General features: G+C 60.5%; 223 protein-coding genes, 1 tRNA gene, 1 pseudogene and 1 riboswitch (2 of these 226 running past the window's edge). Of the genes and pseudogenes, 103 read left to right on the top strand and 122 right to left on the bottom strand.

The features are described from left to right. From BLW50_RS18385 to BLW50_RS18395, 3 genes are all read right to left on the bottom strand, one after another. On the bottom strand, positions 1 to 562 hold the beginning of the coding sequence (locus BLW50_RS18385) for a tripartite tricarboxylate transporter permease (RefSeq protein ID WP_244544311.1). It extends 1,496 nt beyond the left edge of the window; only the first 562 of its 2,058 coding nucleotides appear in the window; it begins with the start codon at positions 560 to 562; its stop codon lies off the left edge, out of view. Between the two features lie 107 nt (positions 563 to 669). Further along, positions 670 to 1,032 (bottom strand): hypothetical protein, encoded by a 363-nt coding sequence (locus BLW50_RS18390; RefSeq protein WP_090705152.1) that lies wholly within the window; start codon positions 1,030 to 1,032, stop codon positions 670 to 672. 213 nt (positions 1,033 to 1,245) lie between these two features. Then, entirely contained in the window at positions 1,246 to 2,454 is a 1,209-nt protein-coding gene (locus BLW50_RS18395) for an MFS transporter (RefSeq protein ID WP_170850232.1), read from the bottom strand. A gap of 199 nt (positions 2,455 to 2,653) precedes the next feature. On the opposite strand from BLW50_RS18395, the gene BLW50_RS18400 reads away from it, so the two are divergent. Then, positions 2,654 to 3,694, top strand: coding sequence for a quinone oxidoreductase family protein (locus tag BLW50_RS18400; RefSeq protein WP_090705157.1), 1,041 nt, complete (start codon positions 2,654 to 2,656; stop codon positions 3,692 to 3,694). Positions 3,695 to 4,106: 412 nt separating this feature from the next. Here BLW50_RS18400 and BLW50_RS18405 read toward each other — a convergent pair whose 3' ends face one another. From BLW50_RS18405 to BLW50_RS18420, 4 genes are read right to left on the bottom strand one after another with little or no spacing between them, the layout of a single operon-like run. Continuing rightward, positions 4,107 to 5,009, bottom strand: coding sequence for an MBL fold metallo-hydrolase (locus tag BLW50_RS18405; RefSeq protein ID WP_090705159.1), 903 nt, complete (start codon positions 5,007 to 5,009; stop codon positions 4,107 to 4,109). Positions 5,010 to 5,041: 32 nt separating this feature from the next. After that, complete coding sequence (locus tag BLW50_RS18410) at positions 5,042 to 6,046, bottom strand: Hsp33 family molecular chaperone (protein ID WP_090705161.1); 1,005 nt, start codon at positions 6,044 to 6,046, stop codon at positions 5,042 to 5,044. Beyond that, positions 6,043 to 6,993: an ornithine carbamoyltransferase gene (gene argF / locus BLW50_RS18415; protein ID WP_090705165.1), complete on the bottom strand. Its 951-nt coding sequence runs from the start codon at positions 6,991 to 6,993 to the stop codon at positions 6,043 to 6,045. The genes BLW50_RS18410 and argF overlap by 4 nt, the downstream gene beginning before the upstream one ends. Further along, complete coding sequence (locus BLW50_RS18420) at positions 6,993 to 8,222, bottom strand: aspartate aminotransferase family protein (RefSeq protein ID WP_090705168.1); 1,230 nt, start codon at positions 8,220 to 8,222, stop codon at positions 6,993 to 6,995. Before BLW50_RS18420 ends, argF begins: the two co-directional genes overlap by 1 nt. A 310-nt stretch (positions 8,223 to 8,532) precedes the next feature. Here BLW50_RS18420 and BLW50_RS18425 point away from each other — a divergent pair, with 310 nt between their 5' ends. The 3 genes from BLW50_RS18425 to BLW50_RS18435 all read left to right on the top strand — a co-directional run bounded on the left by BLW50_RS18425 (position 8,533) and on the right by BLW50_RS18435 (position 11,581). Further along, on the top strand, positions 8,533 to 9,450 hold the full coding sequence (locus BLW50_RS18425) for a YcbK family protein (RefSeq protein ID WP_139267666.1): 918 nt from the start codon (positions 8,533 to 8,535) through the stop codon (positions 9,448 to 9,450). Positions 9,451 to 9,647: 197 nt separating this feature from the next. Then, positions 9,648 to 10,715 (top strand): aromatic ring-hydroxylating dioxygenase subunit alpha, encoded by a 1,068-nt coding sequence (locus tag BLW50_RS18430; RefSeq protein WP_090705173.1) that lies wholly within the window; start codon positions 9,648 to 9,650, stop codon positions 10,713 to 10,715. 128 nt (positions 10,716 to 10,843) lie between these two features. Further along, on the top strand, positions 10,844 to 11,581 hold the full coding sequence (locus BLW50_RS18435) for an SDR family NAD(P)-dependent oxidoreductase (RefSeq protein ID WP_090705175.1): 738 nt from the start codon (positions 10,844 to 10,846) through the stop codon (positions 11,579 to 11,581). 19 nt (positions 11,582 to 11,600) lie between these two features. On the opposite strand, the gene BLW50_RS18440 is transcribed toward BLW50_RS18435, so the two are convergent. Then, entirely contained in the window at positions 11,601 to 12,416 is an 816-nt protein-coding gene (locus BLW50_RS18440) for an IclR family transcriptional regulator (RefSeq protein ID WP_090705177.1), read from the bottom strand. Positions 12,417 to 12,620: 204 nt separating this feature from the next. Between BLW50_RS18440 and BLW50_RS18445 the strand changes: the two genes are divergently transcribed. Then, positions 12,621 to 13,679 (top strand): aromatic ring-hydroxylating dioxygenase subunit alpha, encoded by a 1,059-nt coding sequence (locus BLW50_RS18445; protein ID WP_090705179.1) that lies wholly within the window; start codon positions 12,621 to 12,623, stop codon positions 13,677 to 13,679. Between the two features lie 47 nt (positions 13,680 to 13,726). Here the strand turns inward: BLW50_RS18445 and BLW50_RS18450 are convergent, their stop codons facing one another. From BLW50_RS18450 to BLW50_RS30415, 5 genes are all read right to left on the bottom strand, one after another. Further along, a complete protein-coding gene (locus BLW50_RS18450) occupies positions 13,727 to 15,184 on the bottom strand; it encodes a catalase (protein WP_090705182.1) in 1,458 nt (485 codons plus the stop codon). A gap of 92 nt (positions 15,185 to 15,276) precedes the next feature. Then, the gene (locus BLW50_RS18455; RefSeq protein ID WP_090705184.1) at positions 15,277 to 16,245 is read right to left on the bottom strand and encodes a Bug family tripartite tricarboxylate transporter substrate binding protein; all 969 of its coding nucleotides are present in this window, start codon (positions 16,243 to 16,245) and stop codon (positions 15,277 to 15,279) included. 51 nt (positions 16,246 to 16,296) lie between these two features. Beyond that, complete coding sequence (locus BLW50_RS18460; protein WP_090705186.1) at positions 16,297 to 17,628, bottom strand: omega-aminotransferase AptA; 1,332 nt, start codon at positions 17,626 to 17,628, stop codon at positions 16,297 to 16,299. 134 nt (positions 17,629 to 17,762) lie between these two features. Then, positions 17,763 to 18,152 carry a RidA family protein gene (locus tag BLW50_RS18465; protein WP_170850233.1) on the bottom strand — a complete coding sequence of 130 codons (390 nt, stop codon included), beginning with the start codon at positions 18,150 to 18,152 and terminating at the stop codon, positions 17,763 to 17,765. Positions 18,153 to 18,189: 37 nt separating this feature from the next. Next, a complete protein-coding gene (locus BLW50_RS30415) occupies positions 18,190 to 19,233 on the bottom strand; it encodes a Bug family tripartite tricarboxylate transporter substrate binding protein (protein ID WP_139267667.1) in 1,044 nt (347 codons plus the stop codon). 109 nt (positions 19,234 to 19,342) lie between these two features. Between BLW50_RS30415 and BLW50_RS18470 the strand changes: the two genes are divergently transcribed. Next, entirely contained in the window at positions 19,343 to 20,272 is a 930-nt protein-coding gene (locus BLW50_RS18470) for a TIGR01459 family HAD-type hydrolase (RefSeq protein ID WP_090705190.1), read from the top strand. A gap of 100 nt (positions 20,273 to 20,372) precedes the next feature. Here BLW50_RS18470 and BLW50_RS18475 read toward each other — a convergent pair whose 3' ends face one another. Further along, on the bottom strand, positions 20,373 to 20,765 hold the full coding sequence (locus BLW50_RS18475) for a response regulator (RefSeq protein WP_090705192.1): 393 nt from the start codon (positions 20,763 to 20,765) through the stop codon (positions 20,373 to 20,375). 217 nt (positions 20,766 to 20,982) lie between these two features. Between BLW50_RS18475 and BLW50_RS18480 the strand changes: the two genes are divergently transcribed. From BLW50_RS18480 to phoB, 14 genes are all read left to right on the top strand, one after another. Further along, entirely contained in the window at positions 20,983 to 21,684 is a 702-nt protein-coding gene (locus BLW50_RS18480; RefSeq protein ID WP_170850234.1) for a 4'-phosphopantetheinyl transferase family protein, read from the top strand. Positions 21,685 to 21,729: 45 nt separating this feature from the next. After that, on the top strand, positions 21,730 to 22,185 hold the full coding sequence (locus BLW50_RS18485) for a (2Fe-2S)-binding protein (protein WP_090705196.1): 456 nt from the start codon (positions 21,730 to 21,732) through the stop codon (positions 22,183 to 22,185). A 3-nt stretch (positions 22,186 to 22,188) separates the two neighbouring features. Further along, complete coding sequence (locus tag BLW50_RS18490) at positions 22,189 to 24,411, top strand: xanthine dehydrogenase family protein molybdopterin-binding subunit (protein WP_090705198.1); 2,223 nt, start codon at positions 22,189 to 22,191, stop codon at positions 24,409 to 24,411. A 177-nt stretch (positions 24,412 to 24,588) separates the two neighbouring features. Beyond that, entirely contained in the window at positions 24,589 to 25,995 is a 1,407-nt protein-coding gene (gene thrC / locus BLW50_RS18495; RefSeq protein ID WP_090705200.1) for a threonine synthase, read from the top strand. Between the two features lie 26 nt (positions 25,996 to 26,021). Further along, a complete protein-coding gene (locus tag BLW50_RS18500; RefSeq protein ID WP_090705202.1) occupies positions 26,022 to 26,696 on the top strand; it encodes a GNAT family N-acetyltransferase in 675 nt (224 codons plus the stop codon). Between the two features lie 90 nt (positions 26,697 to 26,786). Continuing rightward, positions 26,787 to 29,672, top strand: coding sequence for an EAL domain-containing protein (locus BLW50_RS18505; protein WP_090705204.1), 2,886 nt, complete (start codon positions 26,787 to 26,789; stop codon positions 29,670 to 29,672). Positions 29,673 to 29,743: 71 nt separating this feature from the next. Further along, positions 29,744 to 30,745, top strand: a complete 1,002-nt coding sequence (locus BLW50_RS18510) for a lysylphosphatidylglycerol synthase transmembrane domain-containing protein (RefSeq protein ID WP_090705206.1) — start codon at positions 29,744 to 29,746, stop codon at positions 30,743 to 30,745. A gap of 195 nt (positions 30,746 to 30,940) precedes the next feature. Continuing rightward, positions 30,941 to 31,990 carry an ATP-binding protein gene (locus BLW50_RS18515; protein ID WP_090705208.1) on the top strand — a complete coding sequence of 350 codons (1,050 nt, stop codon included), beginning with the start codon at positions 30,941 to 30,943 and terminating at the stop codon, positions 31,988 to 31,990. Positions 31,991 to 32,137: 147 nt separating this feature from the next. Further along, complete coding sequence (gene pstS, locus BLW50_RS18520; protein ID WP_090705210.1) at positions 32,138 to 33,160, top strand: phosphate ABC transporter substrate-binding protein PstS; 1,023 nt, start codon at positions 32,138 to 32,140, stop codon at positions 33,158 to 33,160. A gap of 89 nt (positions 33,161 to 33,249) precedes the next feature. Further along, on the top strand, positions 33,250 to 34,251 hold the full coding sequence (gene pstC / locus BLW50_RS18525; protein ID WP_090705212.1) for a phosphate ABC transporter permease subunit PstC: 1,002 nt from the start codon (positions 33,250 to 33,252) through the stop codon (positions 34,249 to 34,251). Positions 34,252 to 34,254: 3 nt separating this feature from the next. Further along, positions 34,255 to 35,100 carry a phosphate ABC transporter permease PstA gene (gene pstA, locus BLW50_RS18530; RefSeq protein ID WP_090705214.1) on the top strand — a complete coding sequence of 282 codons (846 nt, stop codon included), beginning with the start codon at positions 34,255 to 34,257 and terminating at the stop codon, positions 35,098 to 35,100. Then, positions 35,097 to 35,915: a phosphate ABC transporter ATP-binding protein PstB gene (gene pstB, locus BLW50_RS18535; protein ID WP_090705216.1), complete on the top strand. Its 819-nt coding sequence runs from the start codon at positions 35,097 to 35,099 to the stop codon at positions 35,913 to 35,915. The genes pstA and pstB overlap by 4 nt, the downstream gene beginning before the upstream one ends. A gap of 21 nt (positions 35,916 to 35,936) precedes the next feature. Then, a complete protein-coding gene (gene phoU / locus BLW50_RS18540; RefSeq protein WP_090709341.1) occupies positions 35,937 to 36,659 on the top strand; it encodes a phosphate signaling complex protein PhoU in 723 nt (240 codons plus the stop codon). A gap of 46 nt (positions 36,660 to 36,705) precedes the next feature. Further along, entirely contained in the window at positions 36,706 to 37,434 is a 729-nt protein-coding gene (phoB, locus tag BLW50_RS18545) for a phosphate regulon transcriptional regulator PhoB (protein ID WP_244544312.1), read from the top strand. A 75-nt stretch (positions 37,435 to 37,509) separates the two neighbouring features. Here phoB and BLW50_RS18550 read toward each other — a convergent pair whose 3' ends face one another. Together BLW50_RS18550 and BLW50_RS18560 are read right to left on the bottom strand one after the other, a co-directional pair. Further along, on the bottom strand, positions 37,510 to 38,055 hold the full coding sequence (locus BLW50_RS18550) for a GcrA family cell cycle regulator (protein WP_090705220.1): 546 nt from the start codon (positions 38,053 to 38,055) through the stop codon (positions 37,510 to 37,512). A gap of 388 nt (positions 38,056 to 38,443) precedes the next feature. After that, positions 38,444 to 39,637: an O-succinylhomoserine sulfhydrylase gene (locus tag BLW50_RS18560; RefSeq protein WP_090709343.1), complete on the bottom strand. Its 1,194-nt coding sequence runs from the start codon at positions 39,635 to 39,637 to the stop codon at positions 38,444 to 38,446. 75 nt (positions 39,638 to 39,712) lie between these two features. Next, positions 39,713 to 39,791: riboswitch (SAM riboswitch) on the bottom strand. 54 nt (positions 39,792 to 39,845) lie between these two features. Between BLW50_RS18560 and BLW50_RS18565 the strand changes: the two genes are divergently transcribed. Then, entirely contained in the window at positions 39,846 to 40,937 is a 1,092-nt protein-coding gene (locus tag BLW50_RS18565) for a 2'-deoxycytidine 5'-triphosphate deaminase (protein WP_090705224.1), read from the top strand. Between the two features lie 57 nt (positions 40,938 to 40,994). On the opposite strand, the gene BLW50_RS18570 is transcribed toward BLW50_RS18565, so the two are convergent. Then, the gene (locus BLW50_RS18570; protein ID WP_090705226.1) at positions 40,995 to 41,612 is read right to left on the bottom strand and encodes a Pr6Pr family membrane protein; all 618 of its coding nucleotides are present in this window, start codon (positions 41,610 to 41,612) and stop codon (positions 40,995 to 40,997) included. A gap of 184 nt (positions 41,613 to 41,796) precedes the next feature. On the opposite strand from BLW50_RS18570, the gene BLW50_RS18575 reads away from it, so the two are divergent. Then, positions 41,797 to 42,753, top strand: coding sequence for an MBL fold metallo-hydrolase (locus BLW50_RS18575; protein WP_090705228.1), 957 nt, complete (start codon positions 41,797 to 41,799; stop codon positions 42,751 to 42,753). Between the two features lie 69 nt (positions 42,754 to 42,822). Here the strand turns inward: BLW50_RS18575 and BLW50_RS18580 are convergent, their stop codons facing one another. Then, a complete protein-coding gene (locus BLW50_RS18580) occupies positions 42,823 to 43,437 on the bottom strand; it encodes a cupin domain-containing protein (RefSeq protein ID WP_090705230.1) in 615 nt (204 codons plus the stop codon). Between the two features lie 128 nt (positions 43,438 to 43,565). Between BLW50_RS18580 and BLW50_RS18585 the strand changes: the two genes are divergently transcribed. Beyond that, entirely contained in the window at positions 43,566 to 44,450 is an 885-nt protein-coding gene (locus tag BLW50_RS18585) for an IclR family transcriptional regulator (RefSeq protein WP_090705232.1), read from the top strand. A 13-nt stretch (positions 44,451 to 44,463) separates the two neighbouring features. Here the strand turns inward: BLW50_RS18585 and cmk are convergent, their stop codons facing one another. Then, entirely contained in the window at positions 44,464 to 45,096 is a 633-nt protein-coding gene (gene cmk / locus BLW50_RS18590) for a (d)CMP kinase (protein WP_090705234.1), read from the bottom strand. Positions 45,097 to 45,346: 250 nt separating this feature from the next. Here cmk and BLW50_RS18595 point away from each other — a divergent pair, with 250 nt between their 5' ends. From BLW50_RS18595 to BLW50_RS18605, 3 genes are all read left to right on the top strand, one after another. Beyond that, positions 45,347 to 46,402 (top strand): aromatic ring-hydroxylating dioxygenase subunit alpha, encoded by a 1,056-nt coding sequence (locus BLW50_RS18595; RefSeq protein ID WP_090705236.1) that lies wholly within the window; start codon positions 45,347 to 45,349, stop codon positions 46,400 to 46,402. Positions 46,403 to 46,411: 9 nt separating this feature from the next. Next, the gene (locus BLW50_RS18600; protein ID WP_090705239.1) at positions 46,412 to 47,176 is read left to right on the top strand and encodes a GntR family transcriptional regulator; all 765 of its coding nucleotides are present in this window, start codon (positions 46,412 to 46,414) and stop codon (positions 47,174 to 47,176) included. An 80-nt stretch (positions 47,177 to 47,256) separates the two neighbouring features. Beyond that, positions 47,257 to 48,252 (top strand): PDR/VanB family oxidoreductase, encoded by a 996-nt coding sequence (locus tag BLW50_RS18605; protein ID WP_090705242.1) that lies wholly within the window; start codon positions 47,257 to 47,259, stop codon positions 48,250 to 48,252. Between the two features lie 80 nt (positions 48,253 to 48,332). Here BLW50_RS18605 and BLW50_RS18610 read toward each other — a convergent pair whose 3' ends face one another. Next, complete coding sequence (locus tag BLW50_RS18610) at positions 48,333 to 50,627, bottom strand: NADP-dependent malic enzyme (protein ID WP_090705244.1); 2,295 nt, start codon at positions 50,625 to 50,627, stop codon at positions 48,333 to 48,335. A gap of 124 nt (positions 50,628 to 50,751) precedes the next feature. On the opposite strand from BLW50_RS18610, the gene mutS reads away from it, so the two are divergent. The 3 genes from mutS to BLW50_RS18625 all read left to right on the top strand — a co-directional run bounded on the left by mutS (position 50,752) and on the right by BLW50_RS18625 (position 55,806). Beyond that, positions 50,752 to 53,478: a DNA mismatch repair protein MutS gene (mutS, locus tag BLW50_RS18615; RefSeq protein WP_244544313.1), complete on the top strand. Its 2,727-nt coding sequence runs from the start codon at positions 50,752 to 50,754 to the stop codon at positions 53,476 to 53,478. A gap of 105 nt (positions 53,479 to 53,583) precedes the next feature. Continuing rightward, entirely contained in the window at positions 53,584 to 54,153 is a 570-nt protein-coding gene (locus BLW50_RS18620; RefSeq protein ID WP_090705249.1) for a retropepsin-like aspartic protease family protein, read from the top strand. Between the two features lie 153 nt (positions 54,154 to 54,306). Continuing rightward, on the top strand, positions 54,307 to 55,806 hold the full coding sequence (locus BLW50_RS18625) for a phosphomannomutase/phosphoglucomutase (protein WP_090705251.1): 1,500 nt from the start codon (positions 54,307 to 54,309) through the stop codon (positions 55,804 to 55,806). 189 nt (positions 55,807 to 55,995) lie between these two features. Here BLW50_RS18625 and BLW50_RS18630 read toward each other — a convergent pair whose 3' ends face one another. Genes BLW50_RS18630 through BLW50_RS18650 form a run of 5 tightly spaced genes read right to left on the bottom strand, consistent with a single transcriptional unit; the run spans position 55,996 to position 60,968 of the window. Then, positions 55,996 to 56,976, bottom strand: coding sequence for a sugar ABC transporter substrate-binding protein (locus tag BLW50_RS18630; RefSeq protein WP_090709345.1), 981 nt, complete (start codon positions 56,974 to 56,976; stop codon positions 55,996 to 55,998). A 53-nt stretch (positions 56,977 to 57,029) separates the two neighbouring features. Further along, positions 57,030 to 58,001: an ABC transporter permease gene (locus tag BLW50_RS18635; RefSeq protein ID WP_244544314.1), complete on the bottom strand. Its 972-nt coding sequence runs from the start codon at positions 57,999 to 58,001 to the stop codon at positions 57,030 to 57,032. Between the two features lie 5 nt (positions 58,002 to 58,006). Then, positions 58,007 to 58,987 carry an ABC transporter permease gene (locus tag BLW50_RS18640; RefSeq protein WP_090705256.1) on the bottom strand — a complete coding sequence of 327 codons (981 nt, stop codon included), beginning with the start codon at positions 58,985 to 58,987 and terminating at the stop codon, positions 58,007 to 58,009. Then, on the bottom strand, positions 58,984 to 60,507 hold the full coding sequence (locus BLW50_RS18645) for a sugar ABC transporter ATP-binding protein (protein ID WP_090705258.1): 1,524 nt from the start codon (positions 60,505 to 60,507) through the stop codon (positions 58,984 to 58,986). Before BLW50_RS18645 ends, BLW50_RS18640 begins: the two co-directional genes overlap by 4 nt. Continuing rightward, positions 60,504 to 60,968, bottom strand: coding sequence for a RidA family protein (locus BLW50_RS18650; protein ID WP_170850236.1), 465 nt, complete (start codon positions 60,966 to 60,968; stop codon positions 60,504 to 60,506). Before BLW50_RS18650 ends, BLW50_RS18645 begins: the two co-directional genes overlap by 4 nt. A gap of 219 nt (positions 60,969 to 61,187) precedes the next feature. Here BLW50_RS18650 and BLW50_RS18655 point away from each other — a divergent pair, with 219 nt between their 5' ends. The 3 genes from BLW50_RS18655 to BLW50_RS18665 all read left to right on the top strand — a co-directional run bounded on the left by BLW50_RS18655 (position 61,188) and on the right by BLW50_RS18665 (position 64,497). Beyond that, on the top strand, positions 61,188 to 61,739 hold the full coding sequence (locus BLW50_RS18655) for a MarR family winged helix-turn-helix transcriptional regulator (RefSeq protein ID WP_170850237.1): 552 nt from the start codon (positions 61,188 to 61,190) through the stop codon (positions 61,737 to 61,739). 201 nt (positions 61,740 to 61,940) lie between these two features. Continuing rightward, on the top strand, positions 61,941 to 63,449 hold the full coding sequence (locus BLW50_RS18660) for an acyl--CoA ligase (protein WP_244544315.1): 1,509 nt from the start codon (positions 61,941 to 61,943) through the stop codon (positions 63,447 to 63,449). A 1-nt stretch (position 63,450) separates the two neighbouring features. Next, positions 63,451 to 64,497 carry a 2-dehydropantoate 2-reductase gene (locus BLW50_RS18665; protein WP_090705268.1) on the top strand — a complete coding sequence of 349 codons (1,047 nt, stop codon included), beginning with the start codon at positions 63,451 to 63,453 and terminating at the stop codon, positions 64,495 to 64,497. Positions 64,498 to 64,523: 26 nt separating this feature from the next. Here the strand turns inward: BLW50_RS18665 and BLW50_RS18670 are convergent, their stop codons facing one another. The 4 genes from BLW50_RS18670 to BLW50_RS18685 all read right to left on the bottom strand — a co-directional run bounded on the left by BLW50_RS18670 (position 64,524) and on the right by BLW50_RS18685 (position 68,788). Continuing rightward, positions 64,524 to 65,648: an amidohydrolase family protein gene (locus BLW50_RS18670; protein ID WP_090705271.1), complete on the bottom strand. Its 1,125-nt coding sequence runs from the start codon at positions 65,646 to 65,648 to the stop codon at positions 64,524 to 64,526. Positions 65,649 to 65,705: 57 nt separating this feature from the next. After that, positions 65,706 to 66,683, bottom strand: a complete 978-nt coding sequence (locus tag BLW50_RS18675; RefSeq protein WP_090705274.1) for a Bug family tripartite tricarboxylate transporter substrate binding protein — start codon at positions 66,681 to 66,683, stop codon at positions 65,706 to 65,708. A 22-nt stretch (positions 66,684 to 66,705) separates the two neighbouring features. After that, positions 66,706 to 68,130 carry an amidohydrolase family protein gene (locus BLW50_RS18680; RefSeq protein WP_090705276.1) on the bottom strand — a complete coding sequence of 475 codons (1,425 nt, stop codon included), beginning with the start codon at positions 68,128 to 68,130 and terminating at the stop codon, positions 66,706 to 66,708. A 130-nt stretch (positions 68,131 to 68,260) separates the two neighbouring features. Then, the gene (locus BLW50_RS18685; protein WP_090705279.1) at positions 68,261 to 68,788 is read right to left on the bottom strand and encodes a nuclear transport factor 2 family protein; all 528 of its coding nucleotides are present in this window, start codon (positions 68,786 to 68,788) and stop codon (positions 68,261 to 68,263) included. Positions 68,789 to 68,990: 202 nt separating this feature from the next. Between BLW50_RS18685 and BLW50_RS18690 the strand changes: the two genes are divergently transcribed. Next, positions 68,991 to 69,512, top strand: coding sequence for a DUF2938 family protein (locus BLW50_RS18690; protein WP_090705281.1), 522 nt, complete (start codon positions 68,991 to 68,993; stop codon positions 69,510 to 69,512). A gap of 51 nt (positions 69,513 to 69,563) precedes the next feature. Here BLW50_RS18690 and BLW50_RS18695 read toward each other — a convergent pair whose 3' ends face one another. The 3 genes from BLW50_RS18695 to BLW50_RS18705 all read right to left on the bottom strand — a co-directional run bounded on the left by BLW50_RS18695 (position 69,564) and on the right by BLW50_RS18705 (position 71,724). Continuing rightward, positions 69,564 to 70,469, bottom strand: a complete 906-nt coding sequence (locus BLW50_RS18695; protein ID WP_090705283.1) for a LysR family transcriptional regulator — start codon at positions 70,467 to 70,469, stop codon at positions 69,564 to 69,566. A gap of 241 nt (positions 70,470 to 70,710) precedes the next feature. Continuing rightward, positions 70,711 to 71,367 carry a peptide-methionine (S)-S-oxide reductase MsrA gene (msrA, locus tag BLW50_RS18700; RefSeq protein ID WP_090705285.1) on the bottom strand — a complete coding sequence of 219 codons (657 nt, stop codon included), beginning with the start codon at positions 71,365 to 71,367 and terminating at the stop codon, positions 70,711 to 70,713. 33 nt (positions 71,368 to 71,400) lie between these two features. Continuing rightward, positions 71,401 to 71,724 (bottom strand): hypothetical protein, encoded by a 324-nt coding sequence (locus BLW50_RS18705; protein WP_090705287.1) that lies wholly within the window; start codon positions 71,722 to 71,724, stop codon positions 71,401 to 71,403. 261 nt (positions 71,725 to 71,985) lie between these two features. Here BLW50_RS18705 and BLW50_RS18710 point away from each other — a divergent pair. Next, a tRNA-Ser gene (locus BLW50_RS18710) sits at positions 71,986 to 72,075 on the top strand. A 933-nt stretch (positions 72,076 to 73,008) separates the two neighbouring features. Here the strand turns inward: BLW50_RS18710 and BLW50_RS18715 are convergent. Then, the gene (locus BLW50_RS18715; RefSeq protein ID WP_090705289.1) at positions 73,009 to 73,341 is read right to left on the bottom strand and encodes a hypothetical protein; all 333 of its coding nucleotides are present in this window, start codon (positions 73,339 to 73,341) and stop codon (positions 73,009 to 73,011) included. 298 nt (positions 73,342 to 73,639) lie between these two features. Next, positions 73,640 to 73,846 (bottom strand): hypothetical protein, encoded by a 207-nt coding sequence (locus tag BLW50_RS30420; RefSeq protein ID WP_139267668.1) that lies wholly within the window; start codon positions 73,844 to 73,846, stop codon positions 73,640 to 73,642. 167 nt (positions 73,847 to 74,013) lie between these two features. Here BLW50_RS30420 and BLW50_RS30425 point away from each other — a divergent pair, with 167 nt between their 5' ends. Then, positions 74,014 to 74,367 (top strand): hypothetical protein, encoded by a 354-nt coding sequence (locus tag BLW50_RS30425; RefSeq protein ID WP_139267669.1) that lies wholly within the window; start codon positions 74,014 to 74,016, stop codon positions 74,365 to 74,367. Positions 74,368 to 74,502: 135 nt separating this feature from the next. On the opposite strand, the gene BLW50_RS18730 is transcribed toward BLW50_RS30425, so the two are convergent. The 7 genes from BLW50_RS18730 to BLW50_RS18750 all read right to left on the bottom strand — a co-directional run bounded on the left by BLW50_RS18730 (position 74,503) and on the right by BLW50_RS18750 (position 77,179). Further along, entirely contained in the window at positions 74,503 to 74,811 is a 309-nt protein-coding gene (locus BLW50_RS18730) for a hypothetical protein (protein ID WP_090705296.1), read from the bottom strand. Next, on the bottom strand, positions 74,804 to 75,049 hold the full coding sequence (locus BLW50_RS18735) for a hypothetical protein (RefSeq protein ID WP_090705299.1): 246 nt from the start codon (positions 75,047 to 75,049) through the stop codon (positions 74,804 to 74,806). The genes BLW50_RS18730 and BLW50_RS18735 overlap by 8 nt, the downstream gene beginning before the upstream one ends. Further along, complete coding sequence (locus BLW50_RS18740; protein WP_090705302.1) at positions 75,046 to 75,483, bottom strand: hypothetical protein; 438 nt, start codon at positions 75,481 to 75,483, stop codon at positions 75,046 to 75,048. Before BLW50_RS18740 ends, BLW50_RS18735 begins: the two co-directional genes overlap by 4 nt. 273 nt (positions 75,484 to 75,756) lie before the next feature. Continuing rightward, on the bottom strand, positions 75,757 to 75,957 hold the full coding sequence (locus BLW50_RS30430; RefSeq protein WP_139267670.1) for a hypothetical protein: 201 nt from the start codon (positions 75,955 to 75,957) through the stop codon (positions 75,757 to 75,759). Further along, entirely contained in the window at positions 75,950 to 76,339 is a 390-nt protein-coding gene (locus BLW50_RS18745) for a hypothetical protein (protein WP_090705305.1), read from the bottom strand. Before BLW50_RS18745 ends, BLW50_RS30430 begins: the two co-directional genes overlap by 8 nt. A 257-nt stretch (positions 76,340 to 76,596) precedes the next feature. After that, positions 76,597 to 76,737, bottom strand: coding sequence for a hypothetical protein (locus BLW50_RS30720; RefSeq protein WP_170850238.1), 141 nt, complete (start codon positions 76,735 to 76,737; stop codon positions 76,597 to 76,599). A 115-nt stretch (positions 76,738 to 76,852) separates the two neighbouring features. After that, entirely contained in the window at positions 76,853 to 77,179 is a 327-nt protein-coding gene (locus BLW50_RS18750; RefSeq protein WP_090705308.1) for a hypothetical protein, read from the bottom strand. A gap of 160 nt (positions 77,180 to 77,339) precedes the next feature. Between BLW50_RS18750 and BLW50_RS18755 the strand changes: the two genes are divergently transcribed. The 3 genes from BLW50_RS18755 (at position 77,340) to BLW50_RS30435 (ending at position 79,670) form a co-directional block, all read left to right on the top strand. Next, a complete protein-coding gene (locus BLW50_RS18755) occupies positions 77,340 to 77,588 on the top strand; it encodes a helix-turn-helix domain-containing protein (protein ID WP_090705311.1) in 249 nt (82 codons plus the stop codon). Between the two features lie 481 nt (positions 77,589 to 78,069). Beyond that, positions 78,070 to 78,741, top strand: coding sequence for a Fic family protein (locus BLW50_RS18765; RefSeq protein ID WP_139267671.1), 672 nt, complete (start codon positions 78,070 to 78,072; stop codon positions 78,739 to 78,741). A 485-nt stretch (positions 78,742 to 79,226) separates the two neighbouring features. After that, on the top strand, positions 79,227 to 79,670 hold the full coding sequence (locus tag BLW50_RS30435) for a hypothetical protein (protein ID WP_139267672.1): 444 nt from the start codon (positions 79,227 to 79,229) through the stop codon (positions 79,668 to 79,670). Between the two features lie 278 nt (positions 79,671 to 79,948). On the opposite strand, the gene BLW50_RS18770 is transcribed toward BLW50_RS30435, so the two are convergent. Then, entirely contained in the window at positions 79,949 to 82,231 is a 2,283-nt protein-coding gene (locus BLW50_RS18770) for a hypothetical protein (RefSeq protein ID WP_090709349.1), read from the bottom strand. Between the two features lie 264 nt (positions 82,232 to 82,495). Here BLW50_RS18770 and BLW50_RS18775 point away from each other — a divergent pair, with 264 nt between their 5' ends. From BLW50_RS18775 to BLW50_RS18790, 4 genes are all read left to right on the top strand, one after another. Continuing rightward, positions 82,496 to 82,747, top strand: coding sequence for a hypothetical protein (locus tag BLW50_RS18775; RefSeq protein WP_090705318.1), 252 nt, complete (start codon positions 82,496 to 82,498; stop codon positions 82,745 to 82,747). Between the two features lie 151 nt (positions 82,748 to 82,898). Next, the gene (locus tag BLW50_RS18780) at positions 82,899 to 83,621 is read left to right on the top strand and encodes a thermonuclease family protein (protein ID WP_090705320.1); all 723 of its coding nucleotides are present in this window, start codon (positions 82,899 to 82,901) and stop codon (positions 83,619 to 83,621) included. Positions 83,622 to 83,714: 93 nt separating this feature from the next. Then, on the top strand, positions 83,715 to 84,002 hold the full coding sequence (locus BLW50_RS18785) for a hypothetical protein (RefSeq protein ID WP_090705322.1): 288 nt from the start codon (positions 83,715 to 83,717) through the stop codon (positions 84,000 to 84,002). 1 nt (position 84,003) lies between these two features. Beyond that, positions 84,004 to 85,875, top strand: a complete 1,872-nt coding sequence (locus tag BLW50_RS18790; RefSeq protein ID WP_090705324.1) for a hypothetical protein — start codon at positions 84,004 to 84,006, stop codon at positions 85,873 to 85,875. A gap of 103 nt (positions 85,876 to 85,978) precedes the next feature. Here the strand turns inward: BLW50_RS18790 and BLW50_RS18795 are convergent, their stop codons facing one another. From BLW50_RS18795 to BLW50_RS30730, 5 genes are all read right to left on the bottom strand, one after another. After that, a complete protein-coding gene (locus BLW50_RS18795; protein ID WP_090705326.1) occupies positions 85,979 to 87,457 on the bottom strand; it encodes a polysaccharide pyruvyl transferase family protein in 1,479 nt (492 codons plus the stop codon). A 129-nt stretch (positions 87,458 to 87,586) separates the two neighbouring features. Then, a complete protein-coding gene (locus BLW50_RS30440; RefSeq protein WP_139267673.1) occupies positions 87,587 to 87,820 on the bottom strand; it encodes a hypothetical protein in 234 nt (77 codons plus the stop codon). A gap of 458 nt (positions 87,821 to 88,278) precedes the next feature. Next, positions 88,279 to 88,623 (bottom strand): hypothetical protein, encoded by a 345-nt coding sequence (locus tag BLW50_RS18805; protein WP_090705331.1) that lies wholly within the window; start codon positions 88,621 to 88,623, stop codon positions 88,279 to 88,281. A 59-nt stretch (positions 88,624 to 88,682) separates the two neighbouring features. Beyond that, complete coding sequence (locus BLW50_RS30725) at positions 88,683 to 88,850, bottom strand: hypothetical protein (RefSeq protein ID WP_170850239.1); 168 nt, start codon at positions 88,848 to 88,850, stop codon at positions 88,683 to 88,685. Positions 88,851 to 88,924: 74 nt separating this feature from the next. Continuing rightward, a complete protein-coding gene (locus BLW50_RS30730; protein ID WP_170850240.1) occupies positions 88,925 to 89,095 on the bottom strand; it encodes a hypothetical protein in 171 nt (56 codons plus the stop codon). Between the two features lie 85 nt (positions 89,096 to 89,180). Here BLW50_RS30730 and BLW50_RS30445 point away from each other — a divergent pair, with 85 nt between their 5' ends. Next, on the top strand, positions 89,181 to 89,549 hold the full coding sequence (locus BLW50_RS30445) for a helix-turn-helix domain-containing protein (RefSeq protein ID WP_139267674.1): 369 nt from the start codon (positions 89,181 to 89,183) through the stop codon (positions 89,547 to 89,549). 44 nt (positions 89,550 to 89,593) lie between these two features. Further along, entirely contained in the window at positions 89,594 to 89,911 is a 318-nt protein-coding gene (locus tag BLW50_RS30735) for a hypothetical protein (protein WP_090705337.1), read from the top strand. A gap of 707 nt (positions 89,912 to 90,618) precedes the next feature. Here the strand turns inward: BLW50_RS30735 and BLW50_RS18820 are convergent. The 13 genes from BLW50_RS18820 to BLW50_RS18875 all read right to left on the bottom strand — a co-directional run bounded on the left by BLW50_RS18820 (position 90,619) and on the right by BLW50_RS18875 (position 101,752). Beyond that, positions 90,619 to 91,866, bottom strand: coding sequence for a right-handed parallel beta-helix repeat-containing protein (locus BLW50_RS18820; protein ID WP_139267676.1), 1,248 nt, complete (start codon positions 91,864 to 91,866; stop codon positions 90,619 to 90,621). Between the two features lie 44 nt (positions 91,867 to 91,910). Then, positions 91,911 to 93,131, bottom strand: coding sequence for an FkbM family methyltransferase (locus BLW50_RS18825; protein WP_170850241.1), 1,221 nt, complete (start codon positions 93,129 to 93,131; stop codon positions 91,911 to 91,913). A gap of 140 nt (positions 93,132 to 93,271) precedes the next feature. After that, entirely contained in the window at positions 93,272 to 95,266 is a 1,995-nt protein-coding gene (locus BLW50_RS18830) for a right-handed parallel beta-helix repeat-containing protein (RefSeq protein WP_139267677.1), read from the bottom strand. A gap of 100 nt (positions 95,267 to 95,366) precedes the next feature. Continuing rightward, positions 95,367 to 95,630 carry a helix-turn-helix domain-containing protein gene (locus BLW50_RS18835; protein WP_090705347.1) on the bottom strand — a complete coding sequence of 88 codons (264 nt, stop codon included), beginning with the start codon at positions 95,628 to 95,630 and terminating at the stop codon, positions 95,367 to 95,369. 2 nt (positions 95,631 to 95,632) lie between these two features. Further along, the gene (locus BLW50_RS18840; RefSeq protein ID WP_090705350.1) at positions 95,633 to 95,938 is read right to left on the bottom strand and encodes a hypothetical protein; all 306 of its coding nucleotides are present in this window, start codon (positions 95,936 to 95,938) and stop codon (positions 95,633 to 95,635) included. Beyond that, on the bottom strand, positions 95,935 to 96,168 hold the full coding sequence (locus BLW50_RS18845) for a hypothetical protein (protein WP_090705352.1): 234 nt from the start codon (positions 96,166 to 96,168) through the stop codon (positions 95,935 to 95,937). The genes BLW50_RS18840 and BLW50_RS18845 overlap by 4 nt, the downstream gene beginning before the upstream one ends. Positions 96,169 to 96,179: 11 nt before the next feature. Next, positions 96,180 to 96,845, bottom strand: coding sequence for a hypothetical protein (locus tag BLW50_RS30455; protein ID WP_139267678.1), 666 nt, complete (start codon positions 96,843 to 96,845; stop codon positions 96,180 to 96,182). Then, complete coding sequence (locus BLW50_RS18855; RefSeq protein WP_170850242.1) at positions 96,842 to 98,377, bottom strand: YfjI family protein; 1,536 nt, start codon at positions 98,375 to 98,377, stop codon at positions 96,842 to 96,844. Before BLW50_RS18855 ends, BLW50_RS30455 begins: the two co-directional genes overlap by 4 nt. Continuing rightward, positions 98,377 to 98,943 carry a hypothetical protein gene (locus BLW50_RS18860; RefSeq protein WP_090705360.1) on the bottom strand — a complete coding sequence of 189 codons (567 nt, stop codon included), beginning with the start codon at positions 98,941 to 98,943 and terminating at the stop codon, positions 98,377 to 98,379. The genes BLW50_RS18855 and BLW50_RS18860 overlap by 1 nt, the downstream gene beginning before the upstream one ends. After that, positions 98,933 to 99,160 carry a hypothetical protein gene (locus BLW50_RS30460; RefSeq protein ID WP_139267679.1) on the bottom strand — a complete coding sequence of 76 codons (228 nt, stop codon included), beginning with the start codon at positions 99,158 to 99,160 and terminating at the stop codon, positions 98,933 to 98,935. Before BLW50_RS30460 ends, BLW50_RS18860 begins: the two co-directional genes overlap by 11 nt. A 119-nt stretch (positions 99,161 to 99,279) precedes the next feature. Continuing rightward, positions 99,280 to 99,507, bottom strand: coding sequence for a helix-turn-helix domain-containing protein (locus BLW50_RS18865; RefSeq protein ID WP_090705363.1), 228 nt, complete (start codon positions 99,505 to 99,507; stop codon positions 99,280 to 99,282). Positions 99,508 to 99,587: 80 nt separating this feature from the next. Next, positions 99,588 to 100,532 carry a hypothetical protein gene (locus tag BLW50_RS18870; protein ID WP_090705366.1) on the bottom strand — a complete coding sequence of 315 codons (945 nt, stop codon included), beginning with the start codon at positions 100,530 to 100,532 and terminating at the stop codon, positions 99,588 to 99,590. Further along, positions 100,529 to 101,752 carry a tyrosine-type recombinase/integrase gene (locus BLW50_RS18875; RefSeq protein WP_090709351.1) on the bottom strand — a complete coding sequence of 408 codons (1,224 nt, stop codon included), beginning with the start codon at positions 101,750 to 101,752 and terminating at the stop codon, positions 100,529 to 100,531. The genes BLW50_RS18870 and BLW50_RS18875 overlap by 4 nt, the downstream gene beginning before the upstream one ends. Positions 101,753 to 102,111: 359 nt before the next feature. Here BLW50_RS18875 and BLW50_RS18880 point away from each other — a divergent pair, with 359 nt between their 5' ends. Further along, positions 102,112 to 103,353: a restriction endonuclease gene (locus BLW50_RS18880; RefSeq protein WP_090705368.1), complete on the top strand. Its 1,242-nt coding sequence runs from the start codon at positions 102,112 to 102,114 to the stop codon at positions 103,351 to 103,353. A 481-nt stretch (positions 103,354 to 103,834) separates the two neighbouring features. Here BLW50_RS18880 and BLW50_RS18885 read toward each other — a convergent pair whose 3' ends face one another. Both BLW50_RS18885 and BLW50_RS18890 read right to left on the bottom strand, forming a co-directional pair. After that, positions 103,835 to 104,608 carry an alpha/beta fold hydrolase gene (locus BLW50_RS18885; protein ID WP_170850243.1) on the bottom strand — a complete coding sequence of 258 codons (774 nt, stop codon included), beginning with the start codon at positions 104,606 to 104,608 and terminating at the stop codon, positions 103,835 to 103,837. Between the two features lie 17 nt (positions 104,609 to 104,625). After that, positions 104,626 to 105,609: a Bug family tripartite tricarboxylate transporter substrate binding protein gene (locus tag BLW50_RS18890; RefSeq protein ID WP_090705372.1), complete on the bottom strand. Its 984-nt coding sequence runs from the start codon at positions 105,607 to 105,609 to the stop codon at positions 104,626 to 104,628. A 264-nt stretch (positions 105,610 to 105,873) separates the two neighbouring features. Between BLW50_RS18890 and BLW50_RS18895 the strand changes: the two genes are divergently transcribed. The 3 genes from BLW50_RS18895 to msrA (BLW50_RS18905) all read left to right on the top strand — a co-directional run bounded on the left by BLW50_RS18895 (position 105,874) and on the right by msrA (BLW50_RS18905) (position 109,680). Further along, a complete protein-coding gene (locus BLW50_RS18895; RefSeq protein WP_090705374.1) occupies positions 105,874 to 107,001 on the top strand; it encodes an LVIVD repeat-containing protein in 1,128 nt (375 codons plus the stop codon). Between the two features lie 151 nt (positions 107,002 to 107,152). Then, a complete protein-coding gene (locus tag BLW50_RS18900) occupies positions 107,153 to 108,934 on the top strand; it encodes a cytochrome c biogenesis protein DipZ (protein ID WP_090705376.1) in 1,782 nt (593 codons plus the stop codon). A gap of 14 nt (positions 108,935 to 108,948) precedes the next feature. Continuing rightward, entirely contained in the window at positions 108,949 to 109,680 is a 732-nt protein-coding gene (gene msrA / locus BLW50_RS18905) for a peptide-methionine (S)-S-oxide reductase MsrA (protein WP_090705378.1), read from the top strand. Between the two features lie 74 nt (positions 109,681 to 109,754). Here msrA (BLW50_RS18905) and BLW50_RS18910 read toward each other — a convergent pair whose 3' ends face one another. Beyond that, complete coding sequence (locus tag BLW50_RS18910; RefSeq protein WP_170850244.1) at positions 109,755 to 111,224, bottom strand: aldehyde dehydrogenase family protein; 1,470 nt, start codon at positions 111,222 to 111,224, stop codon at positions 109,755 to 109,757. A 96-nt stretch (positions 111,225 to 111,320) separates the two neighbouring features. Between BLW50_RS18910 and BLW50_RS18915 the strand changes: the two genes are divergently transcribed. Further along, entirely contained in the window at positions 111,321 to 112,139 is an 819-nt protein-coding gene (locus BLW50_RS18915; RefSeq protein WP_170850245.1) for a substrate-binding domain-containing protein, read from the top strand. 116 nt (positions 112,140 to 112,255) lie between these two features. Further along, positions 112,256 to 112,618, top strand: a complete 363-nt coding sequence (locus tag BLW50_RS18920) for a winged helix-turn-helix domain-containing protein (RefSeq protein WP_090705383.1) — start codon at positions 112,256 to 112,258, stop codon at positions 112,616 to 112,618. A 29-nt stretch (positions 112,619 to 112,647) separates the two neighbouring features. Here the strand turns inward: BLW50_RS18920 and BLW50_RS18925 are convergent, their stop codons facing one another. The 8 genes from BLW50_RS18925 to BLW50_RS18960 all read right to left on the bottom strand — a co-directional run bounded on the left by BLW50_RS18925 (position 112,648) and on the right by BLW50_RS18960 (position 121,804). Then, positions 112,648 to 113,592 (bottom strand): NAD-dependent epimerase/dehydratase family protein, encoded by a 945-nt coding sequence (locus tag BLW50_RS18925; RefSeq protein WP_090705385.1) that lies wholly within the window; start codon positions 113,590 to 113,592, stop codon positions 112,648 to 112,650. A gap of 118 nt (positions 113,593 to 113,710) precedes the next feature. Continuing rightward, positions 113,711 to 115,183, bottom strand: coding sequence for an aldehyde dehydrogenase family protein (locus BLW50_RS18930; protein ID WP_090705387.1), 1,473 nt, complete (start codon positions 115,181 to 115,183; stop codon positions 113,711 to 113,713). A gap of 277 nt (positions 115,184 to 115,460) precedes the next feature. After that, positions 115,461 to 115,826, bottom strand: a complete 366-nt coding sequence (locus BLW50_RS18935) for a response regulator transcription factor (RefSeq protein WP_090705389.1) — start codon at positions 115,824 to 115,826, stop codon at positions 115,461 to 115,463. A gap of 33 nt (positions 115,827 to 115,859) precedes the next feature. Continuing rightward, a complete protein-coding gene (locus BLW50_RS18940) occupies positions 115,860 to 117,083 on the bottom strand; it encodes an ABC transporter permease (RefSeq protein ID WP_090705392.1) in 1,224 nt (407 codons plus the stop codon). Then, the gene (locus BLW50_RS18945; protein WP_090705394.1) at positions 117,080 to 117,784 is read right to left on the bottom strand and encodes an ABC transporter ATP-binding protein; all 705 of its coding nucleotides are present in this window, start codon (positions 117,782 to 117,784) and stop codon (positions 117,080 to 117,082) included. Before BLW50_RS18945 ends, BLW50_RS18940 begins: the two co-directional genes overlap by 4 nt. Next, the gene (locus BLW50_RS18950; RefSeq protein WP_170850246.1) at positions 117,785 to 119,170 is read right to left on the bottom strand and encodes an efflux RND transporter periplasmic adaptor subunit; all 1,386 of its coding nucleotides are present in this window, start codon (positions 119,168 to 119,170) and stop codon (positions 117,785 to 117,787) included. Positions 119,171 to 119,357: 187 nt separating this feature from the next. Then, entirely contained in the window at positions 119,358 to 120,065 is a 708-nt protein-coding gene (locus BLW50_RS18955) for a response regulator (protein WP_090705398.1), read from the bottom strand. Continuing rightward, entirely contained in the window at positions 120,062 to 121,804 is a 1,743-nt protein-coding gene (locus BLW50_RS18960) for a DUF4118 domain-containing protein (RefSeq protein WP_090705401.1), read from the bottom strand. Before BLW50_RS18960 ends, BLW50_RS18955 begins: the two co-directional genes overlap by 4 nt. A gap of 207 nt (positions 121,805 to 122,011) precedes the next feature. Between BLW50_RS18960 and BLW50_RS30845 the strand changes: the two genes are divergently transcribed. The 3 genes from BLW50_RS30845 to BLW50_RS18980 all read left to right on the top strand — a co-directional run bounded on the left by BLW50_RS30845 (position 122,012) and on the right by BLW50_RS18980 (position 123,982). After that, positions 122,012 to 122,467, top strand: a complete 456-nt coding sequence (locus BLW50_RS30845) for a hypothetical protein (protein ID WP_210186098.1) — start codon at positions 122,012 to 122,014, stop codon at positions 122,465 to 122,467. A gap of 80 nt (positions 122,468 to 122,547) precedes the next feature. Beyond that, positions 122,548 to 123,042, top strand: a complete 495-nt coding sequence (locus BLW50_RS30850) for a hypothetical protein (RefSeq protein ID WP_210186099.1) — start codon at positions 122,548 to 122,550, stop codon at positions 123,040 to 123,042. A 421-nt stretch (positions 123,043 to 123,463) separates the two neighbouring features. After that, a complete protein-coding gene (locus BLW50_RS18980) occupies positions 123,464 to 123,982 on the top strand; it encodes a hypothetical protein (RefSeq protein ID WP_139267680.1) in 519 nt (172 codons plus the stop codon). Positions 123,983 to 124,040: 58 nt separating this feature from the next. On the opposite strand, the gene BLW50_RS18985 is transcribed toward BLW50_RS18980, so the two are convergent. Further along, positions 124,041 to 124,700 carry an alpha/beta hydrolase family protein gene (locus BLW50_RS18985; protein WP_090705407.1) on the bottom strand — a complete coding sequence of 220 codons (660 nt, stop codon included), beginning with the start codon at positions 124,698 to 124,700 and terminating at the stop codon, positions 124,041 to 124,043. Positions 124,701 to 124,867: 167 nt separating this feature from the next. Further along, on the bottom strand, positions 124,868 to 125,728 hold the full coding sequence (locus tag BLW50_RS18990) for a 3-hydroxybutyryl-CoA dehydrogenase (RefSeq protein WP_090705409.1): 861 nt from the start codon (positions 125,726 to 125,728) through the stop codon (positions 124,868 to 124,870). Between the two features lie 269 nt (positions 125,729 to 125,997). Between BLW50_RS18990 and BLW50_RS18995 the strand changes: the two genes are divergently transcribed. From BLW50_RS18995 to ppk2, 4 genes are read left to right on the top strand one after another with little or no spacing between them, the layout of a single operon-like run. Next, on the top strand, positions 125,998 to 128,277 hold the full coding sequence (locus BLW50_RS18995; RefSeq protein ID WP_170850247.1) for a DUF3141 domain-containing protein: 2,280 nt from the start codon (positions 125,998 to 126,000) through the stop codon (positions 128,275 to 128,277). 37 nt (positions 128,278 to 128,314) lie between these two features. Beyond that, entirely contained in the window at positions 128,315 to 129,742 is a 1,428-nt protein-coding gene (locus BLW50_RS19000) for a bifunctional enoyl-CoA hydratase/phosphate acetyltransferase (protein WP_090705413.1), read from the top strand. 7 nt (positions 129,743 to 129,749) lie between these two features. Then, positions 129,750 to 130,964: an acetate/propionate family kinase gene (locus BLW50_RS19005; protein WP_090705415.1), complete on the top strand. Its 1,215-nt coding sequence runs from the start codon at positions 129,750 to 129,752 to the stop codon at positions 130,962 to 130,964. 42 nt (positions 130,965 to 131,006) lie between these two features. Then, positions 131,007 to 131,912, top strand: coding sequence for a polyphosphate kinase 2 (ppk2, locus tag BLW50_RS19010; RefSeq protein WP_090705417.1), 906 nt, complete (start codon positions 131,007 to 131,009; stop codon positions 131,910 to 131,912). A gap of 820 nt (positions 131,913 to 132,732) precedes the next feature. Here the strand turns inward: ppk2 and BLW50_RS19015 are convergent. Continuing rightward, a complete protein-coding gene (locus BLW50_RS19015; protein WP_090705419.1) occupies positions 132,733 to 133,086 on the bottom strand; it encodes a hypothetical protein in 354 nt (117 codons plus the stop codon). A 379-nt stretch (positions 133,087 to 133,465) separates the two neighbouring features. Between BLW50_RS19015 and BLW50_RS19020 the strand changes: the two genes are divergently transcribed. From BLW50_RS19020 to BLW50_RS19040, 5 genes are all read left to right on the top strand, one after another. Continuing rightward, positions 133,466 to 134,428: a beta-1,6-N-acetylglucosaminyltransferase gene (locus tag BLW50_RS19020; RefSeq protein ID WP_090705421.1), complete on the top strand. Its 963-nt coding sequence runs from the start codon at positions 133,466 to 133,468 to the stop codon at positions 134,426 to 134,428. A gap of 201 nt (positions 134,429 to 134,629) precedes the next feature. Continuing rightward, a complete protein-coding gene (locus BLW50_RS19025; protein WP_090705423.1) occupies positions 134,630 to 134,839 on the top strand; it encodes a cold-shock protein in 210 nt (69 codons plus the stop codon). Between the two features lie 120 nt (positions 134,840 to 134,959). After that, positions 134,960 to 135,232 (top strand): hypothetical protein, encoded by a 273-nt coding sequence (locus BLW50_RS19030; RefSeq protein WP_090709354.1) that lies wholly within the window; start codon positions 134,960 to 134,962, stop codon positions 135,230 to 135,232. After that, positions 135,220 to 135,612, top strand: coding sequence for a hypothetical protein (locus BLW50_RS31110; RefSeq protein WP_244544316.1), 393 nt, complete (start codon positions 135,220 to 135,222; stop codon positions 135,610 to 135,612). Before BLW50_RS19030 ends, BLW50_RS31110 begins: the two co-directional genes overlap by 13 nt. A gap of 55 nt (positions 135,613 to 135,667) precedes the next feature. Further along, complete coding sequence (locus tag BLW50_RS19040; protein ID WP_090705425.1) at positions 135,668 to 135,931, top strand: DUF1488 family protein; 264 nt, start codon at positions 135,668 to 135,670, stop codon at positions 135,929 to 135,931. A gap of 3 nt (positions 135,932 to 135,934) precedes the next feature. On the opposite strand, the gene BLW50_RS19045 is transcribed toward BLW50_RS19040, so the two are convergent. Continuing rightward, the gene (locus BLW50_RS19045; protein ID WP_090705428.1) at positions 135,935 to 136,684 is read right to left on the bottom strand and encodes a sulfite exporter TauE/SafE family protein; all 750 of its coding nucleotides are present in this window, start codon (positions 136,682 to 136,684) and stop codon (positions 135,935 to 135,937) included. Between the two features lie 98 nt (positions 136,685 to 136,782). Between BLW50_RS19045 and BLW50_RS19050 the strand changes: the two genes are divergently transcribed. Next, positions 136,783 to 137,679, top strand: a complete 897-nt coding sequence (locus BLW50_RS19050; RefSeq protein WP_090709357.1) for a LysR family transcriptional regulator — start codon at positions 136,783 to 136,785, stop codon at positions 137,677 to 137,679. 18 nt (positions 137,680 to 137,697) lie between these two features. Here BLW50_RS19050 and BLW50_RS19055 read toward each other — a convergent pair whose 3' ends face one another. The 3 genes from BLW50_RS19055 to BLW50_RS19065 all read right to left on the bottom strand — a co-directional run bounded on the left by BLW50_RS19055 (position 137,698) and on the right by BLW50_RS19065 (position 139,814). Continuing rightward, positions 137,698 to 138,738 (bottom strand): DUF1176 domain-containing protein, encoded by a 1,041-nt coding sequence (locus BLW50_RS19055; RefSeq protein WP_090705431.1) that lies wholly within the window; start codon positions 138,736 to 138,738, stop codon positions 137,698 to 137,700. Between the two features lie 81 nt (positions 138,739 to 138,819). Further along, complete coding sequence (locus tag BLW50_RS19060) at positions 138,820 to 139,449, bottom strand: glutathione S-transferase family protein (protein ID WP_090705434.1); 630 nt, start codon at positions 139,447 to 139,449, stop codon at positions 138,820 to 138,822. Continuing rightward, positions 139,449 to 139,814, bottom strand: coding sequence for an ArsR/SmtB family transcription factor (locus tag BLW50_RS19065; RefSeq protein WP_090705436.1), 366 nt, complete (start codon positions 139,812 to 139,814; stop codon positions 139,449 to 139,451). Before BLW50_RS19065 ends, BLW50_RS19060 begins: the two co-directional genes overlap by 1 nt. 232 nt (positions 139,815 to 140,046) lie before the next feature. Here BLW50_RS19065 and BLW50_RS19070 point away from each other — a divergent pair, with 232 nt between their 5' ends. Genes BLW50_RS19070 through BLW50_RS19085 form a run of 4 tightly spaced genes read left to right on the top strand, consistent with a single transcriptional unit; the run spans position 140,047 to position 144,937 of the window. Next, entirely contained in the window at positions 140,047 to 140,889 is an 843-nt protein-coding gene (locus BLW50_RS19070; RefSeq protein WP_090705438.1) for an ABC transporter substrate-binding protein, read from the top strand. Between the two features lie 10 nt (positions 140,890 to 140,899). Further along, complete coding sequence (locus tag BLW50_RS19075) at positions 140,900 to 142,069, top strand: LLM class flavin-dependent oxidoreductase (protein ID WP_090705440.1); 1,170 nt, start codon at positions 140,900 to 140,902, stop codon at positions 142,067 to 142,069. Between the two features lie 20 nt (positions 142,070 to 142,089). Continuing rightward, positions 142,090 to 143,922: a TRAP transporter large permease subunit gene (locus BLW50_RS19080; protein ID WP_090705442.1), complete on the top strand. Its 1,833-nt coding sequence runs from the start codon at positions 142,090 to 142,092 to the stop codon at positions 143,920 to 143,922. Positions 143,923 to 143,938: 16 nt separating this feature from the next. Continuing rightward, complete coding sequence (locus BLW50_RS19085; protein WP_090705444.1) at positions 143,939 to 144,937, top strand: TRAP transporter substrate-binding protein; 999 nt, start codon at positions 143,939 to 143,941, stop codon at positions 144,935 to 144,937. 71 nt (positions 144,938 to 145,008) lie between these two features. Here BLW50_RS19085 and BLW50_RS19090 read toward each other — a convergent pair whose 3' ends face one another. The 5 genes from BLW50_RS19090 to BLW50_RS19110 all read right to left on the bottom strand — a co-directional run bounded on the left by BLW50_RS19090 (position 145,009) and on the right by BLW50_RS19110 (position 149,800). Further along, the gene (locus BLW50_RS19090) at positions 145,009 to 145,719 is read right to left on the bottom strand and encodes a cysteine hydrolase family protein (protein ID WP_090705447.1); all 711 of its coding nucleotides are present in this window, start codon (positions 145,717 to 145,719) and stop codon (positions 145,009 to 145,011) included. A gap of 68 nt (positions 145,720 to 145,787) precedes the next feature. Further along, positions 145,788 to 146,804, bottom strand: coding sequence for an ABC transporter ATP-binding protein (locus BLW50_RS19095; RefSeq protein WP_090709361.1), 1,017 nt, complete (start codon positions 146,802 to 146,804; stop codon positions 145,788 to 145,790). Between the two features lie 16 nt (positions 146,805 to 146,820). Continuing rightward, positions 146,821 to 147,870, bottom strand: coding sequence for an ABC transporter ATP-binding protein (locus BLW50_RS19100; protein WP_090709365.1), 1,050 nt, complete (start codon positions 147,868 to 147,870; stop codon positions 146,821 to 146,823). A gap of 44 nt (positions 147,871 to 147,914) precedes the next feature. Continuing rightward, the gene (locus BLW50_RS19105) at positions 147,915 to 148,814 is read right to left on the bottom strand and encodes an ABC transporter permease (protein WP_090705450.1); all 900 of its coding nucleotides are present in this window, start codon (positions 148,812 to 148,814) and stop codon (positions 147,915 to 147,917) included. A 29-nt stretch (positions 148,815 to 148,843) separates the two neighbouring features. Beyond that, positions 148,844 to 149,800, bottom strand: a complete 957-nt coding sequence (locus BLW50_RS19110; protein WP_090705452.1) for an ABC transporter permease — start codon at positions 149,798 to 149,800, stop codon at positions 148,844 to 148,846. A 291-nt stretch (positions 149,801 to 150,091) separates the two neighbouring features. Here BLW50_RS19110 and BLW50_RS19115 point away from each other — a divergent pair, with 291 nt between their 5' ends. Continuing rightward, complete coding sequence (locus BLW50_RS19115) at positions 150,092 to 150,820, top strand: GntR family transcriptional regulator (protein ID WP_090705454.1); 729 nt, start codon at positions 150,092 to 150,094, stop codon at positions 150,818 to 150,820. Positions 150,821 to 150,824: 4 nt separating this feature from the next. Here BLW50_RS19115 and BLW50_RS19120 read toward each other — a convergent pair whose 3' ends face one another. The 3 genes from BLW50_RS19120 to BLW50_RS19130 form a co-directional block, all read right to left on the bottom strand. Next, positions 150,825 to 152,234 carry an amidase gene (locus BLW50_RS19120; protein ID WP_090705457.1) on the bottom strand — a complete coding sequence of 470 codons (1,410 nt, stop codon included), beginning with the start codon at positions 152,232 to 152,234 and terminating at the stop codon, positions 150,825 to 150,827. Continuing rightward, positions 152,231 to 152,434 (bottom strand): hypothetical protein, encoded by a 204-nt coding sequence (locus tag BLW50_RS19125; protein WP_090705460.1) that lies wholly within the window; start codon positions 152,432 to 152,434, stop codon positions 152,231 to 152,233. The genes BLW50_RS19120 and BLW50_RS19125 overlap by 4 nt, the downstream gene beginning before the upstream one ends. A gap of 64 nt (positions 152,435 to 152,498) precedes the next feature. Next, a complete protein-coding gene (locus BLW50_RS19130) occupies positions 152,499 to 154,118 on the bottom strand; it encodes an ABC transporter substrate-binding protein (protein WP_090705462.1) in 1,620 nt (539 codons plus the stop codon). A 334-nt stretch (positions 154,119 to 154,452) separates the two neighbouring features. Here BLW50_RS19130 and BLW50_RS19135 point away from each other — a divergent pair, with 334 nt between their 5' ends. Both BLW50_RS19135 and BLW50_RS19140 read left to right on the top strand, forming a co-directional pair. After that, positions 154,453 to 155,412 (top strand): acetamidase/formamidase family protein, encoded by a 960-nt coding sequence (locus BLW50_RS19135; RefSeq protein WP_090705465.1) that lies wholly within the window; start codon positions 154,453 to 154,455, stop codon positions 155,410 to 155,412. A gap of 31 nt (positions 155,413 to 155,443) precedes the next feature. Beyond that, complete coding sequence (locus BLW50_RS19140) at positions 155,444 to 157,132, top strand: asparaginase domain-containing protein (protein WP_090709367.1); 1,689 nt, start codon at positions 155,444 to 155,446, stop codon at positions 157,130 to 157,132. Positions 157,133 to 157,172: 40 nt separating this feature from the next. On the opposite strand, the gene BLW50_RS19145 is transcribed toward BLW50_RS19140, so the two are convergent. From BLW50_RS19145 to BLW50_RS19160, 4 genes are all read right to left on the bottom strand, one after another. After that, entirely contained in the window at positions 157,173 to 158,744 is a 1,572-nt protein-coding gene (locus BLW50_RS19145; protein ID WP_090705468.1) for an indolepyruvate oxidoreductase subunit beta family protein, read from the bottom strand. A 25-nt stretch (positions 158,745 to 158,769) separates the two neighbouring features. Beyond that, positions 158,770 to 160,920, bottom strand: coding sequence for an indolepyruvate ferredoxin oxidoreductase subunit alpha (locus BLW50_RS19150; protein ID WP_090705470.1), 2,151 nt, complete (start codon positions 160,918 to 160,920; stop codon positions 158,770 to 158,772). Positions 160,921 to 161,100: 180 nt separating this feature from the next. Next, positions 161,101 to 162,264, bottom strand: a complete 1,164-nt coding sequence (locus BLW50_RS19155; protein ID WP_090705473.1) for an ABC transporter substrate-binding protein — start codon at positions 162,262 to 162,264, stop codon at positions 161,101 to 161,103. 66 nt (positions 162,265 to 162,330) lie between these two features. After that, a complete protein-coding gene (locus BLW50_RS19160) occupies positions 162,331 to 162,819 on the bottom strand; it encodes an acyl-CoA thioesterase (protein WP_210186100.1) in 489 nt (162 codons plus the stop codon). A 228-nt stretch (positions 162,820 to 163,047) separates the two neighbouring features. On the opposite strand from BLW50_RS19160, the gene BLW50_RS19165 reads away from it, so the two are divergent. Further along, a complete protein-coding gene (locus BLW50_RS19165) occupies positions 163,048 to 163,674 on the top strand; it encodes a MarR family winged helix-turn-helix transcriptional regulator (protein ID WP_244544317.1) in 627 nt (208 codons plus the stop codon). A 26-nt stretch (positions 163,675 to 163,700) separates the two neighbouring features. On the opposite strand, the gene BLW50_RS19170 is transcribed toward BLW50_RS19165, so the two are convergent. After that, positions 163,701 to 165,320 carry an ATP-dependent acyl-CoA ligase gene (locus BLW50_RS19170; protein WP_090705475.1) on the bottom strand — a complete coding sequence of 540 codons (1,620 nt, stop codon included), beginning with the start codon at positions 165,318 to 165,320 and terminating at the stop codon, positions 163,701 to 163,703. Positions 165,321 to 165,439: 119 nt separating this feature from the next. Here BLW50_RS19170 and BLW50_RS19175 point away from each other — a divergent pair, with 119 nt between their 5' ends. Beyond that, positions 165,440 to 167,089, top strand: coding sequence for an AMP-binding protein (locus BLW50_RS19175; protein WP_090705478.1), 1,650 nt, complete (start codon positions 165,440 to 165,442; stop codon positions 167,087 to 167,089). 21 nt (positions 167,090 to 167,110) lie between these two features. Here BLW50_RS19175 and BLW50_RS19180 read toward each other — a convergent pair whose 3' ends face one another. From BLW50_RS19180 to BLW50_RS19215, 8 genes are all read right to left on the bottom strand, one after another. Continuing rightward, positions 167,111 to 167,989, bottom strand: coding sequence for a phosphonopyruvate hydrolase (locus tag BLW50_RS19180; RefSeq protein WP_090705480.1), 879 nt, complete (start codon positions 167,987 to 167,989; stop codon positions 167,111 to 167,113). A gap of 87 nt (positions 167,990 to 168,076) precedes the next feature. Next, positions 168,077 to 168,856: a cyclase family protein gene (locus tag BLW50_RS19185; protein WP_170850249.1), complete on the bottom strand. Its 780-nt coding sequence runs from the start codon at positions 168,854 to 168,856 to the stop codon at positions 168,077 to 168,079. A 28-nt stretch (positions 168,857 to 168,884) separates the two neighbouring features. Further along, positions 168,885 to 170,129: an SDR family NAD(P)-dependent oxidoreductase gene (locus tag BLW50_RS19190; RefSeq protein WP_090705484.1), complete on the bottom strand. Its 1,245-nt coding sequence runs from the start codon at positions 170,127 to 170,129 to the stop codon at positions 168,885 to 168,887. Next, entirely contained in the window at positions 170,126 to 171,304 is a 1,179-nt protein-coding gene (locus BLW50_RS19195) for a thiolase family protein (protein WP_090705485.1), read from the bottom strand. The genes BLW50_RS19190 and BLW50_RS19195 overlap by 4 nt, the downstream gene beginning before the upstream one ends. A gap of 44 nt (positions 171,305 to 171,348) precedes the next feature. Continuing rightward, positions 171,349 to 172,092: an SDR family NAD(P)-dependent oxidoreductase gene (locus BLW50_RS19200; RefSeq protein ID WP_090709373.1), complete on the bottom strand. Its 744-nt coding sequence runs from the start codon at positions 172,090 to 172,092 to the stop codon at positions 171,349 to 171,351. A gap of 7 nt (positions 172,093 to 172,099) precedes the next feature. Then, complete coding sequence (locus BLW50_RS19205; protein ID WP_090705487.1) at positions 172,100 to 172,582, bottom strand: aromatic-ring-hydroxylating dioxygenase subunit beta; 483 nt, start codon at positions 172,580 to 172,582, stop codon at positions 172,100 to 172,102. Positions 172,583 to 172,591: 9 nt separating this feature from the next. Beyond that, positions 172,592 to 173,905: an aromatic ring-hydroxylating dioxygenase subunit alpha gene (locus BLW50_RS19210; protein WP_090705489.1), complete on the bottom strand. Its 1,314-nt coding sequence runs from the start codon at positions 173,903 to 173,905 to the stop codon at positions 172,592 to 172,594. A 24-nt stretch (positions 173,906 to 173,929) separates the two neighbouring features. Then, positions 173,930 to 174,154 (bottom strand): hypothetical protein, encoded by a 225-nt coding sequence (locus tag BLW50_RS19215; protein ID WP_090705491.1) that lies wholly within the window; start codon positions 174,152 to 174,154, stop codon positions 173,930 to 173,932. Between the two features lie 98 nt (positions 174,155 to 174,252). On the opposite strand from BLW50_RS19215, the gene BLW50_RS19220 reads away from it, so the two are divergent. Continuing rightward, positions 174,253 to 174,492, top strand: a complete 240-nt coding sequence (locus tag BLW50_RS19220) for a hypothetical protein (protein ID WP_090705494.1) — start codon at positions 174,253 to 174,255, stop codon at positions 174,490 to 174,492. A gap of 190 nt (positions 174,493 to 174,682) precedes the next feature. Here the strand turns inward: BLW50_RS19220 and BLW50_RS19225 are convergent, their stop codons facing one another. Further along, the gene (locus tag BLW50_RS19225) at positions 174,683 to 175,411 is read right to left on the bottom strand and encodes an alpha/beta fold hydrolase (protein WP_210186101.1); all 729 of its coding nucleotides are present in this window, start codon (positions 175,409 to 175,411) and stop codon (positions 174,683 to 174,685) included. Positions 175,412 to 175,639: 228 nt separating this feature from the next. Between BLW50_RS19225 and BLW50_RS19230 the strand changes: the two genes are divergently transcribed. From BLW50_RS19230 to BLW50_RS19245, 4 genes are read left to right on the top strand one after another with little or no spacing between them, the layout of a single operon-like run. Then, complete coding sequence (locus BLW50_RS19230) at positions 175,640 to 176,785, top strand: ABC transporter substrate-binding protein (RefSeq protein WP_090705499.1); 1,146 nt, start codon at positions 175,640 to 175,642, stop codon at positions 176,783 to 176,785. Positions 176,786 to 176,823: 38 nt separating this feature from the next. Then, complete coding sequence (locus tag BLW50_RS19235; RefSeq protein ID WP_090705501.1) at positions 176,824 to 177,867, top strand: branched-chain amino acid ABC transporter permease; 1,044 nt, start codon at positions 176,824 to 176,826, stop codon at positions 177,865 to 177,867. Then, on the top strand, positions 177,864 to 179,633 hold the full coding sequence (locus BLW50_RS19240; protein WP_090705504.1) for a branched-chain amino acid ABC transporter ATP-binding protein/permease: 1,770 nt from the start codon (positions 177,864 to 177,866) through the stop codon (positions 179,631 to 179,633). Before BLW50_RS19235 ends, BLW50_RS19240 begins: the two co-directional genes overlap by 4 nt. Beyond that, complete coding sequence (locus BLW50_RS19245) at positions 179,630 to 180,343, top strand: ABC transporter ATP-binding protein (RefSeq protein WP_090709375.1); 714 nt, start codon at positions 179,630 to 179,632, stop codon at positions 180,341 to 180,343. The genes BLW50_RS19240 and BLW50_RS19245 overlap by 4 nt, the downstream gene beginning before the upstream one ends. 22 nt (positions 180,344 to 180,365) lie before the next feature. Here the strand turns inward: BLW50_RS19245 and BLW50_RS19250 are convergent, their stop codons facing one another. Next, a complete protein-coding gene (locus BLW50_RS19250) occupies positions 180,366 to 180,776 on the bottom strand; it encodes a hypothetical protein (protein ID WP_090705507.1) in 411 nt (136 codons plus the stop codon). A gap of 177 nt (positions 180,777 to 180,953) precedes the next feature. On the opposite strand from BLW50_RS19250, the gene BLW50_RS19255 reads away from it, so the two are divergent. Together BLW50_RS19255 and BLW50_RS19260 are read left to right on the top strand one after the other, a co-directional pair. Continuing rightward, positions 180,954 to 181,193 (top strand): hypothetical protein, encoded by a 240-nt coding sequence (locus tag BLW50_RS19255; RefSeq protein WP_090705509.1) that lies wholly within the window; start codon positions 180,954 to 180,956, stop codon positions 181,191 to 181,193. Next, positions 181,190 to 181,498, top strand: a complete 309-nt coding sequence (locus BLW50_RS19260; protein ID WP_139267681.1) for a hypothetical protein — start codon at positions 181,190 to 181,192, stop codon at positions 181,496 to 181,498. The genes BLW50_RS19255 and BLW50_RS19260 overlap by 4 nt, the downstream gene beginning before the upstream one ends. Before the next feature lie 46 nt (positions 181,499 to 181,544). On the opposite strand, the gene BLW50_RS19265 is transcribed toward BLW50_RS19260, so the two are convergent. The 5 genes from BLW50_RS19265 to BLW50_RS30740 form a co-directional block, all read right to left on the bottom strand. Beyond that, positions 181,545 to 182,177, bottom strand: a complete 633-nt coding sequence (locus tag BLW50_RS19265; protein ID WP_090705513.1) for a hypothetical protein — start codon at positions 182,175 to 182,177, stop codon at positions 181,545 to 181,547. 34 nt (positions 182,178 to 182,211) lie between these two features. Further along, the gene (locus BLW50_RS19270) at positions 182,212 to 182,856 is read right to left on the bottom strand and encodes a LysE family translocator (protein ID WP_090709377.1); all 645 of its coding nucleotides are present in this window, start codon (positions 182,854 to 182,856) and stop codon (positions 182,212 to 182,214) included. 173 nt (positions 182,857 to 183,029) lie between these two features. After that, the gene (locus BLW50_RS19275; RefSeq protein ID WP_090705515.1) at positions 183,030 to 183,509 is read right to left on the bottom strand and encodes a cupin domain-containing protein; all 480 of its coding nucleotides are present in this window, start codon (positions 183,507 to 183,509) and stop codon (positions 183,030 to 183,032) included. 130 nt (positions 183,510 to 183,639) lie between these two features. Further along, positions 183,640 to 185,262 carry an ABC-F family ATP-binding cassette domain-containing protein gene (locus BLW50_RS19280; RefSeq protein ID WP_090705517.1) on the bottom strand — a complete coding sequence of 541 codons (1,623 nt, stop codon included), beginning with the start codon at positions 185,260 to 185,262 and terminating at the stop codon, positions 183,640 to 183,642. Next, positions 185,249 to 185,443 carry a hypothetical protein gene (locus BLW50_RS30740; RefSeq protein WP_170850250.1) on the bottom strand — a complete coding sequence of 65 codons (195 nt, stop codon included), beginning with the start codon at positions 185,441 to 185,443 and terminating at the stop codon, positions 185,249 to 185,251. The genes BLW50_RS19280 and BLW50_RS30740 overlap by 14 nt, the downstream gene beginning before the upstream one ends. Positions 185,444 to 185,470: 27 nt before the next feature. Here BLW50_RS30740 and BLW50_RS19285 point away from each other — a divergent pair, with 27 nt between their 5' ends. Next, on the top strand, positions 185,471 to 186,691 hold the full coding sequence (locus BLW50_RS19285; protein WP_090705520.1) for a tlde1 domain-containing protein: 1,221 nt from the start codon (positions 185,471 to 185,473) through the stop codon (positions 186,689 to 186,691). 3 nt (positions 186,692 to 186,694) lie between these two features. On the opposite strand, the gene BLW50_RS19290 is transcribed toward BLW50_RS19285, so the two are convergent. The 3 genes from BLW50_RS19290 to BLW50_RS19300 all read right to left on the bottom strand — a co-directional run bounded on the left by BLW50_RS19290 (position 186,695) and on the right by BLW50_RS19300 (position 188,603). Further along, a complete protein-coding gene (locus BLW50_RS19290; RefSeq protein ID WP_090705523.1) occupies positions 186,695 to 187,597 on the bottom strand; it encodes an NAD(P)/FAD-dependent oxidoreductase in 903 nt (300 codons plus the stop codon). Next, complete coding sequence (locus BLW50_RS19295; RefSeq protein WP_090705526.1) at positions 187,587 to 188,048, bottom strand: Rrf2 family transcriptional regulator; 462 nt, start codon at positions 188,046 to 188,048, stop codon at positions 187,587 to 187,589. Before BLW50_RS19295 ends, BLW50_RS19290 begins: the two co-directional genes overlap by 11 nt. Before the next feature lie 111 nt (positions 188,049 to 188,159). Further along, positions 188,160 to 188,603 (bottom strand): lipid-binding SYLF domain-containing protein, encoded by a 444-nt coding sequence (locus BLW50_RS19300; RefSeq protein ID WP_090705528.1) that lies wholly within the window; start codon positions 188,601 to 188,603, stop codon positions 188,160 to 188,162. Positions 188,604 to 188,902: 299 nt separating this feature from the next. Here BLW50_RS19300 and BLW50_RS19305 point away from each other — a divergent pair, with 299 nt between their 5' ends. Then, on the top strand, positions 188,903 to 189,787 hold the full coding sequence (locus BLW50_RS19305; RefSeq protein WP_090709379.1) for an isocitrate lyase/PEP mutase family protein: 885 nt from the start codon (positions 188,903 to 188,905) through the stop codon (positions 189,785 to 189,787). Positions 189,788 to 189,835: 48 nt separating this feature from the next. Here BLW50_RS19305 and BLW50_RS19310 read toward each other — a convergent pair whose 3' ends face one another. From BLW50_RS19310 to BLW50_RS19330, 5 genes are read right to left on the bottom strand one after another with little or no spacing between them, the layout of a single operon-like run. Next, a complete protein-coding gene (locus BLW50_RS19310) occupies positions 189,836 to 190,843 on the bottom strand; it encodes an ABC transporter substrate-binding protein (protein WP_090705530.1) in 1,008 nt (335 codons plus the stop codon). 38 nt (positions 190,844 to 190,881) lie between these two features. After that, the gene (locus BLW50_RS19315; protein ID WP_090705532.1) at positions 190,882 to 191,715 is read right to left on the bottom strand and encodes an ABC transporter permease; all 834 of its coding nucleotides are present in this window, start codon (positions 191,713 to 191,715) and stop codon (positions 190,882 to 190,884) included. Continuing rightward, positions 191,715 to 192,497, bottom strand: coding sequence for an ABC transporter ATP-binding protein (locus tag BLW50_RS19320; RefSeq protein WP_090705534.1), 783 nt, complete (start codon positions 192,495 to 192,497; stop codon positions 191,715 to 191,717). Before BLW50_RS19320 ends, BLW50_RS19315 begins: the two co-directional genes overlap by 1 nt. Further along, positions 192,497 to 193,531, bottom strand: a complete 1,035-nt coding sequence (locus BLW50_RS19325; protein WP_170850251.1) for a cupin domain-containing protein — start codon at positions 193,529 to 193,531, stop codon at positions 192,497 to 192,499. The genes BLW50_RS19320 and BLW50_RS19325 overlap by 1 nt, the downstream gene beginning before the upstream one ends. Before the next feature lie 26 nt (positions 193,532 to 193,557). Next, complete coding sequence (locus tag BLW50_RS19330) at positions 193,558 to 194,415, bottom strand: fumarylacetoacetate hydrolase family protein (protein WP_090705538.1); 858 nt, start codon at positions 194,413 to 194,415, stop codon at positions 193,558 to 193,560. 133 nt (positions 194,416 to 194,548) lie between these two features. Here BLW50_RS19330 and BLW50_RS19335 point away from each other — a divergent pair, with 133 nt between their 5' ends. The 8 genes from BLW50_RS19335 (at position 194,549) to BLW50_RS19370 (ending at position 201,922) form a co-directional block, all read left to right on the top strand. Beyond that, positions 194,549 to 195,610: an LLM class flavin-dependent oxidoreductase gene (locus tag BLW50_RS19335; protein ID WP_090709382.1), complete on the top strand. Its 1,062-nt coding sequence runs from the start codon at positions 194,549 to 194,551 to the stop codon at positions 195,608 to 195,610. 18 nt (positions 195,611 to 195,628) lie between these two features. Further along, positions 195,629 to 196,198 (top strand): MarR family winged helix-turn-helix transcriptional regulator, encoded by a 570-nt coding sequence (locus BLW50_RS19340; protein WP_090705540.1) that lies wholly within the window; start codon positions 195,629 to 195,631, stop codon positions 196,196 to 196,198. Between the two features lie 22 nt (positions 196,199 to 196,220). Next, on the top strand, positions 196,221 to 196,613 hold the full coding sequence (locus BLW50_RS19345; RefSeq protein ID WP_210186168.1) for a rhodanese-like domain-containing protein: 393 nt from the start codon (positions 196,221 to 196,223) through the stop codon (positions 196,611 to 196,613). A 1-nt stretch (position 196,614) separates the two neighbouring features. Then, the gene (locus tag BLW50_RS19350; RefSeq protein ID WP_090705545.1) at positions 196,615 to 197,829 is read left to right on the top strand and encodes an amidohydrolase family protein; all 1,215 of its coding nucleotides are present in this window, start codon (positions 196,615 to 196,617) and stop codon (positions 197,827 to 197,829) included. A gap of 11 nt (positions 197,830 to 197,840) precedes the next feature. Further along, positions 197,841 to 198,809 carry an ornithine cyclodeaminase family protein gene (locus BLW50_RS19355; protein ID WP_090705548.1) on the top strand — a complete coding sequence of 323 codons (969 nt, stop codon included), beginning with the start codon at positions 197,841 to 197,843 and terminating at the stop codon, positions 198,807 to 198,809. 164 nt (positions 198,810 to 198,973) lie between these two features. Beyond that, a complete protein-coding gene (locus tag BLW50_RS19360; protein ID WP_090705550.1) occupies positions 198,974 to 199,672 on the top strand; it encodes a glutathione S-transferase N-terminal domain-containing protein in 699 nt (232 codons plus the stop codon). A gap of 188 nt (positions 199,673 to 199,860) precedes the next feature. Beyond that, positions 199,861 to 200,850, top strand: a complete 990-nt coding sequence (locus tag BLW50_RS19365; protein WP_090705552.1) for a Bug family tripartite tricarboxylate transporter substrate binding protein — start codon at positions 199,861 to 199,863, stop codon at positions 200,848 to 200,850. Between the two features lie 109 nt (positions 200,851 to 200,959). Beyond that, complete coding sequence (locus BLW50_RS19370) at positions 200,960 to 201,922, top strand: helix-turn-helix domain-containing protein (RefSeq protein WP_090705554.1); 963 nt, start codon at positions 200,960 to 200,962, stop codon at positions 201,920 to 201,922. Here BLW50_RS19370 and BLW50_RS19375 read toward each other — a convergent pair. From BLW50_RS19375 to BLW50_RS19395, 5 genes are all read right to left on the bottom strand, one after another. After that, positions 201,909 to 202,877 (bottom strand): Bug family tripartite tricarboxylate transporter substrate binding protein, encoded by a 969-nt coding sequence (locus BLW50_RS19375; RefSeq protein ID WP_170850252.1) that lies wholly within the window; start codon positions 202,875 to 202,877, stop codon positions 201,909 to 201,911. The genes BLW50_RS19370 and BLW50_RS19375 overlap by 14 nt on opposite strands. Before the next feature lie 20 nt (positions 202,878 to 202,897). Beyond that, the gene (locus BLW50_RS19380; protein ID WP_090705558.1) at positions 202,898 to 204,421 is read right to left on the bottom strand and encodes an FAD-binding oxidoreductase; all 1,524 of its coding nucleotides are present in this window, start codon (positions 204,419 to 204,421) and stop codon (positions 202,898 to 202,900) included. A 175-nt stretch (positions 204,422 to 204,596) separates the two neighbouring features. Continuing rightward, complete coding sequence (locus tag BLW50_RS19385) at positions 204,597 to 205,358, bottom strand: ABC transporter permease (RefSeq protein ID WP_090705560.1); 762 nt, start codon at positions 205,356 to 205,358, stop codon at positions 204,597 to 204,599. Continuing rightward, the gene (locus tag BLW50_RS19390; RefSeq protein WP_090705562.1) at positions 205,358 to 206,281 is read right to left on the bottom strand and encodes an ABC transporter ATP-binding protein; all 924 of its coding nucleotides are present in this window, start codon (positions 206,279 to 206,281) and stop codon (positions 205,358 to 205,360) included. Before BLW50_RS19390 ends, BLW50_RS19385 begins: the two co-directional genes overlap by 1 nt. A gap of 232 nt (positions 206,282 to 206,513) precedes the next feature. Then, a complete protein-coding gene (locus BLW50_RS19395) occupies positions 206,514 to 207,473 on the bottom strand; it encodes a Bug family tripartite tricarboxylate transporter substrate binding protein (protein WP_244544318.1) in 960 nt (319 codons plus the stop codon). Between the two features lie 187 nt (positions 207,474 to 207,660). Here BLW50_RS19395 and BLW50_RS19400 point away from each other — a divergent pair, with 187 nt between their 5' ends. Then, entirely contained in the window at positions 207,661 to 208,338 is a 678-nt protein-coding gene (locus BLW50_RS19400) for a cysteine hydrolase family protein (protein WP_090709384.1), read from the top strand. 35 nt (positions 208,339 to 208,373) lie between these two features. Here BLW50_RS19400 and BLW50_RS19405 read toward each other — a convergent pair whose 3' ends face one another. Next, positions 208,374 to 209,420: an ABC transporter substrate-binding protein gene (locus tag BLW50_RS19405; RefSeq protein ID WP_090705568.1), complete on the bottom strand. Its 1,047-nt coding sequence runs from the start codon at positions 209,418 to 209,420 to the stop codon at positions 208,374 to 208,376. Between the two features lie 168 nt (positions 209,421 to 209,588). Between BLW50_RS19405 and BLW50_RS19410 the strand changes: the two genes are divergently transcribed. From BLW50_RS19410 to BLW50_RS19420, 3 genes are all read left to right on the top strand, one after another. Continuing rightward, entirely contained in the window at positions 209,589 to 210,137 is a 549-nt protein-coding gene (locus tag BLW50_RS19410) for a MarR family winged helix-turn-helix transcriptional regulator (RefSeq protein ID WP_090705570.1), read from the top strand. Positions 210,138 to 210,260: 123 nt separating this feature from the next. Then, positions 210,261 to 210,713, top strand: coding sequence for a tripartite tricarboxylate transporter TctB family protein (locus tag BLW50_RS19415; protein WP_090705573.1), 453 nt, complete (start codon positions 210,261 to 210,263; stop codon positions 210,711 to 210,713). A gap of 2 nt (positions 210,714 to 210,715) precedes the next feature. Further along, a complete protein-coding gene (locus BLW50_RS19420) occupies positions 210,716 to 212,215 on the top strand; it encodes a tripartite tricarboxylate transporter permease (RefSeq protein ID WP_090705575.1) in 1,500 nt (499 codons plus the stop codon). Between the two features lie 196 nt (positions 212,216 to 212,411). Here the strand turns inward: BLW50_RS19420 and BLW50_RS19425 are convergent, their stop codons facing one another. Beyond that, entirely contained in the window at positions 212,412 to 212,792 is a 381-nt protein-coding gene (locus tag BLW50_RS19425) for a RidA family protein (RefSeq protein WP_090705578.1), read from the bottom strand. Positions 212,793 to 213,036: 244 nt separating this feature from the next. Between BLW50_RS19425 and BLW50_RS19430 the strand changes: the two genes are divergently transcribed. The 10 genes and pseudogenes from BLW50_RS19430 (at position 213,037) to BLW50_RS19475 (ending at position 222,868) form a co-directional block, all read left to right on the top strand. Next, positions 213,037 to 215,199, top strand: coding sequence for a malate synthase G (locus BLW50_RS19430; RefSeq protein ID WP_090705580.1), 2,163 nt, complete (start codon positions 213,037 to 213,039; stop codon positions 215,197 to 215,199). Positions 215,200 to 215,582: 383 nt separating this feature from the next. Continuing rightward, the gene (gene urtA / locus BLW50_RS19435; RefSeq protein WP_244544480.1) at positions 215,583 to 216,821 is read left to right on the top strand and encodes an urea ABC transporter substrate-binding protein; all 1,239 of its coding nucleotides are present in this window, start codon (positions 215,583 to 215,585) and stop codon (positions 216,819 to 216,821) included. Positions 216,822 to 216,923: 102 nt separating this feature from the next. After that, entirely contained in the window at positions 216,924 to 218,534 is a 1,611-nt protein-coding gene (urtB, locus tag BLW50_RS19440) for an urea ABC transporter permease subunit UrtB (protein WP_170850253.1), read from the top strand. Then, entirely contained in the window at positions 218,531 to 219,670 is a 1,140-nt protein-coding gene (urtC, locus tag BLW50_RS19445) for an urea ABC transporter permease subunit UrtC (RefSeq protein ID WP_090705586.1), read from the top strand. The genes urtB and urtC overlap by 4 nt, the downstream gene beginning before the upstream one ends. 4 nt (positions 219,671 to 219,674) lie before the next feature. Continuing rightward, positions 219,675 to 220,439, top strand: coding sequence for an urea ABC transporter ATP-binding protein UrtD (gene urtD / locus BLW50_RS19450; protein WP_090705589.1), 765 nt, complete (start codon positions 219,675 to 219,677; stop codon positions 220,437 to 220,439). A gap of 15 nt (positions 220,440 to 220,454) precedes the next feature. Further along, entirely contained in the window at positions 220,455 to 221,150 is a 696-nt protein-coding gene (gene urtE, locus BLW50_RS19455) for an urea ABC transporter ATP-binding subunit UrtE (RefSeq protein ID WP_090705592.1), read from the top strand. A 218-nt stretch (positions 221,151 to 221,368) separates the two neighbouring features. Then, positions 221,369 to 221,578: pseudogene (gene ureC, locus BLW50_RS19460) on the top strand (urease subunit alpha); the annotation flags it as partial. Positions 221,579 to 221,618: 40 nt separating this feature from the next. Then, positions 221,619 to 221,915: a putative quinol monooxygenase gene (locus BLW50_RS19465; protein ID WP_090705594.1), complete on the top strand. Its 297-nt coding sequence runs from the start codon at positions 221,619 to 221,621 to the stop codon at positions 221,913 to 221,915. Between the two features lie 22 nt (positions 221,916 to 221,937). Further along, on the top strand, positions 221,938 to 222,585 hold the full coding sequence (locus BLW50_RS19470; RefSeq protein ID WP_090705596.1) for an urease accessory protein UreE: 648 nt from the start codon (positions 221,938 to 221,940) through the stop codon (positions 222,583 to 222,585). A gap of 46 nt (positions 222,586 to 222,631) precedes the next feature. Beyond that, complete coding sequence (locus tag BLW50_RS19475; RefSeq protein ID WP_090705598.1) at positions 222,632 to 222,868, top strand: tautomerase family protein; 237 nt, start codon at positions 222,632 to 222,634, stop codon at positions 222,866 to 222,868. Between the two features lie 106 nt (positions 222,869 to 222,974). Here the strand turns inward: BLW50_RS19475 and BLW50_RS19480 are convergent, their stop codons facing one another. Next, on the bottom strand, positions 222,975 to 223,192 hold the 3' portion of the coding sequence (locus tag BLW50_RS19480) for an SDR family NAD(P)-dependent oxidoreductase (protein WP_090705600.1). It continues 478 nt past the right edge of the window; 218 of the gene's 696 nt are visible here — the last part of the coding sequence; its start codon lies off the right edge, out of view; the stop codon is at positions 222,975 to 222,977.

The raw sequence follows: 223,192 nt of genomic DNA on the forward strand, positions 1-223,192 counted from the left end.
TACCGGTTTGCGGATCGGACCCGATCATCGAGATCAAAAGGCCGATGCCAGCGACCGTCAAACCACGCAGCGGCGTATTGCCCGACAACACCGCAACCATGGAGATGCCGAGCGCCGCGAAGGCTAAGAGTTCTGGTGATCCTATATATAACATCATCGGCCGCAGGATCGGCAGCGAAATGCCCATCAGGATAGCGCCGAAAATGCCGCCCAGCATGGACGACATATAGGCTGCCGACAGAGCGCGGCTGGCTTCGCCGCGCTTGGCCATCGGCAAGCCGTCAAGCACAGTTGCCGCTGAACCGGCGCCGCCTGGCACGCCGAAGAGAATGGCGGGAATAGGATCGCCGGTCGCCGTCGTCGACGCCAGACCGAGCAGCAGCGCCATCGCCGCATAAGGATCCATGTTGAAGGTAAAGGGCAGCAGCAGCGCCGTGCCCGCGAGCCCACCAATGCCCGGTAGAATGCCCAGAATAAGCCCCATCATGACGCCTGCGGAGAGCAGGAACAGGCGCCAGGGGTCGAGGAGCGTGACGAGCGCAACGCTCGCAGCGTCCAACATACTTGTTTCCATGATCGTTCACCTTTCGGAACGCTGGATTTCTCAGGTTGACGCCAGCGACCCAGAGTCACTGGCGCGTCAGTCGAAAGATCCGTATGCGCGCCGTCTCAGACGGCGCGGCTCACGCCTACAGGCGGACCGCGCGGGTCGAAGTGACGAATGGTTTGTGAGATGGAATAGGTTTCGACGGTTCGACGTAGCGAACCGGTGCGATCAAGGCCGGTGGCAGGCGCGATATCGGTCTTGAGGCCGAAGACGACCTGTTCTGTGTCGTGAAGGGTCCGACCATAGGTGACGACGGCTTTGGTCTGTTCACCGGGATCGGAGTTCTCGATCACCACATAGCCGCGCGACGGCGCGACCGTCTCGGCATTGTAGGCAACCGCCGCCAGCAGCACGAGCAAATAGGACCCGTGACGCGCGGCGGAATAGACGAATCTGTCGAGAAGACTGAGTAAACGCTCGGTCATTCAATCGGCCGCTTTCCGCGCGCCCTGATCTCGCCGATGATCCTGTGCCGGATCATTCTCGCGAAAACAGTTCCCTTGCGCCGGTCAGCTCTACCCCCCTGTTGTATTCCCCGCCCACCCGGCTTTGAAACGCCGGTCGTTTCATTTTTTGAAGGGCCAGCATGCGCAGAAGCAGCTAGAAGAATCAACAGCTCCGAATAGGAACAATAATGCCTATCGACGCGCGTAAGCGGTGCGAACAGCGAGCCCGGAAGCAGCCACGCCCAGCCCAATAATAAAGAGAATTCCGCCAGCGCCCGTGGACGATGCAACGACGCCAGCGCCAAAGGGAACAATGAATTGGCCGATACGATTGCCGGTCAGACGCAGGGTCATCGCCGTCCCGCGAGCATGAACTGGCGCAACATCAACGACATTCGACAGACATAGCGTGACAGCCAGCCCCATCCCCATGCCAAGCATGACCATGCCCCCATACATCAGCTCGATCGAGACCGGCGCCGCGAGAATCCAGAACCCAACCGCGCCCGCCAGCATGCTGAACAGCGTGGCGGAGGCCCGCCCAAACAGGCGCAGCACGCGGGAATGAAAGATGCGTGCGGCAATCGTCGCGACAGCGCGAATCGTCAGCAAAACACCGACTTGGCCGGCGGTGATATGCCGCTCGATAGCGAGCAAAGGCAGATAGGCGATCAGGAGATCGATCGCCGATACGGTGACCACGCTGGCCAGAAGAACCGGCGCGAGGCCTGGAACACGCAGAATCTCCGCGACGCCAGAGGCTTGCGGAGGGGCCACATCCGACGGCTCGATGACCTCGGGGCGAATGGCGAACGACAAAGCGAAGGCCGCGAGGGCGATGATCAGGCTGAGGATGAACAAGAGCGATGTTGGCGGCACAACCTTGCCTTCCGCCAGCCAGCCGATCGTCAACGACCCGCACATCTGGCCCATGGCCAAAGCCACCATGTAATTGCCGAAGACAGCCTCGCGGCCCTTAGGGCCAGCACAGCGCACCGAATAGATCTGATGGCCGGCCATGAGGAACAGATGGCCGATGCCGCTCAGAACGGTCAGCAGCAGGATCGGCACGGCCGATGTCGCCGAGAAGCAGAAGCCAAGGCCGGCCGCGACCAGCAGGCCGGAGCCGATCCAGATCGCGCGCGCATCATTGCCGCGATCGATGTAACGGCCGAGCGGCACGGCGAGGAAGATCGGCAGCAGAGCATAGCCCGATGAAATCAGCCCATACCAAACCAGTGGCAGATCGAGCTCAATGACGCGGTAGGAGGTCGTCACGCGCGTCAGCGACAGAATGAACTGGATCAGCATCGCATGCAGGAGGAAGGGCGACAGCGACAACCAATCGACACGCTCTTCCAATGCGCGCCCTCTTTGCGCGGACGCTTGATCGCCTGACATTTCCCCCACCGATGATTGAGCCCGTTTCACTGTATCTTTAACGGCGACACCGGCCGGCGCAATCAGACCATCCTGCATTGCTGCTATGAAGGGTGCCGCACACGGCGAGCCGCCCGCGCTTCAGGCTTGGATTGCCGCCCTCTTGCCTGCCCCTCGGCAATAGCTCTACTAGAAGCAGAGAAACAAAAAAGGGGGAAACATGAAAGCCGCTGTTCTTCGTGAATTCGGCCCGCCGGACGTCTTGAAATATGAAGAGGTGGCGGACCCGCAGCCGCGCTCTGGCGAAGTCCGCATTCGCGTCGGTGGCGCCACTGTCAACCGCGTGCTGGACGTGTCCTTGCGTCGGGGCGAGGAAATGCAGCGCACACCAGTGCTGCCGCTGATCCTCGGCGTCGATTGCGCCGGCACTATCGATGCTGTCGGGCCCGGCGTGACGCGCTGGAAAGTCGGCGATCGGGTCGCTGCCGCCGGCGGCATGCCGCTCGACATCGTCGATGAAGATGGCAGCTCCTACACGGGGCCGCGCGGCATGATGGGAATCAAGCGGCCGGGCGGTTTCGCTGATCTCGTCTGCGTGCCCGCCATGGCCACCCATCGCCTGCCGGACGGATTGGGTTTCCATGAGGCCGCCGTCGTCATGCGCCATTGCCCGACGGCGTGGAACCTGCTCGTCAATATCGCCAAACTGCAGAAGGACGAATGGGTGCTCATCCTCGGCGCCAGCGGCAACCTTGGCACGGTCGGCATCCAGATCGCCAAGAACGTCATTGGCGCCAAGGTGATCGGCGCCGCCAGCCGCAAGTCCGGCGTCGATGTCGCCCTGGCGCTCGGCGCTGATCATGGCATTGATTCATCGACCCAGGATCTGACCGCCGAGGTGATGAAGATCACCGGCGGCAAGGGCGTGAACGTGCTCTATGACAACGTCGCCAACCCGGACGTTTTGCCGAAAGCCTTTCTGGCGCTGGGCATGGAAGGCCGCATGGTCACGGCCGGCGCCCATGGCGGCCCCAATGCGACGATCAACTTCCACCATCTCTACGACAAGCGCATCATGATCAAAGGCACGCCGGGCTCGCGCGAAGGCGACCTGGCCAAATGCTTCCAGGCGGCGGCGGAAGGTAAGATCCAGGTGCGCATCGCCCATGTCCTGCCGCTATCGAAGGCAGCACAGGCGCATGCGATGATCGAAGCCGATCCCGGCATGGGCAAGATCGTGCTCGACCCAACGATGGGGTGAGCGCGAAACTGGCCTTGATACGGGCCTTGCATGGGGTTGTTCCTCAGAATCTCGCGACACCCCCTCCCCGAGGTGGTTTTCGAGGTCTTTGTCCTCTCCAAGAACTGTTCTCGCCGCGCCCGCCGCGATCAAATCGAACGCACATTACCAAGGCAGGACGGCGGAATTTTGTTTTACGACATAGCCGCGATTTGCAGGTGGCAGGCGCTTCGTCACGCGCTCTGGAGTCCCGCTCAGCCGCTGCGCGGCTGTCGGGCTCGATGTCATCCCCGACGCGCGCAGCGCGAGCGGGGGATCCAGAGCGAATGATAGAATATAAAAATGCCTGCGGCACTGGCGCTACTCGCCATGGCTCATATTCTACCACACGCCCCTGAATTGCCGCGTCGCTACGCTCCTCGCAATGACGGGTTCAGACCTTGCGATAACGCGCGGTCAGGGTCGCCGGCCCATCGGCCGCTACCAGGCCGCGCGCCGTCAGGTCTTCCATATGGGCGAGCATGGACAGCGCCGCCGCCGGCTTCAGGCGCGGGTCGAGACCTTCGTAGATTTTCTCGACCAGCGGCCCGATCTCGCTTTCGCCTTCGGCAAGGCGATTGAGAATGGAGATTTCGCGCTGACGGCGGTGATGCAGCAGCGCCCGCAAGAAGCGCTGCGGTTCCTTCACCGGGCCACCATGGCCCGGCCAGTAAACTTGATCGTCGCGACCGCGCAGCTTTTCCAGCGAGGCCATGTAATCGCTCATCACGCCATCGGGCGGCGCGACGATGCTGGTCGACCAGGCCATCACATGATCGCCGGAGAGCAGCGCGTTTTCCTGCGCCAGCGCAAAGCAAAGGTGATTGGAGGCATGGCCCGGCGTGTGGATCGCCTGCAAAGTTAAGCCATCGCCGTGCAGGACGTCGCCGTCGCCCATCACTTGATCGGGATCATGATCGAGATCATGGCTGGCATCGAGCCGGCCCGAGGCATCGTCCCGGATCGGCACGTGGCGGGCGCAACCGAAAATCGGCGCGCCGGTCGCCGCACGCAAGGCGCGCGCGCCTGGCGAATGATCGCGATGGGTGTGGGTGACGAGGATGTGGCTGACCGTCTCGCCCTCGACCGCTTTCAACAAAGCGGCAAGCTGCTCGGCGCTCTCCGGTCCTGGATCGACGACCACCACCCGGCCCTGGCCTACGATGTAGGAACAGGTGCCGGTGAAGGTGAAGGGCGAGGGATTGGGCGCCACCAGCCGCCGCAGCAGCGGTGACACCTGTTCGACGACGCCAGCAGCGACGAGGGCGCGATTGTAATCGAGATCGTTGTCAGCCATGCCCGAGCTTAGCCGACTGAATGGCCTCCGGTCTATTCCGGAGACGGCTCAGGTTCGACTTCAGCCGGCTCGAACGAGCGCCTGACACTGCAGAACTCGCAGGTGACGCCGATCAGGCCGTCATCGGCGACCATGTCGCGGCGCTCTTGCGGCGTGAAGCTCTTCAGCATCGCGGCAATGGACTCGCGCGAGCAGCGGCAGGCATGGCGGATGTCCTGCGGCGCGAATACGGTGACGCCGCGCTCGTTAAATAGCCGATACAGCAGCCGCTCGCTCGACAGCGCCGGGTCGACCAGTTCGTGATCCTCGACCGAACCGGCGAGCGCCTTCGCCTCAAGCCAGGCATCGTCTTCCTGGGCTTCCGGCTTGGTCGCTCCTTCCGGCGCATCGCCGGGATCGAGATCGCCCATGCGGCGGCGTTCCGGCGAATCCGGCAGAAATTGCACGATCAGACCGCCGGCACGCCAGGAGCTGGGCTCCTGCGCACCGTTGACGACCTCGGCGACGGCAAGGCGCACCAGGGTCGGAATCTGTTCGGACTGCAGAAAATATTGATGCGCGGCGGCTTCCAACCCCTGGCCATCGAGGGCGACAACGCCCTGATAACGCTGCGTCGAGGGGCCGCGATCGACGGTAAAGGCAAGATGGCCACGGCCGAGCAGGGCCGCAGGCGTCGCTCCGCCCGCCGCGCGCGCCGCCTCAAGCCGCGCCGCATCGAAGCGCGCGAAGGCGCGAACGCGATCGGGCGAGTCGAAATCGACCACCAGCAGATCGATGACGCCGTCGCTGCGGGTCTGCAATTGAAAGCGCCCCTCGAGCGACAAAGCCGAGCCGAGCAACACATTCAGCGCCACAGCTTCGCCAACCGCGCGCGCCACTTCCGGCGGATAGGCGTGATTGCGCAGCAAATCGTCCAGCGCCGGGCCAAGCCGCACCAGCCGGCCGCGCGCATCGAGCGGCGTCACCGCATAGGGCAGAACCCGATCATCGTTGACAGTGTCGGAAACCGGCCGGGACGCCGGTTGGACCTCATTCATCGTCCCGCCGCGCCATCGGCGAGCGCCCAGGCCAGAATACCTTTCTGTGCGTGCATGCGATTCTCCGCCTCGTCGAAGACGACCGACTGCGGCCCGTCCATCACCTCGTCGGTGACTTCTTCGCCGCGATGGGCTGGCAGGCAGTGCATGAACACCGCGCCCTTGGCCGCCTGAGCCATCAGTTTGCCATTGACCTGATAAGGCGACAGCAGCTTCTGGCGCAGGCGCGCCTCTTCTTCATCGCCCATCGAGACCCAGCAGTCGGTGATGACGGCGTCAACGCCGCTCACGGCCGCGAAAGGATCCTCGGTCAGTTGGAGGCGTACATGGTAACGCTGGGCCCAATCGACAAGCGCCCGAGGCGGCGCCAGCTCGGCCGGCGTCGCCACATTGATGGAAAAGTCAAAGCTATGAGCGGCATGGATCCAGCTCGCCAGCACATTGTTGCTGTCGCCGGCCCAGGCGACAGTGCGCCCCTTGATCGGCCCGCAATGCTCCTCGAAGGTCAGGATATCAGCCATGACCTGGCACGGATGCGAACGCTTGGTCAGACCGTTGATGACAGGCACGGTGGCGTGCTGGGCCAGTTCCATCAGGTCGTCATGGTCGAGGATGCGGATCATGATCGCGTCGACATAACGCGACAGAACGCGCGCCGTGTCGGCGATGCTCTCGCCGCGGCCGAGCTGCATTTCGGTGCCGGTCAGCATGATCGTCTCGCCGCCCAGTTCGCGCATGCCGACATCGAAGGAGACACGGGTGCGGGTGGACGGCTTGTCGAACACCATCGCCAGCACTTTGCCGGTGAGCGGACGATTGGCGGCGAGCTGGCCCTTGCGACGCGCCGCCTTGATGGAGGCGGCGATATCAAGGATGCGGCGCAGTTCCTTGGTATCGAACTCGGTCAGATCAAGGAAATGCCGGGGCTTCGTCACTGTGGTCAACATTATGCGCTCTGCAATGCGGGCAATTTTGCCTCAATGCTCTTACACGCCGCTTCAAGCCGCGTGATGGCTTCGTTCATCTCGGTTTCGCCGATGGTCAGCGGAGGCAAGAGCCGCGCCACGTTTTCGGCGGCCGGCACCACCAGCATATGCTGGTTGCGCACGGCGACGGTGAAGTCACCGCTGGAAATGGCATCGTCGATCTTGAGGCCGAGCATCAGGCCCTCACCGCGAATGCCGGTGATGACGCGCGGATGCGCGTCCTTGAGCGCCGCGAGCTTCTGTTTCAGCAGCAGGCCCTTACGGCCGACTTCTTCGAGAAAGCCCGGCGCCAGCATGACGTCGAGCACCGCATTGCCGACCGCGGTGGCGAGCGGATTGCCGCCATAGGTCGTGCCATGGGTGCCGGCGATCATGCCCTTGCCGGCTTCCTTGGTCGTCAGAAAGGCGCCGAGCGGAAAGCCGCAGCCAATGCCCTTGGCAACCGCCATGACGTCGGGCTCGATGCCGGAGTTCATGTAGGAGAAGAGCTTGCCGGTACGACCCATGCCGCTCTGCACTTCGTCGAGCACCAGCAGGAGGCCGTGCTTGTCGCACAGCTCCCGCAGGTCGCGCAGGAAGGAGGCCGGCGGCACGCGGATGCCGCCTTCGCCCTGGATCGGCTCGACCAGGATTGCGGCGGTGCGCGGGCCAATGGCCGCCTTCACCGCCTCGATGTCACCAAAGCGCACCTTGCGGTGGAAACCCTCGACCGGGGCGGCGAAGCCCTCGACATATTTGTCGTTCCCGCCGGCGGCGATGGTCGCCAGGGTGCGGCCGTGGAAGGCGTTGTCGAAGGTGATGATCTCGACCCGCTCCGGGTGGCCGCTGACGAACTGGTATTTGCGCGCCGTCTTGATCGCCCCTTCCAGCGCCTCGGCGCCGGAATTGGTGAAGAAGACATAGTCAGCGAAGGTCGCGTCGGCGAGGCGGTGCGCCAGCTTCTCGGCCTGCGGAATCTTGTAAAGATTGGACACGTGCCAGAGCTTTTCACCCTGCTCCGTCAAGGCCTTAAGCACATGCGGATGGGAATGGCCGAGGCCGGCGACGGCAATGCCGGCGCCAAAATCCAGCCATCGCGACCCGTCGGTCGCCGTCAACCAAGCGCCGTCGCCGCGCTCGAAAGCGACGTCGGCTCTGATGTAGGTCGGCAGAATAGCGGATTCTGCGTCGGCATGGACTAGCTCGGCCATTGGATCACTGCGGTTGTTGGATGGGCTGGAAAATCAAAGCGCCGCCCCCAGGGGACGGCCGCTCTGCGGCGGGAATTTACGAAATTTGCCGGAAAGGGTCAATTCAAACACGCTGCCAGGGGCCCTAATCGGCGGCGCCGACGATTATTGTCAAGAATAAGCTTATGGTTAGGGCACTCTTGCCACGAAGTTGCCAAAGAGTTGACGCATCCCGACGACTGGGTATGTTGCCCCCGCGTATGTTCGTCCGAGTACGACTGCCGAGTGACGATCGCCAAGCTCGCCCCGCCACGAACAACAGAGGTCAGATTTGCGGATTTATTGTTGGTTTGCCGTTGCCGCATCAGGCCTTTCGCTTGCAGCCTGCTCCCCCACCGGCCAGCCCGAACTCCAGGCCAATCTCTCCGCTGACGGCACGCCACAGGCTGGCGCTTCGGCTGGAATGACCGCTGGAGGCCTTTTTGGCACCTATCCGCCGCCCCGCGCCCAGGTCGCCGAGGCCGAGCCGGAGCAGGTGATCGCGTCCACCTTTACGCCGCCGAAGAAAACGCCGCTCCCCATCGCCCGCCCCGATTTCGGCGACCGGGTTGAAGTCGCCGCAGCCCCGGCCACAGCCGCCACCCCAGGCCAGCCGGCTGGAACCACCCCGAGTCTCGTCACCGCTTTCGCGGCCCCGGAACAGCCAGCGCTTATCGCGGCTCCCGAGCAGGCCGCCGCCGTCGAACCAGCGGCCCAGACCCGCTCCATCGCCGCCTATGAGCGCGAAGAAGCCGGCATTCCGGCCGATGACAAAGGCCCGGCCCGCACCACGCTCACCGCCACCCCCGTTTCCTTCTCCGGCCCGGCGCCGACCGCCGGCAGCAGCAGCAGCAACGGCGTTCCCTTCGCCGGCAACAACGCAACGTCCTTCGGCAACCAGCGCTGGTATGCCGCCTATCCCAATGTCGTGACCGATTGTTTCCCGGCGGAGTTGCGCAGCGCGCTCGACGCCATTGCCCTGCATTACAACCGCCCGGTGGAGGTCACCTCCGGCATGCGCAATCGCGGCCGGCGTCATTCCATGCATCGCTTTTGCAAGGCCGCCGATATCCGCGTCGCCGGCGTTTCGCCTTCGGCGCTCGCCAGCTTCGCCAAATCGGTTCCCGGCGTGAACGGTGTCGGTACGTATCGCTGGGTCGCCGTCACCCATATCGATACGCGTGCCGAACGCTTCGCTTGGCGCTACTAAAGGCTTGGCGTTACTGAAACCCATCCAAGCAAAACTGTCCGATATCTGGATATGGGCAGAATCCCGTTGGGATTCGCCCTCTTCTCAAGTCCCCTCGCTGACCTGATCCCAGCAGCGCTTTGAACAGCGCCGCTTGCGCTTAAATTATTGGCCTTCTAATCTCCCGTCACGATCGGTCGCGACGGGAGGGTCAAGACATGAGCGATAAGGTCAATGCCCCGTTTCTAAGAAACGCCTGGTATCAGGCTGCGTGGAACGACGAGCTGAAAGACGGCATGCTCGCCCGCACCATCATGAACGAGCCGTTGCTGTTCTTCCGTGATACCAATGGCAAAATCGGCTGTGTCGAAGATCGCTGCTGCCATCGCGGCGCGCCGCTGTCGCACGGCAAGATCGTCGAGAACGGTTTGCAGTGCGGCTACCACGGCCTCGTCTTCGACGTGAATGGCAAGTGCGTCGAGATCCCGGGTCAAGACAACATTCCGCCGATGGCGAAAGTGAAGTCGCATCCGGTCGTCGAGCGGCAGGAATTCATCTGGGTATGGATGGGTGATCCAGCGCTTGCCGATGAAGCGAAGATTGTCGATTGGCACTATCACGACAATCCGAAGAAATATCCGCACCGCAAGGCGACGATGCCGATCAAGATCAATTATATGATGATGATCGACAATCTGATGGACCTGACCCATCTCGGCTATGTCCACACCAAGACCATCGGCGGCAATCCGAAAGCTCATGTGAACGCCAAGATGGAAACGGAGCGCACCGAGAACGGCGCGCGCTATATCCGCTGGATGCTCGATGCGCTGCCGCCGCCGACCTATGTGAAAGGCGCTGGCTTCACCGGCAAGATCGATCGCTGGCAGGAGTTCGAATACATCGTTCCCGGCAGCGTGCGGCAATGGTCGGGCGCGCTGGAAGTCGGCCGTGGCGCCTATGAAAACCGCGACCAGGACGGCTTCCACCTGCTGCTCTATCACGGCATTACGCCGGAGACGGAAAACACGTCGTTCTATTTCTGGTCGGCCGCCAACGGCTACCGGCAAGACGATCCCAAGGCCACCGACGAACTCTATACGGAGGTTTATCCGACCTTCGTCGAGGACGTGGTGATCATGGAAGGCCAGCAGCAGCGTCTCGATGCCGAACCGGATCGGCCATTGCTGCCGATCAAGGCCGACAATGCGCTGACCCATGCGCGCCGCGCCTTCCAGAAGGCGCTCGACGAAGAACGAAGCTTGATGCCGCAGGCGGCGGAATAGAATTCGCCGGCTTGCAATTCTCGCAAACAGAAGGGGCGCCATGGAGCGCCCCTTTTTTATCGCTCCGGATTGCCCGGTGATCCGATTGTGGGATAACCCTTGTTCAATCGAAGGTTATAGTTCCCCCCATGACATTGCCTGTAGCGCTCGTCACCGGCTCCACGTCAGGCATTGGCGCTGCCATTGCGCGGCGGCTCTCCGCTGATGGATTTGCGGTTGTTCTCCACTCTCGAACCTCCGCTGAAGCGGGCCTGGCGTTAGCCGCCGAACTTAAAATGGCGACGTATATCCAAGCCGACCTCGCTATCGACGCGGATAGGATCAGGCTTGTCGAAGGGGCTGCAGCGCATTGGGGACGCTTCGATGTGCTCGTCAACAATGCCGGCCTCAGTCGTGTCATTCCCCATTCCAGCCTTACTGCGGCAACGCCGGCGATCTGGCAGGAGCTCTATGAGGTCAATGTCATCGCGCCGTTTAGATTGGTGGCGGAGGCGGAGCCCGCGCTGCGAGAAGCTGCCCGACGCGGCCGGCCTGGATGTGTCGTCAACATCAGCTCGCATGCGGGTGTGCGACCAAAAGGAGCCTCCATTCCCTACGCCGCAACGAAGGCAGCACTCAATCACACCACGCGTCTGCTCGCGCTTTCTCTGGCGCCAGATATTCGCGTCAACGCCGTTGCTCCCGGCCTCGTCGACACTGCGCTGACAGCGGACTGGACATCCGCGCAGCAGCTTTGGCGCGATCATTCGCCCATGCGCCGAGCGGCTCAGCCCGAAGATATTGCGCAGGTCGTCGCCATGCTGGTCGCCTCCGACTACATGACCGGAGAAATTCTGCTTGCGGACGGAGGATTGAATCTGACGTAGGCTGAAAGCGACAGCTTACCTATGTCACGCCTTTCACGAGCACATCGTACATCGCGTCGGAACACCCAAGCCTGTTGGAGGTGGTGCGCGCCTTCGCGCGCACGATGTTCGCCAACGGCCCCTCGGGCGATGTATCGAAATGCGCGTTCTGGCCGATGATGCTGAAGGCATAGACGAAGTGGCCTGTGTGATCGAAAACAGGCGCCGCAATCGCGCTGACGCCAGGCGCCAAACCATCGATCGACCAGCCGACGCCATGACGACGCGTCCGCGCGATCAACGCCTCAATCTCCGGATCACTGAGTGGAAACGCCTCGCGTTCTTTCTCAACCAGCAACCGTGTCGTCTCGCGCGGCAGATAAGCTAAAAAGACGTGGCCCGTCGCTGTTCGCAACAGCGCAAAAATCGAACCGAGACGGGTGGTGAGGAACACGGAGCCCGGGTTTGAACTGGGTTCCGCCGCCCCAACGGTAGGGCCGCCGCTGCCCCAGACGACGAAATGAGCCGTGTGATCGGTCTCATGGCGCAAGTCGATCATCGCCGCCCGGCCGACCCCATCCTTGTCGAGCATGCCCAAGGCCGTCAGGCCAAGACTAACGGCCAATTGGCCCAGGCCGTAACGGCCGGTTTGCTCGTCCTGCTCAACCAGGCCCGCGCGAATGAGGCTGACCAGATAGCGATGCGCCTTTGGCGGCGCAAAGCCGATGGCTGCGGCGATCGCTTTCAGATTCAAAGGTGTCCCTGCTTCGATCAGGGGGCCAAGGAGCTGCAGCCCCACGTCCATGGCCTGCACGCCAATCGATCCACCTGCCGGTCGTCCCGTCGATCTTGACATCTCGCCTCATTTTTTATGTAATACGTAATTAATTACGCATTACGTAATAAATAGCAAGACCCGCTGGTGGGCTCGAAGGATTTAGACAGGCGAGGGCGAGTTGCAGATCCAACACGATCACCGCGCGTCCCAAGCTGCTCACCGGCCTGACACCGCCGTGGGTGACCTGCACGGGCATTCCATCTCGCTTCACGGGAGACGATTGTGAGCGATAAAATCAACGCGCCATTTCTGAGAAACGCTTGGTATCAAGCCGGTTGGGTGCACGAGCTGAAGAACGGCATGCTCGCGCGCACCCTCATGAACGAGCCGCTGCTGTTCTTTCGCGATGCCCGCGGCAAGATCGGCTGCGTCGAGGATCGCTGCTGCCATCGCGGCGCGCCGCTCTCACACGGCAAGATCGTCGAGAACGGCTTGCAATGCGGCTACCACGGCCTCGTCTTCGACGTGAACGGCATCTGCGTCGAAATCCCCGGCCAAGACAACATTCCGCCGATGGCGAAAGTGAAGTCACGTCCGGTCGTCGAACGGCAGGAGTTCATCTGGGTCTGGATGGGCGATCCGATGCTCGCCGATGAAGCTAAGATCGTCGACTGGCCCTATCACGAGGGATACCCGCACCGCACAGACCTGATGCCGCTGAAGATCAATTATATGATGATGGTCGACAATCTGATGGACCTCACCCATCTCGGCTACCTGCATATCAACACCATCGGCAGCAATGATCCCAAGGCCCATGTCAACGCCAAGATGGAAACCACACGCACCGAGACCGGTGTCCGCTTTACCCGCTTGATGCCCAACCTGGCGCCAACGCCGACTTATGTGCAAGGCATTGGCCGCACCGGCAATGTCGATCGCTGGCAAGAGTTCGAATATATCGTGCCCAGCAGCGTCAAACAGTGGACCGGCGCGCATGAAGTCGGCCGCGCCATCGAGAGCCCTCAGCACGCCGAGTTCCAGATTTGGCTCTACCACGGCATCACGCCGGAAACGGCCAACAGCTCGTATTACTTCTGGTCAGTCGCGCACAATTACCAGCCTGACGATCCCGCGGTGACCGATGAGCTCTATCGCCAAACGGCGAAAGTCTTTGACGAAGACGCGGCGATCATGGAAGCGCAGCAGCAGCGCCTCGATGCCGATCCGGATCGGCCCCTGCTACCGATCAAGGCCGACAATGCCCTGACCCAGGCGCGCCGCGCTTTCCAGAAGGTGCTCGACGAGGAGCGCGCCCTGATGCCGCAGGCAGCGGAATAAGATCGCTTCGTTGAAAATGAAAAGGGCGCCGCGTGGCGCCCTTTCTTCTACTTCGCCGCGACGAGTTCGAGACCCAGCGCGCGGCGCACGCCCGCCGCATAGTCGGGATGAACTTTCTCGAAATGGGCGAGCTGGCGCTCGACGATCTCTCGCGGCACGCCGCCCATCGAGCCGGCGATATTGGCGAACAGTCGTTGTTTCTGCTCAGCATTAAACAGTTCAAACAGGGCGCGCGGCTGGCGATAGTCGTCATTGCCGTCGCGATGGTTCCAGCGATCGGCATCGCCGGAAATGCGCAGCGGCGGCTCCTTCACCGACGGATCCTCGACCGGGCCGTCGAAGGAGTTGGGCTCGTAATAGGCATCGGGATTGCCGCTGTCGTTCTTGAAGAAACGCATCGCACCGTCCTTGTTGTAGTTATGGACGGGCGTGCGCGGCGCGTTGACCGGCAAGGCTTCATAATGCGTGCCGAGGCGATAGCGATGCGCATCGGCATAGGAGAAGACGCGCGCCTGCAGCATCTTGTCCGGTGAGAAGCCGATGCCGGGCACGACATTCGACGGCGAGAAGGCCGCCTGTTCGATCTCGGCGAAATAGTTCTCGGCATTGCGATTCAATTCCATCACGCCGACATCGATCAGCGGATAGTCGCCATGCGGCCAGACCTTGGTGAGGTCGAAGGGATTGTACCAATGCTTGTCGGCATCGAGTTCCGGCATGACCTGGATCTTGACGTCCCAGGACGGAAACTCGCCACGCTCGATCGTACCGAACAGATGTTCCTGATAGGTCTCGCGCGATTGGCCGATAATCCGGGCTGCTTCCGCATTGGTATAGTGGCGGTGGCCCTGACGCGTCTTGAAATGGAATTTGATCCAGAACCGCTCGCCGTCCTTGTTCCAGAACGAATAGGTGTGCGAGCCGTAGCCGTTCATGAACATCGGCGCGACCGGCAGGCCGCGATCGGAGAACAGGGTCGTCACCTGATGCAGGCTTTCGGGCGACAGCGACCAGAAGTCCCACATGGCGGTCGGCGACCGCATATTGGTGCGCGGATGGCGCTTCTGCGTGTGGATGAAGTCGGGGAATTTCAGCGGATCGCGGACGAAGAAGACCGGCGTGTTGTTGCCGACCAGATCCCAATTGCCTTCTTCCGTGTAGAATTTCAGCGCGAAGCCGCGCACATCGCGCTCGGCATCGGCGGCGCCCTGTTCGCCGGCAACCGTCGAGAAGCGCGCCAGCATGTCGGTTTTCTTGCCGACCTCGGAGAAAACCTTGGCGCGGGTGTATTTCGAGATGTCGTTGGTGATGGTGAACGTGCCGAAAGCGCCCCAGCCCTTGGCGTGGACGACGCGCTCGGGGATGCGCTCGCGGTTCTGGTGGGCAAGTTTCTCCACCAGCTGCCAATCCTGCATCAGCACGGGGCCGCTGGGACCGGCGGTGAGCGAATTCTGATTGTCAGCCACGGGCGCGCCAGCGGTCGTGGTCAGTTTTTTCTTGGACATTGTTCTGCCTTTTCAGAGCTTGGCGCGAGAATGGCCTAGGAATTGGTATATATCTAATCGATTGATTGGTCTATTTTGATAGATGAAACCAATCAATTCGCGGTGATGCCCAAGCTCCGGATGGCAGCGGGTATGGTGTCATATTCCTTGCGCCACTGGGCGGCAAATTCCTCAGGCGCATTGCCGACACGCTCAAAAGCGATGGCGACGAGAAAATCCTGCACGTCCTTGCGTTCGAGCGAAATCTTGGCGGCGGCGACGAGTTTGTCGACGGCGGCGCGCGGCGTGCCAGCGGGCGCCACGAGACCCGACCACAGCGGCGTGGTCAGCAGCACGTCGTTGAAGCCGGATTCGGAGAAGGTCGGCACGTCGCTCAGCAGGCCACGATCCTCGCCGAGCTGGGCGATCAGCTTGATCTTGCCTTCCTTGATATATTGCATGGCCGCCGCCGCGCCGAAGGTGACGCCGATCTGGCCGCTCAGCAATTCCTGGATCGCCTGCGGGCTGCCACGATAATTGACGTTGACGAAGTTCGCGCCAGTGCGTCGCCCCAGCGCCTCCATGATGATATGGGGAAAGGAGCCGACACCGAACGAGCCATAGGACATGCCGTTCGGCATCGCCTTCGCCTCATCGATCAATTCACGCAAGGTGCGCGCCTTGATATGAGGCCCGGCGATCATCGCCGCCTTGCTCTGAGTGAGCTTGGTGACGAAGGTGAAATCCTTCGCCGGATCATACGGCAAAGGGTCCATCAGCGCGACGAGCGAGACCAAGGGATCGTTCAGCGTCGCCAGAATGGTGTAGCCATCGGGCTTGGCTTTCGCGACTTCAGTGGTGCCGATGGTCGCGGCGGCGCCGGGACGATTCATCACCACGATGGTGGCGCCCAGCGGCCCTGTCATGCCCTCGGCGACCTTGCGAAAGGCGATGTCGGCTGGCGCGCCAGCGGCATAGGGCACCACCCAGGTGACCGGACGCGACGGATAGGCGTCCTGCGCCATCGCACCGCCTGCCGCGATGAAGAGTGCAGCGGCAGCGAGGAAACCTCGACGTTTCATTCTCAGTCCCCCGAAAGGCTTTTGTTGCGACGATAAATCCACCGACAGAGATCAAGCGATCGCCTTGATCGCCTTGCCGACCTTATCGATGATTTCGTCGATGTTGTTCTCGTTGAGCATCAACGGCGGCGACAGGACGATCGAATCCCCAGCGATGCGGATCAGCACGTCCTGGCGATGGAAGGTTTCGTCCATCGCTTCAAAACCGCGCTTGCCCGGTGCATCGGGCTTGGGCGCCAGATCGATGGCGCCAACAATGCCGATGGTGCGGATGTCGACGACATTGGGCAGGCCTTTCAGCGAATGCACCGCATCGGCCCATTTGTCCTCAAGGCGCTTGGCATTGCCGAACAGATCTTCCCTCTCATAGACGTCGAGTGTCGCCAGGCCGGCGGCGCAGGCCAATGGATGCGCCGAATAGGTGTAGCCGTGGAACAGTTCGACCGCATGTTCCGGGCCTTTCATGAAGGCCTCGTAGATGCCGCGCCGGACGATCACACCGCCCATCGGCACGGTGCCTGACGTGACGCCCTTGGCGAAACAGATCATGTCCGGCACGACGCCATAACGTTCGGCCGCGAACGGCGCGCTGAGACGGCCAAAGCCGGTGATGACTTCATCGAAGATCAGCAGAATGCCGTATTTATCGCAGATCTGCCGCAGCTTCTGCAGATAGCCCTTGGGCGCGGCCAGCACGCCGGTGGAGCCAGCCATCGGCTCAACAATGACGGCGGCGATGGTCGAGGCATCGTGCAATCCGACGATGTTCTCGAGTTCGTCGGCGAGATGGCCACCCCATTCCGGCTCGCCGCGCGAAAACGCCTGTTCGGTGCGATTGTAAGTGGCCGGCAGATGATCGACGGCCGGCAGGGCCGAGCCAAACATCTTGCGGTTCGGCACCATGCCGCCAACGGCGATGCCGCCGAAGCCGACGCCATGATAGCCGCGCACGCGGCCGATCAGGCGTTGGCGCGCGCCCTGGCCGCTGACATTTTGAAAAGCGATGGCGATCTTCAGCGCCGTGTCGACCGCTTCCGAGCCGGAATTGGTGAAGAAGACATGATCGAGATCAGCAGGCGCCATGGCGGCGACGCGCGTCGCCAGTTGGAAGGCTTTCGGATTGCCGAACTGGAACGGCGGCGAGAAATCCATCTCCGCCGCCTGGTCCTGGATCGCCTTGACGATGGGCTCGCGCGAATGGCCGGCGTTGACGCACCACAGGCCCGCAGCACCATCGATCAGCTTGCGACCATCGCCGGACCAGTAGTGCATGTCCTTGGCGCGCACCAACATGCGCGGCGCCTTCTTGAACGATCTGTTGGCCGTGAACGGCATCCAGAAAGCTTCAAGATCATTGGGTACGGTTGTCGCTGCACTCGTCATGACGCGCTCCCTAAAATTCTATCGCCGGTTTAGCACAGCCTGCACTCCGGCAGAACGGCAATGCCGCGGCGTTTCGCCCGCCGCGACATCAAGTCTCCATCAAGATTAAAGTCTTCGGCAAGGTAAAGACGAGATCATGCCTCGCTGATCGCCTCGCCTTCGATTTCGATCAGATAGTTCGGATTGGCCAGACGCGGCACGACGACGAAGGTGCTCGCCGGTTCATGGCCATTGAGCCGGCGCTGGCGAACTTCGCGAATGGCGCCGATTTCCTCCGGCACCGTCGTGTAAGTGACGATCTTGACGAGATCGGTCGGCTTCATGCCGGCGGCCTCGATCAGCGCATAGATATTGTCGAACACCTGTTCGGTTTGCGCCTTGATGCCCTCCTGCAAGGTGCCGTCGATTTTCGTGCCGACCTGACCGGACAGGATCAGCCGACGCGCGTTGGCGCCATGAATGACACCTTGGGAAAAGCCGGCGGTCGGCTTCATGACGGTCGGCGGATTGATGAATTTCGGCATGACGTTTCCTTGGCGTTCCCTGCAAAAATGGGTTTCGCTATTTACCGTGGATCGCCTGTTTTGTCCGCGCGATAATTTCCGGTGGCGAGGCATAGACCTTGCTGACAAGGGCCTGGACGTCAGCGCCGGGCACAGCATCGACATCGAGCCGGGCCTTGGCTGCTTCACCCTTGAAATCCGCATCGATCATCGTCTCGGCAAACGCCTTGCGCAGCGCCGCGACGCGCGGTGCCGGAACCTCCGGCGCCAGCACATAGGGACGGCCAAACCGCGACTGACTGAAGAACAGGGCGAGAATGGCCTTCTCGTCGTCGGTCTTGGCAAATGAGGCGGCGAGCGGAATGCCTTTGGCGTTCAATTCCGGATAACCCACCGCGTGGGTCTGCAAAATCACCTTCATGCGGCCGGTGTCGAACCAGCCGGGCTGTGTCACCGCGATCGACGGCCAGGCGAGGCCGCAGGCGCCTTGCGCTTCGCCGCGCTCGATGGCGAGCGAAATCTCACGGCTGCCCGGATAGCCCAGAACGATCTTGAACTTGCTCCCAAGCACCGTGTTCAACACCGCTGGATAGTCCGAGGTCGAACTCGAACCGCTCGCCGCGATAATCAGATCGTTCTTCAACACATCGGCGAAGGTCTGCACCGGCGAATCAGCGCGCGCGATGCAGATATAGACGTCGTCATTGGCGCTGCCGAGATAATGAAACTTGCTCGGATCATGCTTCACCGGCGTCAGGCCCAGAAGCGGCTCGAGAATGACGCCCGATTGGAATGCGCCAATCACCGTGCCATCCTTGGCCGCGACATTATAGAGATTGTTGGCGGCGACATTGCCGCCGGCCCCTGGCATATTGGCGACGATGAAGCCTGGATTGCCGGGCACGTGCTTGCCCATGTGGCGGGCGATCAGCCGGGCATAGGTATCGTAGCCGCCCCCTGCCGAAGACCCGACAATGATCTGGACACTTTTGCCCCGATAGAAATTCTCAACATCCTGTGTGGATTCTTGCGCCGCAGCAGTAAAGGTCGCGGCAGCCGTCAAGCCGCAGGCAAAAGCAATAGAATTGCGCCAGATCGCCAACTGAGCCTCCCTCTCATATTAGTTATGACCGTTGTAACGCCGAACCGGCGCTTGCGCCAGACGGGGGATTCTTGACACCGTCACATCGGGCCACTAGCGCCATATCATCATGAACTCTTCGCCCACCACGCCCACGCCCTCGTCCCACCCGCGCCTGCTGACGGGCATCGCCCCGATCGCCGCGTCCTATGACGTCATCCTCTCCGATATCTGGGGTGTCGTGCACAACGGGCGGGAACATTTCGCCGCCGCGGTCGACGCGTTGCGGCGCTTCCGCGCCGCCGGCAGCACGGTCATCCTGCTCACCAATGCGCCGCGGCCGTCACCGCCGGTGCTGCGGCAGCTCGAAGGCCTGCACGTGCCGCGCGATTGTTTCGATGACATCGTCACCTCGGGCGATGTGACCTTGAACTTCATCGCCGAACACGGGCTGAAGCCGCTGCATCACATCGGGCCGCCGCGCGATCTGGCGCTGTTCGACATTCTTGAACGCGATACCGGCGTGCGCCCGCCGCTGGTGCCGCTTGAGCAAGCCGCTTACGTGGTCTGCACCGGCCTGTTCGACGACGCCGAGCAGCCTTCCGATTATGACGCGCGGCTTGAGATCATGCGCCAGCACAAGGTGGAGATGATCTGCGCCAATCCTGACATTATCGTTCATGTCGGCGACCACGAAGTCTGGTGTTCAGGCGCGCTGGCGCAGCGCTACGAACAGAACTACGGCGGCAAGGTGCTGCAGGCCGGCAAGCCGTTCGCGCCGATCTACGAACGGGCGCTGCAATTGGCGCAGGTGAAACGCGACACGCCTATCGACCGCACGCGCGTTCTGGCCATTGGCGATGGCATCGGCACCGATGTCAAAGGCGCGCAAGGAGAAGGGCTCGATGTGATCTTCGTCACGTCCGGCATTCATCGTGACGACCTGCACAATGGCCAGCGGGATCCGCGCGGCCATGTTCCCGATCAGGCCGTGCTCGCGGCCCTGCTGCGTCAACATCAGGTCGAGCCGCTGGCCTCGATGAGCCAGTTGATCTGGTAAGCGGTGGAAAGCGCTTTGCCGTTTGACTTCGTCAAACGCCCAAGACGCGGCAAGATAGAGATCCCAGCGAAATTGCGTTTCTATCGAAACGCAATTTGCTCTAAGCGGCCTGCTTGCCGAAGACTTGATCGATCTTGGCCTTCAAGGTCACGGCATTGAACGGTTTGACGAGATAATTGCTGACGCCGGCCTTGCGTGCCGCGACGATGTTCTCGACCTTCGATTCCGCCGTCACCATGATGAACGGCGTTTCGGCATGGGCTTCGCTCTGGCGCATCTTGATCAGCAGATCGTAGCCGGTCATCGGCTCCATATTCCAATCGGAAATGACCAGCGCATATTGCTTGGCCGCCACCATTTCGAGCGCCGCCGCGCCATTGGGCGCATCATCGACATTCTCATAGCCAATCTGCTTGAGCAGATTGCGGACAATTTTCAGCATTGTCGCGTAATCGTCGACGATCAGGATCGGCGCAGAAGGGTCGAGCGTCATAAATGGTTCTCCGTCGCGGACGCGACCGGGGTCAAGATGGCACAGCCGTCCGGGTTCGGCACGACCATTTCGCGGAACCTAACCACCTAATATTACCTGACGATTAAAACGTGGACCGAGAAAACACCGTATTACCAGCAAGATGACAGAAATTTTCAGGGTTTGACGGGCACCCTCTCACAGCGCCAAATGGACCAGGGCAGCGGGGATTTTGGACGTGCCGGTCGAGATTGAATGGTTTTTCGTCGACGAGATCGACAATCTGGCGCCGGTGGCCGCGGGAAACGCCGCAACCGCTCGGGTTTTGGCCGTGGATCTCAGCGATCCCCGGGCCGCGCCGCTGTTACGGGCCGATTTGCTGCCGAGCGATCTCCACGACGAAAACCGCCCGGCCGCCGGCGACCGCCGCCATTTCCGCGCCCGCCGCGCGGCGCTGCGCACCTTCGTCGCACTGCATCTCGGCGTTACGGCCGAAACCATCGACATCGCCTATGACGCCGCCGGGGCGCCACGGGTGCGCAATCTGCGCCAAATCCCTTATATTTCAGTCTCGGCCCGTGGATCGCTGGCCCTGCTTGCGGTGTCCTCCAAGCCGATCGGGGTCGATTTCGAGCCCGAAACGACAACCGAACCAATTATCGACGTGTTGCACCCCCAGGAACGGGCAACCCTCGCCGGCTTGGACGGCGCCGCCCGCGACCGATTTTTCCTCGAAATCTGGACCGCCAAAGAGGCCTATCTGAAAGCCCTGGGCGACGGCCTCACCCGCGATCCAAGCAAAATCGCCATTTCTTTCACCACGGCGGGCCTCACGATCAGCGAAGCCAACACATCCGTCGCTCTGGCCGGCGGCGACATTAGGCGCCTCGATCTCAACGGTGCGGCCATCATCGCGTCGTGTATAGTCAGAGACGACTGAGCGCGACGCGTTCCAACGGCGTCCGCCTGCACAAGGGAGGAGAGGATGCCCGTTCTCACGGTCAATGGCCGCCGGCATGATCTGGCGATTTCCGATGATGCCCCGCTGCTCTACGTGCTGCGCAACGACCTGCAATTGAACGGGCCGAAGTTCGGCTGCGGCCTGGCGCAATGCGGCGCCTGCACCGTGCTGATCGACGGTGAACCGACGCGCTCCTGCATCACGCCCGTAGGCGCGGTGGCCGACCGTGCGATCACGACACTTGAGGGCCTCGGCACAGCGGAGAAGCCGCATCGTCTGCAACAGGCTTTTATCGACGAACAGGCGGCGCAGTGTGGCTACTGTTCAAACGGCATGATCATGCGCGCCAAGGCGCTGCTCGACGCCAAGCCCAATCCGAACGAAACCGACGTCAAACAAGCACTCGACGACAATCTCTGTCGCTGTGGGGCCCACCAACGCATCGTCCGCGCCGTGCTGCGCGCCGCACAGGGGGCCTGAGCCATGAACGCACCCTTTACCCCTTCACGCCGCGCTGTGCTGGCTGGCGGCGGATCATTGCTCGTCGCCTTCACCGTTCCCGCTGTCGCACAGACACCGAGCACCCCGCCGCGCGAACCAGCACGCTTGCCCGGCGATCTGCAAACCAATCGCCAACTGTCGATGTGGCTGCGCATCGAAGCCGGCGGCAAAGTGCGCCTGCTGGTCGGCAAGGTCGAAATCGGCCAGGGCGTTTTGACAGCAGTGCAACAAATCTGCGCCGACGAACTCTGCGTCGACTTCGATCGTATCGTCATCACATCGGGTGACACCGAGCTGGTGCCAAACGAAGGCGCCACCGCAGGCTCCCTGTCCATGCCCGGCTGCGGCACCGCCGTGCGCCATGCCGCCGCCGATGCGCGACAACTGCTCCTCAAACTGGCGGCTGAGAAATGGAGCGTCGATGCCGCCAAGCTCGATGTCGAGGACGGCACGATCAAGGGTGACGGCAAGGCGATCAGCTATTGGGAGCTGGTCAGCGGCCGCGAACTTGAGGTTGAAGCCACTGGGCAAGGACCGCTGCGGCCGCGCGACAAACGCCGCTACATCGGCAAAAGCCACCCGCGTATCGATCTGCCGGCCAAGATGACGGGACAAGCGATCTTCGTGCAGGATTTGCGCCCGCAAGGCATGGTGCATGGGCGCGTGGTGCGGCTGCCGGCCTATGGTGCAACGCTGCAATCGGTCGACACCGCCGCCGTCGAAAAGCTGCCCGGCGTGCTCAAAGTGGTGCGCGACGGCGCTTTCCTGGGTGTCATCGCCACGCGCGAAGAGCAAGCCATCACTGCCGCGGACGCCTTACGCGAGGCCGCGCGCTGGACCCTACTCAAGGGCCAGCCGACGTCCGAAACCATCTATGACTGGCTGCTGGCGCAAAAGCCGCAGGACATCACGATCAAGGATCAACCGCGCAAGGATCGACGCGCCGCGGCGACCGTGGTCGAGGCGGAATATCGGCGGCCCTATCAGATGCACGGTTCGATCGGCCCGTCCTGCGCGCTCGCCACCCTCGGCGCTGACGGGGTGATGATGATCCAGACCCACAGCCAATCGGTGTTCGAAACACGCAATGCCATCGCCATGATGCTGGGCATCGCCCCGCAGAAGGTGCGCTGCCAGCATGTGCAGGGCTCAGGATGCTACGGCCACAACGGCGCCGACGACGTGGCGGCGGATGCCGCACTCCTGGCGCGCGCCCTCCCCGGCCGCCCGGTGCGCGTGCAGTGGATGCGCCACGATGAGCACAAGTGGGAGCCCTATGGTTCGGCCATGCTGACCCGCGTCAAGGCCGGCCTCGACGGCGACGGCAATGTGCTCGACTGGGAGTATCAGCTCTGGTCGACCTCGCATCTGACGCGACCAAACAACAATGCCGGCAATCTGCTGGCAGGAGGGGTGGTGGCCAAGGCCTTTCCCCTCCCGACACCAGTGAACATCGGAGGGCCAAACTATGCGGCCGATCGCAACGCCATCCCCATGTATGAATTCCTCGGTCAGAAGGTGACGACGCATTTCATCACCTCGTTCGCGGCGCGCGCTTCGTCGACACGCGCGCTTGGCGCCTATGCCAATGTCTTCTCCATCGAAAGCTTCATGGATGAGCTGGCGCATCGCGCCAACGCCGATCCGGTCGAATATCGCCTGCGCAGCTTGAAGAACGAGCGGGCCCGCGCCGTATTGCAAAAGACGGCCGAGATGTTCGGCTGGTCGACGTGGCAGAAGCAGCCGAACCGTGGGCGCGGCATCGCCTATGCCATGTATAAGAATGTCGCGACCTATTGCGCCGTCGCCCTCGAGGTTGAAGTCGATCGCACGAGCGGCAAGATCAAAGTGCTGCGCGCGGTCTCAGCCAATGATGCTGGCGAGATCGTCTCTCCCGATGGGGTGAAGAACCAGATCGAGGGCGGCATCGTGCAATCGCTGTCCTGGTCGTTGAAGGAGGCGGTGCGTTTCGACGACAGCGGCGTCCTCAGCGAGGATTGGCTCAGCTATCCGATCCTCACCTTCAACGAGGTGCCGCGCATCGACATCGAACTGATCGACCGACCCGGCCTGCCGTTCCTGGGGGCGGGCGAGGCCGCCCAGGGGCCGACCGGCGCGGCGCTCGCCAATGCGGTGTTCGATGCGATCGGCGTGCGCTACCGCGAACTGCCGCTGACGCCGGAGCGGGTGAAACAGGCCCTGTAGCGTCGTTTTCCGGCCGGTTTTGGCGTCAGCGCCAGAATGGGCTACAGACGGCGCGCAATTCAAAGCAAATCGCGTTTCGATAGAAACGTGATTTTGCCTAGGTCTCTTGTTTTCGACGCGTCTTCATGGCGTTTGGCTACGCCAAACTGTGAAACGCTATGCCCTGATAGGTTCACCGTGCGCTATATTTCGACGCGGGGCGAAGCCCCCGCGCTTTCCTTCACCGACGCTCTGCTGGCCGGGCTCGCCCGTGACGGTGGCCTTTATGTTCCCGAGATGTTCCCGGCCCTGCCGCGCGAGACCATCGCCGGCTTTGCTGGCCAGCCCTATGCGCAGGTGGCGGAAACGGTGATCGGCCCGTTCGTCGGCGACGAAATCGCACCGACCGCCTTTCGGGCGATGCTCGACGATGCCTATGCGCAGTTCCGCCATCCGGCGGTGACACCGCTGACGCAGATCGGCGACAATCTCTTTATCCTCGAACTGTTCCATGGCCCGACGCTCGCCTTCAAGGACGTGGCGATGCAATTGCTCGGGCGCATGATGGACCATGCGCTGAAGGCGCGCGGCGAGCGCGCCACCATCGTCGGCGCCACGTCGGGCGACACGGGCGCCGCCGCAATCGAGGCGTTTCGCGGTCTCGATCAGGTCGACGTCTTCATTATGTATCCGCACGGCCGCGTCTCGGACATCCAGCGCAAGCAGATGACCACGATCGACGCGCCAAACATCCATACGATCGCGCTCGAAGGCACATTCGACGATTGCCAGTCGATCCTGAAAGGGCTGTTCAACAATCATGGCTTCCGCGACAGCATGAAACTGTCCGGCGTCAATTCGATCAACTGGGCCCGTGTCGTTGCCCAGACGGTTTATTATTTCACCAGCGCCGCCGTGCTTGGCGGCCCGCACCGGCCCGTGTCCTTCACCGTACCGACAGGCAATTTCGGCGACATTCTCGCCGGCTATATCGCCAAGCGCATGGGCCTGCCGGTGGACCGCCTGGTGGTCGCCACCAATGAGAACGACATTCTCGAACGCACGCTCGCCAATGGCACCTATGAAGTGCGCGGCGTGGTGCCGACTCAGTCGCCGTCGATGGACATTCAGGTGTCGTCGAATTTCGAGCGGCTGATGTTCGACGCCTGCGGCCGGGATGCTGCGACCGTGCGCGCCCTGATGGCCTCGCTGCAGCAATCGGGCCGATTCACGCTGCCGCAGGATGCGCTCGCCAAGATTCGCGCCGAGTTCGACGCCTTCCGCACCGGCGAAACTGGAACGGCCAATGAAATGAGCCGCGTCCACAGCGAATGCGGCCTGCTGATCGACCCGCACACCGCCGTCGGCGTCCATGCCGGCCGCAAGGCTTTGGCGAAAAACCCGTCGGTGCCGATGGTGGTGCTCGGCACCGCCCACCCGGCCAAATTCGGCGATGCGGTGAAAAAAGCGACCGGCTCGAGCGCGCCGTTGCCGCCGCATCTTGCGAAACTCGCCGAAGCGCGCGAACATTTCACCGTTCTGCCCAACGACCAGGGCGCCATTGAACGGTTTGTCCGCGAGCGCGCCCGCGCCGCCCGCCCCTAACCGACCGAGGCGCGCAGGGGGTTACGATGGCGCTGTTTCGGCTTGGGCCGGCAAATGAGCCGGCCAATTTCATCCGCGGCGAAGGGGTTTACCTGCGCCCGCCCGTGCAACAGGACTTCGGGCCCTGGGCGGAGCTGCGCGAGAAGAGCCGGACGTTTCTTGTCCCCTGGGAGCCGACCTGGCCGGTCGACGACCTGACCCGCTCGGCCTATCGGCGGCGCCTGCGGCGGCAGGCCGAGGAGATGGAACGGGACGAAGCTTTCCCGTTTTTCGTGTTCCGCGCCTCCGACCACGCGTTGCTGGGTGGCCTGACCTTAGGCCAGATCCGGCGCGGTGTGTCGCAGACCGGCACATTGGGCTATTGGATGGGCGAAGCCCATGCCGGCCAGGGCTATATGTCGCGCGCCGTGCGGGCGACCCTGGTCTGGGCCTTCGCCACGCTCAGGCTGCATCGTATCGAAGCCGCCTGCCTGCCGCACAATGACCGCTCGATCCGACTTTTGGAGCGCAGCGGTTTCAAGCGGGAGGGCTATGCCCGCGCCTATCTGCGGATTAACGGGGCGTGGCAGGATCATGTGCTCTTCGCCATTCTCGATAGCGATCCCCTGCCTGATGCCCCTGAAACAAAGATTGAAGCAAATGCCACAACCCGCTCAGGAAAACTTGCCCAGCTATTCGGCAAGGGGTACCAATCACACTAAAGACACCGTTCTGGGCCAATGCCACTAAGCCCTGGCCAGGGCAATCCTAGAATTCCTCGGCTGCGGCCGCGTTAACCACGACGGGCTCAATTGCGCCGGTTTCTTGTCCTTCTGCTGTTTGCGGTCACAACGCTCGTCGCCTCTGGCGCCGGAGCCGTTGAACCTATTCGCGTTCCCCTCGACTCCAAGGCCATCGACCTGACGCAACAGGTCGAGCACTATTCCGGCGAAGGCGACCGTCTGCAGGTGTCGACCGCGCCGGGTGCCGATGGCATCGTCCGACGCATCGAAGTCAGCGCCGCGCAACCAGGCACGCAACCGGCCTGGATCGTCTTCGCCTTCACCAACGACACCAACGAGCAGATCGAACGGCTGATCGTGGCGCCGCATTTCCGCCTCGCGGGTTCCGGCGTCATCTGGCCCGATCTCGGCGCCTCGCGCATCGCCGCCATCACCGCCAGCCAGGGCTTTCCGCCCGAGCGCGAAGACAGCGCCGACGCCGACGTTTTCCGCCTGACACTCGATCCGGGCAGCACCGTCACCTATGTCGCCGAGCTGCGCACGCCGAACCTGCCGCAAATCTATCTGTGGGAGCCGGACGCCTATAAAGACAAGGTGACGAGCCTGACGCTTTATAAAGGTATCGTCATTGGCATCGCCGGCCTGCTAGCGCTGTTTCTCACCATCGTTTTCGTCGTCAAGGGCGCGGTGATCTTCCCCGCCGCGGCGGCGCTGGCCTGGGCGGTGCTCGCCTATGTCTGCATCGATTTCGGCTTCTGGACCAAGCTTGTCGGCATCGTCGGCGATTCCGACCGGGTGTGGCGCGCCGGCGCCGAGACGGTTCTGGCGGCCACGCTGCTGGTGTTCCTCTTCGCCTATCTCAATCTCAGCCGCTGGCACGTGCGCGCATCCCACGTCACCGGCGTCTGGCTGTTGTTCCTGGCGGCGCTCGTCGGCCTTGCCGTTTATGACGCGCCGGTCGCCGCGGGTGTCGCGCGCATTTCGCTCGCCGCCATCGCCGTCGCCGGTTTCATCCTGGTCATCTACCTGTCGACGCTCGGCTCCGATCGCGCGATCATGCTGATCCCGACCTGGTTCCTGCTGCTCGTCTGGATGATTGCCGCCGGCTATACGGTGACCGGCTCGCTCGTTGGCGACCTCGTCTCGCCAGCGCTGATCGGCGGCCTCGTCCTGATCGTCATGCTGATCGGCTTCACCGTTTTGCAGATCGCTTTTGCTGGCGGCGGCATCGGCCACGGCAGCGTCTCCGACAGCGAGCGCCGCGCCCTGGCTTTGACTGGCTCCGGCGATATCGTTTTCGACTGGGACGTGGTGTCGGATCGCATCTATGCCAGCCCGGAACTGGAAGTGCTGCTCGGCCTCAAGCGCGGCGCGCTCGAAGGCCCGGCCGCCGGCTGGTTCGACGTGCTGCATCCCTTCGACCGCGACAAATACACCGCCTGTCTCGATGCCGTGCTGGAACAGCGGCGCGGCCGCATCAGCCTCGACTTCCGCCTGCGCGCCGTCGACGGTCATTACTCCTGGTTCCATCTGAAGGCGCGGCCCGTGGTCGGCGCCGACGGCGAAGTGATCCGCGTCATCGGTACGCTGGGCGACATCACCGAACCGAAGACCGCCGAGGAACGGCTGCTGCACGATGCCGTGCACGACAATCTGACCGGCCTGCCGAATCGGGAAATCTTCTTCGACCGTCTCGACACCGTTTTGACTCAGGCCCAAGTCGATCGCGAAATGCGCCCGACAGTGATCGCCATCGACATCGACCGGTTCCGCCAAGTCAACGAGGCGTTCGGCATCCCGGGCGGCGATTCCGTGCTGCTCACCATCGCCCGGCGCCTGACACGCCTGGTCAAGCCGCAGGACACCTTGGCGCGGCTGTCGAGCGACGAGTTCGGCATCATCCTGACCTCCGAGAAGGACAGCAACGCGATCATCCAGATCGCCGACAATCTGCGGCGCAATCTGTTGACGCCGGTGACGATCAGCGATCGCGAATTCGCCCTCACCGGCTCGATCGGCATCGCTCTGTTCGATCCGCAATTGCATCGCCGCCACGAAGACATGCTGAAGGACGCGCTGCTCGCCGCCGCCCATGCCAAGAAATTCGGCGGCAACCGCGTCGAATTCTTCCGCCCCGGCATGCGCTCGCAGCAGACCGACCGGCTGGCGCTCGAGACCGACCTGCGGCGAGCATTGGAACGCGGCGAGATCAAGATCGTCTTCCAGCCCATCGTGCGCCTGGAAGATCGCACCATCGCCGGTTTCGAGGCGCTGCTGCGTTGGGATCATCCGCGCTTTGGCCGCCTCAACCCGGCGGACTTCATCCCGATCGCTGAAGAAACCGGGCTGATCATCGATCTTGGCATTTTCGTGCTCGACCGGACGGCGCGCGAACTCGCCGCCTGGCAACGGGCGCTCGACGTGACGCCGCCGATTTTCGCCAGCGTCAACGTATCGTCACGACAATTGCTCAGACACGACCTTCTGAACGACGTGAAGGCCGTGCTGACTCGCTCAGGCGTGCATCGCGGCACCCTGAAGCTCGAACTGACCGAAAGCCTCGTGATGGAAAATCCCGAATACGCGGCGCAGATGCTGCAGCGGATTCGCGAACTCGGCGCCGGCCTGGCGCTCGACGATTTCGGCACCGGCCATTCGTCGCTCGCTTATCTGCAGCGCTTCCCCTTCGACACGATCAAGATCGACAAGAGCTTCGTGCGCCCCGATGCGCGCGGCGCGCGCCCGGTGCTGCTGCGCTCGGTGATCGCCATGGCGCACGATCTGGGCATGGAAGTCGTTGCCGAAGGCGCTGAGACCGAAAGCGATACGATCGAGCTCTACCAGCTCGGCTGTGAATTCGCCCAGGGCTATGCCTTCGGCCAGCCGATCAGCGCTCTGGATGCCCGCAAGCTCGTCGGCGCCCCGCCGGATGAACCGCTGGCGCGGGCCAGCTAGTCTCGCCAAATTTCCCGAGAACCGCTGGCCGCCGCACCCTCGCACGCTCCTCGAAAGCATTCAGCATATCGATGGCCCAGGACTCAGAGTCAGACACAGACACGACCAACGCGAAAGCGGACAAGGGAGGCAACGGCAATCGCTGGCTCGGCATCGCCGGCATGGCGGTCAGCCTGGCCATCCTGGGTTTCTCGGTTTACGTGGTGGCGCAGGTTCTGGCCCGTCTCGACTTCGGCCAGGTTGCCACGGCCATCCACGCCACATCGTGGACCCATATCGCCTTGGCGCTCGCCTTCGGCTGCGGCTCCTACCTGGCGCTCACCTTCTATGATTTTATCGGGCTCAAGCAATTGCGCGAGCCCGTGCCCTATCGTACCGCCGCGATGGGTTCGTTCTGCGCCTATTCGATGTCTTTCACCCTCGGCTTCCCGCTGCTGACGGGCAGCGCCGCACGCTATGCCATCTATTCGCGCGTCGGCGTCTCCGCCGGCAATGTCGCCCGTCTCGTCATGCTGTGCAGCTTGCAGTTCTGGCTCGGCATGAATGTTCTGGTCGGTCTCGCCCTGGTGCTGCGCGCGCCGCAGCTGGCCGAACTCGATAAACTGGCCGTCGGAATCAATATGGCGCTTGGCTGGGCGGTCCTTGGAGCCGTCGCGCTCTGGTGCCTCTATGTCGGCAGTGGCGCGCGCCGGCTGCACATCAAGAACGTCGCCCTTGAGCTGCCGGGCCTGAAACTGACGCTGGCGCAGATTGTCGTCAGCTGCTGCGATCTCCTGTGCGCCGGCTCCGCTCTTTATATGCTGCTGCCCGCAGGCCACGGTCTCGACTTCATCACCTATATCGCGGTCTATGTGTTCGCCGTCACGGCGGGGGCCGCCAGCAATGTGCCAGGCGGGATCGGGCCGTTCGAGGCCACCTTCCTGAAGGCGGTTCCAGGCGTTTCGGCCGAGGCACTGCTGGCCGGGCTGCTGCTGTTTCGCGTGGTCTATTATTTCGGCCCCTTCGTGATCGGTCTGCTGATCTTCGGAGCCCATGAAGTGCGGGCGCGCCTGCGCCTCTCAGGCTCCACCTAAGGTTAATTGGTTTGACGCGTCTTCATGGCGCTCGACGATTCCGTCGAGCTGTGAAACGCTTTGGGGACCAATCGCGATCACGCTGACGCAAACCCGTCACGTAGCTGACATAGACAGCGCTGGACCGCTGGATCTTGCGAAGCGAAGCGCTTCGCTCTACGCCTCACCGCAGCGGCATGTAGCGACAGGACGGGCATGAACGACGCCAAAACCCACGCCGAAGCCGACCATAGCCAGATCGTCACCGCCCTCATCGGTGCCCTGCCTGACCCGGTTCTGGTGGCTGACCGCAATCGCCGCATCATCGCCACCAACGGCGGCGCTCGGATTTTATTCACCAATGCGACCGTCGGCAGCGCCCTGACGCTCAGCGTGCGGGCGCCCGACATTCTCGATGCGGTGCACCGCATCCTCGATGGCGGCGACCGCGAATGCGTGCTGTGGAACGAGCCAGTGCCGGTGGAGCGCCTGTTCGAGGTCTACGTTTCAGCCTTTACCTTCGAGGGCTATCGCGCCGCCGTCATCGAATTCCGCGACCTGACCGAAGCGCGCCGGGTCGAGCGCATGCGCGTCGACTTCATCGCCAACGCCAGCCACGAACTGCGCACGCCGCTCGCCTCCCTGCTCGGTTTCATTGAGACCCTGCAGGGGCCGGCCAAGGAAGATACCGCAGCGCGCGAGCAGTTTCTCGGCATCATGCGCGACCAGGCGCGGCGCATGACCCGGCTGGTCGACGACCTCTTGTCGCTGTCGCGCATCGAACAGAACGAACACGTGCGGCCGCAGACGCCGGTCGATCTGGTCGCCATCGTGCGCCATGTCATCGACACCCTGGCGCCGGTCGCCAATGACGGCGGCGTCGAGCTGATCGTCGACACGCCAAAGACCGCGATGGTCGCCGGCGATCGCGACGAGCTGATCCGCGTAGCGGAAAACCTGGTCGAGAACGCCATCAAATACGGCGCCGGTGGCGCCTCGCCGCAGCGGGTCTCCGTCTCAGTGACCGAAAGCAGCGGCATGACGACGTTCGAAGTGCGCGACAATGGCCCCGGCATTCCGCCCGAGCACCTGCCGCGACTGACCGAACGCTTTTACCGGGTCGATGCGCCGACCAGCCGGGCCAAAGGCGGCACGGGCCTGGGCTTGGCAATTGTCAAACATATCGTATCCCGCCATCGCGGCCGGCTGTCGGTTGAGAGCACCCTTGGGGCTGGCAGCACGTTTCGCGTTACCCTCAAGAAATAATCATTTCTATCAATGACATACTATGTCATAATAGTGTCTTCTAATTGTCGCAAAAAGCCTATGCGGGCGCGTTAAGGAACTGCCAGGCCGATGACGGATACCTCGTCATGGCCCTGGAAATCCAAAACCAAACCCAAGAGGCGTTTCATGTACCTCAACAAATTTCTTGGCCTCGCGCTGGTCGCGGGCCTGACTGGGGCGGCATCTGTCGCCAACGCCGCCGACATCACCGGCGCCGGCGCGACCTTCCCTTTCCCTATCTATTCGAAGTGGGCTGACGCCTACAAGAAAGAGACCGGCAACGGCTTGAACTATCAGTCGATCGGCTCGGGCGCCGGCATCAAGCAGATCCAGGCCAAGACCGTGACCTTCGGCGCCACCGACGCGCCGCTGAAGAAGGAAGACCTCGACAAGTCCGGTCTCGTTCAATGGCCGATGGTGATGGGCGCGATCGTTCCGGTTGTGAACCTCGACGGCATCAAGCCGGGCGAAATCGTCCTCGACGGCAAGACCCTGGCCAACATCTATCTCGGCACCGTCAAGACCTGGGACGACGCCGCGATCAAGCAGCTGAACCCGAAGGTCAACCTGCCGAGCACCGCGATCACCGTGGTCCGTCGTTCGGACGGCTCGGGCACGACCTTCAACTTCACCGACTATCTCGCCAAGGCGAGCTCGGATTGGCAGACGAAGATCGGTTCCGGCCAGGCGGTCGAATGGCCGGTTGGCGTTGGCGCCCGTGGCAATGACGGCGTCGCCGGCAACGTGGCCCAGACGAAGAACTCCATCGGCTATGTCGAATATGCCTATGCCAAGCAGAACAAGCTGACCTACACCGGCATGGTCAACAAGGCCGGCAAGCATGTTCAGCCGACGATCGAAGCCTTCCAGGCTGCCGCTGCCAATGCCGATTGGGCGCATTCGCCGGGCTATTACCAGATCCTGACCGACCAGCCGGGCGACAAGTCGTGGCCGATCACCGCCGCGACCTTCATCCTGATGTACAAGGACCCGGCCGATAAGGCGGCTTCTTCCGAAGCGCTGAAGTTCTTCAGCTGGTCCTATGACAAGGGCGGCAAGATGGCCGAAGAACTCGACTACATTCCGATGCCGACCTCGGTTGTCGGTCTCGTCAAGAAGACCTGGGCCGACGAAATCAAGGCCAAGTGAATTAACGCTGGCGGGGCGGGTGCAACCCGCCTCGTCTCTCATTGGGGACATCCGTTCAGGCGTGGCGGCAAAAGTAACAAGGGGCGTACATGACGGACATGGCGTTAGAACCAGCACGAACAGCGGCCGAACCTGCATTTGATCGCGCCCGCGCGCTCAGTGCATTCAAATTAGGTGACCAGACTTTCTACTGGCTGACACGCGTTTCCGCGCTGTTCGTCCTGCTTATTCTCGGCGGCATCATCGTGTCGCTCATCATCGGTGCCTGGCCGGCGATCCGCGCCTTTGGCCTCGATTTCCTCTTCACGCAGCGCTGGGCGCCTTCGCTCCAGCCGCAACCGATCCTCGGCGCCCTGGGACCGATCTACGGCACCATCGTCACCTCGCTGATCGCCATGGCCATCGCGGTGCCCGTCGGCCTGGGCATCGCCATCTTCCTCACCGAACTCTGCCCGCCGGTGCTGCGCCAGCCGATCGCCGTCGCGATCGAACTGCTCGCCGGCATCCCCTCGATCATCTACGGCATGTGGGGCTTCTTCGTGCTCGGCCCCTTCCTCGCCGACCATTTCGAACCGGCCATCGTCTCCGCCTTCGCCAATGTGCCGGTCCTCAACACGATCTTCCAGGGACCCGCTTCCAATCTCAGCCTGTTCAACGCCTCGCTGGTGCTGTCGATCATGATCCTGCCGTTCATCACGGCGATCTCGCGCGACGTGTTCGCCACGGTGCCGCCGGTGCTGAAGGAAGCTGCTTACGGCGTCGGCTGCACGACCTGGGAAGTGGTGCGCAACGTGGTGCTGCCTTACACCCGCGTCGGTGTCATCGGCGGCGTCATGCTGGCGCTGGGCCGCGCGCTCGGCGAGACGATGGCGGTGACTTTCATCATCGGCAATTCGTTCAAGATCACCGGGTCGATCTTCGCCCCGGGCACGACGATCTCCGCCGCCATCGCCAGTGAATTCGCCGAAAGCGACGGTCTGCACCAGTCGGCCCTGATCCTGCTCGGCCTGTTGCTCTTCGTCCTGACCTTCTGCGTGCTCACGGCCGCCCGGCTGATGCTGCGCCGCCTCGAACGCAAAGCGGGAGTGTGACCGATGAACTCGATCTACGCCTCTCGCCGCCGCTTCGACAAAGTCATCAAGACGCTGTGCTATGCCGCCGCCATCTTCGGCGTCGGCTGGCTGTGCCTCATCCTCTATACGCTGCTGGTCAATGGACTGGTCGGCCTGCATCCGCGTGTCTTCACGCAGATGACGCCGCCGCCGGGCGCCCAAGACGGCGGCCTGCTCAATGCCATCGTCGGCTCGCTCATCATGACGAGCATCGGCGTTGCCATCGGCACGCCGCTTGGCCTCCTCGCTGGTACGTGGCTCGCTGAATATGGCCGCTACTCGCGGCTCACCAATGTGATCCGCTTCGTCAACGACATCCTGCTGAGCGCGCCCTCGATCATCATCGGCCTGTTCATCTACGGGGCGATCGTTGTGCCGATGGGTGGCTTCTCGGGCCTCGCCGGTTCCATCGCCTTGGCGGTGATCGTCATCCCCGTGGTGGTACGCACCACCGAGGACATGCTGAACCTGGTGCCAAATCAGCTCCGGGAAGCGGCTTCGGCGCTCGGCATGCCGCGCGCCTATGTGATCACGCGGGTGTCCTATTCGGCAGCCCGCGCCGGCCTCATCACCGGCGTGCTGTTGGCCACCGCCCGCGTCGCCGGCGAGACCGCGCCGCTCCTGTTCACGGCCCTGAGCAACCAGTTCTGGAGCGTGAACCTGACGACGACCATGGCCAACCTGCCCGTCACCATCAACAACTTCGTCAACAACCCAGATCCGAACTGGAAGCAGCTCGCCTGGACCGGCGCCCTGCTGATCACCACCGCGGTTCTGACCCTGAACATTGTTGCCCGCATCCTGGGCGCCGAAAGGAAGCCGAAATGAGTGAGAGTGCCACCGTTCTCAAGCCTGTCGACACGAATCCGGTGAACCGTCCCGCCGCGTCCGACATCAAGCTTTCGATCCGTAACCTCAACTTCTATTACGGAACGACAAAAGCCCTGAAGAACATCAACCTTGACCTGGAGACCAACAAGGTCACGGCTTTCATCGGCCCGTCGGGCTGCGGCAAGTCCACACTGCTGCGCATCCTCAACCGGATGTACGATCTCTATCCGAACCAGCGCGCCGAGGGCGATGTTCTGCTCGACGGGCAGAACGTTCTCGATCCCAAGCTCGACATCAATCTGCTGCGCGCCCGTGTCGGCATGGTGTTCCAGAAGCCGACGCCGTTTCCGATGACGATCTATGACAACATCGCCTTCGGCATCAAACTCTATGAGAAACTGCCGAAGAGCGAGCTCGACGGCCGGGTCGAGGCGGCGCTGCGCGGCTCCGCTTTGTGGGAAGAAGTGAAGAACAAGCTCAATGCCAGCGGGCTCAGCCTTTCGGGCGGCCAGCAGCAGCGCCTGTGCATCGCCCGCACCGTGGCCATCCGCCCGGAAGTGATCCTGTTCGACGAGCCCTGCTCGGCGCTCGATCCGATTTCGACCGCCAAGATCGAAGAGCTGATCGACGAGCTGAAGTCGCGCTACACGATCGCCATCGTCACGCACAACATGCAGCAAGCGGCCCGCTGCTCCGACAAAACAGCATTCATGTATCTCGGCGATCTGATCGAGTTCGACGAAACCTCGAAGATCTTCATGTCGCCGGAACAGAAGCAGACGCAGGATTACATCACTGGCCGCTTCGGCTGAGACAGGATTCCGGAGATTATGATGACCACCGACCAACACACCGTAAAAGCCTATGACGAGGAGCTGCACTTCATCGGCAGCCGCCTCGCCGAAATGGGCGGGATCGCGGAGAAAATGCTTTATGACGCGATCGACGCGCTCTCGCGCCTCGATGCGGACCTGGCTCGCCGCACCATCGAACGCGACCCGAAGCTCGACGCCTTGCAGCGCGAGATCGAGGAGAAAGCCGTTCTCACTATCGCGCGGCGCCAGCCCATGGCTGTCGATCTGCGCGAACTCGTCGCCGCCATCCATATCGCTAGCGATCTGGAGCGTGTCGGCGATCTCTGCAAGAACATCGCCAAGCGGACAGCGAAGATTTCCGGCGATATGCGCGTGCCGCGCACGCTGGTCGGCCTCAAGCATATGGCCGATATCGCCGCCATCCAGCTGAAGAACGTTCTCGATGCCTATGCGCAAAAGAACGTGGCGCAGGCCGATGAAGTGTGGCGCCGCGATGCCGATGTCGATGCGCTGGAAGACTCCGTCTTCCGCGATCTTCTCACCTTCATGATGGAAGATCCGCGCAACATTTCGTTCTGCACCCATCTGCTGTTCTGTTCGAAGAACATCGAACGGATCGGCGATCACGCGACGAATATCGCAGAGACCGTGCATTACCTCGTCACCGGCGAACCGCTGCCGGTGGAGCGGCCCAAGGGTGGATCATCGGGCCTTGAACCTCAAGCAGCGGCAGCAAAGTAGAGGCTGATCCATGCAGACTTTCACGAATGAATCGAAACCCGTGTCAGTGAGTGACAGGCGTCCACGCAACGAGGCGACGGCCCCGCGCATCCTCATCGTTGAGGATGAGCCAGCCATCGCGCTGCTGCTTGCCTACAATCTGGAGGCGGCTGGATTCACCGTGGAGCGGATTGAACGGGGCGACGAGGCGGAAATCCGCCTCGCCGAAGAAGTGCCCGACCTTCTGATCCTCGACTGGATGCTTCCGGGGGTCTCGGGCCTCGAAATCTGCCGCAGGCTGCGGGCGCGCGAGATCACCAAGGGCCTACCGGTGATCATGCTCACCGCCCGTGGCGAGGAGCAGGAACGGATACGCGGCCTTTCGGTCGGCGCCGACGACTATGTGGTCAAGCCGTTCTCGGTGCCCGAGCTGATGGCGCGGGTGCATGCCTTGTTGCGTCGCTCGCGGCCGGAACGCATCGCCACCAAGCTGCAGCGCGGACCGATCGAGCTCGATCGCGAAACACGGCGCGTCCATCGCAACGGCCGCGAATTGCATCTGGGTCCGACCGAATTCCGGCTGCTTGAACATCTGATGGAAAAGCCCGGCCGCGTCTTCTCGCGCGCGCAATTGCTCGATGCCGTCTGGGGCCTGTCGATCGACATCGACGAGCGCACGGTCGACGTGCATATCGGCCGCCTGCGCAAGGCGATCAGCCGCGGGCGCGAGCGCGATCCGCTGCGCACCGTGCGCGGCGCCGGTTATTCCTTCGACGAAACCTTCGAGCGGGAATAGTCGGCCAGCACATTCGAAAAGAAAAAGGCGTGTGATTGAATCACACGCCTTTAAATTTTTCAGGCCGTCAGTTTCTCAGGAAGGCCGCATCAACATCTGCGGGTTCTTGGAACGATCGCGACGGCGATCCTGCGCCGGCTGATAGGCCATGCGCGAATGATAGGGGCAATAGGTCGCGCCGGGATCGGACTTGCCGCCGCAATAGCGGAATTCCGACGTCGCCGGATCGCCCAGCGGCCAGCGACACATGGACTCCTTGAGCTCCATGATCGTCACGCGCTCGGACATCGGCAGCACGACTTCCTCAATCGTCTTCAGCACCGGCGCTTCATAAGCGCGCGGGGCGAAGGCCAATGCGGTATTACCACGCACCATTCCACCACCCATCGAACTCGATCTCTGAACCGCCGCAGGCCGATGGACACGCGGCTGCGAAACGCGCGGGCGCGCCACCGTCGTGGACGGCGCTTTGACGCGACCGGACAATCCCAGCCGATGCACTTTGCCGATCACGGCATTACGCGTGATGCCGTTGCCGATCTCGGCGGCAATCTGACTTGCGCTATGACCATCCGACCAAAGTTTACGGAGCGTCTCAACGCGCTCATCGGTCCAGGACATTCTCTTCTCCTAAATCCGTTGCCGTGAATCCGTCTGGTTCGCCCCCCGGTTGAGCCGGTGAGCGATTGACGCATGTCACGCTTGCTGAAAGGTCCGCCGCACGAAATGTCGTAGTAGACAGCCCGGAATCTACACTAGCCGTAGAATCGCGCGCAAGAGTCCGGCTTCAATGTTCATGTGGGTGAAATCCGTTTTCCCCAAGCCCTTCGAGGTTTTCGAGCATCCCCGCGCCAGCGGCGGCGGCATCAACTCCATGCAAACATTGGATTTGCCGACGCGGGATAGAAAGCGCTGGGGCACGCGGACAAGCGCATACTTATCCACTGCCTTCACGCTCGGCGGGACCCTAAACCGCAACTGTGGCGGGTTTTTGTATGGGGTTACCGCCTCAAACGGCGTCAACGCCGGTCTGGAAATCCTCGATGATGTCTTCGATGTCTTCGAGGCCGATGGACAGGCGCAGCATGCCTTCACCGATCCCCATCGCCTCACGATCAGCTTGCGGCAGACGCTGATGCGTGGTCGTTGCCGGGTGCGTCACGATGCTCTTGGCGTCGCCAAGATTGTTGGAGATCTTGATGATGGAAAAGGCATTGGCCATGCGGAAGGCCGCTTCCTTGCCGCCCTTCACGTCCACCACCACCACGGTGCCGCCACCCGACATCTGGCGCATGGCCAGTTCGTGCTGCGGATGGTCCTTGCGCGAGGGGTAAAGCACGTAATTGATGGCGCTCTGCTCGGCGAGGAAGTCGGCGACGCGCTCGGCGTTGCGCATCTGCTGGGTAACGCGCAGCGGCAGGGTTTCGAGCGATTTCAGCATCACCCAGGCGTTGAACGGCGACATGGCCGGGCCGGTCTGACGCAGGAAATTGTGAATGTGCGCCTGGATGAAGGCTTCCGAGGCGAGAATGCAACCGCCGAGCACCCGGCCCTGGCCATCGACATGCTTGGTGGCTGAATAGACAACGCAATCGGCGCCAAGTTGCAGCGGGCTCTGCAGAATGGGTGTGGCGAACACATTGTCGACGACGAGCGTGGCACCGGCATCATGGGCGATCTTGGCCACGGCGGTGATGTCGATGACCTCGAGCTGCGGGTTGGTCGGGCTCTCGAGGAAGAAGGTCTTGGTGTTGGGGCGGACAGCGGCGCGCCATTGCGCGAGATCGGTGCCGTCCACCAAGGTACAGGCGACGCCGAAACGCGGCATCAGATCCTCGACGACGTAGCGGCAGGAGCCAAACAGCGCCTTGGCGGCGACGATATGGTCGCCCGCCTTCAGCTGACCGACGATGGCGGCTGTGACGGCCGCCATGCCCGTGGCGGTGGCGCGGGCTGATTCAGCGCCTTCCAGCAGGGCCATACGCTGCTCGAACATGGCGACGGTCGGATTGGAGAAGCGCGAATACATGAAACCGGGCTCGTCGCCCTTGAAGCGCCGTTCGGCACTTTCCATGCTCTCGTAGGCATAGCCCTGGGTCAGGAACATGGCTTCGGACATTTCGCCGAACTGCGAGCGCAGGGTGCCACCATGAACCAGGCGGGTGGCGGGGCGCAGATCGCGCAGCGACTTGTTCTTGCTCATCTTCTTTTCTCCACGCCCAGAGCGGACCGCCGCCCAAAACAAAACCCGGCCCATTCGAGCCGGGCGCACAGAATTTGGAGTGCGGACACGACCCCTTAGCCCCTTATTTTACGTGGCGGCAAGCCGGTCGGCCCAAATGACCACGATACTTGTGGTCTAGCGCAGTGGCCGACTTGGCGTCAACCGAGCCATCGGCTAGGCCAAGGGCATGAGCCAGAACCGCGGCATTTTGCCAGCCCACGAGATCGAGGCCCTGCATGGCGCGGGTGCCATCCGCACCGCCGCCCCTTTCGCGGCCGGACAGGTGCAACCAGCGAGCCTGGATTTACGGCTTGGCAGCCGGGCCTGGCGCATGCGCGCCAGCTTCCTGCCGGGGCCGGAGCGGCCGGTCAGCGAGCGGATCGCCACGCTCGCCCTGCATGAAATCGACCTGACCCAAGGCGCGGTGCTGGAGACGGGCTGCGTCTATATCGCCGAGCTGATGGAAGGCTTGGCGCTGCCGGCCGATATCGCCGCTTCCGCCAATCCGAAGAGCTCTACCGGCCGGATCGACGTGTTCACCCGCGTCATCGCTGATCGGGCCCATGAATTCGACCAGATCGAACCGGGCTACAGCGGCAAGCTCTATGCCGAGATTTCGCCGCGCACCTTCCCCGTGCTGGTGCGCAGCGGCTCACGCCTGTCGCAGATCCGCTTCCGGCGCGGCCAGGCGCGGCTCGACGACCAGGGCCATCTGGAGCTGCACCGGCGCGAAAAACTGGTGACCTCGGCCGAACCGTCGATCTCGGGCGGCGTCGCCGTGTCGGTTGATCTGGCGGGCTTTGACGGCTCCACGCTCATCGGCTACCGCGCCAAACGGCACACCGGGCTGATCGATGTCGACAAGCCGGCCGCCCATACCATGCTCGACTTCTGGGAGCCCATTCACCGGCACGGCCGCGCCGATCTGGTGCTCGACCCCGGCGAATTCTACATTCTGGCCTCCAAGGAAGCGGTGCGCGTACCGCCCGACCACGCCGCCGAGATGACGCCCTTCGATCCGTTGGTCGGCGAATTCCGCGTGCACTATGCAGGCTTCTTCGATCCGGGCTTTGGCGCCGCGGAAGCTGGTGGCGAAGGGGCACGCGCCGTGCTCGAAGTGCGCTCGCACGACGTGCCGTTCATTCTCGAAGACGGCCAGATCGTCGGACGGTTGGTCTATGAAAAGATGACCGAAACACCGCGCACGCTCTATGGCGCCGACCTGAAATCAAACTATCAGGCGCAAGGCCTCAAGCTGTCGAAACACTTCAAGGCGTAGCGCTTTTGTTCTGACGCATTTTCTTCACGCGAACCGGCACCACTTCGCTTGAAAATGCTATCGGCTCTGGCTCAACCGTCGGTCGAGCCACAACATCACGTAACCGCCGATGACAAAACCCAATGCCATCAGCACGGCGTTGATCGTGGTCTGCGTCCAGCCGATCGCGCCGACATCCATGAACGGATAGGGATAGCGGCCATCGAAGGCGGCGCGCGTGATGGCGTAGACGAAATAGGCCAGCGGCAGCAGGCTCCACAGCCAGGGATCGACGCGCCGCAATTCGCCCTTGGGCGCGAAGACCAGCCAGAACGCGGGCACCAGGATCGGCGTGACGTGGTGCAGCAACAGATCCGCGAGCTTCGCGCCACCGCTCAATTCAACGAGGCCGCGCAGCAGCAGCATGTAGACGACACCGACGAACAGGATCGCCAGGGTGATGCAACCAAGTAGGCTCGCGGCCATCCGTTCCAGCAAGCGCAGGGCGACACCGGTGAAGAAAATCGCCACGAGCAGATTGGCGATGACGGTGAAAAAGCGCAGCATCACCCAGATCGCCAGGGGCACCGAGCCGCTCAACTCGCTCGATGCTTGAAGCTGCACGGCCAAGCCGACCCAGGCGATGAGCGCGATAACGACAGCAGCGAGACGCGCGGATTTGGATATCGTCTGCATTGACCCTCCGCCTGTCGATTCAAAGCCCTGCCTGCTCCACGCTATCGTACTGGCCAAAAACGGAAAATTCAAAACAGTTTCAACTGCTCATACGGCGACCGGCGCCCCTGGCCGGACACTCATGATCGGCATAACTTGGGGGCCTTCCATTCAGGCTGGAAGATCAAATGTGAAAGCCCATCCCATGACATTACGACTGAGTGTTTTCATCCGCTGCACCGCTTTCGCGATGGTGGTGTTTGCCGGAACGGGTGCGATGGCGGCGGACCCGCCTCAGAATACGATGCGGGTCACACTGCTCGGAACCGGCACGCCCGTTCCCTCGCCGGAGCGCTTCGGCAATAGCACGCTCGTCGAAGCGGGTGGCCAGAAGCTGGTGTTCGATTTCGGCCGCGGCGTCACGATCCGCCTGGCGCAGTTGCGCATTCCCTTCGGCACGATCAATGCGCATTTCCTGACGCATTTTCATTCCGACCATCTCAACGGCCTGCCCGATCTCTGGCTGACCGGCTGGCTGCGACCGCCTTACGGCAATCGCAACACACCGATGGCGATCTATGGCCCGCCCGGCCTGACAAAGCTCACCAAGGGCCTGACCGACGCCTTTGTGCGCGATATCGAAATCCGCAAGGCCGACGAGCATGATCCGGAAGCTGGCATCGCCTTCGACGTGCATGAAGGCGCGCCCGGCGTGATGTACGATCAAGGGGGCGTCAAGGTGACGGCGTTCAACAATGATCACGGTCCTCTCGTGGTGCCGTCCTATGGCTATAAGATTGAATACCAGGGCCATAGCGTGGTTCTGTCCGGCGACACCCGCTACAATGCGGAAGTCGTCCGTCAAGCAACGGGCGCCGATCTGCTCGTCCATTGCGTGACCGTCATCCCCGACGAATTGCTGAAACAATTTCCGGCCTATCAGGCCGTCCTTCAACATCTCGCTTCGCCGGAAGACGCCGCCCGTGTCTTCGCCGAGGCGCACCCGAAGCTAGCCGTCTATAGCCACATCGGCCTGAACGGCAATGCCAAGGAAGAAGACCTCGTCGCGCGCACGCGCAAGATTTACGACGGGCCTCTGGTTGTTGGACAGGATTTGATGTCGATCGAGGTTGGCGCGCAAACCAAGGTCGGCCCGCGCTAGCGCGCAAAGCGCCACTCAACATAATTCTCGCTGACCGCCGTCATGCGGCCAGCGACATTGGCGGCCAGATCAATCACCAAGCTCTGGATTATGCGGGCGGAAACCGCCCTGCACCATATGGCCGAAATGGCCGACCGGTTCTTCCCACATCAGGTTGCGTTCATAGGCGCGTCCGACCATGTCCTGCACGACATATTGGATCGCCAGTTCGGTGCCATCGTTGATATGTTCGTGCATGGCCCAGGCAGGACAGACGAAGGTGTCGCCGCGCTCCCATGCGATACGCTCGCCTTCGACGACCGAATATCCTGAGCCCTGCATGATGTGATAAATGGCGTAGGAGTTGTGCCGGTGCGGCAGAATATGCTCGCCCGGCTTGAACGCCTGAATGCCCAGAAAAATCCCCGGCAGCGCGCCAGGATTGTCCTTCGGCGTATCGCCATTCACCAAGGACAGAAAGCGCCGGTCGGCGCGCTTCAGCGGATCGGCGATAAGTGCGTCGATCTTCGGCTGCATCGCCTTGAAGCGCCAGATCGACGGGCGAATATTCTTGGGCAGGATGTGCGGATAATATTCATCGTCGGTCATCATCAGCGCTTCGGCGAGCGCTGATGGCTTGCCCTCAACTTCGGTTTGCTCGTGCGGCTGAACATTTTTTGGATCGATACGTTCGGGTGCGTTCATGACGGGAGCCCTCCTCGCTCGCTGTCTTTCAAGCCTTGGTCTCCAAGCTGGTTTTCCAAGCTCTTGCACCGACGATTTTGTCAATTTACTATTTAGCAAGCAATTTTTTTATACTGCAACAAATTCAAATGGCCCGAAACAGCAAAAAGCCCTCTGCGACAAAGACAAACCCAATCGCCGGCACGTCCGGCGGCGGCCGTTCTTTGCATCCTGCGCAATCCGGGCGCCGGGCTAGCGCCGGCATTCAGTCGCTTGATCAGGGGCTCGATGTCATGCGCATCCTTGCGCACGGCGGCTCGATCAAGCTCAAGGATGTAGCGGCCCGCGCCGGCATGTCGGCGTCCAAGGCGCATCGCTATCTCGCCAGCCTGACGCGGGCCGGCTGGGCAGTCCAATCGGACACGGCCTATCGACTGGGGCCAGAAGCCATCGCCATGGCCGCCGCCTGCCTCGCCGGTGTGTCGGTGATGAAACTGGCGATGCCGATATTGGAAGATCTATGCCGGCGCAGTGGCCGCTCGGCCGGGCTTGCGGTGTGGGGCAGCCACGGGCCGACCATCGTGGCGCTTGAGGAGACGGCCGATCCGGTGTCGATGAACATCCGGCCCGGCACGGTGGCGCCGGTGCTTTCCTCCGCCTCCGGCCTTGTCTTCGCCGCCTATGCGCCGGCGGGACTGACGGACGATGCCATCGCAACCGAGCTGCAAGAGCGGCCGCTGCGGCATGGCTTTCGCAGCCAGGCGGCGCTGACCCGGGCTTTGGCTGATATCCGCGCCCAGGGCTTTGTCTCGATCCACTCCGGCTGGGTGGCGGGCATCGACGCCGTGGCTGTGCCGGTGTTCGACCATCGCGGCCGGCTTGAAGCGGCGCTGCTGACCATCGGGCGCGATCGCCGCGCGCCCGGCATGAAAGCCGAAGTGACGCATCTGAAGCCAGCAATCGACATTCTGCGCCAGAGCGGCGAACAGCTCTCGCACAAACTCGGCTATCAGAGCGCCGCTCTGTTTAGCTAAGGCGCGCCCCGCGCTATTTCGCTGACGCGCGCCGCTCTTCGACGATCGCCCGCGCCGCAGCGAATGCACCATCGATATCGAGATCGCTGGTGTCGAGCAGCGTGGCATCGGCGGCCATGCGCAGCGGCGCGGCCGAGCGATGGGAATCGCGCTCGTCGCGGCGGCGAATGTCGGCCAGCACGTCTTCATAGGTAATCTTCTCGCCGCGTCCGCGCAGTTCGAGCGCGCGGCGCTGTGCCCGCACTTCCGGACTAGCGGTGACGAAAATCTTCACATCGGCCTGCGGGCAGACCACCGTGCCGATATCGCGCCCGTCGAGCACCGCCCCGCCGGGCCGCGTCGCGAAACGCTTTTGCAGATCGATCAATTCAGCCCGCACCTCCGGCATGGCGGCGACCACCGAGGCCGCTTCGCCCATCTGGGCGCCACGCAGCCGCTCCTCGTCGAAATCGGTCAGCGCCAGGCCACGCGCGGCGGCCACGGCGCGCTGGACATCGTCGAGCCGGTCGTCCCAATCCAGCACGATGCGCGCCGTCGCCCGATAAATCAGGCCGGTGTCGAGATGCGGCAGGCCGAAGTGGCTGGCCAGTCGCCGCGCAATGGTGCCCTTCCCGGACGCAGCCGGGCCATCGATTGCAATGATCATGTCGGCTTTCTGCGAAGGACTTGCTTTCCGGTCAAGCAGAGGGCGTGCCAGATCACAGGAACAGCAAAACGGGCCGCGCGCATCTGTATACAAAAATACAAAGATTAGGCGGAAGCACTGCCTTCCTACGGCTGGATCGCCACGATCTCACGAAATTCACCCCCAAAATAACCGCCTACTGCCAAGTTTATCGATTCTGTTGCCATTCTAAAACACATCCTGTATACATAACGCATTCAGGGAGGTTTCGATGACGAAAGCGCCGGCTTTTCCGCTCAACGCCTGGTACGTGGCGGCTTGGGACTACGAGATCAAAAACGAGCTGCTCGCCCGCACGGTCTGCAACAAGAAGATCGTCTTTTTCCGTAAATCCGACCGTTCGATCGCCGCACTGGAAGACGCCTGCTGGCATCGCCTGCTGCCGCTCTCCATGGGCGAACTGAAGAACGACGAAGTCACCTGCCGCTATCACGGCCTGCGCTACAACAGCACCGGCCGCTGCACGCACATGCCCTCGCAAGAATCCCTCAACCCTTCCGCGCAGGTGCGCTCTTACCCGATCGTCGAACGCCATCGCTTCGTCTGGGTGTGGCCGGGCGATCCCGCCCTCGCCGATCCCGCTCTGGTCCCCGACCTGCACTGGAACCAGGATCCGGACTGGGCTGGCGACGGCAAGACCATTTTCGCCAAATGCGACTACCGTCTGGTGGTCGACAATCTGATGGACCTGACCCACGAAACCTTCGTGCACGCTTCGAGCATCGGCAATGACGCCGTGGCGGAATCGCCTTTCGTCACCACCCATGGCGATCGTTTCGCCACGGTGACGCGCTGGATGAAGGATATCGACGCGCCGCCGTTCTGGCGTGGCCAGCTCGGCAAGCCGGGCAATGTGGACCGTTGGCAGATCATTCGTTTCGAAGCGCCCTGCACGGTGGCCATCGACGTCGGTGTGGCACCGACGGGAACCGGGGCGCCGGAAGGCGATCGCTCGCAGGGTGTCAACAATTTCATTCTCAACACGATCACGCCCGAAACCGACGGCACCTGCATGTATTTCTGGGCCAACGCCCGCAACTACCGCCGCGACGACCAGACCCTGACGACGCAGTTGCGCGAAGGCGTCTCCTCGATCTTCCGCGAAGACGAGATCGTGCTGGAGCGTCAGCAACAAGCCATGGACGAACATCCCGACCGGATTTTCTATAACCTCAATATCGATGCCGGTTCGATGTGGGCCCGTCGCCTGATCGACCAGATGATTGCCAAAGAACACCGCCCCAAAAACCTGCAAGCGGCGGAATAGGAGAACCCCATGTCGCTTGCCGAACCCAGCGAACGCGCCGGTGAACGAAGCCAGTCGCAAACGGTCACCGCGCTTTTGTCGTTGCGCGAACTGATCGTCTCGGGCGCGCTAAAATCCGGCGAGCGCATTTCCGAACTGGCCATGGTCGATCGCATCGGCGTCTCCCGGACGCCCTTGCGCACGGCGCTCGTGAAGCTCGAACAGGAAGGGCTGATCGAGGAAATTCCCTCGGGCGGCTATGCGGTGAAAGCGTTCAGCGAAGCCGACGTGTTCGACGCCATCGAAATTCGCGGCACGCTGGAAGGCCTGTCCGCGCGCTACGCCGCCGAACGCGGCGTCACGGCCATGCGGCTTGGTGAATTGCGCGAGTGCGTCGCCGAAATCGATGCGGTGATCACCGCCGGCGGTCTGAACGAAGATGATTTCGAAGCCTATCTGCGCGCCAACGAGCGCTTCCACGCTTTGTTGGTGGAACTTTCCGGCAGCCCGACGTTGCGGCGCGAACTCGAACGGGTGAGCAGCCTGCCCTTCGCCTCGGCCAGCGCCTTTGTCAAAGCGGAAGCCGCCCTGCCGGAATCGCGCGGTATCCTGCCGATCGCCAATGAGCACCATCGCGCCGTTGTCGATGCCATCGAAAACCGCGAAGGCGCCCGCGCCGAAGCGATCATGCGTGAGCACGCCCGGCTGTCCTATCGCAATCTGATGCTGGCGCTGCGCAACCAAAAGGTTCTCGATCTCGTGCCCGGCGCGGCCTTGATCCGTCGCCGTGGCTGACACCGCCTTCGACTTGATCTGATCGTCTTTTTTGAGCGCTAACCGGTTCGGTTGCGTTTCAAGTACTCCAGGAGGGGAGCATGCGTTTTTCTGTCCACTATGTACCGGCACGCATCGTCGCCGCCCGCGATATCTCGCCGACCGTGCGGCTGATCGAGATCGCACCCGATGGCGGCACCAAGGGTTGGACGCCAGGCTCTCATATCAATCTGTCGCTGCCGATCGGGGACAGCGGCGAGACACGTTCCTATTCGCTGATCGGCGAGCCGCATCCGCAGGTCTATCGCATCGCCGTGAAGCGTGACGATCAGGGCCGTGGCGGCTCGCGCTACATGCACGGCTGCGACGTCGGCGCCCGCCTCAACGTCAGCGAACCGCATAATAATTTCGACCTGTCGTGGCAGGGCACCCATTACGTGCTGGTTGCCGGCGGTATCGGCGTGACGCCGGTTCACAGCATGGCCTTGGCGCTCGCCAAACGCGGCGCCAAAGTCACCGTGCTGCAGGCGGCGCGCACGCGCGCTGAGCTCGCCTTCGCCGATGAATTGTCGGCGGCGCTTGGCGACAACATTCGCTTCTTCGTCTCCGACGAGGGCAACCGCATCGACGCAGCTGCTGAAGTCGCGGCGCTGCCGACTGACGCGGAAATCTATCTCTGCGGCCCGCTGTCGCTGGTCGATGCCTTTCGCAAGGCCTGGCGCGCCGAAGGGCGACCGATGGCGCGGCTGCGCAGCGAAACCTTCGGCTCCTCCGGCTCTTTCGCCGCCGAACCGTTCAAGGTGTTCGTCCCGGCGCTCGGCCTCGAGGTTGATGTGCCGGCCGACCGCTCCATGGCCGACGCGCTGGAAGAAGCCGGCGTTGCCGTGATCACCGACTGCAAGCGCGGCGAATGCGGCCTGTGCGCTGTCGATATCGTCTCCTGCAACGGCGAAATCGATCATCGCGACGTGTTCCTGTCGGACCAGGAACGGCAAGAGAATGTCCGCATCTGTGCCTGCGTTTCGCGCGTCGCGGGCGGCGCCATCACCATCGATACGGGCTACCGCACCGATGCCCAGCAGGGTGTCGGCTTCTAAGCCGTTTCACTTCTCATCGCATCTGAAAAAGCAAAAGGCCGGCGCACTCGCCGGCCTTTCTTGTTTGCCTTGTTCGTTGATCAGCCGCCGATATTGAAGGCTGAGAAGGCCGCCATATTGACGATCTCGCTGTCCTTGGCGCTCATCGAAATGAACTGCACCGGCTTGTCGAGACCAACGATGAGAGGACCGATGACCGTTCCACCGCCCAGCTCTTGCAGCATTTTGGTGCTGATCGAGGCCGAGTGGAACGCCGGCATGACCAGCACATTGGCTGTGTCGGTCAACCGGCAGAACGGATAGGCGCGCATCAATTCAGGATTAAGCGCCACATCGGCGGCCATTTCGCCATCATACTCGAAATCAAGCCGCATGCCGTCGAGGATTTTCACCGCTTCCTGCACGCGGGCCGAACGTTCCCCCGGCGGATGGCCGAAGGTGGCGAAAGCGAGCAACGCGACACGCGGCTCGAAGCCGAGACGCCGGGCAACGCCGGCCGCTTCGATGGCGATCTGCGCGATCTCCTCGGCGGTCGGCATTTCGGTGATCGCCGTGTCGGCGACAAGCACCGTGCGCTCGCGCGCCAGCACCAGCGAGCAGCCCATCAGCCGATGACCGGGCTTGGCATCGATGACGCGCAGCACTTCCTCGAGCGCGGTCGAGAAATTGCGCGTCATGCCGGTGACCATGGCATCCGCATCGCCCAGCGCCACCATGGTGGCGGCGAAATGGTTGCGGTCCTGATTGATCAGACGCATGCAATCGCGGAACAGATAGCCCTTGCGCTGCATGCGCTCGTAAAGGAATTCGGCATAGGCTTCATTGCGGTGCGACAGCGCCGCGTTGTGGATCTCGATCGACTTGTCGGAAAGATCGACGCCGATGCGCTCGGCTGCTTCCTTCACCCGATCCTCACGGCCCACAAGGATGGCCGTGCCCATTTCCTGCGCCACGAAGGACAGCGCGCCACGGATCACCTGTTCCTCCTCGCCCTCGGCGAAGACCACCCGCTTGGGGAAACGGCGAACGCGCTGGACGATGCGCTGCAACGCGCCCGCCACCGGATCGCGCCGGGCCGAGAGCTGGCTCTGGTAAGCCACCATGTCGGTAATCTGCTTACGCGCCACGCCGGTTTCCATCGCCGCCTTGGCGACCGCCGCCGGCACGACGCTGATGAGGCGCGGATCGAACGGCACGGGGATGATGTAATCGCGACCAAAGCGCGGGCGCGCGCCTTGATAGGCGGCGGCCACGTCGTCGGGCACGTCTTCCTGCGCCAGTTTGGCAAGCGCCAGGGTGGCGGCGATCTTCATTTCCATGTTGATCGTCGTCGCCCGCACGTCGAGCGCACCACGGAAAAGATAAGGAAAGCCGAGGACGTTGTTGACCTGGTTGGGATAGTCGGAGCGTCCGGTGGCGACGATGCAATCCTCGCGCACGGCATGGGCTTCCTCCGGCGTGATCTCCGGATCCGGGTTGGCCATGGCGAAAATAATCGGGTCCTTGGCCATCGAGCGGACCATGTCCGACGTCAGCGCGCCCTTGACCGACAGGCCGAAGAAAATATCGGCGTCGACCATGGCCTCTTCCAAGGTCCGGGCATTGGTGACGACCGCATGGGCCGACTTCCACTGGTTCATGCCCTCGGTGCGGCCGCGATAGACGACGCCCTTGGTGTCGCACAGGATGATGTTTTCCGGCGCGAAGCCGATGGCCTTGATCAGATCGAGGCAGGCGATGCCGGCAGCACCCGCGCCATTGCAGACGAGCCTGGTCTTCTTGATGTCACGGCCGGTGATCTGCATGGCATTGAGAATGCCGGCGGCGGCGATGATCGCGGTGCCGTGCTGATCGTCATGGAACACCGGAATGTCCATGAGCTCGCGCAGCTTCTCCTCGATGATGAAGCATTCCGGCGCCTTGATATCTTCAAGGTTGATGCCGCCGAAAGAGGGCCCGAGATAGCGCACCGCGTTGATGAACTGTTCCGGATCTTCCGTATCGACTTCAAGATCGATCGAATCAATGTCGGCGAACCGCTTGAACAGAACCGACTTACCTTCCATCACCGGCTTCGAGGCGAGCGCGCCAAGATTGCCGAGACCGAGAATGGCGGTGCCGTTGGTGATGACGGCGACCATGTTGCCGCGCGTCGTATAATCGAAGGCCGTCGCTGGATCATTGGCGATGGCGAGAACGGGAATGGCGACGCCCGGAGAATAGGCCAGCGACAGATCGCGCTGGGTCGCCATCGGTTTGGTCGGGACGATTTCGAGCTTGCCCGGCTTGCCTTGGGAGTGGAAATCCAGCGCTTCCTGCTCGGTGATTTTTGGCCGTTTGTGGGCTTGCGGTCGGTTGGCGGTATCGTCGGCCATGGGCTCGTTCCAAATCCCTTATTTTTCAAGTGTGAATGACCACCTTACGCCGACCCGGCAGGTATCCACAAGCATGCATGCATGCGGCGGTGCAACGCGGCTCAGGCTTTGCTAGCGTCGGTTAATGTCAGCCCCAGCAGCAACCCGATCCAGCGCCCGCGATGCCGAAACACGTGTTACGCCGATGATGGCGCAATATGTGGAGATCAAGGCCGCCAATCCCGATTGCCTGCTGTTCTACCGCATGGGCGATTTCTACGAATTGTTCTTCGCAGATGCGGAAATCGCTAGCCGTTCTCTCGGCATCGTATTGACCAAGCGCGGAAAACATCTGGGCGAAGACATACCGATGTGCGGCGTGCCGGTGGAGCGGGCAGACGATTATCTGCAACGCCTGATCGGCCTCGGCCATCGGGTCGCCGTCTGCGAGCAGACCGAGGATCCCGCCGAAGCGCGCAAGCGTGGCGGTAAATCCGTGGTGCAGCGCGGTGTCGTGCGCCTGGTCACGCCCGGCACGATCACCGAAGAACGGCTGCTGGAGCCGGGCCGAGCCAATGCTTTCCTGACCATCGCGCGGGTGCGCGTCTCCGACGAGAGCTGGAGCTATGGCCTGGCGGCCGTTGATATTTCGACCGGCGCCTTCATCCTCGGCGAGACCACCGACACAGGCTTAGCCGCTGAAATCGCCCGCATCGAACCCTCTGAAATCGTTGTCGGCGAAGCGATCTGGGATGACGAGCGCTTGCGCCGGATCATCGAGGATACGCGCATCGCCGTCGCCCCCGTCGGTCGCGACAGCAATGACACCTCGGCTGGCGGCTCGGCCGAACGGCGACTGACCGCCTGGTTTGGCGTCGCCACGCTCGACGGCTTTGGCACCCTCAGCCGTGCCGAAATCGCCGCCGCGTCCATGGCGCTGGTTTATGTCGAGCGCACGCAGATCGGCGCTAAGCCGGCCCTCGCCTTCCCCACGCGTTTCAAGCGTGGAACGACGATGGAAATCGACGCGGCGACGCGCGCCAATCTGGAATTGACGCGCACCCTGTCGGGCCATCGCGACGGATCGTTGATCGCCGCCATCGACATGACGGTGACGCCAGCCGGCGGCCGCCTGCTGGCGGAGCGGCTGGCCGGCCCTCTCACCGATCCCACAGCTATCGCGGAGCGGGCCGAGGCGGTCGCCTTCCTGCTGGCGCAAAGAGATTTGCGCGACAGCCTGCGGACGCAATTGCGCCAGGCGCCGGATTTCGCCCGCTCCTTTTCGCGTCTCGCGCTTGGGCGCGGTGGCCCACGCGACCTGGCCGCCTTGCGCGATGGCTTGAACGCGGCGGCCGCGGTCGCCGTACAATTGCATGACATCAGCGACCTGCCGGAGCATTTGCGCGCCGCCGCGCGCATTGGTAGCGAGATCGACCCCAGCATCGCGCAGGAATTGCAGCAGGCGCTGGCCGAAGACCTGCCGCTGAACAAGCGCGACGGTGGTTTCATCGCCAAAGGCTTTGAACCTGTGCTCGACGAGACACGGGCGCTGCGCGACGAAAGCCGCCGCGTCATCGCCAGCTTGCAGGCGCGCTATAGCGAGATAGCCGGCACCAAGCAGCTCAAGATCAAGCATAATAATTTCCTCGGCTTCTTCATCGAAGTGCAGCAGGCGCAGGGCGAGAAAATGCTGCGCCCGCCCTTCGACACGGAATTCATCCATCGCCAGACCATGGCCGATGCGATGCGCTTTTCGACGCGCGAACTGGGCGAGCTGGAAGCCAAGATCGCCTCGGCGGCCGATCGCGCTCTGGCGCTGGAACTCGATATTTTCGAGCGGCTGGCGCAGCGCATCCTGGAGGCCGGTGATCCTATTAAAGCTGCGGCGCAGGCCTTGGCGACGATCGATGTGGCGGCGGCGCTGGCCGAACTGGCCGAGAAGCACACGTGGTCGCGGCCGACGGTTGATGACAGCCTGGCTTTCGTCATCGAGGGCGCGCGCCATCCCGTCGTCGAGATCTCGCTGCGCCAACGCGGCGAAAGTTTCGTCGCCAATGATTGCACATTGGCGGAAGCGAAAGACAGCAACGGGCTGATCGCCATTGTGACCGGCCCGAACATGGCCGGTAAGTCGACCTATCTGCGCCAGAACGCCTTGATCGCCATTCTCGCGCAGATCGGCTCCTTCGTGCCGGCGCGATCGGCCCATATCGGCGTTGTCGACCGGCTGTTCTCGCGCGTTGGCGCGGCAGATGATCTGGCGCGCGGACGTTCGACCTTCATGGTCGAAATGGTCGAGACCGCCGCCATTCTCAACCAGGCGGGCGAACGCTCCTTCGTCATCCTCGATGAAATCGGCCGAGGCACCGCCACCTTCGATGGCCTGTCAATCGCCTGGGCCGCCGTTGAATTTTTGCATGCGCGCAATCGCTCGCGGACGCTATTCGCCACTCATTTCCACGAACTGACGCAGTTGACGAAGAAGCTGCCGCGTCTCGTCAATCTCACCATGCGCGTCACCGATTGGAACGGCGACGTGGTGTTTCTGCATGAAGTGGTGAAAGGCGCGGCCGACCGCTCCTATGGTATCCAGGTGGCGCGCCTCGCCGGCCTGCCGCAGGATGTTATCGACCGGGCGCAATCGATCCTGGCTGAGCTGGAAGCCGGTGAGCGCCGCGCCCCGGTGGAGCGGATGATCGACGATCTGCCGCTGTTTGCCATCGCCAAGCCCGCGCCACCACCGCCCATGCAACCGAAGGCGGATGAGTTGCGCGCCACCCTCGACGCGCTCAATCCCGACAATCTGAGCCCGCGCGAGGCCCTTGATGCGCTTTATGCCTTGAAGAAGCAGCGCACCACCGAGGACAAGTAGCGGTTAAGCATCTTCTCACCTTACCCGACGCTGCGGCACGGTATTAACCGCCGCCGTGCGCCGTCGTGATAGAACCGTGGGCATCATTGGCCCGCGCATCTGATCATGTTCAACGAACCCATCAAGCTCGCCGTCGTCTCAGCCGGTCTCGCCATCGCGGTGGCGACCTATCTGGCGTCGTCGCGCGATCCGGGCCACTCGCCGATCGCGGGATTGAGCGAACGTTTCTTCCCGAGCAGCACGCCTCATGCGGCCAAGCCGGAAGCGCCGGCCGCCAAACCGTCCGCCGCGCCCGCCTTTGGCTTTGGCCCGGTGCGCTTGCCCGCCGATCAAAGCGGTCATTATCTGGCGGTGGTCGAGATCGAAGGCCGTAGCCTGCGCATGTTGGTCGACACCGGCGCCACTTATGTCTCGCTGTCGAACCGGGACGCGGCCGCGCTGGGGCTGCGGCCGCTGCCGTCTGATTTCAAATACCGGGTGGTGACGGCGAACGGCGAGATCAGAGTCGCCCGGGCGCAGTTGCGTGAAGTGCGCCTCGGCAACATCCTGGTGCGCGATGTCGCCGCCGCGATCCTGCCGCCGGGCATCGAGACGGCCAGCCTGCTCGGCATGAGCTTTCTCAGCAAACTCAAAAGCTTCGAGGTGGCCGACGGGAGCATGGTGCTGAATCCTTAGAACAAACCGTTTCTGCCGAAACGCCATGGATTCTGCCATTAACCGCCCGTTCAGACTGAACCTTGCAGACAGAAGCGTGTTATCAACGTGTTACGTTGATTTCCGACGCTTGAGACGATTTCCTAGCCTTCCAGCCTGCGTAAAAGGACTCCCATGTATCCAAAGCCCTCGCCGAGCCTCACGCCCAATACCTATGCGTTCGAATCGAGCCCCATGGTCAAGGCGACCGGCTTTCGCGAATACGACGCACGCTGGCTTTTCGGCAAAGAAATCAATCTGATGGGCATCCAGGCCCTGGGCCTTGGCCTGGGCACTTTGCTGCATGAAATGGGCGTCAAACCGGAACTCGCCACCGGCCACGATTACCGCTCCTATTCGGCTTCGATCAAATATGCGCTGGTCACCGGCCTGATGGCAGCCGGCATCAAGGTGAAGGACATTGGCCTCGCTTTGTCGCCAATGGCCTATTTCGCCCAGTTCGAACTCGACTGCGCCGCCGTCGCCATGGTCACCGCTTCGCACAACGACAATGGCTGGACCGGCGTGAAAATGGGCGCGCAGCGCCCCGTCACCTTCGGGCCCGACGAAATGGGCCGCCTGCGCGACATCGTGCTGGAAGGCCGTTTTAAATATCGCGATGGCGGCAGCTATCAGTTCATCGAGAACTTTCCGGCCCGCTATCTCGCCGATCTCACCAACCGGCCGAAGCTGAAGCGCAAACTGAAAGTCGTCGCCGCCTGCGGCAATGGCACCGCCGGCGCCTTCGCGCCGCAGATGCTGGAGGCGCTCGGCTGCGAGGTCGTGCCGCTCGACACGGAACTCGACTACACGTTCCCGCGCTACAATCCCAATCCTGAAGACATGGAAATGCTGCATGCCATGGCGGCGAAAGTGCGCGAAGTCGGCGCCGATGTCGGCCTTGGCTTCGACGGCGATGGCGACCGCTGCGGCGTCGTCGACAACAATGGCGACGAAATCTTCGCCGACAAGATCGGCGTGATGCTGGCGCGCGATCTCGCCAAGTTGCACAAGAACCCGACCTTTGTCGTCGACGTGAAATCGACTGGCCTCTTCGCCACCGACCCGGTGCTGCGCGAACTTGGCGTCAAGGCCGACTATTGGAAGACTGGCCATTCCTATATCAAGCGCCGCGTCACCGACCTGAAGGCGCTGGCCGGCTTCGAGAAGTCAGGCCATTTCTTCTTCAATACGCCGATCGGCCGCGGCTATGACGATGGCCTGCTCACCGCCATCCATGTGCTCGACATGCTCGATCGCAACCCGACCAAGACCATGGCCGACCTCTATGGCGCACTGCCGAAGACCTGGGGCTCGCCGACCATGTCGCCGCACTGCGACGATGAAGTGAAATACGGCATCGTCGAAAAAGTGACGGCGCATTTCACCGATATGCACAAGAAGGGCGAAAAGCTGCTGGGCCAAAAGATCACCGACGTGATCACGGTCAATGGCGTGCGCGTGATGGTGGAAGACGGCACCTGGGGCCTGGTGCGCGCGTCCTCGAACAAGCCGGAACTGGTGGTCGTGGTCGAAAGCCCGGCGGCGGAAGCCCATATGCGCGACATGTTCAAGGCGATCGACGGCGTGCTGCGTCAATACCCGGAAGTCGGCGAATATAATCAGACGATCTAAAACCCGTGATTGCGAACGAAGTGAAGCAATCCAGGAGTCAAAGTGTAGCGCCATAGGTGTCAAATGCCCCTGTGACACAGGAATATTTGACGTTTTTGCGCACGCCCCTGGATTGCCGCGTCGCTGCGCTCCTCGCAATAACGGATAAGGCGAGGATGGCAAAGCCGTCCTCGCTCTTTTCTTTTGAGCTTACTTACCGGCGAAGCTCGCCGCTGTCGGACAGGTGCGGTCGTTATAGGGCACCAGCCATTCGGCATGGTTGGCCTTGGTGATGATCGCGCCGGGAATGAGGATCTGCTTCGGCACGCTCTCACCACGGATGGATTTCAGCGCGATCTCAGTGGCGACGCAGCCGATCTTGAAGCCGTTGAATTCGGCGATCGCCAACAGGCTGCCATTCTTCACCGCCTCGACCGCCTCCGGCACGCCGTTGATCGAGACAACCGCGACCTTGTCGCGGCCGGCGGACTTTAGGGCTTCCGCCGCACCGAGCGCCGAAGCATCGGCTGCCGCGATGACCCCATCGATGCTGCTGAACTGCTGCATCAGATTTTCCATCACCTGCTGGCCGAGCAAGCGCTGGAAATTGGCCGGCTGCGACGCCAGCAGTTTGATGTTGGGATATTCCTTCAGCGCCGCGTCGAAGCCGCGCTTGCGTTCGTCGCCGGTGTTGGAGCCGCGAATGCCCTCCAAGATCACCACATTGCCCTTGCCGCCGAGATGGTCGAACAGCGCCTTGGCGATGTCGTGGCCGAGCTTGAAATCATCCTGGCCAACGAAAGCGGCATAGGGTGCGTCGCCCGCCCTGTCATTGTAATTGACGATCGGCGTACCGGCCTCGATCAATCGCTTGATCGTCGGCAATTGCGCCTTCGGATCGATCGGCATGAACAGGATGATGTTGGGCTTGGTGACGCCGACGTCTTCAAGCTGCGCCATGCCTTCAGTGATATTGTTCGGCTTGGTCGGCATGTAATGACGGACCTTGGCGTCCATTTTCTTAGCCATCTGATCGACCCCGGCGCGCACGCCATCGAAATGCGGATCAACCTGGTTCTTGGTGAAGGCGGCCACCACTTCGCCGGCGGCGAAAGCCGCCTGCGTTCCTATCAACGGCACGGCAATCGCGGAGGCCGCGATGATTGACGTCACGATGCGCTTGCTCAACATGCTCACACCCCTTCCGTTACTGCACAGTCCCCGCCTTGGAGAGGCGGTCGAATTCACTTTCGTCCGCCGCGATTAAGCGCGGCGTCGGCGAGCAGCGCCAACAACAGGGTGACGCCGGTGACGACCGGATGCCATGCCGCGTCAACGTTCAGCGCATTGAGCGCTTTGACGATCAAGGTCAGGATCAACGCGCCAAGGAAGGTGCCGACGATGGTGCCGCGACCGCCAAACAGCGACGTGCCGCCAACCAGAACCGCCGCAATGGCCGGCAGCAACAAAGGCTCGCCGATGCCAGGCTCGGCGGCGTTGAGGCGCGCGATATAGACAAGCGCCGCCAAGCCGGCCATGGCGCCGCTGAGCGCATAGAGCAAGGTGCGGCGACGCCCCACCGGAATGCCTGAGAGCACCGCCGCTGTCTCGTTAGCGCCCATGAAATAGACCTCGCGGCCCAAGGTGCTGCGCGCCAGGAAGATCAGCCCACAGAGCCCGACCACGAGCGCGATCCAGATCGGCACCGGCACGCCGAGAAAGAAGCCGATGCCAAGGGTGCGGAAGCCCGGTGGAAAACCATAGATCGTCTGGCCGGCCATGAAGCGATAGGCCAGGCCTTGCGCCACCCACAGCATGCCGAAGGTCGCCAGAAAAGCCGGCAGCTTGAGCCTGTTGATCAGCACGCCATTGGTGAGACCGACCAGGGTGCCGCAAGCCAGCGCCACGGCTGCGCCCGCCATCGGCTGCCCCGTGCTCTTGATGGTCGCCGCCGCCAGGCAGGCGCAGAGGGTGAGATTGGCGCCGATCGACAGGTCGAGCCCGCCGCCAATGATCACCAGGGTCAGACCCGCTGCGATGAGGAACAACAGGCTCGCTTGGCGCAGCATGTTGAGGAGATTGTCGGCGGTGGCGAAGCCTTCGCTGACGAAGGTGAGAAACAGGCAGATGACGGCGATCAGCCCGAGCCGGATCAAAAGGCCGATCGTATCTGGATTAAGGGAGCGCCGCGTGAGCGTGGGCGCGGAAATGTTCATTGCCGTCATCCCGCCGCTCCCGCCGATGTACCTTTGCGGCCACGATCGATCAGCAGAGCGACGATCAGCATCAGGCCGACGCAGAGAACCTGCAGGGATGGCTCGACCGACAAGATATTGAGGCCATTGCGCAGCACCGTGATGGCGAGCACGCCGAGCACGGTGCCGAGCAGCCAGCCCTGGCCTTTCTCAAACGACGTACCGCCAAGAACGACGGCGGCGATCGCCTCGAATTCCATGCCGACCGCCACCGACGGGTGAGCCGAATTCGTGCGCCCCAACAGCAGCAGAGCCGACAGCGCGACCGACAGGCTGCATAGGACATAAACCATCATATGGACGAGATCGGCCCGGATGCCGGCAAGATGCAGCGCTTCCTTATTGCCGCCGATGGCAAAGATGTAATTGCCGAAGCGGGTGCGATAAAGCACGAGCCACAGCAGGCCGCAGAACAGCGCTGCGGCGATCACCGGGGTTGGCAGACCGAGAACCGTCGAGCGGTAGAAAGTCTCCAAAGCTGGCGTGAAACCGCCGATGGGATCGCCGTGGCTGATCGCCAGCGCCAGTCCTTCGCTGATGCCTAAGGTACCCAAGGTGACGACAAAAGCTGGCAGCGACAGATAGCTGACGAGATAGCCGTTGATCAGGCCAATGATGAGACCGACCGCGAGCGCGGCGCCCACAGCAACGATGAGCCCCCAGCCCGCCACCAGCAGCGCCGCGATGACCACACCACACAGACCCAGCAGCGCGCCTACCGACAGATCGAGGCCGGCGGTGAGAATGACCAGGGTCATCGGCAGGGCCAGCATTAGGAGAAGCGACGCCTGCAAGCCGAGATTGGCGAGATTGTCGCCCGACAGAAAGCGCGGATTGCCGAAGGTGAACAGCGCCACCATGGCGACGAGGATGAAAGCGACGCCGGGAATCCTACGCCAGACTCCATCGTGGCTCACCGAGCCAGGGGCTGCGACATGATCGGTCATGGATGCACCGCCAGGTCGAGAATGGCCTTTTCCGATAGGTTGCCGTGATCGAGATGACCGACGATGGCGTAATCGCGCATCACATAGGCGCGGTCGCAGAGATGCACGAGTTCGGGAAATTCGGAGCTGATCACCAGGACGGCGGCGCCCTCTTTCGCCAGGCCATCGATCAGCCGATAGATTTCAGCCTTGGCGCCGACATCGACGCCGCGCGTCGGTTCATCGAGCAGGAACAGGCGGGCACCCGCCGCCAGCCATTTGCCGAGCACGATCTTCTGCTGGTTGCCACCGCTGAGATCATGCACCTGCTGTCCCGGCCCGCGCGTCGCGATGTTGAGGCGGGCGATGAGATCGTCGCAGACCTGACGGGCGGTTGCCGGAATAAAGCGGAAATAGCGGAACAAGCGCCAGAGCGCGGCGGCGATGGCGTTGTCGCCCACCGTCAAGGGGAGCGCCAGCCCCTGGCGCTTGCGGTCTTCCGGTAGCAGCGCGATGCCGGCGCGGATGCTGGCGTCCGGACGCAAGGTAAAGGGCCGGCCGTTCAGGCGCAGGCTACCGCTCGTAAGGGGATCGACGCCGAAGATCGCACGCACGACTTCGGTGCGGCCTGATCCGACAAGACCAGCGAGGCCGACAACTTCGCCCGCGTGCACATCAAGGCAAATATCCGCCAGTTTCACCGTGCGCATATTTTCGGCCGACAGCACGCAGGCTCCAGCCGCCACCGGCGCGCGGCGCGCCATTCCATCAAGGGAACGACCGATCATCAGGCGGACCAGCTCGTCCGTCGTCGCCTCGTCACGCCGGAAACTGCCGACCACGGCGCCGTCGCGCATCACCGTGATGCGATCGCCCAGCGCCATGATCTCCTTCATCCGATGCGAGATATAGACGATCGCCACGCCGCGCTGCTTGAGCCGCGCGATGACATCGAACAAGCGATCGGATTCGCGCTCCGAAATCGCCGCCGTCGGCTCATCCATCACCAGGATGCGGGCGTTCTGCGACAGAGCCTTGGCGATCTCGACCATCTGTTGATGGGCGACGCCAAGGTTATGGGCGAAGCCGTGTGTGTCATAGCTCAGACCCAGTTGCTGCAGGACCTGGCGCGCCGCCGCATGCATGGCTGACTTGTCGATGAAGCCGGCTTTTGAGAACGCTTGTTCGCGGCCTAGAAAAATATTCTGGGCGATATCGAGATAGGGAACGAGCGAGAATTCCTGAAAGATGACGGCAATGCCCAGCGCATTGGCATCGGCTGGACCACGGATCGCAACCGGACGCCCTTCGACCTCCATCGCGCCGCCATCGGCAAGATAGGCGCCGCATAGCACTTTGATGAGCGAGGATTTGCCGGCGCCGTTCTGGCCGAGAATGACATGGACTTCGCCGGCCCTGATCTCGAACGAGACGTTTTTCAACGCATCGACGCCGGGGAAAGATTTTTTGATATTGCTCAGCCGCAGCAGGGGCATCGCCTGACCGTCAGAGGCCGATGCGAGGCGCTGCGCCACGGTCATTTGCCGACGGGGAAGGCGGCGATCATATCGAGTTCGATGCGCGCGCCCTGGGTCGAAAGCTGATTGACGCAGACCGTCGTACTGGCTGGCGTCCAGTCGCCGAAATATTCCTTCAACACCGCGACCATGCCGTCCTGATCGCGAATATCGGTGAGATATTTCGTGACCTTGACGATGTCGGTCCACGTCAGCCCCTCATGTTCGAGAATCGACTTGATCGTTTCCATGGCCCGCCGCGTCTGATCCTCGATCGCGTTGGGATGAACATGCTCGGAAATATCGTGCGGATGTTTGTGATAGAGCGGCGATGGCGTGGCGCCCGAGATGAAGAGCAAGCCGCAGGGGCTCTCGATGCGCATGGCCGGCGCGTAAGGCATGTCGGGCTTGCGCTCGGGATGGGTTTGAATCTCTTTGAGAGCAGGATTTGACGGCGAAGCGGCATACGCAGGCTTGCGTGTCATCGATAGGCTCCCTGTTCGTGGCGCTCGCGATGGAGCGCTCCAGAACGTTGCGAACGAAGCTTGACGATCTCGCCCTGCCCCGATCGAACGCGTCCCCTCATATTTAACCTTGGTACAGAGCATCATCTCGATTTATCTTTGTGTCAAGATAAATGCCCGATGAAAATTTTCGCAGCGCCTGCCTCGCGAAGCGCCAGGAATAAGCTTATGAATAAGCCCATGACTGATACGAAGACTGAACCGAAGACCGAGACAAAGAACGCCTCTCAGGATTCCATCGATGAGATCATCGCCGGCTGGGAAGTCTGCCGCCCCGATCTCGACGCGCACCATCTGGAGACGGTCGGCCGGATCGTCCGCCTGTCGCTGTTGATGCGCGACCGGATCGAAAAAAGTCTGGCGCAGCATGGCCTGGCCTGGGACATGTTCGATCTGCTTCTGACGCTCTATCGCTGGGAAGGCGCCGGCGCCGAGGGTGTGCGCCCGACCGACCTTTATGCCGAGTGCCTGCTCTCGTCCGGCGGCATGACGGCACGTCTGCGCCGGGCCGAGGAAGACGGTTATATCTTACGCCGACGCGATCCGAGCGATGGCCGTGGCGCGCGGATCACGCTGACGGCCAAGGGCCGCAACATGGTGAAGAAACTCGTCCCCGGCCATTTCGCCGCTTCCCACGGGCTCGTCAGCGCCTTGAATAACAGCGACAAGGACAAACTCGCCGATCTCCTGCAGCGCCTCATGATCTCGCTTGAAAGTCCGCGTGAGGATTAGTCGAAGCGGGAACCGACCTTCCCGTTTCTGCCCTGCTTGGTGCAAAAGCACCTATCCGATCAGCGCATAACCGCCCTGCCTCGGAATCCGTTCGGCACGACGTTGCAGCCTGGCATCTTCTGCTGCATCCTCCGGACGCAGGCACGGCACCTCGGAGCAAATCGCGAGGCCCTGCCGCATATACGAGGGAGGGCCTTTGCGTTGAGCACGACTGTTTTGACTCTGCTGCAAGCCGCGCCGGACGCTTCAATCGCGCTGGCGGCGCCTGGACGTAGTCCTATGACTTTCGGCGCGCTGCGCGCCTTCATCAGGCAGATCCACCGTCAGCTGGCGGCCAAAGGCATCGGCCCTGGCGACCGTGTCGCCATCGTGCTCCCCAACGGCCCTGAAATGGCCTCGTCTTTCCTGGCGGTGGCTTCCGGCCTGTCGGCCGCGCCGCTCAATCCCGCCTATAAGCAAGCCGAGTATGAATTCTATCTATCCGACCTGACGCCAAAACTGGTGCTCGTCGAGCCGGGCTCGGACAATCCAGTGCGGGCGGCAGCAGCAAAACTGAACATTCCCGTCGCCGAACTGCAGATCGCCGCGGACGCGCCGGCCGGCGCCTTCACTCTGTGGCCGGAAGAGGCCGACAGCACGCCGCCGGCGCCCCACCATGAAGCGCTCGTCCTGCACACGTCGGGCACCACGTCGCGCCCCAAGGTCGTGCCCCTGTCGCAGACCAATCTATTCGCTTCCGCCAATAATATCGCGGCGACGCTGCGGCTTTCCCAGCAGGATCACTGCCTCAATGTCATGCCGCTGTTCCACATCCACGGGCTGATGGCCGTGGTGCTGGCCTCCATGACGGCTGGCGCGTCGGTGTGCTGCACGCCAGGCTTCAATGCGCTGCGCTTCTTTGGCTGGGCGACCGAAGAGAAGCCGACCTGGTATTCGGCGGTGCCGACCATGCATCAGGCCATCCTGCAGCGGGCCGGGCGCAATGCCGATGCGGTGGCGTCGATGGGCCTGCGCTTCGTGCGCTCGTCCTCGGCTTCGCTGCCGCCATCGGTGTTCAAGGAATTGCAGGAAACCTTCCGCTGCCCGGTGATCGAAGCCTATGGCATGACGGAAGCCGCGCATCAGATGGCCTCCAATCCGCTGCCGCCGGGCGAACAGAAGCCAGGCTTCGTCGGCATGGCGGCGGGGCCGGAGATCTGCATTCTTGATCTGGGCGGCGCCAGCATGCCCGCCGGCAGCGAAGGCGAGGTCTGCATTCGCGGCGCCAATGTCACTCTCGGCTACGAGAACAATCCCGCCGCCAATGCATCGGGCTTTACCAACGGCTGGTTCCGCACCGGCGACCAGGGCTATCTCGACGACGGCGGCTATCTGAAGATCACCGGCCGCATCAAGGAGATCATCAACCGGGGCGGCGAAAAGGTGTCGCCGCTGGAGGTGGATGACGTGCTGCTGGAACATCCAGCCGTGGGCCAATGCGTCACCTTCGGCATGCCGCACAAGGCGCTGGGCGAAGAAGTGGCCGCCGCCATCGTGTTGGCGGAGGGCGCCACCCTGACAGCCTCTGAATTGCAGGCCTTTGCCTCGCAAACGCTCGCGCCCTACAAGGTGCCGAAGAAAATCGTGATCCTCGACGAAGTGCCGAAAGGCGCCACCGGCAAGGTGCAGCGCATCGGCCTGGCCAAATTGCTTGGCCTGGGAGAAGCCTGACATGGTCAAAGTCTGTGTGTTCGGGGCCGGCGCCATTGGCGGCTATATGGCGGCGGCCCTCGCTGAGGCCGGCGCCGACATATCGCTCGTCGCGCGCGGCCCGCATCTGGCGGCGATCAAAGCCTCCGGCCTGAAACTGCGCAAGGACGGAACGGAGAAGACCTATCGCATCAAGGCGAGCGACGATCCCCGTGATCTGGGCGAACAGGATTATGTCATCACCGGCCTGAAGGCCCATGCGGTGCCGCCGATCGTCGAGCGTTTCGCGCCTCTGCTTGGCGCCAGGACGGCCATCGTCCCAGCCGTCAATGGCCTGCCCTGGTGGTATTTCCACGGCATCAAGACCGGCACGGCGCTCGACGGCACCTGGCTCGAAAGTGTCGACCCTGGCGGCGCGCAATGGAAATTCTTCGGGCCAGAGCGCGCCATCGGCTGTGTCGTCTACCCCGCTTGCGACGTGCCTGAACCGGGCGTCATCCATCATGCGAGCGGCGACCGCTTCACCCTGGGTGAACCGGATGGGTCCGACAGCGAGCGTCTGCGCGTGTTGTCGGAACTGCTCATCGCCGGCGGCCTGCGCGCGCCGCGCAAAGCGCGCCTGCGCGACGAGATCTGGATCAAGCTGTGGGGTAATTGTTCGTTCAATCCGGTCTCCGCGCTCACGGGCGCCAGCCTCGATGTGATCGGCGCCGACACGGCAAGCTATCGGCTGATCCATGCGATGATGGCCGAATGCAAGGCCGTGGGCGAAGCCATCGGCGCGCGCTTCTCCGTCAGCATCGAACAACGCATCAAGGGCGGCACCGATATCGTCGGCCACAAGCCCTCGACGCGCCACGATGTCGAACTCGGCCGCCCGATGGAGATCGATCCGCTGGTTTCTTCGGTGTTGGAACTGGCGCGCCGGCTGAACATCGCGACGCCAACGCTCGACTCCGTGGCGACGCTGGTGCGCCTGCAAGGCCAAGTGCTCAATCTTTACGAGCGCCGGCCAGCCCTTGAAGCCGCAATCCTGCCGCAGACCAGCGCACAGGAGGCCGCCGCCTAGATCGAGGCGCGAGCGTCAGATGCCGCCTACCCCTGCAATCGCGGCATCAGCCGCAGAGCATTCTCACGCTCGATGGCCCGCAGCTCGGTCTCGGAAAATAGTTCGAGCTTGCGCAGGCCTTGAACCTCCTCGGCGGCGGGACGATAGGGAAAATCGCCGCCGAGCAAAATCTGACTGGTCGGCACGAATTTGGTCAAGCCGGCCATTGTCGAGGGGTTGGTGGTCGCGACGACATCGTAATACTGCCGCTTGAATTCATAGAGCGCGCCGTTCGGCAGGTTCTCGCTGATCGTTTTAACCCGCGTGAAGAGCCGGTCCAGCCGCGCGGCGAACGTCGGCAACGATCCCCCGCCATGCGAGAAGATGAAGCGAATATCGGGGCACTTGGAAAAGACGCCGTTGACGGCCAGGCTTGCCGCGCAGCGGGTCGTGTCGGTCGGATATTCGATCAAGGCCGACGAAACGTTGGGAACGAGCGAATCGCAGCATGTGGGCGCCGTCGGGTGAAAATAGACAACCGCTTTGCGCCGATTCAATTCCTGAAAGACCGGAAAGAAAGCGTGGTCTCCTGGCCAGCGGTCGCCGTAGCTCGTCATCAGGCCGATGCCATCGAGCTTGAGAGTATCGAGCGCATATTCGATTTCGCGCAGACTGCCCTCGACGTCAGGCAGTGGAATGGCGGCGAACATGCCGAACCGACCCGGGAAATCGCGGACCAATCCCGCACCATAATCGTTGCACAAGCGGGCCAGACGGCGGCCCTGGGCGACGTCGCCGAAATAGACGCCGGGTGTCGAGATCGACACGACAGCCGTCGCCACACCCGCCTTGTCCATATCGTCAATGGAACGGCGCGGGGTCCAACCGTCGATCACGTCTGGATTGATCCCTTGTGACGCGTTCATCACACGTTCCCGTTCTTCGGCCAGAAAGGCCGGCGGCAGAATGTGATGATGGGTATCGATCCGGTAAGGCTTCTGCGCGTTCGACGCTGCTGTTGTTGCGGAGGTCGGCGCCCCCTGCGCATGAGAGCGACCGCATAGACAGGCCGTTGCCGCGAGCGCGCCGAAGTCGCGCAGAAAGCCGCGCCGATCGACATTCGATGGCGTGGAACTCATCTTGAACCTGTCAGCCGATGACATGAATGCCATGCGCACTCCTCCCAGGGTTCGCTCTTCGAGCCGGCAGCGAAGGCGTTGAGACCCGCCCTATTGCTCGCCTTTGACACCGGTCAATTTCACCAAGTTTTCCATGCGACGCATGTCAGCTGCGATCACTTCGCCAAAAGCCTGCGGCGTGGAAAATATGGGCGTCATGGCCTGCGCGGTTACGTATTTTTCGCGCATCGCCGGATCAGCGAAGATTTCCGCGACGTCTTTCGCGATTTTCTCCGGCAAGCCTGATGGAGATCCGCTTGTCAGAAACAGGCCGAACCACGTGACCCCTGGGTCGATCTCGCCGAATCCCGCTTCCGCGACAGTCATCACCTGCGGCAACTCGGGGAGGCGCTTGTCGGAAAGGACCGCGAGAGGCTTGATGCGTCCCGCCTGCATTTGCTGTTGCGCGCGCGAAACACCCACGAGAGTCAATTGCGCCTCGCCCGCCGCCGTTGCGCTGAAGGCCGGAACGATCCCCTTATAGGGCACCTGGGCGATATTGGTGCCGGCGACTTTGTTGAGCCCCTCGAAAAGCAGATGCGGGAGGCTGCCCGACCCATAAGACGCATAGACGAGTTTGCTTGATTCTTTGCGCGCCAGTTCGACCAATTCCTTCATCGAGTTGGCCGGCACGGCTTCGTGCGCCACAACCAGCTGCGGAACGCTGATGAGCTGGCTGATTGGTGTCAGATCGCGACGCGCGTCATACGGCAGATTCTCCAGAAGGAAGGGGTTGCTGGTGATGGTCTGTTCGTTGGTGAGAAGCAGCGTGTGCCCATCCGGTGCTGCTTTAGCGACTTGCGTTGCGCCCAATATCGTCGATGCGCCGGGTTTATTCTCGACGATGACAGGGTGCCCCCATTTCGGGGTTAAGCGTTCCGCGACGGCACGCGCGAAAATATCCAGTCCGCCGCCCGGCGCGGCAGGCACGATGATACGGACAATCTTTGTCGGATAGGTCTGCGCCACAGACAGGCTGGATGACAAGAGAACAACAAACGCGGAAAGGCATATTTTTCGCAGGATCATGGTCGTTCTCCCTCAGAAAGTCTTATGTGCGGCCCGCCCGCTCTCTCAGTTGTGTGATGCTGTCCTTGGCCTCGCGGACGATCTCGTCCTGGTCGAGCGCCGTGAATTGGCTTTTGCGACGCAGAATGCGTCCGTCAACAAGGACCGTATCGATATTGGCGGGCTGCGCTGAATAGACGAGCGCGAAATAGGGATCGATGACCGGCGCCATGTTGACGTCGTTGGTGCGCACGAGAATGAGATCGGCGCGCTTGCCCGGCGTCAGCGATCCGATTTTGTCGGCCAGGCCGAGATCGCGCGCGCCATCGATGGTTGCAAGCTGCAGCAGACGTTGTGGCGTCAGCGGCCTGGTCGTACCGAAGCGTTGCTTATGCGACCAGAGCAAGGCGCGCATGCAGGCAAAGAAGTCGGCATTGGCGGAGGCGGCCGAGGAGTCGACCGAGAGGCTCTGCTGGATGCCATCCTCTTCCAGTTCTTGAAACTGGATCTCGCCACGGGTCGCCTGGGCGTAGTGCATTTCGATCACGGGCGAGCAGGAGAAGCGCGTGCCCGTCGCCGCGACGCGCTTGCGCTCCTGCGGCGACAGGCCTTGCGGATGCACAAGTTGCACATCCGGTCCGAGCAGGCCGTTATCATCGAGGACGGAAACGACGCCGGGGCGCGCATGCATGGTGATCGGCAGATCAAGCGCGCGAATGGCCTCGTATTCGCCACGCAGAATGTCGACAGGGACAATGCCGCGCGGATTGGCAACCGGTGTGCGCACGGCCGCGCCGAGGGACAAAAGCCCATCTTCCTTCGACCAGTCGCGCGCCACGCGCGCGAGATCGCCCGTGTTCATCGCGTCCGTCAGCGCGAGGTCCTGCCCCCAGCCATAGGAGAAACGCGCCCGGATGCCGGCTGAACGCAAAGCCTGGATTTCCGCGTCGGCATGAGCCGGTGTGCGAATGTTGTGCGACCAATCGTGCACCGTGGTGATACCGGAGGCCAGAGCCTCGGCAACGCCCAGACGCACCGACCGCCTTGCATCCTCTGGCGTGCAATGAGGACCGAGCCGCAAGGTCACCGGGAAATAGCCTTCGGTCTTGTCGTCGGCGCGAATAAGAGCCCGCAGCGAGCTGTTCCACAGATGCCAATGGGTATCCACGAAGCCCGGCAGGGCGATCATGTCGCGACCGTCGATCCGCTCGGCCTCTGGCGCGTCGAGCGCCGCGCCGATCGCCAGGATTTTCCCATCGCGGATATGAATGTCGCCGATGGGCAGATCGGGAATGTCGGGGTCGAAGGTCAGAACATGCGCGCCATGGATGATATATTCGCCACGCGCCGGGAGCGGCGGGCTCCTGTCCTGCGCCGCGGCGCCGCCCGCGCGCTCAGCCGGCGCAAAAGCGACCGCCGACCACTGGCTATGGCAAAGGCAAAATCGCTGCAGCCGCAATCCGGTCATGGCTTCAATCCACGCCGGACGATCATGCCTGCCGTATCGTTCGTTCCGTCAAAGCCGATCGGGATGCTGAACGACCCCGCCACCATGCACGCGGCAGGTAACGCTCCACGACAGATCGCGCGCTCGGGCGTCATCGGGCAAAATGGGCATAGGAGGGATCGGCGCGACCGACATCGGCAGCGTGCACATATTCCGTCGCAGCCGAGAGCTGCGCCGCTGTCATGATCTGAATGGTCCGCAGATCACGGAGCGTGTGCCGATGGGTCAGTCCCCAGCGGCCGGCCTCGAAGCGCCAACGATCAAGATAACGCGAATGGGTTTCGCGTTCCTCGACATCGCCGTCCGCGCGCGAAACAATAAGATGAGCGGTGGCGGTCGTTTCGCTCACCGCCTCGTTACCCTTCACCTCGATCAGCACATTGCCGATCGTGTGACGGTTGTAGAGCATGCTGGTGTGCGCCTTCATCAACCAGTCAACAAACTCGACCCAGGTGCCGCTGAACATCCCCGTAAACTCAACGGTGGCTGACTTGTGCCCCAGAGAGAGAAGGATATCGCGATCCAACCGGTCGAGACCGCGCGGATAGGTGTGGATCAGTTTGTTGATCTCGCTTTCCGCCGGGAGCCGCGCGAGGACCGCATCGGTTGCTTCTGTCATGCCTCACTCCTCGCCTCGTCCACGGCCTATGCGCCCTCGGAATGCTGCAAAATTAGAGGCCCTCGATCCTTGGGTCTAATTCATTATTAGGAACGATTAATATTGTTTTCGAATAAGTGTAGCGGGCGATGGCGTGGTTTATTGACCGACCCGATCGGCGGCCTCTGGCTCTCTCGCCGGTCAGCTTGCAGGTTTAAGGCCCATGACAGATATGACGATGCTGGAATTGCTCACGCGTGCTGTGTTCATCGGCATCGTCGCGACTGCGACGTTTGATCTCTGGGCCGTTCTTCTGCGGCTGACACTGGGAACGCCGACGCCGGATTGGGCGCTTCTCGCGCGCTGGATCGCCCATCTCCGTACAGGCCGGATCGTCCACGACAATATCAAGCTGGCGCCGGCCAGCCCGCACGAACAGGTCGTCGGTTGGCTCGTGCACTACACTGTGGGCATGGTGTTCGCGGCGATCTTGCTTCTGCTCGCGGGAAGCAGCTGGGCGCGTGCCCCCACGCTTCTTCCCGCCTTGATCGCCGGCTTTGCGACAATCCCCTTCATCTGGTGTGTCCTGATGCCCGCCTTTGGGCATGGGTTCGCGGCATCCAAAAGTCCGATCGCCAATCGCATTCGCGCGATCAATATCGTCTCCCATGCCGTTCTTGGCGTCAGCTTTTATACGGGCGCGCGTTTGCTAAATGCACTTCTAACGGCCACCGGCGTGGCCTGATCGTCGGCCAGGACGGTCAGTGCTTGCATTCTGGATCGGCTGAGACCGCCGTTAGCGCGCCTTGGCGAGAGCGCGCGCGTGCTCTTTGAGCGTCTCGATAAACGCTTCCACCGCCGGGGACACAATCCGCCCCTTCGGCACCGCGACGGATACGATGTGAACGGCCTTCGGCCGGACAAGAGGCCTAATTTCCACATCAAAGGAACGCGCCAGCGAGATCGCCCATGACGGCCAGATGGCGACGCCGATCCCGGCATCGACCAAGCCCAGCATCGTCATCATGTTGCGCACTTCAAAGGACGGCTGAATGGAGATGCCGGCCAATGCAAACTGGCGATCGAGCCGTCGCCGCGCGGCGCTTTCCGCCCCCACCGCAATCCAGGGATAGTTCGGCAGATCGCTCCACCGCACTTCACTTTTCGCCGCGAGCGGATGTTTGCGCGGGCACAGCAACATCTGTTGCTCTTGAAAGACGGGCTCGCTCGTCAGCCCCTCGTCTCTCGTATCAAACACGCCGACGCCGCAATCGCACAAGGAATCGGCGACGCGCATCGAAACCTGTTCTGGCGGGAACTCCTCGAGAACGACATTGATCCCGGGATAAAGCTGCTGAAAGCGGGCAATGGCGCGCGGCAGCAACGCAGCGGCGGCCAGCGGGGACGCCGCGATACTGACACGCCCACGACGCCGCGCCGTCAGCTCGCGCGTGGCCTCCAGGCCTTGACCCAGAACCCCCAGAATGCGCTCGGCGAAAGGCAGGAACTCAAGTCCTGCTTCGGTGATCTCGACCCTGCGCGTGGTGCGATCGAGCAGGCGCGTCTCCAATTCGGCCTCAAGCTCACGGATGAGAACCGACAATGACGATTGGGTGGCGTTGAGTCGCTCGCTCGCCCGCGTGAAGCTCTTGAGCTTCGCCACCTCCAGAAACGCGCGAACCTGCTTCAACGTGATATTCATATTGAATGCCAGATAATAAGCTCAACTCATCATACTTACGTAATAATCGACGATGGAACAAGCGGCCGCGCATGGCCAATTGACATGATCGATTGGCACGATGGTCGACCGGAGGATCGAAAATCAATTTAGCAGTTGAGCTCTCGCGCTTCGCGGCGGGATGGCATCATCCAGCGCCGCGAAGACGCGTCCGAACAGAGCTCGAAAATAAAATCGCGTTTCCATAGAACCGCGATTTACATTAGGCGGCGACGCCGGTGCCAATCTGGCAGGCAACGCCCGTGCCGCCGAGGCCGCAATAGCCGCCCGGATTCTTGGCCAGATATTGCTGGTGATAGCCCTCGGCATAATAGAACGGGCCGGCATCGACGATCTCGGTGGTGATCGCGCCAAACCCGCGTCCGGCGAGCGCCTTGCCATAGGCTTCCTTGCTCGCTTCCGCCGCCGCGCGCTGCGACGGATCGGTCAGATAGATGCCGGAGCGGTATTGGGTGCCCACGTCATTGCCCTGGCGCATGCCCTGGGTCGGGTCATGGTCCTCCCAGAACGCCTTGAGCAGCCCCTCGTAGGAAATCTTCGTCGGATCGTAGGCGACCAGCACCACTTCATTGTGGCCGGTCATGCCGGAGCAGACTTCTTCATAGGTCGGGTTGGGCGTGGGACCGCCGATATAACCAACGGCGGTGGCGTAAACACCCTCGCCCAACTGCCAGAATTTGCGCTCGGCACCCCAGAAACAGCCCATGCCGAAAATCGCGGTCTTGATCCCCTCCGGCCACGGCGCCTTGATCGGGTGGCCGTTGACGAAATGGCTTGTCGCGGTGGGGAGCGGCGTCGGGCGGCCCGGCAGCGCCTCGTCCTTGGTGGGAATGCTGAGAGGTTTGCGGGAGAAGAACATCGGCGGCCTCCTATAATGTCCCAGCTTATATAGTTACGGCCGGCTGGAAAACCCGATCGCGGCGGCGCGACGGCGCGCCACCCAGAAGAACAGCAAGCCGAACAGGCTGAGCGCCAGCCAGGTCGGCATCAGAAAGAAGCCCAAAAGGAACGGATCCCAGACCAGCGGATGAATATTGCGCTCCACCGCCGGTTGCAGCAGCGGAAAGAGTGTCGGGAACAGTTTGAAACAGGTTTCGCCCAGCGGCGTCATCTTGAGCTGCGAGGCCGCGATCGACTGGGTGCCGTCGATGATGAGCATGGCGCAGCCGCCGGCCAGCAAGAGGACGCCGATCGTGCGCAGGAAGAAGCGAAACATGGCCGGACCCGCATCTAACCAACGGTTTTCATTGATTCCGTGCTTAACCATGCCGGGCGGGCTTGTCCATGCGGATAGATGCGACCGATGGCCTGACCTGCAGATGGCCTGAAATGAGGGGACCAGAGCGGGCCCTGGGAGCAAAAAAGCGGGTCCTGAGAGCCTGTTAAGGCGCCTTTCACCACCAGACTGCGTAAAGCCCGGGATTTTTTGTCATTTGGGGTTGTCCCGCCGCCCGTGTGGCCATATGCAGGCGCGTCCGGAGGGGTGGCCGAGTGGTTGAAGGCGCACGCCTGGAAAGTGTGTATACGGGAAACCGTATCGCGGGTTCGAATCCCGCTCCCTCCGCCAGAAAATTCATCTAAGTAATTGTATTATATCGATATTATTCGATAGTCTGGATATCAGTCCACACAGAGGTCCACACTTTAGCGCCGGTTCGTGGCGAACCACGGCGGCTTTCCTCGGTATTAACGGGCCCCATGGCGGATGATTTTCTCTACGCGCGTGACGATATGGGGAAAATCTTCCTTCCCTCGCGCGCGTATCTCTCCGAAAACTCCCGACTGACCGACCGCCGGCAGCGTTTCCCGCCATTATTTTCCCATTTGTTTATTGGCGCGTTTCTTTAGGGCCTGCAAAAAGTCCTGCGCGGCTGCCCGGCTATATGCGCCGGGGGCTTGTTACCATTTGTTGCCAATCTCAGGCCGCCCGAGCGCTCACACACCTTGTCATTTCCTGTCATTCCGGCAGCACGATTCACACTTGTATGTCGCTGAACCTATGGGGGTTATGCATTTTAACCCGTTGACTACCGCAGGGATGATGCACACATGTCATATCGTGCCCGATAACCTGGGCAACTTGCCCAAGTTTATCGCCAACGTGCGCCAAAGCTCGAATATCCACCACGGTCATAGACACTTAAGCACGCCCCCTCGCGTGCCGGGCGGCTTTGATAAAGGCTGATTGTTTTTCAATCCGCCCATCAGGCTTAACTTGGCTTAACATCGGAGGGGCCGACTCGGTGCCATATCCGCCCTTTGTTTAAGGAAGCCGGTAGGTTTTTTCAGGTTATTAAAACCTACGCCGGGCGCGGCCGATGTCGTCATTTGTCGTCATCTGACTGGGTGCAGAAAAGCGACGGAAATCTCACTCGGCGCACATTTGCGCTCAGTAGGGGTTTTCTATTTTCCCCTATTTTATTCACCACACAATGGACGCTGGCGAATAGCGGCGAATACCCTCGGCTTTTCTCGAATAGGCACGGAAATGCAAAGCGCTCTATGCTGCCTGCCGTGCAGTCTTGCGAAGGTCTTTGCCATAGGCGCGTTCAATGGTCTGGCCGATCAAGTTGAACATCGCCGCCGATATGGCATCTGGCGTCTCCAAGCTGGAGCGCGGATCAGGCGGCAATGCCGCCAACTTTCGCCAATGCTCCCTATAGGCTGCCGTGTCGCCATCGCATTGGCTTTCCGATACCTCCGCGAAGTATTGGGCGCGCATCACCTCATAGATGGCTATCAGATCGGCGCCGCCGGGAGCGTCCGCAATCCGGGCTTTTGCAATAAGCCGTTCTCGATACCGCCGCTGACGGTCTGCATTACTGAGCGCCATTGGAATGCTCCTGTCCGTTACTAACGGAATCATAGGAGCAGATCGGGCCGGCGTGAGTGATATTGTTTCAGAGCGTCCCGTTATCCACCGATGCGCATATTCAGCACTCGACACCGGCGGCCCGACTCGCTCATCATCATCGGACGCGAGCGACGGGACAACCGGAACTGAGGTTAGCATTGCCTTAGCGACCCGCCCCCGCCGTCGTGCCTGTGCCTCATTGCCCGCCAGAACCGGCTCACCATAACCGGCGACCTGGCTGCACCTTTGAGGAATGCCGCAGGAGTGTGGAACGGGCTTACTGCAGTAGCTCAATCCGCCCCGATGCATCCATGAACGGCGGGATATCTGTTCGATGGGGGCCGCAAACCGAAACCTTTTGGGACTCGGTGCGCACCGGACCCTGAGGATTGGCCATGAAGCCAAAAATCAGTGTGTCCGTCAGTGTGAAGATCGATGTAGCAGCGATCCTTTCGAGGGTTATCTGCGCCGTCGTCTTCTTCATCTCCTGACCTTAAGGGGGCCTTTATGGCTCCCTTTTGCTTTCCAGGGATTGTTTTGGTCGACACGGGCAGCAAGGGGCTGGGGGGCTGATTTGCTGCCCGTGTCTATCACCAGTGTCGGGAACCACTCGGCAAAGGTGAATGCCTATTCGGATCGATGCACAAGCTCATGGACAAGAGCGGCAAGTCGCATGGCCTCCTGCATCGCTGGGGCCAGGGTTTTCACCAGGGCCAAGAGTTCTGTCCGATTGCCGGTCTCAATGGGCCGGCCGCCGATGGTGATTTCACCATCACCGCCACCATGAGCTTTTCCGAAAGCGAGCGTCATGGCTGCATGGACCTCAGCCGCAACTTTTTCGGCGTCGACGCCAGCCGGCACGGCAAGTGCTCGTCGGATCACGGCGGCGCCGGCAGCCAACATGGGGGAGGACGCGCTCACCTCAACGTCCTCGCGTTCGCGGGATTAGGCCATCTTTGCCGCACCAATTCCCCAAGGGCATGGCTCATAGAGCCAAGCGCATAGCCATATTCGTAATCGGTGACGGGCTCATTGCCGTAAACGACGCGATGCGCCAGCTTCATGAAGTCTGCTATCGCTTTGTCGGCAATCGGCTGCTGTTCGGTGAAGGAAGGTGCGGGCTCAACCGCTGGTGACTGATTAGCCATAGTCGTTCCTTGATGCATCGTGGATGAGGGCGAAGGGGAATGACATTTCGCGCCTGTGCGCCGCCTCCAGGAGCCGCTGATAATCGGGAGCGGTCAGGCCTTCACCTGCGATCCTGAATTGGCGACCAGGGAACATTTCTTCGAAGGCGATTTTGACGCCCTTCAAGTGCATGTTCAGACGCTCTACCGGAGTTTCCACGGCGAGGACAGGCACGGCCATAGTGGCCCCGGCGGCAGTGAGGCCAAACGCGCGCACAAGGAAATTGCGGCGCGGCACGATGAGGGACAGCGGCTTATCCATTTTCTCTCTCCCAAAGGAATGCCCGCATTGCTTCGGTATAGGGCCATAGGTCTTCGGCAATGACGCGATTGATGGTGACGAGACCGCCCATATCGGTGAACACGTAAGTTAGCGGGTCCGCATGCCATGAATATTTGCAGCCGCAGCGCTCGTAGTAGCGAACATCGCGAGCCACTTCCTTAAGATCGGCCTCTGTGAAAGCGACGTAAGACGCAGGGATGGATCGCGCGGCGCTCATGTCGCGGCCTTTCCTTGGGGGTTGGCGAGAAAGTCCCAATCCGCCAGGTCAAGGATGAGGGAGGCAAGGAAAGCATCGCCGTCATCGCGCCTATCGATACTTTCGCGCAGGTGGCGCACTGCGTCCTCTTTGTCGCCATCATAGCGAAGGGCCTCGACCGTCCCTTTTATCCGCAGGCCCTCAAGTGTTTGCGTCGGGACGGCCGCAACTTGAAATTCAAGGCGAGCGCACGCGCTGTTCGCTTTTCCGAGCGCAAGTTCCATCATTTCCATGCGCGGATCGCCGCTAGGAACCTCCTTCATGGCGAGCATTGCTTGATGAAAGTCGATGTAGGATTCTTGCCACTGCGCATATAGGCGTTGCAACTTTGCGTCATGGTCGACGTTGGCGTGCGATGGACGAGCGACAGCTATTGCCGCAACAGCGTTCGGCATTGTGGTTCCCCGTATTGATGCAGATTGGCTAGTGAAGGACGCGGGATGGCGCCGGCCTGATCAAACCGCACCCCTGACAGTCACCACATAGCGACGAGCGAGCGGGAGCGTGTTCGCCAGCCAGCGTTTCAAGCCGGTGAAGCGCGCGAGCCCTTGCGGGTCGCCAGGAAGCGGGATCATCAGCCCGCCAAGCCCGCAAGCCGCAGATGGCCTTTCGCAGCCAATCCGCCGCGCGCTTCTCAAAGGCGGCCACTGTGTCTGGGGCGCGCTTCATCAGCTCCGCTCCCGGTAATAGAGCTCAACGATCTCTGCCGCTCGCTCGTGGAAGATCTCGATGAGCAAGCAGAGCGCTTCTAGGTCGGCCTTATCGCGACTTGTGCTGATCTGCATCATCAGATGAGCCATGCGTGGCATATCGCAAACGGCAGCCTCCAGGCAGGACGAGCGCGGCGTCTTTCGGGCTGATTTAGCCATGCTGACCCCTCCGCTTGTTCTTCACTTGGTGTGGCAAAAGGGCCTTGAGTGCGCCACCTAGATTTTTGATCAGGAGGACCGCATCTTGATCATCATAATATCCGAGGCCAGCCTTGGGGCGCGCCTTCAAGGCGTAATCGAGCAATGCGATAGCACCCTCAATCGTTGTAGGCCGCGTCGTCATCGCTTCGGAGAAGGCGCGGCCCTCGGATGAGGCGATACCGTCAAATCCGGTGTCGTCAGGCGAACAACTCTCCGCACGCGCGTTGATCGCAGCATGGCGGCGGATCGCCTCAAAGGCGGGATCGCGGGGCGTCTGAAATGGCTGCCGGCGAGTAGATCTAGGCAAGCCAGTAGCGGCTGCCGGAACGGTGTTCGGCATGGTTCGTACCCTGTCGTTGATGCAGAAGATGTGGCGTTGTCTAATGAACTGTTTGTTGCGCGGACGGCGGCCCGCATCCCTGACAATTAAACGGGCACCTCGACGTTCTGCGGGGCGTGGCATCCAGCGCCACGGCCTCCAAATCCATCAAGGCGCGCGCGGCGTCCTCGTCTCGGGAACAGGCCGTGCGCTGGCGAAGATCGCAGATTGCTTCCGCAACCCATGCGGCTGCGCGCTCGCCAAAAGAGTTGAGCCGATCAGACATTCCGCCAGCCCCTGTTTTGTTGCCGGGCGCGTCGGCGCTGATGGATAACCGCGCGAGCGACCTCACACACGCCAAAGACGATGGCGAGGCAAAGCAGGCTGGAAAAAATGTAGAAGCTTTCGAGCGTGGACATGCGTTGTCCCTCTCAGCGGACGCGGAGCGCCGCCGTTGAATGTTTGAAAATCTGAGAAAGGGGGGCCGCTACGCAGCTACAGTTGCTACACTTGCAACGGCCGCCCCGATGGCGATCAGGCCGCGAGGGCGAGCGCCGGGGAGACCTTCACCCGGATGACGTTCGAAATGCTGGGCACCTCGAACTTGCAGGCCTCGACACCGAGGAACTTGCGCACCGCGTCGGTATCGAGACGCGCGGAAAGCTGTTCCGTGCAGGTGACCAGGAATTTCGCACCGGCAACGCTGGTCAGCTTGCGGCGCTGGAGTTCGGCCTTGAGCGCGTCGAGCTCAGCCTTAGCGGCCTTGGCGACGACATCGGCCGCGCCGAGCATATCGGCAAGGGCAGCGTCAGAGACGTTGTGGAAGCGGTTGGGGGAAGTGGTATTGATCACGGTAGCCATTGCGAATGGTTCCTTTCGCTGTGGTCAGGGCCGTCCTGGTGTTACAGCACCTTGGCGGCCCACTAGTTTTTATCACTAGTTAACTATGGATCAGTCATTGGGTTGCGTCAACAGCAAACTAGGATTAAAACATAGTCTAATGAATTTGAGGCTTATTTTAATGCTGACGACCGGAAACCAACTGAAAGCAGCCCGCGCTTTGGCCGGGATGGATCAATCGACCCTGGCAGAACGCGCCAGCGTCAACATCAACACCATAGGTGCGATGGAAAAGAGGGGTGCCGAGGTTCTGAAAAGCGGTCTCGATACCATCCGAGCGGTTATGATCGTACTGGAAGCCGAGGGGATTGAATTTCTAAACCACGGGCAGCCAGGCGTGCGACTGAAGGCCAAGCCGGGCGAACGCTGAGAATGTAGCCGTCGCATCATATGCTCCTTCCGGGTTGAGGGGGGGGCAGATGATGGAAGAACGACAAGTAGCCAGCGTAAGCCCGTACACGCGCGTACGTACATGACAGGCGTGTACGCACGACGCGAAATGACCTGATTTCAGGTGCGGGTCAAAAAATATTTTCGCATTGAAACTAAAACGTTAACGAGTCTTTGAGGCGAATGTGGCGAACTTTGTCACATTGACGCGCTATCTTACACTCGGCACAGTGCGCCGAATAAATCAAAAACTACCGTGTGGGGTTAGTCATGACCGGTCTACAGACAAACGAGGCTCTGTTAAAGAGGCTCAGGGATCCGAAGTCTAAACAGCCTTCGCCCGACGAAATAAAGAAACAGCGTGTTTCGTTTATCATGGGATCGCTGTCGAACGATAGCACTGTCACGCGCGCGCGCGTCGGTGAGATAATTGCAGATCAAAACGGTCGCAAAGCCGCGAAGTGATCATCTTCGAGCTCACAAACACCGAAAAGCACCCGGTGTATGAAGCGCTCGAAGTAGCGAACGGCAATAGACATTACGATTTTCTTCAATCGATCGTGGGGGCGGTCCTAGCCATGGACCGCCAATTTCTTTCCCAGCATGTGATTAAGGCGCTTAATTTTCACGCCATAACCTGTTTGCACACGAACCCGGGCGAGTACCGACCCTGCGAAGTTCGGGTCAACAACCATACCCCGCCTCAGCATCATCGGGTTCAAGCCCTGATGGACGATCTAGTAAACATGGTGAACCGGGGGTGGGAAACAACTGACCCCGTCGTGTTGGCAACTTTCGTCCTCTGGCGGCTCAATTGGATCCACCCTTTTGTAAACGGTAACGGTCGAACCGCTAGGGCTGCCGCCTATTTCATCCTGTGCGTGAAGTCTGGCGGCTGGCTGCGAGGTGAGAAAATTCTGCCAGAGCTTTTGCGGGGCGATAGAGATCGTTACGTTGAGGCACTGGCGGCGGCGGACGCGTCGCTCGCGACCAACCTCGATTTATCTCAATTGCATGCCTTAGTTTCAGAGCTGCTTGAAGCTCAGCTGGCTTCAAGCCCTGAGCCGTCGACTGACGCGCCGGGCGATGGTGGCGGCGCCGGCCCAGTCATCGAGGGGCCGGCGGCCGGCTAGTTATGCAGGGCACCGGCGGCCGAGATCGGCATTGAAATGAGAGGCCCCAGGTAACTGACAAAACTGACAGAAGGGTGCGCCGGCTCCAGATAAGAGGGCTACACCCACTGACAAAACTGACAGAAGGTGTCTGCACAAATTTGTGCAAGGGGTACGATCACCACCTCAAATCATTGATGCGACTCTGCAATTAGAGCTGACTGGTTAGCGCGGTCACCACGTCCTCGCCGCGCCAGAATTGAATTCCTACTCTCTGTGCCATTTGCCAAAATAGCCAAAATTGCCGTTATGCCGAAACGCCTCCCGCACGGGGCGCAATTTTCTCTCAATTGGCGTTAGCGCGGCGGGGGCTTATACGACGCAATTGGTCTAGCGACGCATAATTTTAGAGCCTCATACGAAAAACTGAATTTACTTCGTGCCCTTGCCATTGCAAAGCGAGTGAGCGGCTAGCGTTCCAATCCAATGCGCGATCCGAGGCCCTTATGCAGCCATATCTTGTCCGTTTCGCTGATGAATACGAACGTGAGCGGCAACTGGTAGGAATCTTTGTTGCGGCCTCGGTTTCCCAACTGGCCGAAATGGTCGATGAATGCTGCGATATCGATCTTTGCGAATATGCCGAGCTAGGGCCGGGTGGAATTATCTGGGAAGGCCCGGCGCCTGCGGTTCCAGTGACCCTGCCTGCCGCCAATGACGAAGATCCGCCGGATGTTCTTCCTGACGCAAGCTTCACAGATCGATGGTGGTCTTCAGTCTATTCTGCTGACGATCTTTGCTTTGAAAACCTTTCCGAAGCCCTCCAGGAAGAACTGGCGATAGCAGAAACGAAGGCGGCAAGGGGGCGGCCGAACAAAGCTAAGCCGATCGGTGCGTCGATCAGGCCAGGAGGCGGTCGACCCAAGCGGCCCGGAGGGCGGAAACGTTAAGGGGGCGGCCTCATTCATCCCGGAAAACGGCGGAGGGCGCTGAGCGCAGTTTTGCGCTCACCCGGGTGGGGGGCTGGCCCTGGTCAGTTGTGCCAATAGCGCCGAAAGCATCATCCTATCGTCAAGTCATTGAATTTTAAGCCGCTCGCTATTCACGGTGGGTTCGGGGCCGATTAGCCGAAAATGCCAATGGCGCCATTAGCGGCGCTATGGGTCATGCGCTAAGTGTTTCTCGAATTGGGTCTGCGGTTGGGACTCAATGTTCGTAGGAAAGCTCCCTATGCCGCCTCCCAAACCCGATTGAGTATCTGCGCCGCAAGGGCAGCCTTATCTTGCGGGAGGAAGCGACCGTAATGTTTGGCGACCATATCCGGTGTATCTTGAATGGCGTAGCTGGCCTGCTCGTAGGAGCCGGTTTTCTTTAAAATGTGGGTCGCTAGTACATCCCGAACATTATGTGGACCGTGCGGGAGGAGCCCCTTGATTGCTCCGCGGCCAGTGTAGGGATTGTGAATGCCGTAGCGTTGGATAGCAAAACGCCAGGCCTCATAGAACGTGTTTTGGTCATATGAGGCGTCTTTGCTGATGAGTTTCACTGTCTTCACAAAGAAAGTGCCCGGATCAGCGGCGTTTCGCAGCAGCACGCGGCGGTGTCTGTCGATGTAGTCCTCAATGTGCGGATAGAGGCCACTGAGATTTGGTAGGATCAGCCGGAACGGCTTGCTACCGAAGAATGATGAATCGGCGTTCTTGAAGGCAGCCGAGGGGATAAACACTTCCCAACCTTGATCGCGTTCGCTCCAGCGTAACTCTCCGCGTTTCAGTTCGATTAACTGGCGCTCTGAAGTTGGAAGACGATCACGAGGGCAGACGAGAAGTTGACGTAGATTTTTCTGGCGCAAGCCTAAATGCAGCCCGAGGCGAAGCATGAGGAAGGCTCGCACGGCTTCTGCCGCAGCACGTGGATAGCGCTGCTCATCAGGCTTGAGCCGAATGATTTCCTCAGTGATCTTTTTGTATTCGGCGACAGGGCTCTCGGCTTCTAGCACCACCATGATCGGTTCGAATGGATCTCGATGTACCCGCGCAACGCGCTGTACCTCGCGAGCCCGAGCCAGGCCATGCTTGTGCATTTGCTCGCAAGTGCCAGTCCAATCTGCGCGCGCGGCGGCTATGTCCTGTTCGGTGATCAGATTCGAAATTGGTTCGATCTGCCCTGCCAGCTCTGGATTTTGTCGCAACCAACCTGTATCCACGCGGGTCAAGGCTATTGCCGCGCGCAACATGTCGATTTCCCAGGCGGTATAAAAACCGCGTCGACGCTCACGCCATTGTAGGTACCAGTCCCAGACGGCCGGGAAGACGAGGAGTCCGAACGTCAGGCTTTTCAGTGGTACGCCGAAACCATGGACTGCCCCGCTCGGTACTGCTGCTAGAGCGCCGAACATGAGCCCCAAATGCTCAACCATTTGGGAGGCGGTTTCCTCGCCCCATACGCCATTCCGCTGATAGCCAAAGGCAGTCAGGGTGGAGGTCTTGAAACGGATGAGATCGGACATCTCCTGCATAAGATGGGACGGGGCGTCCCTGGCTGCTGCACCGAGGTCGGGATCCTGCCAAGCACCATCATCGTCCCGGCTATAGCGGTAAGTGTTGCGTGGACGGGTCGATTGCCCCGGCAGGCCCGGAAACCTAATCGCATATCGGTGCTTCATTGCTGCTGCCTGGAACCGGCGATATTCAGTCGAGCCGGACACGACGACGTTTCGAACCCATTGGAGAATTTCTTCACGTTCTCGCATCGAGCGGCGATCAAAATCTAATGGTAGGTGCCAAGCGAGTCGTCGCCGCTCATCGCGGCTGATGCCTGCAATGGTGCCAACAGAGATACTACGAGAAGCGTTGGGCAATTTGGCTTGGAAATAACCGGCGGCTAGGCGGTAACGTTTCTCTATTTGCGCAAGCGCGTCCAAACTTCGAGTTGTGTTAGGCGTTTTGAGGCCACGTCTCCAAACTTGGATCGTGGTTTCGTCAACCTGACCTGCGACGGATGCTAGTGCCCTTGCTAGGTGCTTAGCGCTATCAGAGTGCCGTCGCATGTGTAGTGCGAGAGCATCTGGAAAGGACGGTGGATCGACCCAAGGCCTCCCGTCATTGTCGGGAAATTCGACGATAGGTTTGATGCGCGGGTTGCGCGGGCGACGGCTTTGTTGAGGTGAAATATGCCCCATACCAGCGAGCTGGGAAGCGATCCGTAGGGCTAAGTCCGTTCCCTGATGCTTTAGTGCGCGCGTAGGCTGGTTATGGTGGCGCGATGGCTTTTGCTGAGCGATTTCTCTCGCGAGTGCATCGATGCCGGGACCGAGGGCTTGCGATGCCTTCTGTAGGTCAGCATGATCGATCTGACAGATATTGGCGATTGCCTCCCAATCGTACTTCCGGCCAACCTTCGGGGGTGAAATGTGAGTATTTAGGAGATCGAGAAGGTAAGCTTGGAATCTCTGGAGCTCGCGTGGGGCCAAGACGGTAGCGGCACGCTGCTGGCAGAACTTCACCAGCATGCGTGTAAAAATAGGATTGATCATTTTTTGAGGGCTATACGCTGTTAGTTGTAACGAATCGCTTCGGATCGAAGCGCTAGTTCTTGTGGAAATATTGCGGCGAGAAAACCCCTATTTGTTTCTGAAGACCGCCCATGTCGAGCAGCATCGACCGCAGCGCAAGGCAATGTCTCATAGCGACTAGTCTAGCTTACTCGCCTTTCGACCAAGTTGCGGGATCCCCTTGAATGCGATTGAGTTCCCCTACTTAGGGAGGGGCTGACTATGAAAGAATTGATAGCGATTGGCGCGATGGCGCTGATGGGAACAGTAGCGCACGCACAGTATCGCTCCAACGGCGGAGGCTTCGGATCGCCGGGCAGCCATTATGTTCAGCCGCACACCAATTCGAACGGCTCCCAAACGCAGGGCCATTACCAGACCAATCCGAATAATACCCAGCGGGACAATTGGAGCTCCCAGGGAAACACCAACCCTTATACCGGGCAGCGGGGGACGAGAGTTCCGCGCTACTGATTAACGTCTCAAGCAAAAAGGGAGCCCAGAGGCTCCCTTCAATCGGCCAGGATCGCAAGGTCTACGCCGGGGAACTCGCCTGTCTCCGGTTCGCCGGCGGCGGCTTTTTTTGTATTTAGACCGGGTGTAGGTCTGCGCCCGGAGGACGATCATGGGGCGCATCTGGCGATCGGTGGTGATGTTTCTGGCTTGCATCAGCATGGCCTCGGCGGCGTGCGGTGAGCGGGGTGGCCCCGGCTATCGTGGCCCAGACGGGCGATGCGTGAGCTGGAAGACAATCGCAGCTGTCTGCGGTCACCCGCCGGAGACCCGCTGCACGGCTGAGCAAGAGGCAGACGGCGCGCGTGAGGTAGGGGGGCTGCAGCACCAAGCGCGGCAGACCAGGCGGCCGGAAGACAGGGCCAACGCTGCCCGCGGCGCTGCATTAGGGCTGATGGGTGCCGGCGCCACGCTGGCAGCGGAGGCGGCTACAGTTGCCGACAATGAAGCGGCCTCGATCGATCCTGAAACTATCCGGGTGCTGGACGGCGACACGATCGAGGTCGGCGCCGAGCGCAAACGCGTTCGCCTAATCGGCTTCAATGCGCCGGAGACGAACGGCGCAACTTGCGAGCGAGAGCGGGATCTTGGTTTGCAGGCGTCGCGGCGCCTATCTTCCCTGATTGCCTCAGAGCCGGCCGAACTGCAACTGGTGCCCTGCGCCTGTCGAGCTGGGACCGAAGGCACCCAGGCGTGCAACTACGGTCGAGCGTGTGGCATCCTGAAAGTCGATGGCGTCGATGTCAGCAAGACGCTGATCAGGGAAAGGCTGGCTGTACCGTTCGTTTGCGGCAAGACCCGATGCCCGCCGACGCCACGCCCGTGGTGTTCGTGATGTGGATGTCCAAAATCGGTCGTCTATTGCCGTGCATGCCTGGTTAGCGTCGGAAATAACTTAGGTTCTATTAGCTGCAAAGGAGGATCGGATATGCCGAGCGTGAACATGGTCAAAATCGACCTTGTGGCAAATGTGGCTCAAGTCGGATTACCGAGCAACACCAATCGGGCCTATCTCGGCATCATCAATATCGGAGCGGCCCGCGCTCACATCGGCATCGGTATGGCCGCAGTCGTGAACGGCGGCTGGCCAGTCGATGCGCCAGTTGAGTTGGGCGGCCAGGGCGGAGGGCTGATTTTCGACGGGGCTCAATGCCCAACCAACGCCATCAATCTCATCTCGGCTTCAGCGACCACCATCATTCTCATGGAGATGTGACATGGGCATCCTGTACCCTCTCCATGTTTCGCCAGAATACGGCCGCTATACCGGTTATCACGATAGCGGACGAAGCTTAGGCGCTCCGGTGCGTATCAGGAGCAAGCTGCAGGATTGGTTCTCGCCTGAAGAAGCTGGTGCTGTCGGCGATGGCGTAACAGATGACACCGCAGCATTTCGGCTGCTCGCCAACGAGGTCAATAATATCAAATGCTCATCCGGCAAGATTTACCGGGTAGGTGAGGTCGATCTCGACGGTCGGTATGTGGATGCGACTGCCAATGTTGGTTTCCGGCCAATGGCGGGAAGCCGCTACATGTTCAAGTTGAAGGGATACGATCCGCGCTTTTTCGGCGGATTCACGCAAGATCAATCCAATGCTATCGCGTTTCAAACGACGACCGCGGGCTATGCTGCTGGTGCTTCGACGATAGTCGTTGCTTCCGTCGCGGGTATGGAAGTCGGCATGGTGGTGTTTGTCGAGGACAGCGCCAACGTTTGGTTTCACACCGTCATTACTGGCATAAATACGGGCACCAACACTATTTCTTTGCGGAATCCGGCAGCGGGGGCGGGCTTCGCCGGCGCCCGTGTGGCGGCGATGTACGGCACGTTCGTCATCGAAGACGCGACTAAGTGGATGATGTGTCATCACAACATCGTCAATAGCTATGGTGCGATACTGATGCGCACGACCGTCGAGAAGGTCCCCGGCAAGGACGATATAATTCATGTTTCCAACAAAGGCACAATGATCGATGTCGCCGTAGACAACTTCCGCTACTTCGGCATTTGCAAGATGAATGAGACGGCGGGAGTCAAGATCAATGACGTAAAGCTGTGGGGCGGCACCAGCGAGACTATTCACTATGTTGGTAACAATACGGCAGGCCCCTACGCCGTTGCTGACGGCGCAACTTATCTGAAACGTAACGTCACCGTCAAAATAGGTGATAGCCCAAAGACTCTTGGGGTGGATTTTGAGTATACCGACTTGTCTGGCGCAGAGATCAGATTTCTGAGTGGCAGGTATCCGCCTATCGGGTCGGATATCTATGTCACGAAGTTCTGTGAGGGTATTCGCGGATTCATAGAAGATCAGCGAAACACCTCCGTCATTCACGGCGGAAACAACTACAATCAGGTTGAAGCTTTAGGCCTTAGAATAGGAATTCATTGTCTCAACGCTGAGCTGACAGACTTTGCCAACTGCATTTCTGACAGCTGCTCGAAGGTCTCAGTCCAGCTTGAAAGCTGCGTAGAAACTCTGCGGTTCAGCGAGTTATTTGCTGGCTTCGCGCCCGCCAACATCAGGGCTTTCAGCACGCAGAAATCTCAGTTCCATGGGCTCTATACCAACCGCGTTCCGCCGTCCGAAATGGTCAACCCTGCGTTGTTGGATGACAACGTCTATCTGTATGATTCGAAGATCGAGATTTCGCTGCCTGAATGGAGCGGGCCTGATTATCAGATGGCCTTTGGCGGGACCTCTACCCCGATATTAAGTGGTGGGGAAGCTTTCAGGCTCGAGTCAACCGACGCCCTTCCTGCCGGCAATACAAAGTATCTGCGTGTCCGTGGTCCGTTTCAAACAACGGTGGCTCCTGGGGAGACCGTGACATCAGAGGGGACGTTTCTCTGGTTCGTGGCACGCTGCTCTACCAGCCCAGGCGCAGGGCAGTCATTCACCTATCAGTTGTACAGCAATGGGGCTGCACTAGGGAGCCCGATCGCGATCAGCGGCGACGGCAATTACGAAGCGTCCGCCTATCTCGTGCTAGCAGCCTCGCTCGGAGTTGAGATTGTTGTTGGCGTCACTGCTTCTGGCGGGGCCAATGCATCGATACATCGCGCGACGCTTTTGAAGCGTTGATGTAGTTTTGATTGGCTGCCAAAACTGGAATGGTGGCGCGCTTTCGCTGGTTCAAACTGGCTTTCAGTCTAAGTTTGGCCGTTAAGGCTTCTACCTCCTTCCTCTAAAGCTGCAGCGGATGCACCGCCGGCTGGGCGGGCGCGATCGCTGCGCGTAGCAGCTCGCGCAGCGGGGCCAAGTCCTTGGCCGAGAAGCGTGCCGTAGCGTCTGGATTCGCCTCACCTAGAAATCGCTCACAGCACAAGACGACAAATTCTTCGTCGGTCGTTTCGTGGCTGTTGATGAAAGTCAGGTTTGCATACTCGCCGAGGTCTTGTTTCACCCTATGGCGCTTGTCGTTGTGTACGCCTACGGCAACGGTCGGAAGCTCGGCCATGATGCCGACCATCATGGCATGGAAGCGCGCAGATAGAACGCAATCGCCAGTCGCGACGGCATCTATAAATTCAGAAAGAGGTGCTCCACGCACGTCTACTATCTCGGCCGATAGCATCAAGGAGTTAAGTTTATCACGGTTGGCTTCTAGCCAATGCGCATCCTCAGTTGCTTGTACGACTATGCGAAGATCAAGATGGCATTTGTGGGCAACCTCTGCGACCGTATCCAAATTAAAGCTTCCACACGCGATAAGAACTTTCCGATCCGCGCGGTTGCGGGCGGCGGCCCGAACTTCTTCTTGGAAGGCGATGCTTACATCCGGAGTGACGATCGTCGGTGCCTTCACGCTGAAGGCGTCACTGACAGTGGCTAGGGATCGCGGATCACGCAAGTGGAAGAATTTTGCATGGCGTAGCGCTTCCCTCAAAAAGTGCCGGCTATACGAAGACAATATTGGTGCAGGCGATCCGATGCCGAGTAAGCCAAAAGGAACCCCGTATTCGTAAGCCATAAACGCAAATCGGAAGTAGGCTGCAATATTTGAATGATTTACCGCCAGCCTATCGTGATCATCCAAGTCGTACAGTATTCCGCCTGGTCCGATTACAATCAAACTGGCATTTGCGACGGTAACCCTATCGATCTCAGGGTCAGCTACTATGCAATGCAAATGGGGAGCCGCCTCTGTGATCAGACGGATCGCAGACTGCGCCAGAAGGACATCTCCTGCATTATCAGTTAGCGCTGCATTTATGATCAGGCAATATGGCGTATCGTGGGGTAGGGTCGCGTCATCAAGCAGCCGATCACGGCGAACGCGAATGCCATTTAAAATTTTGCTGCGCCGTGAATAGCCATACTCCATTTCTCCTCTGATATCATAGGCGGTAGATATCGTTGACGACATCTGGAGATTGGTTGCTGCGAAAAAGACATCGTCGGCAAAGTGAACGTGTAGTTTTTCTAAATCTTTTATCCACGCCAATGGAAGCTTGTCTATGTCATCCTTCGGCGCAACAACCGCATAAGAGTCCTGGTCGCCGACGGAGAATAAGTGACCAAATGCGAGCGGCAGGCAGTTTTTTCTCAGCCTACAAAGCGGTTCAATGGTGAATACAAATTTGCATCTATCACTGAAATGATAAATCAGTTTTGCTGCATTGATCCATTTTGGATCGCTTAGCCATTCGGCATCAGGCGTCATTAAAAGCCTCACCTAAAAGTATTAAATTTCTGATTTAACAGAACATATCGAATATAAAGCCATAAATTAGTGGCGCTTGTCCAGTTAATCTCTGCTCTATTCACGCAAGTAGGGGGTGGTTAAGGCGGCTCATTCTGGTGGCCCGCTATCATAATTGTTACGGATCAGCTCGTCACAGTCTCCCTGAACAGCGCACCGTGCGATTTCGAGCGATTGATTGAGCGCGCACAGTCCGACATATGCCGCGGTGCGTAGCGGCATTTGAGACATCCAGACGCGGACATCCTGCTGAAAAGCTTTACAGGCTCCAAGCATTCGCTGGGCATCGGCTTCATCAAAGCTGCGCTTGGTGCGGCGGGTCACGTTCGCTTCCTCCTCAAGGCATCCTTGTCACGGCCATAGCCGGTGTTCAGAGCGTTCTCGATTTCGATGAGAAGCTTGCGCGCCTCTGCCTGCGAAAACAGAATTCGCTCTGGGGCCGGCCCGCTTATGTCGATCGTCACAAGTCCATTCTCGCGGCCAACCGATACTTCACGCCGAGGCTGGGACGTGTCTGCGTCTCTACACGCCTCGGTCACGGCAGCCATTCTCCGACCGGGTGTGCGGGCATTAGTCGCCGACATATCAGCTCCTGACCACTGTCATCTTGAATACTGATCTCGTCGGCGATGTCTGGCCGTGACCGGTGAAGGGCGCGCACCAAGGCGCTCGTTGAATCCGAGGCGCGTAGGTAGCTCTTTTCAATAGGTCTCCCGCCCCAGCGAAATTCAATCAGGAACCGGGATGGTTCGTCGTCCGTCGTCAATTTATGCTCCATGAGTTCAAGGTGTTGCCTTGCGGGTTCTTCGTGTTGGGACTTCTTCGGGCTCGTCGGTCTTGCCGCCCTTGATCAAGCGAAGCCCGGCGAGACCTGGCGGTAGATCAGGCGGCCGCGGTGGCGCGCGCAGATCGCAAAAGTAGACATGGCAGCCATCGCCTTCTCGATAGGAATGCTTTGCCCGCCGCCAGCCACAGTCGGCGGACAGCTTAAACAGCAACTGATCGAGACTGATTTCAGCGCCCCACTTGTGAGCAAGGCGGCCAAGACGATAGGCGCCCTTACGCTCGCAGGCGTCGCAGCGCAGGCGCACGATCACGTACGGATAATCGGACAGGTGGCCTGGCATTGATGGCGCGAGCGATCATCAGTTCTTGTAGTTCCTGAGTAGCACCAGACCGTCGTCCTTCAACAATGCCCGCTCTTTGGCGAGGCATTCATGATGCTGTCGAGCTGGGAAGCGGTCATTCCGAACTCAAAGAACTTTTCGCCGTCGACGAGCAGGCCGATTTTGACGGACTTCCGGTCTGGCGTTGCCTTGATTTCGAATTCAGCGGGAAGCGCAGATGTGATCATGGTCTTACTCTCATGCTCTCGAAACGATCCCCAAAAGAATGAGAACATTAGGAGAACAAAAGAGTCAAGCGGACCTAAGCCAGATAAGCCTCGTCATCAGGCGGAATTTCCAACAATCCCATTGAGATAAGAAAATTTTCAACAGCCACAGCTATGGCCTGCTCGAGCGTCGGCTTCGGATCCGGCTGCTCACTGATGAAGCGGTCCAGGGCTGCGAGGATATCGGGGCGGAGGGACGTGCTCATTATGAGTTCTCAAAGGTTTTACTCGTAGTCACGCACTAGCAACCTGTACGGCTCCTTTGGGATTTTACGTGGTTCTGTTGAGATTGTGGAGCGTGATCGCCATAAGCTACTTGAAAGCCTTTTCTTTACGCCGATTTCGAGACAGAATCTCAATCGAGCCAATCGAAACACAAAGGGCGCGATATTGATTTGCACGGGCAGCCAGGTGAAAGCAGCGCGGGCTATGATCGGCATGGGGCAACGAGAGCTTGCCAGGGAAGCCGGCTGCGTCGTCAATACGGTCGTGGGGCTAGAGGCATCCGATGCCGTCAAGGCCAGCTATCATACCGTGGCTAAGGTCCAGCGGGTTTTGGAAAGCCGGGGCGTGGTCTTCATTGGCTTGCCCCAGCCAGGCGTCAAATTTGCCCGCTGGCCGGCTCCGAAGGCATCCCCCGACGACAAGGCGCAGGACTAGGCCAAACCAGCCAACGCCTTGCCAGGGGCAAGGATTCTGGCAAAATGGACGGCATGCGCCTCCTGCAATTCATCGCCGTCATTGCCCTTGGCCTTTTCGTGGCTTGGATTGCGCGCGGATGGGTAAGTTGGATTGGCGACCTAGACACGGCGTTCGTGCTTTGGTTCGCGATCCTTATCCCCGTGGCATGGTTGGTCGACCGCCGCCAGGTCCGGAAAGAGCGTCGTTTTCTCGAGACTATAGGCGCTCTGAAACCAGAGAACAGGCAGCAGGTGGCGCAGCAGCTTATCGGTCGCCGGATGACTGACGATGAGATGGCGAAGTTAGACCAATCCATTGCGGCGAAGAAGCTGCCCGGCTGAGCGTTGCGGCGTTGCCTTCGATGGCCGCGCGCGGGGCGAGCAGCGCTTGCGCAATCTGCACTGCCGGCGACCCTTCCAGAGCCAGCAATTGCCCCACCTGATCCTTGGTGTTCTGACGGCTCATGCCCATCAGGGCGCGGGCAACCAACTGTGCCGCTCGTGCTGAGGCGCCACCGATGTTGGCATCCAAGGGAATGTTGCCGGCGCTGTCCATGGCGTTGGCCGAATACGCCTAGAGTGAGACGCAATAGCGCCATAGATCCTCGATCTCGGCAGGCGTCGTCTACTGCGCAGCACTGAGCGTCGCTACCAACGGTTGAGACCAATAGAATTGCGTGGCGCCGCGCAGAAGCATTTCAGCATCGAACCGCTTCGCCTCGGTAGCTCCTCCAGGAAGCCGGTGAATATGGCCGGAAGGATGCGGGGCCTGAACCAGATCAACGCCATCGCTTCAATTATCAGGCCCCGCTTGGCTACCCATAACCTTGCCAGAAGAACACGGCATCATCGCCGGTCCCGGCATAAGCGGACACCGCGTTACCGCGCACGTCTCCGCCGCCGGCTTCCAAAACAGCCGCCACCAGATGCGGCGGAAGTCATCAATGAGCTTCATGATTTCTTCAAAGAAAAACCCGCCGGTGAGGGCGGGTTTATGGAAATAAAAAGCGCCTCAAGGGCGCTGCGGACAGATCGGAATTTGTTAGCTGCTAGATGTTGTTGGTGACGATCTTCGTCGCGTCTGTTCCAGCAAAATTAGCGATACCATGTCTCGCATTGCCTGTAGTGACATTGCTGGTCACAACGAAGGACGATGCTCCTTCTTCAATCTCGATCCCGTGCTTTTGCCAATCAGGGTGAGAAGGGGAGCCAACGCGGTTTCCAACGATACGTGAACCGACATTGGCTGCCTTCAATATGATTCCAGACGCCGCGCCCACCTTCCCGCCTTGAGGGGGAGCGGAATTGTCCGCGATTTTCATACCAATTATCGCCACATCTTTGGCCGCAACTTCGATACCGTCACCCCGAGCACCGGTTGAAAATCCGCCCTGCAAGGAAGCACCTGAAACGGCTTCGCCTAATCTAATGTTCGGGCCACCTTTACTGCCATGGATCATTGGGTCAGTCATAAAAAACTGGTTGCACTGATCCATCAATACTCCCACGCCATAGCAGAAGTCACCCTCAACGCCATAAAGCGAGAAAAAGGACGGAACGTCCTTCGCACCCACGCTATTGCGAACCCATAGTCCGTGCCCATCTATCGCCGTGAAGTATAATTTTTTCGCAGATACGGTATGCACAAAGCCATCAACAACCAAGCCGTGGCGATTTCCATCGACCCGATGTCTAGCCGAACCACCACTGTGGACCACATTCTCTAGTGCAATGACGTCGCTGCGACCATCAACTTCCATACCGTCTTTCGCTTGGCCGCCGCCCGTTAGCCTTCCTCCGAACTCGCCCCTTGGATTGGCTACTCTGATGTTTCGGAGCGTAACGTTATTGCAGGATATTACGTCATAACCCAAATATGGATTCTCGATCGGTATATCATCTGCAATAAACTGAGCAGCGTACAGGATGGCGATTGACCGGCCACCTGTTTTTTCATACTCGCTCAACGCGAGTCCGGAAATATGGTTGTAATAGATCTCATTCTTCGCTGACCCGCGAAACCGGATCGTATCGAACCTCCCAATACCGGCGATCGTCGCACCCGCCTTGGCGACTAAGTTAACGCGCGACGCTGATATCTCTATTGGCTGCTCAGTTCTGTACCTTCGAGAAAGCACCACATCAGCGCCGCCACTTCTAATTGCCTCTTGTGAGGCCGCAGCTATGCAACGATTGATCTGATCGTGATCCTTGCCGGAGCCAAAGTCCTCCGGGTAAAACGTTGTTCGCCCAATTATATTGACTGCCAATTCCGCTTTAACACTAGATGCAACCACCGCAGCGCCGGCAGTGGTTACAAAAGCTCGGCGAGATAGGTATCTCACGTCCGATCTACAATGCGAACGCGATCCAGGCGTATCTTGCTATCAGACTTAAGCGGCCTAACAACGACTTCAAAGAACCGAACCGCAGGACTTATCGCGACGCGCAAAGACTGCGCGCTGTTCGAGATATGCGTGGAAGCCAATTTATTCCCGAATTCATGCGTTGCTGATATCTCATGCGCACCACTGATTTCGCCATCAAGGAAAATATCGTAAACACCTTCCGGTAGGGGCCAATAAGGTCCGTGAACAACAACCGACCCTATATCTCCGGATAGCTCCTGGCCGTCCGATTGCGGACGGCGCATGTCACGCCAATCAATAACAATCTCTCGATCATTGGGTCGAGTCCTCGACGCGACGATGTAAATGTCTCCTGCATGAGCGAGCTGCTCACGAGACATTGCTTGCAGGAAGCCGCGCCCGTCAATTTCCCAAAATGAAAATCCCAGCCCCGCCAAATAGTCAACGATTTGCAATCCTCTTTGCGAGCCGCCTATGCCGGTAAAGTATTCCAAAATGAGAGCTACGTCCCGTGACCGCTTCAGCAGGCCTTCCATTCCTTGAAGTGCCTGAAATTCGTGGCCTTCAACATCGATCTTGATGCAATCCGCGATTAGATCTCTGTCGACCAGGTCATCGATCCGAGCCAAACTAACATCAATAACCTCTCCCTTTGTATCGCCACCCTTCCCTAAGCTCCCTCCGCCTATGCCGTCAAAAGTAAATCCAAATTTAGCGGTCCCCGCTTCATTCGAGACAGCCTTGTTGAATACTTTTACACGCGGCGTATATCCGTTCACGTAGAGGCTTCTATCAATGAAGGAAAGGAGGTTGGGATTCGCCTCGAACGAAATCACCTTCCCCTGAGGGCCGGCGAGCATGGCGCCGAACATGGTATAGTAGCCAAAATTTGCTCCAACATCGAGCACGACACTGCCCGGCCGAACTAGCTTTTGAAACACCCGGCTCACATGTGGCTCAATCTGCCCGCTGGTCACGATATTCAAGCCGGAGCCTGTGTCGCGTCCATCAATAAACATCTTAAAGCCATAACGCGTGTTGGTTATGAGGGTGCTGTCAAACAGTGACACCGTTTGCATATGGGCCATTTCGAGCGAACGGCGGCGGTCGACGTGAAAATCACGCTGCAGATTATCAAGCTTAGCTTCCAATCTTCCTATAGTCGCGATAGCCTGTTCAATCTGCTGCTTCAAAGACATTTCCTACACCTGTGCAATTTAGGGACCGCACCCTCGAACTACTACAGAAATAGAAGTCCTGCAATTTACTTGGGTTACTGGAGTTTCACCCGCAATTTCTAGTACAACAGTATCATCGCGCAATTCTGGACGGGCTAGTGACGATCAACCGCGATAGTCGGTGCGGCCGAATAGGTGATTGTGATTGATCTGTTAGCCGGGAGCGCCATCGAAACATTCGAGGCGTTGAACATGGTTCCACCTGTGGCCAGCGAGATGTCCGAAACGGTTCCCCCACGAATGTATAGCGTTTCTTGCTGATGGCCCGCTGTATAGGTGAACGGGCTGGCTCCGACAGTCACAGCACTAAGGCCTCTTGGGTTATAACCTGGATTGTTCCGCGCCAAGGCCGTCGCACAAACGCCTCCATCGGAAATCAATGAGCCGGTCAACCCGATCCCGCTGCAACCAACAATCTCGTAGTGCCCGTATGTGCCAGAATTGACGTTGATACCGTTCCAACTGTTGCCAGAGATGTCAGCATCTTGCGCAAAGATGACATTCTTAATGCTGAAGCGCATCGTGGAAGACGGCGCAATGGTAATCCCACTGAAAGTAGCCGCCGCCTGAAGTCCATAGTTCCCAATTCTGCCGCCCATGACATGCCAGTCACTTGCCGCATTCACCTGCATGGCGTGCTGTTGGATGCCAATAATTTCGCCTTCCGTCCATCGCCAACCAACGATGTTCGCGCTATCGAGGACAATGCCCCTGCCGCCAGTGCCTTGAGTGGAAACCCAACAATTTACAAAATGAGAACGCTTGGATCCGGTGTCGTAAATGCCAGCGGCGGAAGATGAGCCGCCGTCAAATATCGTGTTAACAAATTTATTCTCTTTCACCTGATCCATATGGAGCACATATTGGCCGCCGAGAAAGAAATTATTAGAAAACAGGCAACCTTCAGTTAGTCCAGACATCAACACGCACGTCGTGCCGGCTGCGCCATCCTTCATACTCAAAATATTATCTTCAATGATCCAGTTCAGAGCGCCTTGCATATAGAATCCGGTATTAACGGTGCGCAAGAACTCACATTCTGAAATCAAAACGTCGTTCACAGACAACGGTGACAGCGCACATCTAGCGATGGCATATAGATCTTCGGCAAGAATGCGATTGATTTTCGCCCCCAAAGCGCCGACCGTCGTGAAGCTGAAAGCGACTCCAGATGCTCCGGCCCCGGAAACGTGCGCTAACCTCATATTCGAAACTTCGGGCAGATCAGAAATAGCACTATCGAAATTGAAGAATGTACTGTCCGACCCGATCTTCAATAGGCCCGACAAATACATCGATGCTCCAACGATGCGTTCCCCCTTGCGAACAGTCAGCGGCGCTGAAATAGCATAGAACCGATCTATCAAAGCAAAGCCACGAGTCCGTGCCCTAACGTATGAAATCGCACCCTGCACATATGTCAGATCGTCAGCGACGCCATCACCTGCCGCCCCAAACATCATCGGGTTTACAACATTTTCCGACAGCTCCCACCACGAGCCATCGGCAGACTGTACCTTGCCTAGATGAGATGGCTGCGTGTCCACGCGCTTATAGTGGCCCGCGCCGCCATCGGCATGCGCCGCATATCCATTAGTCTGAAAAGCTCCGATAGACGGATTGATCGTGGCCGATGCTATTTCATTGCGGGTAAAATAAGGGCGAATAGCGTCAACAAGCTTCGTCCCACCCCGTGGGGACAAGACCGTCGATGTGGACACTCCAGCCGCAGCCGTTGCATCATCCGCGAAAGGCCGCATGAAGTTGACTAGATCGACGGCTTCAACTGGTTTGATGGGTTTGAGTGTCGCAGGATCGCCTGCGCGCGTTTCGGATTGCGTGGAATAGTCCAATGCCGGGGTTGCCTCGCTGCCCACGTCAAAGAACAACGTCCAGTCGGGGCCTTCAACTGGGGTCGTTCCGGCAGGAACATTGCCAAGCGCTGCCCACAAGACTGTGCCGTAGGAAACCACGCTACCTTTGATATAATCGGCTTTTAGCGGGTCGTAGACCCCTCGTGGATAAAAGCCTGGGCCGGGATTACCCGGCTTGCCTGCGGGGATTGGATAAATAGTCCTTATCGCTGGCACAATCGATCCCCAGAGTTGAGGCCGCAAGCGCCGCCATCGAAGTAAATTTAGTTATGTCGCGATCCTATGTCGTTATAGAGATGTGGAATCTGTGGACTATTTAAAGCCGCTGAAAGTAAGTTGCGACTACGGGACTGGTGCGGTCCCCCTGATGATAAGCAGCCAATGCCGTTTCATCGTCCTCAAGGAACATGAACAGCGCGACCTTGGATATAAACCAAGTGCCGCCGACCTTTCGGCCAAGGCCATAGATGACAGTCCAGCGGCGAATGGTTTCTATCGAGACGCCCGCAAGCTCTGCCGCTTCAGCTATCCGCGCCGCCTCGGCTTTGGAATAAGGTTTTAGGATTATCGGCTCGGTCATGTTTAGCCTCCAGCAATAATGTCGAGAGCGGCGCCGACGATGCCGGCGGCAGTCCCATCAGCTTCGCGAGTGACCGCGGCACGGATGGCATCAGCCGGCACGCCATGTTGAAAGGCGATTCTGAGCGCAACGGCTGCATCTCGGGCATCTGAGCCCGCGTCGGTTGCGGCTTTGGGCGCATCAATGAAAACCTCACTAACACGGCCATCGCGGTAACGGCTCAAGCCGAGGATGTACGGACGGCCACGAAACTCGAAATCGATCAGTTCGGAAGGCCGGCGATTGGAGAGGCGCACGCGTTCGGTCATGCGGCCTCTCCCGGCTCAGTAAACATGTCCTCGATTTCTTCGGGGCTGAACGGCCCCCAATTGCTATCGAGCAAGACCTTGGCGCCATCGGAGCGTCGGATAAGCGCCCATGCGTTGCGCCAACGGCAATGAAAGACGTTGAGTTCTGCCGTGGTGGCATGACGGCAACGCACCACCTCCTGCGGATGTGCGTTGAACCAAATCTGATCGATAGAATGAACGTTGCTCACGCGGCGTCTCCTTATTGAGGGCGATAAAAGGACGAGGATCCATTGCCGAGGCGGGCTTGTCGCTCGTCCATGGCAATGACGGCATGGCCATCGAGCAGGTAAGCCAGCCCGAGCTTATCGATGCGTCTCCATGGCGCCGCCGCATCGGAGCTGAAGAAATCGACCGGCTGCCAGCCGAGCGCCGCCGCCTTGTCAGACCAATCGGCACAGAGGCGCGGCGCGTCGATCAGGAACATTTCCCAGCGACGGGGCGGCATGTCGGGCAAAGGGCCGGCGCGCAAGGCTGAGCGGCAAGACAGAGCGAAGCTCGGATGCCCCTGGACGCTATCGGCTATGTCGATGACGACCGTGGCGCTGACTTCATGATCGTCATCTAACGACCTTCCGTCAGTTACGTCAGTTACCCTCCTAGGCGCGTTTGAGCCGGCGGGTAGTCTTTCGTCAGCTTTGTCGGTTACCGGGGGTGCCGCGTTTGGCGTGGCGACGATGGGTGACGTTGAAACGTCACCCTGGGTCTCCCTCGAAATGAGAGGGGTATGGTCACTGACATTACTGACAGATGGGTAAGCCGAGGGGCTTCTGTCAGCTTTGTCAGTTAGTGGGGGCCTCGCGTTCCGGGCCAGGATGGCAAATAGGCGTTCATCGGCGGTCGCGGCGCGCTGGGCATAGCTGCTCATCGGCAAGCCTCCGGGTTGATGGCGTAGATTGTCTTTGGCCGGCCATTCGTCTGAAGCTGGACCGGCGCAATCCAGTTGAGGTCTGACAGCAGTTCCAGCCCCGCCTTGATCATGTCGATGCTGGACAGACCAGACCATTGGGCGCGGCGGATATCGCGGGCGGTGAAACCATCGATCAAATCTCCGCGGCGAATTCGGCGCAGGACGGCACGGGCGGCGCCGGCCTCCAGCTCTTGGCCAGAGCCATAGGCGCGGCGGGCGTGGCTATCGAGATAGGTCGCGAACGCCTCTGCCTTCGCTACCGAGGCGATGCCGACAGGGCCATGACCAACATCGGCAACGTGGTTGATCAGCGCCAGCGCCGGAACCAATTTGCGGTATTTCGCGAAATGGCTTTCCAGGGCCGGCGACAACTCGCCAGACCGCAGAAGTCCCTCAAGACCAGACCGCCAGACTTGAAAATATTCCAAGGCTTCATCATCGAAGCGGAGAACGGGAATGGCGTCATATTCGCCGCTCTGAGCGCCGATAGCTGCCGGCGTGAGTTTGTAGAGACGTTCGAAACACTCAACAGCCCGGTCCCGATGGGTTGCATCTGGCCAGCGATCGATATCCTTCCAATCGCCAGCGCCATCCGGCCAAACGAGCAAGCCGAAACGCTGAATAAAACCATCGTCGCCGTTGCCGCCGGAATTGGCCTTGGCGAGGTATTCGGCCAACTTGCCGGGCTGGGTGCTGCCCAGCATCGACACACAGCAGCGCGGGATATGAATATGGCCGCGCCCGATCCGGTCAAAGGTGTAGCTGCCGAGGCCGCCCCATGACGACAGGAAGAAACCGCGCGCGGGGGCCTGTTCGGCAGCATCAAGCTGCTTGAACAGGGAAACAATCTCATCTCGATAGGAAAGAACACCATCGGGAGAATTGGCCAAGATTTCCCCGAGGCTTTCAAAGGTGCAGTCATTGACGACATACCGAGGCACCTTGGGCTTGTCGGGCTCGGTGATGCCACTCAGGATAATAGCTGCCTCTTGGACGCCAGGAGCCTTCTTGGCCTTGTCGGCCGCGCCGGCTTTCTGGATCTTGTACGCCTCCATCTGGTTGGCGTAGTCGGTCATCGCGGCGGTGTTGATCGCGCGGGCCTCATCTTCCATCCGAAAGAGAGGGCGCATGGCTTCCTGCATGGCCGGAGACTTGAGGGCTCCGGGCCGGCCGACAACAAGCGCCCAGAGGTTCGCGGCCTCAGTCCAACTTGTGCGCTGCTGCGGCCCAATGGCGACCTTGGCGCCAAGGGCGGCGCTGAGGGCGGTCACGGCGCTGACTGCGACGAAATCGGGCGGGCATTGCAGCCTGTCCGAAATGTCCATGATCCAGCCGCCAATGGCGTCGGGCACATAGGCATGATTGAAGGCGGCCACCGGCAACAACCCCGAAGGGATGGGCTTGGGCTTCGACCATTCACGCGGAGTCATGGCGGCGTGATCGTTCGGGATGGCGTCTTCAAGGGGGATATCGTTAGTAACGAGCTGCATTAGGCGGCCTTTCTGGAAATCAGGATGCGAGGCGATGGGCGGGTCATGGCGGTGCGCAGGGCGATGCCGTGACGGACAGAAGCCGCCCGAAGGGGTTGAGCGCATTCGAGAGTGATGCGAGCTCGGTCGGGGTCGATGATGCAGACGCCTCGACGCTGGGCCGCCAGCCACGCCAAGGGCGATGGATGGACATCTAGGGCCGGATCACCGACGCGGCTGCTGAGGGCGTTCTGAGCGCCCAGCATCGACGCTCGACCGAGCCAGGACGCCAGACGGTCATAACGGGCAGACCACGCGACCAGGTCATCAGCCAGGCCGCATTCATCTCGGGCAACAAAGACGACGGCGGGGATAGCCCGCTCATCGGGCCGCTCACTGGCGAAGTCGAAGACCGCGCCGGCAGCGTCGAAGACGACTTCCCCGGCGGCCAGGGCAAAGCCAAGGCCATCGGGATCATCTCCAAGGGCGGCCGATGGCACGCCACGGCTCAGCAGCCAATCAATCTGCGCCTGTTTGATCGGGCCGGCCTTGTTGATGTAGGCGTCGTTGATATCGTCAGCCAGCATGGGCGGCCCCCATGGCTTTGGAGACCTTGGCGACAACTTCGACGGCTACGGGGACGAACACGGCCCATTCGTCGCGGACATAGCCGGCGCGTTCGGCAAGCAAACGGGCCGTTGCGGGGGCGACATGGGGAAAGCGGGCACAGAGCCAGCTTTCAAAATTGCCCCCACGGGGGATGGAACGGTGGCTGCTCGGGGAGTTATGCGAATTGTGTTTCATGACGGTCCTCTTGGATTGAGGACCGGAGATCGACGTTGCGCCGCAGGTGGAGTTCGCGTACAAAGACGCTGCTATTATGAACTTCCGGCCGGGGCACTCTTTCGAGTTCTCCGGCCTTTTTACGCGGCAATCTTTCCAGTCAGCTTGGCGCTGACGCTATCGGGAATCAGGCGGCGACCACGGATGCGAACGGATTCAATCTCGCCCGTGTTGATCATCTCATAGATGGTGGTCTTGCCGATGCTGTGAGCCTTACAGAAATCGTTGACCGTCCAGAGCAGACGCTCGACCTCGGCGCCCGGCTGCGCGCCTTCCTTCTTTTCGCCGGTAGAGTGCTGAACACCCATCCTGATTCTCCGTCACCCGAACCATTCGGGCTATGACGGAAAGCTAGGGAAACGGCGGAATCGCCGCAGGTATGACAAACCTAATTATTTTCCAGCTGTGGATTGTCCCCTATCAGAAAGCGCTTTGGCCACGGGATTGGACTGACCCACTTTGACGCCCAATCCGGCCATTCCTTTTTGAGCGCTTCAAACTCTTGGTCATCTATAGGCGACACCCGTTCACTTGCCCGTGCAAAGGCCGGAGCATCATCGCTCGAAAAGGCACTTTTCCACGCCGCCTGTGCAAAACCGACAAAAACACTTCCCTCCTTCTTCGATGGTACGCGCTCGTGGAAAAGCGCAATCCAGGCTTTCTGCATCACGTCGAGGAATGCGTTTTCAGTTGGGTCAACTTGTCCTTTCAGGCGCGGAAGCGCCTTATCCTTTATATCGGCGGCCGTGCGCATGGCTGTTGCAAAGGCCTTCACCTTCGCTAAGGCCGCTACGGCATCTTTGGCCCCATCGATACGCTCAGCCAGGTCTTTCGGCGCTGCGGACAGGGCCGCTCCGCTATACATCGTGCCTCGGATCACATTCCCAACGGCCAGCCATTTGGTTGCCTCGGAAGTCTTGTATGGATCGCAGAACAGCACAAAGTCATCGATCGCTTGACCAATCTTTTCGGCCAGCGCACCTATCTCACGATAGTTGGACAGTTGAATATCCCGCCATTCGCTTCCCTGCTGTTGGGCGGCAAGAAACGCGACTTCGACAGCACGCCGCGCAAAAAGCTCTACGATAGGGAAATGGCTAAAGCGCACCTGAGGGCGGCCCGCAAAGCCTCGTGGCGACACCATACGGGCGGTTAGAAACTCGGTAATTGGGAGCTTGTTTTTATAGGCAACGCGGGGGAGACCATGCCAGCCATCACGCCAAGGCCCATAGAGTTCATCGGCCTCCCAAATGAATTCGGTATCCCCGTTGATGATCCATTCGTCGGTGGCGTCCTTAATTTGCTGCCGGTAGGCGCTAGCCCTATCCTTCATCCGGCTACGCTCCCGTTACGTAACGGAATGACATTTCCAGTTATTTGGCCGTCACAGTAATCCGCCCAGGCCTGCATGAGCTTGCGGCGGCGCTCAATCGCGTCAGAGCGCCGATAGGCGGCCTCAGCCTTATCCTTGATCGTATGAGCTAGGGCAGCTTCCGCAATCTCTCGGGGGAATGCCGTGGCGTCTCCCGCCCAATCGCGGAAGCTGGATCGGAAGCCGTGCGTCGTGACGCCTTTGACATTCATTCGGCGCAACGTCATTGCCATGGCCATATTGGACAGCGGCCGGCCCTTCTTCGCGCCTGGAAACAGAAAGTCTCCGTCCCGCTCAGTCCTGCCTACGAGCAAGCTTTTCACAAGGTCCAGCGCTTGCGTCGACAACGGTACGCGATGTTCAACGCGCGCTTTCATGCGTTCGGGCGGAATGGTCCATATGGCAGCTGCAATGTCGAATTCAGGGATCTTCGCCGCCAAGGTTTCGGTCGACCGCGTAGCAGCCAGGATAGTGAGTTCCAAAGCCTTCGGGGCTAGGCCTTCAGCGCCCCTTAGCTTGGGAAGGAACTTGGGAACGTCGTCATAGGGCATTGCCGCGTGGTGACGTTCAATCCGTTTCACCGGGCTGGAGAACAGGGGTTTCAGCACACCTTTCCATGCAGCGGGGTTAACGCCCTTGCGAAAGCCCTCTGCCGTCGCAGCATCAAGGATGCGCTCTATCCTGCCCCTCACGCGCGAGGCCGTTTCGGGCTTTGTTGTCCATATCGGCCGCAGCACGCCGGCCACCTCTGGCACGCCGATCTGATCGATGAGCGTCTTATGGATCGGCCTGCAATATTGCTTGATGGTGTTCAGCCATTGTTGCCGGTGCTTAGGGTTCGAATATTCTTTGACGATCTCGGGGATCAGCTTTTCAGCGTAGGCAAGAAAGGTCGGAGCAGTTTCGACCTTTGACCGCGCGGCCATCGGATCAATACCGGCCCTAGCTTTCCGGCGGGCCTCCATGGCTTCAGCCCGCGCCTCAGCCAGTGATTTTGCGCCCTGCCCTCGGGCTGGCCCTAGGCCCATTTCTCGCTGGCGATCACCCCAACGAAACCGGAATACCCACTTGGCCGCCCCGCCCTCACTGACATGCAGATACAAGCCAATGGCGCCGGCATCGGAATGCTTGCCAGCTGGAGCGCTTTCAACTGATTTAGCGGTAAACTTTAGCTTTGCCATGATCCACACTTGCGTCCACACTTTTACCACGGCTAGCGGCGGAATGCAGCGGAAACGGCGGAATGTTTACATGACAAATAGCTGTGAGCGACGGCTTTTCCCGACTGTGGCGGAGCGGTGCGGAAACGTATTAGGCGGACGCTCCCTCCGCCATCAAACCGCCGCCACCACGCGTTTTTGAATAGCGCACGCGCGACAGCCCTCCGTAGCGCGATAAAAGATGGGTCTCACAAGCGGGATAGCTCACCCCGAAAATAGTCACCGGTGATCGCAATGGCTGCCGTATTTTTGCTTCGCAAGTCGGCCTGGGCTTTTCTCCGGTCACCCCTCGCAACAACGAGTCATGCTAAGTATGAGGCATGGAAAGTCTCCGGCCCCACGATCATATTCCAGCCTCGCAGGCGATGCCTACTGGCGACGTCCTGCTGCGCGACCAAGCGATTTTGGGGCGGCTTGAAGCGCTTAAGGCCAAGATCATCGACTGGGCCACAAAGCATGAACTATGGCACGACTCTGACTTCAAAACGCCGTTCGTCCACCGAGGTGAAGCGCCGTTTCTCGGGGAGGGTTTGCTGCTCGTCTCGGACGGCGCGCTCGTTTCGATGTTTAACAGCGTACACTACGAGACGGACCAGTTAGAAGCGGAATTCCGGGCGCTGCTAGAGGGCGAAGGCTTCTGGTACGAACTGCAAACGTCCACCTCAGCCCTGATCATTCCCGAAAACGAGGCGTTTCAAGCCGACCTGCTAAAAGTCTACCGTTGGCAGTGGATTCAAAAGCTATCAGAGCGTCGGCTCTATAGCCTGCACAGTGAAGTTTTCGAGTTCTTCGCCCGAGATCCAGACCGGCTGAAGCAGCTCGGATGGCGCCAGTTTGAGGAATTCCTCGACGCGGTCTTCAAGAACCAAGGCTTTCACACGCAGATTGGACCAGGAAGCGGCGATCGAGGGATCGACCATCGTCTCTATCAAAGCGAGGCGATCCCCGAGGTTGTCGCGGTCGTTCAGGCCAAACGATACACCAATAAGCCTATTGGGCTCGATGCGGTTGCGGCTCTCCTTGGCGTCGCGGCGGTCGAGGGAGCGCCAAACGCGATCTTCGCAACGACGTCGCGCTATCTACCTGGCGCGCGGGAGTATGCCCACAATGCCCGGCAAAAACTTCATCTTCCAAAGCTCGAACTGGCCGATCTCGGACGCATTCAGGAATGGTGCGCCACTATTTCGCAGCAATTAGAGGCGTACTTCAGCGGCGGCGCGCTTTCGCTACCACCTCTTCTTGACAAACGCGCCCCCACACCGCTGAACGGCCGCATCGTCGTCGCGCATTGGGGCTCCGTCGCGAGTCACAACTCGTTTGCTGTCATCGAGGCGGACTATCCGCACGAGGCGATCCTGCGCCCGATCGGCCATCGGGACGTATCCGGCGATGGTCAACGAGGCACACAGATGCCAGATGAAAACGGCCAGCTGTTCCCTCTCGATCCGATACGATTTGTGGCCTACCGTAGTGAAAGTTACGGACGTGAAAACTTTTGGGGCAACGGCATGCTATACGCGCTGTGGGACGGCACGCCGCAGTATTTCGATAGCTGCGATTAGGTCTGGCGATGCCGCTGCATCTCACGCCTCGTAAGTCGTGACGTCAGCGAAGAGCACTCGCTCTCATGCACATAAGCGAAGCTGTATTTGGCGCGGGTTGCGCCGACATGCGTGTGTGATGTGACCGCCTTGATATGCTTGAGATCAGCGGTCTCAAGCCATTTGCAGGCAGCCTTGTGAGGAAAGACCAGAACGCGATCGAAGGTTCGACCTTTGGATGCGCCGCACGGCCTGCATGCTACCGTCAACTCCGACGCCCCGCCGTATTTCTACGGCTACGCGACGAAAAACCTTCTGACCTGTCGGGACACACTCGGCTTGTCACGAAACGAGATCGTGCATTTGGTCCACGACGGGCGCGGGCTGGTCCGCGACCGAGCTGAAACACGGACAGTCATCTCGCCCGGAGCTTCAGCGACTTCTCGTTTGGTCACCGAAGGGATCGCAGCCGAATCCTTGAAGACCTTTTGCACGGCTAGAGCTATCCAGCGCGCTTCGCTGCAGCGAGCAAAAACGCTTCGATCCGCGTCGTCAGATAGACCGGAATCTCGTCCATCGGATAATGGCCGCTGTTTTTCAAAATTTCGACGGTGACATCGGCGTTGCTGAACAGGTGCGGAAAGACCGCCTGGACGATTTCGGCGCGAACGCCGTTGTCATGTTCGCCAGCCAAGGCGAGGATCGGGATCGTGACCGTTTCGGCGCGCGCCGAGAGATCATCGTGGATGAAGGACTGCATGTAGCTGCGAAAGGCTTCCGGCTTGGCGGTGGCGCGCGCGCCGGCCAGCAAATGCCGCATCCAGACCTTCGACAATCGATCACCGACAGAGCCGCCGATGAGCGCCAAAGCGGTTTCGTCGCTGTCGCAGACGCCTGAGAAGAAGCCGAGCGTCGCGTCGTCGACGGGCATGGCGGGCGCTGGAACCGGCGTGATCGCGACCAGGGATTTGATCCTGGAACCGCCATCGATCGCCACTTTCTGCGCCGCCTTGCCCCCCATCGAATGGCCGATCACATGAAATGTTTTCCAGCCCAGGTGATCGGCGAGCGCCAGCGCATCGCGCGCCACCTGTTCGATCGAATAAGCGCCAGCGAGATCGCGCGAATGGCCATAGCCCCGGTAATCGACAAAGGCATATGTGAAACGCTCGACGTCGAGACTATCAAAGAGCGCGGCATAGGCGCGATGATCGCCGAACCATCCGTGCAGAGCGATGACCCGTTCAGGACCGTGGCCAATGGTTGTGTGCCACACGACAGTCTCTTGATCGCTCATTGCTGGGGGCTCGCCGCGAGGATGGACCGCCATTTCTCAATATCAGCTTCAATGAACTTCCGAAATTCGGCGGGCGTCGCGCCGATCGGGTCGATGCCTTGCGTCTTGAGAGACGTCATCACCATCTCGGTTTTCAGCGCGCCATTGGCCGCCTGCGCCATCTGATCGACAATCGAAGCCGGCGTGCCGCCCGGCGCAAGCAAGCCGATCCAGATGCCGACATCGAAGCCGGGAATGCCCTGTTCGTCCATCGTCGGCACATCAGGCAGGATGGTCGCGCGCTTGGGCTGCCCCACCGCCAGAGCGACAAGCGCACCGGAGGCGACATGCGGCGCCAGCGCCACGCCGACATTGAACATGGCATTGATGCGGCCGGTGAGCAGGTCCGTCATGCCTTGATTGGCGCCGCCCTGATAGGGGACGGACACCACGTTCGATCCCGCCTTGATGTTGAACAGGCGGGTCGCAAGGTCGCTGGCAGTGCCGGCGCCCGAGGTGCCGAACGTCAATGTGTCGGGCTTGCTCTTGGCGATCGCCATGAGCTCTTTCACATTACGGGCGGCGACGGAGGGATGAACAACAAGCACGTTCGGGCTGACACCCAGCAGCGCCACGGGTTCCATGTCCTTCCCAAGGTTGAAGGGCAGGCGCGCCTGAACCGGATTCAACGTATTGGCGACCGTCGCCATGAACAGGGTTTGTCCGTCCTTCGGCGCCCGCGCCACCGTTTCGGCGGCCACCATGCTGCTATTGCCTGGGCGGTTCTCGACGATGATCGGCTGGCCGATCACGCTTTCCATATGCCGCCCAACCAGCCGCGCGACAATATCCGCAGTCGAGCCGGCACCGAAGCCGACGATGATCCGGACCGGGCCGGAGGGTGATGTCTGGGCTGCCGCGCGCTGCTGCGGAAACAGCGCCAGCATCGTCAAAGCCACGAACAAGTAAAGAGAACGGGCCTTTGGCACGGCAATATTCATGGCGTTCCTCGCATGACGATGTCCTTCGTGGACATTCTCGGCCAGTCTAGACGCCTTCCGGCGATATCCAGCCTCTCCCTTAAGCGATCGCTTCAAAAGGCGCTGTCACATGTGCTTGTGACAGCTTGCGCGCGCCCTCTCCATCATAAGAGATCGCACGAAAGTGTCCACGCGGGCCGTCCAGCGGGCCATCTCAGCGTTTGCATCGGAGACGCGAATCATCTTTCGTGCCTCGAAACATCCAAGGATTGAGGGAGTTGAAACATGGCCATTTGCAAGGGCGTTCGTGAGGTCGGGCGGCTCGATTGCTCCGGCGGCGGACAGATCGTGGTCGATGGCGACTATGGCTATATCGGCCACATGAGCGCGCCGAGCGGCACGTCGATCGTTGATCTCAGCGATCCGTCCAAGCCGAAGACGATCGCCCATCTGACGATCCCGTGGGGGCTGCATTCCCACAAGGTTCAAGCCGCCAATGGCTTGATGCTGGTCAATCACGAAATCGTCTCGCCCGACATCGCGGCGAAGGAAGGCCTGCGCGGCGGCCTGGGCATCTACGACATCAGCAATCCGCACGCACCGCGCGAGATCACCCGCTGGCAGTGCGACGGCACCGGCGTGCATCGTTTCACCTTCGATGGGCGCTATGCCTATATCTCGCCGGAGATCGATGGCTATATCGGCAATATCGTGATGATCCTCGATCTCGCCGATCCGGTGAGACCACGCGAAGTTGGGCGTTGGTGGATGCCGGGACAATGGATTGCCGGTGGCGAAACACCCTCATGGCCCGACCGTCAGCATCGCTGCCATCATGCGATCCGGCGGGACGATCGGTTATATGTCAGCTATTGGCACGGCGGCGGCGTTCTTCTCGACATCAGCGACATGAGCCAACCGAAGCAGATTTCCGGCTTCGACTGGAGCCCGCCGTTTCCGTGGCCGACGCATTCGCTGGTGCCCGTGCCCTTCGCCATCAATGGGCGGCGCTATCTGATTGTGGCGGACGAAGACGTCAACCCGCTCGATCCGGAAATGGCGCCGGAACTGGCCGCCTTCATCTGGATCGTCGATGCCACCGACGAGACGCGGCCGGTCCCGGTCGCGACATTCCAGGTCGAGGGCATCCACGGCAAACGCAACCCGAGCATGACGGGCTGTCACCAGCCGGTCGAAATCATCCGCGGGACCGAGGTACCTGTCGCCTGGTTTGCGCAGGGGTTACGCTTCCTCGACATTTCCAACCCGATGCAGCCACGCGAGACCGCCCATTACATTCCCGACGCGCCCGCAGGGCGGCGTGCCTCCAGCAATGACGTGTTCATGGACGAACGCGGCCTGGTCTATCTGATGGACCGCGTTTCCGGCCTTTCCATCGTTGAGCGGATCTAAGGCACGTCCTTCGAAGGGTGGAGGCTTGAAGCCTCCTCCCAGGAACGTGATCCTGGGGGCCGCGATTGAATACATACAATGAGATATAGATAAGGTGGCCAAGGGGGTTCTGCCTCGGGGTTGAGAGGATTCGACCGACAGGACACCAGATATGATCGCTTACATCGTCGCATTCCTCGGCGGCGTGTTGACCATCGTCAGCCCCTGCATCCTGCCGGTTCTGCCGTTCGTCTTCGCGCGGGCCGACCGCCCCTTTCTGAGCAACGGCTTGCCGCTTTTGATCGGCATGGCGGCGGCCTTCGCCGTCATCGCGACCTTGGCGGCTGTCGGCGGCAATTGGGTGGTCGAGGCCAATGTCTACGGCCGATATATCGCCATGGCGCTGCTGGCCGTGTTCGGCCTGACCCTGCTCTTCCCTTCGCTGTCCGAGCGTTTGACGCAGCCGCTCGTCACACTCGGCAATCGTCTTTCGCAAAGCACGGCCGGAAACGATGATCACCCCAGGGGTGCCGTCGCATCCTCGCTCGTCCTCGGCGTCGCCACCGGCCTGCTCTGGGCGCCCTGCGCCGGGCCGATCCTGGGGCTTATTCTGACCGGCGCGGCTTTGAATGGCGCCAATGCGCAAACGACCCTGTTGCTTCTCGCTTATGCGCTCGGCGCGGCCACCTCACTCGGGCTGGCCTTGCTTGCCGGCGGCAAGGTCTTCGCGGCGATGAAGCGTTCTCTTGGCGTCGGCGAAATCGTGCGCCGCGGCCTCGGTGTCTTGGTCCTCGCGGCGGTGGTCGTCATCGGCCTTGGCTGGGATACGGGGTTCCTCACGCGATTGTCGGTCACCGCGACAAACTCTGTCGAGCAGAAACTCATTGGCGCCCTTCGGCCGGAGCAGAGCACGCCGAAAGGCGCAGGCGGCGCGATGATGAGCCAGAACGGCGCTGCGCCTGACACCAAGGCCCCCTCAAGCGAAACGCTTGGCGTCGAGGGTCCAATGCCCTCTCTGGAGGGGGCGAACGATTGGCTGAACTCAACACCGCTGACGAAGGAAGGCTTGAAGGGCAAGGTCGTCCTGATCGACTTCTGGACCTATTCCTGCATCAACTGTCTCCGAGCCATTCCTTATGTTCGGGCCTGGGCCGAGAAATATAAGAACGACGGGCTCGTCGTGATCGGCGTGCATACGCCGGAGTTCGCCTTCGAACGGCGCATCGACAATGTCAAACAAGCCGCCGCCACCCTCAAGATCGACTATCCGATCGCCATCGACAACGACTATAAAATCTGGCGCGCCTTCGAAAACAACTATTGGCCGGCGCATTTCTTCATCGATGCCGAAGGCCGCATTCGCCACCACCATTTCGGCGAAGGCAGCTATGACGAGTCCGAACGCGTCATTCAGCAGCTGCTCAAGGAAGCCGGGCAGACGCATATTGCGAACGATGTCGTCGACGTGAAACTTGCCGGCATCGAGGCCTCGAGCCAGGTTCAAGACGTGCAGTCGCCGGAAACTTATCTGGGCACCATGCGCGGACAGAATTTCATCTCCCCCGGTGGGGCCATACAAGATCAGCCGCGCGACTATCAGCCAGGCAGCCCGCGCCTGAACGAATGGGGCCTCTCGGGCAATTGGTCGGTCGGCCTGGAACGCGCCACCGCCAATGCGCCAGGCGCTGGCATCGTTTATCGCTTCCACGCCCGCGACCTGCATCTGGTCCTCGCCGCGCCGCCCAGTGGACAGGCGGTTCGCTTTCGCGTGAAAATCGATGGCCATGCGCCAGGCGACGATCATGGCGTCGATACCGACGCCCAGGGCGACGGCACGGTCACGGACCAGCGGCTCTATCAGCTCATCCGTCAAAAAGGCGCGATTACGGACCATCTTTTCGAGATCGAATTCCTCGATCCTGGCGTGCAGGCCTATGCCTTCACATTCGGCTAAACGGGAGAACACTCATGTCTGATCCAGTGGCTCGGTTTTTCGGAAAGCCTCAACTGGTGGCGATCGTGGCCGCCTGTGGCATCGCCGCATCGACGGCTTTCTTCATGCGCGACAGCGTGGCCGCCGAACAGGCCGTCATCCTGCCGCCGCCCACCGTCGATGAGAGCGCCTCCGGCCCGGCTGTCGCCGTGCTCGCCGGCGGCTGCTTTTGGGGCGTGCAAGGGGTCTTCCAACATGTGGACGGTGTGATCAACGCGGTCTCGGGTTATGCCGGCGGCGAGAAGACGACAGCGACCTATCAGCAGACGAGCTCAGGCAAGACGGGTCACGCTGAATCGGTGCAGATCACCTACGACCCCAAGAAGGTCAGTTACGGCAAGCTGCTGCAGATCTACTTTTCCGTGGCTCATGATCCGACACAGCTCAACCGGCAGGGCCCGGATGTCGGCACGCAATATCGATCCGCGATCTTCCCGACCAATGCCGAGCAGGAAAAGGTCGCCAAGGCCTATATCGCTCAGCTCAACGGCGCTCAGCTCTTCCGGGCTGCCATCGTCACCCGCATCGAACCGGGCCGGACCTTCTATCCGGCCGAGGCCTATCATCAGAATTACCTGACGCTACACCCGGCCAATCCTTATATCGTCATCAACGACAAGCCGAAGGTCGAAAACCTGATGCGCGTCTTCCCCGACATCGCACGGGCCCAGCCCACACTCGTCAAGGTCGGCGACGCGACAGATTGAAGTCGGCGACTGCCGCCAATAAACGAAAGCCCCGGGGCAAGCCCGGGGCTTTCTGATGCTAATCCCGTCGAAAGCTATTCAGCGGCCTTGGCCTGGGGCACCGGCACACTGATGACCTGCGCCTCCATATAAGATTGCAGGCCGATGACGCCGTGCTCGCGGCCGACCCCGGACTCCTTGAAGCCGCCGAACGGAATATCGGCCTCCGAGCCGACATGGTGATTGACCCACACCGTTCCAGCTTCAATGCGCGCGGCGACTTCCGCGCCCTTTTCAAGATCCTGGGTCCAGACCGAAGCACAAAGTCCCATGCTCGTGTCATTGGCCCGCGCGATCGCATCATCAAGATCGGTGTATTTCAAGACCGGCAACACCGGACCAAATTGCTCTTCGCGCACCAGGCGCGTGTCGTCGGCGATATCCGCGATAATCGTCGGCTCGATGAAATAGCCGGGACGATTGAGCTTGTGGCCGCCGGCAATCACGCGGACGCCGGGCTGACGCTTGGCGTCTTCGAGCACGTCCATCACCTTGTCGAACTGCATCTTATTTTGCAGCGGGCCCATTTGTACGCCGGCCTCGAAGCCTTCGCCAACGCGATGGTTCTTCGCCAAGGTGGCGAAAGCTTCCAACACGGGCTCATACATCTGCTCCGGCACATAGACGCGCTTCACCGCCATGCAGATCTGACCCGCATTCATAAAAGCGCCATTGAAGATTTTCGCCGTCGCTTCGCTCAGATTGGCATCTTTCAGCACGATGGCAGGATCGTTGCCCCCAAGCTCCAATGTCACGCGCTTGAGCGTTTTGGCCGCGCTCTCGGCGACGCGCTTACCAGTGGCGACCGAGCCGGTAAAGGAAATGCGGCTGATATCGGGATGCTTGGTCATCCATTCACCAAGCTTATTGCCGCCCGCAACGATGTTCATGACGCCGCGCGGCAGGATTTTACGGCTGATTTCCCCCAGCAGAAGCGTCGACAGCGGCGTATAAGGCGAGGGCTTCAGAACCATCGTGTTGCCCGCGTAAAGCGCCTGCGCGATTTTGTGCGAGGCCAGAACGAGGGGGAAATTCCACGGCGCGATGGCACCGACCACGCCCAAGGGACGATAGTGAATCGAGATGCGGTTCTTGCCGTCATCCCGCAGCACTTCATCCTTGAGTTCGATGTTCGCCATCGCTTCCAGCGAATGGGCCGTCCCGGCGATCTCGTGCTGAGCCAAGGAGAACGGTTTGCCCTGTTCGCGCGTGATCAGTTCGGCGAGTTCATCCGCGTGCTCGCGCACAGCCGCCGCCAGTTTATGCAGCACGGTGCGACGCTGCGCGAAGGTCTTCTTGCTCCAGGTCGGGAATGCCTTCTGCGCCGCCTTCACCGCCCGGTTCAGCTGCCCCTTGGTGGCATCCGGACATTTCGCGAAAGGCGTCCCAGTCGCTGGGTTGATGACGTCGATCATCGCCACGCTCTCGACGGGCCTGCCGTTAATGGTGTGCGTGAAACTGTGATGCACGATCCCCGCTTGATCGGCTTTCGTTGAAGACTCCATACCAACACTCCCCGTGGATCGGCTTGCCTGATTATATACGTCTATATATAAATAGCGGCAATGCTCTTGAAAAGCCTCCGTTCTCCGGAAGAACCCATGTTCGAGCGCACCTGCCGCAGCCTCTTCTTATCGTTCAGTCTTCTCGGTGCTTTATTGACAGCCAGCCCTGCAAGCGCACAGACCGAGCCGGCCCGCGCCTATGCCGCGGGAAGTCTCACGGCGGCCCTGACCAAGCTCATCGCCGCCTCGGGCCTCGCCAACGAAATCGCCAAGCCCGTGTTCGGGCCAGCGGGCGGCCTGCGGCAGCGCATCGAGAAAGGCGAGCCGGCCGATATTTTTCTATCGGCCAATATGGATCATCCGCGCAAGCTGGTCGCGGATGGCCGCGCCTCGCTCGTCATTCCTTTCGCCCGCAACCGTCTCTGCGTGGTCGCGCGGAAAGATCTTGGTATGACCGCGGGCAATATGCTGGACATCTTGCTGAAACCCGAGGTGCGTCTGGCCACGTCAACACCCGTGATCGATCCAGGCGGCGACTATACATGGGCCGCTTTCGACCGCGTCAACGCGATACGCCCCGGCGCAAAGGCCGTTCTCGAAGCCAAGGCGATCAAAGTCATTGGTTCGAACGTGCTGGCGTCCCTGCCCGGCAAGAGCCTCGCGGCCTCGGTGTTTCTCGCCGACAAAGCCGATGCGCTGATTTATTATTGCAGCGGTGCCGCCGGCGCCCTCGCGGAAGCGCCCGATCTGACGATGATCCCCTTGCCGGCTGAGATCGATGTGCCAGTGCTCTATGGCCTGACCCTTCTCACCGCCAACATTCCGGCGCAACGTCTGGCCCTTTTCATCCTGTCCGAAACCGGACAGACAATCATCGAGAAAAACGGTCTCATCGCCGTCGCGCACGCGCCTTAAACCAGCTCTTTTCCAAACCCTTAACGCCAAGTTGACTGTTGTCCCGCAGACTGGAATGGTTCCACTGTGGTGACCGCAACCGCGATCGCCGATTTTGGAGACATCGCGGAAGGGTTATGACGCGCCTCTCAATTCGAATCGATTTCAATGAGGGCCAACGGCTCGGTCCAGGCAAGATTCAATTGCTGGAACTGGTGGACACTTGCGGCTCGATCACCGCCTCCGCCAAGAAGATGAACATGTCTTACCGGCGCGCTTGGCTGCTGATCGAAGAACTCAACGAAATGTTCGACAGCAATCTCGTCGAGACACGCCCCGGCGGGCGCGGCGGCGGCAATGCGAAGTTGAGCCTGCTCGGCCGCGCCGTCATCCAGGCCTACCGCTCGCTGGAGATCGACGCCGAACGCATTTCATCCACGCGCGTGGACGAACTCTCCCGCCGTGTGCGGGCCAAGGCAGCGGACCGAAAAGAGAAATAGCCCGACTGCCTTGATCCGCTTTCAACCGTTCACAATCGTCCGGCGCGGGCGATCTCGGCCTTAAAGGCCTGGAAGCCATCGAGAAGAGAGTATTGGGGTTTCCAACCCAGCCCCTTCTCGGCCTGCGAGATATCGAGCGGATAGGCTTTGGATTGCGGCGCATCCCCTGGCTCGACTTCACATTGAAAGCCAGGTGCCACCGCCTTCACTGCCGCAACGAGTTCATCAAAGGTCGTCAAGGCACCGTTGCCAATATTGAAAGTCGTGCGCGACGGCGCGGCAACGGTGGCGGCAAGCTCCACGGCGATGCCCACGTCATCCTCATAGACATATTCGGTGGCCATGGTCTGGGCGCTGGCGATTGTCGCCTTCGTGTTGAACAAGCCCGCCTCAAGCAGCGCCTGCATCTTCATGCCGCCCGTCGAGCCAGCCGAGAAATGACCGTAGCCATAGACATTGGCCGGCCGCAACATCACCAGCTCAAATCCATATTGAGCAGCATAGGCCTCAAGCATCAGCTCGATCGCGCCCTTGAGATTGCCGTAGCCGCGCTTACCGCCGCGTGGAAAATCCTCGCCGATCGGGCCCGTGGGCTGGATAAACGGATCATAGACGCCGAAGGTCGACACCTGCACCAACCGCCGCACGCCGGTGAGACGCACCGCTTCCGCGATATTGTTGCTGCCACCCAGATTGATGCTGAACGCATTGGCGAGGGATTTCTGAACACGCCCACCAATCAGGCCGGCGGTATGCACCACGGTCGTCGCTTTGGCCGCCGCGATGGTTTCAATGAGCCCCGGCAGATCTCGAATGTCTTTACGAACCAGATCGTAGCCACTGTCGCCAAGTTTGAAGCGCAGAAAATCCTGCCGTGGCTCTGGATCGAGGAAGACAATATGTTCCCCGCGCTTCATGGCGTGGCGAGCGAAAGCGGTGCCAATGAGGCCCGCACCTGTGACCAATGTAACCATGGATAGTCTCACTCCCTAGTGATGAATGCTGCCTGTTTTCAGGCATGCGATTTTCATGTAACGGCGCCAGCGGTCTTACACTGGCGCCACCACTCTGCATAGATTGAACGCTTGAGATTTATCGTTCGTAGCTGGTGATCGTCTGCGACTGCAAATACTCGTAAATGCCGTCGATCGCCGATTTGCGACCAATGCCGCTCTGCTTGACGCCGCCATAGGGCGCGAGATGGTTGGTCGCATGCGGGCCGTGCGCATTGATCCACACCTGCCCGGCTTCAAGCTGCGGCGCTAGTTTCATCGCAGCATCAACATCGCGGCTCCATAGTGAGGCGCTTAAGCCATACACCGTGTCGTTCGCCCATTCGATAACGTTATCGAAGTCATCGTAACGAGCGATGGGTATCACGGGGCAGAACTGCTCTTCCGTCATCAGCGGCGCATCTTCGCCAAGACCGGTCACCACTGTCGGGCGCATGAAATGCCCCTGGGCGAAGACAGCTTCATTAGCCACGGAGCCAACAGCTTCCACCTTGGCGCCACGCTGCTTGGCGTCATCGACCAGGCCTTGAGCACGAACCAGAGCACGCGCCGTATGCAGCGGCCCCATGCTGACGCTCGCTTCGAGGCCGTCACCGACAACGAGACGATCGGTCGCTTTGGTGAAGGCCTCTTCGAACTGCTCGGCGATTTCACCGGGTACATAAATGCGCTTGATCGCCATGCACACCTGACCCGTCATATGAAAGGTCGCGCCGGCCATGGCGTCCATGGTCTTGTCACTCAGATCGGCATCCTTGAGCAGGATGGCGGCATCATTGCCGCCGAGTTCCAGGGTGACGCCCTTAATGCTCTGCGCGGCATTGGCCATGATGTGACGGGCGGCGGCGATGCTGCCGGTGAAGCCAATCTTGCCGACATCCTTATGGGTTGTCAGCGCATCGCCGATTTCCCCGGGCAAGCCGGTGATGATGTTGATGATGCCCGGCGGCAGGGCCTGCGCGAACAAGCCGACGGTCTGCGTCAGCGCCAGCGGGCAACTCTCCGGCGGCTTCAGCACCACGCCATTGCCAGCCAGGAGGGCGGCGACGATCTGGGTGAAGGCCAGGCTGAGCGGTGAATTCCACGGCACGATCGAGACGACAACGCCGTAAGGACGATTGACGACGACCGTGCGGCCATGTGGCGCCGGCATCTTGCGGCCCGCATCGAGTTCGCCGGCATATTGCAAAGCCATGCGTTGGCGCTTGGCCGTGCCGGCCACTTCGCCGGTGGCCTCCGGCAGGGTCTTGCCATTTTCCCGAACGAACAGGCGCGCCCGGCGGCCAATATCCCTGTCGATATTATCGAGGGCTTGCGCGAGAAGCGCGGCGCGCTCGATGAAACTTTTCGCCGCCCAGGCGCGCTGCGCCCGCTTGGCTGCCAACACGGCTTGATCGACATGTTCGGGCGTGCCGCGCACGATCGTGCCGACGAGTTCGTCGGGACGGGCGGGATTGCGGACCTCGATGCGATTGGCGCTGTCGAGCCATTCGCCGTCTATCAGCAAGCGCTCATGCACGGGCGGTTCGGTATTGGATGTGATTTCGACCATTTTTGATCCTTTTTGGCTAACGCCGGCCGGTTTTCTGCTCCCTAGGGATCTCCCAGCACTTGGCTCTCATGAAGCCAGAGCAGAGGGACGCTTTATTATATCTAAATGGATATAATGAAGCAAAGAGCTCGGGGGCTCGAGGGCCAACCCGCGCGCGGATGTTCGTGCATCTGGTCGATTGCGCTGGAATTGCCCGGAGCTTGAAGGGGCCAGCTGGGGCGCGCGCCGGCTGCCGGGGCTCAGAGGCGACCACGAGCCTCATTGCCAGGCAGCGACGCTAGGGCGCCGAAAGTAGCCAGCCCTCTGGATGGGCCTCATCGATATTGCTTAATTCAATGGCCGTCTTATCGCTGCACAGAGTCCCGATCGGCTTGTTATCAATAATGGCCGTGAGGGTCATCGCAATTTGCGTTCTGTTGTGCAGCCCATACTTCCGCATAATATTGCCGATGTGTGCGCGCACCGTGTTTGGCGAGATACTAAGCCGATGCGCAATCATCTTGTTCTGCAAGCCTTCGGCGATCAGCGCGATGAGTTCACGTTCGCGCTCGGTTGGCGAAACCGGAATGACGCTCTCTCGGACAGGGAGAACCGGACATGATCGAGGCGATACGCGTCCTCCCCAAGGTTTAGTATGGATCATACCTTCCTCCTGTTTCCGGCAGACGCTTCTTCATCAGTCAACCTTTAGCGCCTTTACCGGATCGATTCGTGAAGCTCTGTCAGCAGGGTAGAAACCAAAGAAAACGCCGATAACGGCCGCGAACCAGACCGCCAAACAGATGGCCTGGGCGTCGATCATTGTTGGCCATCCTGCCGACCGAGCGACCGTGAGCGAGAGAATGATTCCGACTGCCACTCCGATTAATCCACCCACGATACATAAAACCAAGGCTTCCACGAGGAACTGCAAACGAATGTCCTGACTGCGGGCGCCAACGGCCCGGCGGATGCCGATCTCGCGCGTTCTCTCCGTCACCGATACAATCATGATGTTCATGATGCTGATGCCGCCGACGAACAGAGACACGCAGGCAATAGAAGCCAGGAGAACGGCAACCGTATGCGTGGCGTTACGCTGAGCATCCATTTCAGCCGCCGGATCGGTCACCTTAAAATCATCCTCTCGTTCTTCCATGAGACGATGGCGCTGCCGAAGAAGCTTTTCCACCCGCTCCTTTGCCACGGGGATGTCTTCTTCGAATGCGGTTTTTGCGATGATATAGGCGACCGCGTCACGGTTTACGCCACTTGCGCTGCCCATGAACCGTAGTTTCGCCGTCGAGAGCGGAACAAAAATCACATCGTCCTGGTTCTGCCCCTTTGACGCGAGAACGCCGATAACTTCAAATGGCACATTCATAATGCGGATTTCCGATCCAACAGGATCTGCCCCCGCCCCATACAATTCCTTCACGACGCTACTACCCAGGATGGCGACTTTACCCGCCTCCTGCATTTCGTCTCCAGAGAAGCCGCGACCTGAACTCAAACTCCAATTCCGCACGACGAAATGATCCATCGTCGTTCCATTGATGGTCGTGTTCCAATTCTGGTTCTCGTGCACGGCCTGGGCGCTTCCAGAGAGCGAACCCGCCGCAGCGATGATCTGCGGGATCTGGTGGACAATCGCTGCCACATCCGATTCCGTCAGCGTCAAGCGCGTGCCCGCTTTCAACCGAATCCCCGCCTCGCGCGCGGCGCCGGGATTTATCATCAACACGTTGGATCCCACGGCGCGGATCTCGCTCGCAACTTTCTCCTGAGCTCCACTACCGATCGCGAGCACCGTGACAACGGACGCAACGCCGATCACGATTCCAAGGATAGTCAAAAAGCTACGCAATGGATTGTGCCGCAGCGACCGCAAAGAGAACAGTATGGTTTCATGGAATTTCACGCCGCGATTCCTTCACCTGGAATTTCAGCCGTATCCTCCACGACCCTGCCGTCCATGACGCGAATCGTTCGACCGCAGCATGCCGCGACATTGGCATCATGCGTTACGATCACCACGGTTTGTCCGCATCTGTGCAGGGTTGAGAAGAGCGCAAGTATCTCGCGGCCGGTTCGGCTATCGACGGCGCCTGTGGGCTCATCGGCAAGAATCAAGCCTGGCGATGCAATCATCGCCCGGGCAATCGCAACCCTTTGCTGCTCTCCTCCGGAAAGCTGATGAGGGAAATGATCGATGCGGTGCCCCATGCCGAGCAGTTCCAGCATGCGCTTGGCGCGCTTTGTCCGTTCGGTTTCGGATACGCCCGCATAGACGAGCGGTAATTTTACATTATCGATCGCCGTATAGCGCGGGAGCAGATTATAAGCTTGAAAAACAAAACCGATGCTTTGACCACGGAGTTTGGCACGATCATTTTCAGCCAACTTCGATACATCAAGACCGTCTAGATATAGCGAGCCGGAGGTCGGGCGATCGAGCAGCCCCATAATATTCATCAACGTGCTCTTGCCCGACCCGGATGGCCCCATGATCGCCACCATATCGCCGTGACCAATGTTCAAGGACATATCGTGGACAACGGGTAAGAGCGTTGAGCCAACCTCGAAGGATTTGAAAACGGACTTTAAAACAATCGTTGTCATTTAAAGCCCCACTTTGAAACCAAACAGACGGCGGGATTCTTCCGATTGTTGCCCAATGGCGACCTGATCATGTTCGGAAATATTTCCAGAGCTGATCGAAACCTGGTCTGAAGTTGAATCCCCGATCGCGACAGGAACCGCGCCAATACCACGCGCCGTTCGCTTCCAGACCGTGGGTGCCGCGGCACGCGGCTTATCGCGTTCGCCCAAGCCTTTCGGCTGAAACCGCAAAGCGGCTTGCGGAACCTTGAGGACGTCTTTGTCTCGGCCGACGGAAAGTTTAACAAGGGCGGTCATGCCTGGAAGCAGAAGGCCCTCTCGATTGTCCGTCGTCAGCACAACGGTGTAGGTGACCACATTCTGAACAATCTGCGGTGCTTTCCGCACCTGCCTGACGACGGCGGAGAAACGGCGTTTCGGATAAGCATCGACGCTGAAATAGGCCAGCTGACCAGATACAACCCGTCCGATATCGGTTTCGTCGACCCGGGCATGAACTTCCATTTCCTCAAGATTGTGAGCGACATTGAAGGCGGTGCGTACCTCAAGACCGGCAGCAAGTGTTTGCCCCTTGTTGACGAAGCGCCCGACGACGACGCCATCGATTGGTGATCGAATTGTCGTTCGGTCCAGATCAATCTCCGCCACCTTCAAACTCGCCTGACGCAGGGGAATTGAAGCTTTGCTCTGCGCCAGCTCCGCTTCCAACCGCCTGATATCAGCCTGCGCGCCCGCAACCGCATAGGCGTTGGCCTTAACGGCAGCCTCTGCCTCCTTGAATTGCTGTTGCCGCGCGGAAAGCTCGGCCTGCGCTTCGTCGACGGATGCCAAAGATGTCGCTTGCGATAATTTTAGCGCCTCTTTTCTTTGGAAGCCGCGCTCCGCCATCGACAGCTGCACGCGCCCATTTTCCAACCTTGCGGCGAGCACCGCGCCGTTGGCATTGGCGTTGTCAGCATCGATGTGTGCGCGATCGAGTTTGGCTTGCGCCGCATTTACGTCCGCGATTGCTATGTCCAGAGAGGCCCGGCTTTCGTCCAACTTGGCTTTGAACGTCCGCTGATCCATTTCCGCCAGAGGCGTGCCAACCGCAACCCGATCGTTGAAATCGACAAACAGCCGCGAAATTTGGCCGGCGATCTGAGAACCGACCTCGACGGTATCCACGGGCTGCAACGTTCCTGTCACCGTGACGTATTGCTCTAACGCGCCCCTTTGAACAGTCGCGAAAACGAGCCCGGCATCATCAGACTGTGCCGCAGCTGCGGCGGCATCGGGAAGCGTGCGACCGAGCCAGGAACTGTCATGACCAACGCCGGCGCTGAAGAACAACGCACAAATGCCAAGAACCACACCCGTCAGTGTCAAGCTTGCGATGCCGAGCATGACACGCTTTGTGAAAACAGCGGCTCTTATCGCAAGCCCGCGGATCATAATGTCAGCCCCCGCTTGGCAGTCCGGCCGATCAACTGGCCGCACTGACAAAAGCGCCCAAGCGACGTAAAAATGCGCGGCTGAAAGCAGGCACCGCCCGTAAAAAGCACGTAAATTTTTAGGGACTTATGCGAGCGGACTAGCGGGCGCTGTCCGATCCGTTCACGATCAGCCGGTAGCCGACGCCGGGTTCATTGACGATCAAAGATGGCCGCGATGGGTCAGGCTCTAGCTTTCTTCTCAACGCACGCACAGCAATGCGGAGATAAACCGCATCTTGTTCATGCGCCGGCCCCCAAACCGCTTGCAGCAGGTGTCCATGCGTCAGCATCCGGCCTGGATGCCGCGCCATTTCGGCGAGAAGGGCGAATTCCTTTGGGGTGAGATGCACAGGCTCGTCGCCGCGCCGAACTTGATGAGAAGCAAAATCCAATTCGACGTCGCCCAAGCTCAATCTCTCCAGTCGGGTCGTTCTCCCCGCTCGATTTCTGACTGCAGCACGCATCCGCGCGAGAAATTCATCGGAGTCGAAAGGCTTGGTCACGTAGTCGTCAGCTCCCGCATCAAGCGCCGCCACTTTCTCGACCGTGGAATCGCGGGCCGAGAGGATCAGGATAACAGCGTCGCTCACCTTGCGGATGATGGGAATAATGGTTTGCCCGTCTCTGTCGGGTAAGCCCAGATCCAGAATGACAAGGTCAAGTCGGTGACTGGGCAGCAATCGAAGAACTTCGGCTGCACGTTGGGCTTCTAGAACTTCGATGCCCGCGGATCGCAAAGTCGAGCGCAGGAAGCGCCTGATCGCCAGGTCGTCGTCGACGATCAAAGCTTTCAGACCGAACTTCATTCGAGCATCTCGCTATCGATCGCTAAGACAAGGAGACGGTTCGGAATATGCAGGGTGAAAGTACAACCGCTCTCACCATCACAACGGGAGGCGGCAGCAACCTCAAGGCCCATGACGTCAGCAAACCCTTTTACGATCAGCAGGCCGAGCCCTGCTCCCATAGGCCTGCGGTCTCCCGCTCCCGGCGCAGAAAATAGTTCCGTAAGCCGGATTGCGGTGTCTGGTCGCAACTCAGGCCCATAGTTGCTGACGCCGACAAGGACGCCTTGCTCGCGTCGCTCGGTAAAAATCGTGATAGCGCTGCCTGCATCTCCATGTTTTGTCGCGTTGTCGAGCAGGTTGATCAAGCAATGATGGAGAAGCACAGGATCAAGCTGGGCAAGAGGCAAATCTGGCGATACCTTCCACAACACATCGCGCGTCCGAAGCTGACGGCGCGAGCGGTAACGGGCTTCAGCCACCGCGTCGACCAAGTCGACAGGCTCGATCTTGACAGGCATGGAGCCGGCTTCGAGCCGGCTCATTTCGAGCAGATTCGTGATCAAGCGCGAAACCCCTATCGCTTCCTCTTCAAGATTTTCGAGCAAGCTATGGGCCGACACATCATCCAAACCGCGGCGCCTTAATTCAAAGATATAGCCAAGCACGCTCGAGAGGGGCGTTCGAAGATCATGGCCTATCGATGCCAGCAGGACCGAGCGGGCGCGATCCCGCGCCTCAATCTCAGCCATCCGTTTCTGCTCCTGGGTCAGTTGCAGACGCTCAAGAGCAACCGTCGCCAGATTGCAGATGGCACCCGCGATGCAGCGGCCGCTGACCTGCAATTGACCAACCTGGGTTGGCCCAAGGCCGACAACGCCAAAGGTGAAATCTCTCGTTCTCAGAGGGAAAAAAAGCCAATCCCGCTTCAGGAAATTGACTGTCTTTTCGCCCGCTCGCCCGCACTCCTCAATGTATTGTGCGACGGCGCTTAAGTTTGGTTCACTCAGTCGGGCGGCTGTCGGGGCGCCCACAATCAAGGTCGCTTCATTGTGCCGGGGTATGAGGACAGCGACCTCCACCCCCAGACATCCCATAATTTGTCCTGCCACTGCTTCAGCGACTTGAGACGCGTCGGTGAATGAATTCAGTTTACGCGCGAAGCGTGCCAGGACGGCATTTTCCCTGGCTTGCGCACGCGCAACTTTGGATTTCGCTTTGAGATCCGAAACGAGTTTTGACGTTAGAAGCGCAAAGGCGAGCAGGACGAACAGGCGAACGGCATCGCCGAGAGCGTTGACGCCGAAAGACAGAAGCGGCGAAAGAAACAGCAAATCATACGCCACGATCGCACTCACCGCCGCGGTCATTGAAGCATCTAATCCAAATGCAATCGCTGTTATCACGACCGGCAGAAGGTAGATCAGCGCGACACTGCCAACATCAGTGATACGGATAATCCAGAGCCCGGTAACGCTTGCCACTCCGACCAATGCGAGCGCGATAGCGTGCCTGAGCGCAATCGAGAGAATGTCCGACCGTGTTCGCCAATTATGGCCCGGTGTCGGCTGAGGCTTCCCTAGTCGACGCCGGATCGACAAAACTTCTTCAACATCCACACGCGCCAGTGCGCAACCTGTTCTACGCGGGCAATCGAACTCATCGCAGAGGAGAGCGGTAGGGGCCGTTGCTGATGGGACCGTCATCGCCGTTCTTGGCGAGACCCGCTTACTGCGGCCACTCAAGCTTTCCATGCTCATTGTCGGCTCCAATGGCGGAATGGATCAGATCATACACACTTCCATTGCTAAAAATGATCGGCGTAGATCGCCGTCTAGTCTTTTCGAGTTAGGCCGAACATCAGACTGGTACACCGCATCGGTTCAGGAAGATGATTGTTACGTCGCTGATGAGAGCGGCGATCAGAAGACGATCAGGCTGTGTTTCGAGCAGGAACATGCACGATCATGCACCAGGAGACCTTCATGAGAAAAGTTCTTCTTACGACCATTGTGGCGCTCGGGCTCGTCGCGGGGGCAGGAATTGCTTCGGCGGCACCCGCTGTCGGCAATGGTAACGGCAACGGAAACGGCAATATCGGCTCAGGGAACGGCAACGGAAATGGCAATGCTAGTGCTGGTTCGATGAACGGCAATGGCAATGGCAATTTCAACATCGGATCGCTGAACGGCAACATGAACGGCAATATGAATAAGGGGTCCGGGAACGGTAACCTCAATGGCAATGCCAACATTTTCGGTATCGCCAACGGCAACGGAAACGGCAATGCCAATAAGGGCAACATGAACGGCAACCAAAACGGCAACTTCAATTTTGTCGGCGCTCTGAACGGCAACGGCGATGGAAACGCCAATCTTGGTTCCAATAACGGCAACAAGAATGGCAACTGGAACTTCCCGTAGCTTCCACGGATAGCCGGCCGTTTCAGCAGGTGGAGCGGCCGGACACGTTAAAGTGATCGGTCAATCATGTGGAGGCGAACATGCGAGCTTCTGTATATGCCGCCATAGCTGCATGCATCGCAATCGGCGCTCATCCGGCCCTAGTTTCCGCCCAGATTGCAGCCGTTGGCAATGGAAACGGAAACGGCAATGGCAACATTGGATCGTGGAATGGTAGCCGCAACGGCAACGCGAATGCGGGAAGCGGCAACGGAAATGGCAACGGGAATGGCTCGGGCGTTGCTGTCGGCCCCAATGGAAACATCGGCGCGTTCAACACAGGTCAAGGCAATGTCGGCGCCTTCAATAGCGGCTCAGGGAATATTGGCGCGTTCAATGGTCTTGGGAACACCGGCCAGAACAATGGCAGCGGCAACGTCGGTGCATTCAACGGAAATCTGAACACCGGTTCGGGGAATGGCAATGGCAACATTGGCGCCGGGAATGGAAATCTGAACGGCGGGAACGGAAACGGAAATCGCAATATCGGCGCTTTGAACGGGAATTGGAACGGCAACCCCTTCCTCTTTCATTAGTTCAGGACGATGCATCGAATTTAGGAGAGCCTCACATGCCCCTGTACCTAGCGCCCCCGATGCTTCCACCGATCGAGCACCATCTGGTTCTGAGCGCGGCTCCGTCCGTAACCATCACATCCCATTCCGCGAATGGCCCCAACGCCAAGCCTGACATATGCATGGTTCTCGCAGGAACTCTTTTCTGCGTCGCATCAACGGCAGACTCCTCTTCGGGCGGACGAGGAAACGGGAACGGAAATGGAAATACCGGCAACGGAAACGGCAATGGTAATTCTGGAAACCACAACGGCAACGGAAACGTAGGCGACAGGAATGGCAACCTGAACACCACCGATGGTAACGGCAACAATCAGATTGGCTCCGGGAGGGGAAACAACAACTAGGCGGCTCACATCAAGACAAAGAACAGGAGCGTCATATGAACAGGATGGTATCTGCTTCGATCGCTATGATGTGTTTCGCTCTTCCGGCGCCCGCCCAGTCAGAACCCGGACGCCATCACCAGCATCAAGCAGGTGGATTCTACCGGGCGCCGGTGGTCGCAACGTTCAGTTTTGGCAGCGGCGGAATGTCGAGCCTCAATACCGGAATCAATGATATCGGCGCCTTCAATTCAGGCAACAACGATATTGGCTACTTCAATACGGGCAATAACGATATTGGAGCCTTCAATTCAGGCAATAATGACATCGGCTTCTTCAACGGTGGCAACAACAATATCGGATCATTTAATGGCTTTGGGAATACCGGAACCAACAATGGCAATAATAACATCGGTTCCTTCAATGGATCCTTCAACAGCGGGTCCAATAACGGAAATGGCAATATTGGATCCTTCAACGGAAATTTTAACGGCGGTAGCTACAACGGAAATCTCAACATCGGATATTTCAACGGGAACTATAACGGAAACCGCTCATTGTTCGGGCTAAAATGATTGATGCTACTATTAAATTTTAAGCTGTTGTTAGCCCGGTTTGGGAAACGGCGTGACTTCATGCCGTTTCCCGGCCGCCCTGATCGATGAGAGCCTTCGACCAAACCGCGACGCGATCGGTCATCGTGCGCAAGTGATCGGCGACGGTGAAGCCGGAGATGGCTTTCCGCGGCTTCAGATCATGGTCGCCATCCTCAAGCCAGAGAATCTCGATCGCCTTCGAGAGTTCATAGGTCGCGACTTCCTCGCGCGTACCGAAAGGATCGCGCGTTCCCTGAACGATCAGCGCCGGTGTGCTGAGATCGGCGAGATGGGCGGTGCGCAACTGATGCGGCTTGTCGATCGGATGAAAAGGATAGCCCAAGCACAACAGGCCTGAGATCTGCCGGGACGCGTGAAGCGGATCGGCGATCATGCTGGCGACGCGGCCGCCCATCGACTTCCCGCCAATGACGAGGGGCCCGTCTGCACCGAGCGCATCGATCGCGGCGATATATTCGGACATCAATGCTTCAGCGCGCGGCGGCGGGCGCTTGGCCGCCGCGCTCCGCCGAGCCGCCATATATCCAAACTCAAACCGGGCGATCCTTAAGCCAGCCGCGCCGAGCATCGCCGCTATGGCGTTAAGGGCCGCGGAATCCATCGGCGCCCCAGCGCCATGGGCCAGAAGAATGGTCAGCTTCGCGTCACGCGGGCCATCGAACAGAAAATGCGTCATCGATCCCGTCTCTCACCTACCCCGAATACCAGCTAGCGCATCGGAGGCCCGCTTGGGCCACCCGCACAATCCTACACCATTCCAGCTGGCGACAGCACCCAGATGATTTGCGGTCAACCGGACCGCCCCATCTCGCAACTGGGCGCGGTCCGTCGTCAGATGAGATGCTACTTCGTGTAAATGAAGAAGCCGCGTCCGGTCTTGCGGCCCAGATAGCCGGCATCGCACATCTGCTTCAGCAGTGGGCTTGGGCGATACTTGGGATCGTCGAAGCCATTGTACAATGTATCCATGATGTTGCGCACGACATCGAGGCCGATGAGATCGGCAAGCGCCAACGGACCCATTGGCTGATTCGTACCAAGCTTCATCATCACGTCGACATCCTCGGGCGTCGCGACGCCTTCATGCACGCAATTGATGGCTTCATTGATCATCGGCACGAGCACGCGGTTGACCACGAAGCCGTAGCTGTCCTTCGAGACGCGCGCCGTCTTGCCCAGCGTCTCGGTCAGGCTGACGATCGTGTCGTTGGTGGCATCGCTGGTCTGCAGAGCGCGGATGACCTCGACCAGCTGCATCAGCGGCACGGGATTGAAGAAATGCATGCCAATGACGCGGCTAGGATCTTTCGAGGCAGCCGCCAAGCGCGTCACCGAAATCGACGACGTGTTGGTGGCGAAAATCGCGTTGTCCCCGCAGATCGTGTCGAGTTCGCGAATGAGAGCGGCTTTGATTTCGTAGTTCTCCACCACGGCTTCGACGACGACCGCGCAATCGGCCAATGCGGCAGCTTCGGTTGTCGGCGTGATCCGGGCCAGAACAGCGTCACGCTCCCCAGCGCTCAGTTTTTCCTTCGCCACCAGGCGACCCAGGCTATCGGAGATCGCCGCCATGCCACGGTCGAGAAACTCCGGCTTCAGATCCCGCAGGGTGACCGGATGACCGGCGGCGGCAAAGAGTTGCGCAATTCCATTGCCCATGGTGCCAGCGCCAACGACGCCAATGCGGGATTTGTCTGTCGACATGAGATTTCCTTCTGAGAACGGTCCATCGCCTGCATACGGTACAAAGCTGTCGCGAGCACCCATTTTTCACGCTCATTTTTCAGGTCGATGACAGGCCATTCGCCCCGTCATTGGCCCTGCGGCCTTGGCCGCCCCCTTCATCGCCGTGTCATTTGAGCCACCGATATTGCCTCGTAATGCGGACGCATCGGGCTCCTCATCATTGTTATCCGATGCACCGATAGCCGATCAGCGGCGGCAACGCCGGCTGCGCCATGATTGGAAAAGCAATGAGCTTCAAAACCGTAAATGACGTGGTCACCGCCAATCTCGAGAGTGCCGCCGTTCTGTCGCGCTTGTGGGCCCATCACGCGCAGGCGATCGCACGCACGCAGCAGATATTCTTGAACGATAGCGCCACCAAAGCGAAGACCTTGTTCAGTCTCGCCCCGAACGTGAACCTGTGGGCGGCCTGGGCAGAGTACGCAACCGATGCGGCGCAACGCGCGATCCTCGTCCTGGATACCCTGCGCCAACGCGGCAATGCCTTCAACGAACATAGCGACGGCAATATCCCACCCGTTCTCGACTTCGACTATGAACTGGTGCTCGATGGCCGTTCGCTGCCACGGCCGGTCAATTATTCGCTCGTCGTGATCACGCCGCCCGCCGGCGTCTCGATCGATCCCAAACGCCGGCCCTTCATGATCGTCGATCCGCGCGCCGGCCATGGCGCCGGCATTGGCGGCTTCAAGCCGGAGAGCCAGGTCGGCGATGCTTTCGAACACGGCCATGCGGTCTATTTCGTCATCTTCCGGCAATGGCCGGAACCGGGACAAACCCTCGCCGACGTGCGCGAGGCCGAAGCCGCCTTCCTCGACGAGATCCGCCGCCGCCATCCCGATGTCGAGAAGCCGGTCGTCATCGGCAATTGCCAGGGCGGCTGGGGTTGTATGCTGCTCGCCGCCGCGCATCCCGACAAAGTCGGACCGATCGCGATCAACGGCGCGCCGATGGCCTATTGGGGCGGCACAGCCGGCAAGAATCCGATGCGTTACACCGGCGGGCGCGTCGGCGGCGTCTGGCCCGCTCTGCTGATGGCCGATCTCGGCAACGGGGTGTTCGACGGATCGCTGCTGGTGCAGAATTTCGAGGCGCTGAATCCAGCCAATACCTATTGGAAGAAGCTCTACGCCCTCTACGCCAAAGTCGATACCGAGACCGAACGCTTCCTGGAATTCGAGCGCTGGTGGAGCGGCTTCTTCATGATGAACGAGGAAGAAATCCGCTGGATCGTCGAGAACCTGTTTGTCGGCAATCGGCTGGCCCATGGCCAGGCCTATTTCGGCGACGAGCGCATCGACTTGAAGGCCATCCGCTCTCCGATCGTCGTCTTCGCCTCGCATGGCGACAATATCACGCCGCCGCAGCAAGCCCTGAACTGGATCGCCGATACGTTTCATGACGTCAGCGAGATCAAGGCGCGCGGCCAACGTATCGTCTATCTGCTGCACGACTCGATCGGCCATCTCGGCATTTTCGTCTCGGCCAAGATCGCCGGGCGCGAGCATGAGGCGATCACAGATACGATGCGAGCAATCGAGGCGCTGCCGCCTGGGCTCTACGAAATGGAATTGGAGCAAGGCGAAGACCGGCTGCACATCAAATTCGCGCCGCGTTCGGTCGACGACATCCTGAAGCTCGATGACGGTCGGCAAGACGAGGAAATGTTCGCGGCGGTGGCCAGGATCTCGGAGGTCGGCGCGACGGCTTACGAAAACCTGTTGCGCCCCTTCGTCCGCGCCCTGGTCAATGACGACACGGCGAAGCTGTTCTTTCGCACGCGACCCATGCGGCTGGAACGCTCCCTGCTCTCCGACAAGAACCCCTTGCTGGCGCCGGTGAAGGCGCTCGCAGAACAAGTCCGCGTCCATCGCCAGTCGGTCAAAGCCGATAATCCGTTCCTCGCCCTGGAACATCTGATGTCGGACACGATCGAGCACAGCCTGAACGTCTATCGCGATATCCGCGACGCGGAGGTTGAGTTGTCTTTTCACGCGATCTACGGTTCGCTGCCGATGCAGCTGATCGGCCAGCAAGAGATCGCCGGGCGCGCCCAGGCGAGCACCGAGAACCTGCTGATGCTGCCGGATGTGCGCGGCGCTCTCGCCAATATCGAGACTGGCGGTGAGGCCGAGGGCATGATCCGCATGCTCGAACTTCTCTCCGAAGCGCGCGGCTATATCCGCCGCTCGCGGCTGGAGCGCGAATTGCAGCTCTTTGCGACGGAGGAACCCTTCGCCGCGATGAGCGAGGATAAGCGCGCCAAGCTCATCTATGAGCAAGCCCTGATCGTGCGGTTCGCGCCGGAGCGCGCCAAAGCCAGCTTGCCGCAACTGCTGAACACGGCCGAGGAACGGGAACGGACGCTTGATCTGGTGATGCGGATCGCCGGCCCCGTCGAGACCATGCATCCGCAGGCGTTGGCGCTCTATCGCGAATTCGAAGCGATGCTCGGTCGCCGCCTGGAAAGCACCGCGACGACTGGTGACGCCGAGCGGGCAGCCTAGTCTCTCGGACCGATCAAGCCCGGACAGGAGCGAAACGATGAGTGCATTGTCGCATCGAAACACGACTTACGACGAACTCGTCGTCGGGCAAATGGCGAGCATCGAGCGGCCCGTCACGGCCAATGATCTCTATGTCTTCGCCCATGCCTCGGGCAACACCAATCCGATGCATATGCCCGGCGCCGATCTCAATCATGATGGCAGATGCGACACGGTCGCGCCGTCACTCTGGGTGGGCTCCCTGGTTTCCTCGGTGCTGGGCACGGTTCTGCCCGGCTCCGGCACGCTCTACAACAGCCAGATCTTCAAGTTTCCCGGCCGCGCTCATCTGGGCGACCGGCTGAGAATCTCGGTGCGGTGCCTGGAGAAGCGGGAAAGACCACACGCCCTTTTCGAAACGCGCGTCGAGAAGGCCGACGGCACGCTGATCCTAGAAGGCATCGCCGAAGTCGAAGCGCCGACCCTCACGATCATCGAGGAAAAGCGCAACCTGCCGCTTCTGCTGCTCGATCAACATGATCATTTCAGCGCGCTGGTGGAGCGCTGCAAGCGTCTGCCGGCGATGCCCACCGCCATTGTCATTCCAGACGATGCCAATTCGCTGGGCGGCGCCCTGCTGTCCATGCGCGAGGGGCTGATCGAGCCTATTCTGATCGGTTCACGATCGCGCATCCAGCGCGCCGCCGATAGTCTCGAAGCCGATATTTCGGCGCTGCAACTCGTCGATATCGAAGATCATTCCGCAGCCGCGAAACATGCGGTCGCCATGGTTCATGCACGCGAAGCCCGCGCGGTGATGAAAGGAAATGTCCATTCCGACGAGCTTCTGGGCCAGGTTGTCAAGAAAGACGGCGGCCTGCGCGGGTCGCGGCGCATCAGCCATGTCTTTGTGATGGATGCGCCGACGCGGCCGAGCCTGTTCTTCATTTCCGACGCCGCGATCAATATCGCGCCCGATCTCGCTACCAAGATCGACATTGTGCAGAACGCCATCGATCTGGCGCTGGCCTGCGGCCTGAAGCTGCCGAAGGTCGGCATTCTCGCCGCGGTCGAGACGGTGAACATCAATATGCCCTCGACACTGGAAGCAGCGGCGCTCGCCAAAATGGCCGATCGCGGCCAGATCACCGGCGCTTTGGTCGATGGCCCGCTCGCCATGGACAATGCGGTCGATACGGAAGCGGCGCGCACCAAAGGAATCGTCTCCTCGGTGGCCGGCCATGCCGATGTGTTGATCGTGCCCAATCTCGAAGCCGGCAACATGCTCGCCAAGCAGCTGACATTTGTCGCCCGGGCTGAGGCGGCCGGTCTGGTTGTCGGCGCGAAAGCCCCGGTCATCCTGACATCGCGCGCCGACAACGACAAAGCCCGCCTCGCCTCCTGCGCCGTGGCGCAACTCTATGATTACTGGCGTCAGCACGGCGAGCCGCTCGCCGACGATGTGTTGGCTCAGGCAGCGGAATAGGTGGCGCATGACGGAGCATATCCTCACCATCAATGCCGGATCGTCTTCGCTTAAATTCGCCCTGTTCACGACCGACACGCTGGAGTGCGTCGCCGGCGGCATGATCGACGGGCTCGGCACCAATGCGCATTTCGCCCTCAAGGACGGCAACGGCCAAAAGATCATCTCCTATCCGCTCGAAGGAGAACGTCATATCGATGACCATGGCGGCGCCTTGCAGCTGGTGCTCAACGCTGTCGCCGATCACTATCCGGCGGCGCGGATTGCGGCCGTCGGCCACCGCATCGTTCACGGCGGCATGGTTCATTCAGCGCCGGTGCCGGTCGACGAGCTGGTCCTGGCGCAACTGGCGGAACTCGTGCCGCTCGCGCCGCTGCATCAGCCGCACAATCTGTCTGGCATCCGGGCGGCGCAAGCGGCCTTTCCCGGCGTGCCGCAGATCGCCTGTTTCGACACCGCCTTTCACCGCGCGCATCCCTTCGTCAACGACACATTCGCGCTGCCGCGCTCCTATTACGATGAAGGCGTGCGCCGGTACGGTTTCCATGGCCTGTCCTATGAATATGTCACCGGCAAGCTTGCCGAGATCGCGCCTTTCCATGCCAAGGGCCGGGTGATCATCTGTCATCTCGGCTCCGGCGCCTCGATGTGCGCGATCCGCAACGGCAATTCAGTGGCCTCGACCATGGGCTTTTCCGCCCTCGACGGTTTGCCGATGGGAACCCGACCGGGGCAGATCGATCCGGGTGTTCTGCTCTACCTGATGGACCAGAAGGGCATGGATGTGCGGGCGATCTCGGATCTGCTCTACAAATCTTCCGGCCTCAAGGGTCTGTCCGGCATTTCCAACGACATGCGTGATCTCGAAGCTTCCGACCATCCGCATGCGAAACAGGCGATCGACTATTTTGTCTTCCGTGTTCGCCGCGAGATTGGTGCGATGGCGGCGGTGCTCGGTGGGCTCGACGCCATTGTCTTTTGCGGCGGCATCGGCGAGAATTCGCGGCTGGTGCGCGAATGTGCGCTCGAAGCCATGGAATGGATCGGGATAGAACTCGATCCCGACCGCAACCGCGAAAGTGCCGAGGTAATTTCCTCGCAGCGCTCCAGGGTCAGAGCCTTTATCATCCGCACCAATGAAGAGCTGATGATCGCGCGGCACACGGCCTGGCAGCTTCTGGCGCAGCAGGCCTCGACGCGACGCAGCGACGCCTATGCCTGATTCCCGCTTTCCATAGCCCTCCACTCCAATAGGACCGTCTTTATGACCATTGATAATCTGGACCGTATCAAAGCCGAGATCGCCGATAGTTTCGATGAAGAGCTGGAAATGCAGCTTGATGAGGATCGGCTGGATGAGATGGTCGCGGATGGCATGCTGGGACCGCACGCGGAAACGCTCGACCGCAAGATCTATTTCCGCGAGCTTTTCCGGCTCCAACATGAGCTGGTCCGGCTCCAGGATTGGATTCAGTACAAGAAACTCAAGGTCGTGGTGCTCTTCGAAGGCCGCGATTCCGCTGGCAAGGGCGGCGCGATCAAGCGTGTCACGCAGCGCCTGAACCCGCGCATCTGTCGCGTCGTGGCGTTGCCGGCACCAACCGAGCGCGAACGCAATCAATGGTATTTCCAGCGTTATGTTCCGCATCTGCCGACGGCTGGCGAAATGGTGCTTTTCGACCGCAGCTGGTACAATCGCGCCGGCGTCGAGCGGGTCATGGGCTTTTGCTCGCCCGAGGAACTTGAGGAATTCTTCCGTTCCGTCCCCGAATTCGAGCACATGCTGGTGCGCTCGGGCATCATCCTGATCAAATACTGGTTCTCGATCACCGACGAGGAACAGGAGTTCCGCTTCCGCATGCGCATCGAGGACCCGCTGAAGCAGTGGAAGCTCTCGCCGATGGATCTGGAAAGCCGCGTGCACTGGGAAGATTATACCCACGCCAAGGAAGACATGCTTGAGCGCACGCACACATCGCATGCGCCGTGGTGGGTGGTGCAAGCCATTGACAAGAAGAAGGCGCGGCTCAATTGCATCGCGCATCTGCTGGGCCAGATTCCCTATCAGGATGTGCCGAAGGCGGAGATCGAACTGCCGCAGCGCGTCCGGCACGTGGATTATCACCGCAAGCCGGTGCCAGAGGATTTGTACGTGCCCGACATCTATTGAGAGCTTGGGCTGAGTAGAGCCTGCTGGGCACTGGCAATTGGCGTTTGTCCGAAGGGCAGACCGACGTCTTAGTCCCCGTGTCGCTCGAATAAGCTGGACGAATTCCTATAGAAGCGCATAGTGCGGGTCTTCGTAAGGATTGCGGACATGGCCAAAGTCCCCATTTGGGGACCTTGGCGCCGATATGGCTCGGATCCGGCGCAAGGATCATTATGTATTCCGTCGCAACGATCGACGCTTCCTTGCGCATTGCGCGCCTTTTGAGATCGCCTCGATTTCGAACCTATGCAACGGCGCGATCTTGGGCGAATGAGCAAAAGGCGGTCGATATCGCCCACTGCCTGATCGAGCCCAAGCAGTATGTCGTTTTGTTTCGCTGTGAACGCTGGTCGCGACTTTCTTTGATCTGCGTTTCCTAACTCCACACCACGCATCTAAAGATCGAGTTTTGCGCCTCGTACATCCGATAGAGGGAGCATTCGCTATGGCCGAGCTATCTGAAGAGGATAAGAAAAAGATCCTTGGAACAAATTACCGAACGCCACATGAGCGGCGCAACGATCCTGCGCCGCCTGAGACGCTTCTTGGAAAGCTGTGGCGATTGGGAAAGGGCCTTGTCGTCCGCCAAAAATAGACGGATTGCGCGATCACTGCGCTAGAACGCGCCTTTCGCGAAACGCGAGAGGCGTAGCCAGACGAGCTCTCTATAATTTTCGGTCTCTTTTTCCTGAGGCACAGGCATATGCAGGCAGCCCCGCTGCCCACACTGATGACCTGGTTTTAAAATAGACCAATGCCCTTAAGCGAACAGCTTTGCAGTTCAGGTTTTAGCTTCGTTCAACGTCACCGCACAGGCCTTGGCGACATCCAAATTGGGCGCGGTGCTTCCAGGCATGGTTGCCCATCCGCCTTTCGAGATGAAATCTCCCTGCTGCCAGGAGCTGACTTTCTTCAACTCCACTAGACGATCGTTCGCATTGGCTTCTTGCTGGAACTTCTGAACGCAGATTGGCGACAATGCTGCAATGACAGCGGCATTCGATCGTAATTTAGCCGTTTGCTCAGCCGTGGCGCCCGTGACCCAACCCGCCCAACTAAAGCCGACGATCGCGAGCACTATCGCTCCGCCGAACGCGCCATAGACGGCCGGCTTAGTCTCTGCTGGAATTTGCATGGGATTATCTTTCTCAAACCGGACTTCAGAAATCCGGTGAGCGAACGTAGCACGGTTTCCTTGTGATGCTCCGAATATATCTACTCTTCGCCTTGGCGAGACGTCGACGCTTCATCAAAACAGATGCATTGCTATTGCTTATCAGCAACGATTGATCGATGAGTTGCACCTGCAATCTAACAAAAGCAGCGCCCACCCCCCATATTGGGGTTCTATCCTCCGCTGAAATAGCCGCCACCTGTGCGGTTCAGCTTCTCCCTCTTCAATAGCTAAGTTGATCTCGCGGCGCGGATGATCGCGTTCGCGTCATCGATATTTGTCGCTCTTCTACTGGAGAGCGTCCTTTCAGATCGCCACTTTTGAATCCAAAGGATCACTCATGATTGCCTATTTTATCTTGGTTCATCGCTTTCCCGACCAATTCAAGCGCATGTTCAAGGCAATCTATGATCCAGAAAACATCTATGTCATTCACGTTGATCGGAAATCCGGCACCACATTGGAAGACGATATCGACGCGTTTCTGACGGCCTATCCGAACGCAGAAATTCTGCCATCAGAGCGAGCGGCCTGGGGCGGATACAGCCTGGTCGATGCGGAGCTGCGTGGGATGGCCCATTTATTGAAGATGAGTTCCAAATGGAGCCACTTCATCAACCTCAGCGGCCAGGATTTTCCGATTAAAAGCCAAGCTTACATCGCCGACTACCTGGCGCGTCACAAGGGGAGTGAATTCATCAAGATCCTCGACCAGCAGAAAGTGCGGCCCGAAACGATGATGCGCGTACAGGAATATGTGATTGAACTTCCCGACCGCATTCATCGGACATCCGTGCAGCGCAGCTTCTTGTCAGGCGTAACGCCCTATATCGGCAATCAGTGGATGATTGTCAGTCGCTCCTTCTGCGAATTCGTCTGCCACGACCCTGACGTGGATCGTTACAAAGCCTTCTATCGCAACACATTCATTGCCGACGAAGGTTTCTTCCAGACCGTCATGATGAATACGACCGCACATGGCCCAATCATCAGCGATGATCTGCGTTCCATCGACTGGATACCAGATGGAGATATCAAACTGCGGCCGCGAACATTCACGATCGAAGATGCCAAGCATCTGATTGCAAGCCATAATCTTTTTGCGCGCAAGTTCGATAGCGATGTCGATGACGCCATTCTCGGCCTTCTCGAAAGACATATTCGAGTGCCATCTGACGAAGAATTAGAAGGAGAGCTCACTGAGAACGTTAGCGCTGTGGGGGCGTATGCAAGCTTGAAAGGGGAACGCCCACTGTTGCAGGCAGCTCAAGACCGTCACACAGTCAAGGAAGCGGTCCACTAACGTCCAGTTGCTGCGGCTTGGAATTATCTTGGCACCATCTTACTTTGACCGCAAAACTGGGCTATTGTGGCGAGGCAAGTCGATCTTGCCTGCTGAATTATGTGAGCGCCCCAGCTCTCTCACGATTTCCCTCTCAAAGTCGATCTCGCTCTTTGCCGGCGATGGCAAGGACGTGCTCTATGATCAATTGAGGAAATCGCTATGACAACGGGAACTGTTAAGTTCTTCGATTCGGGCAAAGGCTTTGGCTTCATTCAGCCCGACAGCGGCGGAACGGATATCTTTGTCCACATCTCCGCCGTGGAACGCGCCGGCATGTCAGCCCTCGCCAAGGGTCAGAAAGTCCAGTTTGATGTCGTGAAAGATAGCAAAAATGGCAAGATCGCAGCTCAGAATCTTCAAGCTGCGTAAGGAACGACGCACAAGCGACATTCGAATCGCTCTCATTTAATCGCTTTTGCCTGAATTGTTTTGACTTCATGGACATGATGCAGGAACCGCGTTCGCGTGCTCCTGCGGAGTCTCGCCGCCATGACCAGCCGAACCCTACAAACCGTCGTTTGTTTTTCATTGCCCTTCGCGTTGCCCGGCTTCGACACTCTCCAACCAGCCGGGGAATATCGCGTCGACCACGATGAAGAGTTGATCGATGGTGTCTCCCGGCTCGCCTGGAGACGCATTGGCAGTTTCATCCACTTGCCGGCAATCGCTTTGCACGGCTCCACACAACAGATGGTGCCCATCAGCCCGGCGTATCTCGACGCCGCACTTGAAAAGGATCGCAAGACATCATGCCCGCTATAACCATCCGGCAACGCAACACCCTCTTGCCCCGAGGCGACACGGCAAGCCATCTCTTTATCGTTGGACAGAGCGTTCGACTGAAGCCCGAGTTCATGACGCCCGCCTCGAAGTCCTCAGGCATTTACAAGATCACCCGAACCCTCCCGCCAGAAGGCAATTTGCTGCAGTACCGCATCCGGAACGACGAAGAACCCCATGAGCGGGTGGCCAACCAAGACAGCCTCGAGCCAGTCCGTAAGCCGCAATCTGAGAGCGATAGTGTTTTCATCACAGGAACGTTCGACCACGAGCAATCGGACAAGCATGACGATCACGAGAGCGAGAAATTGGATCTCGCCAAGATATCTCTTTCAGCCGCTATCAAACGCAAACGATCATGATGAAGCGGGCACATCGCGCTGCCGTCCGTTCCTCTACAACCACAGCAGGCCAATCATGACATTGACCTTTCCTAACCCCAGCCGAAGCTTCGACCAGGCGCGGAACGCGATCCGCTTCACGGCTCACGACGGGCTTTTCGAGGTCCCGTTCTATGTCGCGATCGATGCGCTGGCCAAGTCTGGCAACAGAGCGTCGTCCGAAGCTGAATGCCTCAAGGCCTTCGATGCGGCGCGCTCCTCGGTCCAAGACGCGGCGCGGGCGGCCTATACCAATGGCCATCGTGGCTTCTACATGCTGAAAGCCGTTAATTTCCGATAGAGATCACAACAGCGGCCTGACCACCATTTCCGCGCCCAGGAGCAACAGACAGATCAAGAACCAGCGGCGAAAGGTCTGAGGGCTGATGCGGCGGCGGGCGATCTGCCCGACCCACATGCCCGCCAGCGCAGGAGCAATCGCCAGCGTCGAAAGGATCAGGTTATCCATCTGAAAGGCGCCGCGTCCGGCGAGCCCAAAGGCGAGCGCAATCGTGGAGACCGTGAATGACAGGCCCAGCGCCTGGATCAGATCTTCCTTTTCAAGGCCGAGCGACTGGAGATAAGGCACCGCGGGGATGACGAAAACGCCGGTGCCGCCCGTAACCAGGCCGGTGATCCCACCGATGAGCGGCGACAGCCAAGTTTCCCACGGCGCCGGCACATATAGCTGACGCGCCACAAGCGTATAAGCGGCATAGACGATCAAAGCGCCACCCAGTGCAATTGTTGTGAGTTGTGTATTGCCGCTGGTCAGCAACGAGGCGCCAACAACTGTTCCAACGACAATCGCCAACATCATCAGCCAGAGCCGGCGCACGAGCCGGAAAACGCTGGGTCCGGCGAACAGCTGCCAGACATTGGTGACGAAGGAGGGAACGATCAGCAGGCTGGCGGCGGCCAGCGGCGAAATCAATGCGCCAAGCACGCCCATGGCCACGGTCGGCAAGCCCATGCCGGTGACGCCCTTGACGATCCCGGCGGCAAAGAATGTCACGGCCGCCGCCGCGAGAAGCCCTGTCGAAATGTCCATCATGCGATCGGCATAATGGACCAGCCAAAATGGACAATGCGGATGATCCGCAGGCTGGCTTCGGCTGGCCCGAAGGCTTGCCATCGGATAATCTCGCGGCCATGCGCTTTGACCTGATCGACCTGCGCCTCTTTCTCGCCGTGGTGGATGCCGGCAGCATCACGCACGGGGCTGAGCATGTCGGCTTGTCGCTACCGGCGGCAAGCGAACGGCTGCGCGACATGGAAACAACCGGCGAGGTCAAACTGTTGGAACGCGGCCGCCGTGGCGTTGTCCCGACGCAGGCCGGCGAAGCGCTGGCGCATCACGCGCGATTGATCCAGCGGCAGATGGCTGAGATGCGTGGTGAGCTTGGCGAACATGCCAAGGGCATTCGGACAACCATACGGCTCGCCGCGAATACCGCCGCTACGACCGAATTCCTGCCCGAACGGCTTGGTGCGTGGATGGCGGAGCACCCGCATGTCAATGTGGAGATGATGGAACGGCAGAGCATCGAAATCGCCAAAGCCGTAGCGGCGGGGTTGGTGGAGATCGGCATTCTGTCCGATGCCGTCGAAACGCATGGCTTGGTTCTACGCCCCTTCGCGATCGATCAATTGATCGCGGTGGCGCCGCGCAACCACGACATCGCGGGGCTGAGGCAAGTCGCTTTCGCCGATATCCTGCCTCAATATTTTGTCGGCCTGGCCGGCGGCGCCCTACAAGATCACATCGAGGCACAGGCGGCGCGAACGGGCGCAAAGCTGAAAATGCGGATCCGCATGCGGACCTTCGAAGGTCTCTGCCGCCTGGTGGCCGACGGCGTTGGTCTTGGCATCGTGCCCGAGACAGCGGCGCGCCGTTGCGCCCACGCCATGCCGATTGCAACCGTTCGCCTGACCGATGCCTGGGCCAGACGGCAGTTGTCGGTCTGCGTGCGCGATGAAAAGGACCTGACCGTGCCGGCGCGCGATCTCTTCACGCATCTGGCGACAGGCGAGCCGCAGGCCCGCTAAAGCGAGCGCCCGTCGCGGCTATTGAATCGAACGAAAGAGCGTCGGCCAATCCCCCGGAGAAAGGCCGCCACAGGCGATTTGCAAATAGTGCGAGGTCAGCTGGAACGCCTTGCCGTCCCAGATCCAGCTTGCAGACGTGCCGCAATCAGCAAGGCCCCGGCCTCTTGCCGCCATGGAGAGCATGCCTGTCTTGGGATCGAAATCCCCTTCGGTGAACATATCGACGCCGCTGTGATCGGCGCTGTTCCCGGAATAGGCAAGCGGTGCGATCACCTGTTCAGCCGCTCCGTTGCTCCGTTGCGCCAGAAACGCAACGGAGGAGCCTTGGTAGGCGCCCATGATGCAGGGAATGAACACCAGCGCCCGCTCACCATCCAGCGCATATGCCTCGGGCTTCATCGCAGTTACTTCGGCGTCGCAGTCTTCCTTCTTCATGACCGCCTGTTGTCCCTCGCGAACGGTGGTGATCAGACGCTGCGCCTCGTCTGGCGTAAGGGTGAAAGTGATCGGACGATTGGGAATGTGTGGCAATGCTGGCGGCTGCGGCACACGAGAAGCCGGCGTCGCGCCGGGCTTGGCGAGCGCGGTGACGCCGCCCAAACGTCCCTGCCGTTCGTCCAACCGCACTAGCGCCGCCGCGAAGCCATCGAGAGGCACTTCGGCGCCTTCAGCGAGGGTCAGTTTGGAGCCGTTGCGTAACTGGGCGACGAGCGCACGGATCGCCGGCAGACGATCGGTCGACATCGAATACTCTTCGTCGGCGCCATCGAGTGTCCAATCCTGCGGGTTGAGCTCCACCGCTTTGCCGTCCAGCCGCACATCGCCGAGGTTGAACTTGTTCTCGGCGCTGATCTTGGCGGAGATCGTTCCCTCCGGCCCGGCCGCGCGTTCGATGCTCATCTCGGCCCGTTTGGCGCCTTCCGCATAACCTTTGGCGACGCAGCTCAACCCGTTGTCGCAAGCGACGAACCAGGATTTGTAGGTATCGTAAGATTGAATCGGTTCCGGCGCAGCGATGGCCGCCGGCACCAGCAGCGACAAAATTTTGATCCAATGCATCGCATTTCCCCGCTCAGCGTGACCGTTTCAGGATAGCGCGCAGCGCTCGGCCAAGCCAGTCAGCGTCCGATAGCAGGTCAATCAGGGAATTGGCACCGCCGCTGTGAAGAATGGCACTTCATAACCACGCTGCACCTGCGGCCGGGCCGCCAGCGCCAGATACCAGCGCTTTACATGCGGGAAGTCGTTGAGATCGATCTTATGCCGCTCGAAACGCGACACCCATGGCCAAACCGCCATGTCGGTAATCGAATAATCGTCGGCGATATAATCGCGGTCCGCCAAGCGCGCGTTCAATGTTTCGTAATGGCGATGCGTGTCGCGGGCGAAAATGGTTTCGGCGAAAGGCGCCTGCCCAGCATTGTAGGTGAGGAACTGGTGGGCATAACCCAGCGTCGGCCCGAGGCCGCCGGTCTGCCACATCAGCCATTCCAAAGTGCGCAAACGCGCCAAGCCGTCAGCAGGCAGAAAACGGCCGGTCTTCTCGGCGAGGTAGATCAGAATGGCGCCGGATTCGGTGAGCGTGACGCCGGTGTCGTGATCGACCATCGCGGGAATTTTCGCGGCGGGATTGAGCTTCACATAATCCGGCGCGAACTGCTCGCCTTTGGTGATATCGATGGCGTGGACTTTATAGTCGAGACCGAACTCCTCCAGCGCGATCGAGATCTTCAGGCCGTTCGGCGTGATCCACGTGTAGAAGTCGATCATCAATCGAACATCATCTCATCGACCGGCACGGTGCGCATCGCGGCGCGGCCGGTCACATCATCAAGGCCGGAGAAGAGGCCGCGCAAGGTGTGGACGAGCTCCTCGACGCGCGGATCGTTGACGCGGTAGACGATGGTCTTGCCCTCACGGCGGCCGGCGATCACGCCAGCTTCGCGCAGCTCGGTGAGCTGCTGGGACAAGGTTGGCTGGACAATACCCAACTGGGTTTCAAGCGCCGCGACCGAAGCTTCCGTCTCCATCAGATAGCAGACGATAGCCAGCCGATTGGCATTGCCAATGAGCTTCATGAACTCGCTGGCCTCGCCGACGCTGCGGCAAATGCGGGTGGAGATAGGCTTCGTCAAAGGGCGACCCTCACCTGATCTATAAAAATATAAATTGTGCTTCCTTCTATTTTCAAAACCATGCGGACTCAAGGGTTTCCGCAGCGCCTTCCAGCCGCCTGCCTGGAAGTCATTCAAAATGCCGCATTTTTCCGCTCGCTGCATCGCACACAATGATCTATAAAAATATAGATTGACACCTTAAAGAATGTATATAGAAAAACTAGACTATCTGCAAACGTGAAGAGCGCGCATGAAAATCGGTGTTCATTCGAACAATCTGCACCTCAGACTCGCCCGGCTGTGGCCGGGGGCTTTCAGCGCCTTCGCGCCCGAATTCGTGTTCTATGGCGAGGGCCGCGACACCGGCGCCCTGCTCGAAAAGGGCGCCATCCATTTCGGCGGCACCGGCTCGACACCACCGATCGAGGCTGACGCGCGCGGCCTCGGCGTCGTTTATATCGCCGGTTCGGCGCCCCGCCCGGCGAATGGCGCGATCCTCGTGCGCAAGGACAGCCCGATCCACTCGATCGCCGATCTCGCCGGACAGCGCATCGCGCTAATCGACGGCTCGTTCCACACCTATCTGCTCGCCCGCAGCCTGGAGGCCGAAGGTCTCGGCCTTGCCGATGTCACCCGCATCGAAAGCGCCACCCGCGACGGCTTGCAGGATCTGCTCGATGGCCAGGTCGAGGCCTGGGTGACGATGTCGCCACGGCTAGAAAAGGCGCTCGATCGTGATGACCTGCATCTTCTGGTGCGCTGTGGCGCGACCATTCCCAATCGCTCGCTGTTCTGGACGTTGGAGCGATACAAGCTTTCGCCCGAGACCCGCCTCGCTATTGCCCATGAACTCGATCGGATCGGCCGCGAGGTAACGGCCGACATCGAGAAGGCCGCAGCGCTGCTCGCGGCTCAGCCTGGCAGCGAAGGCGATGCGCGCTCCTGGGAGCGCGTGCTGCGCTCACGCGATTTCACTGTTGTCCCCGTCGACCAAGACATTCTCACCGAGCAGCAAGACGAAGCCGACACGCTGTTCAGACACGGACATTTTTCCGCACCGGTCACGACCGGTCAGGCCGGCGTCGCCGCATAGGAGATCCGACATGAATGTTCTCTGGTATATGTGCGCGCCCGACGGCGCCTATCCCTGGCAGCCGGAAGGCTCGCGCAAGGTCGATCTCGGCTACTACAAACAATTGGCGATGGCCTATGATCAATTGGGTTACACGGGCGCGCTATTTGCCACCGGCGCCCATGACGTGTGGGTGCTGGCTGGCGCCCTGCTCTCCTACACCGAACGGCTGAAATTCCTCGTCGCTGTTCATCCGGGCCTCGTCGCGCCGACACTACTCGCCAAGATGGCCGCGACCTTGCAGGAATTCTCGCGCGGACGCCTGCTCATCAACATCGTCTCGGGCGACGCCAAAATGCTCGGCGCCTACGGCATGACCATGCCGCACGACGACCGCTACGCCATGGCCGACGAATATCTGCAAATCTGGCATCGGCTCTTCGCCGGCGAGACCGTCAATTTCAAAGGCCAGTATTTCAACACCGAAGGCGCCAAGATCGCTTTGCCGGTCGGCGACAGCATCGCCGCGCCGCCGCTGTGGTTCGGCGGTTCGTCCGACAAGGCGCTCGAAGTCGCTGCGAAACATGTGCAGACCTATCTCTCCTGGGGCGAGACCCCAGAGCAGATCGGCGAAAAGATCAAGACAGTGAAGGCGCGTGCCGCGCACCATGGCCGCGAGCTGGAATACGGCATCCGCCTCTATGTCATCGTCCGCGACACCGACGCGCAGGCCTGGGACGCCGCCGCCGATCTCTATGGGCGCATGGACGATGCGGCGATCGCCGCCAATCAACGCTTCGTCGGCAAGAGCGATTCCGTTGGCCAGCAACGCATGACCGCCATGCACGGCGGCCAGAAGCCTGAGAATCTGCGCGATCTCGAAATCGCGCCCGATCTATGGGCCGGCATCGGCCTGGTTCGCCCCGGCCCCGGCACCGCCATCGTCGGTTCGCCCGATACGGTGATCCGCACCTTGGAAGCCTATCGCAAGGCTGGTGTCGAGACGTTCATTCTCTCCGGCATGCCGTTGCTTGAGGAAGCCTGGCGCTTTGGCGAGAAAGTGCTGCCACGCCTGGATGTGGCGCGCGAAGTTTCGCAAGCGCGCCACTTCACCTGGTCGACCTTGTTCGATCGCGATCTTTCGACGATCGCTGCACCGGACGGTGCGACCAAAGACGCTCCAAAAGTTTTGGCCCGCTGACCTTTCGCAAGGATAAAGCCGTGACCGTCAGCCCCTCTTCGACCCTCGCACCGCCGACGGTCTCCGCCCAAAGCCTCGCGGCGCGTGCGCTCAAGACGCTCGAGGCCGGGCTCGGCTATGCCGCCGCCGCTTTGCTCGCTGTGCTTCTCGTCGTCGTGCTGGTCAGCGTGACGCTGCGCTATTTCTTCGCCACCGGCTTCATCGGCGCGGAAGATCTCGGCATCTGGTTGCATGTGGCGCTGATCGCCGTCGGCGCGCCGCTCAGCCTCAAGAGCGCGCTCGCCATGCGGCTCGATGTCTTCGTGCGCTTGCTGCCGGATCGGCTGCTGCCGCTAGCGGAGGTTCTGGCGGACGTCTTCTCCGTGGTCGCGGCGTTCATTCTGGTTTTCGGCGGCAGTGAAATCATCAGCTTACTCGGCGGCATATCGCCGACGCTGGGCCTGCCGGAATGGGTGCGCTTCGCCTTTCTCGGCGTCGGCGGCGGTTTGATCCTGCTGGCGCTGACCTTGCAGCGGATCGCCGAGGGCAAATCGCTCGCCGCGGTCTTGTCGGTTGCCATTGGCGCTCTGCTCTATTTCGGCCTGCCACATCTGTTCATCGAGTCACGCCTACCGCCGAGCCTATTCCTGGCTCTGATCGCCGGCGTTGGCCTTGTACTGGCCGCGCCGCTGGCTCACGCATTTCTGGCCGCCGCCTATGTGGCGATCGCCTTCGGCAGCACGCTGCCGGAACCGGCGATCGTCTCCTCGACCGTTACCGGCATGTCGAAATTTCTGCTGCTCGCCATTCCCTTCTTTCTCTTGGCCGGTGGTCTTCTCACCGCTTCGGGCGTTGCCAACCAGCTCGTGCGCTTCGCCGCCGCCATGGTCGGTCATCGCCGCGCCGGCCTTGCCCAGACAACGCTATTGACCAGCGTGTTGTTTTCCGGCGCATCCGGCTCCTCGGTCGCCAATGCCGCCTTCGGCGCCTCGACCTTCCAGCCGGAACTGGTCAAACACGGCTATCCCCCGGCGCAAGCCGGCGCGATCATCGCCGCCACTTCGGTGCTCGACAATGTCATCCCGCCATCGATCGCCTTTCTCATTCTGGCGACAGCGACCAATCTCTCCGTCGGCTCGCTACTCGTCGGCGGCTTCTTCGCCGGCGGGCTGATGGCGGTCTGCCTGGCCGTGGCGATCCATCTGACCGTGCGCGATGTGGAAACCCGGCCACGGGCGCCGGCGCGCGAGCGCTGGCAGGCGGCGGTGGCGGCCATTCCCGCCTTCGGCCTCGGCGTCATCGTCGTTGTCGGCATCCGCATCGGCATCGTCACCACCACCGAGGCGGCTGCGCTCGCCGCGCTCTACACCGTGCTGCTCGCCTTCGGCTCGCGACTTGGTACTGGGCGTATCGTCGCGAGCTTCACCCAGGCGGCGACGGAAGCTGCGGCAATCGGCCTCCTCATCGGCACGGCCGGCCCCTTCGCATTCCTGCTCGCTGTCGACAATGTGTCCGGCCTCGTCTCCAGCTTCGTGACGATCCTCGGCGGCAGCGCCTTCGCTGTCATCATGCTGGCCAATCTCATCCTCCTCGCCGTCGGTCTGGTGCTCGACATCGGCGCGGCGATTCTGCTTTTCGGACCGATCCTGCTGCCCGCAGCTGTCGCTGCCGGCATCGACCCGATCCATTTCGGCGTCATCCTCGTGGTCAACCTGATGATCCACGGCCTGACTCCGCCACTTGGCATGCTGATCTTCGTCGTCAGCGGCGTCACCCGCGTTCCCGCCACAGCGCTTTTTCGCGCGGTCGTTCCCTATCTGCTGTCACTGCTCGTCTCCCTCGCCATCCTGTGCGCCTGGGCCATCATTTTTTAATTCGGAGGATTCACTCATGAAGACCATCAACCGTCGCACTCTCCTTAAACTTTCCGCCGCAGGCGCGGCTCTGGCCGCGCCTGGCTTCATCGGCACGGCAAGCGCCCGCACGCGCACGTTGACCGTCGCGTCGCTGTTTGGCGACGACAAACCGGAAACCAAGATCTGGGTGAAGATCAGCGAATTGGTCGAGGCGAAACTGCCTGGCCGCTTCAAGTTCAACATCGTCAAGAGCGGTGCGCTCGGCGGCGAAAAGGAAGTGGCTGAAGGCGTGCGCCTGGGCTCGGTGCAGGCCAGCCTCTCAACCGTCTCTTCCCTGACCGGCTGGGTGCCGGAACTGCAGATCCTCGATCTACCCTTCCTGTTCCGCGATGCCGATCACGTCCGCAAAGTGGTGAGCGGCGACACCGGCGCTGGCCTAAAGAACAAACTCGCCGCGCAGCAGTTCATCGTCGGCGATTTCATCAACTACGGCGCGCGCCACCTTCTGACGAAAGAACCAGTGACGCGGCCGGAACAGCTCAAGGGCAAAAAAATCCGTGTCATTCAGAGCCCCCTACACACCAAACTGTGGGCTGCCTTCGGCACGATCCCTGTCGGCATTCCGATCACCGAAACCTATAATGCGCTGGCAACCGGCGTCGCCGACGCGATGGATCTGACGAAATCCGCCTATGCCGGTTTCAAGCTCTACGAAGTCGTGCCCGACATGACCGAGACCGGCCACATCTGGGCCTCGGGCGTGGTCTATTTTGCGCGCAGCTTCTGGAACCAGCTCGACGCCGAGGAGAAGGCAGCGCTCTCAGACGCTTCGCGCGAGGGCGCGCTCTATTTCAACCAGCTCATCATCGAAGACGAGACCGCCTCCGTGCAATTGGCGCTCGCCAAAGGCGGCAAGCTTTTGAAGCCGGAGGCTTTCGACGACTGGCAGAAGGGCGCCCAGGGCGTCTGGCAGGATTTCGCCGGCATTGTCGGCGGCATCGACAAGATCAACGCCGTTCGCAACATCGCCTGATCGGCAAATACTGAACGCCGGACGAGAACCATCCGGCGTTCATTCGTTTGAGTAGCTGAAATGCGCCGGACTTATTCCGCCGCGAGTGGCAAGGCGCCGGCATTCCTCTCAAGCAGCATGCAGACTTCGTCGGTCTCCATCACATCGCCAAAGATCGAGTAGAACGCCGCCAAAGTGGCCGTGTGCTCGTGGTCGCTGAAGGCGGAATTGCCGTCGCTGACCATGATCGTCCTGAAATTCATCATCATCGCGTCGCGCGCCGAGGATTCGCAGCAGACATTCGTGACCGTGCCGACAATCAGCACCGTATCGAAGCCCTGCGCACGCAGGCGCTCGGCGATATCCGAGGATTCCGGCAGGAAGGCGCTGAAGCGGAATTTCTTGACGATCTCATCTTCCGGTTTCACCTCGAGATCAGGATAGATGTCATGGCCCGGCGCGCCGTCCTGGAACGTTTCAATGCGCTGCGCCTTCATCCCCGGCTTGCCCATGGCGAACCAGTTCGACCAGCTTTCGAGATTGCTCTCGTCGATCGTGTTCTTGATCCAGAAGACTTTACCGCCTGTCTTGCGCAGAGTTTCCGCCAATTGATTGACTTTCGGCACCGTGCCGATCGCGGTGGCGACAGGCATAGGCGTGTGCTCCGGCACCATGAAGCCATTTTGAAGATCGACGACGACAAGAGCCGTCCGGCTTGGCACCATATCGTCGAAAACATGGATCTTGTCGCGGCGTTGCTTGACCCGGTCGAGAGCCCATTGCGGCATCGTAAAATCATGCATGGCGTGTTCTCCTCACTGTTTCCTGTTGGTAGGCTTGCTTGGCTGCCCCTGTCGCGGTCGGTATTTATCTACTCGGCATGGTAACAGGCCGCGTATTGCCCATTGCCGAAGGTCTTTGTCGGTGGAGAGGCGGTCTGGCAGATCGCCGTCGCTGATTTGCAGCGCGGCGCGAAACTGCAGCCGATGATGGCCTTGCGCAGATCCGGCGGACTGCCGGGAATGGCGTCGATATCGTGCCCCCGCATATGGCCGTGCACGGTCGAGGCCAGCATGCCGATTGTATAGGGGTGGCGTGGCTTCATCATCACATCGGCGACCGCGCCATATTCGACGATCCGCCCGGCATACATCACCGCCACCTTGTCGGCGATTTGCGCCGCGACGCCGAGATCGTGGGTGACGAAGATCACCGCCATGCCCAATTCCTGCTGCAAACGGCGCAGCAGAACCAGCACTTGGATCTGCACGGTAGCATCCAGCGCCGTCGTCGGCTCATCGGCCAGGAGCAGTTTCGGATTGCACGACAACGCCACAGCGATCATTGCGCGCTGGCGCAGGCCACCTGAGAGTTCGTGCGGATAGGCTTTCAACCGCCGCTCCGGCGAGGGCACCCGCACCAGCTTCAACAGCTCCAGTGCCCGCTCCATGGCGGCGGCGCGCCCCACCTTCTGGTGTCGCATCACCGTTTCGGCGATCTGCTCGCCGATGGTGAAGACAGGATCGAGCGCAGTCATCGGCTCCTGGAAAATCATCGAGATGGTGGAGCCGCGCACCGCCCGCATATCGACTTCGCGTATTTTGACGATGTCATGGGCCCCGACACGCATATCGCCCTCGATGACCGTGCGCTTGGGCGGCAATAGCTTCATCAGCGCCCGCATGGTCACGGATTTGCCGGAACCGGATTCACCGATGATGCAAAGCACTTCGCTGGGCGCGAGCGCAAAGCTGACGCCGTTGACCGCGCTGTTCACCGCTTCCCGGCTGACAAATTTTACCGCGAGATCGCGAACTTCGACGAGCGCTTCAGGCACCTCCGGGCGCGAGACCGATTTTCGTTCCGCAACGGCAACGGCGAGCGACATCTGCATCTCCATTAAATCACGATCCGCAATTCGCGATCCGCGTGTGACCGGAGCCGCGACGAACCATGTGACAGGCGACGAAATGATCCGGACCAGCCGGCGTCAGCGGTGGCGCTTCCGTGGCGCAGACCGTCTCGGCAAAGGCGCAGCGCGTGCGGAATCGGCAGCCTGACGGCGGGTTGACCGGATTAGGAGGATCGCCGCTGATCGGCGGCTCGGCCATCCGATCAGCGGGATCCATGGACAGACGCGAGTCGAGCAGCGCCCGCGAATAGGGATGCAGGGGCGTATCATAGATCGCGTCGACCGAACCGATTTCGACCACTTGGCCGAGATACATCACGAGCACCCGGTCGGAGATATATTGGACGACGTTGAGATCGTGCGAGATGAAGACGTAGGTCAGATTGAATTCGCGCTTCAGACTACCGAGCAGATTGAGCACCTGGGCTTCGACGGACTTGTCGAGCGCCGACACCGCCTCATCCAAAATGATCATGCGTGGATTGAGCGCCAGGGCGCGGGCGATATTGACACGCTGTTTCTGGCCGCCAGACAATTCGTGCGGATAGCGCGCGCCGAATGTGGACGCGCGCAGACCGACCTTGTCGAGCAGATCGCAGGCGAGATCCATGGCATCGGTTCGGCTCATGCCGTGGACGCGCGGACCATAGGCAATGGAATCCTGGATCGGCAGACGCGGATTGAGAGAAGAATAGCTATCCTGAAAGACCATTTGCATGTTGCGGCGCAGATCGCGCAGCGACAGGCCGCGCATGCCGCCGACGGGATCGCCATCAAAAATCATCTCGCCACTGTCGCCGGGAATGAGATGCATGAGCAGACGCGCCAGCGTCGATTTTCCACACCCGGATTCGCCGACGATGCCGAGGGTTTCACCTTTGAGAACGGCGAAGCTGACATCGTCGACGGCTTTCACATCGCCGACATGACGCTGCAAAATACCGCTACGAATGGGGAAATATTTGCGTAGGCCGTTGACGATGAGCATGGGCTGCTGCTTGCCGCCACGATCACGCTCATCCAGGGCAGCTGCCTGCGGCATGTCTTGCGGCGGTAGGAGATCGATACCGATGAAATCGAAAGCGCTCATGCTTTGACATCCATGGCCTGGCGCAGACCATCGCTGACAAGATTGAAGGACAAGGAGGTGATGAAGATCGCCACGCCCGGCAACGCGCAGACCATGGGCTGCACATAGATCGCGGCGCGCAGCGAAGAGAGCATCAGGCCCCAGTCCGGCGTCGGCGGCTCGACACCCAGACCCAGGAAGGAAAGGCCGGACGCCAGCAGGATCGCCACCGAGATCAGGCTGGAGGCGAAGATGAACACCGGCCCCAGAACATTGCCGAGAATGTGATGTCGGATGATCGACAGCGTCGAGGCGCCACTGGCGCGTGCCGCTTCGACAAAATCAAGACCACGTACTTGGGTGGTGGCGGATTCGGCAACGCGACAGATCGAAGGGATGAACACCAGGGTCAGCGCGATCATCCCGTTCTTGCTGCCGCCACCCAGGGTGCCCGAAATCGCCACCGCCAGGAGCACCGAGGGGAAAGCGTAGAAGACATCCATCGTCCGCATGATGGCGGTGTTGACCCAGCCGCCGCGAAAGCCGGCGAGAACACCGAGGAAGCCGCCGATGATGGTGGCGGCGATGACCGGAACCAGCCCCATCAGCAAGGACGTGCGGCCGCCCCACAAGAGACGCGACAGCATATCGCGACCCAGCTCATCGGTGCCGAGGATGAAATTGCGAAAGCCCGGCGGTTTCATCCGATAGGCCATGCTGGTTTTGGTCGGATCGAAGGGCGCCAGCAGCGGCGCGAAAATCGACAGCAGGACGATGATGAGAATAACAGCGAGAAAGAACAGCGTGACGTAATCATAGCGCAGGCGGTGTGCGACCGAGGCCCAATATCCACGCACCTCCTGCGCTTCGCGTTTTCGCAGGAAAGCTGGGAGGCGGAAGGCACTGACGTCGGTCATTCTACGTCCTTGTCATGTCCCGCCTGGGTTCAGGCGCGTTTGATGCGTGGGTCGACGGCCGTCTGCAACAGATCCACCATCAGGTTGATGGTGACGAAGGTGAGGGAAAGAACGAGGATCGCGCCCTGCAAGACCGGCACATCGCGGGTGAGGATCGCCTTGCTCATCAGAAAGCCGGTGCCGGGCCAGGTGAAAATCGTTTCAACGAGGATCGAACCGCCGACCAGATAGCCGAGCTGCAGGCCCATCACCGTCAACACCTGCGGCAGCGCGTTCCAGATCGCGTGACGGAGGATGGCGATCGGCCCGAGCCCCTTGGCGCGCAGCATCTGCACGAAATCATTGTTGAGGACTTCGGCGACGGCTGAGCGCGTGGTGCGCATGATGATGCCGAGCGGCACCAGCGACATCGTCAGGATCGGCAGGATCGCATATTTGGCCTGGTCCCAATCGAAGATGCTGAAGCTCGATGAACCGGCCGACCCCATGCCGGTCGCCGGCAAGACACCGAGTTTCACGGCAAAGACGATGACCAGCACGATGCCGAGCCAGTAGTTCGGCACGCTGACACCGACGACCGCCACGCCCGTGGCGATGCGATCGACCGGCTTGCCGAGATTGTAGGCCGCGATCGTGCCGAGGATGAACGCCAGCGAGAAGGCGAGCAGAACCGCGCCGACCGAGATGACGAATGTATTCGACAGGGCGCTCAGGACTTCCTGGATGACCGGGCGATTGGTCTGCAGTGAGATGCCGAGATCGCCCGTCAACGCCCGCTGCAACCACAGCAGATATTGAATGGGGACCGGCTTATCGAAGCCATAGGCCTTGCGGAGATAGGCGGCGTCCTCAGGGGAGGCGTCTGGCGGCAGCAGCGATTGAATCGGATCGCCCGGCGCCAGGAGAACGAGGGCATAGCAGACGACCGTCACGCCAAGCGCGATCGGAATGCTCATCAGGATGCGTCGGGCGGCGTAGTACCACATGACTTCTCCGGCGGCCGGCTCTCTGCCGGCCCGCCTGGAGTGCAATGCAACATGAGTGCCAATTGAGCCGCGGACCGGCCCAGATAATACAATCGCTCGTGCAGCGGCCGCAGAGGTAGAGATTTCAACTCTGTTTTATGTTAATCCTCGTCGCAAATCCGCCAAAGAGCTGACACACCAGGACGCATCTCGCGACCGTGTATACATTGCACGGCTCGCGGGACGATCATTTGTCATTTCTGGTGGCAGTTCGCTCGGCTGGCGAGCAGGAACGGTAAAGGACGGGAAACGATGTCGACGCGCGCGGAACGGGTTTGCACGCTATTACGCGACAGCATCATACGGGGCGATCATATCGCCGGCAGCCGGCTGAGCGAGGTGGATCTCGCGGCGACCTTTGGTGTGTCGCGCACGCCGATCAGAGCCGCCCTGGCGACCATCGCGTCGGAGGGGCTGCTCGAATACACGCCGAATGCCGGCTATTCGGTGCGCACCTATTCGGCGCAACAGATGCTGGGGATTTTCGAAGCCCGCGCAGCGCTGGAAGGGCTCGCCGCGCGACAAGCGGTCGAGGCTGGCGTCACCGAGGCGCAGCGCGCCCAGATGCAGCGCGCCATCGACGAAACCGAAGCGGTTTTGAGCCGGCGCCGCTGGGAAGCCGACGTCACCGTGTTCTGGAGCCATATCAATACCTGGTTTCACGGCGCCATTCTCGAAGCCGCCCATAACGACCATCTGGCCTGGCTGCTGCGCAAATCCCGCAGCATTCCCCTGGTCTATTCCTCGATGTTCCGGCGCTTCGATCTCGATCGCATCGCCAAGGCGCATGAGGAGCATGTCACCATTCTGGAAGCGGTGACCTTGCGGCAGGCGGTGCGCGCCGAATCCCTGGCCCGTGAGCATATTTATAAAGCCGGCCTGTTCGTGGTCGAACGGATGCGCGAACAGGAGATGCAGGCCGCCCACGCCGCAGCGCTCGCCCGCGCCGATGGCAACGCATCGCAGCCGGCAACGCCTTAAGTTCTTATTGCGCCGCCTGGGATATCTGCACCGGATCCTGCGGCCGACGATGACGCCAATGGGTCGCCTTTTCGAAGGCATGTCCGGCGCGCAGGACGAGGTGGTCCTCGAACGGGCGACCGACAATCTGCATGGCGAGCGGCAAACCAGCGCCGCTGAAGCCGTTGCACACCGACAGCGCCGGCGATCCAGTGACATTGAACGGGCGCATGAACGACGCCCGTGTCCGCGACATCGGCGCGCCCTTGCCCAGCACATGCGCCGCCGACGCCCAACTCGGCGTTACGATCAGGTCCACCGTTTTCATGACATCGGCGATCTGCCCGATCAGACGGGAGCGATCGCGCATGGCGTTAACATAATCACTGGCGCGGATGAAGGCGCCGGGCACGATGCGTTGGCGAAAGCTCTGGCCGAATTTCTCCGGTGTATGGGTGAGCGCATGCTCATGAATGGCATAGCCTTCGGAGCGCGAGATCGTCGTGCCGACGTCGGCATATTCGAGCGATGAGGCCAGTGCTACTTCGCTGATCTCAGCCCCAAGATCGGCAAACACGTTCAAGGCATCGTCGAGCGCGGCACGCACGTCCGGATCGACGCCGGCCTCCTCGGTCATGCCCTTGGCGAAGCCGATCTTCAGGCCGCGCACCGGCAGGGCGATGCTGGAGAAATCGGGCTTCGCCACATTCGCGCTGGCGCCATCCAGCGGGTCGTGCCCTGCCAGCACGTCCAGCATCAAGGCGCAGTCCTCAGCCGTCCAACACATTGGCCCAGAGTGATCGAGACTGAACGACAGAGGAAAGATGCCGCGACGGCTGACCAGACCATAGGTCGGTTTGATGCCGGCGATGCCACACAGCGCCGCCGGGCCACGAATGGAGCCGCCCGTGTCGGTGCCCATGGCGGCCATCGCAAGCCCGCTCGCCACAGCCGCCGCCGAGCCCGATGACGAACCACCAGGGTCATGGGCGATGTTCCAGGGATTGCGGGCGGGCGGCCAGGGCAGATCGAAGCTGGTGCCGCCAATGGCGAATTCCCATGTCGCCGTCTTGCCGAGCAGGATCGCCCCGGCTTGCGCCAAAGCCGATGCGGTAAAGGCATCTTCCTGCGGCACATAATCTTTCAGCAAGGCCGAATGGCCGGTCGTGCGGATACCCTTGGTGGCGTAAATATCCTTGAGCGCGATCGGGATGCCGTGCAGTGGACCCTTGTAACGGCCAGCGGCAATCTCAGCTTCCGCCTGTCGCGCCGCCGACAAGGCCTCGTCGCGCAGCACGAGAAGATAAGCATTGAGGGTCGGATCCAGCCGCTCGATGCGATCGAGGAAGGCGCTCGTCAATTCGACGGGCGACAGTTTACGTTGCGCGATCAGCGCCGCGGCTTCGGCGATGGTGAGATGGTGGAGTTCGCTCATGAGCGCTTCTCCGTCGGCGACAGACGCAGCGCGAAAGCCGGCTCCAGGCTGAAGGGACGATCGTGCCGCAAAGCGACCGAACCCGCTTCGATTTCAAGGACGGCCACCTGCAAGCCTTCCAGATCGCCCGGTGGCAAGTGCAGGCCATGCCGTTCCAGCCGCAGTTTCAGCTCGGCAATCGCATCCTTGTCATCCTGCATGGCGCACCTCCTGCTTGACGGCCGGAAGCTGGCCGTCACGGCTGTCCAGATTATTTAGGCGGGACTATTTAGGATCGACTGTAATCGGTGTGATGTCCTGAAACCAGCTCTGGGCCTGAACAAAGCCTTTGACGCGCGGCGACATGGCGCGCGGATTGAGATCGCTGACGATAAAGAGGTTACGCGCTTCATTCACCAGGATCTCGTGGATCTGGGTGACGATCGGCTCCCACACGTTCGGATCGAAACTGTCGAGGGCCTTTTCCGCCAATTCGTCCACTTTTGGATTGCTGTACCAGCCCCAATTGGTCCCGACAGGGCCTTTATATTTTGTCATCGAGCCCTTCAGAAAGTTCAGCGGATCGGTCGCGCCGCTGCTGAAATTGACGCCGTCGTATGGGAATTTCTCCTGACCCTTGAAATAGACATCGAGCAAAGTGTTCCAATCAACCGTGTCAAACTTGACCTTGAAGCCGACAGCCTCAAGCTGCTCTTTGACGAGTTCGTTCATCGGCAGCGGTTGCATCTGGCCCGAGCCCGAGGTCGAGATACCGATCATGATCTCGCACGGATAGCAGCCAGCTTCCTTCAACAGCGCCGTCGCTTTCTTCTGATCGAAGCCATATTCAACCGGTTTGCCGTAATATTTCTGCTGCGGCACGTAGATGCCGGAACTCGGTTGCGCCAGCCCCGAGAGAAGATCGACCATCTCCGGACGATTGACCGCCCAATTGGCTGCCTGGCGCACGCGGATATCCTTGAACGGTCCGCGCGCCACGTTGAGGATGTAGGGCCAGGTGTGCGGATAGATATTGGTGACGATCTGCATCTTCGCCGCTTTCAGCGCCGGAATCGCATCGGGGGGCGGCGCTTCGATGAAGTCGACCTGGCCGGAGAGCAAAGCCGCCACGCGGGTCGTTGCTTCCGGCATCGGCAGCAGCACAAGACGATCGTGTTTGGGGATGCGGTTCTTGTCCCAATAGCCTTCGTTCTTGGCGAGTTCGAGCCGTTCGCGTGGAACGGCGCTGACGAATTTATAAGGCCCCGTGCCTGCGGGGTTCTTGGCGAAAACGTCAAGATTGTTGCCTGCCTTCTCCACCGCACAGGGCGACAGCATGAACAGGAAGGGCATATTGAAGTGGAAGAGAGACTCCGGCGACTTCGTATAAAAGGCGACCTGATAGTCGCTGATCTTCTCAATACGATCGATATTATTGGTGCGCGAACGCGCACGGCCAAAATTGTAAATCGTGAAAGCTGGGTGCTTGTCGGAGATCAACCGTTCGAAATTCCAGACGGCGGCGGCAGCGTTCCAATCGCAGCCATCGTGAAATTTGACGCCTTCGCGCAGATCGAAAATCCATTTCTTGTGATCGTTCGGATCAATGGCCCAGGACGTTGCCAACCCTGGGCGCAGCCCTACTTCCTTGTCTCGGCTCGAGAGATCCCATTCGATCAGCGTGTCGTAGAGAGAGAAGGCGACGAAGCGATTGCCTTCAAAACCCTGATCGGGTTGGCCGCGCCAATCGGGAATATCCGCCGCCGTCATCGCAATGCGCAGCACGCTTTGCGCTGCCGCAGGCCCGCTCGTCACCGCCGCGATCACAACGAGCGCTAGACCCAGAACCGCGGATTTCAGGGAAGCAGACTTTTTCAGGCGAGCAGACTTGCGTGAACGATCCATGCGCCACCTCTCATCATCCCAAACGTCAGCCAGACGTGCGGAGACGTGTGCAAGGCAGGTGCCATGAGCGCTTGCCGGCCGTGGTTGATGAGGAAGGCAACAAAATCAGAAGGATGACGAAATAAAATACAATCTCGCCATCCTGATGCTTTTAGCAGCTAACCGCCCGGCCGAGATGCAAACTGACTTATTGCGATGCATATAGAACTAATCTCTTATATTACATATAAATAGCTTCATTCGTGTTGCTTGACAGCATTTTCACACGCCTGATAGCCTCGCGTTAGATTGTATACATATAGCCATTTCTACACCTGCTTTTGCGAGGAATCCGATGGCCGAACACCATGTGATTGCCGGTCCTTCGACTTGCCAATGGGGCTTTCTCGATCCTCTCGCGAAACCGGTCACGACCATAAAAAGCGGCGACCGCGTCACCATCGACACCATGTCCGGCAACAAGGCGCATCTGCCGCCGGCCGATCGTTTTTTCATCCCACCACAGCTCAGCGCCATCCACGCGGAAGTGACGCAGGGGCCGGGTCCCCACATCCTCACCGGCCCGGTCTATGTCGAGGGCGCCAAACCGGGCTCCGTTCTCGAAGTGAAGATAGAAGAGGTAAAGCTACTGCAGGACTGGGGGATCAACATGATCCGCCCGCTCGCCGGCACGCTGCCCTATGATTTCGAAGAGACGCGCGCCACCGTCATCCCACTCGATCACAAGAAGATGGTCGGCGTGATGCCGTGGGGGCTGGAACTGGCGCTCAAGCCGTTCTTTGGCATCATGTCGGTGGCGCCGCCACTCAACTGGGGCAAGGTCACCTCCATTATCCCGCGCGCCTTCGGCGGCAATCTCGACAACAAGGAACTCGTCGCCAGCGCGACGCTCTATCTGCCGATCTTCGTTGAAGGCGCACTCTTCACCTGTGGCGATGGCCATGGCGCCCAGGGTGATGGCGAGGTCAATGTCACCGCCATCGAAACATCGTTGCAAGGCACATTCACCCTGACCGTGTGGGACGATCTGAAGTTCACCTATCCACGCGCCGAAACGCCGACCCATTACATCACCATGGGCATGGATCCCGATCTCGACCAGTGCGCCGTCATCGCCCTGCGTGACATGATCGTTCTGCTCAGCGAGAAGGCCAATCTCTCACGCGAGGACGCCTATATGCTTTGCAGCCTGGCCTGTGATCTCCGGGTGACGCAGACGGTCAATGGCTCGAAGGGCATTCATGCGATGATCGCCAAGACGATCGTGCATCCGACGCTCGCGCAAGCGGCCTGATCCACGAAGAGATTCTATGATCGGAGATCCCATGACCAAAGCTCGGATTGCTCATCTCGCCGGCCCGACCGCGACCATTCAGAACACGCCGCCTTTGGTCACCTCCAACAAGGCCCGCGCCAAATATGGCCTACCTTTGCTGCCCAACCCCGACGGGAGCACCATGAAATATGACGCGCTGCGAGCACAACGCCTCGCCGCGCCCGTGAAAATTTATGTCGAACAGTATTCCGCCCATCCGCTGGAAATTGATGTCGCCGAACTTTATGGACCGCCCGACGGCTATATGGGGCCGGACGGCGTATTCAAGACGACCAAGTCGAGCGATAGCGACAAGCCCGTCTATGAGATCGAGCTGAAGCCCGAGGACGGCCTCTATCCCCTCCCCTATATGGCCCGGCAGGTTGATGGCAGCCCCTGGGAAGAGGAGTGCGTGTCGCCTGGCGCCCAGCAAGGTCGACAAGGCTTCTTTCCCGATGGCTCGCGCAGCTTTGAAGAGATCGATCGTCTCTCTATCGGCACCGAGGGCGTTGCCAGCCAATTGTCTTCCATCGCCGAGATCGATTTTTACCGCGGCGCGCCGCCGGGCGGCTTCACCAAGGGCAAGCCGGCGCATCTGCGGGCCGATAGGGGGGAAGGCGACATTGCGCCGGAACGGCGCGGGCATAATTTCTTCGGCTACAAGCCCTATCATCTGGCAACGGCGCCACCGCGCCCGATGCTGGCGAAGGTCACCAATGACATGCAGGCCTTGGTGGACAGCGCCGATTACGACGGCGTGATCTGGACGCAAGGCAGTCCGCAGGTGGAAGAGTCAGCCTATTGGTTCAATCTGCTGATCGACACCACCAAACCGATTTGCGGCAATGCCGCGCAACGTCCGCAGGGCCAGATCAGCAATGACGGGCCGAAGAATATCGTCGACAGCGCCAGCTATATCCAATCGAGGATCTGGGCCGACGATCAGGGTCGCGATCGTTGCGGTGTGGTCGTCATCCAGGAGCAGCAGATTTTCGCGGCGCGCGAAGTCGCCAAGGTTGACGCGCGTCCCGGTGGCTATGTGGCGACCGGCGGCCATGGTGGCATCATCGGCCAGGTCAGCCATACGGGCCGGCTGGCGCTGACCTATCTGCCGGTGTTCAAACATACCTACATGTCGGACGTGCGCCTCAGCCAACTGCCCCATAGCGTGAGCGCGGTGAAGCGCGGCGCCCATGGACTGGAAAGTGTTATGGTCGCGGTGAAGGACACGGCCGGCCAATTGCTGGCGAGCGCCATTCCCCTGGTGTCCATCATCAAGGACGGCAGCTATTCGACCTTGGAATTTGGCGACGACCCGGCGCTTGAGGCCGATCTCATCGCTTCCATCGAACATAAGCTATCGCTTGGCATGCTTACGGGTCTCGTCATCGAAGGTCTCGTGCCTTACGGCTCCCTGCCCTCGACCGCGCGCCACAAGCTCATGTTGAAAGCAGCCTTCAGCGGCATTCCGGTCGCCAAGGTCGGGCGCAACGCGCCGGAGGGTTTCGCCGATCCACACGATTTCCAGATCGCCGCCACCAATCTCACGGCGACCAAGGCGCGCCTGCTGCTGATGGCCTGCCTGCTCAAATTCGGCAGCCTGCCGGCGGCGCAAGACCCCGACAAGCCGACGTCAGCCGAACTCGATGCGATCTGCAAGGCGGTGGCGCGCTATCAGGACGTGTTCACAACTCACTGAGCCGCGGGCAACGCCGCACGACGCTGCTTGCGTACCGTGTTTATGCCACGCGCGGACGCTCGACTTCAAAAGCCGTCTCAAGGGTTTTCTGAGCGCCCGTCAGCTTGGCGCCGTCCTCGTCGGCGAGCGCGGCGGTGGTCAACCGCCGCAGCCAACCGGCGCTGTCGGGCTTGCCGATGAGCTGCGGCACGCTCTGCAACACACGCTCGAACCTAGAATTGCCCCGCGCCATCGTGTCGGAATAGCCTTTGACGAGGCGGCGGCATTTCAGAACTTCGACGGCGAGATCGTAATCCTTCGGCGCTGTGTCGGTGGCCAGCGCCAACCAGCTGTTGAGATGTGCCAGTTCCTTTTGGTGGCGCAGCAGGCGGCGCCGGAACGGGCGCAGGCCGGCGACCATATAAAGCGACAGGAACCAGAAGATGGTGCGCGTCTGTACGCGCCGACCCCGGTTCACCAGTTTGTCAAGCCGATTAAAGACGCTGGGATGGTTCTCGATCCAGCGACCAAGGCCCGCCGGCATGGTGCCAGCGACTTCATCCATGCGGGGATGCATGAACTCGGTCATATAAAGCAGCTGATCCTGCTTCTTGCCGACCTCCGCATCGACGCGCGCGAAACGCGTCGACCGGGTCTTGAGATCGGCAACACGCACGACATCGTCATAAGCCATGGCGATGGCGACATATTTCGCCGCTTCGCGCGTCAAGGCAAAATCGCGCTTTTCGCCGGCGAGGCTGACGTCGAGAAGATGAATGGCACCTAAGCGGTCAAGATATTCCTGACCGTATTTCGGATCCTGATAATCGACCAGGCGCACGATGCCAGTGTAGAGCAGCGGCGCCAGCGCGGCTGGAAAATTCTGCCGAATCTGTTGCAGCAGCTTGTCGAGCCGCGGGTCCTTCAGCGACTGCGGTGGCTGCTGAAACTCCTTGAGATTCTTTTTCTCGACAGGCTCGACGACCGGATTGGTGGCGCGGTCGAAACCCGCACCGAAGGCCCTTAGGCTCGGCTCGATACCCTTGCCACCGGCGCGGATCGCCGCCTCGAACGCATCCCGACCAAAGGGCAGAACCTTCGCGCCGGCCAAGGCGCCGAACATGACGGCGGAAATGACGCTGCCATTCTTCTCGGCCATCGTCTGCATGTCGAAAACGATGGAGTGTTTGGCAGCGGCTGGCGTCGCCTCGCCCACCACGCCGGAATCGGCGATGCCGTCGCCCGCCTGTTCCTTCTCGCTGACAGCGAGCGAACGATGGGTGGAGGCGATCAGGGTCGTCCGATCGGGCGTCACCAGCCCGCGCAACATCGAGCGGCCCGCTTCCATATATTCGGCGGCGAGCACCACATCGACATCGCCCGGCGTCGGCATGAGCGACAGCACCGGCATGCGGTCGCCCAAGGGCGGCAGCATCTCGACATAATAAATGGTGGCGCCAGTGCGCTGCGCCACGCCTGGAACGGAGGTTGACTGGGCCGCCCAGTTCTGGCTCTCGGCCAGGGCAACGATCCAGTCGCTGAGAACGCCACCGCCCTGTCCGCCCATGGCGAGAATGGCGAGGGCGATCGGCTTGTCAGGGTGTGTCCGCTCCAAAGTCCCGTCTTTCGTCATGGGTCAATCAAGTAATCTTGGTCGATCAAATAAAAGCGGGCCGGCGCGCTTCGCGTCGCCGCTGCAGGAAACCGATGACCGCATCGCGCACCCGCGCCAGTCTGCGATCCCACCACGTCGGATTGTGAATGACATCGGCGCGATAGAAGGAGGGGCACAGCACGGCGGCCTCGGCAACTTCGCCGCAATTGCCGCAGCCGACGCAGGTCTGATCGATCGACGCCACTGGATCGTCCTTCAGCGGATCGCTGGTATGTTTCACCGACAGGGACGGACAGCCCGACAGACGCATGCAGGCATGATCGCCCGTGCAGACATCCTCATCGACGCCGAAACGCTGCTTCACCATGCGCTCGCCATTGCGGACAGCCTTGTCGAACAGCGGCTTCACCCGGCGCTGCTTGTTCAGCATGCATTCGGACGAGGCGACGATGATCTTTGGCCCCGGCTCTGAACTGGTCAGTGCTTCCTTGAACGTGTCGCGCAGCTTGGCGACGTCATAGGTGCGGTCGATCTGCCGAACCCATTTGGCGCCAATGCCCTTGACCGCCGTGACGATCGAATTGTTGGTCGAGCGCCGCTCATTGTCGGCGCGCGATGACAGAATGTCCTGGCCGCCCGTCGCCGAGGAATAGAAATTGTCGACGACGACAATGACCTGATCCTGCTTGTTGAACACGGCGTTGCCGACGCTGGACGACAGGCCGTTGTGCCAGAAGCCGCCGTCGCCCAGGAAGGAGATGGCTTTCTTGTCCGATGCGACATTGAAGGCTGACGCCGAAGCCGGCCCGAGCCCGTAGCCCATGGTCGTGCCGCCGAGATTGAAGGGCGGCAAGATCGAAAACAGATGGCAGCCGATGTCGGACGAAATCTGATGCTGGCCCAACTCCTGTTCGACCAGTTTCATCGCCGCGAAGATCGGCCGTTCCGGACAACCGGTGCAGAAGCCAGCGGGCCGCTGCGGCACGACTTCGGTGAGAGCTTTCACCTTGGGGTCGCTCAACACGGCCGCCGCGCTCGGCGCCGGCGAGCGATTGCCGAGCAGCGCCGGGGCATGGGCCTCGAGAAAGGCCTCGACGCCCTTGGTCAGGACATCGGCCGTGTAATCGCCGCCGAGCGGCAGCATGCCCTTGCCCTCGAGCCGCGTGTTGACATCGCGACGGTGCAGGATCGTGTTGACGGCCTGTTCGAGATATTCCGGATGGCCTTCTTCCACCATCAAGACAGCGCGCTTGCTGGCGCAGAACTTCACCACCTCGTCGTCGATCAGCGGATAGGTGACGTTCATGACGTAAAGCGGAATTTTCGACTCGCCATAGACGTCGGCCAGCCCAAGATATTGCAAGGCGCGGATCAGCGAATTGTACATCCCGCCTTGCAGGATGATGCCGACATCACCGTCACCGGGACCGAACCATTCGTTCAGGCCGCGCTCCTTGATGAATTTGACCGCTGCGGGCCAACGCTCGTTCAGTTTCTGCTTGTCCTGCGCATAGGAGGCCGGCGGCAAGACGATGCGATTGAGATCGCGCTGCGGATTCTGCAGCGCTTCCCGCATCGTATAGCTCGGCGCGCGGTTCGCCTTGGTGATGAACTGGCCGTGCACGTGACAGGCGCGGATACGCACTTCCAGCATGACAGGCGTGTTGGAGGCTTCCGACAGTTCAAAGCCATCCTCGACCGCCTTGACCATGGACGGCAGATTGGGACGCGGATCGAGCATCCACATCTGCGACTTCATCGCAAAGGCATGGCTGCGTTCCTGCGGGATCGACGAGCCCTCGCCGAAATCCTCACCGATGATGATGAGGGCGCCGCCGTTGACGCCACTAGACGCCAGATTGGTCAGCGCATCGGACGCCACATTGGTGCCGGCGGTGGATTTCCACGTCACCGCACCACGCAGCGGATACATCACCGATGCCGACAGCATGGCGGCGGCGGCGGCTTCCGAAGCCGACGATTCAAAATGCACGCCGAGTTCGTCGAGCACGTCCTTGGCATCGGCCAGGACATCCATCAGATGCGAGATCGGCGAGCCCTGATAACCGCCGACATAGGCGACACCCGACTGCAACAAGGCCTTGGTGATGGCGAGAATGCCTTCACCGCGAAACACCTCACCCTCGCCAAGACGGAGGTCTTCGACTTCCCGGGCGAATGAACGTTCTGCCATGTTCCGCTTCCCCGGCCACCAACGCGGGTGGCACTGCGCTTCGTACTGATCGCGATCCTGACGCGCCGACGAGATGCAAACTATTTTATGTCTAAAATAGTTTGCGTCAAGGCGTTTTCATCCCGCCGCCGCGTCGCTGCTTCATGCTTATTGAAGCGTCATTTCAAACGCTTCGATTGCTCAAGGCGTAGGCGACGACAACAGTTTCCAGGCACCATTGTCGATTTTCACCAGCGTCACCGACCGCTCGTCCACGCCATAGGTGCTGGCAGGTACGAAGTTGTAGACGCCGTAGGCGCCAGCGAGTTCCTTCGTCGAATAAAGCGCCGCCCGAATCGCGGCCCGGAATTCCGGTGTCCCAGACTTCGCGCCCGTCGCTTTGGCCCGCTTGATCGCATCGGTCAGAATAAGCCAGCCATCGAAGGCATAAGGCGAGAAGCCATCGATCGCCGGCGCGCTATTGGCCTTCTGATAGGCCTCGCGATAGGCGAGCGCGACCTTCTTGGTCGGATTGGAATCGGGCAATTGTTCAGCGACGATGACCGGCCCGGTCGGACAGATGATGCCATTGGCGGCCTTGCCGGCGACGCGCAGGAAATCCGCGCTGATCATGCCGTTATTGCCATAGACCAGCCCTTTGTAACCACGCTCGGTCAGCCCGATCGCCGGCAGCGCGGCCGGTGTCGCGGTACCGCCAATGACCACGGCATCTGGGCGCTGTGAAACGATCTTCAAGACCTGGCCGGTGACGGAGGTTTCAGTGCGCGCATAACGCTCGTTGGCGACAATGTTGATGCCGGCCTCTTTGGCGCTCTCGACCAGCGAACTGTACATTAGATCACCCAACGCATCGTTGAAGCCGATGAAAGCCACCGTCTTCACCTTATTCGCCTTCATATGACCGACAATGCCTTGAAACAGCAGCAACTGCGGCTGCAGGGATTGCACCACCCACGGCCCGCCTTCGCCCGTCGGTGGCGGCGTGATGGGGGAGACCGCAACCATCGGCACTTTCAGTTCAACCGCGATCGTCGCCATGGCCACCGTTTGCGGCGCGCCGGACGTCCCGATCAGCGCATCGACTTTCTCCTGCTCGACGAGCTTGCGGGTGTTGCGCGCGGCCATCGACGGATCGGAAGCATCATCGAGCTCAATGACACGAACGGCCTCGCCGTCGATCTCGCCGCGATAGGTCTGACCAGCCGCAATGCCTTTTCCAATAGGAATGCCGATCGAAGAGACGGCGCCGCTGAGGCCGGTGACGAAGCCGACCACGATTTCGGCGGAGGCGGCTGCGGGCCATAGCAGCGAAATCGAGAGTGCGGATACCAGAATGCGTTTCATGACAGCACCTCCATTCGGAATCTCAATCTTGCGACTTGCTCAATCGCGTGGCTAGCGCCTGTTTTGCTATTCGGCCACGCCCTCTGTGAGTTCCGGCACATTGCACCCTTGCCGGTAGGTTTCAAAAGCCCGGCGCAGATCATCCGGGATCGGTATCACCGCATGATCGCGCAACGAGGTCGTCACGGTCACGAAATTGGCCCGCACGCATTCGAGACCCGCCTTGAAGGCATGCACGGACAGGGCCACGGACGACCGGCCGATGTTCTTGACGATGATTGCGGCCTCAAGCACTTCACCCATGGAACTGGGCTGGGAGAAATCGGCCGACACATGCGCATAGCCCAGGCCCATACGCCGCTGCCCAATTAGTAGATGATAGGGAAATCCTAGGGACTGGCTGTACCAGTCCTCGATTACACCATTGAAAATATTGAAATATTCTGGCGTGTAAACGATGCCGGCGGGATCGCAATCGCCGAACCGGATCAGAAAGCTTGTGCGCCAGACGCTGGCGGGCAGTGACGAGAGCGGCAAGGGGACGAAGCGCGGCATCAGGCCCTTCAATTTAGTTTGTGCATGAAGTTATTTTCAAACTACCTTAGCCGCTCGTACGAGTCCATCGTGATGATCGGCCGGCTACAGCGCCGAGGATGGAGGAGACTATATGCCGAAAAATGCAGCTTAATGCCGCTTTGATGTGTGGAGCACTGCCTCAGAAACGTCCATACTCGACATCAACGTCGCTCATCGCTAATGATTGAGATATAAAAGAGTTGGCGGATGCTGGATCTGATGATCGACAGATCGCCAAAACAATCAGAAAGCCTCCCAAGACATCCCGTGGACGGTGGCGAGGTCGTATCGAACCGGAAGGAATTCCAGGAGACTATTTTGGGCATTGACGTGGAAAGCGATGATCTGTCCCTGGCTTCCAAGCCGGAAGAGGCAAACGAGTTTCGGGCCGAGATCCGGCTCTGGCTGCGTCTGCTCGCCTGCACCACGTTGGTCAGCGGCAAGCTGCGGCGGAATTTTCGCGAACAGTTCGATTTCACCCTGCCCCGTTTTGAGCTTCTGGCGCAGCTGGATTTCGAACCCGGCGGTCTCGTTTTGGGCGAGCTTTCCAAGCGTCTCATGGTTTCGGCCGGCAATATCACGCCCATCCTCACGCGCCTGATCGAGGAAGGTTATATCACCCGTTCGCCGTCGAGTTTGGACCGACGCGTGCAGATCGTCTGCCTCACCGTTGAGGGACGCAAGAAATTCCGGCGCATGGCGAAGAAACACGGCCAATGGCTGAACGACATGTTCCAGGACGTGGACGGCAATGATATCGAGTCGATGGTTCAGCAGCTGTCAAAGCTGAAGCGGGTTTTGAAGGACAGCGAACCCGACGGCACGGGAAAGTAGCGCCTCGGCTCGCCCCGATTCATCTGCTATCGACGCAATTTATAGCCCGTGCTTTCGCGATCCCACATGTCGGCGGTGAGACCGGCCTCGCGCAGGCTGACTTTCTTGATCTTGCCATTCTCGGTCAGCGGCATCTCGTCAACGAAGCGGACGAAACGCGGCACCGCGAAATAGGCCATCCGCCCCTCGCAATATTTGATGAGATCAAGGGGAAGCAGGTCCACGCCGGCCTTGCGCTGCACGGCGACCGCCACCTCGTCCTCACCCAGTTCGGAGGGCACCGGATAGACCGCGCAGGCGGCGACAGCGGGATGGACGTGGATCACGTCTTCGACCTCCCATGACGACACGTTCTCGCCACGGCGGCGGATCGCATCCTTCATCCGGTCGATGAAATAATAATGGCCGCTGACATGGCGGACGACGCGGTCGCCGCTGTGAAACCACAGATTGCGCCACGCCTCGACGGTTTTCTCAGACATGCCGAAATAGCCTGTCGCAAAGGCAAAAGGCTCGCGCGCCCGCAAAATCAGCTCGCCGGCCTCGCCATCGGCGACCGGCGCATCATCAGCGTCGACGATGCGCGCTTCCATGCCTTCGACGAGATAACCCATGGAGCCCGGACGATCCGAGGGAATGGGACTGGCGAACACGAAATTGGTTTCCGTCGATCCATAGCCATCAACCAGCGGCACGCCAAAGCGCTGCCGGAACAGATCATGGAAGCGGGCGGGAACACCGCCGCCTAACGCGACGCGCACGGAATGATTGGCGTCGTCAGCGTTCTCTGGTTGCGCCAGCAGGATGGCCGCCATGGCGCCGAGAAGATAGGTGACGGTGGCGTGGTGCTTGCGCACCGCCGGCCAGAAGCCAGATGCTGAGAATTTCGGCTCCAACACATAGGTGCAACCGTTGAGCAGCGCCTGATAGAAGGCGTTCAACGCATTGGTGTGAAAAATCGGCAGAGTCGTCAGCAAGACATCGCCTTCGCGGATGCCAAGGGCGCGGGCGGAATAGATGCCCCACCAGAATAGCTGCGCCTGCGGGCAGCAGACGCCTTTCGCCGGGCCGGTCGTGCCGGATGTGTAGAGGACCGCGACGGTATCGCCCGGGCGCGGCAGCGGCAGCTCAACCTTCTGCTGTGTACCCGCGCCGCGTTCAAGGCCAGTTGCATCGATGGTCCAGAGCAATTCCGGCAGCAGGCCCGCCTCGCTCACCGCCTCGAGATTGGGCCGATAGATCTCTTCGACCACGAGAAGTTTGGGGCCGGAATTGCGAAAGATATGCTGCAGCTGCGGACCGCGCAGCGCCGGATTGATCGGCACGGCCACGGCGCCGAGCCAGGCACAGCCGAGATAAATTTCCAGAAATTCCGCGCGGTTGGAGGCCAGGATCGCGACGCGATCGCCAGGGGCGATGCCCACTGCTGCCAGGCTTTGCGCCGATGCGGCGGCGACCTCGGCTGTCTGCGCATAAGTCCACTGCACATTCCCAGCAACGAGCAGGATCCGGTCGCCATAACGGGCGGCCTGCCTGGTCAGAATTGTCGTCAGGACCCGTTCGGACGGAGCGAATTGCGCCACGATGTCTTGGAAACGATCGCCTGATGTCCCAACGTCGGAAGAAGCACGCGCAACCGGATCCAATGCCGATCTCCTGGAAATCGCTCTCGTAGAAACTATGACATGGAGGGCTATGGATTACGAGATATTTTATGCCTAAAGTGATTTCGAAGCCTCGCCGCAATCGGCCACTCTGGTGATCCATGTCGCATCTCGATGTCCTGACACAGTACCGTTCTCCCTACGAAGCTTTCACCGCGGCGGCGGCACGACGGCCGGAGGCGCCGTTTCTGATCGCTCCGGCGAGCGCGGAACTGTCCTATGCGCGCGACGGATTTCGCATCAGCTACGGCGACATGCTGAAGCGGGTCGAGAGCTTGAAAGCAGAACTCGCAGCCGCCGGCTATGGCTGCGGCGCGCGTGTGGCTTTGCTGCTCGACAATCACCCGGAATTCTTCGAGCACTGGCTGGCGCTGAACGCACTCGGTGTTTCGATCGCACCGATCAATCCGGATCTGCGCACCGACGAGCTGTCCTATCAATTGCATAAATCACGGGCCGATCTTCTGATCGCTTCGGAAGAACGCATGGCAATGGCCCGGCAAGCGGACCTCGGGCGCGCCCGTCTCATCGGGCCGGGCGCTGCTATTCCCGCCAGCCAGAGCACCGTGACCGGGCAGAACGATGCCTCCGGCAACGAATGCGCCTTGCTGTTCACATCGGGCAGCACGGCGCAGCCGAAGGGCTGCGTGCTGTCGAACCGCTATTTCCTGGGTGTCGCCGACTGGTACGTCAACCAGGGCGGCACGGCGGCCGTGAAAAGCGAGGACGAAATCAATCTGACGCCACTGCCGATGTTCCATATGAACGCGCTTGGCGCCAGCGCGGTCGGCATGATGGTGATCGGTGGCGCCATCGTGCCGCTCGACCGTTTCAGCGCGACGCGCTGGTGGGCAAGCGTCGCCGACAGCAAAGCAACCATCGTCCACTGCCTCGGCGTCATTCCCGCCATTCTGCTGCAACTGCCGGTGAGCGAGAGTGAACGGCAACACCAGGTGCGCTTCGCCTTCGCACCGGCGGTCGACGTGCGCCACCGAGCGACCTTCGAAGAACGCTATGGCATTCCCATCGTCGATGCCTGGGCGATGACGGAGACCGGCGGCGCTGCCGCGACGACCACCGCACAAGAGCCCGGCGGCTTCGCCTCGCGCTGCATCGGGCGTCCTGCTGCGACCATGGACTATCGTTTGGTCAATGAAGAAGGTGAGGCCGCAAAAGCCGGCGAGCCCGGCGAACTTCTGGTGCGCGCCAAAGGCGATGACCCGCGCGCCGGTTTCTTCACAGCCTATCTCGATGATCCAACAAGCACGGCGGAAGCCTGGGATGGCGGCTGGTTCCACACCGGCGACTATGTCTCCGCCGGGCCGGACGGTCTGTTGTACTTCTTCGATCGCAAAAAAAGTATTGTCCGGCGCAGCGGCGAGAATATCGCGGTGCTGGAGGTCGAATCCGCGCTGCATAAATTGCCGATGGTGGAAGCAACCGCCGTAACGCCGGTTCCCGACGATCTGCGTGGCGAGGAGGTTTTCGCTTTCGTCGTGCGTTCCGAGAGCGCCGCGAAGCCTGATGCGGCGCTGGCCGAGAGCATCGTCCAAGGCGCGGCGGAAACGCTCGCCTATCACAAGGTCCCCGCCTATATCGCCTTCGTCGACAGCCTGCCGCTGTCATCGACGAAGAAGATCGCCCGTGGCGAGGTCAAGACATTGGCGACCACTGCGGTGCGCGAGCAGACGGCCTTCGACTTCCGGGCGCTGAAAGCACAGTTGCGCAAGGCGCCGGCGGGCAAGAACTAGGCTTGGACTGGAACGCGCGCCTCAGCGCAGATAGGCCTTTTCGAGCTCCCGCATGCGTGCATCGCCTTGCAGGGCAAACACCTCGGCGACCGAGGCGATGTCGTTTTCCACTCCAGCAATGCCGCCTTCGGCCAGAATACGCCGAAAGGTGCTTTGCATCGCGGCGACGGCGGCACGAATGGCATGGTTGCCGCAGATGATCAGCCCGACCTTTTCCAGGGCGCCGACATCGGCGAACGAGAGTTGCGGATAGCTCGTCGGCACCAAAACCAGCGGCACCTGCCCCGGCCAGGCCCGGCAGAATGACAAGATTTCGTTGGGTGTCTTCTGCTTGCTGTGAATCAACACGGCGTCGGCGCCCGCCTCGACATAGGCGCGGCCACGGGCCAGCGCCTCCTCTTCGCCCAAGCCGGCGATAAGCGCTTCCGTGCGCGCCATCACCAGGGCGCCACCAGCAGCCGCCTTGGCCGCTTCGATCTTGCCCTGGAACTCGCCAACCGAGACCAATTCCTGCCGACCACCGGCGCGCAGGCTGCTGTCTTTCGGAAAGGTCTTGTCTTCCATGACGACCGCTGCCACGCCAGCCGCCACATAGCGCGGCACGACATAGGCAACGTTGACCGCGTTGCCGAAGCCCGTGTCGATATCGGCGATGACCGGGGCATCCTGCGCCTCGCCGATCGCGCGCATCATCTCGAGATGCGTATCCATCGCCAGAATATTGGCATCGGGCACCGCATAAGAGGCCGACAACTCGAAGCCGCTGCCCCAGATGGCATCAAAGCCCGCGCCAGCGGCGAGTTTGGCCGCAAGCGGATTGTGCGCGGCCATGGCAAGCGCAGGTTTGCGGACGTCGAGCTTAGCGCGAAGCGCTGCAGCCTTGGGGTTATCCTGCACCATGGTGTCGCCCTTCGTCCAAACATTCGTTGATGGAATGCTATATCGGACTCACGGCAATAGGGGTCAACCTCAGGCGTCGTCCCTGCTCTAGTTCGTGACCAGCGCCAGCACGCGCAGCGGGCTGCCGGAGCCGTTCTCGATCTTCAGCGGCGCCGATACGATCATCGCGCCTGTCGGCGGCAGCTGGTCGAGATTGCACAGGCATTGCAGGCCGTAGCGGCCAGCGCCATGCAGGTAATGATGCGCCGGCAGAGGTGGATCGAGATGGAAGGCTTGGCCCCAGTCGGTACCGATGGTCTCAGTCCCAAAGCCGATGACACCACGTTCATGGACGAGCCAACGCATGACTTCGGCATTTGGCCCCGGGGTGTGGGCGCCGTCATCCTTCAAATTGGCGTAGTCGCGGAAATTCCGCTTCGACCAATCGGTGCGCAGCAGCACCCAATGACGTTCGGGAATGCGGCCGTGCTTGGCCTCCCAAGCTTCGACGATGGGAACAGTCAGCAGAAAATCCGCGTCTTTCGCGGCCTCCGCCGAACAATCGATGACGCAGGCCGGCGCGATCATGTCCTGAACCGGCAGCGTGTCGACCGCATTGTTCGGCAGGTCTTTGCCGGTGTGCCAGTGAATCGGCGCGTCGAAATGGGTGCCGGTATGTTCACACAGCGTGATGTTGTTCCAATACCAGCCGGGCCCGGCATCGTCATAGCGCGAGATGCGCTGAATGCGCATCGGCATCGCCTGACCCACTTCCGGCGGCAGAACGATAACGGGGAAGTCGGGGCTCAAGGTGAATGTCAGATCGACAATCCTGACCTTGCCGGATGCAATCGCCAAAGCGAAATCCTGAAGCGGCGATTTATCCATGACCCATCTCCAACTGAATTTACGAGAATTATTCGCCGAGTTCGCGCTCAAGCGCTTTCGGATTGGCGGCGAAACGCTGGCGGATTTCTTCGGCGACATCGCCAACGAAAACATCTTCGAGACCGTTCTTCAGCCCCCGGATAAGCCCGGTGGCGAGAACACGCGGCGCCAGTTTCGGCGGTGGCACGGTCTGGAACCATTCAGTGTCGAGCGGCCCGGTGAACACATTCATCACCCGCACGCCGCCTGGCCGCAGCTCGGCACGCAAACATTGCGACAATGACAAGCAGGCCGCTTGCACAGCGGAATATTGGCCGAACTTCGGCCAGTTGGCGAAGGCATAGACCGAGAGAATATTGACCCAGGCAGCGGCGCTGTTGACGACGCCATCGGCGCCGCGCATCCGCATCACCGGACCAAAGGCCTGCGCCAGATGCAGGAAGGTCAGATAGCTCTGTTCAATCTCATCGACCGATGTGCTGGTGCCATGACGATCGAGTAGTCCGCCGCCACGGATATGTTCGGCGGTGTTGACGAGGATATCGATCTTGCTGCCGATGTCCGCCGCAAGATCAAAGGTCGATTTTTCATCGGCCGCGTTGAGCGGCACGATGGTGACGCCCTCCATGGCGCGTAGCGCCGCTTCGCCCGGAAAGGGCTTCCAGGCATCGGCGATACCGACGAAGACGATGGAAGCACCGGCTTCCTTCAGCGCGCGGACGACCTCCTGGCCGATGACCGTGCGGCCATTGGTGACGAGCGCGCGCCGGAATTTCGGATCGGCGGTCATTTCCCGCCATTGCTTGTCATCGCTCATGTGCGGCGTCTCTGTCTGAGGTTGGGCGAAAGCGACCGGCTGGCCGGCCTTATCGATCTGCAGGCTCATGCGCACCGTGTCGCCTTCCTTGCAGTCGCCATGCAGGTGCGCGACCATCGTCGGGCCGGCCTCGAGTTTGACGAGACCGATACGCCAGGGGGCGCGTTCGCGGAAATAGACGTCGGCTGGAATGTGCAGCGTGGTTTCCGACAGGATGACGCCACGGCGCGGCGCATCCTTAAAGACCAGATCATCCGACAGGCACACCGGGCAGGCATCGCGCGCCGGATAGGTGAAGTTGCCGCAAGCGGCGCAGCATTGCAGAGCGAAGCGTCCTTCGGCCGCGGCCCTCGTCAGCTCATGGGAGGTGCGGCTGCGCCCTTGCGGCGGCAGGGTCGGCAAGCGGGAGCGGAGAAGCGGATTTTTGCGGCGGGGGCGGATGAGGGGCTCGGTCATGACGTGGCTCCCGCCAGGATCGCTGCGCCCGAGGACAGACCGCGATCATAATTGATCATGCCGAAGCCGGACGCGAGACCTACCTTGGCGTTCTTGACCTGGGTTGGCCCAGCGGTTCCCAGCACCTGACGCGCGGCCTCGGTGAGGCCAATATAGGCCCCGGCCGCACCGGCCTGCCCGGCCGAGAGCTGGCCACCGCTGGTGTTATGAGGGAAATCGCCATCGATCGTCAGATCGTGCTGACGCACGAATGCGGCGCCTTCGCCCTTCTTACAGAAACCGAGATCCTCGAACTGCATCATCGAGATCACCGGATAATCGTCATAGGTCTGAACGAAATCGAGATCCTGCGGCTTCACGCCCGCCATCGCGTAGAGTTCATCGATATCCATCGCCCAGCCGCCGCGCACCTGCATGGGATCATTGCCGAAGGCGTTGTGACGCTCGATGGTGCCGAGCAATTTCGCCCCGGTGATGCCAAGCGCCTTGGCCGTCTCCTCGCGCATGACCAGAAAGGCCTCCGCGCCGGCGCAGGGCATGACGCAATCAAACAGATGGATCGGATCGGCGATCGGACGCGCCGCCATATATTGATCCAACGTCAGAGGCGCCTTCATCAGCGCATGCGGATTGCGCAGAGCATTCGCCCGCTGCGACACGGCGATCCGGCCCAGATCCTCGCGCTCAACGCCATAAGTGCGCATGTAATTGCGGGCGATCAGTGCGAAACTGCCGTTCGCGCCACCGGCGCCATGGGGATAGACCGCATCCGACGAGAAGCGCGAGAAATTCTCCAGCGTGCGGCGGAAGGAATCGACGTGATTAGTGTCGCCGGCAACGCAGGCGATGATATCGGCGTCATGCGCTTCGACGGCACGGGCGGCGCGACGCAGAGCCGCGATGGCGCTGGCGCCGCCGAGCGGAATGTGATCGAGCCAGCGCACGCACAGGCCGAAATGCTGGGTGAGGCCAATGCCCGTATCCATCCCCAGGGTGAAGCTCGACACGCAGAAGCCGTCGATGTCGCGGGGGGTGATGCCCGCCGCCTCGGTCAAAGCCTTCAGCGCGCGTCCGATCCACCAATGGGCGCTTTTGATGGAATAGCGCGCATAGGGAATGGTGACGGGCGCGGCCACGACAACCTGATCATAGGGCCTGCGCAGAAAACCAGACATAGGGAGCTTTCAAGATAGAAGAGCGATGGGTGGAGCAGGCATTTTCAGACCGGCGAAACGCCGACGCTGGCTCCACCACAGACATAGAGCACCTGGCCGGTGACAAAGCTCGATTGCGGTTGGGCGAAGAACAAAACCGCATTGGCCACATCTTCCGGCGACCCCAGACGCCCGGCGGGGATGGATTTGGCGATGGCGCTTTCCAGATCGCTGCCGGCGGGCACAAGCTCCTGAAACATCTGCGTCGTGCCGATCGGCCCCGGCGCCACCATATTCACGGTGATGCCGTGTGGCGCCAGTTCCAGCGCCCAGGTGCGGCCCATGCCGATAATCCCAGCCTTGGTGGCGGAATAGGCAGTGCGGGTGACGACGCCAAGGGCGGCGCGCGAGGAAATAAGGATCACGCGCCCCTCACGCCGCGCCTTGAAGCCAGGAAGAAACGCCTTGAGGAGAACCAACGGAGCGGCAAGATGCAGCCGGGTGAGCGTGACAAGATCCTCGGGGCTCGCCGCCTCGACGAGATTGGGCAGGATGATACCGGCATTGTGGACGAAATGACTGACTGGGGCCGAGCGCGCCAATTCAGTTGCCACCTGTTCTGTCGCGGCCGCGTCCAAGAGATCGATGTCGATGGCCTTCAGCCGCACGTGCGACCAATCCGGCTTCTGCCGATCGAGCGACGCGACGTCGTAATTGGCGGCGAGGAGCGCTTGACATATGGCGGCGCCGATCCCGACACTGCCGCCAGTCACCACCGCTAACTTGCGTTCCGCCTTCTTTGCTTTCATCACCAACTCACATGAACAATTGAATATTGCCGAAAGCGGCGTCGCAATTGACGATATCAACGCGCTTCATCTTGATGCGCAGGGTGCCATCGACCCACGCCAGTGTGTGCGTTGCCCAGGCGGCATAGAGTTTCTGCTCGTCGAGGCGCGTCTCGACATAATGCATCGGCGTCCACAAGACATAACTGCCCGCCGCATCGTCGCGCTGATCGACCTGCGGCACCTGCAGCACGTGATGGCAACGGCTCTTCGGTTTCTGGCTGAAGGTGCGGGCGCCTTTCAGCCGTTCGACGCGAATTTTGAGCAATAGCTTGTCTTCATACATCAAGGATGTAGTCAGCCGCGGATCTGTCTGGCCCCATTCCAGCGGCATCCAGTAAATGCCGTCTTCAGCGAAGAGATCGAGCCATTCCTCAAATCGATGCTGGTCGATCAGCCGGGCTTCGCGCACGACAAAGTCTATGAGGTCCTGATTGGAAGGAACTGCCATCTACCTCACTCACATCGACATCGTCATGAACTTATTCCAGGCCTGGAACTGGTTGCGCATCTGCCATTCGCTGGTGCCGTTCGTGACGGCCTCGGCACCCTGGTTCTCGCCGGGTTCATAAAGGCGCTGCAGATTGACCCATTGATTGCCATCGACATGCAGGCCTTCCTGGGCGCGTTCGTACATTTCCAAATCGTCATGCCCGACGATCGACGTCGGTGCATTGATCAGCCGATTGTACATCACCGTGCGCTGAAGCAGGAGATCGGGCGCGCCGACAAGCCGGAACGTCCAGGATTCGACCAAGGTCTTGTCGGCTGCCAAAGGTTTGAAGAGCCGCAGCAGTTGGATCGGCCCCTTCATCATCATGTTCGGATAATAGATGGTGTTATGGCGGTTCTCGTTGAGGATCGCGTGGGCGCGCTCCTCGCCATAGGCCTGCGCCATCATCTCGCTATAACCGGGCACGCCCGAATAGTCGGAATGGATCGACTTGGTCACACCCGTATGGCCATGGCCATTGGGCCAGACCCGAATGCCCATGCCTTCATAGAATTCATAAGGCGACATGAAGGGCGCATAGATCTCGACCGCCATCGGCTTGGGCGTGCCAGGCGGCGCGTTTTTCCACACTTCGATCGTCGTGCCGGCCGAGGATTCATGCGCCACCATGGGATGGCAGGTGTCGGTCTGGTTCTCGACCAACATTTTCCAATTGCAATTGTGCATATAGCGCAGAACGCCGCCGGCCACTTCAAGCCGGCCAACCGGCGAACGATCGACCATATTGTCGATGCTCGACAAGCTGCCGCCGAAAAATTCCTCGAAACCAGGCCCTTGATCGTTGAGCTTGGCGAAGACGAAGCCACGGTAATTATGCACATGCTTGACCGGGCTCAGGCCCTGCTTGGCTTGGCTGGTATCGAACCCGGCATGTTCATAGCCCTTGCGCAGAGGGACGCCGAGCAGCGATCCGTCGGTGCGGAAGCTCCAGGCATGATAGGGACAACGGAACATTTTGCCGGTGTTGCCGCAGGTTTCCGTGGTGATCCTGGTGCCCTTATGCGGGCAGCGGTTGTGCAGCACATAGACCTTGTCGTCGCTGTGCCGCACCATCAGCACCGGCTGGTTGCCGATGCTGGTGCCGAAATAGTCGCCGGCATTCGGCACCTGGCTGTCGTGACCGACATAGACCCAGGTGTTGCGGAACAGATGCTCCATTTCGAGTTCGAAGATAGCGGGATCGACGTAAACATCGCGATGCACTTCGGCGTCACGGACCAGCGCGCGGACGGCATCGATATTGTTTCGATATTTGTCCATGGCTTCCTCGCTGCTTTTGGCTGTTTAGAGATCAAGGATCAAAGAGGCACGCCCCGATTGGGCGCATTTGAACGGCCACGCCACCCCGGCGGCAACGTCGACAAGCGGATCATAATCCGTGCGCACGGACAGCGGATCAATTTCGATGGGTGTGAGAACCGCTGCACACAGCGGCGTTCCACCCGACGGGCAGATGAACGCGCGCCGGGGCGCGGATTTGCGAACGCCTGTCTCGATCCGCCCACTCATGACTGAATGCAAGGCCTCCCGTCGATCGCGAAGCCGGTACGGCCGGAGTTCGTCGGATCAAGATCCGGCGGGACTGCTGGGAGCACGCTCCGAATTCAATGAACTTCAATCATAAAGTAGTTTGCTCGTCAATCATCGGAACTGCCGCCCAGCTTGCGACCAGCCGCAACGCAAATCCGATTGCACAGAGCTTGATCAAAACGCACCGCAAAACATCAATGATCATCGCTTTTTTCAGCAATAACCATGGGCATAATCGGGAAATCACTCCCTATCGTTTCGCGATCGTCACTCCAAATTTACAGCGCCAGCATCTCGTCGCGATTGAAGCGAGTTGACGTTCATCGATTTATCATTTTATGTATAAAGGAATTACCGTCAGCACATCGGCTAACGAGGGGACCGATATGATGCCTGGGAGCAGCATGCTGTGAGACAGCCGGCCGGGGAATTCTTAGGCTTGGCATTATCTCTTCTCTGGCGCCGCGCTGGAGAAAGCTGAGCATGGAACGCGTTGCCGTTTCCAGTTCAGACTGCAGCCCGCCGTTGCTGCCCGATGAAATCTCGCACCAGAGAGGCGAACGTCTCGGGCATCTGATCTGGAAATGGCACCATCGCGCCTTCGACATCCCGCAAAACGCTCCCCGTGATCGCCTGAGCGACGCGGGACGCGGCCGGATAGGCATGCGGATCGAGGCATGGGGCCAGAACAAGCGTCGGGCAACGCACCGCGCCAATGCGCGCTTCCATCACATAGCGATTGACGGCCCTGTGGCCTTCGGCAGCCAAAGGCCCGGCGCGCAGGGCATCGATCATGAAACGGCTCAGAAGCGCCGTATCGCCAATGGGATAGAACGGCTGGCGCCGACGCCACAACTCGGCCAGATGGGCGCCATCGGCGCGTATGTCGACGTCGTCGATGACTTGAGCGTTGCCATGCTTTTCACGTCGCGTGGCATCGACGAACGGACAGGCCGAAAGAACCAAAGCGCTCACACGCTGCGGCGCGGCGGCGGCGATCTCCAGTGCGATCGCCGCACCGGTGTGATGGCCGACAACAGCAGCTTCAACAATGCCAAGTTCATCGAGCAGGGAGAGCGCTGCGCGCGCCCAATTCTCGATGGACACCTGTCCCGGCGGCAAGCTCTGCGATGCACCGAAGCCCGGCGTGTCCATCGCGGTGACGCGAAACGATCGTCCCAGCAACGGCAGAACATCGCGATACTCGTCCCACGAACGCGGCGTTTGGTGCAGCAACAGAACAGGGTAACCTTCTCCAGCACAAGCAACGTGAAGTCGTCCCGACTTTGTTGCAACGAAGGAGGTTTGCGTTCGAGACGTATCTATCTGGCTCGGCACTTGCTTGCCTTTCGGGCTCATTGTTCGTGTCTTGCATTCCTGACTTGACCCGAAGCTAGAACACTCGATGCTGAACCAGCAAATATTAAGAATACGAGGCGAAGAATTCGGAGAGGGAGACTACATATGCGCGCGTTGAAACTTCTGCTTTCCTTGTCAACGGCATTGGCATTGGCAACCTCGGCATCCGCTGAGATCCGCATCGGATTTGTAACATCGCTCAGCGGCGCCGGCTCCTCCATCGGCATTCCCTATGGCCGTGGCGCCACGGCTGCTTATGAATATCGCAGCGAAGTCGGCGGCGAGAAGATCAAGCTCATCCAACTCGATGATGGTTCCGATCCTTCATCGGCAACGCGTAACGCCCGCAAACTGGTCGAGGAAGAAAAAGTCGACCTTCTGATCGGCACGGCGACGGCGCCATCGACCATCGCCATGGCCGCGGTTGCCGCCGAACTCAAAACGCCGATGATCGCTGTTTCGCCAATCAACCTCACTGCCAGCGGCGAGCAATGGGCTATCGCGGTCCCTCAGCCGGCCACCTTGCTTGTCAAAGTCGTCGCCGATCGCATGGTCCGTGACGGTGTCAAGAATGTCGGCTTCATCGGCTTTTCCGACGCGTGGGGCGACCTCGTCTATACTGGCGCGAAGGCCGCCGAACAGGCCGGCCTGATCAAGGTGCTGACCAACGAACGCTATGCGCGCGCCGACACCTCCGTGACCGGCCAGATCCTCAAGGTTCTCGCCGCGCGCCCCGATGGCGTACTCAATGGCGGCTCCGGCACCCAGGGCGCTCTGCCGCTGCTATCGCTCTCCGAGCGCGGCTACAAGGGCAAGAACTACGGCACCGTCGCGCTGATCAATCCTGACTTCGTGCGTGTCGGCGGCAAAGCAGCTGAAGGCATTCAGGTGTCGGCTGGTCCTGTGATCGTTGCCGAGCAATTGCCGGACAGCCATTACGCCAAGAAGATCTCGATGGATTTCCGGGCCGCCTATCAGAAAGCCATCGGCGCACCGACAACCGACGTCTTCTCGGCTTATGCCTTCGACGGCTGGCTGATCTTCCTGGGTGCGGCCGAGCGCGCGCTCAAGGTCGCCAAGCCTGGCACGCCGGAATTCCGCACAGCTTTGAAGGATGAAATCTTCAAGACCAAGGAACTGGCGGGCACCCATGCCGTGTACAATTTCAAGCCGGGCGAAACCTATGGCGTCGATGATCGAGCGCTGGTGATCGTCAAGCTCGAAAACGGCACCTGGAAATATGCGCCTTAATCCGGCGAATGGCCCGCAAGGGAGAAGGTCTCTAGCACATGACGCCTGATATTGCGGCGATCCTTGGTGTAGATGGCATCGCGACCGGTGCCATCTACGTTCTGGTCGCGATCGGTACCGTTCTCATCTTCACCGTCACACGCGTGATCTTCATTCCGTTTGGAGACATCGCCGCCTTCACGGCGCTGACGCTCGCGGCTCTGGATACGGGGCAGGTTCCCGGCACGATTGGCCTTCTGGCCGGCCTTGCCTGCCTCGCCACGGTCATTGAAGTCACGTCGTTGGTCCGCAAACAGGACTATCGCGAGATCCCAAGCGCCTTACTGTATTATCTGGTCATACCGCTGGCCATCGCGCTGGCCGTGCGGCTGCTCATCCCATTGGCGCCGCCTCTGCCGGTTCGCCTCGCCATGGCGCTGCTGCTCATCCTGCCGATCGCGCCCCTGCTCGATCGCATCGTCTTCCGCCCCATCGCCGATGGAACAGTGCTGCTGCTGCTGATCGTCTCCGTCGCGCTACACTTTGCTCTGGTAGGGCTGGGACTGTTGTTCTTTGGCCCGGAGGGGGTGCGCACCGAGCCGCTGACGTCCTACCATCTCGACGTCGCCGGCATCATCCTGTCGGGCCAGACGATCCTCATCGTGGTCGCGGCGGTCGTCTTCAGCGCGCTGCTGTTCCTGTTCTTCGATTTTACGCTGGTGGGCAAATCGCTGCGCGCCACGGCGGTCAATCGCACGGGCGCGCGGCTGATGGGTATTCGACCGGCCCGCGCCGGCACGGTCGCTTATCTTCTTGGTTCGCTGATGGCCGGCGTCTCGGGCATTCTGATCGCGCCGGTCAACACCATCTTCTACGACTCCGGCTTCCTCATCGGCCTGAAAGCCTTTGTCGGCGCCATCATCGGCGGATTGAGCAGCTATCCCGGAACCGCGATCGGCGCCCTGTTCGTCGGCATTCTGGAAAGCTTCGCCTCTTTCCAAAGCAGCGCCTTCAAGGACGTGATCGTTTTCTCCATGCTGATTCCCATCCTCATCTGGCGATCCCTCGCGACGCTCCATTCGGAAGAGGAAGTTGACGAATGAGGCGCTCTCAGATTCTCCTCATCGGCGCGCTCGCCATCCTTTGCCTTGCCGCCGCGCCGCTGGTTCTCGGCTCATTCTCCGTGACCTTGCTGAACTATATCGGGATCTATTCGCTCGTCGCGATCGGCCTGGCGCTTCTCACGGGCGTCGGCGGTATCGTTTCCTTCGGTCAGGCTGCCTTTGTCGGCATCTCCGCCTATGCGACGGCTTGGCTATCGGCCACGAACGGCTATTCGCCCTGGCTCGGCCTGATCCTTGGCGTTGCGCTGACGTGCAGCATCGCGGCCTTTCTGGGCGTCGTCACCCTGCGGCTCAAAGGACATTTTCTGTCGCTGAGCACCATCGCCTGGGGCCTGGCGATCGCCTATATGTTTGGCAACATCGATGGGCTCGGCAACTACAACGGCATTGCCTCGGTTCCGCCGATTTCGATCGGCAGCATCGAACTGATCCGAAGCACGCAGATCTATTATCTGATCTGGGCCATTGTCGTCATCGCCGTCATTGTCTCCTACAACATGCTCAACTCGCGCGTCGGGCGTGCCATGCGCACGTTGCGCGGCGGCGATACGCTGGTTGAGAGCCTGGGCGTCAACGCCTTCTGGATCAAGCTTGCCAGTTTCATCATCGCGGCCTTTCTGGCGGCCATGTCCGGCTGGCTCTATGCGCATATGAGCCGCTTCGTCAGCCCGACGCCGTTTGAAGCGGGGATGAGCATCGAGTATCTGATGATGGCGATGATCGGCGGCGCCGGCAGCGTGATCGGCGGCATCGTCGGCGCGGCCATCGTCACCATCCTCAAGAACAGCATCCAGGACTATCTGCCCTTGATCGCCAAGGGTGCGTCCGGCCAGCTGGAAATCGTCGCCTTCTCGGCCCTGTTCATCCTGTTCCTGCAACGGGCCCGGCAAGGCATCGTGCCTTTCGTCAGCAAGTTCTTGCCCGAACCCATCCGCGAAGCGCCACCACCCGCACCACCCCTGCCGCGCCGGACGCAGCCGCCGCCGGGAGAGACCATTCTCAAAGTGGATTCAGCCGTGCGTCGGTTCGGTGGCCTGGTGGCCGTGAACGAAGTCAGTTTCGAAGTCCGCTCCGGCGAGATTCTCGGCCTGATCGGACCCAACGGCGCCGGCAAGAGCACCATGTTCAACCTCATCACCGGGGCATCGAAGCTGAGCGGCGGCGAGATTGCCTTCCAGGGCACATCGGTCGCCAACAAGCGGCAATATCAGATCGCCAAGGCCGGCATCGCCCGCACCTTCCAGCATGTGAAGCTGCGGCCGCGCATGACCTTGATCGATAATGTCCTGCTTGGCACCTATCCGCGCACCAAGACCGGCTTCCTGCGCGGCGCATTGCGGCTGAACAAGGAAGAGGAAGCGAGTGCGTATCAGGAAGCGCTCGCGCAGCTGAAGCGCGTCGGCCTCGGCGACAAGCCGTTTGAACTAGCCGGCAATCTGCCACTTGGTAGCCAACGTGTACTGGAAATCGCTCGCGCCTTGGCCGCCGATCCGGTTCTGCTGGTGCTCGACGAACCGGCAGCCGGCCTGCGACGGCAGGAGAAACTCCAGCTCGCGGCGCTCCTCAAATCGCTACGCTCCGACCATCTGACCATTCTCCTGGTCGAGCACGATATGGATTTCGTCATGGGGCTGGTCGACCGTATCGTCGTGATGGATTTCGGCTCCAAGCTTTGCGAAGGCGAGCCCAAAGACATCCGCAGCGACGCGCGCGTTCAGGAAGCTTATCTCGGGGCTGTCGCATAATGGCTTTATTGTCGATCGAGAACGTCTGCGTGTCCTATGACAAGGTCGAGGCGGTTCATAACGTCTCGCTGTCCATCGAACCTGGCCAGATCGTCACCGTGATCGGCCCCAACGGCGCCGGCAAGACGACGCTGATGATGGCGATCATCGGGCTCCTTAAATCATCTGGGCGGATGGAATATCTCGGCCAGGATCTGTCGCGGCTCGATGTCGAGAGCCGCGTCGGCCAAGGCCTCTGCCTCGTGCCCGAGAAGCGTGAACTGTTTCACGACATGTCCGTCTACGACAACCTGATCCTAGGCTCCTACAGCCGGGAGGATCGCTCGCAGGTGCCGCAGGACCTGGACAGTGTGTTCGACCGCTTTCCCCGCCTGAAGGAACGGCGCAAGCAATTGGCTGGCACATTGTCCGGTGGCGAGCGGCAGATGCTGGCGCTCGGCCGCGCCTTGATGAGCCGGCCGACACTGTTGATGCTGGACGAGCCGAGCCTGGGTCTCGCGCCGCTGATCGTGAGGGAAATTTTTCGCACCATCGCCTCGTTGCGGGAGCTCGGTGTGTCGATCCTTCTGGTCGAACAGAACGCCCGCGCCGCGCTCGAAACGGCCGATTATGGCTATGTCATCGAGACCGGCGAGATCGTCCAGTCAGGTCCAGCGAACACGCTGATCCACGACGAGAAGCTGATCAGCGCCTATCTCGGCGGCCATTAAGGCTTCGCGCGCGGGCGCAGGTTCAGACGCTCGTCGCGGGCACAGGCGTGGCGCCAGGCGTGCCGGTTTTGAGAGCCTGATCGCGTCCGCCAAAGCGTGCGACGAGTGCCGCCTGATCGGCTCTAGCACGACGATCGACTGCTTGCGGATCGACAAGATCGTTCAGACGCTGACTGAAGCGGACCACGGTTTCGCGATGCTCGGAGCTTTCAGCAAGATTGTCCGTCTCACCAGGGTCCGTCACGAGATCGAACAGTTCGGGCTCAAAACCTTCGTAGTGATGGAACTTGTAGCGACCATCGGCGAGCATGAAAGCCGCGCCAGCCGAACCCACCGCGTGATATTCACTGAATGCCAGACGCTCACCGTTATCGGGTTGGTTGGCGAGATCGCGCAACGAGACATTGGTGCTGCGAACTTGGTTTTGCGGCACACCTGGGCCAGCAACCTGCGTGTCCTAGCTGCATGCCTTTCCGGCGGGCGATGGGACAGAACGGGCTTGACTTATTGTTCCTGATTTGTTCTCATACGCCAGCTACCCGCCGAATGGGTTTGCCGATCTTTTCTTGCGTGCCAGTGCCTCAGCCGCGCGGGGCGCGGGAGGTGCCTTATGACTGATGTGACTTATTACGTGGCCCTGCCCTTCGTAGCCAACGAGGAGGGCGACCTGGTGGCGGGCGAAGCCCGCGACTTCCAGAGCGGCTACGCCGCGACGCGCGGCGCCAAGTCCATGGCGGCGGTGAGTGCCGGCGCCATCGCCTTCTCGCGCACGGGAGACCCGACCGCCGGCGATTTCGCACCGGCGGTGATCATCGCCCGGTTCGGTGAAACCCCTAACGAGGTTGAGTGACCATGCGTGCTTTAGCCAGACACATTGCCCGTCCGTTCCACCATCAAGACGCCATTCAACACGCCGTGCGGCGGGAGCTGGTCGCCGAGGTCAAGCGCGAGCTGATCCGCACGCCAAGCTGCCAGCGCGAAATCTCCATTGAAGGCGACGATGGCCAGGTGGCGCTCACCCTGCACGGCTCAGCACCCGAACGCGTGCTGTTTTCGCCAAGCGAGGCACGCAAGCTCATCGCCGAGATCGAGCAGGCGCTGAATCGCGGCTTCGGGCGGGATATGGATGCGATCCGGCGTGGGAGCGCGATGTAGCGGCCAGCGTTCCTGGGGCAGTATTGCCGGCGAGCTGCACCCTATATCAGGGGACACTGTAGCTCGTTTCAGGCGGAACATTATCGCGCTTGGCAGTGCTAGGCTCTTGGCGCCACCAATGACAATTAGTTCCCCATTTAACTGGCACCACATTTCGAGCGACATTTGTCTTCAATTCGAAGAATGCCATCTGCCGATAGCTCCAGCTATAAACTTTGCAGTTCTTCAGAACAGCAGCGTGAACAAAATACATATCTACCCAAAACAATCGATCAGCAGATTCCGCGAATGAATGGGAGATAACTGCCTCGGGCTGCAGTTGCACGATGGCTCGCTCTTTGACTTTGTCGAGAACAAACATGCTGAGTGGCACGATCACCAACGCAAATATCGCGGCTGAAATAAACGCCGCCCAGCGCGATTTGATCCACATCGAAACCATAACGGTCGCGATCACACCTACAAGTATCGGTATGAGCACGTACCAATTTGGTAAAAAGAAGATGCCAAACAGAGTCAGCGGAGAGCTGAAGTAGAAGAGGCTACAAACAATCAGCGTCAGAATCGCAATAGCGAAGCGCCAAGCGCAGCCGCTGAAGGGCTCGCAACCTCTGTCGGCAAAGGCCAGAGGTTCGTCATCCCGAGATGATGCATGTTGGCCACGCACATCAGGAGGCATAGGCAACGACCAAGGACGGAAACATCCCGCTTCGCTACTTCTTCTGGTTGCCGGCGAAAGCCGCCGTCAGGCCGAGGCCGATGAAGAGCGTGCCGGTGATATAGCGCTCGCTCTTCAGGAATGTGCCGTTGCCTTTCAGCCAGTGGCGGGCGCTGCCGGCGGCGAGCGCATAGCATGTATCGGTGATCAGGCCGAGCCCGGTGAAGAGAAAGCCGAGCACAGCCATCTGCATGGCGACATGGCCGCGTTCCGGTTCGACGAACTGCGGCAGGAAGGCGAGGAAGAACAGCGCCGTCTTCGGATTAAGCAGATTGACGACGAAACCGTCGCGAAACAAGCGACCATGGCCGTGCACCGGCGCAGCCGCCGTACCGGCCTCATCGCGGCCAAAGATCTTCTTCAGACCGAGCCAGATCAGATAGGCCGCGCCGGCATATTTGACGATGGAAAAGGCAAGCGCCGAGGCAGCGAGGATGGCCGACAGGCCAAGTGCGGCCGCTGCCACATGCACCAAGGTCGCTGTGTGAACCCCAAGGATCGACACCAGGCCGGCGCCACGGCCCTGGGTCAGCGAACGGCCGATGATATAGAGCACCGCCGGCCCTGGAATGATGAGCAGAACAAAAGCGGCGCTGAGGAACAGGCCAAGATTGGTCGCGCCGGGAACAACAATCTCCATCATGCAGTCCCTTCGCTCAAAACATGTCTCGGCTATCAAGCCTAGAGCTTTTCCGGTTCTGTTTCCATCAGAACCGAAAGAGCTCTAGTTTTCTGCTAGACGCATTTTCTTCACGCGAACCGGCCTCCACTTCGCTCGAAAATGCTTTGGCTACTGCAATCGCGTCAACCGCGTTATTTGGCGATCGTCACATTGCTCTCGACATTGGCCGGCGTCGTGTCGAAAACGATGAGGCGCACAGGCTCGTCGCCGATGTTGCGGCCGAGATGGTTCTGGCCGATCATTTCGATCACCACGTCACCTGGCTTGTAATGGTAGATTTGATTGCTATCGCGGTTCTCGACCTCGAGCTGACCCTGCAGCACATAGGCGAAGCGCGGAAACGGATGCTGGTGTAGCGGCAGCACCGCGCCCGGCGCGATGATGTATTCGCCGGCGACCACCCGGCCCGGCCCCTGCGGAAAGACGATTGGTTGACCAGAGACCGTGGTGGTCGTCGACATGATCGGCTTGACGCGCACGGGCGCCGGCACGAAGGGCGGTTGTGTCGCTTGCGGCGCCGGCAGGGTCACCGGACCTTCGGCGCGAACAGCGACCGACGCAGCACCGAAAGCGAAAAGCGCGACCAATAAAGCCGGAGCGGTGCGGCGCATGAGATTCTCCCTAGACAATGTCCGGCGCTCCGCGCCGACGACGCCCTTCCTACCAGGGGCGATCCGCCCGGAAAACCTCAATGCTTAGAAACGCCTAACGAAAGCTTCTTTGGCGCATTTTCTTTATCGGCTAATGCCGCAGACCCGGTGCCTCCTGCCCGGTGCGCGCGACATATTCATTATAGCCACCACCATATTGGTGGATGCCTTCGGGCGTCAGCTCCAGCACGCGGTTCGACAGCGCGGCGAGGAAGTGCCGGTCATGCGAGACGAACAGCATGGTGCCCTCGTAATTGCCGAGCGCCTGGATGAGCATTTCCTTGGTCGCGATGTCGAGATGGTTGGTCGGCTCGTCGAGCACCAGGAAGTTCGGCGGATCGAACAGCATTTTCGCCATCACCAGACGCGCCTTCTCGCCACCTGACAGCACGCGGCATTTCTTCTCGACGTCATCGCCGGAGAAACCGAAACAGCCAGCGAGCGCGCGCAACGACCCTTGCCCTGCCTGCGGGAAGGAATCCTCCAACGACTGGAACACGGTACGGTCGCCATCGAGCAGGTCCATGGCGTGCTGAGCGAAATAACCCATCTTGACGCTGCCACCGAGCGCCACCGTGCCATTGTCGGGCTCGGTGGAGCCGGCGACCAGTTTCAGCAAGGTGGATTTACCAGCGCCGTTGACGCCCATGACGCACCAGCGCTCCTTGCGGCGCACGGTGAAATCGAACCCTTCATAGATGGCGCGATTGCCGTAGCGCTTGTGCACGTTCTTGAACGCCACCACGTCGTCGCCGGAGCGCGGCGCCGGCTGAAATTCAAACATCACGGTCTGGCGGCGGCGCGGTGGCTCGACGCGATCGATCTTCTCGAGCTTCTTGACGCGGCTCTGCACCTGCGCGGCATGGGAGGCGCGTGCCTTGAAGCGCTCGATGAACTTGATCTCTTTGGCGAGCATGGCCTGCTGGCGCTCGAACTGCGCCTGCTGCTGCTTCTCGTTGAGCGCGCGTTGCTGTTCGTAGAATTCATAGTCGCCCGAATAGGTGGTGAGCGTACCGCCGTCGATCTCGATGATCTTGCCGACGATGCGGTTCATGAAGGCGCGGTCATGCGAGGTCATCAGCAGCGCGCCCTCATAGCCCTTCAAAAACTCTTCCAGCCAGATCAGGCTTTCGAGATCGAGATGGTTGCTCGGCTCGTCGAGCAGCATGGCATCGGGGCGCATCAGCAGAATGCGCGCCAAGGCGACGCGCATCTTCCAGCCGCCTGACAAGGCGCCGACATCGCCGTCCATCATCTCCTCGGTAAAGCTCAGGCCGGCGAGTACTTCGCGCGCCCGGCCGTCAAGCGCATAGCCATCGAGTTCTTCGAAACGAGCCTGCACCTCGCCGTAGCGCTCGATCAGGCTTTCCATTTCGTCCGCCCGGTCGGGATCGACCATAGCGGTTTCCAGTTCCTTCAGTTCGGCGGCGACGGTCGAGACCGGTCCCGCCCCGTCCATCACTTCGGCGACGGCGCTGCGGCCGGCCATTTCGCCGACGTCCTGGCTGAAATAGCCGATGGTGGTGCCCCGATCGACGCCGACCTGGCCTTCGTCCGGCAGCTCCTCACCCTTGATCATACGGAACAAAGTGGTCTTGCCGGCGCCGTTGGGGCCGACGAGACCGATTTTTTCGCCCTTCAGGAGCCCTGCCGACGCCTCGATGAAAAGGATCTGGTGGCCGTTCTGCTTGCTGATGTTTTCAAGGCGGATCATGGGGAACCGAAGGCTGGTTTTTCAGGGATTTGCGCCGCTCTATGGCACGGGCCGGCGTCATCCAGAATGTGACGAAGGGTCCTGTTGCGACGATCTGACCGGGCCGGACAGGAAAAAGCCCGAGATAAGCCTGGACTTTATCGAAGATTAACCAAACCGGCGCTGAATGAGCTTCGTTCAAGTTTGTGCTTCTGTTGAGTAAAAATCGATGCAGTTCAGCCCAGTTTCGTCAGGCGGCGTGGCCCTGCCGCGCCGTCGCCTGACCCGCCGCGGCACTTTTCTCTCAGCAGTGGCCCTTTCCGCACTCCTGGTCGCGACGATCGGGATCGGCGGCCATTTGGCCAGCCAGCACGACATATCGAGCCTGACCGGGGTTTCCTACGAAGTAACCGGCAGCATCGCGCCGACGCAGGCGCTCGAACCGGCGCTTTCACCGGCACGCCGGGCAATGGCCGCGACCACCGACGACTACGCCCTGATGATGCAGCCGACGCCGACCCTGCCGGCAGGCGTCATGGCCTTCCGCCAGGACGCACCGCTGACGCCGGGCTTCCGCATCGCCCGCGCCATTCCCGAAGCGCCGGCAGAACCACAAACTTACTTGCCGCAAAGCGATATGCAGACTGCGCGGGCCGAGCCAGTTGAAGTGGAGCCGGTTGAACAGGCGCCGCAGGCGATGGCCAACCTGGAGCCCGCCGCTCTCGATCCCGCGCCCATCCCCATGCCCGTACCGCGCCCGCCGGAGCTGCGCTTCACCGAGCCGCGCACCGAGGCCCGTAACAACCGGCAGACGCAGCGGGCGCAGACGACCGTCGTGCCGGCAACACCGCAGACCGCCGACAATCGCTCCTTCTTCGAAAAGCTGTTCAACCCGCAGCCAGCCGGAGCACCGGGCCCGGCGCTCGCCTATGCGTCGCCGGAAGCCGACATCAATCTGCGCTCCGCCCCATCGATCAACCCGGCGCCCAATCCGGCCGTCACGGCTGGCACCGCCGTCTACAATATCTCCGCCCGCGCCGTGACCTTGCCGAACGGCGAAGTGCTCGAAGCCCATTCCGGCCTCGGCGATAAGCTGGACGATCCCAACTACGTCCATGTGCGCATGCAAGGCGCGACGCCGCCCGGCACGTACAATCTGGTCGAACGCGAAGCGCTGTTTCACGGCGTGCGCGCCATCCGCATGAATCCGGTTGGCGGCAGCGGCGCCATTCACGGGCGCGGCGGTATTCTCGCCCACACCTACATGCTGGGACCGCGCGGCGATTCCAACGGCTGCATCTCCTTCAAGGACTACAACCGCTTCCTGCAGGCTTATCTGCGCGGTGAAGTGCGGCGCATCGTCGTCGTCACCGGACGCGGCGACGCGCTGCCGAGCTTCGCCTCGCGCCGCAACGGCCGTAACGTCGCCGCGAACGCAGGTGGCGTGTAGGGTTTAACCCGCGCCGAACACCAGAGCATGATGCACGCCGGCACCGGCCATGACGCCATCGGCTGAAGCAAACGTGGCGTTGTGCATAGGCCTTGCGATATCTCCCGCCGCATAGACGCCGGGCACACTGGTTTGTTTCATCGCATCGGTTTGAATGACGTGCCCCATCGGCCCGTCCTCGAGCGCGCAGCCCAATTGCTCGGCGATCGCACATTGGAAGGACGTGCGCGGCGCGACAAAGAGGGCGGCGAGTTCGACAAAGCGTCCATCGGCGAGACGTATGCCTGATAGCGCAGGCGCTTCGCCTTCGAGCGCCACGATCCGCTCCGGTTCGATCGTCACGTTGCGCGCGGCCAGACGCGCTGAGGTTTCGGCATCCGGTCTGTCGCCGCCATTGAGGAAAAAGGTCGTCGGTCCCCAATCGGCAAGGAGCTGCGCCTGGATCGCCGAATGCGCATGGGAGCTGATCACACCCAGCGGGCGATGCAGGAACTCGTAGCCGTGGCAATAGGGGCAATGATTGACCGTCTCGCCCCAGCGTTCCGTCAGACCTGGAATGTCGGGTAATCCATCCCTGAGACCGAAGGCGAGAATGAGCTTGCGTGCGGCAAGCTGGCCGCCATCGGCGAGGGTGACGGCGTAACCGTTTTCCTCGGCGGCGGCGTTCGACGCTTGGCCTTCGACGAAGCGCACGCTGGGATAAGCGGCCAGCTTGGCGCGGGCCTGCGCCAGCATCTGGCGCGGCGGCATGCCGTCCTGCCCGAAGAAACCGTGCGAGGCTGCGGCGAAGCGATTGCGCGGTTGGCCGCTGTCGATAACGCAGACCGCGCGATTGGCGCGCGCCAGCTGCATGGCGGCGGAGAGGCCGGCGAAACTGCCGCCGATGATGAGAGCGTCATATTGCATGGGTCTGGCTTTCCAGATTCAGGCCACGGGCGGCGAGCTGGCGATTGAAGTCTTCCGACAAGGCGGCCAGCGTTACGGTTTTCAGATGCTTGGCGAAGACGCTCTCGGCTTCACGGAAGGCATCATCGAGCGCGCGGTTCACCGCCTGTTCGACGAGGCATTCCGGCGTTTCGCTGCGATGCCCCATGGCGATGACGGTGGGTTCGCCGACGGCGGCGTAAATGTCCGCCAGAGTCACCTTGGCCGGATCGCAGGCGATGAGCCAGCCGCCGCCGTGGCCTTTGGCCGAGGTGACGAAGCCCTGCTCGCGCAGGCCGGCCATGACCCGGCGGACGACGACCGGATTGGTCCCCATCATCAAGGCCAGATGTTCGGAGGTGGCTGGCGCCTTGCTGCCGAGCATGTGCAAAAGGACATGCAGGACGCCGGAAAGTTTGCTATCGCGCTTCATGCAACTTTATATGTTACATGATAGCGGAAGAGTCAAGCACCCGCCGAAGCGGGTGCTGACAAGGCGATTTGAAATATAGCCCGTCCGGGCAAAATCGCTTTGCGATTTGCCCTAGCGTAGCGAGATCGACAGGCCGCTCAGATCGACATTGGCGATCAGGCCTACCTGCCGGCCTTCGAGGCGCAGGACCGCGCCCTTATTGTTCTGCAGCACGATAGCCCCGGCGCCGACGCCGACCGCACCGCCAGCGCCGACGGCGCCGTAGACACCCGCGACATCGGAGGCGCGGCGGATATTGGTCACCCGGCCCCGCAAGTTGGCCTGCGACGCGCCAAAGACCAAGCCGGCGCTGAGACCGCCGATCGATAGGGGATAGTTACGACCGCGGAAGCGCAATACGCCGTCCCCGCCAGAGGCCCCAACGAAGAAGCCGCCCTTGACGATATTGATGCGGACAGCGCCGCTATCGGCCAAGGCGGCCGAAGACCCGGCAACAGAAGCGACGGCAACGGAAGCACTGAAAGCAACCGCACCAAGGAAAGAGGAAATCCGCATGTTCTGCTCCGTTCAAAAGTAACCGACACGCCCCACATATTCCCGGCTCATGGCGCGGGAAATAGCGAGCGGACCTGGCTAGATAGCAATCTTTATCAGCTGATAAAGTTCCATCCGAGGCCGGCTAGGCAGATGGGCACGCTCCAAATCGATCGGCAAGGGCTAAAAGTCACGACGGGCCGAAACACCTCGACATTGCACTTTCACCGCTTCATTTTTCGTTTGCCGGAGCGCCATGCTACAGCGGCATTGATTTGGCCAACGCGCCGGCCCGAAGCATGAAGACACAGGGAATGGATATGCAGACGACGCCAAGAGCACCGGGAGCTGGACTGCCGGAACAATTGCAAGGCAAAGACATCATTGTCGCGCCGGGCGTCTATGATGCCTTCACGGCCTTCGTCGCCGAACGCGCCGGCTTCTCCTGTCTCTATCTCTCCGGTGCGGCCGTCGCCTATACGCGGCTGGGGCGGCCGGACATCGGCCTCGTCACGGCAACCGAAATGGCCGAAACCCTGTCGCTGATCACGGCGCGCGTTGCCTGCCCGATCATCGTTGACGGCGACACCGGCTATGGCAATGCGCTCAACACGCAACGCACCGTGCGCCTGTTCGAACGCGCCGGCGCGGCGGCGATCCAGATCGAAGACCAGACCTTTCCGAAACGCTGCGGCCATCTGCGCAACAAGAGCGTCATCGCCGCCGGCGAAATGGTCGGCAAGATCAAGGCTGCCGTCGATGCCCGCGCGTCCGAGCGCATGCTGGTGATCGCGCGCACCGATGCGGCGGCGGTGGAAGGGCTGGAGCCAGCCTTGGAGCGCGCCGCGCTTTATGCGCAGGCCGGCGCCGACATTCTGTTTATCGAAGCGCCGCCGTCGCGCGACGATCTCGCCACCATCTGCACGCGGTTCGGCGGCCAGCGGCCGCTGTTGGCCAATATGGTGGAGGGCGGCCGCACACCGTCGCTGACCGCCACCGAACTCGCCGCCATCGGCTTCAAGCTGGTGATCTTCCCTGGCGGCATCGTGCGCGCCTTCGGCAGATTGACGCAGGATTATTATGGCAATCTGCGCCAGCAGGGCAGCAACGCGGCGCTGAAGGATAGTATGCTCGATTTCGATGAGCTCAACGACCTGCTCGGCACCGAAGCCCTGTTGGCCGACGCGGTGCAATACGAAGGCTGAAGGCCAGTTAAATGACCGCTGCGCAAAGCGCAGCGGTCCTATCCTCGACTACTTCGCGTCGAGGAATTTATTGGTGTAGAGCGTCTCGGCTTCGCCGGGATTGCCGATCTTGTTCTCGCGCAGCGCGCTGACGCCAGCCTGCCAGAGCTTGGGAACATTGCGCATCAGGTTCTCGCGCCCTTCCGAAAGCCAGAGCTGGTCGATCGTCGCCTTTTCCTGAGCCACGACGCTGTCGAGATCGCGCATACCAGGGATTTCGAAATCCTTGGCGGCGCGCTCGAAGATCGGCTTCAGCGGCTTGTCGACCATTTCCACGGCCGAGGCGTGCAGCGCCCGCACCGCGCGGGTCAGGATCGCGCCCTTCTTTTCCGCCGTCTGCTGGGTGACCACATAGGTCTGGCCCGGCATCGGCGCGTAGCGGTCGATCGACCAAGCGAGAATCTCTTCCTTCATGTTCTGCAGCGCGATAACGACGAGCAGCGAACCAAAGAAGCAATCGACACGGCCCTGTTTGACGAATTGCATGGCGCCAGGGCTGTTGCCGGTGGCTTCACGCTTGACGTCATCAGGCTTGAGACCCGCTTTAGCCAGAACCAGATCGAGCAAGATGTCGCTGGTGCCACCACGTGTCACCAGGCCGACGGTCTTGCCCTTCAAGTCTTCGGCCTTTTCGATCGGCTTCGACTTCGGGCTGATCATGTGGAATGTGCCGCCTTGGTAGATGGTGGCGATCGACACCAGCGGCACATTGGTCTGGCCCTTAGCCAGCATGACATCGAGGCTGGCGGCGCGCAGGATATCGACCTGGCCGGCAACAAGTTGCTGCATGGCCTGCGCACCACCTTGGCCGCCAATGATCTTGGCGTCGAGATTTTGCGCAGCAAAATGGCCGCCCGAGACCGCATTCATCATTTCGATGAAGTCGGGAATGAAGCCGAAGGGGGTCATCAGGGAGACCTGATCGCGCGTCTGCCCGCGAACGATCGCCGGGAAGCCTAACGACGCGGCGGTGGTGGCCGCCGCGGATGTTTTGATAAACCTACGCCTGTCTAACATCTCATACTCCCCCTTCGCTTATAGACGGCTTATGCCGCTTATTTGAGATTGACCGACTGGTGCCACGGAATGAGGAAGCGCCTCAGCGCACCTGTGGCGAAATAGAAGAAGAAGCCCAGCAGGGTCATCTGAATGATGACGGCAAACAGGCCATCGGTCTCGTAGCCATTCATCTTCGAGACCAGCATGAAGCCGAGGCCGGCATTGCCGCCAAGATATTCGCCGACGATGGCGCCGATGATGGCCAGCACGATGCCGACTTCCATGCCGGTGATGATGTAGGGCAGTGATGACGGCAGTTCGAGCCGGCGGAAGATCTGCCAATTGCTCGCATTGAGACTGGTCATCACATCCTTATGGCCGGCGTCGACCGACTTCACGCCCAACACCGTATTGGTGAGAATGGGGAAGAAGGCGAGAACGGCGGCGACGATCACCTTCGGCGTGCTGCCGAACCCGAACCAGACGATGAAAAGAGGTAGCAACGCCACTTTCGGAATAACCTGGGTGGCGACGATGAAGGGATTGAGCGTCAATTCGAGCCAGCGGGAGCGACCCAGCAACACGCCAAGCCCAACGCCGATGACCAGTGCCCAGAGGAAGCCGACCACTGTCACATAAACGGTCTGCAGCGTGTGGCTCCAGGCGCGCGGCGACATCAGCATGTCGATCCAGGCATCCCAGACCTTCGCCGGTGCCGGCAGAATGAACGGCGACAGATTGGTGGCGGCGACATAGAAGTGCCAGATACCGATCAGCAAGATCAGCAGCAGCGGCGTGGTGATCCACGGCAAGACGCTCTCGCGCAGGGGCTTGCGACGCGCGGCGGCCGGGGGCTTCGAGACGATGTCGTTATGGCTCACGGCGCTCATCACGAAATCTCCGCCAGACGATGGCGCAACATTTTAGCAATCTCCTGGAAATCCTTGCTCGCCTGCACGTCGAGCGAGCGGGGGCGCGGCATCGGCACATCGATAATCGTATCGATGCGACCGGGACGCGGCGACAGCAGCACGATCCGGTCGGCAAGGAAGACGGCTTCCGAAATCGAATGGGTGACCAGCACGATGGTCTTGCGCGTCTCCAGCCAGATCCGCTGCAATTCGAGGTTCATGGTGTCGCGCGTCATGGCGTCGAGCGCGCCGAACGGCTCGTCCATGAGCAGGATTTTCGGATTGTAGGAGAGCGCTCTTGCAATGGCGGCGCGCTGGCGCATGCCACCAGACAGTTCGCGCGGCCAGCGCTTTTCAAAGCCGGAGATGCCGACGAGCTTGGTCAGCTCTTGCGCCTTGGCGCGACGCTCAGCGGCACCGGCGCCCTTCAGCTCGAGCGGCAAAGCGATATTGTCTTCAATCGACAGCCACGGAAACAAATTGGCGTCCTGGAAGACCATGCCGAGTTCGGACAAGGCCTGGCCCTGGCGCGCGCCATGGCTCCACAATTCCTTCTCTTCGACCTTCAGCATTCCGCGCGTCGGCTCAAGCAGACCGCCGATCATGCGCAGAAGAGTCGTTTTGCCGCAGCCGGATGGCCCCAGCAACACGACGAACTCGCCTTCGGCGACCGCTAGATCGGTCGGCGCCAACGCATGCACGGCTTCCGCACCCGTGCCGAACCATTTCTCGATACGTGATAACGATATGGCAGACGACATCAACTTTCCCGCACCTCTCGCCAGAGTCCCATGGTCTGCTGTAAAGGCTTGTCGCTGAAGCTGAAAAGAACAGCCTCGTGACTTGCCTCGTGGCGAAACCGGAGCCAGCCTGGAATAACGAAGTGGTCATGACGTGACCACGTAAAAGTGGTCTCTGCACCATTGATGCCAACAACTGTCGTGCGCCCCTCGCCCTCGGCGACGCTGAACACGAGAGCCTCGGTGCTGCGATAGAAGGCACCTGCAAAGCCTTTCGGCAAAAGCTGCAAATAGGCGGCCATGGTCGGCATGATCGGGCCGCCGGTCTGCGGATGCGCGTAGGCGAGCCGGTAGCCATGCACCACGTCAGTGGGTGACCCCTTGGCCAGTTGCGCCAACGCACCGCGCGCCTGCACATAGGGATAGTGGATGCGCGGCGAGGCGACCCGCACAGGTTCCGCCTCGGCCGGCAGCATGCCACTGCCGAAACGGGCCATGGCAGACCCTTCAGGACTTGCCGGAACACCGCCCGGCGGCGATTTCATTTCCGCGAAAGTCGTGCCCATGAGCCGGACGATCGGCAGATCGAGGCCGTCGAGCCAGGCTACGGCGCCGTTGCCGGGATTGCCATGGCCGTGCCAGGCGAAGGCTGGCGTCAGGATCAGGTCGCCCGCCGCCATGGCGAAACGCTCGCCCCCGACCTCGGTATAAGCGCCCGTCCCTTCAAGAATAAACCGCAGGGCCGACTGGGCATGACGATGCGGTGCCGCCGTTTCACCGGGCAATAGATATTGAATGCCGGCATGCAGGGTGGCGGTGATGCGGGACTCACCGGGATAAGACGGGTTTTCGAACAGTAGCACGCGGCGTTCGGCAAGCTCGGCGGAAATCTGCTGAGCGGCCCGTTCAAGATCGGGATTGAAATCGGTGGCGCGCCAGTGATGCGCCACGGCGGCAGGCGTCGGTTCGCTCGGCAGCATGCCGCGCATCACCTGCCACAGCGGAATGAGGTGGCGGGCGCGCAGCCCGTCCTCCCACTCTGTCGAACTCGCCATTGAGCTTGCCGCCGCTCCGCTTTCCATCAGCCGCGAACCTGCACGTGCATGGTGCCGATCTCCGGCACCGTCAGCGCGATCGTATCGCCTGGCACGACCGGCGCAACGCCTTCCGGCGTTCCCGTCATGATCAAGTCACCGGGCTGCAAGGTGTAAAAGCGCGAGGCATAGGCAATCAGCTTCTGCGTGTTGAAAATCATGTAGCTAGTTGAAGATTCCTGACGCCGCTCGCCGTTGACGTCGAGCCACAGGTCGACAGCGTTGGGGTCGGCGATCTCGTCAGCGGTGACCATCCACGGCCCCATCACCGCATAACTATCGACCGACTTGCGCAGGCTGCGATCCTCGGCGCCACGCAGCGTCATGTCGAGGCCCAGCGTATAGCCAAACACATGGTCGAGCGCCTTTTCGTAAGGGATGTCCTTACCGCCCTTGCCGATAATGGCGACCAGTTCACCCTCGTGGTCGGTGCGGCGATCGGCGAAATGCACCTCAATGCCAGCGCTGGGACCGACGACCGATGTTCCAGCCTTCAGGAACAGACCCAGATCGTCGATCGTCTTGCCGACGACGCCCTGATTGATCGCCTTGTCGGCGGCAACCTCGGCAACATGCTTCATGTAATTGGCCGGCGCGCCGATGATCTTACCCGGCATGCCGACCGGGCTGAGCAGACGCACATCGGCGAGCGCCTTGCGCGGCGCCTTGGCGGCGGCCTCGCGAATCCTGGGCAGCAGGCCCGGCAGAGCCGCGATCAAAGGATCGCCTGCGGTTGCGGGGTAAACCAGCGGCGGCAAGCTGCCAAGGACCAGCTCGGTCACATCGGCAATCCACTCACCTTCAATGACACCAAACCGGTTCGGCTCAAATCGACAAAGGCGCATACACACATCTCCCAGCCTGTGAGGGCCAGCCTTTAAGGCACGGACGATGCTAGACCAGAGTGGAAATCTTGCGCAACAAAAATTATGCGTATACTAATCGTGAGTATACGCACTTATTTGGCGGAGGATGACGATGGAATACGGCGTTCAGTTTTTTCCGGACGTGAAGCCTGAGGAAAAGTCAGCAGCCCGCTATTTCGAAGAGTGCCTGAGCATTGCCGAACAGGCCGAGCATCTGGGCTTCACCCACGGCCGCATGGTTGAGCATTATTTCCACTACTACGGTGGCTACAGCCCCAATCCGCTGCTTTTCCTAGCATCGCTTGCTCAAAGAACGCGCAAGATGCGTTTGATCACCGGCGCGCTTCTGCCCGTGTTCAGCAATCCGCTGAAAATGGCCGGCGAGATCGCCATGACCGACGCGCTGTCGAACGGTCGTGTCGATATCGGCTTCGCCCGCGCCTTCCTGCCGCATGAATTCCGCCGCTTTGGCATTTCACCCAATGAATCCGTGCGCCGTTTCCGCGAAGGCATCCGCCAGATCGATCTGCTGCTGCGCCAGGACGTGGTCAACGACAAGGGCGAGTTTCTCACCATCGAGAACACCACCTCGCTGCCGCGCCCGACCCAGACGCCACGGCCGAAATTCTATGTCGCGGCACTGAACACGCCCGACAGTTTCGAATATGCTGGCCGTAACGGCTATTCGATCATGGCCATTCCGATCGCCGGCGGCCGCATGCGGGAATTGACCAAGATTTACCGGGATGCCTGGCGCGCCGCTGGCCATCCCGGCGACGGCGAGGTCATGCTGGCCTTCCATATGTATTGTGAACCCGATGGCGATCAGGCCCGCGCCACGGCCAAGCCGTTCATCGAAGGTTATTTCCATTCTCTTGTCGACGCGGCTTCCGACTGGCTTTCCGGCACCAGTTCTGATGATTATCCTGGTTACGCCAGCATCATGAACAAGCTGAAGGCGACTAATATGGAGAATCAGATCGAGGGGAAATCCGCTTGGATCGGCTCGCCGCAAGAATTGCGCGAGACGGTGGCCGGCCTGTTTGACGAGTTCGGGCCCTTCGAACACGCTTCGCTACAGATCGGCTTCAACATGCTGCCCTACGACAAGGCAGTCGCCTCGATGAAACTATTCGCCAAGGAAGTCATGCCGTTCAGACCCAAACATGGCTAACCAGGATGGCTGATCAAAATGGCCGATAAGGACGACACCTACGATTCCGTCGATGGCTTGCACGACCGTGCCGGCCATCTGGCGCGGCGCCTGCAGCAGACCGCGGTGGCGCATTTCACGCGCAGCAACGGTTCGTTTGGTGTCACCTCGGTCCAATATGCGGTGCTGATCGCCGTGCGCGACCGGCCCGAACTTGATCAGGCAGCGCTGGCCGTCCAGATCGCGCTCGATAAATCGACCCTTGGCGTCGTCGTCGACAAGCTCGAACAGCGCGGCATGCTGAAACGGGCCCGCGACAGTGTCGATAAGCGCCGCTACACGGTGCGCCTGACGCCGCGCGGTCGGAATCTACTCGATTCCATGCGCCCCAGCGTCTGGCAGTCGGAATCAGATCTCTTGGCGCCGCTCACCGCCACCGAACAGAAAAAGCTCAAGGCGCTGATCAACAAGCTGCTGCAGGGCAACCGTGGCGTCAGCCGCACTGGCACCATCGACGAGCCGGCCGCTATGCCGCCGCGCCGAGGCCGAACCGCCGTCGGCAAAGACCGGCCGGAGGCGAGCTCCGCTCGAGGCACCGTCAACCGCTGAAATAGTCCGGGAGAGCATGATGTTGAAAAAGGGATACAAGCAGCTGCTTGCCGAGGCTAATGCGGTGGTTAAAACCGTGCCGGTCGAAGAGGCCAAGGCCCTGCGCGGCAAGGACGGTGTGCAATTCGTCGACATCCGCGACCCGCGCGAGCTGGAGCGCGACGGCATGATCGAGGGCGCACTCAGCGCGCCGCGCGGCATGCTGGAATTCTGGGTCGACCCCGAAAGCCCCTATTACAAGCCGGCGCTCGGCGACGGACAGAAGACCCTGATCCTCTATTGCGCTAGCGCCTGGCGTTCGGCCTTGGCGGCGAAAACCTTGACCGATATGGGTATGACCAATGTCAGCCATCTCGAAGGTGGCTTCACCGCCTGGAAAAATGCCGGCGGCGACGTGGTGAAAAAGGAAAAGTAATTTGACGAGCCTGCTGGTCGAAAACATCGGCGAATTTTTCACCGGCGATATCGCCGCGCCGACCGCCGACGTGCGCTCTCTGCTGGTGCAGGACGGACGTATCGCCGCCCTGAACGTGGCGGCGGACGCCAAGGTCGATGCGGTGATCAATGCCAAGGGCAGCGCTGTTCTGCCGGGCCTGGTCGACGGCCATGTTCATCCGGTGCTCGGCGAATGGACACCGACGCAGGATGCGATCGGTTGGGTCGGCAACTATCTCCACGGCGGCACGACGACCATGGTGTCGGCCGGCGAACTGCATGCGCCCGGCCTCGACTACAACAATCTGACGCCCGATCTCGTCACGGCGCTCGCGGAAGTAACGCGGCAGACCACCGGCCGGGTGCGCTGGAGCAATGTGAAACTGCATGCCGGCACGGTGCTGTTGGTGCCGGGCATGACAGAGGCGCATTTCGACCGGCTGGCCAAGGTCGGCGCCATCCTGGCGAAATTCCTGTTCTATCCGCTCGGCACCAATCCCGAGGAAGCTCAGCGCTATGTGCGCTGGTGCCGCGAACGCGGCATCCGCACCAAAGTGCACACTGGCGGCGTCTCGCGCTCTGGCCTCAGCCAGATCTGCGGCTATGAAATTCTGTCCTGGCTGCAGCCGGACATTGCCGCGCATGTCTCGGGCGGCCCGATCCCGATGAGCGACGCCGATCTTGATCGGGTGATCGACGAGACGAGTTTCGCGCTCGAAATCTGCACCTCCGGCAATTACCGCTCCACTCTTTTGGCGGCGCGTCGACTGCGCGAGCGCGGCCAATTGCACCGGATGACTCTGGGCACCGACACGCCCGGCGGCACCGGCGTGGTGCCGCGTGGCATGCTGCGCAATATTTGCTATCTCGCCTCGGTCTGCGATCTGACACCGGCGGAAGCTATCGCCGTCGCCAGCGGCAACACCGCGCTGGCGCATGGGCTCGACGTCGGTTTTCTGCGTGAAGGCGCTCCAGCCGATTTCCTGATCTGCGGCCCGGTGGAAGGTTCGGCCGGAACGTCGCTTGCCGACGCCATCGCCCATGGCGACTTGCCCGGCATTTCCTATGCCTTTATCGACGGTAAGCCCGTGGTCAGCGGTCGCAGCGAACAGACACCGCCCTCCCGCTATACGATCAAGCTGGAAGCCGGCTGCCCCTGTCACGGCGACGGCACCGGCCGGTTCAACTGTAACTAGAAAGCGGAACGATGCGCATTCTCACCCATCACGATGTCGTCCACGCCTTGCCGATGGCCGATTGCGTCGTGGCGATGAAACAAGCGCTGATCGATCTGGCCGACGGCGCCTATTACCTGCCGCTGCGCTTAAAAGCCCGGCCGGAGGGCGAGCCCAACCGCATGGGCTTCATGCCGGCCTTGCGGCTGGCCGAGGACCGGCGGCTATGGTCGGTGAAGGAGATTTGCGTCACGCCGGGCAATGGCGCGCGCGGCATCGATCCGCACCAGGGCATGGTGATCCTGCATGATGGCTATGACGGACGGCCGATCGGCATTGTCGATGCCTCCTCGATCACCGCCATCCGCACGGCTGCTGTCACCGCCGTCGCCACGGCGGCCCTGATGCCGCAAGAGGTCCGCAAGGTGGCGATCATCGGCGCCGGCGTGCAAGCCGAAGCCCATGTGGATGCCATGCGCGTGGTTTTGCCGGCAAGCGCCGAGATCGTCATCGCCAACCGCTCGCCCGGCCGCGCCGCGCAATTGGCGCAGGAGAAGAATTGCAGCTTCGCGGCGACGATCAAGGAAGGGCTCGCCGATGCCGACGTCGTCTGCACGGTGACCGGTTCTTACGAGCCGATCCTGAAGCTGGAGTGGCTGAAGCCTGGCTGCCACGTCAATGCGGTGGGATCGAGCCTGGCGGTGGCGCGCGAACTCGACGGTCCGACAATGAAGGCGGTGGAGCTTTATGTCGATCGCCGTGAATCGGCCATCAACGAATCCGGCGAGTATATTTTCGCGCTGCAAGAAGGCTTTATCGGCCCGGATCACATCCGCGCCGAACTGGGCGAGGTCCTGACCGGGCGTCATCACGGCCGCACGTCGCCGGACCAGACCACCTGTTTCAAATCGCTCGGCCTGGCCGTGGAAGATCTCGCCGCCGCCGAACTGGCGCTGCAAAACGCCCAACGTTTGAATATCGGCACCAACGTCGACTGGTGAGCGAAAGACATTTCTCTGTTTCGACGTTGGGCTTATAGTCCGCTCCCCTGAAGTTGGGTTCCGGTCAAAATCCGAACCGAACTCCAGACTCTCTCTTGGCGCATTTTCTTCCCGCGAACCGGAAACCGCTTCGCTCGAAAATGCGCCTACCCCCGGAGCGGACCATGATCGATCTTTATGCGCTGACGAGCCCCAACGTTCAAAAAGTCTATATCGCCCTTGAGGAACTCGAGCTTCCCTACAAGGAACATTTCGTCGACGTGTGGAAAGGCGATCAGTTCACCGCCGACTTCATGAAGCTCAATCCGAACGCAAAAATTCCTGTCATCGTCGACCACGACGGCCCCGACGGTAAGCCGATCACGGTTTTTGAATCCGGCGCCATCCTGCTCTATCTGGCCGAGAAGACCGGCAAGCTGCTGCCCGCGGACAAGCGCGCCCGCACGGAAGTCCTGCAATGGCTGATGATCCAGCTCACTGGCGTCGGCCCGAACTTTGGTAATTTCGTGCATTTCTCGCGCTTCGCGCCGAAGGACAATGAATATTCACTGTCGCGCTACCACACCGAGATGTTGCGCATCATCGACTTGATCGAGCAACGGCTGAGCACCAGCGCCTATCTTGGCGGTCGTGAGTATTCCCTCGCCGACATCTCCACCTGGCCGTGGATGCGCATTTACATGGCCAACAAGGAGGCCGCGGAAAAGACGCCCCATCTCGCCCGCTGGTTCTCCACGATCGAGAAGCGCGACGGGGTGCAGCGCGCCTTGGCCAAGATCGGCAAGGTCCAATCAGTGCGCGAAACTGCCAAGCCCCAGGATATGGACCGCTTGTTCGGCCGTGGCCAGTTCGCCCGCGCTTAAACATTTCAAGACGGGCCGGTGCCCACCGACTCTTTCATTCACGCGCGCGCTTTGAAAAGCCGGCGAGATCGCTTATTGACGCGCGCTTGAACGGCGCGCGTCGTTCTTTATTTTGAAGCGTCTTTGTGGCGTTCGACCACGGTCAAACCGCACGGCGCACAGAAAAGCCGACATAGGGGGACGGAAACATGACAATTACCCGTAAGCAATTCCTGCATGGGGCCGCTGCCACGGCCGGCGCCATGGCCATTACGCCAGAAACTTTCGTATCTCGCGCTTTCGCGCAGGAGTATCCGAGCCAGAATTTCCAGATCGTCTGCGGCTTCCCGCCGGGCAGCGGCGCCGACATTTTCGCGCGCTATTTCGCTGAAAAGATCCGCGTGAAGACCGGCAAGAATGTCGTCGTCGAAAACAAAGTCGGCGCCAACAGCAATATCGCTACCACCTATGTCGCCCGCTCGAAGCCTGACGGCTATACGCTCTATCCGTTCGCCGGCACGACCGTTGCCGCCACCATGCACCTGTTCAAGGAGCCCCCGGTCGACGTCGCCAAGACGCTCACTGTCGCCGCCACCACCAGCAATCTCGCCTTCATGGCCTTGGTCGACGCCAAGAGCCCCTACAAGACCATGCAGGAATTGACGGAGGCGATGAAGAAGAAGGGCACCAAGGCCACTTACGCCACGGCCGCCAACCCCGGCACGATCATGGGCGCGCTCTATAAGCAGGCAACCGGCGTTGAGGCGGTGGAAGTGTCCTATCGCAACGCACCGGATTCGCTCAACGAGATGCAGGACGGCAAGCTCGATTTTGCTTTCCACGATCCGATCTTCGCTTTGGCGCAGGTGCGCGAAGGCCGCATGCGGGTGCTCGCCGTGAGCTCGTCGGATCGCCTGTCTTCATTGCCGGACGTGCCGACGATGAAGGAAACCGGCGTGCCGATGGACCTCAACATCTGGTGGGGCGTGATGGTGCAGAAGGAAACGCCAAAGCCGATCCTCGACAAGATCAACGCGATGTTCCGCGACATCCTCACTACCGACGAGACGAAGAAATTTTTGGCTCTGTCGGGCGCCGACCCGATGTTGCGGACGCCCGAGCAGGCCGATGCCATGTTCCAGGCCGCGGTCAAGGAATGGGGCGAGTATGTGAAGCTCGCCAAGATTCCGCAGAACTAAGAAGCGTTCTGGCAGATCAGCCAGACGTCCGCCTGGCGCACTCCTAAACGCCGATCCTGCCTTAGCCGGCATGATTGGCGTTTAGAAAACCACGTGTTAGCCTTGCTTTATGACCGGCAAGACAAATTGGCAATCTTGGGACACCGCAAGAGCCAACGGCAACGAAGTTGAATACTGGTCGGATGTCGTCGTCAAAGGCGTGATCGACGCCTCGATGAAACCTGTCGCCAGGGATCACTTCGACGGCAGCCTGTCCAGCCGCTCCATTGGCGCAACCCGTTTCGTTTCCTTCCGGTCGCAATCGCATCAGATCAATCGAACGGTGACGCAAGCCGGGAACGGCGACGGCCATGTCATGGTCGGGCTGCAACTTCGCGGCCTGTCGTTCATCGAACAAGGCGAGGCGAAACTGCGTCTGATGCCGGGCCAGATCGCCCTGGTCGATAGCGGCAAACCGTTCAATCTGCATTTTCCCGACCTCATCGAACGCCGACTGGTTCTGGTGCCGCGCAGCCTTCTCGGTCCCAGCCTGGACGTGAACTCACGCCATGCAACGCCTCACATTATCAAGTGCGACAGCGGTGCGGCCCAGGTGGCGCGCGATGCGCTTTTGCGCCTGACCGACATGAGTTGCGATTGGTCGGACCAGGATAGCAGCCTGATGATGCAGGCTTTGGTTCACCTGTTGCGCATGTCGCTCGACGATCGCACGATCTCAGCCCCTTCAAGTCGCGTGACCCTGGCGGACCTCAAGACGGAAATGCGGGCGCGGCTTTCGGACGAGCGGCTCAATCCCGCGACGATCGCCCGTTCATTCGGCATTTCTGTGCGATCGCTCTATCGCTTGTTCGCACAGGAGCGATTGAGTTTTTCGCAGCTGTTGCTGGAACTGCGGCTGGGCCACGCGCGCATGCAGATCGAAAGCGATGCGGACCAATCCCTCACCGCCATCGCATTGGAGAGCGGCCTGAACGATTCCGCTCATTTCTCGCGCGCCTACCGCGCTCAATTTGGCGAAGCACCGAGCCAGACCCGGGCAAGGTTCCGATCGAAGGCCTCTACTCGGGCTTGAGACCCGCGGTCTCTGCGACCGTGCGAAAGAGCGCGATCTCGGAGCGTATCCTTTCGGGCAATTGCGCGGCCGGCATCGTGGAGGGTTCGATTCCCAGCAGTCTGATCTTCGCTTGAACGTCTGGCGTAGCGAGAATACGCGCGGTTTCCTGTTCGAGTTTCTTAACGACTGCGCTTGGCGTACCAACGGGTGCGAACAAAGCCGACCACGGAACGATCTCAAAATCAGGGACGCCTGACTCCGCCACGGTTGGAACATCGGGCAAGCTGGGGATGCGTCGCGCTGTGGTAACGGCCAATGCCTTGAGAGTGCCGCCTTGAATCTGCGGCAATACGGCGGAGATATCGCCGAAGGTCAATGACACGTCATTGGCGACGACGGCCATCACCGCCGGGGCGCTGCCACGATAGGGAACATTCTGCAGTTTGATTCCTGCCCGCTGGGCAAACATTTCCGTCGCGAGCTGGAACGAACTGGCGGCCGAGCTGTAATTGATCTTGCCCGGATCGGCCTTCGCCAAGCCGATCAGATCCCGCAAACTGTTGGCGGGTAAGGATGGATTGGCGGCCACGATCAGAGGAAAATGGCCAATCATCGCCACGGGAATGAAATCTTCAACGGGATTGTAATTGACCGCTTTCAACATCACCGGGTTGACGGTCATGGCGCTGCTCGGCCCGATCAACAATGTATATCCGTCGGGGTTGGATCGCTTGACGGCGCCCACCGCGACCATGCCGCTTGCCCCAGGCCTATTCTCGACAATAAAGCTCTGGCCAAAGGCGATCTGCAATTGTTCCGCCAGGATTCTGGCAAGAACATCATTGCCGCCACCGGGCGCGAAGCCGACCATGAACGTGACCGGACGCGACGGAAATACGTCCTGGGCGTGAAGGGGCGGCACATGAACCAAAGTAGAGAGAAAAACCCCGAGGACGAAGCGGCGTAAGATCATAGCGAACCCTCCCCAACCGGTCATTCGATGCCATAGCGCCCCGGCGCGATGATCCCATTCGGATCCAGCGCCCGTTTGATCGCAGCGCAGGCTTTCACGACTTCCGGCGTCCGCTGGCTCTGATGGAACGCCTGGTATTGCGTGGGCGCCCGGCCGACGAATATTCCCTGCCCGCGAAACGCTTCGCACATGGCGCGATAGCAACGATCGGCGCGCTCGGCCTCCTCGGCCTTGTCACGATCATAGATGATGGCGTGCACACTGCGCGCGAAACGTGGGCCGCAGACAAAAGAGGCCATGTAGTCGAGCCCATTGCTGACGGCGATCTCCCGGCATTGTCGCTGGAACTCGTTGACCACCTGCCCGTCCATCGGCGCCCCCGGCGTAAGCCAGATCGCGCCGCCACCCGGTCGCCATTTGAGCATGCCCAGCTCGCCGTCGGCCGGCCGGCCGGAATTCGAGTTGATCGCCGCATGAAGCTGCGGCATGGCCTGCGCTTCTTCATAGGCAATGTAGCGCGCCTTGCCGGACGCTTCAAAATGCGCCCGGAGCGCGCTGATGCCCGGCGCGAGAGCTTCGTCGCTGCCGCCGTAGAGCGCTCCCGAAACAGTCCAGGAGCCGACACCGTAACGTTGCTGCAAGGCACGGCGTTCCGCCAACGAGAGCGGATGGACCGTTGATTGGCCGGAGCGCGGATGACGCTCCTGGGAGGACAAAAGATAAAGATCGTTGGTTGCACGAATGAGCGTCGGGACGAGGGTCCGCTTTTTCATCGCGCGGATCAGTTCAATGATCTCCCGCAGATCATCGTCGTCTGGGAACGTAAAAAAGAACGGCCGAATGGCGGTAGGCTTTTGGTTCAACCAGATGCCGATACGGGTTACGATGCCATAGTTAGACTGCGTGAAAAGCCCGTCCAGCGCCGGTCCAAAGCTGTATTTGGTGACATGCCAATTGGGATGTGAAGGCACATCGAGCCCGCCGTCGCCGGTGCGGATCGTATCGCCGTTTCCAAGAACCACCTCCATGCCGCAGACATTGCCGAAGTGATCGCCCGCCGGCCCGCTGCCGCCGCCCTTGTCGAGCGCATTGCCCAGAAGGCTGCCATCCGGCGGCCCCGCGGTCGGCGACATCATCAGCGCCGAACCGCGGCTTTGCAGCGCCTCGTACAGAGCGTTGAACGTGACACCCGGCTCGACCACGCAATAACCAAGCTCTTCGTTAATCTCGATCACACGGTTCATGCGGCGGCCGAGGTCGACCACGACCTGACCGGATCGCATCGGCGCGCGCGAACCGAGCCCCAGATTGCGCCCCATGCTGATGGGGAAGAGCGGCACGCCAAAACTATTCGCATGCCGCACGATCGTTTCGACGTCCGTTGTCGAAGACGGAAACAGGATGGCGGAGGGAATGTGATCCGCCTCTGGCAGGGTGTGATGCCCGTATTCGCGACAGGCCTGAGAATCGGCGGAAATGGCGCCCGGGCCGAGCGATTGCTTCAAGACATCGAGAAAGGCGTTCAACGGAGAGGAGGCTGTCATTTTTTTGACCCGGTGGAATGTCGGCCCCACGTTAGGACCTGGACTTACCACCGAGCTTGATCGAGCCCGCCAATTTCCTTGTTTGGGAGTGCCAAATTCCGATGCAGTGCGCTTTGGGGCTCATCGGCTGTCGAACCGCACGGTCACGCGCATCGACATTCCACCTGCGAAGGCTTCAGGACCGCAAGCGGTAGCCGGTGCGAAAAACCCACCAGACGATGATGAGGCAGAGCAGCATGAACAGGAATGTCATGCCGACGCTGATGCCGAAATTGACGTCGGCGACGCCGTAGAAGGTCCAGCGGAAGCCGTTGACCAGATAGACCACCGGATTGAACAAAGTGACGGTGCGCCACAGCGGCGGCAGCATGTCGATCGAATAGAACGTGCCACCCAAGAAGGTCAGCGGCGTCACCACCATCAGCGGCACGATCTGCAACTTCTCGAAACTGTCAGCCCACAGACCGAGCACGAAACCGAACAGGCTGAAAGTCACGGCGATCAGCACCAAAAAGCCCAGCATCAGAAATGGATGCATGATCTCGAAGGGGACGAACAGCCGCGCCGTCCCCAAAGTGATCAGGCCGATGATCATCGACTTGGTCGCGGCAGCACCGACATAGCCGATGACGATTTCGACATAAGACACTGGCGCCGACAATATTTCATAGATCGTGCCGGTGAACTTCGGCATGTAAATGCCGAAGGAAGCGTTGGAAATACTCTCGCTGAGCAAGGTCAGCATGATCAGGCCCGGAACGATAAAGGCGCCATAGCTGACGCCATCGACCGTTTGCATCCGCGAGCCGATGGCCGAGCCGAAAACGATGAAATAGAGCGAGGTGGAGAGAACCGGCGAAGCGATGCTCTGGAACAACGTGCGCCAAGCGCGCGACAGTTCGAAGGTGTAGATCGCCCGGATCGCTTGGACGTTCATCAGCGGGCCCTCACCAGATCAATGAAAATATCTTCGAGCGTGCTGCGGCGCGTCTCGATGGAGCCGAACTCCAGCCCGAGCGCGGCAAGGCGGCGGAACAATTCGGCGACGTCGGCGTGCTCACCGCCATTCTCGGAGGCAAAGACCAGCGTGGCGCCATCATCGCCCAGTTCGATCGGCAGATCGGAGAGACCGGCCGGCAGTTCCGGGAGCGGCTTCTTGAGTTGCACCCGCAGTTGCGACTTGCCGAGCTTGGTCAGAAGACTGGTCTTTTCCTCAACCAGAATGATCTCACCTTTGTTGATGACACCGATCCGATCGGCCATTTCCTCGGCCTCTTCGATGTAATGGGTGGTGAGAATGATGGTCACGCCGGATTCGCGCAGGCGGCGCACCATTTCCCACATGTCGCGGCGCAATTCGACATCGACGCCGGCCGTCGGTTCATCGAGAAACAGAATCTGCGGTTCGTGCGACAAAGCTTTGGCGATCAGCACGCGCCGCTTCATGCCGCCGGAGAGCGCGCCGATCTTGCTGTCCTTCTTGTCCCATAGGGAGAGTTCGCGCAGCACCTGCTCGACATAGGCGGGATTGGCCTTCTTGCCGAACAGGCCGCGACTGAAGGAGACGGTGTTCCACACGGTCTCGAACATGTCGGTCGACAATTCCTGCGGCACGAGGCCGACAAGGCTGCGCGCCGCGCGAAAATCCCTGGTCACGTCATGGCCCGCGACGGAGACCGCGCCTGCGGTGGGCTGGACGAGACCGCAGACAATGCCGATCAAGGTCGTCTTGCCGGCGCCATTGGGTCCGAGCAACGCAAAAATCTCGCCACGGCGGATTTGCAGATCGACGGATTTAAGTGCTTGGAAGCCGGAGCTATAGGTCTTTTCCAGACCCGTGATCGAAACAATATTATCCACTCAGGGCTCCTGCTATCCCTTGACGATCGACACGAGAGAACGTTGTTTCGGCTTGGTTTATGTCAGGATCTGACAGCAGGGACCGGCCAATGGCGAATCCCTGCGGATTACGCCAAATGTTCTTATCGCCTATGAAAGTCGGACGCTGGAGATATTCGTCTGGCCCGGGGTTATCAAGCCCGCTTTCCGACTGGCTGGTTCCCACCTGCCAATCGGAAAGAGCGACCCTCGCTTATTGCGGCTCGATCTTGGCGGACTTCACATAGCCCTCCCAGGCCGCCTGGTCCTTGACCAATTGCGCCTGGCCCTCCTCCGGCGTGGTGATCCAGGGATCGCCACCATAGGTGTTGAGGAATTTCTTGGTCTCGGGCGTGGCGACGATTTCCTTAAACCAAGTGTTGAGCTGATCGACCACGGGCCGGGGTGTCGCCACCGGCACCATGGTGGCGAACCAGCCGAACAATTCGACACCGGGCACGCCCTCCTCGGTCATGGTCGGCAGATCGGGCACCGCCTGCATCCGCTTCTCGGTGCTGACAGCCAGCATGCGCCAACGGCCGGCCGAGGCATTGGCGACCGAGGATTGTGGATCCATCATGCCGTAGTCGACGACGCCGCTAGCGAAATCATTGAGGCTGTCGGCGGTGGTGCGATAGGGAATCTCGAGCGCCTTGATGCCGGTCGCGGTCTTGTAGAGTTCGCCCATCACCTTGCCGGTGGTGTTGGACTGGGCATAGCTCGCCTTGTCGCCTTTCTGCAGCATCGCCGCCGTCAAGTCCCGCAACGTCTTGTAAGGGCTGTCGACCGCGACGACGACCATGAAGGGCTGCTGATTCAAAGTCGCCGCCACCTGCAGATCCTTGGCCGGATTGATCGATGGCTTCTTGAACAGATGGTAGTTGGCTGCCGTGGAACTGCCGGCATGAATGAACATCGTATAGCCGTCCGGCTTGGCGCGAACGGTATATTCAGCGGCGATATTGCCGGCCGCGCCGACCCGGTTTTCGACGATCGTCGTGCGGCCAGATTTCTTGCGCAGTTCTTCGGCGAAATAGCGCACCAGCACATCGGCACCGCTACCGGGCGGAAAAGCGCAGACGACTTTGAAATCCTGCGATGGAAACTGCTGCGCCCTGGCCCCGGTGACGCCGCCGGAAACCGCGAGCACCGCGCTACCCGCGCCGACAAGCATCTGACGCCTCGAAAGATCCTCCATTTTCCCCCCTCATTCTGCAGCCGAGCGTTCAGCGCCGCGGCGATAAAGCCCGCTTTTCTCAGCTTTCCTGTCATTGTATCAATCACGGAAATAATGAAAAGCCTGAATGCAGACCGCATCGCCGCGGTCGATCCTTCATCGGCTTGTCTGGAGCACGCGCGCTATGAGCACCCCTTATGGATTTCCGCAGTATGTCATCGACCGGGTGATGGCCAAACGCGGCAAGCTCGCCGTCTATGAACGTTTCGATCCCCGTAAAACCGCTCTGCTCGTCATCGATATGCAGAATTTCTACGTCGGTGAAATTGCCTCCGTCGTGGGGATCATTCCCAACATTAACCGGATGGCGCAGCGCCTGCGCGCGATCGGCGGCCAGGTGTTCTGGGTGGGCATGACCGCGGGCGAGGCCGGCACAAGCCATTGGCCGGTCTATCACGATTATTTTTTCACCCCTGAGAAAGGCGCCAATCACCGCGACCAGCTCTCGCCCGGCCATGCGGGCCACGATTTCCACAGGGATCTCGACATCAAGCCGGAAGACAGCATCGCCTACAAGAGCCGCTTCAGCCCCTTCGTCGAAGGCGCCTCGAACCTGCACGCTACATTACGTGAACGTGGGATCGACAGCCTCATCGTCACCGGCACGGCGACCAACATGTGCTGCGAGAGTGCGGCGCGTGATGCGATGATGCTCGACTACAAGGTCATCATGGTGGCGGATGCCAATGGCGCACGCTATCCCGAGGACCACATGGTCGGCCTCACCTCGTTCTATCAGAGCTTCGGCGACGTGCGCACCACCGATGAAGTGCTGGCCGACGTGCTGCCGGCCAGTGTTTGATGGCTATCTGTAGAGCGCCTTATTTGTAGATTGGCTTATTTGTAGATCGCTTTGGCGCGATCGAACATCTCTTGGATGCGGGAGAAATCTTCCGGCACGAGCGGTTTCGCCTCGGACAATTTCTCCACTTCCGGATCGAGCTTCTCCTTCAGGTCGGAGATGACGATGCCATGGCCGTCGCGGGCATAGACCGCCTGCGCCGTGTCTGAGAAATAGAAATTGGCCAAGAGGCGCGCCGCATTGGGATGCGGCGCGTTGCGGAAGATCCCTACGCCATAGGAACCGTAGGTCACGCCTTCCTCTGGGATCACGTAACGCACCGGCAGCGGCTTGATCTTGGCATAGTCGCCGAGGATCAGCGGAATGTAGATGGGATATTCGCCACGGGCGACGCGCCGGGTCGCTTCGTTATAGTCGCGCACGAAGACAAGCTCCTGCGCCGCGAGCTTTTCGTGGAATTCGGCGCCCCACTTGTCATAGGTCATGTGGAACATGACGCGACCGCCGCCGGAGGCGCGCGGATCGTCGCTCAGGATCTTACCCTTCCATTTCGGATCGAGCAGATCGCGCCAGCCCTTAGGCTGGTCTTCCGGCTTCACCATGCCAGCGTTGATCAGGAAGCCGTAGTTAATGGTGAAGATCGGGATCACCGTATCGTCGGCGCGTGCCGCGAATTCGGGCTTCAGGCGCTTGGCGTCGGGCAGGCCGCCGTGCGGTACCATCGAGTTCTCGACCCGATTGGCGCCCCAGGTCTGGCTCAGGGCATTGTGCGATACGTCGGCCAGGAAACGCCCCGTCGATTGCTCGATGCGCAGGCGCTCGCGCAGCTCCCCGCCGCGGGCCATGAAATATTCGACCTTGATCCCATAGGCTTTTTCGAAAGCATCGCCGATTGCCTTATGGGTATTGGGTGACACATAGCCGGAATAGACGACGACACTGCCCTCTTTCTTGGCAGCAGCCACAACCTTGGCCCATTCGGCATCCGACGGCATTTGCTGCGGCGTTTGCGCCAGCGCCGACGCGCAGAGCGACAACAGGCCAACAGTCATGCCAAAAGTCATGGCGAGAACACGTCTCATCCTATTCCTCCCTTGGGGCCGCGAAGCGCCTTATTTTGCGGTTGGGCCGACCTTTTTACAGATACGGTCCCCTTCGTCTTGAACGTCTGGTAGGTGTTTAATATAAAGTGTTTTATATAAGGGTCCCTTAGTTCACGATGAGGGACCGCGTCAAGGAGCAAGCCAACCGTGCAAGAGCAAATTCCCAGCACGATTTACCTGCTGCATCAAGCCGGCCAGGCGCTGCGCCTGAGGCTTGAAAACGAATTTCGCGGTCTCAACATCACGGGCCTGCAATTCACCATTCTCGGCCTGCTCGATCGCTATTCGGGCCTGTCCTCGGCGGAACTGGCGCGGCGCTTCTTTGTCACGCCACAGACGATGAACCAGATCGTCGCCAATATGTTGCGGCGCGGCCTCATCGAACGATCGGTCAGCGAAGACAATCGCCGCATCCTGAAGATGCGCCTTTCGCCCGTGGGACGCGACATCTTGCAGCAATGCTCTGTGATCTCTGCCCAAGTGGAAGCCGATGTGCTGGAATGGATGGCTCCGGCGGCGCAAGAAGAGTTCCGCAAGACGTTGGCGACATTGCTGCGTACCCTGCGTCCCACGTTGGGCTATACAGACCCGCTGATGATGACCGAAGTTGCCATACCGCCTGAAACAGAAGCCTCCGAAACAGAAGGCGAAACCGAGGGACTCGATCAAGACCGGCCGGAGCGGGCGGCCAGCTGATCGCGAAAGGTCGCGACAAGACTTGTAACAACGCTTCAGATCACATTTGATCTAGCGCAAAAGGCGGCTCCAGCGTAGGGAGACCGCATAAATGTGGATGGAACACGTCTTAGGAGTAAACTGATGTTGCGCGTGAAAAGCCCCCAGGATTTCTGGGCTGGCGTTCTCTTCATCGCTTTCGGCGCCTTAGCGCTTATCCTAGGCCAGAGCTATGCGTTCGGCACGGTGACCCGCATGGGGCCGGGCTTTCTGCCGACCGTGCTGGCTTGGATCATGGTCGCCCTTGGCGCCATCATCCTTCTCCGTGGCCTCTCCGTTGACGGCGATGCCATTGCCCGCGGCAAGCTGCGGCCACAATTCTTCATCCTGCTCGCCATCGTGCTGTTCGGCCTTCTGATCGAACGAGTCGGTTTGGCGCCGACGATCTTCATCGTCACCCTGGTCGCCTCCATGGCCAGCACTGAGATTCGTTGGAAAGAGGCCGTCTTACTGGGTATCGGCGCCGCCATTTTCTCCGTTCTGTTGTTTATCACATTGCTGGGCCAGGCCATGCCGGCATGGACCTGGAGCTTCTAAGCATGGATATGTTTGCCAACCTCGCCACTGGCTTCGGCGCTGCCGTCACGCCCGCGAACCTTATGTTCTGCCTGATCGGCTGTTTGCTCGGCACGCTGATCGGCGTTCTGCCCGGCATCGGCCCGATCGCGACAATCGCCATGCTGTTGCCGATCACCTTCGGCCTCGATCCACTGTCGTCGCTGATCATGCTCGCCGGCATCTATTACGGCGCGCAATATGGTGGCTCGACGACGGCCATTCTGGTGAACCTGCCTGGTGAAACCTCATCCGTCATAACGTGTATCGACGGCTACCAGATGGCGCGACGTGGACGCGCCGGCGCCGCTCTGACCATTGCCGCGCTCGGCTCGTTCTTCGCCGGTTGCGTCGGCACGCTGGTGATCGCGGCTTTCGCGCCGGTGCTGGCAGGCTTCGCCGAAAAGTTCCGATCGCCGGAATATTTCTCGCTGATGCTGTTCGGCCTGGTCGCCGCCGTGGTTCTCGCGCACGGCTCGGTTGTCAAAGCCGTGGCGATGGTCATTCTCGGCCTACTCTTTGGCCTTGTCGGCACCGATACCCAAGCCGGCGTGACGCGCTACACCTTCGGCGTGTCCGAACTCTATGACGGCATCGACTTCGTGCCGCTGGCCATGGGCCTGTTCGGCTTCGCGGAGATGATGAGCAATCTGGAGAAGCGGGTGGAAGACCGCAGCCAGACTCAGAAGATCGACAGTCTCTGGCCAACGCGCGAGGAAGCGAAACTAGCGATGCCGGCAGCGCTGCGCGGCACCATCATCGGCTCCATCCTTGGCATTCTGCCGGGTGGCGGCGCGGTGCTCGCCTCCTTCGCCAGCTATACGCTGGAGAAGAAAGTCTCGAAGTCGCGCGCCATGTTCGGCAAGGGCGCGGTGGAAGGCGTCGCCGGTCCGGAATCGGCCAATAACGCCGGCGCCCAGACCTCGTTCATTCCGCTGCTGACGCTTGGCATTCCCTCGACGCCCGTGATGGCTGTCATGGTCGGCGCGATGATGATCCAAGGCATCGCGCCGGGCACCGCCCTGCTGACGGAGAAACCGAACCTGTTCTGGGGCATGATCGCCTCGATGTGGATCGGCAATCTGATGCTGGTGATCATCAACCTGCCGCTGATCGGCTTGTGGGTCGCGCTGCTGAAAGTTCCTTACCGCCTGCTGTTCCCCTGCATCTTGATCCTGTGCTGTGTCGGCGCCTATGGCATCAGTTCCAGTACGTTCCTGGTCATCATGATGGCGGGCATCGCTCTGCTCGGTTACACGTTCAACAAGCTCGGCTGCGAATGCGCGCCCTTCCTGCTCGGCTTCGTGCTCGGGCCGTTGATGGAAGAAAACCTGCGCCGCTCGATGGTGCTGTCCTTCGGCAACCCGAGCATTTTCGTCGAACGGCCGATCTCGCTGGTGCTGCTGTTGATGTCGGCGGCGTTGGTGCTGATGATCGTGCTGCCCTCGTTCCGCAAGACCCGCGAGGACGCGTTCCAAGAATAGCAAGCAGCTGAAACAAGCAGCCGCTTGATCCAAAAGAAACCCCGGCGCCATCGGCACCGGGGTTTTTGTTTGTCGGCAGGTGATCTTGCCCAGAGCGTGTGGTGGATTGCGGCGTGATCTTAACGCTGATCAAGCTTTGAAGCCTTGGCCCTGGATACCGGATCGCGCTCGGCGCGTCCGGTATGACACCCAGGACTCAATCAATCCAGGCGACGATATCGCATTGCACGAGCTTGCCGCCGTCCATGACCTCCTGGGTCGTCTGGCGCACGGGCCGGTTCGCCGGATCGGGAAACATCTCCGTCCAGAGGCTGTTCAGCACCGCGCGCTGCGATATATCGTGGACGCCGATATTGAGCTTGACGATATTGCCGATGTCGCCGCCGGCCGCCTTCATCACCCCGGGGATGCGCGCGAACATGAGGGCGCTCTGCTCTTCCAAGGTGCCGGGCTCGGATTTCGTATGGTCCATGCCATTGATAATGCCGCTCATCATCAGGTTTCCCATCCGACAGGCGGCGGGAATAGGGTTGCGGTGAGCGAAACCGTCCGCATAAATGCTCTGCCGTTTTGCCATGATTTGTCCTTGGCGATCCTTGAGGCGTCCTTGGGGGTTCCTTGAGGCATTTGCCCGATCTGAGAGCGGCCAGCCTATCGCCACACCACCCCGCTTGTACCGCCTCGCGGTCGCAGCGCGAAAGGCATCCTGACACGCATTTTGAAAGACATTTTGAAAGACTTGGTGCCCATCGACAGATGCGCCGCTTTCCATAATATGGGCAAGAATAGGGGTTCTGACCCCTGGGCAGGAGCAAGAAAAAATGTCGCGTACAGAGATTGCCGGTTTGCAGGTCGATACGGTTCTGGCGGATTTCATCGCTAAAGAGGCCATCACGGGCACGGGGGTGGAACTCGACGCCTTCTGGCAGGGACTGGCAGGCCTCGTCCGCGACCTGGCGCCGCGCAACAAGGCCCTGCTCGCCCATCGCGACGACCTGCAGGCCAAAATCGACCAATGGCACAAGACGCGCGCCGGCAAGCCGATCGACCAGACGGCTTATGTCGCCTTCCTTCAGGAGATCGGCTATCTGCTGCCGGCTCCGGCGGGCAAGTCGGTCGCCACCTCCCATGTCGACGATGAGATCGCCCATATCGCCGGCCCGCAGCTCGTCGTGCCGGTCTCCAATGCCCGCTATGCGCTGAATGCCGCCAATGCACGCTGGGGCTCGCTCTATGACGCGCTCTACGGCACCGACGCCATTCCCGCCGAGGGCGGCGCCGAAGCAGGCAAAGGCTATAATCCTGTGCGCGGCGCCAAGGTCATCGCCAAGGGTCGCGCGATTCTCGACCAGGCCGCGCCGCTCGCCATCGGCTCCCATGCGGAAGCCACGGGCTATAAAGTGGTCAACGGGCAACTGGCCATTGTCATCGAGAACGGCAGCGCGACCGCGCTCGCCAATCCGGCGCAATTCGTCGGCTATACCGGCTCGGCCGACGCGCCAACGTCCGTGCTTTTGGCCCGGAACGGCCTGCATCTCGAGATCGTCATCGATCGTAATCATCTCATCGGCAAGAGCGATGCGGCTGGTGTCGCCGATATCGTCATGGAAGCGGCCATCTCCACCATCATGGACATGGAAGATTCGGTCGCCGCCGTCGATGCGCAAGACAAGACCGAGATCTATCGCAACTGGCTCGGCCTGATGAAGGGCGACCTGACGGCCGATCTCGAAAAGGGCGGCAAGACCATCAAGCGCGCTTTGCACAAGGACCGCAGCTTCACCAAGCCTGCCGGCGGCACGCTCACCCTGCACGGGCGCAGCCTGATGCTGATCCGCAACGTCGGCCATCACATGTATACGGATGCGGTGCTCGATAGCAGCGGCCACGAGATCCCCGAAGGCCTGCTCGATGCGGCCGTCAGCGTGCTGATCGCCAAACACGACATCATCAAGACTGGCGCGCTGCGCAACAGCCGCGCCGGCTCGATCTATATCGTCAAACCGAAGATGCACGGACCCGAGGAAGTCGCCTTCACCAGCGAGATCTTCGCACGTGTTGAAGACATGCTCGGCCTGCCGCGCAACACGGTGAAGATCGGCATCATGGATGAGGAGCGGCGCACGACGATCAATCTCGCCGCCTGCATCCAGGCCGCCGCCGAGCGTGTCGTGTTCATCAACACGGGATTCTTGGACCGCACCGGCGACGAAATCCACACCTCGATGTATGCCGGCCCGATGGTGCGCAAGAACGACATGCGCAACACCGCCTGGATCAAGGCCTATGAGGATAACAATGTCGATGTCGGCCTGGCGCAAGGATTGCGCGGCAAGGCGCAGATCGGCAAGGGCATGTGGGCGATGCCGGATCGGATGGCCGACATGATGGTGCAGAAGATCGGCCACCCCAATGCCGGCGCCAACACCGCCTGGGTGCCCTCGCCGACCGCCGCGACCCTGCACGCCCTGCACTATCTGCAGGTGAATGTGGCGGCCAAGCAGGAGGAGATCGCCAAGCGCGCGCCGGCGAAACTCGCCGACATCCTCACCTTGCCGATCTCGCAGTCGAATTTCGCGCCCGACGCGGTGCAACAGGAAATCGACAACAATGCCCAGGGCATTCTCGGCTATGTGGTGCGCTGGATCGACCAGGGCGTCGGCTGTTCGAAGGTCCCCGACATTCACGATGTCGGCTTGATGGAAGACCGCGCCACCTTGCGCATTTCCAGCCAACATCTCGCCAATTGGCTGCAGCACGGCATCGTCAAACAGGAACAGGTGATGGAGACGATGAAGCGCATGGCCGCGGTGGTGGACCGGCAGAATGCCGGCGATCCGCTCTACAAGCCGATGGCGCCTGGTTACGACGGCGTCGCCTTCAAGGCGGCCTGCGATCTGGTGTTCAAGGGCACGGCGCAGCCCAACGGCTATACCGAATTCATTCTCCACGCCCGCCGGCGCGAGGCCAAAGCGAGCCATTGAGGCAAACGGTTCAGCCCTATCCATCGACTGACGACAAATTGCGCGCGCCATCACCAGTGGCGCGCGTTTCATTGGCAGGCTGCGCCGCCGCTCGGCAATCTGCTGCCGATGATTGCAGCATCGCGATCGAACTGCCTGAATTTTCAGCTGCCGATTCCCATGCAACGCGCAAAACTTAGGCAGAGATTGAGGCCGTCATATTCGGCGATATGAGGCCCCTGAGTTCGACATTTCTTTCTGATTTCATAGACTTAATCTCCCTAAAAAGGCTTGGCACAAAGCTTGCGAATCCCTTGCCGGCAATCCAGCCAGTACAGGGGAGCTTCATGAGTTCAATCACGATCGGCCGCCGCGGCATGCTGGCCGGCATCGTCGGCAGCGCGATGCTGTTGTCAGCGTCTCTACCGGCGTTCGCACAAGAAACCATCAAGGTCGGCGTCCTCCACTCCTTGTCTGGCACGATGGCGATCAGCGAAACGACCCTCAAGGACGTGATGCTGATGCTGATCGACGAACAGAACAAGAAGGGCGGGCTGCTCGGCAAGAAGCTCGAGGCCGTCGTCGTCGATCCGGCGTCGAACTGGCCGCTGTTCGCGGAAAAGGCCCGCGAACTCATCACCCAACAGAAGGTCGCCGCCGTGTTCGGCTGCTGGACCTCGGTGAGCCGTAAATCGGTTCTGCCGGTCTTCAAAGAGCTCAACAGCATCCTCTTCTATCCGGTGCAATATGAAGGCGAGGAGAGCGAGCGCAACGTGTTCTACACCGGCGCCGCGCCGAACCAGCAGGCGATTCCGGCCGTCGACTATCTGATGAGCAAGGATGGTGGTGAAGTGAAGCGCTGGGTGCTCGCTGGCACCGACTATGTCTATCCGCGTACCACCAACAAGATTCTCGAAGCCTATCTGAAGTCCAAGGGCGTCGCCGACGCCGATATCATGATCAACTACACGCCGTTCAGCCATTCCGACTGGCAGACGATCGTGTCCGATATCAAGAAGTTCGGCTCGGCCGGCAAGAAGACGGCGGTGGTCTCGACCATCAACGGCGACGCCAACGTGCCGTTCTACAAGGAACTCGCCAACCAGGGCGTCAAGGCCACCGATATTCCGGTCGTCGCCTTCTCGGTCGGCGAAGAAGAACTGGTTGGCGTCGATACCTCCAACCTCGTCGGTCATCTCGCCGCTTGGAACTATTTCGAGTCGGTCAAGAACCCGGCCAACGAGGAGTTCATCAAGAAATGGCAGGCCTTCACCAAGAATCCGAAGCGCGTCACCAATGATCCGATGGAAGCCCATGTGATCGGCTTCCAGATGTGGGTGAAGGCGGTCGAGAAGGCCGGCACCATCGATGCCGACAAGGTGATCGACGCGCTGCCGGGCACACAAGCGCCGAATCTGACAGGTGGCATGTCGACCATGTTGCCTAACCATCACATCACCAAGCCGGTGATGATCGGTGAAATCCGTAAGGACGGTCAGTTCGACGTGGTGTGGCAGACGAAAGATCTGGTGCCGGGCGACGCCTGGTCGGATTTTCTCGACGGCTCGAAGGATCTGGAAGCCGATTGGGTGACCAAGAAGTGCGGCAACTTCAACGTCAAGACGAACAAGTGCGGCAGCTAATCAGCTGACGCACTTCCGGCGGCCGCCTCTCCTCCTCCCGGCGGCCGCCGGCCCCTTCGATCCCAGGTTTATTGTTCAGTTCAGGCGGCGAAGAGGCCAGTCATGCTGCGAAACGCCCGGCTCCTTGCCGCTTTTTTATCAATGATCTTTCTGGCCGTGCCGCTCGCGCCAAGCATCGCCGCTGACATCAGCCAGGCGACTCTCGAACGGTTGGCGGCAGACGAGTTCAGCGAAACAGCGACCGCCATCGCTGAACTGGCCGCCTCAGGGGCGCCCAATGCACAGGCGATCCTCGACGCGCTCACCTCCGCCCGACTGTTCTTCGATCCCACCACCAAGAAGATTTATATCCGCGCAACCTCCGGCAGCATGAGCGACGCAGCGACGGGCGACGCCGTCACGCCCGCACCGACCGGATTGCAGACCGTGCGCGTGAACAACCGCCTGCGCGGGGCCATCGAAAATGCGCTTGGCACGCTCACCCTGCTGTCGCCCGACCCGGCCCGGCGCCGGGCCGCCGCCGATTCCTTGTTCAAATCACGCGATGTCACCGCTCTGCCAGCGTTGGAGACCGCGCTGAAGGCAGAACAGGATATCGATATCCAGCGCTTGTTCGCCGAAGCTCGCGCCGCCATCTTGTTGGCGCAGCCCGACACGTCCCACGCCGATATCGTCGATTCCATCACGCTCCTAAAAGCGCGAGGCGACATCAGCGCCATCGCGACGTTGCGATCGCTGCCCGACAAGGCCACCCCCGATGTGCGGCAGATGGCCGGCGATGCGATCGCCTCGATCGAACGTCGCCTGAAGATGCTGAGCTATGTCCAGAACGTCTGGTACGGCCTGTCGCTTGGCTCCGTGTTGCTGCTCGCCGCCATCGGGCTTGCCATCACCTTCGGCGTCATGGGCGTCATCAATATGGCCCATGGCGAAATGGTGATGATCGGCGCCTATACGACCTTTGTCGTGCAGGACTTGATCCGCACCCGCGCGCCGCATCTGTTCGACTGGTCGCTGCCGATTGCTTTGCCGCTGGCCTTCGTCGTCGCCGGCCTGATCGGCATCGTCATCGAGCGTGGCATCATCCGCTTTCTCTATGGCCGGCCGCTGGAAACCCTACTCGCCACCTGGGGCGTCAGCCTGATCCTGCAGCAGGCGGTGCGCACGATCTTCGGCCCCAACAACCGCGAGGTCGGTGCGCCATCCTATATGTCGGGCGCCTTCGACTTTTACGGCCTGTCGATCACCTGGGGCCGGATGTGGATCATCGTCTTCACGCTCTGCGTCTTCTTCGCCCTGCTCGCGGCGCTGAAATGGACATCGCTTGGCCTCTACATGCGCGCGGTGACGCAGAACCGGCGCATGGCCGGCGCCATGGGTATTCGCACGCCAATGATCGACGCTTTGACCTTCGGCCTCGGCTCGGGCCTGGCTGGCATTGCCGGCGTGGCGCTGTCGCAGATCGACAATGTTTCGCCCAATCTCGGCCAGAGCTACATCATCGACAGTTTCATGGTCGTGGTCTTCGGTGGTGTCGGCAATCTGTGGGGCACTTTGGTTTCGGCCCTGGCGCTTGGCGTCGCCAATAAGTTTCTCGAGCCCTTCGCTGGCGCGGTGCTCGCCAAGATATTCATTCTCGTCCTCTTGATCCTGTTCATCCAGAAACGCCCACGTGGCCTGTTCGCGCTCAAGGGAAGGGCCGTCGAAGCATGATCACCAAAGCCATCATTTCTCGCTTCGACGGAATGGGCCTGATTTTTCTTGGCGTCATGGCCTTCGTCGCTGTTTTCGTGCCGCTGTCGAACCTGTTCATTCCAGAATCGTCTTTCCTGCACGTGCCGACCTATGTGATGGCGCTGGTCGGCAAATATCTGTGCTACGCGATCCTCGCCATCTCGCTTGATCTCGTCTGGGGCTATTGCGGTATTCTCTCGCTTGGCCATGGCGCTTTCTTTGCGCTCGGCGGCTATGCCATGGGCATGTATCTGATGCGCCAGATCGGCTCGCGCGGCGTCTATGCCAATCCGATCCTGCCCGACTTCATGGTGTTCCTGAACTGGAAGGAACTGCCGTGGTTCTGGTACGGCTTCGACATGTTCCCCTTCGCCCTTTTGATGGTGCTGTTCGTGCCGGGCCTGCTCGCCTTCGTCTTCGGCTGGCTGGCCTTCCGCTCCCGCGTCACCGGCGTTTATCTGTCGATCATCACCCAGGCGCTGACTTATGCGCTGCTGCTGGCCTTCTTCCGCAATGACATGGGCTTTGGCGGCAACAACGGCCTGACCGACTTCAAGGATATTCTCGGCTTCAACGTGCAGGCCCAGGGCACGCGCGCCACGCTGTTCTTCCTGACGTCGCTGTCTCTTATCCTCGTTTATCTGATCAGCCGCTGGATGGTCACCACCTCGTTCGGCAAGGTCATCGTCGCGGTGCGCGATGCCGAAAGCCGGACGCGATTTCTGGGCTACCGCGTCGAACATTTCAAACTTCTGGTGTTCACCGTCTCGGCGGCGATGGCGGGACTGGCCGGCGCGCTTTACGTGCCGCAGGTCGGTATCATCAATCCGTCGGAATTCTCGCCAGCCAATTCGATCGAAGCGGTGATCTGGGTCGCCGTCGGTGGACGCGGCACGTTGGTTGGCGCGGCGGTCGGTGCAGTCCTCGTCAACTTCATGAAATCGACGTTCACCACCGGCTTCCTGGCGCCCTACTGGCTGTTTCTGCTGGGCGCGATTTTCATCGGCGTCACCCTGGCTCTGCCCAAGGGCATCGTCGGAACGCTCAACGATTATGTCGGCAAATGGCGGATACGACCGGCCCGCGAAGCTACCGTTCCCCGATTGGCGGAGTAAAGCCATGGCCCCCGATAAACCACGCGAAACCCAGGCTCTCCTCTATCTCGACGGCGTCAGCGTCAGCTTCGACGGCTATAAAGCCATTCGTGGTCTGTCGCTTTATATCGAGCGCGGCGAGATGCGGGCGATCATCGGCCCCAATGGCGCCGGTAAAACGACGATGATGGATATCGTCACCGGCAAGACACGGCCGGACGAAGGCGAAGTGCTTTTCGACAGCGGCAAATACGATCTGACCAAGCTGGACGAAACCGCCATTGCGGAACTCGGCATCGGCCGCAAGTTTCAAAAACCCACCGTCTTCGAAATGCATACGGTGGCCGACAATATTCTCCTTGCCCTGAAAGGACCTCGCACGGCCACCGCTTCGCTGTTTGGCTGGCGCAACCGGGAGCATCGCGACGAGATCGACGCCATTCTGACGACCACCGGTCTGATCGACCATCGCGACCGGCCGGCCGGCGTGATCTCGCACGGGCAGAAGCAATGGCTCGAAATCGGCATGCTGCTGGCGCAGGACCCGGCCATCCTCTTGGTCGACGAGCCGGTGGCGGGCATGACCGACCATGAGACCGAATTGACGGCCGAACTGCTCACGCAGATCAACAAGGATCATTCGGTCATCGTCGTCGAACACGACATGGCTTTCGTGCGCGCGCTGAACTGCAAGGTCACCTGCCTGCACGAAGGCTCGGTACTCTCGGAAGGCTCAATCGACAAGGTGGCGGGCGACGAGCGGGTGATCGAAGTCTATCTCGGTCGTTGAGGAAGGTTTAGGAAAATGCTGACGGTAGAGTCCATCGATCTCTCCTACGGCGCGGCGAAGGTGCTGCGTTCAGTGACGGTCGCGGCTGAGACTGGCCAGGTCACCTGCGTGCTCGGGCGCAACGGCGTCGGTAAAACCTCGCTGTTGCGGGCCATCGTCGGCCAGCAGTCGATCGGCGCTGGGCGCATCACGCTCGATGGCGCCGATATCTCCCGCCTGACGCCCTATGACCGCTCGCGCCGGGGCATCGGCTATGTGCCGCAGGGCCGGGAAATCTTTCCGCTGCTCAGCGTGAAGGAGAATCTCGAAACCGGCTTTGCCGGCGTGGCGCGGGCCGAGCGCTATATTCCCGATGAAATCTTCGAGCTTTTTCCGGTGCTCGGCCAGATGATGCACCGGCGCGGCGGCGACCTCTCCGGCGGGCAGCAGCAGCAGCTCGCCATCGGTCGGGCGTTGGTGACGCGACCGAAGCTTTTGGTGCTCGATGAGCCGACGGAAGGCATTCAGCCCTCGGTGATCAAGGATATCGGCCGCGCGATTGACTATCTGCGCCGGAGCGGAAAGATGGCCATCCTGCTTGTCGAGCAATATTTCGATTTCGCCCGCGAACTGGCCGACCGTTTTGTTGTCATGGAGCGTGGGGAAGTGGTGATGGCCGGCGGCGCCGCCGAGCTTGAGGGGGATAATGTCCGCAAGCGGATCGCGATCTGAAGCGGAACAAACGGTCGACTCTCTCCCTGGTGTCGGCGCCCAAGGGCGCATCGACCGCTCCGTCCGAACAGGAATGGCACGACCGTCCGCGACCGCCTCGGAAAAGAAGGCGCGTTTCGCATAGGGTTTCCGCGTGAGCTGCTGAACCGGCTCGACGCGATCCTCGTCAATGTGGCGGGTGCCGTCACCGGCGGCGATCGCCGCCGGGCTGGCGACCCGGCCTGGGCGCCCGACTCGGCGTTGCCAAACCCATGGTGGCGGTAGAAAATACGCGCTCCGGCATCTCCAAGGCCTCGATGATCCACAATGGCGGGACACCGAAGGTCGAGGTCGACCCGGAAACCTATATCGTGAAGGCGGACGGGGAAGTGCTCGTTTGCGAGCCGGCGAAGGAATTCGCCATGGCGCAGCGATATTTCATGTATTGAGGCATCGGTTAGCGGGACAAGCAACTGGTCTGGAGGCGACGTGATTTATGTGATTTCAACGGCTCAGCTGAAACCCGGCACGCAGGCGCAAGCCCTAGCGGCGGCCAAGCCCTGCCTGATCGAGACCGTGAAGGAAGACGGCTGCCTGTCATATGACCTGCATGTCAGCGTCAGCGATCCCGACAAGGTTGTTTTCGTCGAACGCTGGGAGTCGCGCGATCACCTCGCCGCCCATACCCGCACACCGCATTTTCTCGCCTGGCGCGCCGCGGCCGCCGACTTCGTCGCCAGTCGCACCGTCGAAGTGATCGATCCGGCCCAGGTTACAGGAATTTAAAAGTACAGGACGTTAGACTCACATGATCAAAGCGAATTTCATCAGCAACAAAGGCTCTTGGCAGGCCAAGGCCGCCGACACCATCGTCCTCGACTATGATGGCCGGCATCGCCGTCGGGTCGTCATGCACGGCGTGCGCGGCACCGAATTTCTGCTCGACCTGCCCGAGGCGGTGATTCTGCGCAACGGCGATGCCCTGGTGCTCGAAGACGGGCGTTTGGTCGAGATCGTCGCCGCGCCGGAAGAGCTTGCCGAAGTGCGTTGCGGCGACGCCCGACAACTGGCACGCGTGGCCTATCATCTCGGTAACCGCCATGTGAATGTGGAAGTGCTGGCCAATCGCCTGCGCATTCGCCGCGACCATGTGCTGGAAGACATGGTGCGCGGCCTTGGCGCCAAGGTCGCCCATATCGAAGCGCCCTTCGAGCCCGACAGCGGCGCCTATGAGGCGGCGGAAGCCCATGGCCATGGTCATCACGGACATGACCATCATGATCACGGCCACAAGCACGATCACGCGCACCACGACCATAAACACGATCACGATCACAAGCATGGTCATGATCACAAACACGACGATCATCACGATCACAAACATGATCATGCACACGACCATGATCATGATCACAAGCACGGACACGGTCACGGCCATAAACACACGCATGACTGACGCGATCGATCTCGCGCTTAATGCATTTTACAGGTGAGAGAACAGCATGCCGCAGGTTTTGGTCCGCCATCTCGCGGGCGTTTTTACGCGCGAGCAGCAGAACCAGCTGATGGACGATATAGTCGAAGCCTTCGTGCGCGCCGGCGGCGAGGGCATCCGCCCCACTGTCAATGTGACGGTGGAGGAAGTCGCCGACGGCCTGTGGTCGGTCGGCGGCACCAAACTGACGATCGCCGGGATTGAGAAGCGCCGCGCTGAACGCCGTGCGGCAGGCGGCAGTTGATTTTAGATTGAAGCCTGCGGCCCTGGATTGCTTCGCTTCACTCGCAATGACGGGTTCATCATTGCGAGGAGCGCTGCGACGAAGCAATCCAGCCTAGCGATTCAACTTAAAGCCACTCGGCAAAAGTCCGCACGTCGATCTCATTGCTCCAGGCCGCACGCGGCTGGACGTGCAATTGATAATAGGCCTCGGCAATGCCATCGGGCGCGACCAGGCGGTTGTGATCGCTATTTGCCGCGCGGGTGCGGGCTGAATCGATCGGACCGTCAATGGCGATATGGGCGACATGAATGCCCTTGGGGCCGAGATCGCGCGCCGCTGCCT

It is taken from the genome of Beijerinckia sp. 28-YEA-48 (genome assembly GCF_900104955.1).
In the GTDB taxonomy this organism is placed as follows: domain Bacteria; phylum Pseudomonadota; class Alphaproteobacteria; order Rhizobiales; family Beijerinckiaceae; genus Terripilifer.

What these genes read in the sequence shown, in the direction of transcription:
- BLW50_RS18390 (WP_090705152.1), bottom strand. Translation starts at nt 1,032, where the DNA reads ATGACCGAGCGTTTACTCAGTCTTCTCGACAGATTCGTCTATTCCGCC.
- BLW50_RS18395 (WP_170850232.1), bottom strand. Translation starts at nt 2,454, where the DNA reads ATGTCAGGCGATCAAGCGTCCGCGCAAAGAGGGCGCGCATTGGAAGAG.
- BLW50_RS18400 (WP_090705157.1), top strand. Translation starts at nt 2,654, where the DNA reads ATGAAAGCCGCTGTTCTTCGTGAATTCGGCCCGCCGGACGTCTTGAAA.
- BLW50_RS18405 (WP_090705159.1), bottom strand. Translation starts at nt 5,009, where the DNA reads ATGGCTGACAACGATCTCGATTACAATCGCGCCCTCGTCGCTGCTGGC.
- BLW50_RS18410 (WP_090705161.1), bottom strand. Translation starts at nt 6,046, where the DNA reads ATGAATGAGGTCCAACCGGCGTCCCGGCCGGTTTCCGACACTGTCAAC.
- argF (WP_090705165.1), bottom strand. Translation starts at nt 6,993, where the DNA reads ATGTTGACCACAGTGACGAAGCCCCGGCATTTCCTTGATCTGACCGAG.
- BLW50_RS18420 (WP_090705168.1), bottom strand. Translation starts at nt 8,222, where the DNA reads ATGGCCGAGCTAGTCCATGCCGACGCAGAATCCGCTATTCTGCCGACC.
- BLW50_RS18430 (WP_090705173.1), top strand. Translation starts at nt 9,648, where the DNA reads ATGAGCGATAAGGTCAATGCCCCGTTTCTAAGAAACGCCTGGTATCAG.
- BLW50_RS18435 (WP_090705175.1), top strand. Translation starts at nt 10,844, where the DNA reads ATGACATTGCCTGTAGCGCTCGTCACCGGCTCCACGTCAGGCATTGGC.
- BLW50_RS18440 (WP_090705177.1), bottom strand. Translation starts at nt 12,416, where the DNA reads ATGTCAAGATCGACGGGACGACCGGCAGGTGGATCGATTGGCGTGCAG.
- BLW50_RS18450 (WP_090705182.1), bottom strand. Translation starts at nt 15,184, where the DNA reads ATGTCCAAGAAAAAACTGACCACGACCGCTGGCGCGCCCGTGGCTGAC.
- BLW50_RS18455 (WP_090705184.1), bottom strand. Translation starts at nt 16,245, where the DNA reads ATGAAACGTCGAGGTTTCCTCGCTGCCGCTGCACTCTTCATCGCGGCA.
- BLW50_RS18460 (WP_090705186.1), bottom strand. Translation starts at nt 17,628, where the DNA reads ATGACGAGTGCAGCGACAACCGTACCCAATGATCTTGAAGCTTTCTGG.
- BLW50_RS18465 (WP_170850233.1), bottom strand. Translation starts at nt 18,152, where the DNA reads ATGCCGAAATTCATCAATCCGCCGACCGTCATGAAGCCGACCGCCGGC.
- BLW50_RS18470 (WP_090705190.1), top strand. Translation starts at nt 19,343, where the DNA reads ATGAACTCTTCGCCCACCACGCCCACGCCCTCGTCCCACCCGCGCCTG.
- BLW50_RS18475 (WP_090705192.1), bottom strand. Translation starts at nt 20,765, where the DNA reads ATGACGCTCGACCCTTCTGCGCCGATCCTGATCGTCGACGATTACGCG.
- BLW50_RS18485 (WP_090705196.1), top strand. Translation starts at nt 21,730, where the DNA reads ATGCCCGTTCTCACGGTCAATGGCCGCCGGCATGATCTGGCGATTTCC.
- BLW50_RS18490 (WP_090705198.1), top strand. Translation starts at nt 22,189, where the DNA reads ATGAACGCACCCTTTACCCCTTCACGCCGCGCTGTGCTGGCTGGCGGC.
- BLW50_RS18500 (WP_090705202.1), top strand. Translation starts at nt 26,022, where the DNA reads ATGGCGCTGTTTCGGCTTGGGCCGGCAAATGAGCCGGCCAATTTCATC.
- BLW50_RS18510 (WP_090705206.1), top strand. Translation starts at nt 29,744, where the DNA reads ATGGCCCAGGACTCAGAGTCAGACACAGACACGACCAACGCGAAAGCG.
- BLW50_RS18515 (WP_090705208.1), top strand. Translation starts at nt 30,941, where the DNA reads ATGAACGACGCCAAAACCCACGCCGAAGCCGACCATAGCCAGATCGTC.
- pstS (WP_090705210.1), top strand. Translation starts at nt 32,138, where the DNA reads ATGTACCTCAACAAATTTCTTGGCCTCGCGCTGGTCGCGGGCCTGACT.
- pstC (WP_090705212.1), top strand. Translation starts at nt 33,250, where the DNA reads ATGACGGACATGGCGTTAGAACCAGCACGAACAGCGGCCGAACCTGCA.
- pstA (WP_090705214.1), top strand. Translation starts at nt 34,255, where the DNA reads ATGAACTCGATCTACGCCTCTCGCCGCCGCTTCGACAAAGTCATCAAG.
- pstB (WP_090705216.1), top strand. Translation starts at nt 35,097, where the DNA reads ATGAGTGAGAGTGCCACCGTTCTCAAGCCTGTCGACACGAATCCGGTG.
- phoU (WP_090709341.1), top strand. Translation starts at nt 35,937, where the DNA reads ATGACCACCGACCAACACACCGTAAAAGCCTATGACGAGGAGCTGCAC.
- BLW50_RS18550 (WP_090705220.1), bottom strand. Translation starts at nt 38,055, where the DNA reads ATGTCCTGGACCGATGAGCGCGTTGAGACGCTCCGTAAACTTTGGTCG.
- BLW50_RS18560 (WP_090709343.1), bottom strand. Translation starts at nt 39,637, where the DNA reads ATGAGCAAGAACAAGTCGCTGCGCGATCTGCGCCCCGCCACCCGCCTG.
- BLW50_RS18565 (WP_090705224.1), top strand. Translation starts at nt 39,846, where the DNA reads ATGAGCCAGAACCGCGGCATTTTGCCAGCCCACGAGATCGAGGCCCTG.
- BLW50_RS18570 (WP_090705226.1), bottom strand. Translation starts at nt 41,612, where the DNA reads ATGCAGACGATATCCAAATCCGCGCGTCTCGCTGCTGTCGTTATCGCG.
- BLW50_RS18575 (WP_090705228.1), top strand. Translation starts at nt 41,797, where the DNA reads ATGACATTACGACTGAGTGTTTTCATCCGCTGCACCGCTTTCGCGATG.
- BLW50_RS18580 (WP_090705230.1), bottom strand. Translation starts at nt 43,437, where the DNA reads ATGAACGCACCCGAACGTATCGATCCAAAAAATGTTCAGCCGCACGAG.
- BLW50_RS18585 (WP_090705232.1), top strand. Translation starts at nt 43,566, where the DNA reads ATGGCCCGAAACAGCAAAAAGCCCTCTGCGACAAAGACAAACCCAATC.
- cmk (WP_090705234.1), bottom strand. Translation starts at nt 45,096, where the DNA reads ATGATCATTGCAATCGATGGCCCGGCTGCGTCCGGGAAGGGCACCATT.
- BLW50_RS18595 (WP_090705236.1), top strand. Translation starts at nt 45,347, where the DNA reads ATGACGAAAGCGCCGGCTTTTCCGCTCAACGCCTGGTACGTGGCGGCT.
- BLW50_RS18600 (WP_090705239.1), top strand. Translation starts at nt 46,412, where the DNA reads ATGTCGCTTGCCGAACCCAGCGAACGCGCCGGTGAACGAAGCCAGTCG.
- BLW50_RS18605 (WP_090705242.1), top strand. Translation starts at nt 47,257, where the DNA reads ATGCGTTTTTCTGTCCACTATGTACCGGCACGCATCGTCGCCGCCCGC.
- BLW50_RS18610 (WP_090705244.1), bottom strand. Translation starts at nt 50,627, where the DNA reads ATGGCCGACGATACCGCCAACCGACCGCAAGCCCACAAACGGCCAAAA.
- mutS (WP_244544313.1), top strand. Translation starts at nt 50,752, where the DNA reads ATGTCAGCCCCAGCAGCAACCCGATCCAGCGCCCGCGATGCCGAAACA.
- BLW50_RS18620 (WP_090705249.1), top strand. Translation starts at nt 53,584, where the DNA reads ATGTTCAACGAACCCATCAAGCTCGCCGTCGTCTCAGCCGGTCTCGCC.
- BLW50_RS18625 (WP_090705251.1), top strand. Translation starts at nt 54,307, where the DNA reads ATGTATCCAAAGCCCTCGCCGAGCCTCACGCCCAATACCTATGCGTTC.
- BLW50_RS18630 (WP_090709345.1), bottom strand. Translation starts at nt 56,976, where the DNA reads ATGTTGAGCAAGCGCATCGTGACGTCAATCATCGCGGCCTCCGCGATT.
- BLW50_RS18635 (WP_244544314.1), bottom strand. Translation starts at nt 58,001, where the DNA reads ATGAACATTTCCGCGCCCACGCTCACGCGGCGCTCCCTTAATCCAGAT.
- BLW50_RS18640 (WP_090705256.1), bottom strand. Translation starts at nt 58,987, where the DNA reads ATGACCGATCATGTCGCAGCCCCTGGCTCGGTGAGCCACGATGGAGTC.
- BLW50_RS18645 (WP_090705258.1), bottom strand. Translation starts at nt 60,507, where the DNA reads ATGACCGTGGCGCAGCGCCTCGCATCGGCCTCTGACGGTCAGGCGATG.
- BLW50_RS18650 (WP_170850236.1), bottom strand. Translation starts at nt 60,968, where the DNA reads ATGACACGCAAGCCTGCGTATGCCGCTTCGCCGTCAAATCCTGCTCTC.
- BLW50_RS18655 (WP_170850237.1), top strand. Translation starts at nt 61,188, where the DNA reads ATGACTGATACGAAGACTGAACCGAAGACCGAGACAAAGAACGCCTCT.
- BLW50_RS18665 (WP_090705268.1), top strand. Translation starts at nt 63,451, where the DNA reads ATGGTCAAAGTCTGTGTGTTCGGGGCCGGCGCCATTGGCGGCTATATG.
- BLW50_RS18670 (WP_090705271.1), bottom strand. Translation starts at nt 65,648, where the DNA reads ATGGCATTCATGTCATCGGCTGACAGGTTCAAGATGAGTTCCACGCCA.
- BLW50_RS18675 (WP_090705274.1), bottom strand. Translation starts at nt 66,683, where the DNA reads ATGATCCTGCGAAAAATATGCCTTTCCGCGTTTGTTGTTCTCTTGTCA.
- BLW50_RS18680 (WP_090705276.1), bottom strand. Translation starts at nt 68,130, where the DNA reads ATGACCGGATTGCGGCTGCAGCGATTTTGCCTTTGCCATAGCCAGTGG.
- BLW50_RS18685 (WP_090705279.1), bottom strand. Translation starts at nt 68,788, where the DNA reads ATGACAGAAGCAACCGATGCGGTCCTCGCGCGGCTCCCGGCGGAAAGC.
- BLW50_RS18690 (WP_090705281.1), top strand. Translation starts at nt 68,991, where the DNA reads ATGACAGATATGACGATGCTGGAATTGCTCACGCGTGCTGTGTTCATC.
- BLW50_RS18695 (WP_090705283.1), bottom strand. Translation starts at nt 70,469, where the DNA reads ATGAATATCACGTTGAAGCAGGTTCGCGCGTTTCTGGAGGTGGCGAAG.
- msrA (WP_090705285.1), bottom strand. Translation starts at nt 71,367, where the DNA reads ATGTTCTTCTCCCGCAAACCTCTCAGCATTCCCACCAAGGACGAGGCG.
- BLW50_RS18705 (WP_090705287.1), bottom strand. Translation starts at nt 71,724, where the DNA reads ATGTTTCGCTTCTTCCTGCGCACGATCGGCGTCCTCTTGCTGGCCGGC.
- BLW50_RS18715 (WP_090705289.1), bottom strand. Translation starts at nt 73,341, where the DNA reads ATGGCGCTCAGTAATGCAGACCGTCAGCGGCGGTATCGAGAACGGCTT.
- BLW50_RS30420 (WP_139267668.1), bottom strand. Translation starts at nt 73,846, where the DNA reads ATGAAGAAGACGACGGCGCAGATAACCCTCGAAAGGATCGCTGCTACA.
- BLW50_RS30425 (WP_139267669.1), top strand. Translation starts at nt 74,014, where the DNA reads ATGGACAAGAGCGGCAAGTCGCATGGCCTCCTGCATCGCTGGGGCCAG.
- BLW50_RS18730 (WP_090705296.1), bottom strand. Translation starts at nt 74,811, where the DNA reads ATGGATAAGCCGCTGTCCCTCATCGTGCCGCGCCGCAATTTCCTTGTG.
- BLW50_RS18735 (WP_090705299.1), bottom strand. Translation starts at nt 75,049, where the DNA reads ATGAGCGCCGCGCGATCCATCCCTGCGTCTTACGTCGCTTTCACAGAG.
- BLW50_RS18740 (WP_090705302.1), bottom strand. Translation starts at nt 75,483, where the DNA reads ATGCCGAACGCTGTTGCGGCAATAGCTGTCGCTCGTCCATCGCACGCC.
- BLW50_RS30430 (WP_139267670.1), bottom strand. Translation starts at nt 75,957, where the DNA reads ATGGCTAAATCAGCCCGAAAGACGCCGCGCTCGTCCTGCCTGGAGGCT.
- BLW50_RS18745 (WP_090705305.1), bottom strand. Translation starts at nt 76,339, where the DNA reads ATGCCGAACACCGTTCCGGCAGCCGCTACTGGCTTGCCTAGATCTACT.
- BLW50_RS30720 (WP_170850238.1), bottom strand. Translation starts at nt 76,737, where the DNA reads ATGTCCACGCTCGAAAGCTTCTACATTTTTTCCAGCCTGCTTTGCCTC.
- BLW50_RS18750 (WP_090705308.1), bottom strand. Translation starts at nt 77,179, where the DNA reads ATGGCTACCGTGATCAATACCACTTCCCCCAACCGCTTCCACAACGTC.
- BLW50_RS18755 (WP_090705311.1), top strand. Translation starts at nt 77,340, where the DNA reads ATGCTGACGACCGGAAACCAACTGAAAGCAGCCCGCGCTTTGGCCGGG.
- BLW50_RS30435 (WP_139267672.1), top strand. Translation starts at nt 79,227, where the DNA reads ATGCAGCCATATCTTGTCCGTTTCGCTGATGAATACGAACGTGAGCGG.
- BLW50_RS18770 (WP_090709349.1), bottom strand. Translation starts at nt 82,231, where the DNA reads ATGCTGGTGAAGTTCTGCCAGCAGCGTGCCGCTACCGTCTTGGCCCCA.
- BLW50_RS18775 (WP_090705318.1), top strand. Translation starts at nt 82,496, where the DNA reads ATGAAAGAATTGATAGCGATTGGCGCGATGGCGCTGATGGGAACAGTA.
- BLW50_RS18780 (WP_090705320.1), top strand. Translation starts at nt 82,899, where the DNA reads ATGGGGCGCATCTGGCGATCGGTGGTGATGTTTCTGGCTTGCATCAGC.
- BLW50_RS18785 (WP_090705322.1), top strand. Translation starts at nt 83,715, where the DNA reads ATGCCGAGCGTGAACATGGTCAAAATCGACCTTGTGGCAAATGTGGCT.
- BLW50_RS18790 (WP_090705324.1), top strand. Translation starts at nt 84,004, where the DNA reads ATGGGCATCCTGTACCCTCTCCATGTTTCGCCAGAATACGGCCGCTAT.
- BLW50_RS18795 (WP_090705326.1), bottom strand. Translation starts at nt 87,457, where the DNA reads ATGACGCCTGATGCCGAATGGCTAAGCGATCCAAAATGGATCAATGCA.
- BLW50_RS18805 (WP_090705331.1), bottom strand. Translation starts at nt 88,623, where the DNA reads ATGCCAGGCCACCTGTCCGATTATCCGTACGTGATCGTGCGCCTGCGC.
- BLW50_RS30725 (WP_170850239.1), bottom strand. Translation starts at nt 88,850, where the DNA reads ATGATCACATCTGCGCTTCCCGCTGAATTCGAAATCAAGGCAACGCCA.
- BLW50_RS30730 (WP_170850240.1), bottom strand. Translation starts at nt 89,095, where the DNA reads ATGAGCACGTCCCTCCGCCCCGATATCCTCGCAGCCCTGGACCGCTTC.
- BLW50_RS30735 (WP_090705337.1), top strand. Translation starts at nt 89,594, where the DNA reads ATGGACGGCATGCGCCTCCTGCAATTCATCGCCGTCATTGCCCTTGGC.
- BLW50_RS18835 (WP_090705347.1), bottom strand. Translation starts at nt 95,630, where the DNA reads ATGACCGAGCCGATAATCCTAAAACCTTATTCCAAAGCCGAGGCGGCG.
- BLW50_RS18840 (WP_090705350.1), bottom strand. Translation starts at nt 95,938, where the DNA reads ATGACCGAACGCGTGCGCCTCTCCAATCGCCGGCCTTCCGAACTGATC.
- BLW50_RS30455 (WP_139267678.1), bottom strand. Translation starts at nt 96,845, where the DNA reads ATGAGCAGCTATGCCCAGCGCGCCGCGACCGCCGATGAACGCCTATTT.
- BLW50_RS18855 (WP_170850242.1), bottom strand. Translation starts at nt 98,377, where the DNA reads ATGCAGCTCGTTACTAACGATATCCCCCTTGAAGACGCCATCCCGAAC.
- BLW50_RS18860 (WP_090705360.1), bottom strand. Translation starts at nt 98,943, where the DNA reads ATGCTGGCTGACGATATCAACGACGCCTACATCAACAAGGCCGGCCCG.
- BLW50_RS30460 (WP_139267679.1), bottom strand. Translation starts at nt 99,160, where the DNA reads ATGAAACACAATTCGCATAACTCCCCGAGCAGCCACCGTTCCATCCCC.
- BLW50_RS18865 (WP_090705363.1), bottom strand. Translation starts at nt 99,507, where the DNA reads ATGGGTGTTCAGCACTCTACCGGCGAAAAGAAGGAAGGCGCGCAGCCG.
- BLW50_RS18870 (WP_090705366.1), bottom strand. Translation starts at nt 100,532, where the DNA reads ATGAAGGATAGGGCTAGCGCCTACCGGCAGCAAATTAAGGACGCCACC.
- BLW50_RS18875 (WP_090709351.1), bottom strand. Translation starts at nt 101,752, where the DNA reads ATGGCAAAGCTAAAGTTTACCGCTAAATCAGTTGAAAGCGCTCCAGCT.
- BLW50_RS18880 (WP_090705368.1), top strand. Translation starts at nt 102,112, where the DNA reads ATGGAAAGTCTCCGGCCCCACGATCATATTCCAGCCTCGCAGGCGATG.
- BLW50_RS18890 (WP_090705372.1), bottom strand. Translation starts at nt 105,609, where the DNA reads ATGAATATTGCCGTGCCAAAGGCCCGTTCTCTTTACTTGTTCGTGGCT.
- BLW50_RS18895 (WP_090705374.1), top strand. Translation starts at nt 105,874, where the DNA reads ATGGCCATTTGCAAGGGCGTTCGTGAGGTCGGGCGGCTCGATTGCTCC.
- BLW50_RS18900 (WP_090705376.1), top strand. Translation starts at nt 107,153, where the DNA reads ATGATCGCTTACATCGTCGCATTCCTCGGCGGCGTGTTGACCATCGTC.
- msrA (WP_090705378.1), top strand. Translation starts at nt 108,949, where the DNA reads ATGTCTGATCCAGTGGCTCGGTTTTTCGGAAAGCCTCAACTGGTGGCG.
- BLW50_RS18910 (WP_170850244.1), bottom strand. Translation starts at nt 111,224, where the DNA reads ATGGAGTCTTCAACGAAAGCCGATCAAGCGGGGATCGTGCATCACAGT.
- BLW50_RS18915 (WP_170850245.1), top strand. Translation starts at nt 111,321, where the DNA reads ATGTTCGAGCGCACCTGCCGCAGCCTCTTCTTATCGTTCAGTCTTCTC.
- BLW50_RS18920 (WP_090705383.1), top strand. Translation starts at nt 112,256, where the DNA reads ATGACGCGCCTCTCAATTCGAATCGATTTCAATGAGGGCCAACGGCTC.
- BLW50_RS18925 (WP_090705385.1), bottom strand. Translation starts at nt 113,592, where the DNA reads ATGGTTACATTGGTCACAGGTGCGGGCCTCATTGGCACCGCTTTCGCT.
- BLW50_RS18930 (WP_090705387.1), bottom strand. Translation starts at nt 115,183, where the DNA reads ATGGTCGAAATCACATCCAATACCGAACCGCCCGTGCATGAGCGCTTG.
- BLW50_RS18935 (WP_090705389.1), bottom strand. Translation starts at nt 115,826, where the DNA reads ATGATCCATACTAAACCTTGGGGAGGACGCGTATCGCCTCGATCATGT.
- BLW50_RS18945 (WP_090705394.1), bottom strand. Translation starts at nt 117,784, where the DNA reads ATGACAACGATTGTTTTAAAGTCCGTTTTCAAATCCTTCGAGGTTGGC.
- BLW50_RS18950 (WP_170850246.1), bottom strand. Translation starts at nt 119,170, where the DNA reads ATGCTCGGCATCGCAAGCTTGACACTGACGGGTGTGGTTCTTGGCATT.
- BLW50_RS18955 (WP_090705398.1), bottom strand. Translation starts at nt 120,065, where the DNA reads ATGAAGTTCGGTCTGAAAGCTTTGATCGTCGACGACGACCTGGCGATC.
- BLW50_RS18960 (WP_090705401.1), bottom strand. Translation starts at nt 121,804, where the DNA reads ATGAGCATGGAAAGCTTGAGTGGCCGCAGTAAGCGGGTCTCGCCAAGA.
- BLW50_RS30845 (WP_210186098.1), top strand. Translation starts at nt 122,012, where the DNA reads ATGCACCAGGAGACCTTCATGAGAAAAGTTCTTCTTACGACCATTGTG.
- BLW50_RS30850 (WP_210186099.1), top strand. Translation starts at nt 122,548, where the DNA reads ATGCGAGCTTCTGTATATGCCGCCATAGCTGCATGCATCGCAATCGGC.
- BLW50_RS18980 (WP_139267680.1), top strand. Translation starts at nt 123,464, where the DNA reads ATGAACAGGATGGTATCTGCTTCGATCGCTATGATGTGTTTCGCTCTT.
- BLW50_RS18985 (WP_090705407.1), bottom strand. Translation starts at nt 124,700, where the DNA reads ATGACGCATTTTCTGTTCGATGGCCCGCGTGACGCGAAGCTGACCATT.
- BLW50_RS18990 (WP_090705409.1), bottom strand. Translation starts at nt 125,728, where the DNA reads ATGTCGACAGACAAATCCCGCATTGGCGTCGTTGGCGCTGGCACCATG.
- BLW50_RS18995 (WP_170850247.1), top strand. Translation starts at nt 125,998, where the DNA reads ATGAGCTTCAAAACCGTAAATGACGTGGTCACCGCCAATCTCGAGAGT.
- BLW50_RS19000 (WP_090705413.1), top strand. Translation starts at nt 128,315, where the DNA reads ATGAGTGCATTGTCGCATCGAAACACGACTTACGACGAACTCGTCGTC.
- BLW50_RS19005 (WP_090705415.1), top strand. Translation starts at nt 129,750, where the DNA reads ATGACGGAGCATATCCTCACCATCAATGCCGGATCGTCTTCGCTTAAA.
- ppk2 (WP_090705417.1), top strand. Translation starts at nt 131,007, where the DNA reads ATGACCATTGATAATCTGGACCGTATCAAAGCCGAGATCGCCGATAGT.
- BLW50_RS19015 (WP_090705419.1), bottom strand. Translation starts at nt 133,086, where the DNA reads ATGCAAATTCCAGCAGAGACTAAGCCGGCCGTCTATGGCGCGTTCGGC.
- BLW50_RS19020 (WP_090705421.1), top strand. Translation starts at nt 133,466, where the DNA reads ATGATTGCCTATTTTATCTTGGTTCATCGCTTTCCCGACCAATTCAAG.
- BLW50_RS19025 (WP_090705423.1), top strand. Translation starts at nt 134,630, where the DNA reads ATGACAACGGGAACTGTTAAGTTCTTCGATTCGGGCAAAGGCTTTGGC.
- BLW50_RS19030 (WP_090709354.1), top strand. Translation starts at nt 134,960, where the DNA reads ATGACCAGCCGAACCCTACAAACCGTCGTTTGTTTTTCATTGCCCTTC.
- BLW50_RS31110 (WP_244544316.1), top strand. Translation starts at nt 135,220, where the DNA reads ATGCCCGCTATAACCATCCGGCAACGCAACACCCTCTTGCCCCGAGGC.
- BLW50_RS19040 (WP_090705425.1), top strand. Translation starts at nt 135,668, where the DNA reads ATGACATTGACCTTTCCTAACCCCAGCCGAAGCTTCGACCAGGCGCGG.
- BLW50_RS19045 (WP_090705428.1), bottom strand. Translation starts at nt 136,684, where the DNA reads ATGATGGACATTTCGACAGGGCTTCTCGCGGCGGCGGCCGTGACATTC.
- BLW50_RS19050 (WP_090709357.1), top strand. Translation starts at nt 136,783, where the DNA reads ATGCGCTTTGACCTGATCGACCTGCGCCTCTTTCTCGCCGTGGTGGAT.
- BLW50_RS19055 (WP_090705431.1), bottom strand. Translation starts at nt 138,738, where the DNA reads ATGCATTGGATCAAAATTTTGTCGCTGCTGGTGCCGGCGGCCATCGCT.
- BLW50_RS19060 (WP_090705434.1), bottom strand. Translation starts at nt 139,449, where the DNA reads ATGATCGACTTCTACACGTGGATCACGCCGAACGGCCTGAAGATCTCG.
- BLW50_RS19070 (WP_090705438.1), top strand. Translation starts at nt 140,047, where the DNA reads ATGAAAATCGGTGTTCATTCGAACAATCTGCACCTCAGACTCGCCCGG.
- BLW50_RS19075 (WP_090705440.1), top strand. Translation starts at nt 140,900, where the DNA reads ATGAATGTTCTCTGGTATATGTGCGCGCCCGACGGCGCCTATCCCTGG.
- BLW50_RS19085 (WP_090705444.1), top strand. Translation starts at nt 143,939, where the DNA reads ATGAAGACCATCAACCGTCGCACTCTCCTTAAACTTTCCGCCGCAGGC.
- BLW50_RS19090 (WP_090705447.1), bottom strand. Translation starts at nt 145,719, where the DNA reads ATGCATGATTTTACGATGCCGCAATGGGCTCTCGACCGGGTCAAGCAA.
- BLW50_RS19095 (WP_090709361.1), bottom strand. Translation starts at nt 146,804, where the DNA reads ATGTCGCTCGCCGTTGCCGTTGCGGAACGAAAATCGGTCTCGCGCCCG.
- BLW50_RS19100 (WP_090709365.1), bottom strand. Translation starts at nt 147,870, where the DNA reads ATGCCGCAGGCAGCTGCCCTGGATGAGCGTGATCGTGGCGGCAAGCAG.
- BLW50_RS19105 (WP_090705450.1), bottom strand. Translation starts at nt 148,814, where the DNA reads ATGACCGACGTCAGTGCCTTCCGCCTCCCAGCTTTCCTGCGAAAACGC.
- BLW50_RS19110 (WP_090705452.1), bottom strand. Translation starts at nt 149,800, where the DNA reads ATGTGGTACTACGCCGCCCGACGCATCCTGATGAGCATTCCGATCGCG.
- BLW50_RS19115 (WP_090705454.1), top strand. Translation starts at nt 150,092, where the DNA reads ATGTCGACGCGCGCGGAACGGGTTTGCACGCTATTACGCGACAGCATC.
- BLW50_RS19120 (WP_090705457.1), bottom strand. Translation starts at nt 152,234, where the DNA reads ATGAGCGAACTCCACCATCTCACCATCGCCGAAGCCGCGGCGCTGATC.
- BLW50_RS19125 (WP_090705460.1), bottom strand. Translation starts at nt 152,434, where the DNA reads ATGCAGGATGACAAGGATGCGATTGCCGAGCTGAAACTGCGGCTGGAA.
- BLW50_RS19130 (WP_090705462.1), bottom strand. Translation starts at nt 154,118, where the DNA reads ATGGATCGTTCACGCAAGTCTGCTCGCCTGAAAAAGTCTGCTTCCCTG.
- BLW50_RS19135 (WP_090705465.1), top strand. Translation starts at nt 154,453, where the DNA reads ATGGCCGAACACCATGTGATTGCCGGTCCTTCGACTTGCCAATGGGGC.
- BLW50_RS19140 (WP_090709367.1), top strand. Translation starts at nt 155,444, where the DNA reads ATGACCAAAGCTCGGATTGCTCATCTCGCCGGCCCGACCGCGACCATT.
- BLW50_RS19145 (WP_090705468.1), bottom strand. Translation starts at nt 158,744, where the DNA reads ATGACGAAAGACGGGACTTTGGAGCGGACACACCCTGACAAGCCGATC.
- BLW50_RS19150 (WP_090705470.1), bottom strand. Translation starts at nt 160,920, where the DNA reads ATGGCAGAACGTTCATTCGCCCGGGAAGTCGAAGACCTCCGTCTTGGC.
- BLW50_RS19155 (WP_090705473.1), bottom strand. Translation starts at nt 162,264, where the DNA reads ATGAAACGCATTCTGGTATCCGCACTCTCGATTTCGCTGCTATGGCCC.
- BLW50_RS19160 (WP_210186100.1), bottom strand. Translation starts at nt 162,819, where the DNA reads ATGCCGCGCTTCGTCCCCTTGCCGCTCTCGTCACTGCCCGCCAGCGTC.
- BLW50_RS19165 (WP_244544317.1), top strand. Translation starts at nt 163,048, where the DNA reads ATGCTGGATCTGATGATCGACAGATCGCCAAAACAATCAGAAAGCCTC.
- BLW50_RS19175 (WP_090705478.1), top strand. Translation starts at nt 165,440, where the DNA reads ATGTCGCATCTCGATGTCCTGACACAGTACCGTTCTCCCTACGAAGCT.
- BLW50_RS19180 (WP_090705480.1), bottom strand. Translation starts at nt 167,989, where the DNA reads ATGGTGCAGGATAACCCCAAGGCTGCAGCGCTTCGCGCTAAGCTCGAC.
- BLW50_RS19185 (WP_170850249.1), bottom strand. Translation starts at nt 168,856, where the DNA reads ATGGATAAATCGCCGCTTCAGGATTTCGCTTTGGCGATTGCATCCGGC.
- BLW50_RS19190 (WP_090705484.1), bottom strand. Translation starts at nt 170,129, where the DNA reads ATGACCGAGCCCCTCATCCGCCCCCGCCGCAAAAATCCGCTTCTCCGC.
- BLW50_RS19195 (WP_090705485.1), bottom strand. Translation starts at nt 171,304, where the DNA reads ATGTCTGGTTTTCTGCGCAGGCCCTATGATCAGGTTGTCGTGGCCGCG.
- BLW50_RS19200 (WP_090709373.1), bottom strand. Translation starts at nt 172,092, where the DNA reads ATGAAAGCAAAGAAGGCGGAACGCAAGTTAGCGGTGGTGACTGGCGGC.
- BLW50_RS19205 (WP_090705487.1), bottom strand. Translation starts at nt 172,582, where the DNA reads ATGGCAGTTCCTTCCAATCAGGACCTCATAGACTTTGTCGTGCGCGAA.
- BLW50_RS19210 (WP_090705489.1), bottom strand. Translation starts at nt 173,905, where the DNA reads ATGGACAAATATCGAAACAATATCGATGCCGTCCGCGCGCTGGTCCGT.
- BLW50_RS19215 (WP_090705491.1), bottom strand. Translation starts at nt 174,154, where the DNA reads ATGAGTGGGCGGATCGAGACAGGCGTTCGCAAATCCGCGCCCCGGCGC.
- BLW50_RS19220 (WP_090705494.1), top strand. Translation starts at nt 174,253, where the DNA reads ATGAACTTCAATCATAAAGTAGTTTGCTCGTCAATCATCGGAACTGCC.
- BLW50_RS19230 (WP_090705499.1), top strand. Translation starts at nt 175,640, where the DNA reads ATGCGCGCGTTGAAACTTCTGCTTTCCTTGTCAACGGCATTGGCATTG.
- BLW50_RS19235 (WP_090705501.1), top strand. Translation starts at nt 176,824, where the DNA reads ATGACGCCTGATATTGCGGCGATCCTTGGTGTAGATGGCATCGCGACC.
- BLW50_RS19240 (WP_090705504.1), top strand. Translation starts at nt 177,864, where the DNA reads ATGAGGCGCTCTCAGATTCTCCTCATCGGCGCGCTCGCCATCCTTTGC.
- BLW50_RS19255 (WP_090705509.1), top strand. Translation starts at nt 180,954, where the DNA reads ATGACTGATGTGACTTATTACGTGGCCCTGCCCTTCGTAGCCAACGAG.
- BLW50_RS19265 (WP_090705513.1), bottom strand. Translation starts at nt 182,177, where the DNA reads ATGCCTCCTGATGTGCGTGGCCAACATGCATCATCTCGGGATGACGAA.
- BLW50_RS19270 (WP_090709377.1), bottom strand. Translation starts at nt 182,856, where the DNA reads ATGGAGATTGTTGTTCCCGGCGCGACCAATCTTGGCCTGTTCCTCAGC.
- BLW50_RS19275 (WP_090705515.1), bottom strand. Translation starts at nt 183,509, where the DNA reads ATGCGCCGCACCGCTCCGGCTTTATTGGTCGCGCTTTTCGCTTTCGGT.
- BLW50_RS19280 (WP_090705517.1), bottom strand. Translation starts at nt 185,262, where the DNA reads ATGATCCGCCTTGAAAACATCAGCAAGCAGAACGGCCACCAGATCCTT.
- BLW50_RS19285 (WP_090705520.1), top strand. Translation starts at nt 185,471, where the DNA reads ATGCAGTTCAGCCCAGTTTCGTCAGGCGGCGTGGCCCTGCCGCGCCGT.
- BLW50_RS19290 (WP_090705523.1), bottom strand. Translation starts at nt 187,597, where the DNA reads ATGCAATATGACGCTCTCATCATCGGCGGCAGTTTCGCCGGCCTCTCC.
- BLW50_RS19295 (WP_090705526.1), bottom strand. Translation starts at nt 188,048, where the DNA reads ATGAAGCGCGATAGCAAACTTTCCGGCGTCCTGCATGTCCTTTTGCAC.
- BLW50_RS19300 (WP_090705528.1), bottom strand. Translation starts at nt 188,603, where the DNA reads ATGCGGATTTCCTCTTTCCTTGGTGCGGTTGCTTTCAGTGCTTCCGTT.
- BLW50_RS19305 (WP_090709379.1), top strand. Translation starts at nt 188,903, where the DNA reads ATGCAGACGACGCCAAGAGCACCGGGAGCTGGACTGCCGGAACAATTG.
- BLW50_RS19310 (WP_090705530.1), bottom strand. Translation starts at nt 190,843, where the DNA reads ATGTTAGACAGGCGTAGGTTTATCAAAACATCCGCGGCGGCCACCACC.
- BLW50_RS19315 (WP_090705532.1), bottom strand. Translation starts at nt 191,715, where the DNA reads ATGAGCGCCGTGAGCCATAACGACATCGTCTCGAAGCCCCCGGCCGCC.
- BLW50_RS19320 (WP_090705534.1), bottom strand. Translation starts at nt 192,497, where the DNA reads ATGTCGTCTGCCATATCGTTATCACGTATCGAGAAATGGTTCGGCACG.
- BLW50_RS19325 (WP_170850251.1), bottom strand. Translation starts at nt 193,531, where the DNA reads ATGGCGAGTTCGACAGAGTGGGAGGACGGGCTGCGCGCCCGCCACCTC.
- BLW50_RS19330 (WP_090705538.1), bottom strand. Translation starts at nt 194,415, where the DNA reads ATGCGCCTTTGTCGATTTGAGCCGAACCGGTTTGGTGTCATTGAAGGT.
- BLW50_RS19335 (WP_090709382.1), top strand. Translation starts at nt 194,549, where the DNA reads ATGGAATACGGCGTTCAGTTTTTTCCGGACGTGAAGCCTGAGGAAAAG.
- BLW50_RS19340 (WP_090705540.1), top strand. Translation starts at nt 195,629, where the DNA reads ATGGCCGATAAGGACGACACCTACGATTCCGTCGATGGCTTGCACGAC.
- BLW50_RS19355 (WP_090705548.1), top strand. Translation starts at nt 197,841, where the DNA reads ATGCGCATTCTCACCCATCACGATGTCGTCCACGCCTTGCCGATGGCC.
- BLW50_RS19360 (WP_090705550.1), top strand. Translation starts at nt 198,974, where the DNA reads ATGATCGATCTTTATGCGCTGACGAGCCCCAACGTTCAAAAAGTCTAT.
- BLW50_RS19365 (WP_090705552.1), top strand. Translation starts at nt 199,861, where the DNA reads ATGACAATTACCCGTAAGCAATTCCTGCATGGGGCCGCTGCCACGGCC.
- BLW50_RS19370 (WP_090705554.1), top strand. Translation starts at nt 200,960, where the DNA reads ATGACCGGCAAGACAAATTGGCAATCTTGGGACACCGCAAGAGCCAAC.
- BLW50_RS19375 (WP_170850252.1), bottom strand. Translation starts at nt 202,877, where the DNA reads ATGATCTTACGCCGCTTCGTCCTCGGGGTTTTTCTCTCTACTTTGGTT.
- BLW50_RS19380 (WP_090705558.1), bottom strand. Translation starts at nt 204,421, where the DNA reads ATGACAGCCTCCTCTCCGTTGAACGCCTTTCTCGATGTCTTGAAGCAA.
- BLW50_RS19385 (WP_090705560.1), bottom strand. Translation starts at nt 205,358, where the DNA reads ATGAACGTCCAAGCGATCCGGGCGATCTACACCTTCGAACTGTCGCGC.
- BLW50_RS19395 (WP_244544318.1), bottom strand. Translation starts at nt 207,473, where the DNA reads ATGCTTGTCGGCGCGGGTAGCGCGGTGCTCGCGGTTTCCGGCGGCGTC.
- BLW50_RS19400 (WP_090709384.1), top strand. Translation starts at nt 207,661, where the DNA reads ATGAGCACCCCTTATGGATTTCCGCAGTATGTCATCGACCGGGTGATG.
- BLW50_RS19405 (WP_090705568.1), bottom strand. Translation starts at nt 209,420, where the DNA reads ATGAGACGTGTTCTCGCCATGACTTTTGGCATGACTGTTGGCCTGTTG.
- BLW50_RS19415 (WP_090705573.1), top strand. Translation starts at nt 210,261, where the DNA reads ATGTTGCGCGTGAAAAGCCCCCAGGATTTCTGGGCTGGCGTTCTCTTC.
- BLW50_RS19420 (WP_090705575.1), top strand. Translation starts at nt 210,716, where the DNA reads ATGGATATGTTTGCCAACCTCGCCACTGGCTTCGGCGCTGCCGTCACG.
- BLW50_RS19425 (WP_090705578.1), bottom strand. Translation starts at nt 212,792, where the DNA reads ATGGCAAAACGGCAGAGCATTTATGCGGACGGTTTCGCTCACCGCAAC.
- BLW50_RS19430 (WP_090705580.1), top strand. Translation starts at nt 213,037, where the DNA reads ATGTCGCGTACAGAGATTGCCGGTTTGCAGGTCGATACGGTTCTGGCG.
- urtA (WP_244544480.1), top strand. Translation starts at nt 215,583, where the DNA reads ATGCTGTTGTCAGCGTCTCTACCGGCGTTCGCACAAGAAACCATCAAG.
- urtB (WP_170850253.1), top strand. Translation starts at nt 216,924, where the DNA reads ATGCTGCGAAACGCCCGGCTCCTTGCCGCTTTTTTATCAATGATCTTT.
- urtC (WP_090705586.1), top strand. Translation starts at nt 218,531, where the DNA reads ATGATCACCAAAGCCATCATTTCTCGCTTCGACGGAATGGGCCTGATT.
- urtD (WP_090705589.1), top strand. Translation starts at nt 219,675, where the DNA reads ATGGCCCCCGATAAACCACGCGAAACCCAGGCTCTCCTCTATCTCGAC.
- urtE (WP_090705592.1), top strand. Translation starts at nt 220,455, where the DNA reads ATGCTGACGGTAGAGTCCATCGATCTCTCCTACGGCGCGGCGAAGGTG.
- BLW50_RS19470 (WP_090705596.1), top strand. Translation starts at nt 221,938, where the DNA reads ATGATCAAAGCGAATTTCATCAGCAACAAAGGCTCTTGGCAGGCCAAG.
- BLW50_RS19475 (WP_090705598.1), top strand. Translation starts at nt 222,632, where the DNA reads ATGCCGCAGGTTTTGGTCCGCCATCTCGCGGGCGTTTTTACGCGCGAG.